Source organism: Muriicola marianensis (genome assembly GCF_014638095.1).
GTDB lineage: Bacteria > Bacteroidota > Bacteroidia > Flavobacteriales > Flavobacteriaceae > Muriicola > Muriicola marianensis.
This window is the reverse complement of the sequence record NZ_BMFH01000002.1, coordinates 403,701-631,913: the sequence shown is the minus strand read 5'-3', so window position 1 is coordinate 631,913 and position 228,213 is coordinate 403,701. Positions and strand designations below refer to the sequence as shown.

Annotated in this window: 205 protein-coding genes, 1 tRNA gene, 1 rRNA gene and 1 riboswitch (1 of these 208 cut by a window edge); of the genes, 115 read left to right on the top strand and 92 right to left on the bottom strand. The window is 48.6% G+C overall.

Annotation, left to right across the window (positions count from 1 at the left end):
- Together IEV19_RS13790 and IEV19_RS13785 are read right to left on the bottom strand one after the other, a co-directional pair.
- Positions 1–182 (bottom strand): 16S ribosomal RNA (locus tag IEV19_RS13790); the annotation flags it as partial.
- Between the two features lie 366 nt (positions 183–548).
- On the bottom strand, positions 549–1,244 hold the full coding sequence (locus tag IEV19_RS13785) for a DUF4294 domain-containing protein (RefSeq protein ID WP_188371312.1): 696 nt from the start codon (positions 1,242–1,244) through the stop codon (positions 549–551).
- Between the two features lie 100 nt (positions 1,245–1,344).
- On the opposite strand from IEV19_RS13785, the gene IEV19_RS13780 reads away from it, so the two are divergent.
- Both IEV19_RS13780 and IEV19_RS13775 read left to right on the top strand, forming a co-directional pair.
- The gene (locus tag IEV19_RS13780) at positions 1,345–2,433 is read left to right on the top strand and encodes a M42 family metallopeptidase (RefSeq protein ID WP_188371311.1); all 1,089 of its coding nucleotides are present in this window, start codon (positions 1,345–1,347) and stop codon (positions 2,431–2,433) included.
- A gap of 45 nt (positions 2,434–2,478) precedes the next feature.
- Positions 2,479–3,033: an NUDIX hydrolase gene (locus tag IEV19_RS13775; RefSeq protein WP_188371310.1), complete on the top strand. Its 555-nt coding sequence runs from the start codon at positions 2,479–2,481 to the stop codon at positions 3,031–3,033.
- Here IEV19_RS13775 and hisS read toward each other — a convergent pair.
- The 6 genes from hisS to rpsF all read right to left on the bottom strand — a co-directional run bounded on the left by hisS (position 3,022) and on the right by rpsF (position 9,317).
- Positions 3,022–4,398: a histidine--tRNA ligase gene (hisS, locus tag IEV19_RS13770; RefSeq protein ID WP_188371309.1), complete on the bottom strand. Its 1,377-nt coding sequence runs from the start codon at positions 4,396–4,398 to the stop codon at positions 3,022–3,024. The two genes, IEV19_RS13775 and hisS, sit on opposite strands and share 12 nt — an antisense overlap.
- 28 nt (positions 4,399–4,426) lie before the next feature.
- On the bottom strand, positions 4,427–4,897 hold the full coding sequence (locus tag IEV19_RS13765) for a DUF6495 family protein (RefSeq protein WP_188371308.1): 471 nt from the start codon (positions 4,895–4,897) through the stop codon (positions 4,427–4,429).
- A 47-nt stretch (positions 4,898–4,944) separates the two neighbouring features.
- Entirely contained in the window at positions 4,945–8,121 is a 3,177-nt protein-coding gene (locus IEV19_RS13760; protein WP_188371307.1) for a TonB-dependent receptor, read from the bottom strand.
- Between the two features lie 89 nt (positions 8,122–8,210).
- On the bottom strand, positions 8,211–8,663 hold the full coding sequence (gene rplI / locus IEV19_RS13755) for a 50S ribosomal protein L9 (RefSeq protein ID WP_188371306.1): 453 nt from the start codon (positions 8,661–8,663) through the stop codon (positions 8,211–8,213).
- A gap of 13 nt (positions 8,664–8,676) precedes the next feature.
- On the bottom strand, positions 8,677–8,973 hold the full coding sequence (gene rpsR / locus IEV19_RS13750; RefSeq protein WP_129604536.1) for a 30S ribosomal protein S18: 297 nt from the start codon (positions 8,971–8,973) through the stop codon (positions 8,677–8,679).
- A 5-nt stretch (positions 8,974–8,978) separates the two neighbouring features.
- On the bottom strand, positions 8,979–9,317 hold the full coding sequence (gene rpsF / locus IEV19_RS13745) for a 30S ribosomal protein S6 (RefSeq protein WP_188371305.1): 339 nt from the start codon (positions 9,315–9,317) through the stop codon (positions 8,979–8,981).
- A gap of 234 nt (positions 9,318–9,551) precedes the next feature.
- On the opposite strand from rpsF, the gene IEV19_RS13740 reads away from it, so the two are divergent.
- Entirely contained in the window at positions 9,552–10,244 is a 693-nt protein-coding gene (locus tag IEV19_RS13740; protein ID WP_188371304.1) for a LytR/AlgR family response regulator transcription factor, read from the top strand.
- A 5-nt stretch (positions 10,245–10,249) separates the two neighbouring features.
- On the opposite strand, the gene priA is transcribed toward IEV19_RS13740, so the two are convergent.
- The 4 genes from priA to nadC are packed head-to-tail and all read right to left on the bottom strand — an operon-like array spanning position 10,250 to position 14,978.
- Positions 10,250–12,706, bottom strand: coding sequence for a replication restart helicase PriA (priA, locus tag IEV19_RS13735; protein WP_188371303.1), 2,457 nt, complete (start codon positions 12,704–12,706; stop codon positions 10,250–10,252).
- A 9-nt stretch (positions 12,707–12,715) separates the two neighbouring features.
- The gene (locus tag IEV19_RS13730) at positions 12,716–13,150 is read right to left on the bottom strand and encodes a DUF2147 domain-containing protein (RefSeq protein ID WP_188371302.1); all 435 of its coding nucleotides are present in this window, start codon (positions 13,148–13,150) and stop codon (positions 12,716–12,718) included.
- The gene (locus tag IEV19_RS13725) at positions 13,143–14,120 is read right to left on the bottom strand and encodes a YihY/virulence factor BrkB family protein (RefSeq protein ID WP_188371301.1); all 978 of its coding nucleotides are present in this window, start codon (positions 14,118–14,120) and stop codon (positions 13,143–13,145) included. The genes IEV19_RS13730 and IEV19_RS13725 overlap by 8 nt, the downstream gene beginning before the upstream one ends.
- A complete protein-coding gene (gene nadC / locus IEV19_RS13720; RefSeq protein ID WP_188371300.1) occupies positions 14,121–14,978 on the bottom strand; it encodes a carboxylating nicotinate-nucleotide diphosphorylase in 858 nt (285 codons plus the stop codon).
- A gap of 83 nt (positions 14,979–15,061) precedes the next feature.
- Here nadC and rlmH point away from each other — a divergent pair, with 83 nt between their 5' ends.
- Positions 15,062–15,535 carry a 23S rRNA (pseudouridine(1915)-N(3))-methyltransferase RlmH gene (gene rlmH / locus IEV19_RS13715; protein ID WP_188371299.1) on the top strand — a complete coding sequence of 158 codons (474 nt, stop codon included), beginning with the start codon at positions 15,062–15,064 and terminating at the stop codon, positions 15,533–15,535.
- On the opposite strand, the gene serA is transcribed toward rlmH, so the two are convergent.
- The 4 genes from serA to IEV19_RS13695 form a co-directional block, all read right to left on the bottom strand.
- The gene (serA, locus tag IEV19_RS13710) at positions 15,529–17,421 is read right to left on the bottom strand and encodes a phosphoglycerate dehydrogenase (RefSeq protein ID WP_188371298.1); all 1,893 of its coding nucleotides are present in this window, start codon (positions 17,419–17,421) and stop codon (positions 15,529–15,531) included. The two genes, rlmH and serA, sit on opposite strands and share 7 nt — an antisense overlap.
- 205 nt (positions 17,422–17,626) lie before the next feature.
- Positions 17,627–18,325 (bottom strand): DUF3307 domain-containing protein, encoded by a 699-nt coding sequence (locus IEV19_RS13705; protein ID WP_188371297.1) that lies wholly within the window; start codon positions 18,323–18,325, stop codon positions 17,627–17,629.
- A 5-nt stretch (positions 18,326–18,330) separates the two neighbouring features.
- Positions 18,331–18,933, bottom strand: a complete 603-nt coding sequence (locus tag IEV19_RS13700) for a SatD family protein (protein ID WP_188371296.1) — start codon at positions 18,931–18,933, stop codon at positions 18,331–18,333.
- A 107-nt stretch (positions 18,934–19,040) separates the two neighbouring features.
- Positions 19,041–19,493 (bottom strand): methyltransferase family protein, encoded by a 453-nt coding sequence (locus IEV19_RS13695; protein WP_188371295.1) that lies wholly within the window; start codon positions 19,491–19,493, stop codon positions 19,041–19,043.
- A 73-nt stretch (positions 19,494–19,566) separates the two neighbouring features.
- Between IEV19_RS13695 and IEV19_RS13690 the strand changes: the two genes are divergently transcribed.
- The 5 genes from IEV19_RS13690 (at position 19,567) to IEV19_RS13670 (ending at position 25,653) form a co-directional block, all read left to right on the top strand.
- On the top strand, positions 19,567–20,154 hold the full coding sequence (locus IEV19_RS13690) for a non-canonical purine NTP diphosphatase (RefSeq protein ID WP_188371294.1): 588 nt from the start codon (positions 19,567–19,569) through the stop codon (positions 20,152–20,154).
- A 168-nt stretch (positions 20,155–20,322) separates the two neighbouring features.
- Positions 20,323–22,089 carry a DEAD/DEAH box helicase gene (locus IEV19_RS13685; protein ID WP_188371293.1) on the top strand — a complete coding sequence of 589 codons (1,767 nt, stop codon included), beginning with the start codon at positions 20,323–20,325 and terminating at the stop codon, positions 22,087–22,089.
- A gap of 60 nt (positions 22,090–22,149) precedes the next feature.
- Complete coding sequence (locus IEV19_RS13680; RefSeq protein ID WP_188371292.1) at positions 22,150–22,938, top strand: carboxypeptidase-like regulatory domain-containing protein; 789 nt, start codon at positions 22,150–22,152, stop codon at positions 22,936–22,938.
- A gap of 162 nt (positions 22,939–23,100) precedes the next feature.
- Entirely contained in the window at positions 23,101–24,789 is a 1,689-nt protein-coding gene (locus tag IEV19_RS13675; protein ID WP_188371291.1) for an alpha-amylase family glycosyl hydrolase, read from the top strand.
- Positions 24,790–24,837: 48 nt separating this feature from the next.
- A complete protein-coding gene (locus tag IEV19_RS13670) occupies positions 24,838–25,653 on the top strand; it encodes a metallophosphoesterase (RefSeq protein WP_188371290.1) in 816 nt (271 codons plus the stop codon).
- Positions 25,654–25,657: 4 nt separating this feature from the next.
- Here the strand turns inward: IEV19_RS13670 and IEV19_RS13665 are convergent, their stop codons facing one another.
- From IEV19_RS13665 to IEV19_RS13655, 3 genes are read right to left on the bottom strand one after another with little or no spacing between them, the layout of a single operon-like run.
- Positions 25,658–26,038, bottom strand: coding sequence for a VOC family protein (locus tag IEV19_RS13665; protein ID WP_188371289.1), 381 nt, complete (start codon positions 26,036–26,038; stop codon positions 25,658–25,660).
- Positions 26,038–26,574 (bottom strand): SRPBCC family protein, encoded by a 537-nt coding sequence (locus IEV19_RS13660; RefSeq protein WP_188371288.1) that lies wholly within the window; start codon positions 26,572–26,574, stop codon positions 26,038–26,040. Before IEV19_RS13660 ends, IEV19_RS13665 begins: the two co-directional genes overlap by 1 nt.
- Positions 26,575–26,619: 45 nt before the next feature.
- Positions 26,620–27,276: a TrmH family RNA methyltransferase gene (locus IEV19_RS13655; RefSeq protein ID WP_188371287.1), complete on the bottom strand. Its 657-nt coding sequence runs from the start codon at positions 27,274–27,276 to the stop codon at positions 26,620–26,622.
- 11 nt (positions 27,277–27,287) lie between these two features.
- Here IEV19_RS13655 and IEV19_RS13650 point away from each other — a divergent pair, with 11 nt between their 5' ends.
- A complete protein-coding gene (locus IEV19_RS13650) occupies positions 27,288–28,016 on the top strand; it encodes an SIR2 family NAD-dependent protein deacylase (protein ID WP_188371286.1) in 729 nt (242 codons plus the stop codon).
- Between the two features lie 76 nt (positions 28,017–28,092).
- Positions 28,093–29,451, top strand: a complete 1,359-nt coding sequence (gene purB, locus IEV19_RS13645; RefSeq protein WP_188371285.1) for an adenylosuccinate lyase — start codon at positions 28,093–28,095, stop codon at positions 29,449–29,451.
- A 57-nt stretch (positions 29,452–29,508) separates the two neighbouring features.
- On the opposite strand, the gene IEV19_RS13640 is transcribed toward purB, so the two are convergent.
- The 4 genes from IEV19_RS13640 to IEV19_RS13625 form a co-directional block, all read right to left on the bottom strand.
- Positions 29,509–30,048, bottom strand: coding sequence for a GFO_1091 family lipoprotein (locus IEV19_RS13640; protein WP_188371284.1), 540 nt, complete (start codon positions 30,046–30,048; stop codon positions 29,509–29,511).
- A 72-nt stretch (positions 30,049–30,120) separates the two neighbouring features.
- On the bottom strand, positions 30,121–30,669 hold the full coding sequence (locus IEV19_RS13635) for a GFO_1090 family protein (protein WP_188371283.1): 549 nt from the start codon (positions 30,667–30,669) through the stop codon (positions 30,121–30,123).
- Between the two features lie 11 nt (positions 30,670–30,680).
- Positions 30,681–31,100, bottom strand: coding sequence for a PG0215 family putative anti-sigma factor (locus tag IEV19_RS13630; RefSeq protein WP_188371282.1), 420 nt, complete (start codon positions 31,098–31,100; stop codon positions 30,681–30,683).
- Positions 31,087–31,596 (bottom strand): GFO_1088 family ECF-type sigma factor, encoded by a 510-nt coding sequence (locus IEV19_RS13625; protein ID WP_188371338.1) that lies wholly within the window; start codon positions 31,594–31,596, stop codon positions 31,087–31,089. The genes IEV19_RS13630 and IEV19_RS13625 overlap by 14 nt, the downstream gene beginning before the upstream one ends.
- A 224-nt stretch (positions 31,597–31,820) precedes the next feature.
- Between IEV19_RS13625 and IEV19_RS13620 the strand changes: the two genes are divergently transcribed.
- A complete protein-coding gene (locus tag IEV19_RS13620; RefSeq protein WP_188371281.1) occupies positions 31,821–33,278 on the top strand; it encodes a GFO_1087 family putative carboxy terminal peptidase in 1,458 nt (485 codons plus the stop codon).
- Between the two features lie 32 nt (positions 33,279–33,310).
- Here IEV19_RS13620 and IEV19_RS13615 read toward each other — a convergent pair whose 3' ends face one another.
- Positions 33,311–35,137, bottom strand: a complete 1,827-nt coding sequence (locus IEV19_RS13615) for a TonB-dependent receptor plug domain-containing protein (RefSeq protein WP_229732611.1) — start codon at positions 35,135–35,137, stop codon at positions 33,311–33,313.
- Positions 35,138–35,240: 103 nt separating this feature from the next.
- A riboswitch (cobalamin riboswitch) is annotated at positions 35,241–35,452 on the bottom strand.
- Positions 35,453–35,520: 68 nt separating this feature from the next.
- On the opposite strand from IEV19_RS13615, the gene IEV19_RS13610 reads away from it, so the two are divergent.
- The 4 genes from IEV19_RS13610 to IEV19_RS13595 all read left to right on the top strand — a co-directional run bounded on the left by IEV19_RS13610 (position 35,521) and on the right by IEV19_RS13595 (position 39,977).
- On the top strand, positions 35,521–36,675 hold the full coding sequence (locus IEV19_RS13610; RefSeq protein ID WP_188371279.1) for an ABC transporter substrate-binding protein: 1,155 nt from the start codon (positions 35,521–35,523) through the stop codon (positions 36,673–36,675).
- Positions 36,676–37,695 (top strand): FecCD family ABC transporter permease, encoded by a 1,020-nt coding sequence (locus IEV19_RS13605; RefSeq protein ID WP_188371278.1) that lies wholly within the window; start codon positions 36,676–36,678, stop codon positions 37,693–37,695. It begins immediately after the preceding gene.
- A gap of 107 nt (positions 37,696–37,802) precedes the next feature.
- A complete protein-coding gene (locus IEV19_RS13600) occupies positions 37,803–38,558 on the top strand; it encodes an ABC transporter ATP-binding protein (RefSeq protein ID WP_229732610.1) in 756 nt (251 codons plus the stop codon).
- 60 nt (positions 38,559–38,618) lie between these two features.
- Complete coding sequence (locus IEV19_RS13595; protein ID WP_188371276.1) at positions 38,619–39,977, top strand: DNA recombination protein RmuC; 1,359 nt, start codon at positions 38,619–38,621, stop codon at positions 39,975–39,977.
- A gap of 4 nt (positions 39,978–39,981) precedes the next feature.
- Here the strand turns inward: IEV19_RS13595 and pgl are convergent, their stop codons facing one another.
- Positions 39,982–40,692, bottom strand: coding sequence for a 6-phosphogluconolactonase (pgl, locus tag IEV19_RS13590; protein ID WP_188371275.1), 711 nt, complete (start codon positions 40,690–40,692; stop codon positions 39,982–39,984).
- A 5-nt stretch (positions 40,693–40,697) separates the two neighbouring features.
- On the bottom strand, positions 40,698–42,230 hold the full coding sequence (zwf, locus tag IEV19_RS13585) for a glucose-6-phosphate dehydrogenase (protein WP_188371274.1): 1,533 nt from the start codon (positions 42,228–42,230) through the stop codon (positions 40,698–40,700).
- 176 nt (positions 42,231–42,406) lie between these two features.
- On the opposite strand from zwf, the gene gnd reads away from it, so the two are divergent.
- Entirely contained in the window at positions 42,407–43,819 is a 1,413-nt protein-coding gene (gene gnd, locus IEV19_RS13580) for an NADP-dependent phosphogluconate dehydrogenase (RefSeq protein WP_188371273.1), read from the top strand.
- Positions 43,820–43,828: 9 nt separating this feature from the next.
- Here gnd and IEV19_RS13575 read toward each other — a convergent pair whose 3' ends face one another.
- A complete protein-coding gene (locus IEV19_RS13575; protein WP_188371272.1) occupies positions 43,829–44,686 on the bottom strand; it encodes a DUF5777 family beta-barrel protein in 858 nt (285 codons plus the stop codon).
- A 194-nt stretch (positions 44,687–44,880) separates the two neighbouring features.
- On the opposite strand from IEV19_RS13575, the gene IEV19_RS13570 reads away from it, so the two are divergent.
- Together IEV19_RS13570 and IEV19_RS13565 are read left to right on the top strand one after the other, a co-directional pair.
- Positions 44,881–45,246 carry a hypothetical protein gene (locus IEV19_RS13570; RefSeq protein ID WP_188371271.1) on the top strand — a complete coding sequence of 122 codons (366 nt, stop codon included), beginning with the start codon at positions 44,881–44,883 and terminating at the stop codon, positions 45,244–45,246.
- Positions 45,243–45,782 (top strand): YceI family protein, encoded by a 540-nt coding sequence (locus IEV19_RS13565; RefSeq protein WP_188371270.1) that lies wholly within the window; start codon positions 45,243–45,245, stop codon positions 45,780–45,782. Before IEV19_RS13570 ends, IEV19_RS13565 begins: the two co-directional genes overlap by 4 nt.
- 21 nt (positions 45,783–45,803) lie before the next feature.
- On the opposite strand, the gene carB is transcribed toward IEV19_RS13565, so the two are convergent.
- Positions 45,804–48,656 (bottom strand): carbamoyl-phosphate synthase large subunit, encoded by a 2,853-nt coding sequence (gene carB / locus IEV19_RS13560; RefSeq protein ID WP_188371269.1) that lies wholly within the window; start codon positions 48,654–48,656, stop codon positions 45,804–45,806.
- Positions 48,657–48,757: 101 nt separating this feature from the next.
- Positions 48,758–48,916 (bottom strand): 50S ribosomal protein L34, encoded by a 159-nt coding sequence (rpmH, locus tag IEV19_RS13555; protein ID WP_188371268.1) that lies wholly within the window; start codon positions 48,914–48,916, stop codon positions 48,758–48,760.
- A gap of 150 nt (positions 48,917–49,066) precedes the next feature.
- Here rpmH and IEV19_RS13550 point away from each other — a divergent pair, with 150 nt between their 5' ends.
- Entirely contained in the window at positions 49,067–49,954 is an 888-nt protein-coding gene (locus tag IEV19_RS13550) for a DUF6263 family protein (RefSeq protein WP_188371267.1), read from the top strand.
- A 4-nt stretch (positions 49,955–49,958) separates the two neighbouring features.
- Positions 49,959–50,474, top strand: a complete 516-nt coding sequence (locus tag IEV19_RS13545) for a DUF2892 domain-containing protein (protein ID WP_188371266.1) — start codon at positions 49,959–49,961, stop codon at positions 50,472–50,474.
- Between the two features lie 9 nt (positions 50,475–50,483).
- Here IEV19_RS13545 and IEV19_RS13540 read toward each other — a convergent pair whose 3' ends face one another.
- Together IEV19_RS13540 and IEV19_RS13535 are read right to left on the bottom strand one after the other, a co-directional pair.
- Positions 50,484–51,443: a lytic transglycosylase domain-containing protein gene (locus IEV19_RS13540; protein WP_188371265.1), complete on the bottom strand. Its 960-nt coding sequence runs from the start codon at positions 51,441–51,443 to the stop codon at positions 50,484–50,486.
- 45 nt (positions 51,444–51,488) lie between these two features.
- Complete coding sequence (locus IEV19_RS13535; protein WP_188371264.1) at positions 51,489–52,151, bottom strand: alpha/beta fold hydrolase; 663 nt, start codon at positions 52,149–52,151, stop codon at positions 51,489–51,491.
- A 174-nt stretch (positions 52,152–52,325) separates the two neighbouring features.
- Here IEV19_RS13535 and IEV19_RS13530 point away from each other — a divergent pair, with 174 nt between their 5' ends.
- Positions 52,326–52,619: a GNAT family N-acetyltransferase gene (locus IEV19_RS13530; protein WP_188371263.1), complete on the top strand. Its 294-nt coding sequence runs from the start codon at positions 52,326–52,328 to the stop codon at positions 52,617–52,619.
- A gap of 28 nt (positions 52,620–52,647) precedes the next feature.
- Here IEV19_RS13530 and mtaB read toward each other — a convergent pair whose 3' ends face one another.
- From mtaB to IEV19_RS13515, 3 genes are all read right to left on the bottom strand, one after another.
- Positions 52,648–53,976, bottom strand: a complete 1,329-nt coding sequence (gene mtaB / locus IEV19_RS13525) for a tRNA (N(6)-L-threonylcarbamoyladenosine(37)-C(2))-methylthiotransferase MtaB (RefSeq protein WP_188371262.1) — start codon at positions 53,974–53,976, stop codon at positions 52,648–52,650.
- Between the two features lie 84 nt (positions 53,977–54,060).
- Positions 54,061–55,236, bottom strand: a complete 1,176-nt coding sequence (locus IEV19_RS13520) for a GlmU family protein (RefSeq protein ID WP_188371261.1) — start codon at positions 55,234–55,236, stop codon at positions 54,061–54,063.
- 109 nt (positions 55,237–55,345) lie between these two features.
- Positions 55,346–55,597 (bottom strand): type B 50S ribosomal protein L31, encoded by a 252-nt coding sequence (locus tag IEV19_RS13515; RefSeq protein WP_188371260.1) that lies wholly within the window; start codon positions 55,595–55,597, stop codon positions 55,346–55,348.
- Between the two features lie 161 nt (positions 55,598–55,758).
- Here IEV19_RS13515 and IEV19_RS13510 point away from each other — a divergent pair, with 161 nt between their 5' ends.
- The 8 genes from IEV19_RS13510 (at position 55,759) to IEV19_RS13475 (ending at position 62,950) form a co-directional block, all read left to right on the top strand.
- The gene (locus IEV19_RS13510; RefSeq protein WP_188371259.1) at positions 55,759–56,265 is read left to right on the top strand and encodes a DUF4199 domain-containing protein; all 507 of its coding nucleotides are present in this window, start codon (positions 55,759–55,761) and stop codon (positions 56,263–56,265) included.
- Positions 56,266–56,319: 54 nt separating this feature from the next.
- Positions 56,320–57,294, top strand: a complete 975-nt coding sequence (locus IEV19_RS13505) for a glycosyltransferase family 2 protein (RefSeq protein WP_188371258.1) — start codon at positions 56,320–56,322, stop codon at positions 57,292–57,294.
- A 28-nt stretch (positions 57,295–57,322) separates the two neighbouring features.
- On the top strand, positions 57,323–59,032 hold the full coding sequence (locus IEV19_RS13500) for a phospho-sugar mutase (protein ID WP_188371257.1): 1,710 nt from the start codon (positions 57,323–57,325) through the stop codon (positions 59,030–59,032).
- Positions 59,032–60,855 (top strand): ABC transporter ATP-binding protein, encoded by a 1,824-nt coding sequence (locus tag IEV19_RS13495; RefSeq protein ID WP_188371256.1) that lies wholly within the window; start codon positions 59,032–59,034, stop codon positions 60,853–60,855. The genes IEV19_RS13500 and IEV19_RS13495 overlap by 1 nt, the downstream gene beginning before the upstream one ends.
- Before the next feature lie 116 nt (positions 60,856–60,971).
- Positions 60,972–61,514, top strand: a complete 543-nt coding sequence (locus tag IEV19_RS13490; protein WP_188371255.1) for an RNA polymerase sigma factor — start codon at positions 60,972–60,974, stop codon at positions 61,512–61,514.
- A gap of 33 nt (positions 61,515–61,547) precedes the next feature.
- Positions 61,548–62,072, top strand: a complete 525-nt coding sequence (locus IEV19_RS13485) for a hypothetical protein (RefSeq protein ID WP_188371254.1) — start codon at positions 61,548–61,550, stop codon at positions 62,070–62,072.
- A complete protein-coding gene (locus IEV19_RS13480; protein ID WP_188371253.1) occupies positions 62,056–62,496 on the top strand; it encodes a hypothetical protein in 441 nt (146 codons plus the stop codon). The genes IEV19_RS13485 and IEV19_RS13480 overlap by 17 nt, the downstream gene beginning before the upstream one ends.
- A gap of 106 nt (positions 62,497–62,602) precedes the next feature.
- Entirely contained in the window at positions 62,603–62,950 is a 348-nt protein-coding gene (locus IEV19_RS13475) for a DUF6515 family protein (protein WP_188371252.1), read from the top strand.
- Between the two features lie 71 nt (positions 62,951–63,021).
- Here IEV19_RS13475 and IEV19_RS13470 read toward each other — a convergent pair whose 3' ends face one another.
- Positions 63,022–64,050, bottom strand: coding sequence for a WD40/YVTN/BNR-like repeat-containing protein (locus tag IEV19_RS13470; protein ID WP_188371251.1), 1,029 nt, complete (start codon positions 64,048–64,050; stop codon positions 63,022–63,024).
- 70 nt (positions 64,051–64,120) lie between these two features.
- On the opposite strand from IEV19_RS13470, the gene IEV19_RS13465 reads away from it, so the two are divergent.
- The 7 genes from IEV19_RS13465 (at position 64,121) to IEV19_RS13435 (ending at position 77,120) form a co-directional block, all read left to right on the top strand.
- Positions 64,121–65,332 carry an RsmB/NOP family class I SAM-dependent RNA methyltransferase gene (locus IEV19_RS13465; protein WP_188371250.1) on the top strand — a complete coding sequence of 404 codons (1,212 nt, stop codon included), beginning with the start codon at positions 64,121–64,123 and terminating at the stop codon, positions 65,330–65,332.
- A gap of 128 nt (positions 65,333–65,460) precedes the next feature.
- Positions 65,461–69,126, top strand: a complete 3,666-nt coding sequence (gene purL, locus IEV19_RS13460; RefSeq protein ID WP_188371249.1) for a phosphoribosylformylglycinamidine synthase — start codon at positions 65,461–65,463, stop codon at positions 69,124–69,126.
- A 157-nt stretch (positions 69,127–69,283) separates the two neighbouring features.
- Positions 69,284–71,056 carry an AMP-dependent synthetase/ligase gene (locus IEV19_RS13455; RefSeq protein ID WP_188371248.1) on the top strand — a complete coding sequence of 591 codons (1,773 nt, stop codon included), beginning with the start codon at positions 69,284–69,286 and terminating at the stop codon, positions 71,054–71,056.
- Between the two features lie 160 nt (positions 71,057–71,216).
- Positions 71,217–71,669 (top strand): MarR family winged helix-turn-helix transcriptional regulator, encoded by a 453-nt coding sequence (locus tag IEV19_RS13450; RefSeq protein ID WP_188371247.1) that lies wholly within the window; start codon positions 71,217–71,219, stop codon positions 71,667–71,669.
- 12 nt (positions 71,670–71,681) lie between these two features.
- Positions 71,682–74,087 (top strand): 3-hydroxyacyl-CoA dehydrogenase/enoyl-CoA hydratase family protein, encoded by a 2,406-nt coding sequence (locus IEV19_RS13445; protein WP_188371246.1) that lies wholly within the window; start codon positions 71,682–71,684, stop codon positions 74,085–74,087.
- Between the two features lie 3 nt (positions 74,088–74,090).
- On the top strand, positions 74,091–75,281 hold the full coding sequence (locus tag IEV19_RS13440) for an acetyl-CoA C-acyltransferase (protein ID WP_188371245.1): 1,191 nt from the start codon (positions 74,091–74,093) through the stop codon (positions 75,279–75,281).
- 24 nt (positions 75,282–75,305) lie between these two features.
- Positions 75,306–77,120 (top strand): acyl-CoA dehydrogenase FadE, encoded by a 1,815-nt coding sequence (locus IEV19_RS13435; protein ID WP_188371244.1) that lies wholly within the window; start codon positions 75,306–75,308, stop codon positions 77,118–77,120.
- Positions 77,121–77,187: 67 nt separating this feature from the next.
- On the opposite strand, the gene IEV19_RS13430 is transcribed toward IEV19_RS13435, so the two are convergent.
- On the bottom strand, positions 77,188–79,209 hold the full coding sequence (locus IEV19_RS13430) for a dipeptidyl-peptidase 3 family protein (RefSeq protein ID WP_188371243.1): 2,022 nt from the start codon (positions 79,207–79,209) through the stop codon (positions 77,188–77,190).
- A gap of 156 nt (positions 79,210–79,365) precedes the next feature.
- Here IEV19_RS13430 and IEV19_RS13425 point away from each other — a divergent pair, with 156 nt between their 5' ends.
- The gene (locus IEV19_RS13425; RefSeq protein ID WP_188371242.1) at positions 79,366–80,802 is read left to right on the top strand and encodes a pyridoxal phosphate-dependent decarboxylase family protein; all 1,437 of its coding nucleotides are present in this window, start codon (positions 79,366–79,368) and stop codon (positions 80,800–80,802) included.
- On the opposite strand, the gene IEV19_RS13420 is transcribed toward IEV19_RS13425, so the two are convergent.
- Positions 80,792–82,591 (bottom strand): glycoside hydrolase family 15 protein, encoded by a 1,800-nt coding sequence (locus IEV19_RS13420; protein ID WP_188371241.1) that lies wholly within the window; start codon positions 82,589–82,591, stop codon positions 80,792–80,794. The genes IEV19_RS13425 and IEV19_RS13420 overlap by 11 nt on opposite strands.
- Positions 82,592–82,692: 101 nt before the next feature.
- Here IEV19_RS13420 and IEV19_RS13415 point away from each other — a divergent pair, with 101 nt between their 5' ends.
- The 13 genes from IEV19_RS13415 to IEV19_RS13355 all read left to right on the top strand — a co-directional run bounded on the left by IEV19_RS13415 (position 82,693) and on the right by IEV19_RS13355 (position 102,309).
- Entirely contained in the window at positions 82,693–84,912 is a 2,220-nt protein-coding gene (locus tag IEV19_RS13415; RefSeq protein ID WP_188371240.1) for a bifunctional alpha,alpha-trehalose-phosphate synthase (UDP-forming)/trehalose-phosphatase, read from the top strand.
- Positions 84,866–85,774 carry a TolB-like translocation protein gene (locus IEV19_RS13410; RefSeq protein ID WP_188371239.1) on the top strand — a complete coding sequence of 303 codons (909 nt, stop codon included), beginning with the start codon at positions 84,866–84,868 and terminating at the stop codon, positions 85,772–85,774. The genes IEV19_RS13415 and IEV19_RS13410 overlap by 47 nt, the downstream gene beginning before the upstream one ends.
- A 194-nt stretch (positions 85,775–85,968) precedes the next feature.
- Positions 85,969–87,303 carry a M28 family metallopeptidase gene (locus tag IEV19_RS13405; RefSeq protein ID WP_188371238.1) on the top strand — a complete coding sequence of 445 codons (1,335 nt, stop codon included), beginning with the start codon at positions 85,969–85,971 and terminating at the stop codon, positions 87,301–87,303.
- A gap of 5 nt (positions 87,304–87,308) precedes the next feature.
- Positions 87,309–88,640 (top strand): DUF2268 domain-containing putative Zn-dependent protease, encoded by a 1,332-nt coding sequence (locus IEV19_RS13400; protein ID WP_188371237.1) that lies wholly within the window; start codon positions 87,309–87,311, stop codon positions 88,638–88,640.
- Between the two features lie 10 nt (positions 88,641–88,650).
- Positions 88,651–90,279 (top strand): M1 family metallopeptidase, encoded by a 1,629-nt coding sequence (locus IEV19_RS13395; RefSeq protein ID WP_188371236.1) that lies wholly within the window; start codon positions 88,651–88,653, stop codon positions 90,277–90,279.
- Positions 90,280–90,382: 103 nt separating this feature from the next.
- Positions 90,383–91,756 carry an amidohydrolase family protein gene (locus IEV19_RS13390; protein WP_188371235.1) on the top strand — a complete coding sequence of 458 codons (1,374 nt, stop codon included), beginning with the start codon at positions 90,383–90,385 and terminating at the stop codon, positions 91,754–91,756.
- 21 nt (positions 91,757–91,777) lie between these two features.
- On the top strand, positions 91,778–93,034 hold the full coding sequence (locus IEV19_RS13385) for a metal-dependent hydrolase family protein (protein ID WP_188371337.1): 1,257 nt from the start codon (positions 91,778–91,780) through the stop codon (positions 93,032–93,034).
- Positions 93,035–93,130: 96 nt separating this feature from the next.
- Positions 93,131–93,646, top strand: a complete 516-nt coding sequence (locus IEV19_RS13380; RefSeq protein WP_188371234.1) for a hypothetical protein — start codon at positions 93,131–93,133, stop codon at positions 93,644–93,646.
- 338 nt (positions 93,647–93,984) lie between these two features.
- Complete coding sequence (locus tag IEV19_RS13375) at positions 93,985–97,209, top strand: VPS10 domain-containing protein (RefSeq protein WP_188371233.1); 3,225 nt, start codon at positions 93,985–93,987, stop codon at positions 97,207–97,209.
- A 47-nt stretch (positions 97,210–97,256) separates the two neighbouring features.
- Entirely contained in the window at positions 97,257–99,200 is a 1,944-nt protein-coding gene (locus tag IEV19_RS13370; RefSeq protein ID WP_188371232.1) for a S9 family peptidase, read from the top strand.
- Positions 99,197–99,871, top strand: a complete 675-nt coding sequence (locus IEV19_RS13365) for a DUF2490 domain-containing protein (protein ID WP_188371231.1) — start codon at positions 99,197–99,199, stop codon at positions 99,869–99,871. Before IEV19_RS13370 ends, IEV19_RS13365 begins: the two co-directional genes overlap by 4 nt.
- A 74-nt stretch (positions 99,872–99,945) precedes the next feature.
- Positions 99,946–100,533 carry a superoxide dismutase family protein gene (locus IEV19_RS13360; protein WP_188371230.1) on the top strand — a complete coding sequence of 196 codons (588 nt, stop codon included), beginning with the start codon at positions 99,946–99,948 and terminating at the stop codon, positions 100,531–100,533.
- Positions 100,534–101,079: 546 nt separating this feature from the next.
- Positions 101,080–102,309, top strand: a complete 1,230-nt coding sequence (locus IEV19_RS13355; RefSeq protein WP_188371229.1) for an LETM1-related biofilm-associated protein — start codon at positions 101,080–101,082, stop codon at positions 102,307–102,309.
- A 39-nt stretch (positions 102,310–102,348) separates the two neighbouring features.
- Here the strand turns inward: IEV19_RS13355 and IEV19_RS13350 are convergent, their stop codons facing one another.
- From IEV19_RS13350 to IEV19_RS13330, 5 genes are all read right to left on the bottom strand, one after another.
- Positions 102,349–103,107, bottom strand: a complete 759-nt coding sequence (locus IEV19_RS13350) for a LytR/AlgR family response regulator transcription factor (RefSeq protein WP_188371228.1) — start codon at positions 103,105–103,107, stop codon at positions 102,349–102,351.
- A 14-nt stretch (positions 103,108–103,121) separates the two neighbouring features.
- A complete protein-coding gene (locus tag IEV19_RS13345) occupies positions 103,122–103,463 on the bottom strand; it encodes a 2TM domain-containing protein (RefSeq protein WP_188371227.1) in 342 nt (113 codons plus the stop codon).
- A gap of 1 nt (position 103,464) precedes the next feature.
- A complete protein-coding gene (locus tag IEV19_RS13340) occupies positions 103,465–103,788 on the bottom strand; it encodes a 2TM domain-containing protein (protein ID WP_188371226.1) in 324 nt (107 codons plus the stop codon).
- Between the two features lie 17 nt (positions 103,789–103,805).
- A complete protein-coding gene (locus tag IEV19_RS13335) occupies positions 103,806–104,108 on the bottom strand; it encodes a 2TM domain-containing protein (protein ID WP_188371225.1) in 303 nt (100 codons plus the stop codon).
- 141 nt (positions 104,109–104,249) lie between these two features.
- Positions 104,250–105,572 carry a 2TM domain-containing protein gene (locus IEV19_RS13330; RefSeq protein WP_188371224.1) on the bottom strand — a complete coding sequence of 441 codons (1,323 nt, stop codon included), beginning with the start codon at positions 105,570–105,572 and terminating at the stop codon, positions 104,250–104,252.
- A 251-nt stretch (positions 105,573–105,823) separates the two neighbouring features.
- Here IEV19_RS13330 and IEV19_RS13325 point away from each other — a divergent pair, with 251 nt between their 5' ends.
- Entirely contained in the window at positions 105,824–106,441 is a 618-nt protein-coding gene (locus IEV19_RS13325) for an FMN-binding negative transcriptional regulator (RefSeq protein ID WP_188371223.1), read from the top strand.
- Between the two features lie 35 nt (positions 106,442–106,476).
- Here IEV19_RS13325 and IEV19_RS13320 read toward each other — a convergent pair whose 3' ends face one another.
- Together IEV19_RS13320 and IEV19_RS13315 are read right to left on the bottom strand one after the other, a co-directional pair.
- On the bottom strand, positions 106,477–107,211 hold the full coding sequence (locus tag IEV19_RS13320; RefSeq protein WP_188371222.1) for a LytR/AlgR family response regulator transcription factor: 735 nt from the start codon (positions 107,209–107,211) through the stop codon (positions 106,477–106,479).
- A 1-nt stretch (position 107,212) separates the two neighbouring features.
- On the bottom strand, positions 107,213–109,174 hold the full coding sequence (locus tag IEV19_RS13315) for a sensor histidine kinase (RefSeq protein ID WP_188371221.1): 1,962 nt from the start codon (positions 109,172–109,174) through the stop codon (positions 107,213–107,215).
- A 200-nt stretch (positions 109,175–109,374) separates the two neighbouring features.
- On the opposite strand from IEV19_RS13315, the gene IEV19_RS13310 reads away from it, so the two are divergent.
- The 3 genes from IEV19_RS13310 to IEV19_RS13300 all read left to right on the top strand — a co-directional run bounded on the left by IEV19_RS13310 (position 109,375) and on the right by IEV19_RS13300 (position 111,194).
- Positions 109,375–109,887 carry an ester cyclase gene (locus IEV19_RS13310; RefSeq protein WP_188371220.1) on the top strand — a complete coding sequence of 171 codons (513 nt, stop codon included), beginning with the start codon at positions 109,375–109,377 and terminating at the stop codon, positions 109,885–109,887.
- A 42-nt stretch (positions 109,888–109,929) separates the two neighbouring features.
- Positions 109,930–110,697 carry a hypothetical protein gene (locus IEV19_RS13305; protein WP_188371219.1) on the top strand — a complete coding sequence of 256 codons (768 nt, stop codon included), beginning with the start codon at positions 109,930–109,932 and terminating at the stop codon, positions 110,695–110,697.
- A 119-nt stretch (positions 110,698–110,816) separates the two neighbouring features.
- Positions 110,817–111,194, top strand: coding sequence for a hypothetical protein (locus IEV19_RS13300; RefSeq protein WP_188371218.1), 378 nt, complete (start codon positions 110,817–110,819; stop codon positions 111,192–111,194).
- Positions 111,195–111,246: 52 nt separating this feature from the next.
- Here the strand turns inward: IEV19_RS13300 and IEV19_RS13295 are convergent, their stop codons facing one another.
- Positions 111,247–112,872, bottom strand: coding sequence for a PorP/SprF family type IX secretion system membrane protein (locus IEV19_RS13295; protein WP_188371217.1), 1,626 nt, complete (start codon positions 112,870–112,872; stop codon positions 111,247–111,249).
- A gap of 451 nt (positions 112,873–113,323) precedes the next feature.
- Here IEV19_RS13295 and IEV19_RS13290 point away from each other — a divergent pair, with 451 nt between their 5' ends.
- A complete protein-coding gene (locus IEV19_RS13290; protein WP_188371216.1) occupies positions 113,324–114,676 on the top strand; it encodes an MFS transporter in 1,353 nt (450 codons plus the stop codon).
- Between the two features lie 100 nt (positions 114,677–114,776).
- Positions 114,777–115,196, top strand: a complete 420-nt coding sequence (locus tag IEV19_RS13285) for a DUF2141 domain-containing protein (protein ID WP_188371215.1) — start codon at positions 114,777–114,779, stop codon at positions 115,194–115,196.
- Positions 115,197–115,237: 41 nt separating this feature from the next.
- Here the strand turns inward: IEV19_RS13285 and IEV19_RS13280 are convergent, their stop codons facing one another.
- Positions 115,238–115,717, bottom strand: coding sequence for a Dps family protein (locus IEV19_RS13280; protein ID WP_188371214.1), 480 nt, complete (start codon positions 115,715–115,717; stop codon positions 115,238–115,240).
- 97 nt (positions 115,718–115,814) lie between these two features.
- Here IEV19_RS13280 and IEV19_RS13275 point away from each other — a divergent pair, with 97 nt between their 5' ends.
- Positions 115,815–116,753, top strand: a complete 939-nt coding sequence (locus IEV19_RS13275; protein ID WP_188371213.1) for a LysR substrate-binding domain-containing protein — start codon at positions 115,815–115,817, stop codon at positions 116,751–116,753.
- Positions 116,754–116,799: 46 nt separating this feature from the next.
- Here IEV19_RS13275 and IEV19_RS13270 read toward each other — a convergent pair whose 3' ends face one another.
- Positions 116,800–116,997 (bottom strand): hypothetical protein, encoded by a 198-nt coding sequence (locus tag IEV19_RS13270; protein ID WP_188371212.1) that lies wholly within the window; start codon positions 116,995–116,997, stop codon positions 116,800–116,802.
- Between the two features lie 104 nt (positions 116,998–117,101).
- Between IEV19_RS13270 and IEV19_RS13265 the strand changes: the two genes are divergently transcribed.
- Positions 117,102–118,418 (top strand): D-alanyl-D-alanine carboxypeptidase, encoded by a 1,317-nt coding sequence (locus IEV19_RS13265; protein ID WP_229732609.1) that lies wholly within the window; start codon positions 117,102–117,104, stop codon positions 118,416–118,418.
- A gap of 8 nt (positions 118,419–118,426) precedes the next feature.
- On the opposite strand, the gene IEV19_RS13260 is transcribed toward IEV19_RS13265, so the two are convergent.
- From IEV19_RS13260 to IEV19_RS13240, 5 genes are read right to left on the bottom strand one after another with little or no spacing between them, the layout of a single operon-like run.
- Positions 118,427–119,008 carry an NUDIX domain-containing protein gene (locus IEV19_RS13260; protein WP_188371211.1) on the bottom strand — a complete coding sequence of 194 codons (582 nt, stop codon included), beginning with the start codon at positions 119,006–119,008 and terminating at the stop codon, positions 118,427–118,429.
- A 27-nt stretch (positions 119,009–119,035) separates the two neighbouring features.
- Positions 119,036–119,689, bottom strand: coding sequence for a DUF2461 domain-containing protein (locus tag IEV19_RS13255; protein ID WP_188371210.1), 654 nt, complete (start codon positions 119,687–119,689; stop codon positions 119,036–119,038).
- A gap of 39 nt (positions 119,690–119,728) precedes the next feature.
- Positions 119,729–120,529, bottom strand: a complete 801-nt coding sequence (locus IEV19_RS13250; RefSeq protein ID WP_188371209.1) for a TIGR00266 family protein — start codon at positions 120,527–120,529, stop codon at positions 119,729–119,731.
- A gap of 50 nt (positions 120,530–120,579) precedes the next feature.
- Positions 120,580–121,104 (bottom strand): hypothetical protein, encoded by a 525-nt coding sequence (locus IEV19_RS13245; RefSeq protein ID WP_188371208.1) that lies wholly within the window; start codon positions 121,102–121,104, stop codon positions 120,580–120,582.
- 8 nt (positions 121,105–121,112) lie between these two features.
- Positions 121,113–121,565, bottom strand: a complete 453-nt coding sequence (locus IEV19_RS13240; protein WP_188371207.1) for a DUF4442 domain-containing protein — start codon at positions 121,563–121,565, stop codon at positions 121,113–121,115.
- 132 nt (positions 121,566–121,697) lie between these two features.
- Between IEV19_RS13240 and IEV19_RS13235 the strand changes: the two genes are divergently transcribed.
- The 8 genes from IEV19_RS13235 to IEV19_RS13200 all read left to right on the top strand — a co-directional run bounded on the left by IEV19_RS13235 (position 121,698) and on the right by IEV19_RS13200 (position 128,461).
- Positions 121,698–122,177, top strand: a complete 480-nt coding sequence (locus tag IEV19_RS13235; RefSeq protein WP_188371206.1) for a DUF4870 domain-containing protein — start codon at positions 121,698–121,700, stop codon at positions 122,175–122,177.
- The gene (locus IEV19_RS13230) at positions 122,177–122,707 is read left to right on the top strand and encodes a nuclear transport factor 2 family protein (RefSeq protein ID WP_188371205.1); all 531 of its coding nucleotides are present in this window, start codon (positions 122,177–122,179) and stop codon (positions 122,705–122,707) included. Before IEV19_RS13235 ends, IEV19_RS13230 begins: the two co-directional genes overlap by 1 nt.
- A gap of 121 nt (positions 122,708–122,828) precedes the next feature.
- Complete coding sequence (locus tag IEV19_RS13225) at positions 122,829–123,170, top strand: PadR family transcriptional regulator (protein ID WP_163693302.1); 342 nt, start codon at positions 122,829–122,831, stop codon at positions 123,168–123,170.
- Positions 123,167–124,897 carry a PspC domain-containing protein gene (locus IEV19_RS13220; RefSeq protein ID WP_188371204.1) on the top strand — a complete coding sequence of 577 codons (1,731 nt, stop codon included), beginning with the start codon at positions 123,167–123,169 and terminating at the stop codon, positions 124,895–124,897. The genes IEV19_RS13225 and IEV19_RS13220 overlap by 4 nt, the downstream gene beginning before the upstream one ends.
- A gap of 132 nt (positions 124,898–125,029) precedes the next feature.
- Positions 125,030–125,752, top strand: a complete 723-nt coding sequence (locus IEV19_RS13215; protein ID WP_188371203.1) for a head GIN domain-containing protein — start codon at positions 125,030–125,032, stop codon at positions 125,750–125,752.
- A 95-nt stretch (positions 125,753–125,847) separates the two neighbouring features.
- Entirely contained in the window at positions 125,848–126,861 is a 1,014-nt protein-coding gene (locus IEV19_RS13210; protein WP_188371202.1) for a dipeptide epimerase, read from the top strand.
- Positions 126,858–127,901 (top strand): aminotransferase class I/II-fold pyridoxal phosphate-dependent enzyme, encoded by a 1,044-nt coding sequence (locus tag IEV19_RS13205; protein WP_188371201.1) that lies wholly within the window; start codon positions 126,858–126,860, stop codon positions 127,899–127,901. The genes IEV19_RS13210 and IEV19_RS13205 overlap by 4 nt, the downstream gene beginning before the upstream one ends.
- Positions 127,902–128,017: 116 nt before the next feature.
- The gene (locus tag IEV19_RS13200; RefSeq protein WP_188371200.1) at positions 128,018–128,461 is read left to right on the top strand and encodes a hypothetical protein; all 444 of its coding nucleotides are present in this window, start codon (positions 128,018–128,020) and stop codon (positions 128,459–128,461) included.
- A gap of 70 nt (positions 128,462–128,531) precedes the next feature.
- On the opposite strand, the gene trxB is transcribed toward IEV19_RS13200, so the two are convergent.
- The 3 genes from trxB to IEV19_RS13185 form a co-directional block, all read right to left on the bottom strand.
- The gene (gene trxB, locus IEV19_RS13195; protein WP_188371199.1) at positions 128,532–129,500 is read right to left on the bottom strand and encodes a thioredoxin-disulfide reductase; all 969 of its coding nucleotides are present in this window, start codon (positions 129,498–129,500) and stop codon (positions 128,532–128,534) included.
- 126 nt (positions 129,501–129,626) lie between these two features.
- A complete protein-coding gene (gene upp, locus IEV19_RS13190) occupies positions 129,627–130,280 on the bottom strand; it encodes a uracil phosphoribosyltransferase (RefSeq protein WP_188371198.1) in 654 nt (217 codons plus the stop codon).
- A 114-nt stretch (positions 130,281–130,394) separates the two neighbouring features.
- A complete protein-coding gene (locus tag IEV19_RS13185; RefSeq protein ID WP_188371197.1) occupies positions 130,395–131,657 on the bottom strand; it encodes an NAD(P)/FAD-dependent oxidoreductase in 1,263 nt (420 codons plus the stop codon).
- A 251-nt stretch (positions 131,658–131,908) separates the two neighbouring features.
- Here IEV19_RS13185 and IEV19_RS13180 point away from each other — a divergent pair, with 251 nt between their 5' ends.
- From IEV19_RS13180 to IEV19_RS13165, 4 genes are read left to right on the top strand one after another with little or no spacing between them, the layout of a single operon-like run.
- Entirely contained in the window at positions 131,909–133,129 is a 1,221-nt protein-coding gene (locus IEV19_RS13180) for a sulfite oxidase (protein ID WP_188371196.1), read from the top strand.
- A gap of 2 nt (positions 133,130–133,131) precedes the next feature.
- Complete coding sequence (locus tag IEV19_RS13175; RefSeq protein WP_188371195.1) at positions 133,132–133,611, top strand: monoheme cytochrome C; 480 nt, start codon at positions 133,132–133,134, stop codon at positions 133,609–133,611.
- A complete protein-coding gene (locus tag IEV19_RS13170; protein WP_188371194.1) occupies positions 133,595–134,542 on the top strand; it encodes a sulfurtransferase in 948 nt (315 codons plus the stop codon). The genes IEV19_RS13175 and IEV19_RS13170 overlap by 17 nt, the downstream gene beginning before the upstream one ends.
- 3 nt (positions 134,543–134,545) lie before the next feature.
- Positions 134,546–135,421, top strand: coding sequence for a sterol desaturase family protein (locus IEV19_RS13165; protein WP_188371193.1), 876 nt, complete (start codon positions 134,546–134,548; stop codon positions 135,419–135,421).
- Between the two features lie 17 nt (positions 135,422–135,438).
- Here the strand turns inward: IEV19_RS13165 and IEV19_RS13160 are convergent, their stop codons facing one another.
- The 5 genes from IEV19_RS13160 to IEV19_RS13140 all read right to left on the bottom strand — a co-directional run bounded on the left by IEV19_RS13160 (position 135,439) and on the right by IEV19_RS13140 (position 140,011).
- Entirely contained in the window at positions 135,439–136,119 is a 681-nt protein-coding gene (locus tag IEV19_RS13160; RefSeq protein WP_188371192.1) for an aspartate/glutamate racemase family protein, read from the bottom strand.
- 18 nt (positions 136,120–136,137) lie between these two features.
- The gene (locus IEV19_RS13155) at positions 136,138–137,163 is read right to left on the bottom strand and encodes a c-type heme family protein (protein WP_188371191.1); all 1,026 of its coding nucleotides are present in this window, start codon (positions 137,161–137,163) and stop codon (positions 136,138–136,140) included.
- 56 nt (positions 137,164–137,219) lie between these two features.
- A complete protein-coding gene (locus IEV19_RS13150; protein WP_188371190.1) occupies positions 137,220–137,564 on the bottom strand; it encodes a rhodanese-like domain-containing protein in 345 nt (114 codons plus the stop codon).
- A gap of 87 nt (positions 137,565–137,651) precedes the next feature.
- The gene (locus IEV19_RS13145; RefSeq protein WP_188371189.1) at positions 137,652–139,067 is read right to left on the bottom strand and encodes an MBL fold metallo-hydrolase; all 1,416 of its coding nucleotides are present in this window, start codon (positions 139,065–139,067) and stop codon (positions 137,652–137,654) included.
- Positions 139,068–139,207: 140 nt separating this feature from the next.
- Positions 139,208–140,011 carry a sulfite exporter TauE/SafE family protein gene (locus IEV19_RS13140; RefSeq protein ID WP_188371188.1) on the bottom strand — a complete coding sequence of 268 codons (804 nt, stop codon included), beginning with the start codon at positions 140,009–140,011 and terminating at the stop codon, positions 139,208–139,210.
- 189 nt (positions 140,012–140,200) lie between these two features.
- On the opposite strand from IEV19_RS13140, the gene IEV19_RS13135 reads away from it, so the two are divergent.
- The 6 genes from IEV19_RS13135 to IEV19_RS13110 all read left to right on the top strand — a co-directional run bounded on the left by IEV19_RS13135 (position 140,201) and on the right by IEV19_RS13110 (position 145,608).
- Positions 140,201–141,055, top strand: coding sequence for a universal stress protein (locus IEV19_RS13135; RefSeq protein ID WP_188371187.1), 855 nt, complete (start codon positions 140,201–140,203; stop codon positions 141,053–141,055).
- A 129-nt stretch (positions 141,056–141,184) separates the two neighbouring features.
- Positions 141,185–141,796 carry a flavin reductase family protein gene (locus IEV19_RS13130; RefSeq protein ID WP_188371186.1) on the top strand — a complete coding sequence of 204 codons (612 nt, stop codon included), beginning with the start codon at positions 141,185–141,187 and terminating at the stop codon, positions 141,794–141,796.
- A 4-nt stretch (positions 141,797–141,800) separates the two neighbouring features.
- The gene (locus IEV19_RS13125) at positions 141,801–142,952 is read left to right on the top strand and encodes a M20 family metallopeptidase (RefSeq protein ID WP_229732608.1); all 1,152 of its coding nucleotides are present in this window, start codon (positions 141,801–141,803) and stop codon (positions 142,950–142,952) included.
- A 7-nt stretch (positions 142,953–142,959) separates the two neighbouring features.
- The gene (locus IEV19_RS13120; RefSeq protein ID WP_229732607.1) at positions 142,960–144,021 is read left to right on the top strand and encodes a hypothetical protein; all 1,062 of its coding nucleotides are present in this window, start codon (positions 142,960–142,962) and stop codon (positions 144,019–144,021) included.
- 70 nt (positions 144,022–144,091) lie between these two features.
- Entirely contained in the window at positions 144,092–144,760 is a 669-nt protein-coding gene (locus IEV19_RS13115; protein WP_188371184.1) for a hypothetical protein, read from the top strand.
- 110 nt (positions 144,761–144,870) lie between these two features.
- Positions 144,871–145,608, top strand: a complete 738-nt coding sequence (locus IEV19_RS13110; protein ID WP_188371183.1) for a slipin family protein — start codon at positions 144,871–144,873, stop codon at positions 145,606–145,608.
- A 106-nt stretch (positions 145,609–145,714) separates the two neighbouring features.
- Here IEV19_RS13110 and IEV19_RS13105 read toward each other — a convergent pair whose 3' ends face one another.
- Together IEV19_RS13105 and IEV19_RS13100 are read right to left on the bottom strand one after the other, a co-directional pair.
- The gene (locus IEV19_RS13105) at positions 145,715–146,185 is read right to left on the bottom strand and encodes an Hsp20/alpha crystallin family protein (RefSeq protein WP_188371182.1); all 471 of its coding nucleotides are present in this window, start codon (positions 146,183–146,185) and stop codon (positions 145,715–145,717) included.
- A gap of 176 nt (positions 146,186–146,361) precedes the next feature.
- On the bottom strand, positions 146,362–146,814 hold the full coding sequence (locus tag IEV19_RS13100; protein WP_188371181.1) for a DUF2267 domain-containing protein: 453 nt from the start codon (positions 146,812–146,814) through the stop codon (positions 146,362–146,364).
- A gap of 177 nt (positions 146,815–146,991) precedes the next feature.
- Here IEV19_RS13100 and IEV19_RS13095 point away from each other — a divergent pair, with 177 nt between their 5' ends.
- Positions 146,992–147,918, top strand: coding sequence for a universal stress protein (locus tag IEV19_RS13095; RefSeq protein ID WP_188371180.1), 927 nt, complete (start codon positions 146,992–146,994; stop codon positions 147,916–147,918).
- A 165-nt stretch (positions 147,919–148,083) separates the two neighbouring features.
- Here IEV19_RS13095 and IEV19_RS13090 read toward each other — a convergent pair whose 3' ends face one another.
- From IEV19_RS13090 to IEV19_RS13045, 10 genes are all read right to left on the bottom strand, one after another.
- Entirely contained in the window at positions 148,084–149,400 is a 1,317-nt protein-coding gene (locus IEV19_RS13090) for a Gfo/Idh/MocA family protein (protein WP_188371179.1), read from the bottom strand.
- Positions 149,401–149,468: 68 nt separating this feature from the next.
- Positions 149,469–150,239, bottom strand: a complete 771-nt coding sequence (locus tag IEV19_RS13085) for an exodeoxyribonuclease III (RefSeq protein ID WP_188371178.1) — start codon at positions 150,237–150,239, stop codon at positions 149,469–149,471.
- 78 nt (positions 150,240–150,317) lie between these two features.
- On the bottom strand, positions 150,318–152,048 hold the full coding sequence (locus IEV19_RS13080) for an efflux RND transporter periplasmic adaptor subunit (protein ID WP_188371177.1): 1,731 nt from the start codon (positions 152,046–152,048) through the stop codon (positions 150,318–150,320).
- A 4-nt stretch (positions 152,049–152,052) separates the two neighbouring features.
- Positions 152,053–152,760, bottom strand: a complete 708-nt coding sequence (locus IEV19_RS13075; protein WP_188371176.1) for a hypothetical protein — start codon at positions 152,758–152,760, stop codon at positions 152,053–152,055.
- 2 nt (positions 152,761–152,762) lie between these two features.
- Positions 152,763–155,267: a heavy metal translocating P-type ATPase gene (locus tag IEV19_RS13070; RefSeq protein ID WP_188371175.1), complete on the bottom strand. Its 2,505-nt coding sequence runs from the start codon at positions 155,265–155,267 to the stop codon at positions 152,763–152,765.
- A 3-nt stretch (positions 155,268–155,270) separates the two neighbouring features.
- A complete protein-coding gene (locus tag IEV19_RS13065) occupies positions 155,271–155,795 on the bottom strand; it encodes a DUF3347 domain-containing protein (RefSeq protein WP_188371174.1) in 525 nt (174 codons plus the stop codon).
- A gap of 2 nt (positions 155,796–155,797) precedes the next feature.
- Positions 155,798–157,021, bottom strand: a complete 1,224-nt coding sequence (locus IEV19_RS13060; protein WP_188371173.1) for a TolC family protein — start codon at positions 157,019–157,021, stop codon at positions 155,798–155,800.
- Positions 157,018–160,800: an efflux RND transporter permease subunit gene (locus IEV19_RS13055; protein WP_188371172.1), complete on the bottom strand. Its 3,783-nt coding sequence runs from the start codon at positions 160,798–160,800 to the stop codon at positions 157,018–157,020. Before IEV19_RS13055 ends, IEV19_RS13060 begins: the two co-directional genes overlap by 4 nt.
- 98 nt (positions 160,801–160,898) lie before the next feature.
- Positions 160,899–161,309, bottom strand: coding sequence for an HYC_CC_PP family protein (locus IEV19_RS13050; protein WP_188371171.1), 411 nt, complete (start codon positions 161,307–161,309; stop codon positions 160,899–160,901).
- A 142-nt stretch (positions 161,310–161,451) separates the two neighbouring features.
- Positions 161,452–163,698: an APC family permease gene (locus IEV19_RS13045; protein WP_229732605.1), complete on the bottom strand. Its 2,247-nt coding sequence runs from the start codon at positions 163,696–163,698 to the stop codon at positions 161,452–161,454.
- A 422-nt stretch (positions 163,699–164,120) separates the two neighbouring features.
- Here IEV19_RS13045 and glgA point away from each other — a divergent pair, with 422 nt between their 5' ends.
- The 4 genes from glgA (at position 164,121) to IEV19_RS13025 (ending at position 169,931) form a co-directional block, all read left to right on the top strand.
- Positions 164,121–165,323, top strand: a complete 1,203-nt coding sequence (glgA, locus tag IEV19_RS13040; protein WP_188371170.1) for a glycogen synthase — start codon at positions 164,121–164,123, stop codon at positions 165,321–165,323.
- 5 nt (positions 165,324–165,328) lie between these two features.
- Positions 165,329–166,594 (top strand): glucose-1-phosphate adenylyltransferase, encoded by a 1,266-nt coding sequence (locus IEV19_RS13035; RefSeq protein WP_188371169.1) that lies wholly within the window; start codon positions 165,329–165,331, stop codon positions 166,592–166,594.
- A gap of 85 nt (positions 166,595–166,679) precedes the next feature.
- Complete coding sequence (locus IEV19_RS13030) at positions 166,680–168,899, top strand: carbohydrate binding family 9 domain-containing protein (protein ID WP_188371168.1); 2,220 nt, start codon at positions 166,680–166,682, stop codon at positions 168,897–168,899.
- 258 nt (positions 168,900–169,157) lie between these two features.
- Complete coding sequence (locus tag IEV19_RS13025; RefSeq protein WP_188371167.1) at positions 169,158–169,931, top strand: hypothetical protein; 774 nt, start codon at positions 169,158–169,160, stop codon at positions 169,929–169,931.
- A 215-nt stretch (positions 169,932–170,146) separates the two neighbouring features.
- Here the strand turns inward: IEV19_RS13025 and IEV19_RS13020 are convergent, their stop codons facing one another.
- From IEV19_RS13020 to IEV19_RS13010, 3 genes are read right to left on the bottom strand one after another with little or no spacing between them, the layout of a single operon-like run.
- Positions 170,147–170,593 carry a DoxX family membrane protein gene (locus tag IEV19_RS13020; protein ID WP_188371166.1) on the bottom strand — a complete coding sequence of 149 codons (447 nt, stop codon included), beginning with the start codon at positions 170,591–170,593 and terminating at the stop codon, positions 170,147–170,149.
- Positions 170,590–171,474, bottom strand: a complete 885-nt coding sequence (locus tag IEV19_RS13015) for an IPT/TIG domain-containing protein (RefSeq protein WP_188371165.1) — start codon at positions 171,472–171,474, stop codon at positions 170,590–170,592. Before IEV19_RS13015 ends, IEV19_RS13020 begins: the two co-directional genes overlap by 4 nt.
- A 12-nt stretch (positions 171,475–171,486) precedes the next feature.
- Positions 171,487–173,586: a TonB-dependent receptor plug domain-containing protein gene (locus IEV19_RS13010; RefSeq protein ID WP_188371164.1), complete on the bottom strand. Its 2,100-nt coding sequence runs from the start codon at positions 173,584–173,586 to the stop codon at positions 171,487–171,489.
- Positions 173,587–173,684: 98 nt separating this feature from the next.
- Between IEV19_RS13010 and IEV19_RS13005 the strand changes: the two genes are divergently transcribed.
- Positions 173,685–174,617, top strand: coding sequence for a DUF6607 family protein (locus tag IEV19_RS13005; protein WP_188371163.1), 933 nt, complete (start codon positions 173,685–173,687; stop codon positions 174,615–174,617).
- A 90-nt stretch (positions 174,618–174,707) separates the two neighbouring features.
- Here the strand turns inward: IEV19_RS13005 and IEV19_RS13000 are convergent, their stop codons facing one another.
- Complete coding sequence (locus IEV19_RS13000) at positions 174,708–175,649, bottom strand: hypothetical protein (RefSeq protein ID WP_188371162.1); 942 nt, start codon at positions 175,647–175,649, stop codon at positions 174,708–174,710.
- Between the two features lie 553 nt (positions 175,650–176,202).
- Between IEV19_RS13000 and IEV19_RS12995 the strand changes: the two genes are divergently transcribed.
- From IEV19_RS12995 to IEV19_RS12985, 3 genes are all read left to right on the top strand, one after another.
- Positions 176,203–176,712, top strand: a complete 510-nt coding sequence (locus IEV19_RS12995) for a hypothetical protein (protein ID WP_188371161.1) — start codon at positions 176,203–176,205, stop codon at positions 176,710–176,712.
- Between the two features lie 20 nt (positions 176,713–176,732).
- Positions 176,733–177,998, top strand: coding sequence for a sodium:proton antiporter NhaD (gene nhaD / locus IEV19_RS12990; protein ID WP_188371160.1), 1,266 nt, complete (start codon positions 176,733–176,735; stop codon positions 177,996–177,998).
- A gap of 183 nt (positions 177,999–178,181) precedes the next feature.
- On the top strand, positions 178,182–178,808 hold the full coding sequence (locus IEV19_RS12985; RefSeq protein ID WP_188371159.1) for a VTT domain-containing protein: 627 nt from the start codon (positions 178,182–178,184) through the stop codon (positions 178,806–178,808).
- Positions 178,809–179,154: 346 nt separating this feature from the next.
- Here the strand turns inward: IEV19_RS12985 and IEV19_RS12980 are convergent.
- The 3 genes from IEV19_RS12980 to IEV19_RS13925 form a co-directional block, all read right to left on the bottom strand.
- Positions 179,155–179,228 (bottom strand) — tRNA-Pro (locus IEV19_RS12980).
- A 201-nt stretch (positions 179,229–179,429) separates the two neighbouring features.
- The gene (locus IEV19_RS12975) at positions 179,430–179,627 is read right to left on the bottom strand and encodes a hypothetical protein (protein ID WP_188371158.1); all 198 of its coding nucleotides are present in this window, start codon (positions 179,625–179,627) and stop codon (positions 179,430–179,432) included.
- Positions 179,628–179,719: 92 nt separating this feature from the next.
- Positions 179,720–179,962: a GIY-YIG nuclease family protein gene (locus tag IEV19_RS13925; protein ID WP_188371333.1), complete on the bottom strand. Its 243-nt coding sequence runs from the start codon at positions 179,960–179,962 to the stop codon at positions 179,720–179,722.
- Positions 179,963–180,250: 288 nt separating this feature from the next.
- Here IEV19_RS13925 and IEV19_RS12965 point away from each other — a divergent pair, with 288 nt between their 5' ends.
- The 10 genes from IEV19_RS12965 to IEV19_RS12920 all read left to right on the top strand — a co-directional run bounded on the left by IEV19_RS12965 (position 180,251) and on the right by IEV19_RS12920 (position 188,806).
- Complete coding sequence (locus IEV19_RS12965; protein ID WP_188371157.1) at positions 180,251–181,384, top strand: cytochrome c3 family protein; 1,134 nt, start codon at positions 180,251–180,253, stop codon at positions 181,382–181,384.
- Between the two features lie 153 nt (positions 181,385–181,537).
- Positions 181,538–181,930, top strand: a complete 393-nt coding sequence (locus IEV19_RS12960; protein ID WP_188371156.1) for a hypothetical protein — start codon at positions 181,538–181,540, stop codon at positions 181,928–181,930.
- Positions 181,931–181,949: 19 nt separating this feature from the next.
- Positions 181,950–182,807 (top strand): DUF5777 family beta-barrel protein, encoded by an 858-nt coding sequence (locus IEV19_RS12955; RefSeq protein WP_188371155.1) that lies wholly within the window; start codon positions 181,950–181,952, stop codon positions 182,805–182,807.
- A 13-nt stretch (positions 182,808–182,820) separates the two neighbouring features.
- On the top strand, positions 182,821–183,093 hold the full coding sequence (locus IEV19_RS12950; RefSeq protein ID WP_188371154.1) for a hypothetical protein: 273 nt from the start codon (positions 182,821–182,823) through the stop codon (positions 183,091–183,093).
- A 14-nt stretch (positions 183,094–183,107) separates the two neighbouring features.
- Positions 183,108–184,079 carry a 4Fe-4S dicluster domain-containing protein gene (locus tag IEV19_RS12945; protein WP_188371153.1) on the top strand — a complete coding sequence of 324 codons (972 nt, stop codon included), beginning with the start codon at positions 183,108–183,110 and terminating at the stop codon, positions 184,077–184,079.
- Entirely contained in the window at positions 184,076–185,398 is a 1,323-nt protein-coding gene (gene nrfD, locus IEV19_RS12940; protein WP_188371152.1) for an NrfD/PsrC family molybdoenzyme membrane anchor subunit, read from the top strand. Before IEV19_RS12945 ends, nrfD begins: the two co-directional genes overlap by 4 nt.
- Entirely contained in the window at positions 185,395–186,267 is an 873-nt protein-coding gene (locus IEV19_RS12935; RefSeq protein WP_188371151.1) for a hypothetical protein, read from the top strand. The genes nrfD and IEV19_RS12935 overlap by 4 nt, the downstream gene beginning before the upstream one ends.
- Before the next feature lie 9 nt (positions 186,268–186,276).
- Positions 186,277–186,675 (top strand): c-type cytochrome, encoded by a 399-nt coding sequence (locus IEV19_RS12930; RefSeq protein ID WP_229732604.1) that lies wholly within the window; start codon positions 186,277–186,279, stop codon positions 186,673–186,675.
- A gap of 63 nt (positions 186,676–186,738) precedes the next feature.
- Entirely contained in the window at positions 186,739–187,995 is a 1,257-nt protein-coding gene (locus IEV19_RS12925) for a glutamyl-tRNA reductase (protein WP_188371150.1), read from the top strand.
- A gap of 37 nt (positions 187,996–188,032) precedes the next feature.
- Entirely contained in the window at positions 188,033–188,806 is a 774-nt protein-coding gene (locus tag IEV19_RS12920; RefSeq protein WP_188371149.1) for a GW dipeptide domain-containing protein, read from the top strand.
- A gap of 26 nt (positions 188,807–188,832) precedes the next feature.
- On the opposite strand, the gene IEV19_RS12915 is transcribed toward IEV19_RS12920, so the two are convergent.
- A complete protein-coding gene (locus IEV19_RS12915) occupies positions 188,833–197,172 on the bottom strand; it encodes a T9SS type B sorting domain-containing protein (RefSeq protein WP_188371148.1) in 8,340 nt (2,779 codons plus the stop codon).
- Between the two features lie 133 nt (positions 197,173–197,305).
- On the opposite strand from IEV19_RS12915, the gene IEV19_RS12910 reads away from it, so the two are divergent.
- The gene (locus tag IEV19_RS12910) at positions 197,306–198,427 is read left to right on the top strand and encodes a PQQ-dependent sugar dehydrogenase (protein WP_188371147.1); all 1,122 of its coding nucleotides are present in this window, start codon (positions 197,306–197,308) and stop codon (positions 198,425–198,427) included.
- Positions 198,428–198,435: 8 nt separating this feature from the next.
- Here the strand turns inward: IEV19_RS12910 and IEV19_RS12905 are convergent, their stop codons facing one another.
- Positions 198,436–199,251, bottom strand: a complete 816-nt coding sequence (locus tag IEV19_RS12905; RefSeq protein ID WP_188371146.1) for an N-acetylmuramic acid 6-phosphate etherase — start codon at positions 199,249–199,251, stop codon at positions 198,436–198,438.
- 2 nt (positions 199,252–199,253) lie between these two features.
- Positions 199,254–200,003, bottom strand: a complete 750-nt coding sequence (locus IEV19_RS12900; protein ID WP_188371145.1) for a DeoR/GlpR family DNA-binding transcription regulator — start codon at positions 200,001–200,003, stop codon at positions 199,254–199,256.
- A gap of 168 nt (positions 200,004–200,171) precedes the next feature.
- Here IEV19_RS12900 and nagB point away from each other — a divergent pair, with 168 nt between their 5' ends.
- From nagB to IEV19_RS12880, 4 genes are all read left to right on the top strand, one after another.
- Positions 200,172–202,115: a glucosamine-6-phosphate deaminase gene (gene nagB, locus IEV19_RS12895; protein WP_188371144.1), complete on the top strand. Its 1,944-nt coding sequence runs from the start codon at positions 200,172–200,174 to the stop codon at positions 202,113–202,115.
- A gap of 100 nt (positions 202,116–202,215) precedes the next feature.
- Complete coding sequence (locus IEV19_RS12890) at positions 202,216–203,481, top strand: MFS transporter (RefSeq protein ID WP_188371143.1); 1,266 nt, start codon at positions 202,216–202,218, stop codon at positions 203,479–203,481.
- Positions 203,459–205,069 (top strand): glycoside hydrolase family 3 protein, encoded by a 1,611-nt coding sequence (locus IEV19_RS12885; protein WP_188371142.1) that lies wholly within the window; start codon positions 203,459–203,461, stop codon positions 205,067–205,069. Before IEV19_RS12890 ends, IEV19_RS12885 begins: the two co-directional genes overlap by 23 nt.
- A gap of 9 nt (positions 205,070–205,078) precedes the next feature.
- Positions 205,079–206,155 carry an anhydro-N-acetylmuramic acid kinase gene (locus IEV19_RS12880; protein ID WP_188371141.1) on the top strand — a complete coding sequence of 359 codons (1,077 nt, stop codon included), beginning with the start codon at positions 205,079–205,081 and terminating at the stop codon, positions 206,153–206,155.
- An 18-nt stretch (positions 206,156–206,173) separates the two neighbouring features.
- Here the strand turns inward: IEV19_RS12880 and IEV19_RS12875 are convergent, their stop codons facing one another.
- From IEV19_RS12875 to IEV19_RS12865, 3 genes are read right to left on the bottom strand one after another with little or no spacing between them, the layout of a single operon-like run.
- Positions 206,174–207,715 (bottom strand): acyl-CoA carboxylase subunit beta, encoded by a 1,542-nt coding sequence (locus tag IEV19_RS12875; RefSeq protein WP_188371140.1) that lies wholly within the window; start codon positions 207,713–207,715, stop codon positions 206,174–206,176.
- 3 nt (positions 207,716–207,718) lie between these two features.
- Positions 207,719–209,161, bottom strand: a complete 1,443-nt coding sequence (locus IEV19_RS12870) for an acetyl-CoA carboxylase biotin carboxylase subunit (protein WP_188371139.1) — start codon at positions 209,159–209,161, stop codon at positions 207,719–207,721.
- A gap of 15 nt (positions 209,162–209,176) precedes the next feature.
- On the bottom strand, positions 209,177–209,662 hold the full coding sequence (locus tag IEV19_RS12865; protein WP_188371138.1) for an acyl-CoA carboxylase biotin carboxyl carrier protein subunit: 486 nt from the start codon (positions 209,660–209,662) through the stop codon (positions 209,177–209,179).
- Between the two features lie 262 nt (positions 209,663–209,924).
- Here IEV19_RS12865 and udk point away from each other — a divergent pair, with 262 nt between their 5' ends.
- The 11 genes from udk to IEV19_RS12810 all read left to right on the top strand — a co-directional run bounded on the left by udk (position 209,925) and on the right by IEV19_RS12810 (position 220,266).
- On the top strand, positions 209,925–210,533 hold the full coding sequence (gene udk / locus IEV19_RS12860; protein WP_188371137.1) for a uridine kinase: 609 nt from the start codon (positions 209,925–209,927) through the stop codon (positions 210,531–210,533).
- 6 nt (positions 210,534–210,539) lie between these two features.
- Complete coding sequence (locus IEV19_RS12855) at positions 210,540–210,875, top strand: FtsB family cell division protein (protein ID WP_188371136.1); 336 nt, start codon at positions 210,540–210,542, stop codon at positions 210,873–210,875.
- Entirely contained in the window at positions 210,865–212,244 is a 1,380-nt protein-coding gene (locus IEV19_RS12850; protein WP_188371135.1) for a methylmalonyl-CoA mutase subunit beta, read from the top strand. The genes IEV19_RS12855 and IEV19_RS12850 overlap by 11 nt, the downstream gene beginning before the upstream one ends.
- Entirely contained in the window at positions 212,237–214,381 is a 2,145-nt protein-coding gene (scpA, locus tag IEV19_RS12845) for a methylmalonyl-CoA mutase (protein ID WP_188371134.1), read from the top strand. Before IEV19_RS12850 ends, scpA begins: the two co-directional genes overlap by 8 nt.
- A gap of 141 nt (positions 214,382–214,522) precedes the next feature.
- Positions 214,523–215,296, top strand: a complete 774-nt coding sequence (locus IEV19_RS12840; protein ID WP_188371133.1) for a ParA family protein — start codon at positions 214,523–214,525, stop codon at positions 215,294–215,296.
- Positions 215,296–216,201, top strand: a complete 906-nt coding sequence (locus IEV19_RS12835) for a ParB/RepB/Spo0J family partition protein (RefSeq protein WP_188371132.1) — start codon at positions 215,296–215,298, stop codon at positions 216,199–216,201. Before IEV19_RS12840 ends, IEV19_RS12835 begins: the two co-directional genes overlap by 1 nt.
- Positions 216,194–216,826 (top strand): DUF5683 domain-containing protein, encoded by a 633-nt coding sequence (locus IEV19_RS12830; RefSeq protein WP_229732602.1) that lies wholly within the window; start codon positions 216,194–216,196, stop codon positions 216,824–216,826. Before IEV19_RS12835 ends, IEV19_RS12830 begins: the two co-directional genes overlap by 8 nt.
- A gap of 4 nt (positions 216,827–216,830) precedes the next feature.
- The gene (gene dapB, locus IEV19_RS12825) at positions 216,831–217,538 is read left to right on the top strand and encodes a 4-hydroxy-tetrahydrodipicolinate reductase (protein ID WP_188371131.1); all 708 of its coding nucleotides are present in this window, start codon (positions 216,831–216,833) and stop codon (positions 217,536–217,538) included.
- A 47-nt stretch (positions 217,539–217,585) separates the two neighbouring features.
- Complete coding sequence (gene lepB / locus IEV19_RS12820) at positions 217,586–219,289, top strand: signal peptidase I (RefSeq protein ID WP_188371130.1); 1,704 nt, start codon at positions 217,586–217,588, stop codon at positions 219,287–219,289.
- A 64-nt stretch (positions 219,290–219,353) separates the two neighbouring features.
- Positions 219,354–219,941 carry a WbqC family protein gene (locus IEV19_RS12815; protein WP_229732600.1) on the top strand — a complete coding sequence of 196 codons (588 nt, stop codon included), beginning with the start codon at positions 219,354–219,356 and terminating at the stop codon, positions 219,939–219,941.
- Positions 219,934–220,266, top strand: a complete 333-nt coding sequence (locus IEV19_RS12810) for a DUF6122 family protein (RefSeq protein WP_188371128.1) — start codon at positions 219,934–219,936, stop codon at positions 220,264–220,266. The genes IEV19_RS12815 and IEV19_RS12810 overlap by 8 nt, the downstream gene beginning before the upstream one ends.
- Here the strand turns inward: IEV19_RS12810 and IEV19_RS12805 are convergent.
- The 7 genes from IEV19_RS12805 to IEV19_RS12775 all read right to left on the bottom strand — a co-directional run bounded on the left by IEV19_RS12805 (position 220,235) and on the right by IEV19_RS12775 (position 226,377).
- Positions 220,235–221,266 (bottom strand): endonuclease/exonuclease/phosphatase family protein, encoded by a 1,032-nt coding sequence (locus IEV19_RS12805; protein WP_262890092.1) that lies wholly within the window; start codon positions 221,264–221,266, stop codon positions 220,235–220,237. The two genes, IEV19_RS12810 and IEV19_RS12805, sit on opposite strands and share 32 nt — an antisense overlap.
- A 6-nt stretch (positions 221,267–221,272) precedes the next feature.
- On the bottom strand, positions 221,273–222,145 hold the full coding sequence (locus IEV19_RS12800) for a rhomboid family intramembrane serine protease (RefSeq protein WP_188371126.1): 873 nt from the start codon (positions 222,143–222,145) through the stop codon (positions 221,273–221,275).
- 4 nt (positions 222,146–222,149) lie between these two features.
- The gene (locus tag IEV19_RS12795) at positions 222,150–222,893 is read right to left on the bottom strand and encodes a rhomboid family intramembrane serine protease (RefSeq protein WP_188371125.1); all 744 of its coding nucleotides are present in this window, start codon (positions 222,891–222,893) and stop codon (positions 222,150–222,152) included.
- Positions 222,894–224,741 carry a DNA mismatch repair endonuclease MutL gene (gene mutL / locus IEV19_RS12790; protein WP_188371124.1) on the bottom strand — a complete coding sequence of 616 codons (1,848 nt, stop codon included), beginning with the start codon at positions 224,739–224,741 and terminating at the stop codon, positions 222,894–222,896.
- The gene (locus IEV19_RS12785; RefSeq protein WP_188371123.1) at positions 224,741–225,031 is read right to left on the bottom strand and encodes a riboflavin synthase subunit beta; all 291 of its coding nucleotides are present in this window, start codon (positions 225,029–225,031) and stop codon (positions 224,741–224,743) included. The genes mutL and IEV19_RS12785 overlap by 1 nt, the downstream gene beginning before the upstream one ends.
- A 96-nt stretch (positions 225,032–225,127) precedes the next feature.
- Positions 225,128–225,610 (bottom strand): 6,7-dimethyl-8-ribityllumazine synthase, encoded by a 483-nt coding sequence (gene ribH, locus IEV19_RS12780; RefSeq protein ID WP_188371122.1) that lies wholly within the window; start codon positions 225,608–225,610, stop codon positions 225,128–225,130.
- 2 nt (positions 225,611–225,612) lie between these two features.
- Complete coding sequence (locus IEV19_RS12775) at positions 225,613–226,377, bottom strand: tetratricopeptide repeat protein (protein WP_188371121.1); 765 nt, start codon at positions 226,375–226,377, stop codon at positions 225,613–225,615.
- Between the two features lie 113 nt (positions 226,378–226,490).
- Between IEV19_RS12775 and recF the strand changes: the two genes are divergently transcribed.
- The 3 genes in view from recF to IEV19_RS12760 are tightly spaced (at most 1 nt apart) and all read left to right on the top strand, a layout consistent with a single transcriptional unit that may run on beyond the window.
- On the top strand, positions 226,491–227,570 hold the full coding sequence (recF, locus tag IEV19_RS12770) for a DNA replication/repair protein RecF (RefSeq protein ID WP_188371120.1): 1,080 nt from the start codon (positions 226,491–226,493) through the stop codon (positions 227,568–227,570).
- A 1-nt stretch (position 227,571) separates the two neighbouring features.
- Complete coding sequence (locus tag IEV19_RS12765) at positions 227,572–228,000, top strand: lipocalin family protein (protein WP_188371119.1); 429 nt, start codon at positions 227,572–227,574, stop codon at positions 227,998–228,000.
- Positions 227,990–228,213, top strand: the 5' portion of a protein-coding gene (locus IEV19_RS12760; RefSeq protein ID WP_188371118.1) for a DciA family protein. The gene runs 70 nt beyond the window's last position; 224 of the gene's 294 nt are visible here — the first part of the coding sequence; it begins with the start codon at positions 227,990–227,992; the stop codon falls past the right edge of the window. Before IEV19_RS12765 ends, IEV19_RS12760 begins: the two co-directional genes overlap by 11 nt.

Below are 228,213 nucleotides of genomic sequence, written 5' to 3'. Positions count from 1 at the left end.
TACGGGGTATTAATCCGAATTTCTCCGGGCTATCCCCCTGTACAGGGTAGGTTCTATACGCGTTGCGCACCCGTGCGCCACTCGTCATCAGAAAAGCAAGCTTTTCTATGTTACCGTTCGACTTGCATGTGTTAGGCCTGCCGCTAGCGTTCATCCTGAGCCAGGATCAAACTCTTCATCGTTATAACATTAAATATCTCATCAATGCATCCAACTAAAAAAGCTGTCCCGCCCCAAAACGGTTCTTGTGTCTTAAAAAATCAAAAAATCTTTTAATCAATCCATTATCTGGTGCATAAACACCATCAAATGGCTTAATTCGCTGTCTACCAATATATCAATGAACTTAATCTTCTTTACTCTTACGCCCAACGATCTCTCGTTAAGCGGGTGCAAATATAGAACCCTTTTTTTAATTAAAAATATATTTTCAAGTATTTTTAAGAAAAAAATAAGGCTTCAGTAATAAGGCCTTCAAAACCAGAATTTTGCAGTATTTCCTAGAAAAAAAAGCTTCTAAAGATACGAGATATAAGCCTTCTGCGCAACTATTTTTTCTGTTTTTGTTGCTGGTTCCATTTGTTGGTCAAGGAGGCGTAATCATAGTCGAGCACAGACTCCTGTCGCTGCAGGGTTCGCTCAGCAAATGCCCGTTGTAAAATGTCCTCTATCAGATAGTCTTCGTGAACGGTTTCCGGGTTGAATTCCTCCTTGAGACTGATCTTAAACATTTTGGCAGTGGTATTATACCAAAATGCCCTCCATCCACTCCTTAATTCCCTGACGAGATCAAAAGCCGTATTGCCGGTTTGCCGATAGATGAGTTTAACGAGAATCTGCCCTTCCGTCCGGGTGAGCTTTTTCAATTCTTCCGAGAATTCCTCCTCTATGTATTTCTGCACCTTACGTGTATATCGCTTCTGTTTCCTTCTGGATTTGATTAGTTCCAAACTATCGGTAAGATTCACCAGCCGTTCAGAAGCCATCTTGGCGTAAGGATACACTTTCAGTGTTTTGCGTTTCAGGATATAATACCGAAGCTTGTCTTCATAGGAATCGAACTCCAACCTCCCAAATAGGAACACCTCATCCAGGGCTATGGATGCCTGAAAAAGAGAATCACCCTCCATGATAATCAGCTTTTCCTGAATAGAATCCAATGGCTGATCTTCTATCTGGGCCCGGAGCGAATTGCTCATAGCCAACATCACCACTAAAATCCCATATGTGAATAAAGGTCTCATCCCCGGAAATTTTACTGTGTCAAAATTAATCATAAAGCCCTATAAAGGTTATTAATTAAACGTGAATATTGCTAAGTTTGTATGCAAATTTCTAACCTGCATGAGCAACTCTAAAATACTTACTGATAAATCCATTGCCTTCTTTGAAAAATACCTGAACAATGCCTCTCCCACAGGGTACGAATGGGAAGGACAAAAGCTCTGGATGAATTATCTCAAACCCTATGTCGACACCTTTATAACGGACACTTATGGTACTGCTGTTGGCGTGATCAACCCAGAAGCTCCTTACAAAGTGGTGATCGAAGGTCACTCAGATGAGATCTCCTGGTATGTGAATTATATCACAGACGAAGGCCTGATCTACGTGATAAGAAACGGGGGCAGTGACCATCAGATCGCTCCATCCAAATGGGTCAATATCCATACCAAAAAGGGGATCGTGAAAGGGATTTTCGGGTGGCCCGCCATCCACACCAGGGACAAGAGCAAGGAAAAACCGCCTCAACTCGATAATATTTTTATTGACGTGGGAGCGAAAAATAAAGAGGAGGTTCTCAAACTGGGGGTGCATGTAGGGTGCGTGATCACTTACCCAGACCAGTTCCATATCCTTAACAAAAACAAGTTCGTCTGCAGGGCCATCGACAACCGGGCAGGAGGTTTTATGATTGCTGAAGTGGCCCGCCTGCTCCACGAGAACAAAGTAAAATTACCTTATGGCCTTTACGTCACCAATTCGGTTCAGGAGGAGATCGGACTGAGGGGGGCGGAAATGATCACCCAGACCATCAGACCCAACGCGGCGATCGTTACCGATGTGTGCCATGATACCACAACGCCTATGATCGAGAAAAAGACCCAGGGCCACACAGAATTGGGAGCAGGTCCTGTGATCTCCTATGCACCTGCCGTGCAGAACAAATTACGGGAACGCATAATCGAAACCGCCGAAGCTAAAAAGATCCCATTCCAGCGAATGGCCTCTTCACGCTCTACGGGAACGGATACGGATGCTTTTGCCTACAGCAACGGAGGAGTAGCTTCTGCCCTGATCTCACTCCCCTTGAGGTATATGCATACCACAGTGGAAACCGTACACAAAGACGATGTTGAGAATGTGATCCGACTTATCTATGAAACACTGCTGACCATAAAACCCGGGGAGACTTTTAGCTATTTCGATTGATCGAAAAGACGTGCTGAAACAACCCCACACCGAATACTTATATTCATGGAAGAGTGGGTAGACGTACTGGATGAGGATGGAAGGCATACCGGTGAAACCATCCTGAAATCCGAAGCGCATCGGAAGGGGGTTTTTCATCCTACGGTTCATATTTGGTTTTACAATACCCAGGGGGAAATACTTCTCCAGTTCCGATCTCCTTTGAAGAAGACTTTCCCAGGCTTCTGGGATGTCTCCGTAGCAGGACATGTCGGAGCAGGAGAAACTGTCGAACAGGCTGCTCTCCGTGAGATCCGGGAGGAAATAGGGTTATCTTTAAAAGTACAGGAGCTTTCCCCTGTTGGCATATTTAAGTCGATTCAGCGACATGATAATGGTATCGTTGATTGCGAATACCATCACACCTTTCTCTGTAAGCTCAACCATAAACCTTCCTCTCTCGTAATCCAGGAAGAGGAAGTAACAGAGATCCGGTTATTCCATCTGGAAGTTTTAGACAAGTTGCATTTATCGGGGGATAAAAAAGTGAAGCTAGTACCTCACGATAAAAGTTATTACGAGGCGGTTAGCGATGCTGTAAGGAAACGGCTACAAGGTTGAAATGAACTGCTGCAGATCCTTCCAGGCGTAGGTATTCTGACTGCCATTCGCCATGTCCTTGACGACGATTACCTTTTGTTCCAGCTCGTCCTTTCCCAATAATACCACGTAAGGTATATTCCTGTTATTGGCGTATTTGAACTGTTTCTGAAGTTTGGCATCTGCAGGATAGAGATCGGTCTTGATCCCTTCCCCTCTCATTTTCCTGATTAACGGCAGAGCAGCAAGCGCTTCTTTCTCCCCAAAATTGACGAACAGGACCTGTACCGATTCTTCTACCGTTTCAGGGAAGAGTCCGAGTTCTTCCAGGACCAGATAGATCCTGTCCAGACCAAAGGAAATTCCGACCCCACTGAGGTCCTTAAGGCCAAAGATCCCCGTGAGGTCATCATATCGCCCTCCACCTCCTATCGAGCCCATATTCACTCCCTCCGGAGCCGATACTTCAAAAATGGCGCCCGTGTAATAATTAAGTCCCCTCGCCAGGGAAACATCTATTTCCAGGCTGGTGCTATTGAGTTCCAGGGTTCGTATGGTCTCTGCTATAAATTTGAGATCTTCAATCCCCTGTTTTCCAACTATAGAATCCTTCAGAAATTCTGATAACACATCAAGGGAGTTCTGTTTGTCCTTGGCCATCGAGAAAAGTGGCATTGCCTTTTCGATCGCGGCCTGACCGATCCCTGCAGCGGACATTTCACGCATGACCCCTTCCTGCCCTATCTTATCCAGTTTATCAAGGGCTACCGTAAACGGGATCAATTTGTCTCCCGCACCGATCACTTCTGCAATTCCGCTCAAGATCTTCCTGTGATTGAGTTTTATGCAAACCCCGTTCAGTCCCAGGTCAGAAAAAACCGAATCATAGAGCTGTAGCAATTCCACCTCCTGCAAAAGGGAACCCGGACCTACCACATCGGCATCGCACTGGTAAAATTCCCGGAACCTCCCTTTCTGAGGACGGTCTGCCCGCCAGACCGGCTGTATCTGGTATCTCTTAAAAGGAAGATCGATCTCGTGCTGATGCATAACCACATAACGTGCAAACGGTACCGTCAGGTCATATCGCAGGGCTTTTTCGGATATCTGAGGAGTCAGGCCGGCACTGTCTTTTTGTGCATACACTTCAGGCTCTACCTTATTCAGATAATCTCCTGAATTCAGGATTTTAAAGATCAGCCTGTCACCTTCATCTCCATACTTTCCCATGAGGGTCTCGAGGTTCTCAAAACTGGGAGTCTCTATAGGTTGAAATCCAAAGACTTCGAACTGATGCCTGATCGTTTCGATTATGTAGTTCCTCTTGGCTACTTCAGCCGGACTGAAATCCCTGGTGCCTTTGGGAATTGAAGGTTTTTGTGCCATATCCTCGCGTAGTTCCGCAAATATCGCCTTATTCTATGATTTTATCAAACCATTGGTACAGCTCGCCTTTCGTGATCACCGCCCCCTCCTGAATGAGCCCGAATTTGTCTGCATTAGGCTCATCAGAATACGCCTTGGATGCCACCAGGTAGTCCACAAAATCTGATTGCCAGTTCTTCCTGAACCACCCAAAGCCCTCAGAAGTCGTCAGGTCTACTTCCGGATTCCGTACTTTGATCGAGATCAGTTTCATTTCCTTTTCGGTGAGATGGAACAGATGCATGTGCTGGGCCGATATGTTCTCAAGGTATTCCACTTTCTGCAACACGCCTTCCCAGACCAGGTCGCTGAAAACGTCAATTTCCTCTTCAGCCACATGAGGTCTGTTGGTCTTGATCATTTCCCATTCTGTGGCCGTGATGGACTGGGTGGCCAGAAAATTGATAAATTCCGGGTGTAATTCCTCTAACTGTTCTTTTGTCAATCGTGTGTACTTCATAAAAAAGGCCGCCTTTTTAGGGCGGCCCAAAATTACGGTTTTATTCCTTAGTTGAAAATATAGCGGACACCCAACTGAGCCCTCCATCTGGAGACAGCGCTGGTGATGGCCGAAAAGGTGTCTGTTCTGCTGGTATCGAACGTATAAGTAGGATTGTTGTTAGAATCCACCGTTACTCCCAGAAGCTGGTCAAAGCTTGGGCCTTCAACAACTCCCCAATTAGAATTCAGCAAGTTCCCGAAGTTCAGAACGTCCAAACTCAACTGGAATTTGTTCTTGTCAGTGATTCTGATATCCTGGAGGATCTTGATATCCCAGCTGCTCCTCCAAGGGGCCAGGGCTCCATATCTTTCTGCGTACTGTCCCCGACGTCCGCTCAAATAGTCGTCCTGTTGGATAAAGGCCTCAAATGCCTCCGCCTGTCCGGGTCCGCTAAAAGTCATGGATCCGATCTCAGAACTCGTTGGGATATAGATAAGGTCATTGATGCTGGACCCGTCATTGTTGATATCTCCCCCATATATATAATTGAACCTTCCGCTTTTGGCATATTCAAAGAAGGTAGAGATGGTCGTTCCCGTACTGAACTGCTTGGAAAGCACGCCAATAAATCTGTGCGTATCCCCATATCTGGAAAAGGAAAGGACATCATTATTGGCATTGCCAACGATGGCGTTTCCGGCAAAGGCATCCCCGGTGATCTCAGCATCGATGGAATTCACCTCCTTGGCATTGAGGAAACTATAGGCCAGCATAGCGTACAGGCCATTGTTCCAGGTCTTCTGTCCTTTAAGAGAGGCATTCCAGATACGGCCCTGGTCTGAATTCGTAAAAACATAGGCGTTGGTAGGACCTCCGAAAATTTGAGCTTTATCTGCATTGGTGTATACGGCGCGATTATCAACCCCATTGAGGGTGGCAGAAGGGGTATCCAGTCCCCAGTTCTGGACATGGGCGGCATTGACATCCTTTGTATAGGAGACGTCTGCAGTCAGGATCAGGCCGTTATCGAATTTCTTGTCGACCCCCACGTTGGTCCTCCATACCTGAGGCCACTGGAAATCCGGATCGACGATCTGGTAAAAGAAGAAATCCACCGCCTGGGTCTGGTTACCCAGCCATACAAAGGGGAATCGACCAGTGAAGAGTCCCGACCCACCCCTGATCTGGAGGGAATTATCATTGTAAACGTCCCAGTTGAAACCAAGTCTTGGGGAGACCAGGAAATTGTTGTTAGGCAGGACTTCTGAATCCAGGAAAACCGGATCCCCGGTCTCCGGATCAAAATACTGTATAGACGGAATATAGGTTCCGGAAGCTCCTCCCTTGCGCTGAATATTCTCCCTGATCTTTTCAGCCGTGTCGAAATACAAGGGCTTGTCGAACCGCACCCCATAGGTCAGCTTAAAGTTCTCGGTGACATCCCATTCGTCCTGCATATAGAAGGAGAGCTGACCCACATTGGTTTCCGAAAGGGCCCATCCCCCTGGATTTCCGGTGCCATTAGCATTGAAGGACCGGTCGGCATTGATCGCGTTGTTAAAGGCGGCCTGCAATTGTCCCGAACTCGCAAAGTTTGGAAAATCCGTGATGGTGGTGGTAGGAAAAAATACTCCCTGAGCTCCATAGGCACCGAGGTTAAAGGAATTGTCGAACTGAAATTTCTCAAAGGAGAAGCCTATAGTATAAGTATGGTCTCCTTTAAAAATATTCAGGTTGTCTGTTATCTGAAACACTTTCTGATCGAGCCTGTTGTTGATAGAAAAAGGTTCGTGACCCGCAATGATATAGTTTGAACTTCCCGTCGCATCCAGGATGACGATGCTGGGGGCCGGGGTAGAGAAAGGATTCCTGAAGTCGTCAAAATGGGTGTAGCCTACCTGCAGTTTATTCGTAGCCTCATCAGACAGCCTGGAGTTCAGTTCGAGCTGGACAGACTTGATCCTGTTGTTGATCTCGTACCCTGCGTTCTCGAACTGGAGGGTTTGGGTGTTTGGGCCCCTGAAGGTAATAGCATCCCTGTTGGCCGGCTTCCCTTTGGAAGCATCCAGGAAATTGTAGATCACCGCCAGGCGGTTGTTGTCGTTGATGTTCCAGTCGAGCTTGATGATGCCCTTAGTGGATTCCTGGTCGAAATTAAAGCCCTGGAACCTACCGGGATCGTAAAAGATATCATTCCCCTGCGCATCCTGGCCTATCACTACCTGTCGTAACAGGTTGTCAACCAGCTGAAAGTCGGACAGCGTCACCCTGCTCTCATTGATGTCTCCTGTACCCGTATTGGGAACAAATCCATCCGTTCCCAGCTCAGTCAGTTCATCCCTTTCAAAGTTGACGAAGAAGAACAGCTTGTTCTTCACGATGGGCCCGCCCAGGCTGAATCCATATTGGGTTTGCTCCAGGCCGGTCTTAAAGACATCATCTCCATTGATCTTGCCTCCGGTAAGGTCGTCGTTCCGGAAAAATCCATAGGCTGTGCCATAGAATTCATTGGTACCGCTTTTCGTAACCGCATTGACGGAAGCGCCCGTAAATCCTGACTGGGTTACATCGTATGGGGCTGTTGTTACCTGGATCTGGTCGATAGCATCCAGGGAAATGGGCTGAGCATTGGTCTGCCCACCCGGAGTAGCCGCATCGAGTCCAAAGGGGTTGTTGAAAATTGCTCCGTCCAGAGAGAAATTGTTGTACTGGTCATTTCGTCCCCCGAAGGACAGTCCGGAAGCCCCTGAGGAAGCCTGAGGATCTAGCCTGATGAAGTCGCTCGCAGACCTGGAGATCGTGGGTAGCCGGGTGAGCTCCCTGCGGCCTACGCTTGTTTCAGCCCCTGTACGATCGCTTCCGAAGGTACCCGTCTGGTCATAAACCACCACTACCTCATCCAGTGCCTGACTCTCGGAGATCAGACTGAACTCCAGGATCGTGGTCTGACCAAGAGAGAGGTACACCCCATCCTGCACCTGGGATTTGAATCCCACATAGGACACAGTGATCTCATATGGCCCCCCTACCCTCAGGTTGGGTAGGTTATAACGGCCATCCTCGTTGCTGACGGTTCCGTACTTGGTACCCGTAGGAGTGTGCACGGCCACGATGTTTGCGCCAAAAAGTGGTTGGTTATCACCTTCATAGACGGTTCCTCTGATGTCTGCGGTCGTTACCTGCGACCAGGAAATCAGGGTTAAACCGAACATGAACAACCCTGTTAAAAGTATTTTTTTCATAATCATAGTATTGGTTCTTGAACTAGTGAATATAGGAAAAAAAAAGAGCCATATGATTATGGCTCTTTCTTTATTTAAACAAGTTTACTTTATTTCTGTTCAGCGATGACTTCGAAGTTGAAATCCACGAGCACATCCCTGTGCAGCCTGATCTGAGACTCGTATGGTCCGGCCCTTTTGATAGACCCTCCTTTGATCATAATGTATTTCTTGTCGATCTCATGGCCTTCCTTGGCAAGGGCGTCAGCAACGTCAGCGTTGGTGACTGAACCGAATAGTTTATCGCCGGCACCAACCTTGGCCGGGATCTTCACTTCCAGTTGCTTAAGAGCCTCTGCTGTCTTGTTAGCGGCCTCTACGATCTTCTTTTCTTTGTGAGCCTTTTGCTTCAGGTTCTCCGCCAATACCTTCTTGGCAGAAGGAGTAGCCATGGTAGCCAATCCTTTTGGGATGAGGTAGTTTCTTCCGTACCCGTTCTTAACGGTTACGATATCGTCCTTGAATCCCAGATTCTGTACGTCTTCTTTTAATATAAGTTCCATGATCTTCTCCTTTTTACTTTAATAAATCACCCACATATGGCATAAGGGCCAGGTGTCTCGCCCTTTTTACCGCTTGAGCTACCTTACGCTGATACTTCAGAGAAGTACCGGTAAGCCTCCTGGGGAGTAATTTTCCCTGCTCGTTCACGAGTTTCATTAGGAAATCGGGATCCTTATAATCGATATACTTGATGCCGGATTTTTTGAAACGGCAGTATTTCTTTTGCTTATTGGTCTCGATGTTTAGAGGGGTGAGATATCTGATCTCCCCGTCTTTCTTGCCTTTGGCCTGTTGCTGTAATGTTGCCATACCCCTTACGCTTTTGCTTTAAGTTTATTCCTTCTTTTTTCAGCCCACTCAATGGCGTGCTTGTCTAACTTTACGGTCAGGAAACGCATGACACGCTCATCTCTCCTGAATTCCTGCTCATAGGGAGCAATAACTTCTCCGGGAGCCGTAAATTCGAACAAGTGGTAGAATCCACTTTTCTTGTGCTGAATGGGATATGCCAGTTTTTTCAGGCCCCAATTTTCCTTCGATACCATCTTGGCATCATTCTTAATTAAGAAATCCTCAAATTTCTTAACTGTTTCCTCTATCTGAACGTCAGATAGAACGGGATTTAAAATGAAAACAGTTTCGTAATGATTCATATTGATATATAGATTTTTAGGAGCGCAAAAGTAATAATTCTTCCTTCGATTTACAAGAAATTAAATTTTTCTTCGTTATCAGTACTATAATGACCCAAATTGAACTTGACCTATAAACCTAAATTATGCACGTCATCGCCTGAGTTTCATGGGAATTTGTTTACAACTTTTATTGCAGTTGAACCAGTTTTTTATGTACTTTGTCGATGATTTAACCCCACAAATCAACCCTTTATGAAATTAAGAAGTATAGTTGTTGATGATTCATCTATGCAGCGTATGGCAGTTGCAAAATTGGTGAATAATCATCCGAATTTAGCCCTGGTTGCGGAGTACAGCAATGCTATTGAGGCCAAGAACGGCATCAAGAACAACGAGATCGACCTGATCTTCCTGGATGTTGAGATGCCTATCATCAGTGGATTCGACCTGCTGGAGTCCCTGGAGAACAGTCCCCAAGTCATTCTGATCACCGGAAAACCGGATTACGCACTTAAAGCTTTCGACTACGATGTAACAGATTATCTTCACAAGCCCATTACCATGGCTCGTTTTGATGCTTCTGTGAAAAGAGCTGTTACCAAGTACGAGCAGATGAACCAGGTGGCCGAGGACGAGGAGCATATTTTCGTCAAGAGCAACCTCAAGAAGCGCAAGGTCATCCTCAATGACATCAAATGGATAGAGGCCCTGGGAGATTATATCAAACTGGTTACCGATGAGGCCAACATCGTGATCCTCTCCACCATGAAGGCTTTTGAAAAGCAGTTACCTGCAGACAAATTCCTTAGGATTCACAAATCTTACATTGTAAACCTGGAGAAGATAGAAAAATTTAACAGTAAGAACGTAGAGGTCAGCGGAAGGTCCATTCCTTTGAGCCGAAATAAGAAAACAGAGCTGGCCGAAGCGCTTAGCAACGTCTAGGAATTTCAGAAGTAGTCTACGTCGTAGATTACCCGCACACTTCTGTACTGGGAGATAGCATTGAAGGAATTTTCAATTCTTTTAATGCTATTTTTTGTTTGGGTCAGGGACTGTTCCCTGGGGATCTTCACAAGTACCTGTTTGATATACTGGTTTCTTATACGGGCTACAGGAGGGAATTCCGGGCCCAGGACAGAGGTGTCAAAAACATTCCTCAAAGCCTTTCCAAACCAGGATGCCGCCTCATTCAGGGTGGGGTACGCCCTGTGCTTGAAACTTATCCTGATGATCCTGTTGACCGGGGGGTACAGGTATTCCCTGCGCTGCGACATCTGTTCTTCGTACATGCCCGCATAATCTCCTTTAACAACTTGCCTGAGTACCGGATTCTGTGGATTATAGGTCTGGATAAGTACCTTACCCCTCTTCTCAGTACGCCCTGCCCTGCCCGCCACCTGTGTAAGCAATTGAAAGCTGCGTTCATGGGCCCTGAAATCTGGGAAATTGAGCAAGGCATCAGCATTCATGATCCCGACCAGGTTCACGTGCCTGAAATCCAGGCCTTTTGTCACCATCTGAGTTCCTACCAGAATGTCGAAATCCCCCGAAGCAAATCCCGTTATGATCTTTTCATAGGCAAATTTTCCACGGGTGGTATCGAGGTCCATCCTGCCTGTCCGGGCTTCGGGAAACAACTCCTTCAACTCCTTTTCTATCTGTTCGGTCCCAAAACCCCTGGTGTCCAGTGTCGCATTCCCACAGGCCACACATTGTACCATCATCTTTTCGCTGTATCCGCAATAGTGACATCTCAGTTCGTTCCTCCCCTGATGATACGTAAGGCTTACATCGCAATTAGGGCACTGGGGTGCGTGGCCGCAGGTCATGCATTCGACGATGGGGGCATATCCCCTGCGATTCTGAAAGAGTATGACCTGCTCCTTCAGGGCCAGGGTCTCCTTGATCCCGGCGATCAGGGCCTCCGAAAAATGTCCTGTCATCCGCTTCCTCCTGGAAGCATCCCGAATGTCGACCAGATCAACCACAGGCATCTGAACTCCTCCGAAACGCTGTTCCATGGTAGTATAGCCGTATTTACCGGTCCTGACGTTGTAAAAACTCTCCAGGCTGGGGGTAGCAGACCCCAATAACACTTTTGCCTTGTGTAAGGTAGCCAGCACGATGGCTGCATCCCTGGCGTGGTAGCGCGGGGCTGGATCGAATTGCTTGAATGAATTTTCATGCTCCTCGTCCACAATGACCAGTCCGAGGTTATCAAAAGGCAGAAACAATGACGACCTAGCCCCAATGACCACCTGAGCTTTTTCCTCATTCCTCCTGACATTGTTCCAGACCTCTACCCTTTCGTTGAGACTGAAGCGGGAATGGAAAACGGACACCCTGCTGCCAAAACACGACTGGAGACGTGAGATTAGCTGAGTGGTCAGGGCAATTTCCGGCAGGAGGTACAACACTTGTTTTCCTTCCGCCAGAAAGGATTCCATCAATTTCATGTAAACTTCAGTCTTACCCGAGGAGGTCACACCGTGAAGAAGAGTCACATCCCGATCCTTAAAAGATGCCGTAATTTCCTCCAAACTCTTTCGTTGGAAATCGCTTAAGATGAGTTTATCCAGGTCACCGTTGTCATCTTCATAGGTAACCCGGTCCGTCCGTATCTTTTTTTCCTGCAGGATGCCTTTATCAATGAGTCCGCGTATCACGCCGGCAGAGGTGCCACTTTTTTTCTGAAGATCGGAGGCCGACAAGGGAAGCCTGGAAACTGCTCTGAGTTGAAAAAGGGTAAGCAGTACTTGTCTCTGCTTCGGGGCCCTGCTCAACTCGTCTAAAAGAGCATTCAGGTCCTTCTCGGATTCATACTGGGGATTGAGGGTGAGGGTTCGTATATATTTAGGTTTGTACTGGTCATGCAGGGTTTCCCGGAGCTGGATCAGCCCCTTTTCATACATGCGGTGAAGCAGGGGAAGAACGGTCTTTATTTCCAGGATGTCACAGACCTCCTGTATCTTCAGGGATGCCTGGTGTTCAAGGGCCTCCAAAACCAGGAACTCTTGGTCGCTAAGCGATTCCTGATCCCATTCTTTCTCCCCGTTCCTGAGGACCAGGGTCTCACTTTCCAGCAAGAATGCACTGGGAACAGCTGTTCTGAATACCTCCCCAAGGGTACACATGTAATAAGATGCGATCCACTTCCAGTGTTCTATCTGTGTGGCATTCACCAGGGGAACCCGGTCAATGACCTCGTGGATCTCCTTTGCCTCATAGGCCACCGGGGGGTCCTTGTGGATCCTGTATACCAAAGCCGTATAGATCTTGGATTTCCCAAAAGGCACGGCAACACGCATTCCCCTTTCCAACTCAGTGGTCAAACCATCTGGTAGCCGGTAGGTGAATAGCCTCTCCAGGGGAATGGGCAATATGACATCTGCAAATACTTCCATAAGCATCATTCAGGGGGATACGCGTCTCCAGGTCTGCGTCCTGAAGAAAAAGGCGATATAACCTCTGACTTTCAGACGATCCGGTTTATCCGGGTCGATCCAGATTTTTACCCGATACTCCTTCCCGCTCTCCGGGTCGAGTATCTCACCCTCTCCATAGGTGTACTCATCCAGTTTCTTAAGGTCATCGAAAATGTTCATCCCCTTGATCGGCATGTTCTTCCTGTGACCTTTACATTTCACACATAAGGCATTCTCCCTTCCCTCGACCAGTATCTCCACCACCCTGGCAGAAAGGCCATCTTCGTCCTTGTAGATCTCGAGGATGGATTTGGGTTTTTCCGTCACATCGTCTATGGTCTTCCAGTATCCCAGGACCGATTGCGACCTTAAACCAGACAACGCTAAAAGAAATAGTATAATGGTCAGGTATATTTTATGCATTCTTTACTTTGGATTTGACATTCTTTCTCAGCTTAGTCAGGGAGGCGTTCAATTCGAATCCCAGAAGGAGGATATTGGAGTTCAGCCAGATGTAGACCATAAGGATAAGCAATCCCCCCAGAGCTCCATAGAGTTCATTATACCTGGCGAATTTTTCGATGTACACCCCGAAAAGATAAGAGGTCAACAGAAACAAAAGGGTAGTCATCAAAGCTCCGTAGGAAAAGAATCGTGCCTGCTTACCCTGTGAAGTGCCAAAATAATAGAGGATAGCTGTGGTGAAATAGGAAAGAACAGCAAAAAACAGGATCTTGCCTGCTCTCGCACCCACCAGTTCATTGGGATTTAGCTCCACCCCTCCCGATTCTGCTGCCCACACATTGAGGTATTCCAGGGTATACTCAAAATACACAAAGGCCACCGCTCCGAATATCAGAAGGAGGGACAGGATGATCCCAACCATAAGGGCATAGGCGTATTGCTTGAAGAAATTGCGGGTAAGGTCGATGTGATAGGAAGTTTCGAATCCGCCGAAAATCGCATTCACCCCGTTGGTCATCAGGAAAATGGACAGTACAAAGGCAGAGGACAGCAACCCTCCCTGTTTCTGGTCCTTGATCTGCGTATAGATCTCCCCGAAGTATTCCCCGGTCGCTGAAGGCAGGAATGTTTCCAGGAATCTCAGGAACTGGGCATCGAAATCCTCGTTCCCCACGCTTACCAGGGGTATCACAAACGGAATGAGGGTTATTAAAAAGATCAGGAGCGGGAACAAGGCCATAAACAAACTGAAGGCTATGGAACTGGCCCGTGTGGAGAGGGCCCCCTGAACAATACCTATGATGTACATCTCCATCAGGTCGTACAGAGACAGTCCATGAATGCCGGGAAGTTGAATCCTCCTGAGCAGGTCCACAACCCAGTTCAGGATCGGAATCTTTTCCAGTTTCTCCTCGATCTCCTTGCTCATTTAAACAGCTTTTAGACTCAGGTCCTTATTGCTGACCGAATGCGTAAGTGCTCCGGAGGAAATAAAATCTACGCCGCACTCGGCGTATTTGCGTAAGGTCGATTCATTAATTCCACCCGAAGATTCGGTCAGGCAGCGACCACCGACCATGCCGACAGCTTTCCGTGTATCTTCATAACTAAAATTGTCCAGCAGAATGCGATAAATACCCTCAGAGCGCAGGATCTCCTCCACCTCCTTCAAATCCCTGGCCTCCACGATGATCTTCAGATCCAAACCGCGGTCCCTGAGGTACTTTTTTGTCTTGTCGATCGCCCCCGTGATCCCGCCGGCAAAATCGATATGATTGTCCTTCAGCATGATCATATCATAAAGGGCATACCTGTGGTTCTCTCCCCCGCCTATTTTAACGGCCCATTTCTCCAGCGCCCTTATCCCGGGAGTCGTTTTACGCGTATCGAGGATCCTGGTACCCGTACCTTCTAATAGGGCCACATAGGCCGCTGTTTTGGTAGCGATGGCACTCATCCGCTGCATAGCGTTCAAGACGAGTCGTTCTGCCATCAGAATACTCCTGGACGAACCGCTGACATAGAAAACCTCGTCCCCATAGTTCACCTTCTCTCCATCCCGGATCACTACCTCCACCTTCAGTCCAGGATCCACATAATGAAATACCTGTTGTGCGAATTCCACTCCGGCGATCACGCATTCTTCCTTGACCAGCAGTCTTGCTTTTCCTGACGATTCTTCAGGGATACATGCCAGGGAACTGTGATCCCCGTCCCCGACATCTTCCCGAATCCCATTTTCTATGATCTGCCTTATCTCTTGTTCCAGGGCCTGCTGTGAAATCATCTGGCTAAATTTTATAAGGTAAAATTAGTAAAAACAAATGCCATGAAGGAATCCGTAATAACGGAAAACTTTACCTTTAAACCATGAAAATAAAACTGCTGATGGTTGGAAAAACGGATCATAAAGGCTTACAGTCCATGATCCAGGAGTACCGCAAAAGACTGGGGCATTACATCAGGTTTGAACAGGAGGTCCTTCAGCCTCCAAAAAATACGAGAAACCGGTCCATCCCAGAGCAGAAACAAATTGAGGGAGAGGTGATCCTGAAGGCGGTAAGCGATTCTGATTCCGTTATCCTGCTCGACGAGCAAGGCAAGGGCTACAGTTCTGTGGAATTTGCCGGGGAACTTCAGAAATATATGAATGCCGGTACCCGTCAATTAGTATTTATCATCGGCGGGCCTTATGGCTTCAGCGAAGCGGTTTACAGCAGGGCTCAGGGACGCATCAGTCTGTCTAGCATGACCTTTTCACATCAGATGGTCCGACTCATCTTTCTCGAGCAGCTCTACAGGGCATTCACCATCCTCAGGAATGAATCCTATCACCATCAGTAAAGCACCCTGAACTTGATGGTGTGTTCCACCTTTTTCAGAGCCCTGATCACATCCTTGTTGTAATCCTTATCCAGGTCTGTGATCACATACCCCAATTCCCTGTTGGTAGAAAGGTATTGTCCGGAGATGTTCATTTCGTACTGGGCGAGCACCTCATTGATATGTGCCATGACCCCGGGCAGGTTCCTGTGGATGTGCAGGAAGCGGTGTGCATTGTTCTGCTTGGGCAGCCTGATATTCGGGAAATTCAGGGCATCTACGGTATTTCCGGAATTGATGTAGTCCATGATCTTGTTGGGTACAAAATCGGCTATATTCATCTGGGCTTCCTCCGTGCTTCCTCCTATATGTGGCGTGAGGATCACATTTGGAATTCCCTGTAAGGGAGTGGAAAAAGGTCCGTTACTGCGGGGCTCATCAGGATATACGTCGATGGCCGCACCGGCCAGCTTTCCGTTCTTCAGCGCCTGTTCAAGAGCGGGAATGTCGACCACAAATCCCCTTGAAAGGTTGATGAAATAAGCCCCGTCCCGCATTTGGGCAAACTCCCTCTCCCCTATGAAATTGTGATTCGAGATACTGTCATCGATATGAAGTGAAACTACATCTGAAACATTCAGAAGGTCTTCCAGAGTATTGCATTTCTTGGCATTTCCCAAGGCCAGCCTGTCTTCCAGGTCGTAATAATATACCCTCATCCCCATGGATTCGGCAAGAACCGAAAGTTGCTTCCCAATATTTCCATAACCTACAATCCCCAGGTTCTTTCCCCTGACCTCCCTGGAGTTCTCAGCAGTCTTATTCCATTGCCCATTATGGATCTCCACGCTCCTGGGAAAAATATTCCGCATTAGCATGATGATCTGCCCCACGGCCAGTTCCACCACAGACCTTGTATTGCTGTAAGGAGCATTGAAAACCACTACGCCTTTCTTCTGGCAGTAGTGCAGATCTATCTGAGTGGTTCCGATACAGAAGGCACCCACCACCAGCAATTTGTTGGCAGCATCCAGAACCCTTGGTGTGATCTGGGTCTTGGAACGAATCCCAAGTACGTGAACCCCTCTGATCTTCTCGATCAGTTCTTCCTCAGAGAGACTCCGGTCTATCAACTCAACCGAAAAACCGTCTTCAGACAGGTTGTCAAATGCAATGGGGTGTACGTTTTCCAACAGCAGGATCTTGATCCTGTTCTTGGGGTAAGAAAGGTTCCTGGGCAGGTCGTTCACAAAGAGAAATTCATCCAGGTTGGGGGCGATATGGTCTGCATTGGAAGCCGCCTTTTCCCGATGTACGTTTTCAGTATAGGCAAAGAATTTATGGGCGATGCCCGCTTCCCGCATCACATAGTCGCTGTAACCGTCGCCGATTACCTGTACCTCCCCGTCAAGGTTTAGTTGCTCCAGGCAGGCTATCTTCCCGTTGTGGCTGGCCAGGACGTTATCCTCGTCAAAGCCGGTAATATTGCCTTCCTCGTCAAACGTAAACGTGTTGGCATAAACCCTGTCTGAAGGTATTTTGTACTCCTCTACAATGGGATCGATAAACTCCTTGAAACCACAGGAGATCACGTAAATATCCTTGGAGTACTTCTCAAAGAATTCCTTGTTGGTGGCAATAGACTTGGAGATCTTCTTTCGCAGCTCCTCAACAAGGGGTTTCAGGTGTTTTTTGTGCGCCTTCAACAGTCTGATCCGGCGCTCAAGGGACTCCGTAAAAGATATGTCCCCATCAATCCCGAGGTTTGTGATATGTTGAATTTCTTTGATGATTTCATCACGGTCTGCCCGTCCCTGCAGGGTCATTTCAGCGAGTACATCGAGGGCCTCTACCCTGGTCAGTGTGCTGTCAAAATCGAAAACATACTTCCTTTCCACTGTGGTCATTTCATTGTTGCTGTAGGCAGCAAAAGTAGCAATAATTAAGAAGGCTCACATCAACCTGGAATAAAAGTAAAGGATCGTGAATTTTTAAGTGGATTTACCAAAAAGAACCCTGTATTTCTACCAGAATTATGTGAATTCCGAAATAGTGTACAGGGGCAAAGCTGAAAGGCCACTGTACCACCGATTAACCTGCCTGAGGATCAGATCAGAACCACAAATAGATCAGACCCGTAATGATAGCCAGCCCAAAACTGAGCAGCGTTCCGATCAATATGTATTCTGTTAGCTTGCGGCTGTTGCTCTCTTTGAGGTCGTTAAACCTAAATACGGATTTGGCCGTTATAAGCAGACCAATACCTTCCCAATGCTCGGTGAGTATGAAGATGAGGACGAAAAGCCGCTCTATCATCCCGATGTATTTCCCGGCATTGGGTAAAGACTTATGATCGAGTGAGATCTGTTCGGACATCTTTTCGAGCAGGATATTCATCAGGATGGCCGAAGGAAAAGTCAGGAAGAAGATAGCAGTTACCAGACCCCAGTTGGTCAGACCCAGGAGATAGTCTATCTGACCTATAATATTGCCGTAATAGGCACAGCCGAAGATGATCAGCAGATGAAATGCCTGATCGATGATGAATGGCACGGCCCTGTTAGAAAACAAGGGTTCGGAATAGAGTTTCCCAAGGTCGATCACCCAATGAGAAAGGGCGATTACCAGGGCGATGCGCCAATGCGTATAATTACCCAAAAGCAGCAATACCAGTACAAAGTGGACAATGATATGAAGATACAGGTAAGGGGATTTTATCTTGTTGGCCGATTTGTGGATTACCCATTTTCCGGGTTGTAGAAGGAAATCACCCAGGAGGTGTGCAAGCAGTAGTTTTATAAACAGGGCCATTTCAACTAATCTTTGTAAAAGGTACGATAAAATTCGAGCAATTCAAGTACCAGATCCGTCCTGGCCCTTTTCAGGCGCTGACTAACAGCAGACTGCCGAATATTGAAATGAGTGGCCATTTCCTGCTGCGAACTCTCCGGGTGCAGGAGGTGCCAGGCGACCGTCTCTGCAGAGACCGGTGTCCACTCATCCATAAAACTGAGAGCCATCCGCAGCATGAGGTTCATGGTCTCATCCTTGTCGATCCACTTGCTTCTGATCGCCAATGACTGCCGGCCCGATTTCAGTTCGGCGAATAATCGGCCCGAATTGCGGTATGCCGAACCATTGGATTCCGTGATCTTGTTGCCGGCAAAGGACTCATCCCCCAAACCTATGGCGATCCGTACATCCAGATCCCTGATGGTCTTGAGGTTCGACTTTAATTGCAAGGCGATTTCCAGGGCCTTCTCTTTGGTGGTCTTCACCTGAAATTCATCTCCCCTGTAAATATCCCAGGTCCCGGGCTGTGTCCCGACCTGATTTAATACCCTCTTTAAAAGGAGCATCCATTCGCCCCCCGGATACAAACCGGAATTCACAATATCCCCCGTAATGATAGCGATCATTTTATAAGTATTTCAGCTAATATAATAAAATATAAGCTTATTTACTAATAACTTAAACGATAAGTCGGAGAGATTATTATTCCGCGGAGGTTCAGAACATAAAATCCTTAGAACCAGCGCCGAACCTTTATGCAGTATTGACTGTATTCCTTGCCAAATTTTTCCAGCAGACTGGCTTCTTCCCTGCTGATCTGCCACCTGTTCATCGCGGAGACAAATCCGGCGGCAAGCAGTACGTTAAAAGCATTGCCCAGCCATAAACCCCACGCCAGGAGTACCATCAGCAATGCAAGATACTGGGGATTCCTCGAAATGGAATACACGCCCCTTGTTACCAGAGCAGAAGCCTTGTCCGGATTCAATGGATCCACAGAGGTCTTTGCGCTAAAAAATTGAATCAGGGCTGTGATCGCGGTCACCAATGCCAGAAGAAGCAGGGTTCCCATAAGATACATGCGGCCAAAGAAATCAAAATACCCCACCGGTAGGAATTCGGCCAGCAGGTACATCAAAAGAGCTGTAAAAACAAACAGCAAAACAGGAGGGATTCTCAGATTCATAAGGTCTTCGGTAGGTAGGCTGCAAAATTACTATTTTTGAATTCAATCCCCAGTACGTCAAAAATACCAGGCTATGGAATTGGTTTTCGCCACCCACAATCCCAATAAGATCCGTGAGATACAGCAGGTTCTTCCTCCTCATATCACCCTCTTGACCCTCGAGGATATTGGCTGTCGTACGGAGATTCCGGAAACTGCTGACAGCCTTGAAGGGAACGCTCTCCTTAAAGCATCTTTTGTTCTGGAAAATTACGGATATCCCTGTTTTGCAGATGATACAGGGCTCGAGGTAGATGCCCTTGATGGTGCACCGGGAGTATTTTCAGCCCGCTATGCCGGCACTCCAAAGAATGAAGCAGCAAATACTGAGAAACTTCTGAAGGAATTACAGGGCAAAACCAACAGGCAAGCTCGATTTACCACCGTTATCGCTCTTTGTTACGGCGATGAAACCTATCTCTTCAGGGGTGAGGTCGAGGGAGAGATCACTGAAGCACCAAAAGGGGAAAAAGGATTTGGCTACGACCCCGTTTTTCGTCCTGCAGGATTTGACAAGACCTTTGCAGAACTCACGCTGGAGGAAAAGAACCAAATCAGCCACAGGGCCAGGGCCGTGGCTGAACTACTCGAACACCTCGGAAAAAAGCAGTACAAAAACTGATGGACCCGAAACAAAAGAACGATTAATTCGCACCGTATCGAGATTTAGCAGTACCTTTGCGCCTTAATTTAGCCGCTGGTATAGCATGTGTTGCGCTGAGTACCAAAACGTTATTTCGATAACCGCTCTATGCAACATCCGTATTCGCGATTGCGTAAAGTAACGTTTATGAACTCATTTAAAGCGCTCGGGCTCAATGAAGCCCTGTTGCAGGCTGTGTCCGACCTCGGATTTGAAACCCCTTCGGAAGTACAGCAAAAAACCATTCCCATCTTACTGGAAGATGAAACCGACCTGGTCGCCCTGGCTCAGACGGGCACAGGAAAAACAGCCGCCTTTGGTTTTCCCCTGATCCAGAAGATACACAGTGAAAGCAGGACCACCCAGGGAATCATTCTCTCCCCAACTCGGGAACTCTGCCTGCAGATCACAAACGAGATGCATTTGTATTCCAAATACGTCAAAGGTCTCAATATTGTTGCCATTTACGGCGGAGCCAGTATTACTGAACAGGCGAGACAAATCAAGAAGGGAGCCCAGATCATTGTGGCTACCCCGGGAAGGATGAAAGACATGATCGGGAGGGGTATGATCGATATCTCCAAAATCGATTACTGCATCCTCGACGAGGCCGACGAAATGCTGAATATGGGATTCTACGAGGATATAAAGGATATCCTTTCCACCACTCCGGAAGAGAAATCCACCTGGCTGTTCTCGGCGACCATGCCCAAGGAAGTGGCCAGCATTGCCAAAAAATTCATGTTCAACCCTAAGGAGGTTACCGTAGGCGGAAGGAATACCGGGGTAGATACAGTACAACACGAATACTATGTCGTAAGCGGCAGAGACCGGTATGAAGCACTCAAGCGTCTTGCCGATGCCAATCCGGGGATCTTTTCCGTTGTCTTTTGCCGCACCAAGAGGGACACACAGCGTGTAGCCGAAAAACTGATCGAGGACGGATACAATGCCGGAGCTTTGCACGGCGACCTAAGCCAGAACCAGAGAGACCTGGTGATGAACGCCTTCCGAAAAAATCAGATCCAGATGCTCGTGGCCACCGATGTGGCTGCCCGGGGTATAGATGTGGACGATATCTCCCACGTGATCAATTACCAATTGCCCGATGAGATCGAGACTTATACCCATAGGAGCGGACGTACCGGCCGGGCAGGAAAATCCGGCATCTCCATGGTCATCATTACGCGGAGCGAATTGAGGAAGATCAAGACCATTGAGAATATCATCAAACAGAAATTCGAGGCGAAGAAGATCCCATCGGGTATGGAGATTTGCGAGATTCAGTTATATCATCTGGCAAGCAAGATCCGCAACACGAAGATCAATGAAGCGGTCGACAACTACCTCCCTGCCATTCACGACGTCCTCGAAGGGATAGACCGGGAAGAACTGATCAAAAAGATCGTCTCTGTTGAATTCACACGCTTCTATTCCTATTACAGCAAGGTAAAAGACCTCAACACCTCTGAAAGTCCCGGAGGCAAAGGTTCTCTGAATGACATGCCCGGTGCTGAAGCACAGACCGGGGACTCGGTTAGATATTTTATCAATGTAGGGGAAAAGGACGGGTACGACTGGATGTCGCTCAAGGACTTTCTCAAGGAAACTCTCGGTGTCGGGAAAGAGGATGTGAACAGGGTGGACGTCAAGGACAGCTTTTCCTTCTTTAATACGGATGCCTCACTTACTGACCTGATCCTGAGCACGTTCAGGGATTTCAAGGTGGACGGCCGCTACGTAAATGTAGAAGTATCCAAGAACCCGGAAAGCGGGGGACGGAAAGGCAGGGATAAAGGCCGAAGGAAGAAAAAAGAAAGGCGAAGGGAAGATACCGGACGCCGTTCCAAAGCGAAGAAAAGCGGTCGCAGATCCGGTAAGAAAAAGAACAAATTCCGGGATGGATTCTATTAGTTAATTGTATATTAAATAGGAGCCCCGAAAAAAGAATTTTTGTTTATTCGTGCCTGTAGCATGAGTTTGAGGAAAATAATTTTACTGTCAGTTGTTTCGTTCGGTCCATATCTGCTCTGGGCACAGGACGAACCTGCCCGGGAAATGCTGCAGGAATTCAGTGCGAAGGTGATCAATGCCCAGACTGAAGAACCTCTGGAGAGTGTTCACGTGGTCAACCTGAACCAGGTGATCGGGACCATCACCAATGCCGATGGGGATTTTACCATTCGGGCCACCGTAAATGACACCCTCTATTTCTCTTATCTGGGTTTTAAATCCCAGAAAATCCGGGTGACCAATGATATGTTCCGGTTTGGGGATACCAAAATAGCCCTGACAGAACTGGCGTACGCCCTGGAGGAGGTCATCGTGAGACCTTACCAGCTCACAGGTTACCTCGAGATCGATGTGAAGAATCTGCCCATCAATACCGCCTATCAATACAGTATTTCAGGATTGTCTAAGAGTTACGAAGCCGGAAATAAAAACCCGAGTGCAGTCACCAAGGTGCTGGGGGCTATCCTGAACCCGGCTGACCTGTTGAGAAATCTATTCGGGAAACGGCCCAACCAGATGCGGAAGCTCCGCCTGATCAAAGAAGATGACGAGATCAGGGACCTCCTGGCTTCGAAATTCGACCGGGAAACCCTTACCGAACTCCTGCAACTGGAGAAGGTCGACATAGAGGACATCCTATCGAACTGCAATTTTTCCAGATCTTTTATCACCACCGCCAACGACCTTCAGATACTCGACGCCATGAGTAGCTGCTACGAGGAGTACAAGGTTCTGAACAGAAAGAACTGAGCCCCGGAATCCCGGCATGGTGGAGTCAAATAAATTTTAATTATCCAGTTTCATTTTTTAGTTTTAGGCGAAATTAAAGTGCCTGATGCAAATGTGTGGCCAGGAATAAGAATCTCTCCTGGAAATCCATTCTTTTATGGCATTCCTCAAACAAGATGCTACATGAATAGAACACTGGCCTTTTTGTGCTTAGTGACCCTTTTTGGCTCCTGCAAACCTAAATCTGAGACCGCCGAACAAGCCTCTCTTAATCCACAGCCTGTGGCCGAGACCACTGAAGAGAAGGTGCCTTTCCATTGGGAAGCAGCCAATGTGTATTTCCTGCTCACAGACCGATTTAATAACGGCAATCCCGAGAATGATATCAACTTCGACCGGGTCAATGAAACAGGACCATTGAGGGGTTTTATGGGTGGAGACCTGCAGGGGATCACGCAAAAGATTGAAGAAGGATATTTCACGGACCTGGGGATCAACGCGATCTGGTTCACTCCCGTTGTGGAACAAATTCACGGCGACACCGATGAGGGAACCGGCAACACCTATGCTTATCACGGGTATTGGGCCAAGGACTGGACGGCCCTCGATCCTAATTTCGGGACCAGAAAGGACCTGGAAAACCTGGTCAAAAAAGCTCATAAAAGGGGAATTCGCATCATGATGGATGTGGTCATTAACCATACAGGTCCGGTTACGGAACAGGATCCCGTCTGGCCTGACGAATGGGTGATCACAGAACCTACGTGCACTTTCCAAAGCTATGAAACCACCACAGCGTGTACCCTGGTTGATAACCTGCCGGATATTCTAACTGCCAAGGATACTCCCGTTGATCTTCCCGATGCCCTTCTTGCCAAATGGAAGGAAGAAGGCCGACTCAGCATGGAACTCGACGAGTTACAGTTGTTCTTTGACAGGACCGGATATCCGAGGGCTCCGAGGTTTTATATCATCAAATGGCTGACAGACTACGTGAACGAACTCGGCATCGATGGGTTCCGGGTAGATACCGTAAAACACGCAGACGAAAAGGCATGGGCTGAACTGTACAAGGAGGCCTCTTACGCCTTCGAAACCTGGAAAAAGAAACATCCTGATCAGGTCCTCGATGACAACCCTTTCTACATGGTCGGGGAAGTGTATAACTACGGGGTCTCCGGCGGGAGGGAATTCGATTTTGGGGATAAAAAGGTCGATTACTTCAACCACGGCTTTCAAAGTCTCATCAATTTTGAACTCAAGTCGGATGCACGAAAAAGTTATGAACAGATCTTCAAAAAATACAGCAATCTGCTGCACACCAAATTAGAAGGAGTCGGGGTACTCAATTACCTGACCTCTCATGACGATGGCAGTCCGTTCGACAAGGACCGCACACAGCCATTCCACTCGGCGAATGTATTGCTGCTAACTCCCGGCACCTCCCAGGTCTACTACGGGGATGAGACCTCCCGGGACCTGACTATTGAAGGGACAGAAGGTGATGCCACCCTGAGATCTTTTATGAATTGGGAAGAACTCGACAGTGTTTCAACCAGGGAAGTACTTACCCATTGGCAAAAGCTGGGCAAGTTCAGGAGTAGTCATCCTGCCATCGGGGCGGGGAAACACAAACGGCTGGCCAAAAAACCTTATGTGTTCAGCCGCACCTTCACCGACGGAGAATACAGGGATAAGGTGGTGGTTGGACTCGACCTGCCCAAGGGGAAAAAATCCCTCTGGGTAAAAGGATTCTTTGGGGATGGAACGCAATTATACGACACCTACTCCGAAACCCTTGTTGAGGTCAAAAATGGTAGCGTGACCCTGGATAATCCCTACTCTGTTGCCCTGATAGAACTAGCCAACTAGTCTTTGTAAAGCTTCGGAGTATTCCGGTTTTGACTAACCTTCCTTTACATGCAAATCAGCAGACGGAAATTCATCATCTTATCATTTCTGGGAATCACGGGCTTTATTTTTCTGGATGCCTTTTGGATCGAGACCTATCTGGTGAATTGGTCGCGTCACGACATAAGAAAAGACAGGAGTCCTTACATCAAACTGATTCAACTCACAGACCTGCATATTCGTGAAATAAAGGCTTACCACGGTTGGATTGCCCGCCGGATCAAGCGCGAAAAACCGGACCTGCTTTGTTTCACCGGGGATTCTATTAACCATCCCAGGCAATTGGACCTGCTGGAACAATTCCTTAAGATGATACCTACAGAGATCCCTAAGGTGGTTATCATGGGAAACAAGGAATACGACGGCAAGATGTCCCATGAAGATTACAGGGAACTTTTCGGTAAATACAACGGAAAGTTACTGGTCAACGAGACCTTCCTTTATGAGAAGGGAGATCGGAGACTCAACATCACTGGGATAGATGATTTTTTAAATGGAACTCCGGATTACGCCAAGGCCGTTACAGGAGCCGATCCTTCTATAGAAACAGTCGTCCTGAACCACTGCCCCGAATACAGGGACACTATCGACCTCCTGAACAAAAAGTTGAAGATCCCCATCAAACTCGTCCTATGCGGGCACACTCACGGAGGGCAGATCCAGTTTTTTGGAAAGGAATTCTACAAACCCGGAGGGAGTGGCAGATACCTCAACGGCTGGTATGAGAGCGATGAATCAAGGATGTATGTCTCCAAAGGGGTGGGCACCAGTTATCTTCCCATCCGCTTTGGCGCACGGGCAGAGGCGCCCATCTTTTACCTCTAAGGAATTACTGACGGGAATGCAGGGCAATGCGGTTCCCTTCAGAATCAAGGAACAGACCCATATACCCCACATCTTCACTGATCAGCTTTTTGGTTTGCAATACTTTACCTCCCTCTTTTTCGATCCGACTGAGAGGTGTGGCCACGTCCTTACAGGAAAAATAGACCAATGGCCCGTCTGTAGCGCTCGGGCGATAAAAATCAGGGTGTTTCACAAGGGACCCTGATGCACCCGATTTTCCTTCGGCAAAGGGAAACCATCCCATCAGCAGTTCGTTAAAATCCTGAACGTGAATTTGAACATCGAAAACAGCCTCATAAAACTTCTTTGCACGGTCCATGTCCCCTACCGGGATCTCGAACCAACCTACCATATTTGATTCCATTACTGTGTATTTGTTTCGAGTTTGGTTTTCAGGGTAGACAGGCCCTCTTCAAAATCCTTACCCACGGCTTTATCCATGTTCATAAAGAGCATCATAATGCTCATGGGAAATTTGTTCTTTCCTTTAAATCCCCAGGTAACTTTGGTGGCATTTCCGGGGGCATCTTCCGTGACCAGGTAGCAGTCCGACTGGGATTTCCAGGGCTTCATAAAACGGAGCTCTCCGTCTATTCTTTTCCCGGGATCTATGGCTGTTATCTCCTGTTCGCCCTCCCCTACTTCTTTATTGCCGTTCCAGTAGCTGATCGCTCCGACTTCCCCGTCAGTACCTGTAAATTTCTTTTCCATGTTGGGATCCTTTTTGGCCCAGGGAGACCATTCATCCATTTTCTTGAGATACTTTAAGTAATCGAATACTTCGCTCCTGGGCTTCGAGATAATAATGGAGCGGTTTACGTCATATGATTTTGGAGCTATGATGGCCAGGATCAAGATAACAGCCAGGAGTACAAGCAGGATGTAAAGTGCGGTATACATATCAGTATCAATTAGTTGGTTGCAGAAGTAAGATACGAAATCTTTCTAACGGTCCAGATGGTATCGAGCTACAATTTTATCGAGGTTCCGCACCGACTTTTTGATCCACTCTACCCGCTTTTCCTCCTTTTCCACATCGCTCATTCTCCAGTCTGCCCGGGAGGCATGCAGCAGGGAGGTCGCCCTCTGAAGTACGATAGCCGCCGCCACCGAAACATTCAGGCTTTCCGTGAATCCCACCATAGGAATATGGATCAATTCATCGGCCTCTTTCAGGGCCTTATCACTCAACCCCTCTTTTTCGGCCCCGAACAGGAAGGCCATTTTGTGATCCACAGTAAGTTGGTCCAGGGAAAGGGCATCTTTACGGGGAGTGGTAGCCAGGATTCTATACCCTTTGTCTCTCAGATCCTTAAGGCAGGATTCCGTGGTGGGATGTCTGTGTATGTCTACCCACTTTTGAGCCCCCAGCGCGATCTTTTTATCGAGTCGCTTCCCAAATCTCTCTTCGATGATATGGACATCCTGAAGACCAAATACATCGGCACTTCGTATCACGGCGCTGGCATTGTGGAGGTGGTACACGTCTTCCATAGCCACTGTGATATATCGAGTACGCCATTGCAGCACTTCTGCAAATCGTCTCAACCGATCTTCAGATACAAATGACTCCAGATATGCGATCAGCCCGGGATCCTCCATAGATCGAATATATGAAAAACGTATCTTTAGGAGAAAGCCAGAAAGTGAAGAGAAAGATCACCATTCTTACAGGAGCCGGAATGAGCGCAGACAGCGGCCTGAAGACTTTCCGGGATGCCGACGGGCTGTGGGAAGGCCACGATGTCATGGAGGTAGCTTCGCCCCAGGGATTTCGGTCTAACCCCGAGCTGGTCCTGCAATTCTATAACGAAAGACGCAGGCAATTGCTGCAGGCGAGTCCCAATGCCGGGCACAGGGCACTCGTAGATTTGGAAAAGAAGTTCCATACCCACATCATTACCCAGAACGTTGACGACCTGCATGAGAGGGCAGGGAGCAGCCGGGTGCTGCATCTCCACGGCGAATTGCTCAAGGTTCGGAGCACAGCCCCTCCTTTTTCGGTGTACCATTGGGAGAAAGACCTCTATCTGGGCGATGTTTGCGAAGCCGGTAATCAGCTCCGTCCGCATATTGTTTGGTTTGGGGAAGAGGTTCCATTATTGCCCCGGGCTGCCTCTATCACTTCCGAAGCGGATATTCTGATCATCGTCGGCACTTCCCTGCAGGTATATCCTGCCGCATCCCTCCTTTACTACGCAGAGGAAGGGGTTCCCATTTACCTGGTCGATCCCCGACCGGCCCTGGCCCCCACTCCCGGTCTCAACCTCCATCTGATCCCCCGCAAAGCATCTGAGGGAGTACCCGAACTGGTATCCCAGCTTTTAGACCAGGGAAACTGACACAAACCCTCTGCCCAATGCAGTATCTGCCTATCTAACTCAAAAGGAATAGTTATCTTTGCGCTTTCTCTAAACTATGAGTTCAGCATCAGACCTTACCACAGAAATCAAGGCGATAAGCCCCGTAGACGGCCGTTACAAAAAGAAAGTGAGATCCCTGGTATCCTACTTTTCTGAAGAAGCTTTGATGAAGTACAGGGTACGGGTAGAGATCGAATATTTTATCGCACTGGTAAATCTGCCTTTGCCTCAGTTGAAAGAAGTCCCCGAGTCTAAGTTCACGCCCCTGAGGAAGATCTACAGGGAATTTTCCACGGAAGATGCTCTTGAGATCAAGAAGATCGAACAGACCACGAACCACGACGTAAAAGCGGTTGAATATTTTGTGAAATCGAGGTTCGATGCCCTGGGGCTTTCAGCATACAAGGAATTCATCCATTTCGGGCTGACCTCCCAGGATATTAACAATACGGCTATCCCCCTCTCTGTTAAGGAGGCAATACAGGAGGTGTATCTGCCGGGGGTAACAAAACTCCTCAGCGCTTTGGAGGAGAAGGCCAGGGAATGGAAAGCCGTGCCCATGCTGGCCAGGACCCACGGACAGCCCGCCTCACCTACCCGACTCGGAAAGGAAATCGACGTGTTCGTCATCCGCCTGAAGGAACAGTTGAAGCTGCTGGAGGGAATCCCCCATGCCAGCAAATTTGGTGGCGCCACCGGTAATTTCAATGCGCATCAGGTGGCTTATCCTGAGGTCGACTGGAAGGCGTTCGGGAGATCCTTTGTGGAGCAGGAACTCGGATTACACCACTCGTTCCCGACCACCCAGATAGAACACTACGATCATATGGCTGCCCTCTTTGACAACCTGAAGAGGATCAACACCATTATGATCGACCTCAACCGGGACATCTGGACCTATATTTCCATGGATTACTTCAAGCAGAAGATCAAGGAGGGAGAAGTGGGCTCTTCTGCCATGCCGCACAAGGTAAATCCCATCGATTTTGAAAATGCAGAAGGTAACCTGGGACTGGCCAATGCGCTTTTCGAACACCTGGCATCCAAACTGCCCGTTTCCCGCCTGCAAAGAGATCTTACGGACAGCACCGTGCTGCGCAATATCGGCATCCCATTTGCCCATACGCTGATCGCCCTGCAATCTACCCTCAAAGGACTGGGTAAGCTCCTGCTGAATGAGCAGAGGATACAGGCCGACCTAAACAATAACTGGGCTGTGGTGGCCGAGGCTATACAGACCATCCTAAGGAGGGAAGGATACCCTAACCCTTACGAAGCCCTGAAGGCGCTCACCAGGACAAATGAGGGGATCACACAGAAAACGATTTCACGATTTATCGATACCCTTGAAATCTCGGACAAGGTCAAATCCGAATTGAAATCAATCAGCCCCGAAAACTACACGGGTATCTGAGTCCGAACTAAAAAACCTGCCCGTTAAGGCAGGTTTTTGCAATTATTGCCGATTGGCCTATCCTTTCAGGAACTGCCCTATTTCCCCCAGTCCTTCTCCTTTGTAATCGGATTTCTGAATGGCCTGCATCAGCTGCATGAGATGAGCAGGATTCATGTCCTTGCCAAGGACTCTGATAAGGGCAAAACCTTTTTCATTGCTATTGCCGTAGATGACTACCTCATCAATGGCATCAGCTTCTCCCAGGTATTTAACGTAACCTTTGCCATAGGAAGAATTCAATTTCATCAATTCCTTGAAATCCGAATTCTTTAAAATGGCATTGACCTTGGTTTTTTCCACCTCGTATTCCGCGGCGTTGGAAGCCGTCTTTTTAAAGGCCAGTATATTGAGCTTTCTCAAGGATTCCACAGCTGTCCGCTGTTCCTCGGTCAGGTCCACCTCATCCAAATTCAGGATGCTGGCGGGTAGATCCAGAGATATGAAATTGGGATTCTCCGAATTGTCGACGTAGTATTCCTGCAGGCTCTGGGTAGAGGAACACCCCAAAAGCATGGCTAGAGCCAGGAAGGGTAAAAAGTTTGCTAATTTTTTCATGTCATGTTCTTTTGTGAGAAAGGACCGCGGTCCTGCCATGACTGACACGACCGCATCCTTATTCCCTGCGAATTACGATTTCTTTTTTTCGACCTGATTCAGCTCTTCCGGCAGATTCATCTTTTTGGTAAGGGCGCCGATCTTTGTAAGGTCGATATCCCCGGTCAGCGTCAGGAGCACGGTTTCAATCTTCCGATCATTGATCTCCACATCGGCGTTCTTGATCCCGGTGACGAACATCAACAGCTCACTCACATGGTCCTCGTCCTTCCCTTTGCGCACATAGAACTTTACATTGGCATCCTTGTCCTTCACCCTCATCAGCTCTTCCAGGGAAGAGTTTTTCAGATATCTGTCTACAGTAGATTTCATATCTGCTGAGATACTCTTATTCTCAGTGATAAATACCTTGAGTCCGCTCAGGCTTTTGGCTATTTCCATAGCCTCTTTTGCCTCGGGTTCATCGACATTCACATCCATTTTTACGAGGAGGTCGAACATGTTCTTGTTAACGATGACCGAACTCACTTCATCCATATCTTCGAACTTGTCGAAGATCGACTGGGAAATTCCCGTGAACGGTAACAGGGCCAGAGCGAAAATTGCGATATACTTTTTCATGATGTTGTTTTTTAATTGTTTTTAATAATTTTCTGTTTTGTGTCTTCAAATTCCTGTAAATAGGCCACTTTTTCTTTACCACGGTCCAGGTTTTCAGCCAGGAGACCCAGGGCCTTCTTGGTCTGGAGATAGGCGTATTCCGCTTCCTTCCTTTCCTGATATTGCTTCCCGAAAAAGATGCCGGCTACTAAGACGATCCCCGCGGCAACGGAAATCCACTGATACAAGGTTTTTCTGGGTTTTAATGGAACCTGCCTGATGGATCGTTCTTTTTTGGCATCGGAGAAGTAGGCGAACATGGCGCGATAGGGCTCCAGGTGCTCTGCCACCTGACCTCCGGAAAAATAATCCCGAAGCTCCTGCTCTTCGGCCTCCGTGGTACGGGCCTCAAAGTACTTCTCGAATAATTGTTCTATTTTATTGAATTCCATAGCTGTGTTTTTTTATCAATTGTTCTCTCACGGCCTTCCTGGCCCTGGATAAGGCCACCCGTACGGCTGTGGGTTTCATATCGAGCATCTCTGAGATCTCGTCGTAATCATACTGTTCTACATCCCTTAATTGCAGGACCAGTTTCTGTTGCTCGGGAAGGCCTTCCATGATCCTTCCCACCCATTCAAGACTGTCATTGAGCTCCACCTCCTTCTGAAGGGAAGTCCTGTCGTCAGCATAGTTGCTGTGCACCAGTTTCAGGTTCCCGGATTGCTTCGATTTTAACCGGTCCAGACAAAAATTCTTCGTCATCGTCATGGCAAAAGCCTCCACATTGCGATAGCTTCCGATCCCCTTTTTCTTATCCCACAATTTCATCAACACTTCCTGTGTCGCATCCTCGGCCTCCTCCGTCGAAACCAGCAACCTTTTAGCAAGCCTGTAAAGCTTGTCCTTGAACGGCATTACCAGGTTTACAAATTCTGATTGTGTCATTAGTTTTTGATCGGTTGTTATTGTAAGCATCTTCCTGCCGAGTTACACAAGCTAGACGAACTATATCGAATTTTGTTACAATTCTTTTTTTCTTCGCCTCGATCTGATTAATTTAGCAGGAACTAACCTTCCCTACACTTGATAGTCCTATAGCCTCCAAGGTACTAAAAAAGACCTGGTGTGGCTCTCGGCTATGAAATGCTATTTACCTTAAAAAAAGAAAGATGAAAAAGAATGTAGCTTTATTCCTGGGGATATTGTTTCTCCTTACCGGATGCAGTAAGGACGATGACAATTTCAATCCGACATCATCGGATCTGGCCACCCAGGATTTTATGTGGAAGTCCATGAACCTCTGGTATTTCTGGCAGGACGATGTGGAAAACCTTGCAGACGACCGTTTCAGCACCAATGAAGAATATACCGAATTCCTGAGGTCCGAATCCGATCCGGGCGCTTTCTTCGATAACCGCCTGAGGTATTTTGAGGACCGTTTTAGCACCTATGCCTCAGATTACAACGAATTCACTGATTTCCTTTCCGGAGTCTCCAGGAGCAATGGGTTGAGTTTCGGACTGATCGCCCTGGACAATGACGATGTCGTGGGTTATGTTCGCTATGTGACGCCCAACTCTGATGCGGCCTCCAAGGATATTTTTCGTGGGGAATTTTTTACCGGGGTCGATGGACAAACCCTGAACCTGAACAATTACATCGACTTGCTTTTCGGGGAGAACGATACCTATACGCTGAATATGGCCGACCTGGTTAACGACACATTTACTCCCAATGGGAAAGACGTTACTCTGACCAAGGTTGAAGGATTTCAGGAAAACCCCATCTTTATCGTCAACACCTTCGACATCAGCGGACAGAAGATCGGGTATATCTATTACAATCGCTTCCTGAACGAATTCGACGAAGAGTTGAATGACGCATTCGGTCAGCTTAAGGCTCAGGGGGTTACTGATCTGGTTCTCGACCTGCGATACAATCCCGGGGGTTCTGTCAACACCACACGCCTGCTGGCCAGTATGATCTACGGCACCAACACGAACGATCTTTTTATCAAACAGCGATGGAATCCCAAGATCCAGGCTTCTTTTGACGCCTCCCAGATCGAGGATTACTTTGCCGACCGCACCGGTGCAGGAACCCCTATCAATACCCTGAACCTGAGTCGGGTATACATCCTGACCACAGGGAGGTCTGCCTCAGCCAGCGAACTCATCATAAACGGCCTGGATCCCTACATGGACGTGATACAAGTGGGTACGACCACCACTGGGAAGAACGAATTCTCCCTGACCATGGTCGACGACCCCGGCAGGTCCGGAGCGCCATACGTGTATACGGCTTCAAGAGAATCCTTTATCAATGCCGAGAATCCCTGGGCCCTGCAACCCCTGGTGGGAAGGAATGAGAACTCGGTCGGTTTTTCGGATTACACCAATGGTTTTCCTCCCGAAATAGAACTGGAGGAAGATCTCGCCAACCTGGGTATTTTAGGGGATCCCAACGAACCCCTTCTCGCCCGGGCCCTGGAAGAGATCACAGGGGTTTCAGGAAAGCGGGACTTCACCGTTCGAAAGCCTGCCAAACCTTTTACGGATACGGAAGACTTTACTCCTATCAGGGACAGGATGATCCTCGATAAACCTATCGACCTCACCATCAAATAAAAATAGAAAGCCGGTACAAACCGGCTTTTTTATTACAATTTCAGGGTAAAACCTGTTCGGACATTCCTCCCTCGTGTATTGAAGCCCAGGATCTCCGTAAAGGACTCATTCAGGAGGTTATCGGCCTGAAGGAAAAAAGTCAGGCGGTCTGGGATAGCCACGTATCTGAGGTTCAAACCCAGCAGACTAAACGGGTCGAGTTGCACCTGGGTGAAGGTATTAAAATCGGTGTCTAATCTCGTCCCGGTGTACGCATAGGTGGCAGCGACATTAAAGGAATCATTTACTTCATACCCCATACTGAAAAAGGCCTTGTGCTTCGGGATCCTGATCCCGGGGTCGCCTTCCCGTTCAGTAAAGGTGTAGTTGGCCTCTATGGTTATAGCATCCAATGGCCGCCAGTCTATTTCTACCTCAACCCCCCTGGCATTGATGGTATTCTCCGCATTCTGATATTGGAAGGTCGTATTGTTAAAGAAAACGAAGTCGTCTTCCCTCCGTGAGAAGTACACGGCACTCGCCCGGAGCTTGTCTCCCGAAGTGTATTCCGTACCCAGCTCCAGGGTTTGGTTGGATTCCGGTCCTAAGTCCGGATTCGCCCCAAACTGCCCGAAAAGCTGGGTAAGGGATGGGGTGATGTAGGACGTGGCAAAACTACCCAGGAATTTCAGATATCCATTCTCCCGCTTCAGGGTGTAGCTGGGGTTGAGGTTGTAGACCCATTGGGAACCGTATTCCGAGTGCATATTCAATCTACCCCCTGCACTGACCTGCCATCCCTTTTCCCCTAAATACACCAGGTTTGCATAGGGGTCCACAAAACGGAACTGTCGAGCCTCCTCAAATTCCATTTCTTCCAGGTTGTAATTGAGTCCTGTCAGCAGGAGTACCTTGCCAAAACGAATCCTGTTGAAAAGATCGCCGATCAGGTTCTGTCCCTCAAAGGTACCCGGAAAGGCGCTGAAATTTTCAGAAGAGAAGGAGGAGTATGCAAGGTTGAGGGTGGTAGAGCCGTTCTGGTATTCAACCGTAGTTTGTGTGCCCACCCTGTCTTGTTCACTTTTGAACCGGTAGGGCGCGTCCACCAGGCCAAAGGATTCATCGTAATCCACATTGAACTTAGCCCTGCTGGCGTAGAGCTGGGTTCGTGCGCTCTCACTGAAACGATACCCAAGTTTCAGGTCGGCATTCAGGGCAGAGAACGGATCAGACTCCCCGGTTTGAGTTCCGATGGAAGAGATCCCATCCGTATACCGGTGGCCAAAACCCAGGGCGTATTCCCATCGGTCGTGGGTACCGGCGATCCTCGCAGAATTCTCGAAAGCGTTCAGCTGGTATTTCTGATCATCTGCTGTCTGATTGGTCCCTACGGAAGAACGGAAAGTTCCGCTTATCCCTTCTGCGGGAGCCCCTTTTGTTTTGATATTGATCACCGCCGTCGCGGCATTGGCCCCGTATAGGGTGCTGTTCGCCCCCTTGATGATCTCGATGGATTCAATATTGTCGAGAGGCAGCAGGCGCAGGTCGAATTCCTGGGAAAAGGAAGAAGGGTCCGATATCCTTAAGCCATCGATAAGGACGATCAGTTGCCTGCCCCTGCCCCCTCGGACAAAGGCCCCCAGTACTTCCCCTGCCCTGCCCCGGCTGCCGGAGATCTCTATCCCGCTTTTGTTGTTGATCAGCTCCGGGAGGGAGCGCCCCTGATTCAGCGACAACTCCTCAGGACCGATGCGGATAACAGTTTTACCGGAATTTTCACGGCGGATGGGAAAGCGGGTGTCGCTCAACACTACTTCATCCAACTCCTGGACCGTAACGCTGTCCATCGTCGTATCCTGAGCCCAGGATATTGTACCCATGCACAAAAGCACAGCGGTACCCCAAATTTTTTTAGTCATTTTAATTCCTGTTGTCGGAACAGCGTATGAGGTTGCATACGAAAACTTTTATCCCGAAAGTTAGTATTCGATTTTGAACCAGGCAGGTCTCCTGACTTGCGTTTTAACATCGACCTTCCCGTCCTCGGACAGTGGTATTGAAGAGATGCTAAACATAGTTCCTCTGCGTGAGGCCCTACTGAGCTTACAGTTGCGGGAACAGCTCCGGATTCTCACCGGATTCCCTTTTAATGCCGTCCAATGACCGGACCGGCAACCTGAATTCGGGGCGAATATAAGGAAATTGCCCCTCCTTTTACTCTTAGGGCAAATAAGTTTACTTTTGAGGCTCGTAATTGAGCCATATGAGATGGACATTAATGATTCTGGTTTTTTGCTTCCTGGGTTGCAGGCAACAGGAGAACCGTAATAATACATCCCAGGCTGTAGCTGAGGAACCGGACAGTGCTGAATCTGTCCGCTTCGCCAGGGGGTTCCAGATAAGTAAAACCTCCGAGGGCATAACACTGATCCGCGTCCTGCAACCCTGGCCGGGGGCTGATCGACCTTTTGAATACGCTCTGGTCCCGAAAGAGGCTTTCCAAAAAGGCCTGGTAGATAACAAACAATACGATGCAGTGATCGAAGTTCCTGTCGAAAGGGTGGTCGTCACTTCCACAACCCATATTCCGGCCCTAGAGGCACTGGGTGTAGCCGACCGTCTCGTGGGTTTTCCGGGTACGGATTATATCTCGTCGGAGAATACGAGGGGAAGGATAGAATCAGGTGAAGTGGCCAATCTGGGGAACAATGAAATGATGAACACCGAAATGACCCTCAGCATCCGGCCTGATCTTGTGGTGGGCTTTGGTATCGCGGCCAGGAATAAGGCTTATGAAACGCTCATTCGTTCGGGTATTCCGGTGGTCTACAACGGAGACTGGACAGAGCAGACCCCTTTGGGAAAGGCAGAATGGATCAAATTCTTCGCACCTTTTTTCCAGCTGGAGGAAAGAGCCGATTCCCTCTTTGATTCCATAGTTGCATCCTATACGAATGCCCGTGAGCTGGCGGGGAGGGTACAGCAGATCCCTGTGGTAATGAGTGGCGCCCTCTACAAGGATATCTGGTATGCACCCGGAGGAGATAGCTGGGCTGCAGAATTCATCCGGGATGCAAATGGAAGCTATCTCTGGGATGATACCGAAGATACCGGCAGCCTTTCCCTCAGCCTGGAAAGCGTGCTGAGCCGGGCTAAAGAAGCCGATATCTGGATATCACCATCCCAGTTCACCTCTTATGGGGAAATGGAAGGTGCCAACCCGCATTACAAAGAGTTCCGGGCCTTCCGTGACAGGAAGGTCTATACCTATGCCCTTTGCAAGGGAGAGACAGGCGGACTTACCTTTTTTGAACTGGGACCCAACAGGCCCGATCTGATCTTGAGAGACCTGATCCATATTTTTCACCCGGAAATTCTTCCGGATCACGAGCCTACTTTTTTTAAACCCCTTCAATAGTTGAAATCAAAGATCCCATATCAGTTTGCCCTTTTGATCCTCGTCCTGCTGCTTTGCTTCGGGATCAACATCAGCCTGGGATCAGTGGAAATACCTTTTTTAACTACGCTTGGAGAACTTTTGGGCTTTGGGAGCGCAGACGAATCTCAGCAGTATATCATCAGAGAGTATCGACTGCCCAAGGCATTTACGGCTATCCTGGTGGGTGCCGGCCTTTCCCTCAGCGGTTTGCTCATGCAAACCCTGTTCAGGAATCCGCTTGCAGGCCCTTTCGTCCTGGGTATCAGCTCCGGGGCCAGTCTGGGTGCTGCCCTGCTGATCATGGGAGGCGGACTTTTCTCGGCCGGCGTGGTCCTGATAAATGACCTCGCCCTTACCCTGGCGTCCAGTCTCGGAAGTATTCTGGTACTGCTCACAGTCGTTGCCGTGGCCAGGCGGGTTAAAGATACCATGGCCTTGCTGATCATCGGACTTATGTTTGCAAGTATTACGGCGGCTGTGGTCACTGTCCTCTCCTATTTCGCCAAGGCCGAAGAATTACAGCAATACATCTTCTGGACCTTCGGGACTGTGGGAAATCTAAGTGGTTCTCAGGTCCTTGTCCTGGGGGTCATCTGCCTATTGGGACTGTTGTTTAGTATCAGCTCGATCAAATCATTGAATGCCTTGCTGCTCGGGGAGAATTACGCCCGCAGCCTGGGGGTCAGGATCGGCAGGTCCAGAAACCTGATTATTATCGCTACGGGGCTCCTGGCCGGCTCAGTCACTGCCTTTGCGGGACCCATCGCCTTTATCGGACTGGCCGTTCCTCATCTGACCCGCCAGCTCTTCAATACAACGGACCACAGGATCCTTGTTCCGGGAGTGCTTTTATATGGGGCCATCCTGTTATTGCTGTGTGATACCATGGCCCAGCTCCCTTCTTCCTCCTACGTACTGCCCATCAATGCGATCACCTCCATCGTAGGTGCACCGGTGGTCATCTGGCTGTTGCTGAGGAAACGGAATATGATATTTTAGTGCAGTCAACTCAGGGCCTCAGAAGTTTTGAAGAATACCTACCTTAGCTTTGTTTTTAACTCAATAGGGTTGCTGATTTAATGCAAAACGTATTGGAAATATCGAATTTGAGCATCGGATACTCCGGCAGGAATGGGGGGGATACCGTGATCGCCCGGGATCTTAATTTTACCCTGGCCCAAGGGGAATTCGTATCCATCGTCGGGGCCAACGGGATCGGCAAATCGACCTTGCTGCGGACCCTGGCCGGAGTGCAGCGCCAACTTTCCGGACAGGTGCTGATCAACGGCAAATCGATCTATAGTCTTACCCCACAGAAACTGGCCTCCTCCCTCAGTATCGTCCTTACAGAGCCCCTTCCCACCAGAAACTTAACGGTAAGAGAATTGATCAGTCTGGGTCGACAGCCTTATACTAACTGGCTGGGAACGCTTACTGAGAATGATAAAGAGGCCGTAGAATCATCGATAAGGAACACCGGATTGGAAGCCCTGGAACACAGGAAGTGCTATGAACTCAGTGACGGGCAGCTCCAAAAAGTACTGATCGCCAGGGCCCTCGCCCAGGATACCCCCATCATGATGCTGGACGAACCTACGACTCACCTCGACCTGTACCATAAGGTTCAGGTATTAAAGACCATGAAAGGGATCGCCCGGGAATTCGGCAAGACCGTCATTTATACGACACATGAGATCGACCTGGCCATACAACTCTGTGACCAGATGCTCATCCTCGAGAGGTCCGGCCATCATTTCGGGCCACCTTGCAGCCATATTGAGAATCAGAGCTTCCAAAATCTATTTCCCTCAGACCTCATCGATTTTGATTCCGGAACCGGGACCTTTAAAATCAAAAACTAAAGTACCCCAACTCTCCTCTTAAGGTAAGATGGCCTATCTTTACATGAAAATAAAAAGGTGATGAGCACGGAGATCACAATGTTGGTGGTTGCCTTACTGGCTATTCTGTTGGGATTCTTTCTGGGGAACTATATCGAGCGCTTAAAACGCAAATCAATTCAGAGTACCCTGGAGGAAAGGGAGCGTCAATTGGGCAGGAACCGGGAGGAATTGGAGACGCGCCTCAATGCAGAAAAGCAGGTAGTGGAAGACCTCAGGAACGAGAACAGCAGGCTGAACCAACTGGTCACAAGAAATGAGGCCGATCTCGAGAATTTGAGGCAAAAACTGGAAGATCAGAAAGAAGAGGTTGCAGACTTGCAGGAAAAATTCACCAAGGAATTCGAGAACCTTGCCAACAAGATCCTGGATGAGAAAAGCCTGAAATTCACCGAACAAAACCAGAAGAATATCAAACACATCCTCAACCCCCTCCAGGAGAAGATCCAGCTTTTTGAGAAGAAGGTGGAGGAGAGCCAGAAAGAGAATATCAGCATACATTCGGCCCTGAGGGAACAGTTGCTCAACCTGCAAAACCAGAACCTCAAGATCACCAAGGAAGCCGAAAACCTGACCAAAGCCCTCAAGGGAGACAGCAAGATGCAGGGTAACTGGGGAGAACTCGTCCTGGAAAAGGTTTTGGAGAAATCGGGCCTCGAAAAAGACAGGGAATACACCGTTCAGAAAAGCTTCACCAGGGAAGATGGCAGCAGGGTCCTGCCGGATGTGGTCATCAATCTTCCCGACGGAAAGAAAATGGTCATCGACTCCAAGGTATCCCTGACAGATTATGAGCGATTTGTCAATGCCGAAGAGGATCTACAGGAAAAGTTTCTAAAGAATCACATCAACTCCCTTCAAAAACATGTCGATCAGCTCTCCTCCAAGAAATACGAGGACCTGTACGACATGGAAAGTCCGGACTTTGTACTGATGTTTGTTCCCATTGAGACGGCCTTTTCTGTAGCCATCAATCAGGAACCCGCCCTTTACAACAAGGCCTTTGAAAAGAACATCGTGATCGTTACACCTTCAACCCTCCTGGCTACCCTGCGTACCATAGACACTATGTGGAATAACGAGAAACAGCAGCGGAATGCCATAGAGATCGCCAGGCAGGCGGGCGCCCTTTACGATAAATTCGAAGGGTTTGTGACCGATCTGACGAAGGTGGGTAAAAAGATGGACGAGGCGAAGAATGAATACAGGGGGGCGATGAATAAACTCGTAGAAGGAAGAGGAAATATCATCATCAGCATTGAAAAGCTCAAGAAAATGGGCGCTAAGGCCAAAAAGTCACTCCCCGATAAGATCTTAAAAAGAGCTAAGGACGATGATCTTCAGGAGGAGGAACCCAAAACCCCTTTTAACCTCAATTAACATTTTACAGAGTTGAAGCGGCCTCTTCATCGAGGAACCAGCTTAGCTTTCCACCGACAGGTTCTACCAGAGCAGCAGGATATTGCCTGTACCCAGCTGTTTTCTGAAGTATGCTCTGAACTTTGTCGGCCTTACCCGCCCCGGTCACTAAAAACACTACTTCCTTACTGCGGTTGATCACCCGGCCGGTGAGTGTAACCCGTTTTTGACCACTCTCAGGATGGGTGGCCACTTCGCAATTCTGTTCTGAATCCCACAGCTGGATCTCATGGGGAAAAATGGAGGCCGTGTGACCGTCCTCCCCCATTCCGAGGATGACCATGTCGAATACAGGGATTTCAGAATCGGAAGGAAGTTCCCTGTCCAGGAGGATGCCATATCGCAGTGCTTCCACACTGGGCTCGTTCTCCCCCATGATCCGGTGGATATTTCCCTCAGGGACGGGAACATTCCGGAGCAGGTAGTCCCGGGTCATCTTGTAGTTACTCTGCTCATCCTCAGGGGGAACGCATCGCTCATCCCCCCAGTAGAGATACACTTTTTCCCAGTTGATCTTATATCGATCCGTGCTGGAAAGCTCTTCAAAAAGGATCCTCGGGGTACTGCCTCCGGACAAAGCGATATGATATTCTTCACTCTCCCTTATCTTTTTTTCCAGATAGGCGGCGAAGTTTCTCGCCACAGAAGTTTTTGTGTCGTAAACGTGAACCTTCATCTTCTTTATTTAATTACACAGAATCCGGGATCATCGGCCAGGTTGGATCCCGGGTTGCGCCAGGTGTTCTCCCCTTCAATCAGGTCATCTGCATTTTGCGGCCCCCAGACGCCGGCGGAATACCCATAGATCGTAGCGTCCTTACTCGTGCTCCAGTATTGCAGGATAGGATCGACAAATTCCCAGGCAGCTTCCACCTCATCAGCCCTTGCATAGAGGGTGGCATCGCCTTGCATCGCATCGAGCAGGAGTCGCTCATAGGCGGCCATCAGGTTATTTTCGATCAGGCTGTCATAGTAAAAATCCAGATTGGCCCGCTCTACCTTGAATCCCTGTCCCGGTACTTTCACTCCGAATTTGATCAGGATGCCTTCATCGGGCTGGATGCGGATAATAAGTTTATTGTCCTTGTTGAACATGCCTGATTCTGTAAAGATCTTGTGGTGTGGCGGTTTAAAATGGATGACCACCTCGGTCACCTTGGTAGGCATCCGCTTGGCCGTGCGCACATAAAAAGGAACATCCTTCCACCGCCAGTTGTCTACAAAGAATTTGATCGCGACAAAAGTCTCTGTGGTGGAGTCAGGATTCACTCCGTCTTCCTCCCTGTATCCTTTTACCTTCTTTCCATCGATCTCTGCAGCCAGGTACTGCCCCCGGATAATATTTTCTGACAGGCTTTTCTCATCCTTTAAAATTCGGAGGGATTTAAGGGCCTTTACCTTTTCATTCCTGATGGATTCAGCCTCCGCACTTATAGGAGGCTCCATGACCACCAGGGAGACGATCTGCAACAGGTGGTTCTGGAACATATCTCTCATGGCTCCCGCCCCGTCGTAATATCCGCCTCTCTTCTCCACCCCAACGCTCTCGGCATTGGTGATCTCAATATGCTGTATGTAGTTCCGGTTCCATAAGGGTTCGAAGATGCTGTTCGCAAAACGTGTCACGAGCAGGTTTTGTACGGTTTCCTTCCCCAAATAATGGTCGATCCTGAAGATCTGATCCTCATGGAAATATTGGTGCAGGCTGTTATTCAATTTCTTGGCAGAGGCCAGATCATACCCAAAGGGCTTTTCCACTATGAGCCGTTTCCATCCTTTATCTTTATGGGTAAGTCCCTGTTCAGAAAGGTTTTTGGCGATCACCTCGTAAATGTTCGGAGGGGTCGACAGGTAGAAGATGAAGTTGTTGCCCGTCTGATGCTTTTCGTCAAGGGATTCTATCTTCCTGGCAAGCGCTACATAGGACGCCTCGTAACTTGCACCGAGATCGTGATAGTATAGTTTTTGGGCAAATTTCTCTCCGGTCTCCCTGCCTTTTTCCTTGAGATCGCCTTCCAGATAACTACTCTCGAAAATCACCTTTCTCCTGAATTCCTCATCCGAAAATTCCGAGCGGCTGACCCCCAGGATCAGAAAATTCTCAGGCAGATACCCTCCGCAATACAGGTGGAACAGGGCCGGGATCAGTTTCCGGGCCGTGAGGTCACCCGAAGCCCCAAAAATGATCAGCATTTGGCTTTCTGTTCTATCCATTTTCTTCTAGTGTATGTCTGGGAAGGTCCGTCTTCCAAGAAGGGTCCAAAGTACGCACTAAAAGTTAATAATTTCAATTACTTTTGATCGAAATGGTCTCCGGGCCCCGGGAAAAGGGCTGTTCCGAGATCAGATGGAGATTAACATTCACGAATTAGACATACAATACGATCGATATGGCAAAGCAAGGGTATGATTTTGGGTTGATTGGCCTCGGGGTCATGGGCAGGAATTTTATCCTCAACGTAGCAGATAACGGATTTAAAGCTTTTGGATACGATCTCGATCCGGAAAAGGTGAAGGCCCTGCAGGAAGAAGGAGGAGATCTGGATCGCGTAAATGCCACCGATAACCTTAAAACCTTTATTACAGCATTGGAGCAGCCCAGGAAGATCATGTTGCTGGTACCGGCCGGAAAGATCGTAGACAATGTGATCGAAGATCTATTACCCCATATAGATCAGGGCGACCTGATCATTGACGGGGGCAATTCCCTTTTTACTGATACAGACACAAGGGAGTCTTACCTGCGGGAGAAAGGGATACACTTCTTTGGAGCAGGAGTTTCCGGTGGGGCCAAAGGAGCGCGGAAAGGCCCGAGCATCATGCCCGGAGGCTCACGGGAAGCTTATCAGGAAGTCAAGCCCATTTTCGAGGCCGTAGCAGCGAAATACAAGGGAGAACCTTGTGTGGCCTATCTCGGACCCAAATCAGCCGGGAATTACGTGAAAATGGTGCACAACGGCATAGAATACGGTCTGATGCAGCTCACCTCGGAAATATACGACCTCCTTCGCAAGGCAGGAGATATGACAAATGAGGAGATGCACCGACTTTTTGACACCTGGAATAAAGGCCGGCTGCAGTCCTTCCTGGTGGAGATTACGGCAGACATACTTTCAAAGGATGACGAGCACGGTCCCGGCCAGTTGGTCGATAAGATCCTGGATAAGGCCAAACAGAAAGGGACGGGGAAATGGACCTCACAGAACGCCATGGACCTGGGAATCCCGGTGCCAAGTATCGATATCGCCGTCAGTATGCGGGAAATCTCAGCCCTGAAAACCGATCGAATAAAAGCCGAAAAACTCTACGGAAGACCGCTGCCCGGGAAACTCGATAAAGCAGAACTCGAAAAAATGGCTGAGGAGGCCCTTTATTTTTCCTTTGTTATTACCTACGCCCAGGGACTCCATCAACTGGCAGAGGCCTCAGAAGAATACGGATATGACCTGGAGCTGGGAACCATAGCCAAGATCTGGAGGGCCGGTTGTATCATCAGGGCCGCACTCCTGGCTGATATTGCCAGGGCCTACCAGAACGATCCTGGTCTGTCTAACCTGCTGCTGGATGCTTCTTTTGCCAGCGACATTAAGGATACTCTTTCTTCAGTGCGGTCTCTGGTAGCCTACGGAGCCTCTCATGGAATACCTCTGCCCGGGCTATCGAATTCTCTGACCTATTTTGATGCTTACACCTCAGGCCGGCTCCCCCTGAACCTGATCCAGGCACAGCGGGATTACTTCGGTTCCCATACCTATGAGCGCACCGATAAGGAAGGAATCTTCCATACCGAATGGGAAGATTGATCAGGCCGGTCAGAAATTAAAAACACGGCTCAGGTTAAAACCAAAATAGATATTCCCATCTCCCCAGTCGCCTATCGCATTGCCGAGGAAACCGCTTTCAAAAGTAGGCTGGGCATTGGTGAAATGAAGCTGAAAGACATGGCCCCCTGTCTCAATGTCCACCCCGATGGAGAGGGGATTCACAAAGGGAGAACCGTCCGCCCTGTTCAAATGCCAGCCGTAATCCATGTTCAGGCTAAAACGCTTGGAGAGTTTTACCCTGCCACCAAAACCTAAGGCAAACTGGGAGTTATCCTGTGGGGCGTAATCTACGTACCCCTCGTAGAAATAGGTCGGCATCAGCTGGAGGGATACCTTTTCGCTGATCTTTCGGCTGATGAGCAGTTGCTGTGTGAAAGAGGTTCTGTCGCCCAGGGTCACTTCCCTCTGCAGCACCGGTTCGTCAAGAAGTGTATTAAAAGCGACCTGACTGTAGCCTACCAGGGTGACAGGAAAATCATCACTTTGCTGTACGAAGCGATATTTCCCTGAAATATCATAGGTCTTGTTGAAGGAATTTCTGGAAACGGAGAGGTTGAAACCATCCGTGAAACCATAGATGAAGTGAAGGCGGGTGTTGGCAAAATCCAGCCCGAAAAATCCATCCAGACCGGTCTGTATACTGCCAAATCGATGGAAAACAATAAAGTAAAACTCTTTTTGGTTCACCATTTTGGTGGACTCAAAATTCACGATCTTAAGCCCCTTAAAGGCAGCTTCGGCAATTGCAGTTGAATCTGTTTTGTCGATGGATGACAGGAGGTCGTTCTGGGCCAACAGCGGACAAGTCAACAGGAAAGCCCAAAGGACAAGAATTTTTCTTTTCATAGCGGTCAGATTTTGAAAATGAGAAGCGTGCTTTTATTTTAAACTTACGAATTATTTGTCAATCGGACTGACAACAACTTCAAGTGAGATATAGGTATGTAATCTGATTCGACATAAAGACGCAACCAGCGACAGTATACGCCATCTTATTCTTAAGGAACTGAAAATCAACAACTGACTAAAACAATCCAGCTATGAGAAAAGTAAGAACCGCCTTGATGATCGGGGTATTTGTATTTGCCCTGGGCTGCTCAAAAAGCGACAATTCTGAAGGTGCCCCAATGGACGACAATGAGATTACAGATCCCAATGCCGTGAGCTACCAGAGAGATATCAGGCCCATTATGCAGGGGAATTGCCTATCTTGCCATGGTAACCCCCCTACTCAAAATGCGCCCATGTCCCTGACCACATTGAATGAGGTGAAAAATGCGATCGAAACACGGGGTTTGTTATCGCGGATCAACAGCACTACCAGCCCCATGCCGCCAAATGGGCTGATGCCTCAGACTGCACGTGCACTCATCGCGGAATGGGCGAACCAAAATTTTCCTGAATGAGGAGATCCCTGTTTGTCATATGGCTGATCTGCTGCGGATTGGTTTCAGCTCAGGAAACGTATAGAACCGAAGAGGCAAAGATCATCTTTGATGCCTCCACCCCTTTGGAAGATATCTATGCCGTGAACGAGAAGGTAAACATGGTGCTCAGTGAAAACGGTGAGCTGGCCTCTCTCCTTCTGGTGAGAGAATTTAACTTTAAAAAGAAGTTGATGCAGGAGCACTTCAATGAGAATTACATCGAATCAGATAAATACCCAAAGGCTTTTTTTGTTGGAAAGATGGAGTCTTTCGACCGGGAGCTGATCACAGAGGAACCCCAACCTTTTGAACTGAGCGGGGATCTCACCCTGCACGGGGTGACCCGCCCCATTACCACCACAGTACATCTAAACAGGGATGGGGATTCTATTGTTGTGGAAACTGCCTTTGTCGTGAGGACCGAAGATCACAAGATCAAGGTTCCCCGCCTTCTTTTCAAGAAAATAGCCGAAGAGATCCAGGTACAGGTGACGGCCCGGCTGAACAGGTCCTGACCTGCCATTCTCCTACTGGATCTACTTGCTCAAGTACATCTTCCTCCTGGTGTAGAGGTTGTAGAACTCGTCGTCTTTCAGGCTGTCTATAAAAAGGATACTCTCCCCTGTACTCTTCATTTCCGGTCCCAGGTTTTTATTCACATTTGGGAATTTGTTAAAGGAGAATACGGGTTGTTTGATGGCAAAGCCTTCCAGTTGGGGATTGAATTTGAAATCCTTCAATTTCTTTTCCCCGAGCATGATCTTGGTAGCGTAATTCACATAGGGCTCGCCATAGGCCTTGGAGATAAAAGGCACGGTCCTGGAAGCTCTTGGATTGGCCTCGATTATATAGACGACATCGTCCTTGATGGCGAACTGTATATTTATGAGTCCAACCGTATTCAGGGCCAGGGCGATCTTTTTAGTGTGGTCTTTGATCTGTTGCATCACGAACTCCCCTAGATTAAAAGGTGGCAGGGTGGCATTGGAATCCCCGGAATGGATCCCGCAGGGTTCAATATGCTCCATGATCCCGATGATATATACATCTTTCCCGTCACAAATAGCGTCGGCTTCTGCCTCGATGGCCCCGTCCAGGTAATGATCTAGCAGGAGTTTATTGTTGGGGATCTTCTGCAGTAGGTCTACTACATGCTCTTCCAATTCTTCCTTGTTGATCACGATCTTCATTCCCTGCCCGCCAAGTACGTAGGAAGGCCTGACAAGAAGAGGGAACTTCAGTTCTTTGGCCAGCTCCAGCGCTTCGTCTGCACTTTCGGCAACCCCAAATTGTGGATAAGGGATCTCATTCTCCTTTAAAAGTCGGGAGAAGCTACCGCGGTCTTCTGCCAGGTCGAGCGACTTAAAGCTCGTCCCCATGATCTTGATCCCGTATTTATCGAGTTTTTCAGCCAGTTTCAGGGCGGTCTGACCCCCGAGCTGGACTATCACTCCTTCCGGTTTCTCATGCAGGATGATGTCATAGATGTGTTCCCAGAAGACGGGCTCAAAATACAGCTTGTCTGCCGTATCGAAATCGGTGGACACCGTTTCGGGGTTACAGTTGATCATGATGGTCTCATATCCGCATTCGGCGGCAGCAAGGACCCCGTGAACACAACAGTAATCGAATTCGATCCCCTGCCCAATACGGTTCGGCCCGGAGCCCAGAACCACGATCTTCTTTCTGTCGGTCACTTCGCTGTCATTCGTGACATATCGCTCCCCGTCCGGAGTTTCCACTTCTTCCTCAAAAGTGGAATAATAATAAGGGGTCATGGCCTTGAATTCCGCAGCACAGGTATCTACCAGTTTGTAGACCCGGTTGATCCCCAGGGCCATCCTCTTCTTGTGTACTTCGCTCTCGTAGCAATCGAGCATATGGGCGATCTGCCGATCAGCAAATCCTTTCTGTTTGGCCTCCAGCAAAAGCTCTTTTGGCAGGGATTCTACAGTGTATTTTGAAATTTCCTGTTCCAGGAAATGCAGTTCTTCATATTGTTTCAGGAACCACATATCGATCTTGGTGATATCGTGGATCCTTCTCAGAGGGATCCCTAGCTGGATTGCGTCGTAGATGACGAATACTCGGTCCCAACTGGGAATGGTGAGCTTGCTTATGATCTGGTCGTAGTTCGTATACCCCTTTCCATCGGCACCCAGGCCATTCCTCTTTATCTCCAGTGACTGTGTGGCCTTGTGCAGTGCCTCCTGGAAGGAGCGTCCAATGCCCATCACCTCTCCTACCGATTTCATCTGCAGGCCCAGGGTACGGTCTGATCCTTCGAACTTGTCGAAGTTCCACCTCGGGATCTTTACGATCACGTAATCGAGTGTAGGTTCGAACAGGGCCGAAGTAGATTTGGTGATCTGATTTTCCAGCTCGTCCAGGGAATATCCTATTGCGAGTTTCGCAGCTACCTTGGCGATGGGATATCCTGTTGCCTTGGAGGCAAGGGCCGAGGATCTCGACACCCTTGGGTTGATCTCGATCGCGATGATGTCTTCTTTTTCATCTGGGCTTACGGCGAATTGCACGTTGCAACCTCCGGCGAAGTCCCCGATGCTTCGCATCATCTTGATGGCCATGTCGCGCATGCGCTGGAAAGTACGGTCCGAGAGGGTCATGGCCGGGGCCACGGTGATGGAATCACCCGTGTGGATACCCATCGGATCCATGTTCTCGATAGTACAGATAATGACCACGTTGTCATTCTTGTCCCGCAGCAATTCCAGTTCGTATTCCTTCCATCCCATCAGTGCCTTGTCTATCATCACCTCGTGAATGGGGGACACTTCCAGACCCCTGCTGAGCAGTTCGTCAAAATTCTCCGGTTTGTAAACAATGGAGGCACCGGCCCCTCCAAGGGTGTAGGAAGCCCTGATCACCAGGGGAAAGCCGAAATCCTGGGCGATCTCCTTTCCCTTCAGGAAGGAGGTAGCGGTGGCCTGAGGAGCCATGCCCACGCCTATTTGTTCCATGAGTTTCCGGAATTTTTCCCGGTCTTCGGTAATGTTGATCGCGTCTATGTCGACCCCTATGATCTCCACGTCAAAATCTTCCCATATACCTTTGTCTCCTGCCTCTATACAGAGGTTCAGGGCCGTTTGTCCTCCCATAGTGGGTAGAACAGCATCTATATTGGGGTGTTTCTTGAGAACCTCTATGATCGACTTGGTGGTCAGGGGGAGAAGATAGATATGATCAGCCATAGTGGGGTCCGTCATGATGGTTGCCGGGTTACTGTTGATCAGGATGGTCTCAATCCCATCTTCCCTGAGTGACCGCAGCGCCTGTGATCCGGAGTAATCAAATTCGCAGGCTTGTCCGATGATGATCGGACCGGAACCAATGATCAATATCGATTTGAGATCTTCTCTTTTTGGCATAGTGTTCTAATTGTTATTTCGTGATTCAACTGTGATTACAGCGCAAAAAAAAGGTGCTACTTGGAGAAAGTAACACCTTTATATCGCTAATTATCAATCATTTACTTTTTGTGTCGAGGCTCAGAAGATACGCTTAATTTCCTTCTTCCCTTCGCTCTTCTGCTGGCAAGAACCTTCCTTCCGTTGGCCGAGGCCATACGCTCCCTGAATCCGTGTTTGTTCCTTCGCTTGCGCTTTGACGGTTGAAATGTCCTTTTCATGCTAGTCTTTAATTTGTGCGAGAATTTATACCTCGCTCCTTTTCAAAATCTGGGCGCAAATATACGAAGAGTTTTTTCTTTGCCAAATCGATTTGAAAAATATTTAGGATAGTTTTTAGTACTTTTGCCGCAAGTAAGAACAGCGCATCCATGCACCTCAAAACCTTAGCATTTTTTGTCAGTCTTCTGGTATTTTCTCCCTTCAGTAATGCGCAGGAAAAACTGCAGTACAAACTGAAAAAAGGAGACGTGTTCCACGTGCGGCAAGTTGCGCGACAGGACATAGTGCAGGAGATCGATGGAGCAGCTCACGAGGTGACCAACGACCTCAGCGGCACCCTGGAATTCAAAGTTACCGGGAAGACGGAGGACACCTATTCCATCGACATCACCTTCCAGGAACTTTTTATGAAGATGACCTCGAGCATGCAGGGGGTTGTCCTTGAGGTAAATGCACAAGATCTGGAACCAGACAACGTACAATCCCGCATTTTCCACAGCCTGCTCAATGAACCTGTTCATATGACCATGAGGACCAACGGAGACATCGTGGAGGTCAAAGGAGGCGACAGCATCGTGGCTAAAATGATCCGGGCTTCCGGACTGCAGGAGGCCTTTGCCGTCAACATGCTCAGATCGTCCCTTAAAAATGAATTCGGATCCAAAGCCCTGTCTGACAGTTACAAGCAGATGACCTATATTTATCCAGACAAAAATATCAAGGTGGGAGACACCTGGAAAAACAGTTATTCAGGAAAACTGAACGCCAACACCCTCTGGAAACTAGATTCACTGGACGGTAAGAAGGCCTCGATTAGCGGAACAGCTGAAATCGTTATGAAGATCGAAGAGCCGGCTACAACCATGGTGTTGGACGGCACTCAAAACACGAGTGTCACCACCGACCTCAGATCTGGTTTTATCCTCAAGATGAAAGTGGAAGGAATTTCGAAAGGGTATTCGACCCTTGCCCAGATGGGGACACAGAAGATCCCCACGACGATCACCTCCTCTATAACCTATGAATTAATCCAATAGAAATATGTTCAATAAAAATATCAAGCTGGTCCTTACGGCTGCCATCGTAGCTTACGCCATCTATCAATTTGTGGAAGGATATATCGGAAATGGAATTTTCCTCATCCTCCTCTCCCTCATTTTCGTATTCCTGTATTTCAGGAATGAGATTATCCTCCTCGCTTTCCTGAGAATGAGAAAACAGGACATGGAGGGAACGGAAAGATGGCTGGAGAAGATCAAAAATCCCGAGGCCGCCTTAACCACCAAACAACAGGGTTACTACAATTACCTCTTCGGTATCATTTATTCACAAAAGAACCTCACCCAGGCAGAAAAATACTTCCGCAAGGCCCTGAAACTGGGACTGAATATGGATTATGACCTGGCTATGGCCAAATTGAGCCTCGCCGGGATCGCCATGCAAAAAAGGAGAAAAAGGGAGGCAACCACCCTTTTACAGGAAGCCAAGAAGCTCGACAAGAACAATATGCTCGGCGAGCAGATCAAAATGATGCAGCAGCAGATGAAAAAGATCTGATGCTTCCCCTTATCGGGACACCGTATAATAACCCTTTTCCGGGATTTCTATGGTGTACTCTTTTGCGGAGGCATTATTCAGATGGGGTTCCCTTAACCAGGGGTTGTGCCGCTTCAGGATCTTGTAATTAATCCCGTATTCTTTGGCAAAGGTCGCAAAGTCCTCCACCGGTTTGTCAATCTTCACATTAAATGTAGGGACATTGGCATACAGGTCTTCCTTCCCGAGCTCAAAACCGTATTTTTCAGGATGTGTCAGGATCTCTTTGATCGCCAGGATCCTGAATACGTACCTGCCGGTCTCCTCCCCTAACAGGAGATTGTAATAATCTGTCTCCTGTTGGATGCCCATGTACCGGTTGATCGCTCCGGCGCCCGCATTGTATGAGGCCGCAGCCAGGGTCCAGCTGCCAAATTTTTCCTTGTTCTTTTTCAGGTACTCGCAGGCCAGCTGGGTAGCCATGCCGAGGTGGTAACGCTCATCGACATTGCCATTGACCTCCAGACCGTACTCTTTTCCCGTCCCCTTCATGATCTGCCAAAAACCGGCAGCACCTGCTGGGGAAACTACATTCTGTAATCCGCTTTCGGCCACGGCCAGGTATTTGAAATCATCCGGGATCCCATTTTTAGCAAGTATGGGCTCAATGACCGGAAAATATTTATTCGCCCTTTTCATCAAGAGAACGGCATTGGACTGCCAGTAGGTGTTTACGAGGAACTCACGATCAATCCTTTCCATGATCTCCGGATCTTCCTGAGGCACTTTCTCCCCCGCAAAATTCAGGTCGGCCGGAATCTCTATGGCCGTGATGCGGTATTCCTCGGCAACGCTCTTATCGGAATTATCAACAATAGTTACCTGCTTTTCAGGTTCATAGGAAAGATGACCCTGCTGTACGGCAAATATCAGGGTGCTCCCGATAAAGAGCACGCCACATATCATCAGAATAGACTTTATAATTTTCATGGTTTTCTTTTTTGAAGGTACTCAAAGGTATAAATAAGAACTTCCTCAATCCAAAATAATTGCAGGTAAACGTTCATTGAACCATTTATATCTGTGAATGATCATAGTATGGGTGCCATTTTTAACTGATATACAGTCTTTTATATACTGTTTGGGGAAGACAGCATCTTTTTCTCCGTGGATATGAACGACACCAGGATCACATTCGCTTTGACTCCAATTAACGATCTGGTCGAGCGCCCAGTCCAGGTAGTATTTATCCCTGACATCCAGGTATTCCTTATAGAGATCGATGCGCTGGGTAACGGTCTCACCGAAGGCATATTTCGCCACCAGATCGAGATTGTTTACCAGACCTGTCGGAAGTAGTTTGTGAAGACGGGTATATTTTGCGAATACGAGTCGCTTCGGCATTTCGGACCTCTTCTTGACACTGGAGATGATGATCACTTTTTTTACGGGCATCTGCCTGGCCATCTCCTGCACCAGCATCCCACCGAATGAGACGCCTATCAGTACGGGATCAGTTTCCCCGATCTGTTCATTCATCTTTCTTGCGTATGCAGACAGGGTCATCCCCTTCTCCGGAACGAACCATTCCAACAGGTGGATCACAAAACGGTCCTCAGGCAATCGGATGTTCTTAAAGATCTTGCTATTCGCTGCCATTCCAGGCATCATATACACATGAATCTTTTGCTCCATCATATCATACCGAACATCATATTTCTTAGGAATTTAGCATTTTTTTCACTACTTTTGAAGTCCGTCTGAATTGGAAACGAGGATTTTAGTAACCTCTTTTCAATTTTATTTTGCAGCCCAACCAGATTACGATAGTATCGTAATTTTTTTGTCTGAAACCACTATAAAACTAACTATATGAATCAAATAGTCATTAACGACAATAGTTTCTTGCGACAGTTCGAGACTAGGGTAAACGGTCATCTGGCAAAGATCGAATATTCGTCCCAGGAACGAAAGGTATTCCTGACCAAGCTGGTCATACCCGAGGAGATCTCTTCGGAAGGATTCCACGAGGAATTCATAAAGTCAGTGCTGCACCACATACAGGAAAAGAACCTGAGGGTAGTTCCCACAAGTCCGCAGATCGCCGGTTTTTTAAGAAAGAACAGGCAGTACAAGGAAATGTTGCCCGTAGGCATCAGGATCTAAAAAGTTCAACCTCCTTCCGGAGGTTTTTTTATGCCGTAATACTTTCGGGAATAAAATCAAATCTGACCAATCCGTCCTCATCAATACGCGTCAGTTCAATCCTGTGCAATGTATTGACAAGAGCCGGATCCCATGGCGCCTTCACCTTTACGTAGTTCTCGGTGAACCCGTGAATATATCCGCCTTTGTTCTCCCCTTCAAAGAGGACGGTGCGATATGTTCCCAGCTGACTTTCATAGAAGGCCCTCCTTTTTTTGACCGACAGGCCCCTAAGCATTTTGCTTCTCTTGTTCCGGATCTTCATCGGCACCGGATTGGGCATGCGTTCTGCTTCCGTATTGGCGCGCTCTGAATACGTAAAAACGTGGAGGTATGAAATGTCGAGTTCATTCAGGAAGTGATATGTCTCCAGGAATTCTTCTTCCGTCTCCCCGGGAAAGCCTACGATCACATCCACTCCTATACACGCATGAGGCATGGTCCTTTTTACGTGTGCCACCCGCTCTTCGTATAATTCCCGCAAATACCTGCGTTTCATTCGCTTTAGAACAGCATTGCTCCCACTCTGCAGCGGAATGTGGAAATGAGGTACAAAGGTCCTGGAACGCGCTACAAAAGCTATGGTCTCGTCCCTTAGGAGGTTGGGCTCAATGGAGGAGATACGCAAACGCTCTACCCCTTCTACCCTGTCCAGCGCCTGGACAAGTTCAAAGAAAGTGTGTTCGTGTTTCTTGTTTCCAAATTCCCCCTTGCCGTAATCCCCAATGTTGACCCCGGTCAGGACGATCTCTCTGATACCCTGGCCTGCGATCTCAGCTGCGTTTTTCAGCACATTGTCGAGCGTATCACTTCTGGAGATCCCTCGGGCAAGGGGAATGGTACAGTAGGTGCACTTGTAGTCGCATCCGTCCTGTACTTTTAGAAACGCACGGGTCCTGTCACCCAGGGAATAACTTCCCACATAGAAGTCGGCTTCCTGTATCTCACAGGAATGCACAACCCCCATATCGTTCTTGCTGAGGTCTGAGAGGTAGTCAGTGATCTTGAATTTTTCAGTGGCCCCGAGTACCAGGTCCACGCCATCCACCGCGGCAAGCTCTTCAGGCTTAAGCTGGGCATAACAGCCCACGGCGATGAGAAAAGCGTCGGGATTCTGCTTCTGGGCCTTTCTGACGATCGTTTTGAATCGCTTGTCGGCATTCTCGGTGACGGAGCAGGTGTTGATGACATAGATGTCTGCCTTCTGCTCAAAATCGACCTGTTCATAGCCCAATCCCGTAAAACTCCTCGCGATAGTGGAAGTTTCCGAGAAATTAAGCTTACAGCCCAGGGTGTAAAAAGCGACTTTCTTTTTCATGCTCCTCATTCCAGATCAAAGGCGGGCAAAGATACGGCTTTGGTTTCGGTATGAAAAATCAGGATGACAGCAACTGGTGTACACCTAGTACTTTCTCCACTTCTTTGTGATCTCGAAGACGTGTTCCAGGATGGCCGCTTCTTTCTCGTCGAAGGTCCTTCCCCTCCTCGCCATCATCACTTTGGCCGCTTCAAAGGCCTTTTGTGTGTGGTAGGTGGAGAATCCGGTGGCACCTCCCCAGCTAAAACTGGGCACGAAATTCCTGGGGAATCCGGGTGTGTAAATATTGCAGTTCACCCCGATCACAGTTCCCGTATTGAACATGGTGTTGATGGCAGTCTTGCTGTGGTCCCCCATCATCAGCCCACAAAATTGCAACCCGGTCTGGTCGAATCGTTCTGTGGCGTAATTCCAGAGCCTTACTTTGGCGTAGTTGTTTTTGAGGTTGGAGTTATTGGAATCGGCTCCAATATTGCACCATTCCCCGAGGACAGAATTTCCGAGGTAGCCGTCGTGGCCCTTACTCGAATATCCGAAAATAACAGAGTTATTGATCTCACCACAGACCTTACCGTAGGGTCCAATGGTGGTGGGGCCGTAGATCTTGGCGCCCATTTTTACCACCCCGTGCTCACATAATGCAAAAGCTCCCCGGATCATATTCCCCTCCATGACCTCAGAATCCTTTCCGAGGTAGATAGGCCCTTCCGTGGCATTCAGGATACTGAACTCTACTTTAGCCCCCTCTTCCAGAAAGATATTTTCAGGGTTGATGACCCTGTTCGAGCCAGGGATGGGAGCACTTTTCCGATCCTGGGTAATCAGGTCGAAGTCCTGCTGTAGGGCCTCCCCGTTTCGGGAAAAGATATCCCATGTATGTTTTATCCTGATGACCTCACCCTTCCACTGCTCTTTATTCAGCACTGCGAGATCCGATGCGCTTTTGGGTTCTGAAGACCGGTAAGCCACCAGAGTTGAATCTATAAAAAGTGCCGATCCGGCCTTTAAATCGCGGATCGATTTGACCAGTTCAGGAACAGGAAGAAAGGAGGGATCAATATATATGTTATCAGACTCGGACTTAAGAGGGTATTTGATCTGCAAATATTCTTCTGTGAGGTAGGAGATCTCGAACTGGAGGTATTTTTCCCATTTCTCGCGGAGTGTCAGAATCCCGACTCTGATCTCCCCCACTGGCCTGGTGAAGGTAAAAGGCAGGAGTGAGGTCCTTACTTCACTGTCGAACAAAATGTAGTTCATGCCTGAGAATTTTAGTCAAATGTAAAAAAATAACGCCCCCGATCAGGATCGGAGGCGTTTGTTTATGATGAACTCCTGCTTTTAGCGGACAAGAGTACAATTTTTTAATTTACTTCTTGAACTTCTTGTACTTGTTCTTGAATTTATCGATCCTTCCGGCGGTATCTACCAGTTTGGCCTTCCCTGTGTAAAATGGATGGGAAGATCTGGAAATCTCAAGCTTTACAAGGGGATATTCTACCCCATCAACCTCGAGGGTTTCTTTGGTCTCTGCTGTAGACTTAGTGATGAACACGTCGTCATTAGACATGTCCTTAAATGCTACCAGTCTGTAATTCTCCGGATGTATACCTTTTCTCATCGCAATACGTCTTCAATTTCAGGCTGCAAATGTAATTATTTTTTTTAGCATTGCACAACAAGTAGAACAAAATCCTTCTTAAAAAATTGTACCTTGGAGGTGTAACAAATCGGCCTTAAAAGCCACTAACTAATCAGTAAACCCAAAAAATAATCAACGAAATGGAACAAACGCAACCTAAAATTGGAAAATTCTCACTCAATTACGGCCTGATCCTCGGTGCCGTTAGTGTGGTATTCGGTCTCATGCTCTTCTCCATGGACGCCCATACGTCTCAGGACACCAGCAATACGGTGATCGGGATCGTACTGGCAGTGGCCATAGTGATTTGGGCCCTGATCAATTTCCGAAAGGCCAATGAAGGAAAGCTTTCCCTCGGGCAGGCTATCAAAATGGGAATCGGTATCTGCCTCGTCTCCGGGGTTATCTATATAGTTTATCTGATCCTGCTGGCCAATGTCCTGGACACTGATTTTATCACCAAAATAGCCGAGAATACCAAAAGAGCAGCTGAGGAAGCAGGTGTTATGACAGCAGAACAAATCCAACAACAATACCAGGGTACGATCGATTATTTCTGGATCTCATATCCCTTTATCCTGATCGCGAGCGTGATCCAGGGTCTTATAATCGGGTTGATTGGTGGCCTTATCTTCAAAAAATCCTAAGCACTCCTTTTAAAGGATTGTTGTATTTTTGAAAGGAAGAAGCATTGATACTCCATGAGCTTATCCATTGTCATTCCTTTACTGAACGAAGAAGAATCCCTGAAAGAACTACACGATTGGATCGCATCAGTGATGCTGTCCAATCGTTTTTCGTATGAGGTCATCTTTATAGACGACGGGAGTACGGATGGGTCCTGGGAGATCATCACCCGCCTCGCTGCCGAAAATGAAACCGTCAAGGGTATTCGCTTCCTGAAGAATTTTGGTAAATCCCAGGCCCTGCACGCCGGATTTCGGAGAGCCACAGGGGATATCGTCGTCACGATGGATGCCGACCTGCAGGACAACCCCGAAGAGATCCCGGAATTGGTTAGATTGATCGAAGAAGAGGGATACGACCTGGTTTCCGGTTGGAAAAAGAAACGGTATGACCACGCCCTGACCAAGAACATCCCCTCCAAACTATTTAACTGGGCAGCCCGCAGGACCTCCGGTGTGAAGTTGCACGACTTCAATTGTGGCCTTAAAGCCTTCCGAAAGGAGGTGATCAAGACCATAGAAGTGAGTGGAGAGATGCACCGTTATATCCCGGTCCTGGCCAAAAATGCCGGGTTTTCGAAAATAGGGGAAAAGGTTGTGCAGCACCAGGCCCGTAAGTTCGGGAAGACCAAATTCGGGGCCGACCGCTTTATCAATGGTTTCCTCGATCTGATCACCATCTGGTTTGTGTCCAAATTCGGGAAGAGACCCATGCACCTCTTCGGAGCTTTGGGTGTATTGATGTTTATCATCGGATCGGGATTTGCCCTTTACCTGGGGATCGACAAGCTCTTTATCAACCCTACGGGCAGGTTGCTGAGCGAAAGGCCGCAATTCTATATCGCCCTGACCTCCATGATCATAGGAACCCAATTCTTCCTGGCCGGTTTCCTCGGGGAGATCATGGTACGATCCCGAAAGAATGAACCCCGGTATACGGTTTCCGGAGAAATAAACCTGGTGCCCAGGGCAAAGGAATATTCTTCTTAAATTTACACGGATTTCCAACACAATTCCCATGAATGACATCCTAGCGACGGCCAAGACCTGGCTCACCGATTTTTTTGATCCAGCAGTCAAGAAAGAAATACAGCACCTCATCGAGAATGATCCCGAAGAATTGAAGGACCGGTTCTATAAGAATATGGAGTTCGGCACTGGCGGGATGCGGGGTGTTATGGGAGTGGGCACTAACAGGATCAATAAATACACCCTGGGAAAAAGCACTCAGGGGCTGAGCAACTACCTTCGCAAGGTCTATCCGGATACGTCCCTGAAGGTTGTGATCGCGTACGACTGCCGTCATAACAGCGATACACTGGCCAGAACTGTGGCCGAAGTGTTTTCAGCCAACAAGATCAAGGTATATCTCTTTTCGGAACTGAGGACTACGCCAGAGCTGTCCTTTGCCGTCCGGCACCTGGGTTGCCAGGCCGGGGTAGTACTCACTGCCTCCCACAACCCGCCGGAATACAATGGATACAAGGTCTACTGGACTGATGGAGGGCAGATCGTCCCACCCCAGGACAAAGAGATTATTGGGGAGATCAACAGGCTGAAAATAGAAGATGTTAAGTTCAAAGCTGATGAATCTTTTATCGAGCTCATCGATAAGGAAGTAGACGAAGCATTTATAAACGATTCCGTGCAAAACGGCAATTTCAACGCCCCCGGTAAAGACGACTTCTCTATCGTCTTTACTTCCCTACACGGAACCTCCATTACAGCGATCCCGGAAGTGCTGAAAAGGGCCGGATACAGCAAGGTCACCATCATTGAGGAACAGGCAAAACCAGACGGGGCATTCCCCACAGTAGTATCCCCTAACCCTGAAGAACCGGAAGCCCTTACCCTGGCGATGAAAAAGGCTGAGGAGATCGGGGCAGACATGGTAGTGGGAACCGATCCCGACAGTGACCGCCTGGGAATCGCGGTAAGAAACCCAGAGGGAGACATGGAATTGCTGAACGGGAACCAGACCATGGTCCTGATGACCAAGTTTTTACTGGACCAGCACAAGAAGAAAGGATTCAAAGGCAATGAATTCATCGCCTCCACCATTGTATCCACACCCATGATGCAGGACCTGGCCGATGCCTATGGGGTGGAATGCAAGACTTCCCTCACCGGATTCAAATGGATCGCAAAGATGATCGTGGATTACCCTGTACAACATTTTATAGGTGGAGGGGAAGAGAGTTTTGGTTTTATGGTTGGCGATTTCGTCCGCGACAAGGATGCGGTCACCTCTACCCTGCTGGCCTGTGAGATCGGATCTATGGCGAAGGCCAAGGGCAGTTCTTTTTATGAGGAGCTGATCAAATGCTATGTGGAATTCGGATTCTACAAGGAAAAATTGGTTTCCCTGACCAAAAAAGGGATGAGTGGTGCACAAGAGATCGCACAAATGATGCAGGATTACAAGGAGAATCCAGTGAAATCCCTGGACGGCTCTGAGGTGATCACCGTTGACGATTACAATACCTCCACCTCCACAGACCTCAGGACGGGCAAGGTCACCCCCATCGCCCTCCCGAAGTCGAACGTCCTCATCTACACTACCGAAGACGGCACCCGCATGGCAGCCCGGCCGAGTGGTACTGAGCCTAAGATCAAATTCTATTTCTCAGTGAATACAGAGCTGAAAAATGCGGCTGATTTCAAAAAGGTCAATGAGACCATGGACACCAAATTGTCCCGAATCCTGCACGAACTGAACCTGGACTGATGAACTACTTCAGAAAGATCCTGCGTTTTGCGGTACCCTACCGGAAATACGCCTTTCTCAATATCTTTTTCAATCTCCTGTACGCCTTGTTCAGCGCCCTGTCCTTTGCAGCACTGATCCCCATGCTGGACGTGCTTTTCAAGCAGACCGAGAAGGTGTATGATGAACCTGTCTATACGGGTATTGGGAACCTTAAGGACTATGCGCAGGAATACCTGAGTTACCGTCTCACCTCCTATTCAGAATCGGATGAAATGCAGGCTCTCGTGCTGGTGATCGGTCTCGTTCTAGTGCTTTTCCTTCTGAAAAATCTATTTAATTACCTGGCGATGTACTTCATTACCTTTCTCAGGAATGGGGTGCTCAAAGACATCAGGAATAACATGTATAGAAAGATTACGGAGTTGCCCATCGCTTTTTATTCCGAAAAGCGGAAAGGGGATGTGATCGCAAGGATCACTTCAGACGTCCTGGAGATACAGCATTCCTTTCTCTCAATCCTGGAACTCCTGGTAAGAGAACCGCTGACCATTCTTTTCACGATCGCTGTCATGTTCTTTATCAGCGTGAAGCTTACCGTCTTCGTATTTATCTTTATCCCATTAGCGGGTATGATCATTTCCCGCATCGGAAAATCCCTGAAAAAACAGTCGGACCGGGTACAGAGGGAACAGGGGGAATTCCTCTCTATCGTGGAGGAAACACTTGGGGGATTGAGAGTGATCAAAGCTTTTAATGCCGAGTCGAGGTTTTTCAAGGTTTTCAGCGCCTCCACCGAACGGTTTTTCCATTATTCCAACAAACTCCTTAACCGTCAGAACCTGGCGAGTCCCACCGGTGAGTTCCTGGGTATTGTGGTCATAGGGGTTTTGTTGTGGTTCGGGGGAAAGATGGTCCTGGTAGACAAGACTCTGGATGCGTCTTCTTTTATCGCGTATATGGGGCTGGCCTATAATATTCTCACCCCGGCTAAGGCCATCAGCAAGGCGTCTTACGGCGTAAAGAAAGGAAATGCCGCCGCCGAACGGGTCCTGCAGATCCTCGAGACTGAAAACCCTATCAAGGATGCAGAAGATGCCCTGGATAAAAGTGAATTTCAATCGGCCATCACCCTGGAAGACATCTCATTCAAATACGAAGAGGATTGGGTGCTCCAGAACTTCAGCCTTGAGGTACCCAAAGGCAAGACCGTAGCCCTGGTAGGACAATCCGGTTCCGGTAAAAGTACCATCGCAAACCTCGTCACCCGATTTTACGATGTGGACCAGGGGGAGATCAAGATCGATGGGGTCAATATCAAAAGCCTGACGAAACAGTCTCTCAGGGGACTCATGGGGCTGGTCACCCAGGAATCCATCCTGTTCAATGATACCGTGCGAAACAACATAGCACTGGGCAGGGAAAATGCGACAGATGATGAGATCGTGGAAGCGGCGAAGATCGCCAATGCCCATGAATTCATCTCCCAGCTTCCCCAGGGTTATGATACCAATATAGGGGACAGCGGAAACAAGTTGAGCGGCGGACAGAAGCAACGGTTATCCATTGCCCGGGCAGTGTTGAAAAACCCTCCTATCATGATCCTTGATGAGGCCACTTCCGCCCTGGATACGGAGAGCGAGCGCCTGGTTCAGGACGCCCTCGAAAAACTGATGGCCCATCGTACCTCCCTGGTGATCGCCCACCGCCTTTCGACCATACAGAAAGCAGATGCCATTATAGTTTTAGATAAAGGAAAGGTCCTGGAAACAGGTACCCACGAGGCTCTGATGGCTAAGAAAGGGGTCTACCACAAATTGGTGGCCATGCAATCCTTTGACTAAAGACTTCATAGTCCCGACCCGTGATTCGGTATTAAAATTGCTACATTTAACCTTAAACGGTCGTCGGATTAAACCTTTGGCGTAAAACACCGTCTTAGGGAAATAACAGACTAACTTTGATTGCTGAAGAAACCTTAGTTCGAGAACTCAAACAAAAGGAGACCCAGGCCAAGGCCTTTGAGGTGCTTATCAACACCTATAAAGAACGCCTTTACTGGCATATCCGGAGGATAGTCCTCGACCATGACGATGCCGATGACGTATTGCAAAACACCTTTATCAAGGTTTTTCGGAACATCGACAAATTCAAGGGGGATAGCAAACTGTACTCCTGGATGTACCGCATCGGCACCAATGAGGCCCTGAGTTTCCTCAAGAGCAAATCGAGGAAACTGGGGGTGAGCAGCGATGAACTCATAGAGAGAAAGGCAGATAACCTTCAGGCCGATGTGTATTTCGAAGGGGATGCCATACAATTGAAGTTGCAGCAGGCCATCGCACGCCTGCCCGAGAAACAGAAGCTGGTCTTTAATATGAAGTACTATGAAGAGATGAAATACGAGGAGATCGCAGAGATCCTCGACACATCGGTGGGCGGTTTAAAAGCCTCCTACCACCTGGCCACAAAAAAAATTGAGGCCTTTCTAAAATCAGATTAAACCCTTGACAGTGAGCACTGTCATACCTAAGACATGAAAGAGATACCAAAAAAGAACGGTTTTACAACTCCCCCGGGATACTTCGAGGGCCTGTCTGAGCGTGTCCTGAACAAATTGGAGGAAAAGGACACTTCTGCACTGCCTTCGAAAGAGGGTTTTAAGATCCCTGAAGGTTATTTTGACGGGTTGGAAGAGAAGATCCAGGACAAAACACTGCAACGGGAAACGAAGGTTTTTACTCTGAAACCTTTCAGACCTTTCCTATATGCAGCGGCCGCTATTGCTGTCCTTGTTGTGCTGATCATTGGGTTGGAAAAGAACAACACGAGTACTCCCACCTTTGACGACCTTGCCCAGGCGGAGATCACCCAGTATATCGAGTCGCGAGACCTGGAGCTCAGCAGCTACGAATTGGCCGAAGTACTTCCGGTTTCCGAGCTGGAAATCGGTGATTTCATGGAATCCTCCGTAGACCAGGATGAGATCCTGGATTACCTCGAAGATTCCATAGATGATTTGGACGAATTAAATATCGAAACACATGAAGAGTATCAGTAAGTTATTAATCCTGGCCCTGCTCCTGTCCTGCACCCTGAGTTTTGCACAGACCGGGTCGGGTATGGACAAGATAAAATCCCTGAAGATCGCCTTTATAACAGAAAGGTTGAGCCTGACCAGCGATGAGGCAGCCGTATTCTGGCCAGTGTACAATGAACACGAAGCTGCAATGGAGGAGCTCAGGTTACGGGAACGGGATGAGATACGCAACAGACTGCAGGATTTCCGGAACATGTCTGATCAGCAGATCCAGCAGCTGATGGACCAGTACCTGGCATTGCAGGAAGAGCGGAACAGGAAGAACACGGCATTTTTGAAACGGATGACGAACCTGATCTCGGCCAGGAAAACATTTTTACTGATCAAGGCGGAGGACGATTTCAAGAGAAGGCTGCTCCAGCAGATCCGTCAACGGAGGCAATAGACAGAAATCGATAAATAGCATTGAAAAAGGGGCGATTGGCCCCTTTTTCTATTAAACCCCCGGCTTTTTCTGCAGTCTTAGAGATATAACCCATAAAAAAACTGTTATGAAAAAGCTTAGAATTCTATTGATCGTAGTCGCCCTGTTCGGGGCCATGAGTGCCGTGAATGCACAACGAGTGGTGAAGGTGTACCCCAAGCACGGCACGGTGGTGACCACCATCCACAAGCCTAAACTCGTCATTCACAAAGGAATACGCTATCACCTTGCAGACGGGGTGTGGTATAAGACAAGGGGCAGGAAATATGTCGTTTGTGCAGCCCCCAGGGGGATCGTGATCAACACACTCCCTAGAGGTCACAAGGTGGTCTTAGTAAAAGGGAGAAAGTACTTTGCCTTCAGAGGCGTGCATTACCAGAGAATTGGCAGGACCTATAAGGTTGTTTATATATAATTAGATTTGGGTTGACTTTTTAAAAGGAGTCGTTTGTTAGTTGGAAAAGGGTAGACCATGTCTGCCCTTTTTTATTGGAATTCAAGTTTGGAGATCCGGAATTTTCCGGCTGCATATGCGGTAGAATCGTTTACAAACCGAAGTGTATAAAAGGGTTCTGCCGAGAGGGATGACCACTGTTTCCCCCTGTCAGAAGAATAGTATATGCCGGAGTATGAAACCGCGACAAGTCCCTGCCCCCCTGTATCTGGTATGAACTGAACACAACTAGTATACCCGGGAAGTCCTCCCTCCGCCAAGAGCTCCCAGGTCCGGCCCCCGTCCTCAGTCAAGGCTTTGTTCCCTGCCATTCCTTCAGGATTTGTATAATCTCCTCCCATGGCAATCCCTACTTCATCTGAATAAAAATCAAGGGTATAGATCCCCAGGGTCGGTTCATCACTGCGAACAGGTGTCTCAAATACTTCCCAGCTCCTGCCCTTGTCCGGTGTAAACCAGACCCGACCTTCCGTAGTACCTATCCAGGCCCTGTCTCCCACAATCGCAATATTGGTGTTGCTGGCCGCAAAAGCCCCTTCGCCCGGAATCGTTTCCGGCAGGTCAGCACAATCCATTTTGTTCCAGGTAGATCCTCCGTCCCTGGTGATGAGCAGGGATAAGCATCCACCCATCTCATCCCCTGCTGCCAGTCCTTCCTTTTCATTCCAGAAAGCCATGGCGTCGTAGAAAACCCCTTCCTCATCTTCTTTATATACCAGTTCCATCAGACCCTGGTTCCCTGTTTTAAAGAGAAGGGCTGGCCTTCCTGCTGAGAGCATAAAAAAATCTGACGGGGTATGTGCCACCGCCCGGAATTCAGGGTAAATAGTATCGTAGCGTTGTTGTTTGATCCTGATCTGTCCGGATTGCAGATCCAGGGCACCAAAAACCCCGCCGGTGCCTGCAAAAGCCACACTGCCTTGCATCACTTCCAGGGCCCGAATACTGACGGAATCCGTAAAAAGGTCCGTGACCTTTACTGTGCTGAATGTTTTTACCTGTTTTTTTTCGGAACAGCTGAGAAGCAGGATGGACAGGAACAGGAATATGAAAATTCGCATGGGTGATAATTTCATCAAAAATACAGGGAATCCTCTCCAAAACGATACCTTTGCGGTCTAAAATTTTCTAATGCGCCTTCACAGAAACCTTGTCTTTGCCGTGGTAGACGGACTTGATTTGATCTTCAATGAAGGGGTCTATGCCTCCAAGGCCGTGGAACAGATCCTGAAGAGAGATAAGCGGTGGGGATCCAGAGACAGAGGATTCATTGCCGAGACCCTTTATGACATCGTGCGCTGGAAACGGTTATACGCCGAGATTGCAGAGGTCAGAGAACCCTTTGACCGCTCCAATTTCTTCCGACTTTTTGCGGTGTGGGCCGTACTGAGGGGTATACCCCTGCCCAACTGGAAGCAACTGGAAGATACGCCTGCCCGCCGGATCAAGGGAAGGTTCGACGAGCTTTCAAAGATCAGGAAATACCGGGAGTCTATCCCCGACTGGATGGACGAACTCGGGCTGGAATCTTTTAAAGAAGCTTTCTGGGAAAAGGAGATCCACGCCCTGAACCAGCCGGCGCCTGTAGTTTTAAGGACCAACACCCTCAAGACAAGCCTGCCCTTCCTACGAAAGCACCTCCTCGATGAAGGAATCGCGACGGATCCCATACAGGGATATCCACATGCCCTGGTCCTCAAGGAACGAACCAACGTCTTTACTACCCAGGCCTTCAAAGACGGACTCTTTGAAGTACAGGATGCCTCCTCCCAACTGGTAGCACCCATGCTGGAAGTAGAGCCCGGAATGCGGGTGATCGATGCCTGTGCAGGCGCCGGGGGCAAGTCGCTTCACCTCGCCGCTCTGATGGAAAATAAGGGACAGTTGATAGGACTCGACATCTATCCCCAAAAATTACATGAACTAAAGAGACGCGCTCGCCGCAACGGGGTACACAATCTGGAGACCCGCCTGATCGAATCGACAAAAACGATCAAAAAACTACATGGGAAAGCCGATCGGGTTTTGATCGATGTCCCTTGTACAGGGCTGGGCGTGTTGAGGCGGAACCCGGATACCAAGTGGAAACTCCAACCCTCTGATCTGGACGGGATCACGGAAACCCAAAAACAGCTTTTGACAGACTACAGCAAAATGGTAAAACCCGGAGGCAAAATGGTCTACGCTACCTGTTCCATCCTGCCCCGCGAAAATTCAGAACAAATTGAGGAATTCCTGAAAAGCCCGGAAGGAAACTCCTTTGAGCTGGAGAAGGAGCGTCATGTATTTGCCCATTCTTCGGGATACGATGGTTTTTATATGGCATCACTCCGTAGTAAATAAGGCAAGTACCCCTCGGCTTTCTGAAGTAATGAACAACACCCCTTGAAAACTGACCCGGAGTGCAGGGCGAAAAGAAGCAGATTTAGTGTAAATTTGTGGCTTCATTACAAGCTCTTTAAACCTTCTACATGATCTATTTTTTCGGGGACCCCGCACACAAGGTATACGCACTGGAAGCCCAAAGGGAATTGAGTGGCACGGATACGGAGAAACTGATATGGCTTTTTGGCAATCAACCCCTATTGAAAACGGCGTCTCTCGACGCTTTTTTTGTTGGGCCCAGAGCTGCCATGATCACTCCCTGGAGTACCAACGCCACGGAGATCACCCAGAACATGGGAATTGAAGGGATCAGCAGGATCGAGGAATTCCACGCTGTAAAAAAAGATTTCAGGGATTATGACCCTATGCTCTCCCAGAAATATGACAGACTGACCCAGGATGTATTTAAGATCTTTGTGGAGATTGAAACGATTAAACCTGTAGAGGATATCGCAGCTTACAATACTGCTGAGGGTCTTGCCCTGAGCGAGGAGGAGATAGCATACCTGGAAAATCTTTCTAACAAACTGGGCAGGCCGCTCACGGACTCCGAAGTCTTTGGATTCAGCCAGGTAAATTCGGAACACTGCCGTCACAAGATCTTTAACGGGACCTTTGTGATAGATGGTGAGGAGAAACCCTCATCCCTGTTCAAACTCATAAAAAAGACCTCCCAGGAGCACCCCAACAGCATCGTTTCGGCATACAAGGACAACGTAGCCTTTATAAAAGGACCGGAAGTAGTGCAATTTGCACCTGCTTCACCGGACAAACCCGATTTTTACAAGGAAACCCATTTTGAATCCGTTCTTTCCCTCAAGGCAGAGACTCATAATTTTCCGACCACGGTGGAGCCCTTTAATGGGGCGGCCACAGGTTCGGGGGGAGAGATCAGGGACCGGCTCGCCGGAGGGAAGGGTTCATTGCCCCTGGCGGGTACTGCAGTCTACATGACGGCTTATTCGCGTCTGGAAAAGGGTCATCCCTGGGAAGAGAGCATGCAACCACGACCCTGGCTTTACCAGACCCCAATGGACATCCTTATCAAAGCATCTAACGGAGCCTCAGATTTCGGGAACAAGTTCGGTCAGCCCCTTATCGCCGGTTCCGTGCTCACCTTTGAGCACGAAGAGCACGGGAGAGTACTTGGCTATGATAAAGTGATTATGCTGGCAGGCGGGATCGGATATGGAAAAGCTTCCCAGGCCCTGAAGGAAACACCTAAAAAAGGAGACAGGATTGTGATCCTTGGCGGGGACAACTACAGGATAGGCATGGGCGGAGCAGCAGTATCGAGTGCAGACACGGGAGAATTTAGCTCGGCCATCGAACTGAACGCCGTTCAGCGCTCCAACCCCGAGATGCAGAAAAGGGCCGCTAATGCCATCAGGGGACTGGTGGAGAACGATACCAATCCCGTAGTTTCTATCCATGACCACGGCGCAGGCGGACATCTGAATTGTCTCTCCGAATTGGTGGAGGAAACCGGGGGACTGATCGACATGGATAAATTGCCCATAGGGGATCCCACCCTCTCAGCCAAGGAGATCATCGGGAATGAATCACAAGAGCGCATGGGCCTTGTCATAGGAGAAGAGGACTGTAGTTTCCTGGAAAGGATCGCCCAGCGGGAAAGAGCCCCCATGTATGAGGTAGGAGTCGCCACCGGAGATCAGAGATTCACTTTTACATCGGAAAAGAGGAATGAAAAGCCGATGGACCTCGAGCTGACAGATATGTTCGGCAGTTCTCCTAAAACCATAATGACAGATGAGACCGTAGACCGCACATACGCTGACCCAACCTATGACATAAGGGAATTTAAAAAGTATCTGAGTGGAGTGCTTCAGCTGGAAGCCGTAGCCTGCAAGGACTGGCTCACTAACAAGGTCGACCGGTGTGTGGGTGGAAGGGTTGCCGTACAGCAATGTGCGGGTCCGCTTCAACTCCCGCTTAACAACGTGGGTGTGATGGCACTCGACTTTAAAGGGGTACAGGGAGTTGCGACCTCTATCGGGCATTCCCCTATTTCCGGGCTTATAGATCCTGAGGCCGGTAGCCGCAACAGCATAGCGGAAGCCCTGACCAATATGGTTTGGGCCCCCCTCGAAAAAGGCCTTGACTCCGTATCCCTTTCCGCCAACTGGATGTGGCCCTGCCGCAATCCGGGAGAAGATGCCAGGCTCTATGAAGCTGTTGAAGCGGTCTCTGAATTTGCTATCGCCCTGGGGATCAATGTGCCTACAGGAAAGGATTCCCTCTCCATGAAGCAGAAATACGAGGATAAGGAAGTGCTGTCCCCCGGAACCGTGATCATCTCGGCAGCAGCCCACTGCAGTGATATCCGCAAGGTGGTGGAACCGGTTCTGAAGAATAAAGGGGGTGATCTCTATTACCTCAACCTGTCGCAGGATGAATTTTCTCTGGGAGGATCTTCCTTCGCCCAGACCCTGAACAAAGTTGGCCAAAAGGCTCCTTCGGTGAAGGATGCAGCCTATTTCCGCAAGGCCTTTAACACCCTGCAAAGTCTGATTAAAGATGGGGATATCCTCGCAGGGCATGACGTGGCCTCAGGCGGACTCATCACCACCCTGCTCGAGATGTGCTTTGCAGACAACCAGATCGGAGCAGAACTCGACCTAAGCTCCCTGGGAGAAGATGATACTATTAAACTCCTGTTTGCAGAAAATGCAGGACTGGTATTCCAGGCCCGAAGCAAGAAGGTTGCAGAGGTCCTGGAGCAGGAGGGAATCGTATACCACCACATTGGAAACGTGATTCCATCGCCGGAACTGAAGATCAGTAATGGTAAGCACGACCTGCAGCTCGATGTATACGAACAGCGTCAGTTATGGTATAGGACTTCCTACTTGCTCGACTCTAAACAGACAGCCGGTGACCTTGCGAAACAGCGTTATGAGAATTACAAGAACCAGCCACTGATCTATCGTTTCCCGGAACGGTTTGGAGGCACCCTCCCCGTACATCAGGGGACGAGACCCAAGGCCGCGATCCTCAGGGAAAAAGGGAGTAATTCTGAACGGGAGATGGCCCATGCCATGTACCTGGCCGGATTCGAGGTGAAGGACGTACATATGACCGACCTGATCGCAGGAAGAGAAACCCTGGAAGACATCCAGTTTATCGGAGCCGTGGGTGGATTCTCAAATTCAGATGTCCTGGGCAGTGCCAAAGGCTGGGCCGGGGCGTTCCGCTATAACGAAAAGGCCAGACAGGCCCTGGAACGATTCTTTTCCAGACCGGATACGCTGTCTGTTGGCATTTGCAACGGCTGTCAGTTGTTCATGGAGCTGGAACTGATCAACCCGGATCACGATATACACGGCAAGATGACCTATAACGACTCCCACAAACACGAGAGCAGCTTTACATCAGTGCGTATCGAAAAGAACAACTCGGTAATGCTTTCCTCCCTTGCCGGTACGACACTAGGGGTTTGGATCTCCCATGGTGAAGGGAAGTTTTCCCTTCCCTACCCCGCAGACAGATATGGTATTGTGGCGACCTACGGATACAAACAATACCCTGCAAACCCAAATGGCAGCGATCACAACGCCGCTATGCTGTGTGATCCTTCCGGCAGGCACCTGGTGACCATGCCTCATATCGAAAGGTCTATCTTCCCCTGGAACTGGGCCCATTATCCGGACAGGCAGGACGAAGTTTCTCCCTGGATTGAAGCTTTTGTCAATGCCAGAGACTGGCTATTGCAACAGCATTCAGAAAAGTGATCTCTGTCAAATCCTTTAGAAGTTATCTGAATTGAGGGAGGAATAGGGACCAACGGACCAATTAAGAATATCTGAAAAATTGGGGCCTAAATTTATCAATCCCGTTTTATAATCCCGCTCCCTTTTATTACTTTGCAAAGACCATTATAGTCTTCCTATGCAAAGTATTACCCGCCTATTCGACATTCCCTACTACCAACTTGAAAATTTTCCATCTGAAAATTGTTTTGTGACCAAACACAAAGGAGAATGGAAAGCTACCAGTACACAAAATTATATCCGACAGGCCAACACGGTTAGCAGGGCATTGATCGAGATGGGAGTGAAAGCCGATGACAAGATCGCCATCATCTCCATGACCAACAGGACGGAATGGAACATCATAGATATTGCCGTATTACAGCTCGGTGCCCAGAATGTTCCTGTTTATCCAACCATTTCGGAAGAAGATTACGCCTATATCCTGAATCATTCTGAATCTGTCTATTGTTTTGTTTCCTGTACCGAGGTTCTCGACAAGGTGAACAGCATAAAGGATCAGGTTCCCTCCCTGAAGGAAGTGTATTCCTTTGATGAGATCCCCGGCTGCAAACACTGGACAGAGCTGCTTTCCCTTGGTGAGGATACCGCATCACAGGAAGATCTGGAGATGCGCAAGAGCAAGGTAAAGCCCGAAGATCTCGCCACACTGATCTATACCTCGGGAACCACGGGCAGGCCGAAGGGCGTAATGCTAACACATGATAACATTGTTTCAAATCTGCTCGCCAGTAAATCCCGGGTTCCGTTTGAACAAGGAGGGGTCGCCCTGAGTTTTTTACCGGTGTGCCATATTTTTGAGCGGATGATCCTCTACCTCTATCAGTATTGCGGGATCAACGTTTATTTTGCAGAAAACCTGGAAAAGATCAGCGATAACCTGAAAGAGGTAAAACCCAATGTTATGACCGTTGTACCCCGGTTGCTGGAAAAGGTATACGACAAGATAATTGCTAAGGGTGCGGACCTTACAGGTATCAAGAAGAAGCTTTTCTTCTGGGCTGTCGAATTGGGTCTGAAATATCAGCCCTATGGGGCCAATGGCTGGTGGTACGAACGAAGGCTTGGTGTAGCCAGGAAGTTGATATTCAGCAAATGGAAGGAAGGTTTGGGAGGGAACCTCGAGACCATGGTCTCAGGGAGTGCTGCCCTGCAGCCCCGACTGGCACGAATCTTCGGAGCGGTGGGGATCCCTGTAATGGAAGGTTATGGCCTCACCGAGACCTCTCCGGTAATCTCTGTGAACGATGTGAGAAACAGGGGATGGAAAATCGGCACCGTCGGACGCATCATAGAAGGGGTGGAAGTGAAAATAGCCCAGGACGGGGAGATCCTTTGCAAGGGCCCCAATGTGATGATGGGTTATTACAAAGATCCCGAAAGGACGGCAGAAGTGTTAAACAACGGATACTTCCATACCGGCGACATAGGAGAGATAGATGATGACGGATTTTTGAGGATCACAGACCGCAAGAAAGAGATGTTCAAGACTTCCGGAGGGAAATATGTGGCACCACAACTCCTTGAGAACAGGCTGAAACAAAGCCGGTTCATCGAGCAGGTCATGGTAGTGGGTGAAGGAGAAAAGATGCCAGCCGCCCTAATCCAGCCCAATTTTGAATTCCTTGGGGAATGGGCCAGAAGGCACAGTAAAAATTTATCAAATCCTGAAGAATTCGTCAGGGACCCTGAAGTACAGGAACGCATCCAGAAAGAAGTAGATGATGCCAATGAACAATTCGCCAAATGGGAAACGGTGAAATCCTTCAGGCTTACCGCAGAACCCTGGACTGTAGAGGGCGGGCACCTTACTCCTACTATGAAACTCAGACGAAAGATCATCAAGGAAAAGTATATCGACCTCTACAACGATATCTACGGGCACGTGTAGGTTTGCACGCCTTGTATCTCCTACATTATCAATCTGGTTTAGCTAACCTTTACCGCCCTTATTTTCGATATCCTGAAAAACGGACAGCTCACTCTTTATTTTCATAAATTTATTATGCATGCATAATAAATTTTTATATCTTTGTTGGAGATCATGACCTATGCAAGAGATAACAATTGATTACGCCCTGAGGGCAACATGGCAGTCTGTGGCCAGGATGTACAATGAAGAGGCTAAGAAATTCGGGTCGACCATGGCAGTGGGTTTCGCCTTATTGAGTATCGACCCAAAAAAAGGGACCCCCTCCACCTCCCTGGGCCCCAAAATGGGGATGGAGGCCACGAGCTTATCACGGATCCTGAAAAGCATGGAGGAAAAAGGCCTTATCGAGAGAAGGCCTAATCCCGATGACGGAAGAGGAGTGCTGGTTTATCTCACTCCCTTCGGTCTAGAGAAAAGGAAAGATTCTAAGGACGTAGTACTCAGGTTTAATGAGGTGGTCCGGGAGCAATTATCTGATCAGCAACTCAACGCTTTTTTTGAGGTGATGGAAACCATCAACCAGGTGATCTCCGAAAAAAAGATCTATAAAAATGAATCAACGACGAACTAACTCAACGAATTGATGAACAAGCATATTAAAAAAGTAGCCGTCATCGGATCGGGGATTATGGGTAGCGGAATTGCCTGCCACTTTGCCAATATTGGTGTGGAAGTGCTGTTGCTCGACATCGTCCCCCGTGAACTGAACGAAAAGGAAAAAGCCAAAGGGCTAACCCTGAAAGACAAAGTCGTGCGCAACCGACTGGTCAACGACAGTCTCGCCTCCGCACTGAAGTCGAAGCCCTCCCCTATCTACCATAAGGATTTTGCCAACAGGATCACCACCGGCAACCTGGAGGACGACATTTCTAAAGTAGGGCAGGTCGACTGGATCATAGAAGTGGTCGTAGAACGGCTCGATATCAAGAAGCAAGTTTTCGAAAACCTCGAAAAACACCGCAAACCGGGAACTCTGATCACCTCCAATACCTCAGGGATCCCGATTCACTTTATGAGCGAGGGGAGATCAGAAGACTTCCAGCAGCACTTTTGTGGTACGCACTTCTTCAACCCGGCGCGATACCTCAAGCTTTTTGAGATCATCCCGGGGCCCAAGACCAAACCCGAGGTCCTGGAATTCCTCAACGGGTACGGAGAACAATTCCTGGGTAAAACTTCCGTAGTGGCAAAAGATACTCCGGCCTTCATAGGTAACCGGATAGGTATCTTCAGCATCATGAGCCTGTTCCATGCGGTAAAAGAACTCGATCTCACCGTAGAAGAAGTGGACAAACTCACAGGTCCGGTCATCGGGCGGCCAAAATCTGCCACTTTCCGTACCGTGGATGTGGTGGGACTCGATACCCTGGTACATGTAGCCAACGGAATCCATGAGAACTGTCCAAAAGATGAAAGGCACGAACTCTTCAAGCTGCCTGAATTCATCAATACCATGGCGGAAAACAAATGGTATGGCAGCAAATCAGGACAGGGATTCTATAAAAAAGTGAACAATCCCAAGGGAGGCAGCGAGATCCTTACCCTGGATCTCAATACCATGGAATACCGTTCCAAAAAGAGCGCCAAATTCGCGACCCTCGAACTGACCAAGACCGTTGATAAGGTCATAGACAGGTTTAAGATCCTGGTAGGAGGCAAAGACAAGGCAGGGGAGTTTTACAGGAAGAGTTTTGGGGTGCTATTCGCCTATGTAACGCACAGGATCCCGGAGATCTCTGATGAGCTCTACAAGATAGACGATGCCATGAAAGCCGGTTTTGGCTGGGAGCATGGCCCCTTCCAGATCTGGGATGCCATCGGGCTCGACAAAGGTCTGGAACTCATCTCTGCCGAAGGACAAAAGGCAGCCGCATGGGTAGACGAAATGAAGTCGGCCGGCATCAATTCCTTCTATTCCGTAAAAGATGGGGCTACCTATTATTACGATGTACAGAAGAAGGAGATGGTAAAAGTACCCGGGCAGGACGCCTTTATCATCCTAGACAATATCCGCAAGACCAAGGAAGTATTCAGGAATAGTGGGGTAGTCATCGAAGACCTGGGAGACGGTATCCTCAATGTGGAATTCCAATCTAAGATGAACACCATAGGCGGAGATGTCCTGGCGGGCCTCAACAAAGGGATCGACCTGGCGGAAAAGGATTTCCAGGGTCTTGTGGTCGGGAATCAGGCCGCGAATTTCTCCGTGGGTGCCAATATCGGGATGATCTTTATGATGGCCGTTGAACAGGAATACGACGAGCTCAACATGGCGGTAAAAATGTTCCAGGATACCATGATGAGGATGCGGTATTCGGCTATTCCCACTGTAGCAGCACCCCATGGTATGTGCCTGGGCGGGGGTTGTGAACTTTCCCTTCATGCTGACAAAGTAGTGGCAGCTGCCGAGACCTATATCGGACTGGTTGAATTTGGTGTGGGTGTGATCCCCGGCGGGGGCGGATCCAAGGAGATGGCGCTCAGGGCATCAGACACGTTCAGAAAGAATGATGTGGAACTGAACGTCCTCCAGGAGTACTTCCTGACCATCGGGATGGCCAAGGTTTCTACATCGGCCTATGAGGCTTACGATCTGGGCATCCTCCAGAAGGGAAAAGATGTCGTCGTGGTCAATAAGGACCGTCAGATCGCAACTGCCAAAGCATACGCCAAACTCATGGCAGAAGCAGGCTATACCCAGCCTATACGTCGTACGGATGTGAAGGTGCTCGGGAAACAGGCTTTGGGAATGTTCCTAGTGGGAACAGATTCCATGGAGGCCGGCCACTATATCTCCGAACACGATAAGAAGATCGCCGACAAGCTGGCCTATGTGATGGCTGGAGGCGACCTGTCCGAAACGAGTTATGTGAGTGAGCAGTATCTGCTCGACCTGGAACGGGAGGCCTTCCTGTCACTCTGTACGGAACGAAAGACTCTGGAGCGCATACAGCACATGTTAAAAACCGGCAAACCCCTAAGAAACTAAAAGATGAAGACAGCATATATTGTAAAAGCATACAGAACCGCCGTGGGCAAGGCACCAAGAGGCCTTTTCCGTTTCAAGCGGCCAGATGAATTGGCAGCCGAGACCATAGAATTCCTGATGAAAGAAGTCCCGGGCCTCGACAAGAAGAGGATCGATGACGTAATCGTGGGCAATGCGATGCCCGAGGCTGAACAGGGACTGAATATGGCCCGACTGATATCTCTGATGGGACTAAAGATCGAGGATGTACCCGGTGTTACAGTGAACAGATATTGTGCCTCAGGATTGGAGACGATCGGTATCGCGACGGCCAAGATCCAATCCGGAATGGCTGATTGTATCATAGCCGGAGGGGCAGAGAGCATGTCCTACATCCCAATGGGTGGCTACAAGCCTACACCAGACTATGCGGTGGCCAAAGAAGGGAATGAAGATTATTACTGGGGGATGGGCCTCACGGCAGAAGCCGTAGCCAAACAATTCAAGGTGTCTAGAGAAGACCAGGATGAGTTCGCCTATAATTCCCATATGAAGGCCTTGAAAGCCCAGAAAGAAGGCAAGTTTACCGATCAGATCGTACCCATTGAAGTGGAGCATACGTTTGTGAATGCCCAGGGGAAAAAGGAGAGCACTACCTATACGGTAAAGGATGACGAAGGTCCACGGGCAGATACCTCCCTGGAGGTCCTGGCGAAACTCAAGCCCGTTTTTGCTGCGGGAGGAAGCGTGACAGCCGGGAATTCTTCACAAATGAGTGACGGAGCCGCTTTTGTTCTTGTGATGAGCGAAGATATGGTGAAAGAACTCAAGCTCGAGCCCATAGCCCGACTGGTGAATTACGCCGCTGCCGGGGTAGAGCCCAGGATCATGGGGATTGGTCCGGTAAAGGCCGTGCCCAAAGCCCTGAAACAGGCCGGAATGAAACAGTCAGACCTGGAACTCATCGAACTCAATGAGGCCTTTGCTTCCCAGTCACTCGCCGTGATCAGGGAACTGGATCTCAATCCTGAGATCGTCAACGTCAATGGAGGAGCCATCGCTTTGGGGCACCCGCTGGGATGCACAGGCGCCAAACTTTCCGTCCAGCTATTTGACGAGATGCGGAAACGGAAGATGAAAGGCAAACACGGCCTGGTCACCATGTGTGTGGGCACCGGGCAGGGAGCAGCCGGAATCTTTGAATTTTTAAATTAGAACACCTTCAAATAATATACGACCATGAGTACTGAAACCGTAAAAAAAGATATCCTCAGGGGAGGACAGTTCCTCGTCAAAGAGACCCCGTGTGAAGATGTATTCACGCTGGAAGACCTCAATGAGGAACAAAAAATGATGCGCGAAAGCACCATAGAGTTTGTAGACCGCGAACTCTGGGCCCACTGGGAACGCTTTGAGCACAAAGACTACGAATACACCAAGGAGTGCATGCAAAAGGCCGGCGAGCTCGGATTCCTCAGCATCGCAGTTCCTGAGGAGTACGGCGGCATGGGGATGGGCTTCGTCTCTACCATGCTCGTCTGTGATTATATTTCCGGAGCGACCGGTTCCTTCAGCACCGCTTTTGGAGCACACACCGGGATAGGTACCCTTCCTATCACCCTTTACGGGACTGAGGAGCAAAAAAAGAAATACGTACCTAAACTGGCAACCGGAGAATGGTTCGGCGCCTACTGCCTCACCGAACCGGGAGCCGGCTCAGACGCCAATTCCGGAAAGACTAAAGCAGTTCTGTCCAAAGACAAGAAATACTACAGCATTACAGGACAGAAGATGTGGATCTCCAATGCCGGGTTCTGCGACCTCTTTATCGTCTTTGCGAGGATAGAGGACGATAAATACATTACCGGGTTTATCGTAGAGAATGATCCGGAGAACGGCATTTCCCTGGGAGAAGAGGAAAAGAAACTTGGAATCCATTCATCCTCTACCCGACAGGTATTCTTCAACGAGACCAAGGTGCCGGTAGAGAACATGCTTTCAGAACGCGGCAATGGCTTCAAGATCGCGATGAACGCCCTTAACGTAGGTCGGATCAAATTGGCAGCTGCCTGCCTTGAGGCACAGAGACGCGTGACCAATGAGGCGGTGAAATACGCCAATGAACGTATTCAGTTCAAGACCCCTATCGCGAACTTCGGCGCTATCAAGGCCAAGATCGCACAGATGGCCATCAATGCCTATGCAGGGGAATCAGCCTGTTACCGGGCAGCAAAGAATATCGAGGACAGGATCGCCATCCGGGTAGCGGAAGGAAATACTCATCAGGAAGCGGAACTCAAAGGGGTGGAAGAATACGCTATTGAGTGTTCTATCCTGAAGGTAGCCGTTTCCGAAGATGTTCAAAATACTACGGATGAAGGCATACAGATCTTTGGGGGGATGGGCTTTAGTGCCGACGCACCCATGGAAAAGGCATGGCGTGATGCCCGTATTTCCCGTATCTACGAAGGTACCAACGAGATCAACCGCATGCTCGCGGTGGGAATGCTCGTGAAAAAAGCCATGAAGGGACACGTAGACCTGCTCGGTCCGGCCACAGCCGTAGGGGAAGAACTCATGGGTATCCCTTCCTTCGAAACACCTGATTTTTCAGAGTTATTCGCAGAGGAGAAAGATCTGATCGCCCGGCTCAAAAAGGTTTTCCTGATGGTAGCCGGAAGTGCCGTACAGAAGTTCGGACCCGATCTGGAATCCCATCAGCAATTGTTGCTCGCTGCAGCAGATATTCTGATTGAGATCTACATGGCAGAATCTACCGTGTTGCGGACTGAGAAAAATGCGAAGCGTGATGGTGAAGCTGCCCAGGAAATACAAATTGCCATGGCAAAACTCTATCTCTATGAGGCTGTTGACCTGGTGATCAAGAAAGGCAAGGAAGCCATCGTTTCCTTTGCCGAGGGAGACGAACAGCGTATGATGCTGATGGGACTGAAACGGTTCACCAAATACACCAACCAACCCAATGTTGTAGCCCTCAGGAACAAGATCGCAGAAAAGGTAGCGGAGGAAAACCGCTACACCTTCGACGGATAGTTATTTATGCTATACAAAAAGAAAACCGCCCCCTGAGGGCGGTTTTTGTTTTAATGGGTTCCAGGTCCTATTTCAGGAAGCTGTAATTCTTACCGTAAGCGTGCATCTGACTCTCAAAGGTCTCAGGCCATTCCAGTCTGAAATCAACGATCCCCCCTTCTGAATCCTGCACAGGAACAATATAGGGGTTTACGAAACCGCTGTAGGGCGGCGTTATGAAGGCTGAGTTTCTCTCCAGGACCTCAGCATGCAGTTCCTGGTCTACTTTTACCCCATAACCTTCTACCAGGTCCTGGGCTGCTTTGAAATCCCCTTCCGATTTAATCCGCTGCGTCTCCCTGAGCAATTGCCCGAAAAGCTCCCTTAGCTTTGCATAATCATTGATGTGGTAATAAGTCTTTCCATCTCTTTCCACCTTTTCGATGACCTTATCTGCCTGTCCCCTTTCGAAAACCCAGGCAGAGACCCATTGGCGGTTGACCATATGGTCTTCCTCAATGTCATCTCCCAGTTCGATTCGTATCAACTGGGTGACAAGTCCGTTTCGGATATAGCGGTCATAGGCCGTCTTGCCCAACTCTTCCCAGTTGTCCGTAAGGCCCAGCTCCTGTAATTTAGGATCCATGAGGTAGTACAGGCCTACCAGGTCTGCTCTCCCCTCTTCCATGGTAGAAGCGTAATTTTTTAATGTCTCCTTAGGCTGGCCAACTCCGGCATTTATCTGACCTGAGGCATGGCCAACGACCTCGTGCAAGGCAGTCAGGAGTTTTGATGCTGCTGTGCCGTATTTTTTCTCTCTCGCGATCTCCTCCTCATCAAATGCAAATTCCTGCAATCGTCCGGATTCACCTGCATTGTTATAAGCATCAATGATGTTCCCCAGAGAAACCGATTTACTTCCATGCTCCTGCCTGATCCAGTTGTTGTTGGGCAGGTTTACACCTATGGGCGTACTGGGGGAGGCATCCCCGGACTCACCTGCAACATTCACCGTTTTATAGGAGATCCCGACTACATTCTTCTTTTTGTGTTCATCCATAAGGGGCGACTCGTCCTCGAACCACTGAGCGTTATCCGAAAGGACTGCCATTTGTTTAGACATCTCAAAATCCTTGATCTGTACGATCGTTTCATAAGATCCCTTGTATCCCAGGGGATCGTTGTACACTTCCACAAATCCGGTGATCCAATCGATATCCCCTTCCCGTGAATTGACCCAGGAGATCGCGTATTCATCCCAGGTAGCCAGACTGCCTGTTTTGTAGTACTCGATCAATAATTCCAGGGTTTTAGCCTGCTTCTCATTCTCTGCCACATCTTTGGCCATCTCCAGCCACTTGATCATCTCGTCGATTGCCGTACCGTACATACCTCCTGACTTGTAGACCTCTTCGGAGATCTTCCCATCGCGGAGGATCAACTTAGAATTCAATCCGGTCTCTACGGGTCGGCCTTCAGGACCCCGATCTGCCTTGGCGTAGAACTCTTCGACCTGGGCAGATGTAATCCCCGGATCATAGAAATTGACCGCAGATTCAGCTACATTATCGATTCCTTTCTTCTTGTTAACCTTCTTGGCATCCTGCTCATTGAAGATAACATCAAAGGGCTCACCGGTTAATTCTGTGTCCGTGGCTTCCAGGAGGGTGGTCAAATATTCAGCAGAAAATCCGGGCTTTAGCTTATCATTGGAGTAATGGTGATGGATCCCGTTAGAGAACCACACTCTTTTCAGATAGGTCTGAAAAGCCTTCCAGTCGTCTGAAGACTTGTCTCCCGTATAGGTAGTATCTATCTTTTCCAGGGCCCTTCTGATCTGCAGGTTATGCCGATAATTCTGGTCCCACATGATGTCCCGACCAGCCAGTCCGGCCTGCGTCAGGGCATAGACGAGTTTTTTTTGGTTGAGTGAGAGGTTGTCAAATCCGGGGACCTGGTACCTGAGAATCTGTATGTCTGCGAATCGGTCTACCAGGTACTCAAAAGAAGTGTTCTCCTTTTCTTTGTTTTTGTTAGCAGGTTCCTTTTCTCCACAGGACCACAGGATCCCGATCGCCAAAAAGGCGAGCATAAATTTTGGTAATCTCATAATGTGAATTCTGTTTGTCGTTGATCCTCAAAAGTAGAAATTTAGCAGTCATTTCCTACCTTTTTTATCGCCAAGGCCAAAATAATATGTTCTTCTTGGAGATGAAATAAGGTCATACCTCTACCTTTACTCCTCCCATCAAAATAAAACAGGTTTATGAACGCCAAACTTTTACAGAAGGTATATGAACCCGACAGTTTCCGCCAGCAAGGCCATCAGCTCATAGACCTCCTGGCTGATCACCTGGAGAGCAGTCTCAACGGAAGAGGCGAGAAGGTCATCAACTATTCCAGCCCGGAAGAGGAAATGGAATTCTGGCGAGGTTTTTTTAATGCGGGGTCGGGATCGGACTTTTTCCAAGAGGTGCTCAGGCACACCACCCATGTGCATCACCCCAGGTATATCGGTCACCAGGTATGTGCCCCGGCACCCCAGGCGGCACTGTGCGGCCTGGTCAGCTCCATCCTCAACAATGGGATGGCGGTATACGAAATGGGAATGGCCCCAACAGCCATGGAACGACTTGTCACAGACCTGCTCGCTCAAAAAATCGGTTTTGGAGAAGGGTCCAGGGGGATCCTTACCTCCGGTGGAACCCTGGCCAATCTAACCGCCCTGCTCTCGGCCAGGAAAGCTGTACTGCAAGAGGATGTCTGGCTGGAAGGTCACGGCAAACGCCTCGCCGTGATGGTCTCAGAGGAAGCCCATTACTGCATCGACCGGGCGGCCAGGATCATGGGGCTGGGAACCGAAGGGATCATCAAGGTACCGGTTAAGGCTGATTTTTCAATAGACACTTCTCTTCTAAAACAAGCTTATGAGGCAGCCAGCAACAAAGGTCTGCACATTTTCGCCCTGGTTGGGAGTGCCCCATCCACGGCTACAGGAGTGTATGACGATCTGGATACCCTGGCTGATTTCTGCAAAGAAAAAGGCCTGTGGTTCCATGTGGACGCTGCACACGGAGGTGCCGCTGTTTTTTCCAAAAAATACAGGAAAACTATGCAGGGCATAGACCGGGCCGACTCTGTGGTCATCGACGGGCATAAAATGATGCTGATGTCGACTATCACCACAGCTCTGCTGTTCAGGGATGGCAGCCATTCGCATACCACCTTTAGCCAGGAGGCCGAATACCTGCTGCAACACTCGGATGAGGAAGACTGGTTTAACCTGGCTAAACGCACCTTTGAATGCACAAAAACGATGATGAGCCTTCAGTGGTATCTCCTGTGGAAAACCTATGGGGAGGAATTATTCGATGCGAACGTCACCACCCTGTATGACCTGGGCGGGACCCTGGCCGGTATGATTGAAGCAGACCCTCATTTAGAACTGGCCACTGCTCCCCATTCCAATATCGTTTGTTTCCGCTTTGTCGAACCGGGGCTTTCTTCCGGGAAACTGGATCAGATCAACAAGGAGATCCGTCAGGAACTGCTGGAGGATGGTGTTTTTTATATCGTTCAGACGAGGATCAAAGGAACACAATACCTGAGATGTACTATTATGAACCCATTCACCACTGAAGAACACCTAAGGGCGTTGCTTGACAGGATATTGAATACAGGCAGAAACAGGATCAGCGCATAGACTCCAGGACGCGTTGTTCCGTTGCCTTCTGGGAGAAATTGATCGCACATTCGATCAGGGCCAGGTGGGAATAGGCCTGAGGGAAATTGCCCAACAGCCGCTTGGTCTTAAAGTCGATGTCCTCACTGAACAGCCCCAGGTGGTTTCCGTATCCGAGCACCTTGTCAAACAAAGCCTGGGCCTTTTCTTCTTCCCCTATCTTAAAAAGGCTGTTTATAAACCAGAAGGTACAGATGGTGAAAGAGGAGGATGGCAATCCGAAATCGTCTTTGTTCTTGTATCGGTAAAGGAGTCCGTCATTGCTGAGTTCCTTTTCTATCGCGTGCACCGTACTGATAAACCTGGGGTCACGGGCCGGGATAAAGCCGTAAGATTCCATCAGCAATACGGAGGCATCGAGGTTGGGCGACCCGTAAGACTGGGTAAACGCCTTTTTTTTCTCATTCCACGCGTTGGTCAGGATATCCTCCCTGATCTCTTGTTCCAAGGCGCTCCATTTTTCCACCTTTCGGTTCTTGCGGAAGATACGCGCCACTTTGATAGCCCTGTCTATGGCCACCCAGCACAGGACTTTGGAGAAAGTGAAATGACGGTCCTCCGTGCGGAATTCCCATATGCCCTTGTCGGGCTCCCGCCAGTGCTTGGAGACGATCCAGGCGATCCCTTTGGTGATACCCCACAATTCTTCCCCGTTTTCCAGGTCCGTACTGAATCTCTTCAGCTGGTCGTACAGCACATCCATCAGGATACCATAAATATCATTCTGCCTCTGATGGTAGGCCGCATTGCCGATCCTTACCGGCTTGGAGCCTTTATACCCCTTTAAGTGGTCCAGGGTCTTTTCTGTGAGTTTCTTCTCCTTGTTGATCCCGTACATGATCTGCAATTTTTCGTCCTTGTCGGGGATCAGGTCAACGATGAATTGCAGGTACCTCCGGGCTACATTGGTATGGCCCAGGTCTGCCATCACTTTGATCACCATGGAGGCATCCCGGATCCAGCAAAAGCGATAGTCCCAATTCCGTACCTCTCCAATAGTCTCGGGAAGGGAAGTTGTGGCAGCTGCCAGTACGGCACCTGTCTTGTTATAGGTGAGCAATTTAAGGGTGATCGCACTGCGGTTGATCTGGGCGTTATACTTCTTGTAATTAGGGGTTTTATTGCTCCAGTTGAGCCAATATACCTTGGTCCTTTCCAGTTCGAGATAGATCTTCCGGGTACTGGGCTGAAAGATCTTTTCGTTGTAGGCCAGCAAAAAGTAACCGTTTTCGGTTACCTCTATCTCCCTCCCTTCCACCACCGCATTCTTGTTGAAAGAGGTATAGAGGAAAACCGTTTCAAATTTATCCCCCTCGGTGAGGCTGACCACGAAATTCTTTTTTACATAGGTATCCGTCTTACCTGAGGCATAAGCCAGTCTGGGATCGTAATGCACACTTAATTTAGGCCTTCCGGAGATATGTTTTACAAATCGGACAACTTCCGGCGGACCGTAGTACTGGGATGGGCCTTTTACGTACCGAGGCATAAAGTCGTGCACCTCAAAGATGTCTTCGCCGTCCTCAAAACGGGTGATCAGGATGGCGGTGTGTTTCTTGTACCGCTGTTTGATCACGTATTCCGGGGCAACATGGAACCCAAAGCTCCCCCCAATCTCATCGTCCAGCAATTTTGCAAAAACCGAGGAAGAATCGAATTCCGGCAGGCAGCACCATTCAATGGATCCCTTCTTCGAGATCAGGGCTGCACTCCGGCAGTTTCCGATAATTCCATAATCTAAGTTGTCCATAAATGAGAATCCTGTAAAAATTCAGTTATCATTGGAATTGCGTCGTAATTTGACGAAATTTAGAGAAATTAATAAGAAAAAAGGGTAAAAACACTTGATTTATGGCCAAAACTATCATTATCTCAAACAGGCTGCCTGTACAATTGCAAATCGATAATGGAAGTATCAGCGCCATCCCCAGTGTGGGTGGACTGGCCACCGGGATGAAGTCGGTTCACTCAGAGGGTGAAAGCCTGTGGATCGGGTGGAGCGGACTTACAGAAGAAGAGATCCCGGAGGATCTTGAAGACGATATCGATGCAGCCCTGGCCGAACACGGGTCTTCCAAAGTAAAGCTGACAGCAGAAGAAGTAGATGGATTTTACTACGGCTTCAGCAACAGGACGATCTGGCCTCTTTTTCATTACTTCCTTGAGTATTCCGAATTCGAGTTGGCCAGCTGGGAGACTTACAAGGCCGTCAATCAAAAATTTGCTGATGCCATCCTGGAAAAGGCGGATAAGGATGATATCATCTGGGTGCACGACTATCAGTTGATGCTTGTCCCACGTATGGTAAGGGAAAAAAGGCCCGAGACTTCCATCGGGTTCTTCCTGCATATCCCCTTTCCTTCCTTTGAGATCTTCAGAACCCTTCCATGGAGGGCAGAAGTTTTGTCGGGCTTGCTGGGTTCAGACCTCATCGGCTTCCACACCTATGATTACGAAAGACATTTTCTGAGTTCCATCAGGAGGATACTCGGTCTTGAGGTCAGTTTTAATGACATCTATCTCGATGACAGGATCGTGAAGGTCGATTCTTTTCCGATGGGGATCGATTACGCAAAGTTCAGCGAGGCCGCCAAAACACACCAGTCCCTGCCCAAAAAAGAACAGTCCGAATTACAGCGCAGGCTCAACAAGCACAAGGAATCGACCCCCGACGCAAAATTCCTGCTTTCCATAGACCGGCTCGACTATTCGAAAGGGATTGCCAAAAGGCTCAATGCCTATGAGTATTTCCTGAACAAATATCCGCAGTACAAGGAAAAAGTACGCCTTATTATCCTGGCAGTGCCCTCCCGCAGCAATGTTCCCCAGTATCAGCTGTTGAAAAAAGAAATAGACGAACTAGTCGGGAGGATCAATGGGGAGCTGGCCACTGTAAGCTGGACGCCGATCTGGTATTTTTATCGCTCCATGCCCTTCGAGAATCTCATCGACCTCTACACTTCCTGCGATATCGCCTGGCTCACCCCCATCAGGGATGGGATGAACCTGGTGGCCAAGGAGTACATCGCCACAAGAACGGATAAGACCGGGGTCCTGATACTCAGTGAGATGGCAGGGTCTGCCAATGAGATGAATGAAGCTCTCCTGATCAACCCCAACAATTTTGAACAGATCGCCGACACCATCCACAGGGCGATACAGATGCCCCCAAAAGAGCAAAAATCAAGGAACGACGTGTTGCAAAAAAGGCTGGAACGTTATAATGTGGAAAAATGGGCCAACGATTTCATGAGATCCCTGACCGATCAAAGGGACAAGGATCCGGCATACGTAACCCGCAGGCTCTCGGTGGATCTCACTAATACTATCATGGCAGATTACCACGCTGCCCGCAAACGATTGCTTTTCCTCGATTACGACGGCACCCTGGCCGGCTTTCACAACGATCCCCAGAAAGCTTCCCCCGATAAGGATCTCTTTAGGCTGCTAGATGCCCTGTCGGCCTTGCCCGATACGCACATCTACCTGATCAGCGGAAGGGATAAGGAGACCTTTGGTCGCTGGTTCCTAAAAAAGAAGTACAACATGATCGTAGAGCACGGCGTATGGCTCTCTGAAAACGGGGATGATTTCACTATGCTTGAAAATGTGAAAAAAGACTGGATGGAAAAGATACATCCAGTTCTCGAATCATTTGTGGACCGGACGCCTGGGAGTTTTATTGAGGAAAAGAACTACTCCCTGGCCTGGCATTACCGAAATACAGACCCTGATTTTGGGCAAAAGCGGGCCTCCGAACTGAATACCGTCCTCAGGAGCCTTATCGCAAATGACGACCTGAGCGTACTCAACGGGAACAAGGTCGTAGAGATAAAAAGCAGCAATGTGAACAAGGGAAGGGCTGCAATGCGTATTTTTACAGGAGATGAGTACGACTTTGTCTTTGCGATAGGTGACGACTGGACGGATGAATTCATGTTCCAGGAACTCCCGGATACAGCCGTCACTGTAAAGGTCGGCCGTCAGAAGACACAGGCGAAATATTATCTAGACAGTATCAAAAATGTCCGTGACCTCCTCTCCCGTTTTACTGAAAAAAAGGTCGGATAGACTCAGCATCCCACTGGCCGTCATCCTTGCTTTTATCCCAGCATTGATTTACTCCCAGACGGAAACAGAAGTTTACCTGATAGACCTGCGATCTACTTCCCGGCAGGTTGCAAAGAACGAGATCAGGAATCTGTCGGATAATGACGGTTATGACAACCAGCCCTCATTCTACAACGATTCTCTTATACTTTTCTCATCCACAAGGAACGGACAAACGGATGTGGTAGCCTATTCCCTTTCTGACAACCGAAAGGTATGGAAAACAGATACCCCGGGAGGGGGAGAATATTCCCCTACCAGGATCCCGGGAAGTGAGGACTTTTCGGCCATCCGACTAGATAGAGATGGGAAGCAGCTCCTTTACAGATACGATTGGAAATCCGGGAAATCCAAACCATTGCTCGACCTGAAGGTGGGATACCACGTCTGGTACAATCCTGAATTGCTGGTCTCAGCCGTCCTTGTGGAGGACCGGATGGACCTGGTGGTTTCTAACCTGAAGGATCATACCAACTACACCTTCCAAAGGAATGTAGGTCGCTCTTTACACCGAATTCCAAATACACAATTGGTGAGTTTTGTCAACCGGGAAGATGGAAAAAGTGAACTTAAATCCGTTGACCCACTATCCGGAGCAACAAAGGTGATCACAGACCTCCCCCCTGGAGTGCAGGACGTGTACTGGCTTGTCGACGGACGAGTTCTTGCGGGTAGCGGAAGCACTATTTGGCAATTCTACCCGGGTATCTCTGACGAATGGACGGTCTTTAGAAATTTACCCGAAGATAAAGTCGATGGGATCACGAGGATGGCGACCCATAACGACTCCGGGGTCCTGCTGTTTGTGGCGGAAAATCCTTAAAAAACAAAGCAAGAACCCTGAGATTTAGTATTTACGAAGTTCTTCCCTTTCAGCTGAGAGAGGTCAGTTTTTTTTACCAGTGATCCCTCGGATATAAAAAGTAGGTGTTACCTTTGGTATTACGCGTTTTTTACTCGGTCCCGGGTCCGCTTTGATTTATGTATCCCCCGGTTTGAACAAAACAGAAAAAAATTATGAGAAATTATCTGCTTCCTTTTTTGCTGGTGATTGCCACCACCTCCTTTGCCCAATCTTCAAAGGATATCTACAATATTATAGACGAGGTTTCCGCAGACCGCATCAAATCTGATGTGACTTCCCTGGTTGGGTTTGGAACCCGCCACACCCTGAGCGACACCACCTCTGCCACAAGGGGAATTGGTGCGGCCAGGCGGTGGATAAAAAGTGAATTTGAAAAGATCTCCAATGCCTGCGATAACTGCCTGGAAGTGTTTTACCAGAAGGGCTTTGTCCCAAAGGGGGATAACCAGCGTATCGTCAAGGATGTGATGGTCGTAAACGTAGTAGCTGTACAAAAAGGCACCAAATACCCTAACCGTTATATCATTATGAGTGGGGATATAGATTCCAGGGTGAGTGATCCTACCAATTATACAGATGATTCGCCCGGTGCCAACGACAATGCGAGTGGGATGGCCGGTACCATAGAAGCCGCCCGGGTCCTGTCTAAATACAAATTTGAGAACAGCGTAATATATGTGGGACTTTCCGGAGAAGAGCAGGGACTTTACGGCGGCAAGTTTCTCGCCGAATATGCTAAAGAAAAAGGCTGGGACATTATAGGCATCCTCAATAACGACATGATCGGGAACATAAGAGGGGTAGACGGAGTGGTCAGCAACCGCGATTTCAGGATCTTCTCAGAACCCGTCCCTCCAACGGAAACTGACAGGCAGCGCGCAGCGAGGAGGTTTTACGGAGGGGAGGTAGATGGAATCTCACGCCAACTGGCCCGATATGTTCATAAGACGACAAAAACCTATATGCCCGAGATGAATCCGATGATGATCTATCGCCTCGACAGGTTCGGAAGAGGAGGGCATCATCGTCCCTTTAACGACCAGGGATTCGCGGGTATAAGGATCATGGAAGCCCATGAGAACTACACCCAGCAGCACCAGGATATCCGGGTAGAGGACGGGATCGCTTATGGTGATGTGCTGGAACACGTCAATTTTGAATACGCCGCCAAGCTCACCGCCGTGAATGCCATCAACCTGGCCTCCTTAGCCTGGGCCCCGCCTGCACCTGCCGAAGTACAGATAGGTGGCATAGTTGAACCTTCAGCCATCTTGAAGTGGAGCAGGTCTGAGGGCGCTGCGGGTTACAAGGTCTACTGGAGGGACACAACCTCCCCCACCTGGGATAATTACCGCCATGTGGGCGATGTCAATGAAGTTACCCTGGAAGGAATTGTCATCGACAACTTCTTTTTTGGAGTAGCTGCTGTAAGCGAAGCAGGATTTGAAAGTCCGGTCGTCTTCCCCAACGGTATTTTCAGGAACTGAAACCCATGAAAGCTTTAAACTTACGGGGCTGGCTGGGATGTATCCTGGCAACCTCGATACTCTTTCTGAGCTGTCGGCAGGGTGAGCCTGTTGAGAAGAAAAGATCCCAGGCGAAAAAACTCCCGGATCTCAATATCGTTTTTGAGGACTACGAGCATCTAGAGAACAGGGGTAAATACGACCTCCTCGCCAGAAAGATCTATGAAGCCAATTCAGACCTTCAATCCTCAGAACTCTATGTAGAAGCGGCCTCCCTTTACCTGCAGGCAGACAATAAGGACTCTGCTGTCTACCTGTTGCACAGGGCCATCGACATGGGGATGGCCAACCCGGGGATCCTCGGGAAATTGCCAGGCCTTGAGGGTATGGAGACTGAGGAGTTCAGCCGACTTGAATCGAGGTTGGATTCCCTGGGGAAGGTCCTCAGTAATATCGACAACTTCTCCGTAGAGACCAGGGCCATGGATACATTCTGGCCCTATTTTGAAAAGGCCCTGGCCGAAAAAGACAGTGCCCGAAATTATTTAAAAGCATTTATCCTCGAGGGTCCGCCGGAGATCAGGGATTATTACGCAATACGGTATTACAATACCGAGAACATGTATGGTCAAATGATCAATGGGGCCCCGGAATATTATACCTACCTGAGAAACAGAATGAACCCGGACAGTCTTGCAGCTCTTCGGGGTAAGACTACCGCCGCTCTTAAGAACTTTAAAACCCTGTATCCCAAAGCAGTATTTCCTAAAGTGTATATTGTACCAGGGCTGCTAAACTCCGGGGGTACAGCCTCGGAAATGGGCCTCTTTGTGGGTGGGGATATGTATGGCAGGTCCCCTTCTATGCCGGAGCACGAACTCAATGAATGGCAAAATGAAACGATCTCCGACCTGAAAGCACTACCGCAGTTGATCCTGCACGAACTCATGCATTATCAACAAAGCTATTCGGACTCCCTTCACGGAACTACGGTGATGTACAAAGTGATAGGCGAAGGGGTGTGCGATTTCCTTAGGGAGTTGGCATCCGGTACACCTGTTGAGTCTGAGCAGCTCGATTACCTCAAAATTCCGGAGAATTTCAGGATGGTGACCCTGCAATTAAAACAGGATCTCCTTTCAGAGGATCTCTCCCTTTGGCTATACAACGGAGGTTCCATTGAAGACAGGCCCGCTGATCTGGGGTACGCCATGGGCTACCTGATCACCAAGTCCTACTATGAAAATGCGGTAGACAAAAAAACAGCCTTGTTCAACCTGCTGAACACGGACGATATGAGGTCCATACTTCGGGGAAGTGACTACCATTATCTCCTGGATAAAGATCCAGAGTTTTAAACGAAGCCTCATGAAAAAGTTAGTAGTATTCTTTTTATTATTCTTTTCAATGTCCCTGGCCTCAGGACAGGAGCAGAACTTTACCGAACAGGACAGTTTGCGCGGCAGTATCACCCCGGAAAGGGCATGGTGGGACCTGGTATTTTACGATCTGCAGGTTTCCGTGGACCCGGGACAGAAATACATCGAAGGGAAAAACAACATCCGGTACAAGGTCCTGGACGAGAAGCAGGTGATGCAAATAGACCTCCAGGAACCTATGAGGATCGGAACAGTGATGCAAAATGGGGAGCCTCTGGAATTTACATCCAACGGGAACGCCCATTTTATTTCCCTTCGGGACAAACAAAAGATCGGAGAGATAGGTGAGCTCGAGATCACCTTCTCCGGCAATCCCAGAGAGGCTGTGAGGGCACCATGGGACGGGGGTTTTTCCTGGAGTACGGATGAGAATGGCCTGCCATTTATCGCCACCTCCTGCCAGGGTCTCGGTGCCAGTGTCTGGTGGCCCAACAAGGACCACATGTACGACGAGGTAGACAGTATGGCCATCAGGCTGACCGTGCCCAAAGGGTTGGTGGGGGTTGCCAACGGCCGACTAAAAAACACGGTAGAACACGAGGATAACACTACCTACGAGTGGTATGTCACCAATCCCATCAACAACTACGGGGTCAATGTCAACATCGCTGATTATGTGCGCTTTAAGGACACCTACCAGGGTGAAAATGGAACCCTGGATCTTTCGTATTACGTATTGCGCGATCACCTGGAAGATGCCAAAAAACAGTTTGCGCAGGTGCCCATGATGCTCGAGGCTTTTGAACACTGGTTCGGGCCCTATCCTTTCTACGAGGATAGCTTTAAACTCGTCGAGGTGCCCTATCTGGGGATGGAGCACCAAAGCTCCGTTACCTATGGCAACAAGTACCAGAATGGGTATTTGGGAATGGACCTTTCCGGTACCGGCTGGGGCCTGAAATTCGATTTTATCATCATTCACGAATCCGGGCATGAGTGGTTCGCAAATAACATCACCTACAAGGACGCAGCCGATATGTGGGTACACGAGGGTTTTACTGCCTATTCTGAGAACCTCTACCTCGATTATCACTTCGGAGAACAGGCCTCGGCCGAGTACGTGGTTGGGACGCGCCGGAATATCCGCAACGACCGGCCTGTCATCGGCCCTTATGGCGTTAACCAGGAAGGCTCAAGCGATATGTACTACAAGGGGGCCAATATGCTGCACACCCTGCGGCAATTACTGGAGGACGACCAAAAGTGGCGCAGTGTACTCAGGGGATTGAACGAAGAATTCTATCACCAGACAGTCACATCCCGCCAGGTGGAAGATTACATAAGCCAGAAGACGCGTATAGACCTTACCGAATTTTTTGAGCAATACCTTCGGACCACCATGATCCCCGTCCTGGAATACAGTCTGTCTCAAGGAGAGATCACTTACCGCTATACAAGCGTGGTTCCCAGTTTTGATATGCCCGTGAGGATATTCGTAAACGATCAACCCCACTGGCTCTTCCCGAAGAAGGACTGGAAAACTGAAAAGATCGAAGGGGTTGAGCACATGAGGGTAGACCCAAATATTTACATTCTTCCTATGGAAGTGAAAAGTTGATCACATGGGATTTTAGGAGATTCTGAGAGGGCTGTCGGGAATTCTTACTACCTTTCTGTGCTTACCCTGTTATCAGGGAATAAAGCGATCTAAAAGAAACCTCATGAAAAGTACTTTCTTCCTCTTGCTCACCTTGCTGAGCCTGGGGTGCCGGCAAGCAGAACCCCCATCCGAAAAAGACATCCTCATTGCAGATGTGACCATCCTTGACCCCTCTGATGGCAGTTTGCTCGAACATCAGTACGTGGAGGTAGACTCCGGGGTGATCACCAGGATCACTGCGGAAGCCCCTGAGGGTATTTTATACAAGACCGAAATTGACGGATCGAGCAAGTACCTCATGCCCGGCCTGGCAGAAATGCACGCGCATATCCCGTCTCCCCCCGCCAGCAGGGAGCATGTAGAAGAGACCCTCCTGCTCTACCTGTCGAATGGGATCACCACAATAAGGGGCATGCTCGGGCACCCTTCCCACCTGGAACTGAGACAGCAGGTAGAACAAGGTGAAGTGCTAGGGCCCAGGATCTTTACATCAAGCCCTTCCCTGAATGGCAATTCGGTAAAGACCCCGGAAGAAGCCAGGACCAAAGTCACCCAATATCAAAAGGAGGGCTACGACTTTCTGAAGATCCATCCGGGTATCAAGCGAGAAGTTTTTGACGAGCTGGTCGCCACCGCCAGGGAAGTCGGGATACCTTTTGCAGGACACGTTCCCGTCGATGTAGGCATCTATCACGCCCTTAACAGCGGTTACGCCTCCATCGACCATGTGGATGGCTATCTGGAGGGACTGGTTCCGGAAGATGCAGGTGTAAATCCGGCTTCCAACGGCTTTTTTGGCTATAACTTTACCGGTCTTGCTGATACCACCCGGATCCCAGCCCTGGTTGACCTTACAAGCGAGAACAAGGTCTGGATAGTCCCTACGCAAAGCCTGTTTGAACGTTGGTTCGCTCCTGTCTCTTCAGATGTTCTGTTAAAGGATCCAGAAATGCAATACATGCCTGTGACCACCCTTACCAACTGGAAGATCAGGAAGGATCAGTCGACCGCACAGGAAACCGGTTTCTCTAAAGAGGGATGGGAACGCTTTAACACCATCCGGCAACAATTGATCAAAGCTCTGAGTGAGGGAGGCCACGGGATGTTGCTGGGCTCAGATGCACCCCAGCTCTTCAATGTACCCGGGTTTTCTATTCATCACGAGATCCGGGGGATGGAAGAGGCCGGAATGAACAGGCTGGAGATCTTGCAAAGCGGGACGGTGAACCCGGCTCAATTCTTTGGGAAGGAAGATACCTTCGGCATGGTAGCGGAAGGTCTGGAGGCCGATCTACTCCTCCTCTCGGTAAACCCTATGGACAACCTGGACGCGCTTAAAAAACCGGAAGGGGTTATGGTCAGAGGTGTGTGGCTGGACAGGAAGACCCTGGATAAAAAGCTCAATGTGATCGCTAACAGTGTAAAAAATCGGTAGATGAACAAGTCATTTAGAAAAATGCCACGGAAAACTATCGCGATGGGTGTTCTCCTCCTGAATTCGATAGCCATCTTCGGACAGGTATTGTTAAAACCGGATAGAGTCTTCGATGGGGTGGAAGTTCACACGGGTTGGGTAGTAGAGATCGAGGGAGACCGGATCAGCTTTGCCGGTCCTGAGAAACAGTGGAAAGCCAAAAGCGGAACCCAGGAGATCGTTCTTGAAGGGTATACCCTCTTGCCCGGACTGATCGAAGGGCATTCACATCTCTTGCTGCATCCCTATAACGAGACTTCCTGGAACGACCAGGTCCTCAAGGAATCACACGCTGAGCGGGCCATCAGGGGAAGTGTACATGCCGAGAGGTCATTGATGGCGGGGATCACGACCATGCGCGACCTGGGTTCGGAAGGTGCAGGATACGCTGATGTGGCCTTAAAAAAAACAATAGATCAGGGAATGATCCCCGGGCCCCGTCTCCTGGTGGCAGGGCCTGCCATTGTAGCCACAGGCGCTTATGGTCCCAAAGGCTTTCATGAAGGGGTAAACGTGCCCCTGGGAGCTGAACCCGTCAGCGGGAAGGATGAGGCTATCCGGGCAGTCAGAAGGCAATTAGGGAATGGGGCCGATTTTATCAAGGTGTATGCCGACTACCGCTGGACACCCGGGGCTCCTTCCATGCCGACCTTCCTGCCTGAAGAACTTAAAGCAATGGTAGACGCAGCCACCTCGGCCGGTTCATATGTGGTAGCCCACGCCAGCACCCCTGAAGGAATTCGCAGGGCCGTCCTGGCAGGTGTGGAGACCATTGAACACGGGGATGGGGGAACCCGGGAGGTCTTCGACCTGATGAAGGAAAAAAACGTCGCCCTCTGCCCTACCCTGGCGGCCGGGCATGCCATAGAGCGCTACAGGGGCTGGGATCCCCAAAACGATCCGGATACTGAGCGGATCAAGAACAAAAAAAGATCTTTCAGAACCGCTCTCGAATCAGGGGTGACCATCGCTTTTGGGGGTGATGTCGGTGTATATCCCCACGGGGAGAACTACAGGGAACTGGAGTTGATGGTGGAATACGGGATGCCTGCAAAGGACGCGTTGAGATGCGCCACCAGGACCAATGCCATGGTCTTTCACCTGGAAAATCTCGGAGAGATAAAGGAAGGTTTCACTGCAGATCTCATTGCGGTGAAAGGTGATCCTACCCTGGATATCCGCCTGATGAGGGAGGTCTACTTCGTCATGAAAGACGGGGCAGTGATCCGGAAACCATAAATGTTTCCAGGCATAGGATGGGGCTGATAAAATTCTTGTGAATCCCTCCCAAAAATTCGCTACATTTACAGGTGTAACCAATTAATAACCAGCAAAATGAAACATCTGTTAAAACTCGCCCTCCTATTTGCCCTGCTGCTCAGCTGCCAGGCAGAAAACCAGGAGGAGAAAGCTGCCAAAGAAGCTTTTGAAGTCAACTCCAAAACCGTAATGGCTAACCTGGACGGCTGGCAGAACGAAAATCTGGACTATTCCATGTATTCCCCTGATTTTGTGATGTTAGACACGGGATTTGGGGTTGAAAAGGATACCATGAGTCTGGAAGAAATGAAAATGTATGATAAGCAGATGTGGGAGGCCTTCGATTTCAAACTGCTGACCGATCCGCCAGTGCTGTTACCCGGCGTGAACGCAGACACCAAGAAGATGGACGGTTCTGTCCGTTTTTACTCCCAATGGGAAGTAACCCTCCCTGCTACAGATAGCACAGATGCCAGGTCCGGGGTGATCAATTTGTACGAATCCTACGATTTCAATCCCGAAGGTAAGATCATTTACCAGCAGGTATACGGCGATTTCACCGGCCTGATGGGCCATTTAATGATGAATTAAAGTTCCGTTCTGTATAAAACCGATGCCTTCACCCTGCGTGGAGGCATTTTTATTTGTATGAATTCCTGAGTCTACTTTCGGCTCGGTAATGGTGAACAGATAAGCGGTTAATCTTATTATAAAAGGTACTTTTTGAGGGAAGATCCGGGAAAATCACCACAAATTATATGAAACCAGCGTGCATATAGAAGAGCTATATCAGTCGCGGGTTTTCCAAGATAAAACGTCTCATTGATCCTAATACTTTTAAAAGGAGATGGGATACTCCCCTTAACAACTCTTTAAGAATTTCTCGGACCCTTTTTGGTATATTTAGCCTTCAACTATAGCAATTCCTGATGAAAAGAACTTTACTCTCCCTGATGCTTTTCGCATCCTTTACCCTGTTTGCACAAGAATTTAAAATGGACATGGTCCAGGACCTCAAACCCAGGAACATAGGTCCGGGTGGTATGAGTGGCCGCGTCACGGCCATCGATGTAGTGCAGAGCGATCCCGATATCATCTTGGCCGGGACAGCTTCGGGCGGCTTGTGGAAGTCGACTTCCGGCGGAATCAAATGGGAGCCCGTATTTGATAAAGAGGTCACCGCCTCCATAGGGGCAGTGGCCATACTACAGAGCAATCCTTCCGTGATATGGGTAGGGACCGGAGAAGGAAACCCGCGCAACAGCCTGAACGGGGGTTACGGCGTTTACCGCTCCCTTGACAGGGGAAAGAACTGGACCCTGATGGGACTCGAGAAGACACGGCATATCCACCGTATCATCATCGACCCCACCGATCCGAACACAGTCTATGTGGGTGCCATAGGTTCTCCCTGGGGTGAACACCCGGAACGGGGCGTATTCAAGACCACCGATGGCGGCAAGACCTGGAACAAGATCCTCTTTGTCAATAACAGAACCGGGGTGGCCGATATGGTCATGGACCCCACCAACCCGAATAAGATCTTTGCAGCCATGTGGGAACACAAGAGAGACCCCTGGTTCTTTAAATCGGGTGGTCCGGGCAGCGGGCTGTACATGACCCACGACGGAGGGGAGAACTGGAAAAAAATCACCGAAGAGGACGGCATGCCGAAAGGAGAACTCGGGCGGATAGGGATCGCAGTGGCCCGCAGCCGGCCCAATGTGGTCTACGCCCTGGTAGAGGCCAAGAAGAATGCCCTGTACAAGTCGGAAGACGGGGGCTTTAAATGGAAAAAGATAAACGACAAGAACGATATCGGAAACAGGCCATTTTACTATTCCGAAATCTATGTAGACCCTCAGAATGAGAACAGGGTTTATTCCGTTTTCACCTATGTCAACGTTTCAGAAGACGGAGGCAAGAATTTCTCCCAGCTCATGCCTGCCTACGGGGTGAACAATGGAGTACACCCCGACCACCACGCCTGGTGGATTCACCCGGAGGACGGGAATTTTATGATAGACGGGAATGACGGGGGATTGAATATCACAAGAGATCGGGGGGAAAGCTGGCGCTTTATCGGAAACCTCCCGGTAGGCCAATTCTACCATATCAGCACGGATAACGAATATCCATACAACGTTTACGGGGGAATGCAGGATAACGGTTCCTGGAGAGGCCCTGCCTACGTCTGGAAAGCCCAGGGGATCCGCAATAGCTACTGGCAGGAGATCGCTTTCGGGGATGGATTCGACGTGGTACCCGACCTGGACGATTCCCGCTTTGGATATGCCATGAGTCAGCAGGGTTTTGTAAGCCGGTACGACCATATTACAGGTAACAATTACTCGGTACGGCCTACCCCTCCGGATAAGGAAACAGAATTGCGGTTCAACTGGAATGCCGGGATCGGGCAGGACCCTTTTGATAACAGCACGGTGTATTTCGGAAGCCAGTTTGTTCATAAGAGCACTGACAAGGGCCTCACCTGGGAGGTGATCTCCCCCGACCTCACTACCAATGATCCTGAAAAACTCAAACAGAGTGAAAGTGGCGGACTCACCATGGATGCCACAGGGGCTGAGAACCACTGTACCATCCTGGTCATAGAACCTTCTCCCTTGGAAAAGGACATGTTATGGGTTGGGACTGATGACGGCAGGGTGCACCTCACCCAGAACGGTGGGGCGAACTGGACAGAAGTGACCCAGAACCTCAAAGGGCTGCCCAAAGGCAGCTGGGTCGCACAGATCCGTGCCTCTGCCAGAAATAAAGGGGAAGCACTGCTGATTGCCAATGATTACCGCAGGTTCAACTACACCCCATACGCCTACCGCACAAGAGATTACGGTAAGACCTGGGAGAGGATCGTCGATGGAAACGATGTAAAGAGCTATACCCTTTCAATCGTTGAAGATCCTCAGAACCCTAAGCTGATGTTCCTGGGCACCGATGACGGTCTCTACGTTTCATTTGACGGGGCAGGGAAATGGCAAAAATGGACAGAAGGCTTTCCAACGGTTTCCACCAAAGACCTGGTGATCCATCCCCGTGAAAGGGACCTTGTCATAGGAACTTTCGGTCGTGCAGCCTGGGTGCTGGATGATATCCGCCCGCTGAGCAAAGTAGCTTCTGACCCAACTGTCCTCTCCAAGCCTATTGCGGTTTTCGATCCTCCGATTGCCTATCAGGCGGCCTATCAGCAACCTACCGGAAGCAGGTTTGGTGCTGACGCTATCTTTAACGGAGAGAACAGAGAAGGAGGTGCCATGATCACCTACTTCCTCAAAGAGGGCAAGGAGGCAACCAAAGCCACAGAAAAAGAACAGAAGGAAGAAACCGAAGAAAAGGATGAAGAATCCGAAGGAGAGGAGGCAGAGGCGAAAAAGAAATCTAAAGATTCTGTGATCGTTGAGATCTTCCGGGGTGAGGACCTGATACGGACCCTGAAATACAAAACTCCCGAGAAGGCAGGATTCCACAGGATTTACTGGAACATGGATGAAAAGGGTCCAGACCGGCCTTCACGAACCCTTCGCAAACGAAACAGGGAATCCGGAGGTGTGGATGTAAAGCCCGGAAAGTACCGCGTTGTGGTCTCCCTGGGCGAGGCCAGTGATGAAACGGTGATCACCGTAGCTTCAGATCCTCGCCTTGATGTTTCCTCTGCGAGTATCGACCAGGTATACGATGCCGCAAAAAAACTGGAAAACATGACCCAGACGGCAGCCGATGCGGTAAAACAACTGTCCGAGAGCAAGAAGGTAGCAGAGAAATACCAAAAGGACCTAGGGGAGCTGGACAAGGAAAAATTCAAAGATGCTATTGATGCCTCCAAGGACATCGCCAAAAAGATCAATGGGATTATCGATATCTACCTGGGGAAAGAAGACAAGAGGCAGGGGATAACCCGTAATCCTGAAATGACCGTAATGCGCAGGATAGGGATGGCAAGTCAGTATGTATCTTCCAGGAAGACAGGGATCACTGAGACGGAAACCAGGCTTATGGAATTTGCCCAATCAGAACTGAAATCGGCCCTGGAAAAGACCAATACCTTCTTCGAGGAGGACTGGAAGACCTACCGGGAGAAGATTGAACCCCTGAATGTGAGCCTGTTTAAAGATACCTCCAGTTTTTCACTTGAATGACAGGAATCAACCTCTACTATTTGATAAACGAAATAAAATCTAAACCCATGAAAAAAGCACTGATTCTGATCCTGCTTGTCTTCCTTTGGAATTGCAAGGAAAAGCCCGCAGAGAATGAGGTTGCCAAAAACCTCAAGTCCTATACCATCGAACAAATGATGGATAACGAGAATGTGGGGGGAGGTAGTTTCTCTCCTGATCTCAGCACCTTGCTAGTGACGAGCAACCGATCCGGGATCTACAATATGTATACGGTACCGGTAAGTGGGGGTGAATTGATGCCCGTGACCGAATCTGACAGTTCTTCGGTTTTTGCGATCTCCTATTTTCCTGATGATGAGCGTATGCTCTTCCGAATGGATAACAACGGAGATGAGATCTACCACATCTTCCTCAGGGAAGAGGACGGCAGCCATCGTGACCTCACTCCTTATGAGGGAGCCCGCTCCCTTTTTTACGGATGGACTGATGATGAGAAAGGCTTTTTCTTTGGATCGAACAAAAGGGATAATCGTTACATAGATCTGTACAAGGTTGACCTGGAAACATTTACCCCTGAACTGGTGTATCAGAATGACCAGGGATATGACATTGGTGCGATCTCAAGGGATGAGAAATACATCACCCTCAGCAAGGCCCTGAACACCAATGACAGCGACCTGTACCTGCACGACCTTGAATCCGGAAGCCAGGTCAAGATCAATGAAAGCCAGAGCTCTAACTCCCCTCAGGATTTTACCCCGGACAGCAGTTCCCTCCTTTACACCACAGACGAAGGTTCTGAGTTTTCCTATGTGATGCGATACAACATCCCGGACGGAACAAGAGACAAAGTGATGGAGCGCGACTGGGATATCAATGGCACTTACTTTACGAGAACCGGCAAGTACCGGGTGACCTACATAAACGAGGATGCCAAGAACAGTATTGAAGTGGAGGAAGTGGCCACGGGAGAGCCCATGACCCTGCCTGCCATAGGCGATATGGACATTACCAGTGTGTCTTTTTCGGACGATGACACCCTGATGAGGTTCTACGCCGGCGGCTCCAACAGCCCATCAGACCTGTATGTGTACGACATCGCATCAGGGGAACAAACTAAGCTGACAGATGTCCTGAATAAAGAGATCCAGCCACAGGACCTGGTGAAGGCCGAGGTGATTCGCTATCCTTCTTTTGACGGTTTGGAGATCCCGGCCATCTATTACAAACCACACCAGGCCTCACCCGAAAATAAAGTCCCCGCCCTTGTCTGGGTGCATGGAGGACCCGGAGGGCAAAGCAGGCAGAATTTCAGCTCCCTTATCCAATACCTGGTCAACCACGGTTATGCGGTCCTGGCCGTAAACAACAGGGGGAGCAGCGGTTATGGTAAGACATTTTATCAGATGGACGACCTCAACCACGGAGACAAGGACCTCAGGGACTGTGTGGAAGGGAAGAACTGGCTCGCCGCCCAGCCCGAGATCGATCCCGGGAAGATCGGGATCATAGGGGGTTCCTATGGCGGCTATATGACCATGGCTGCCCTTACCTATACTCCGGAAGAGTTTGCTGTGGGAGTGAATCTCTTCGGCGTGACGAACTGGATACGCACCCTGAGGAGCATCCCGCCCTGGTGGGAGTCGTTTAAAGATGCCCTCTACAAGGAATTAGGTGATCCCAACAGTGCGGATTCGGTACGCCTGAGAGCGATCTCGCCCTTATTCCATACAGACAAGGTTACAAAACCCCTCATTGTACTTCAGGGATCAAAAGACCCCAGGGTATTACAGGTAGAATCCGACGAGATCGTAGCCGGGGTGAGGAAGAATGGAGTGCCTGTAGAGTATGTCCTATTTGAGGATGAGGGTCACGGATTCGTGAAAAAGGAAAATCAGATCGCTGCCTACAGCAAGATCCTTGAGTTCCTCGACGTCTACCTGAAACAGGATAAGGGACAGCCTATTCAGGACGGGGAGACCATGGAAATGCAAACCGAGACGGAATGAAAAGACTGATACTGGCCTTAACCCTCTTGTGTTCCGGCCTTTCTTTAGCTCAGGAAACGGGGGAAGACACCTGGGGTGCCTGGTACATGTATTTTGGCATGAACCAGGTCTCGGATAAGCTGAGTATACATTCGGAAGCACAGTTTCGTTATTACGAAACCCAGGGTAATTTCAACCAGATGCTGCTCAGGACGGGGTTGAACTACCACATTAATTCGGATGCCATCGCCACCCTCGGGTATGCCTACATTCTCACAGACAACACCTTTGAGGAATTCAGCGGGGACAGGGATTCCCGGGAGAACAGGATCTTCCAGCAATTCATCCTCAAGAACAAGGTGGGAGAATTTCTTTTTGAGCACCGGTACCGAATGGAACAGCGGTTTATCAACTTCGGAGATTTCACCGACACACAGCACAGAGCGAGGTACCGACTGCAGGTTACCCTGCCTTTGACAGATACTTTTTTTGTCAATGCCTATGACGAGATTTTTATCAATCTCCAGGACGACGCTTTTGGCCAGAATCGACTCTATTTTGCTTTCGGAGTACATATCACAGAGAACAGCAGCCTGCAGGTGGGGTATCTTAAAAACCACTTCAGTGGGATCGATTTCGACCGGCTTCAGGTGGCCCTGTTCTTTAATCCCGACCTAAGGAAAAAGAAATAAACGGGTAAAGGGAAATAAGTTGACTTCGCCTTAAATTTTTGTAACTTTAAAAGATAACCCAAAACGCATAAAGCATGAAAATTTTGAGAATGTCATCACTGAGCTTGTTCCTTATCCTGGGATTGGGCTGTAAGGAAGCCAAGAAAGAAGCCGGTGAAGCTATGGAAGAAATGGAAGAAGCTGTGGAAGTGGTCAAGGAAGAAGTTATGGTTGAGACCATCGCCTTTAAAATGGAACCTAAAAGTGACAGTAATGTAGCAGGGGAAGTAGAATTCACAGAAAAAGACGGTAAAGTGATCATGAAGGCGAGTTTTTCCGGACTTACTCCGGGGGAACACGCTATTCACATTCACGAGAAGGCCGACTGTTCTTCGGCAGACGGGACCTCCACCGGAGGCCATTGGAATCCAACCTCGGAACCCCACGGGAAATGGGGAGCCAGTGAGGGGTACCACAGGGGTGATATCGGGAATTTCACAGCCGATTCTGAAGGCAATGCCACAGTTGAATTCACTACAGACCTGTGGTGCCTGAGCTGCGAAGATGAAACAAAGAATATTACAGGTAAAGCGGTGATCGTTCACCAGGGAGTGGATGATTTTGTTTCCCAGCCCAGCGGAGCTGCCGGAGCCCGGGTCAGCTGTACGGGGATCATCAAATAACTCCAAGCACAATTAGTAAACAGCCGTCTTCGGACGGCTTTTTTTATGACTCGGAAATAAGAGCATAAAAACTAGTTACATATCCCCGATTAGTCGGGTTTACGTGTATGGCTTTAAAATTCGAAGGGCTTTTTCCGATGGTTATTTGCGCAGAAGGTTCTGAAGAGATCGGTTTGCCAACCAGATTTTAACGAAGACGAGGAGCATTGCTATGGACCAGCAGATAAAGAAGAAATATTCCATAACGTAGGTGATTTGGGTCGGTTACACAATTGTTTACTATGCGTTCAAGAGTAATACTTGGGACATTCTAACATGAACTTCAACGATAAAACTATACATTTCGTCTATAATATCCTAATTATACGCAGGGAATTCGAGCAAAGTCATGGCATTATTCGATGAAATGCAAAGTAAAGTCCTGTCGCGTACTTTTGGTTGAACCCCAGTAGAAATGGACCTTTATCCCTTTAGGTCCGAGATTCCAACTCCTTAATTTTTTAGAAAAGTCAATTTTTGATGTACTTTGGGCCCAAATTCGAACTCATGAATCCCTCTGGACCCGGTTGGATCAATAAATTCGGCGAGGTGGTACGGAACAAGTCGGGAATGTACCCCGACTTCTCTACCCTGTACGCCAACTTGAAAGAATACGGGTTTGTATATGGGATGAATGTAGAGATCCCAGCCTTTATTACGATCGAACACCCGCCTTCAGAGGATGAACGAGCCAAGATCAATCTGCTGGTTGCCCTCTATTTTACTTTTTCTATCGAAAGGCGGGAGGGTGATTTTGAAGAGTTCCTCGAGACCATATTCGCCTTCTACAGGGCTTTAAACATCGGCCGGAGTTCCTTTTTGAACAAATTGCTCACTGGAAAAAAAACTTCCGACAAGTTGGAGACGCTGATCGATTCAAGGGTGTATCTGGATGACAATGTGATCACCAGGACCTTTACCAGCGTCATTACCAATTCCCTGCTCTTTATAGATGTACTTACCTTTCGCTACTACCTGAGAGGGGAGAAAGACCTGGTAGCCCAGGCCCAGAAGCTGGAGTACCTGACCATCAATATTACCTACCATGCGCTGAATGCCAAGGAGAAGAACAAGTCGGATGAAAAACTATCCCAGTTGTTCGCCGCTTCCCTCACCTTTATCGATGCAGAGGAACAAAAGTTCGACGGCTCGTATCGGCAGATCCTGATGGAGAATTGCTCCCCCTGGGAAAACCAGTATTTCCTCGATGTGGCCAGTCTCACGGTATGGGAGGACTATTCCCTGGATTACAAAGAATCCCAGTATATCTATGGAATCGGAAAGGACATGGGCTTTGAGGAAAAACAGATCGCCAGTTCCCTGGAAGAGATCACGATCTTTTTTAAAAAGAACATAGACAAGATCACCTTTCTGAAAGATACCAACCTGGCTGTGCAGTTTTATGACAGCATGGCAAGGGTCGTGAACAAACTCATCCTGAGAAACAGTAAACGCCTCCAAAAAGAGCTGGCCGAAAGCAAGGAACTCGTCTTCCTCATCTCAAAAGGAACCGTAAAAGAACTGAGTGCATCCGAGAAGAAAAAAGTACAGGACCAGTTGATGGATATTTTTAAAAGCGTCCCTTCCCTGGCCATCTTTATGCTGCCTGGAGGAGCTGTCCTGCTGCCGATCTTTATCAAACTGATCCCAACATTACTCCCGTCTTCCTTTGACGAGAACAGGGTGGTAAAAAAGGAAGAAAATCCCCAAAATAAGGACTATAAGAAAAATCTATAGTGACTATTAAATATTTCTTTTTCAGGCTATTGAATTACATTACTCCAACCATAACTTAAAATCACGAACACGTTCCCTGCTGACGATAATTTCCTGGTCTGCACCCTTGTTCAGCTTGATCTGCAACCTGGAATTGGTGTAGGAGATGATGTCCCGGATATGGTTGATGTTCACTATGTATTTGCGGCTTACCCTGAAAAATAAGTTAGGGGGGAGTTCGGTTTCCAATTGTTCCAGGGTGGTGTCCATCAGGTAGGATCTTCCCTCTGAGGTCGCTGCATAGGTTCCTTTGTTCTCACTGTAGAAGCACTCCACATCATCGGCATGTAAGATCTTGAGGTGCTGCCCTACCCTGACCGTGAAACGCTTTTTGTATTCCCTCTCTATGGGGTTGACCAGCATTTTTCTGATATCCTCAAAATCGATGGTCATCTTCGGGTTCATAGTATCGTTCTGCTTTCGGTATTGGTCGACCGCCTTCTTCAACTCATCCTCATCAATGGGCTTGAGCAGATAGTCTATACTGTTCAGCTTAAAGGCCTGCAGTGCGTATTCATCAAAAGCAGTGGTAAAGATGATGGAACTTCGGATATCCAGGAGGTCGAAGATCTCAAAGGAAAGCCCGTCAGATAGCTGGATGTCCAGAAAGATCAGTTCGGGATGTGGATTGTTCTGAAACCATGCCAGGGATTCCTCTACCGAATGCAAGGTCTGTTCTGATTGAATGCCGAGATGAGTCAGCATCCTTTCCAGCCTTCGTGCGGCGGGTTTTTCGTCTTCGATAATAATTACACGCATGCTTTGGTATTGATCTATGTCCTCTGTGAAAAGTTATCTCGCTCCATCCACTTTCTGATTTGCCGTTCCTCCCAATCTTTTACAAATTTCATGTTGGGGCCAAATACCCTCAGGGCGTGAATGATCAAGCCTATTCCCCAGAGAACGGGTACGCTGAATACATTGTAGAACAGCCATTCCAGAAAGGCGGGATCTACATCAGACATCTTCATCTCCAGTAATTCGATCCCCTTTAGCCCTTCCCACACTATGATCGTATTAACAATCAGATAGGCAGTGAGGTGCTTGTAGAAGCCCTTGATCCTTTTTACCTTTTCTACGGCCCTTTGATACGCTGTTGTCCTTGTGCTTTCCATGTTACCTGTATTTTGATGCGTCCCTTTTATCCTTTTCTATAAACTTTTTAATCTGCTTTTCCTCCCATTTCTTGCCCAGAATCGGGTTGTAGTCAAAGACCTTGAACCCGTGGAAGGCCAATCCGATACCCCAGAAAAAAGGAGTAAAGAAGGTGCCGAACTGCCAAAAGTGTTCTGAACCATCCCATGATCTGATAAGCAGATTCAGCAGAATAAACGAATTGATCACGATATACACACTCAGGTGGATATAAAACCCCTTGAGCTCTTCTACTTTTTTCTTGGCTTTTTTGAATTTCTCGTCTTCCGGTCTTTTCTGTTCCATCACCTGAGTTTTTAGGGCTATTCCCATTTATTGATCTCTTCGTCCTCCCGCATGAATTCCTTTATCTTCCTTTGTTCCCACGACCTGCCAAAGAAAGGGTTCAGATCAAAGGTTCCGATCGCGTGGAACAGGATCCCAATCCCCCAACCAAAGGCGGCCCAGAGAAACCACATATAGCGCCATTCATTGGTGTAGTAGTTGATCAAAGCCAGTGCAGAGATCACCACTACATAGGAAGTGAGGTTACTGTAGAATTTTCTCAGACGTTCTACCCGTTCTTTAGCTCGCAAGTACTTATTCTCTTTGTCAAAATTTTCCATGATCAGTGTTTTTTGAATTTCATTTACTCAAAATTCTCTGTTTCCCGGGGCATATAAAAAAGAAGTGTTCCCAACTGTCTTTTATCCTTGATGAATCGTAGAACTCAATTCCATACGGCGGTTTTCAACCGGCAGGAAGATCTAAAAATCATCCTGCTCCATGAATTCCCTGATCTTTCGCTCCTCCCATCGCTTTCCCCATAAAGGGTTATAGCCATAGGCCTCCATCCCATGGGTTATCACTCCAAGTCCCCACCCCAGGGCCGGGAACAACACCCAGGGAAAGTCTGTGGTGCGATAATTCAGCCATGCGAGAAAAGGGATCACTATACAGTACGCCAGCAGGTTGCCATAAAACCCCTTGATGGCCTCTACCTGTTCCTTGGCCTTCTTGTAACGTTTGTCCTCTATAAATGCTTTTTGCGATTCCATGTTTCCTATTTGTTTAGTGAGCATCGGTAGCTCCACACTGAATTCCGATACCGATTTGTTAATACTTACTTTCCTGTCCGACAGAATGGAATACCGCTGCTGAATGTTCCGCAACCCTACCCCACTGCTTCGTCTGACCACTGATTTTTCCTGTATATTGTTCTGAACCACAAGATTGCCATCCCTTTCGAACACCCGTATCACCAGTGGCTTTGCCGAAGTCACCATGTTGTGCTTAACCGCATTCTCCAGCAACAGCTGCAGTGAGAGGGGGACAATCTTTGCCCCGGTATTGGTTGCCTGCTCAGGGATCTCGAACCGAATACCATCTTCAAACCTCATCGTCAGGAGTTTGACGTAGGTCCGGGCGAAATCGAGTTCCTCATCTACCGGGACCAGGTCCTTGTTCTTTTGTTCCAGCACATAACGATACACCTTAGAAAGGGCCGTTGTGAATCGCTGAGCCTGATCCGGGTCCTCTTCGATCAGGCTCGTCAGCACGTTCAGACTGTTGAAGAGGAAATGCGGGTCGAGCTGGTTTTTCAAGGCATCGAACTTAGCCGAAGCCGTTCCCGCAATGATCTTCTGTTCCCTGATCTTGGTGTCCTGAAGGGCCTTCCAGAAATAAAACGCGTGGAAGAACAGGGAAGCGATCAGAACTATGGCCAGCGCTATAATGTAATTGTATACTCTTTCTCCTGCTATAAATTCGTCCAGGGACTTATCGTATATAATAACCTCTACAAACCATCGGACGATGGCAAAGGCCAGGACCGTGACGATGACGGATCCTATGGCTCCGAACCACAACCTTTTTTGAGGCTGGGTTGCCCAGCTGTATTTGGTATTGGAGTATTCGTGGAAATAGGAACTCACTGCGGTCAGCGTAAAACTGTAGATCATGGAAATTCCTGCGAGTTCAAGTATTTCCATCACGCCCCAATCGTAACTTAGGTTGATCAGCACATTGATAATTACGATCACAGCGGCGATCAGTACGGAAACCTTAAATATCTGATACAAACTTTTCATTCTTATTTTCTGATTTTCACTAAAATCCGATGCCTGTTTTCTTAAAGGTAACAAAAAGATAGTTCCTCTTTGTCGGCTTCGACTTTCATCTCTTTAAAGCAGCAGATGTGTGTCCTTTCAGGTCGTAATATTCTCTATAAAAGCTCAGGATTTCAACTTAGATGTACTGAATTGTCAATTTTGTACTACCAGTCGTCATGAAGAAGGCCCTGCATAAAGAATTTATCTATTTTTGAGCTCAGCACAGAGTTATGTATATCCCACAACATTATAAGAATGAAGACCTTTCAGAGGTCAAGGATTTCATCGCCGCCCATTCCTTCGGAATCCTGGTAAACGACCTCGAAGGGAAGCCCTGGGCAACCCACACCCCACTAGAACTTTCCACGGATAACGATGGAAGGGATATCCTGATCGGGCACATCGCCAAGGCAAACCCACAGTGGCGTGCTTTTTCAGACAATCCAACCGTATTGTGCATCTTCAATGGCGCCCATTCCTATGTGTCCTCCTCCTGGTATAAGGAAGAAGAAGTGCCTACCTGGAATTACATCGCGGTACACGTTTACGGCAGTGTTGAAATCATGTCAGAGGAGGAAGTATTTGCCTGGCTGAGCAGCCTGGTAGATCATCACGAAGCCGGGGAAAAGGAACCCGTATCCCTGCATCGCATGTCTGATGCTACCTTGAGACAAGTAAGAGGAGTGATGGGTTTCCGGATCAGGATCGACGAGATACAGGCCGCCTATAAACTCTCGCAGGGGCGGGAGGAAGATCACCCCAGGATCATTTCAGAACTTGCCTCCAAAAAAGATCAGGGCAGCCGTGAGATCTCTCAGATCATGAAAAAACGCTCTGCAGACAAATAAACAGACCGTGTTACTGCTATGCTGCGGTCAGAGGATCAAATGGTCTGCAGGTGTTTCAGGAGTTCATCCCTGTAAGAACGACTCAAAGGGATGACCTTTCTGTTGATCTCAACATGGCCATCTCCCAGCACATCCAGTTTTGAGATGTTGACCACAAAAGATCGGTGTACCCGCACAAACAGGGATTCAGGTAGTTTTACCTGCATGTCTTTCAGGGTGGTGGCCAGGACGAATTGCTTCTTGTCCGTGACCAGGTGACAGTAATTCCGATCAGCCTCTAAATAGAGAATATCCTGCAACAATAATTTTACCATCTGTCCCTGGTAGCGGATGAAGATCCGGTCGTTCAGCAGGGCGATATGCTCCTCAGAACTCTCCCCCACCTCTTCCTTATTCTTGAGCTGCTCGGTCACCAGGGCCAGTGTCCTGCTCAGGTCGCGCATGGTAATGGGTTTGTCCACGAAAGCAAAAGGATGAGTTTTCCTGGCTTCCTCAAAGGTAGCCTCGTCGTTATTGGCCGTGATATAAACGACGGGGATGTCAGCGTCACGCTGTATCTTTTTTACCGTTTCAATACCATTTAACCTTCCCTTCAGGTTGATATCCATAAGGATTACATCAGGTGGATTAAGGCGGGAATGGATGACGGCCTCCTCTCCCCTCGATTCGATACCCGTGACCTCATAGCCCGTCTTGGTCAGCTGGAGTGAAATGTTGGAGGCGATGATCATGTCGTCCTCTACGATGAGTACCCTTGTTCGTTGTTCCATGTCAGGCGGCTTGTGTGAGTTGAAAATTAAATGAGACCGATGTTCCTTTGTCCACTACCAAATCCATTTCGCCGTCGAGCTGGGTGGTCAGCAGGGCGATCAGCTGCGTCCCAAAGCCCGTGCCCTCTGTTCCGTGTCCGTTGTCTTTCCCTATCCCGTCATCAGAGACCTCCAGGTGTAGCACTGATCCCCGTTGATAAAGAGAGATCCGAATATGACCCTTCCGGTCATCAGGAAAGGCATATTTCAGGGCATTTGACAGCAGTTCATTTACGATAAGTCCTATGGGGATAGCGTGGTCTATATCCACTGTAATAGGTTCCATCTCACAATCCAATGTGATCAGATCTTCCTTACCATAGGAATGTATCACATAGTTGCCCAGATTTCGGAAATAATCTTTCATTTCAATGTGAGACAGACTTTTCCCCTGGTACAGCCTCTGATGGATCATACTCATGCTGTGAACGCGCTGCTGGCTTTTGATCATGGCGCTTTTTACCTTTGGGTCCAGGATCTGGTCGGCCTGCAGAGACAGCAGGCTGGAAACAATCTCCAGGTTGTTCTTTACCCTGTGGTGGATTTCTTTCAGCAGAAATTCTTTTTCTTCATTCTGTATCCTGAGCTTTTCACTATTTCTCCGATTTGTTCGGGCCGACTTAAAGATAAGTACCAGGTAAAGGATCAGAAGTATGATCAATACGATCCCCAGGGTCTGAATGATCTGTTGTTTTCTGATCTGCATACCCTGTATCTGGATAGTATTATCCTTCTCGGCCACGTCGAATTCGGTTTGGATCTGCGACATGCGCTCATCGGCTTCTGCCGTGAAGACTTCTTTCTGGAGTTCGTCATATTTCTCAAAAGCCGCGTAAGCCTGCCGGTAGTTATGACTTCCCGCATATGCTTTCCCCAGGTTCTGGTAAGCATCACTCAAAAAGAAGGCATCTCCGAAATCGTCGGTCGCGATTTCAATACTTTTCTCCAGACTTTTTATGGCTGAAAGGTATTTCCCCTGTAATCTTTGCATTTTGCCCAGGGCAAGCCAGGAACGCATCAACATAAAGTTATTGTTGAGTCGTTCGCTATAGCGGATCGCATTGAAGGCCGCTGCTTCCCCTTTGGCCAGTTCACTGGTATGGCCAAAGAGATCGGCCAGGGAAATATATATATCACTCAGGTTGTTATAGAATCCGTACCTCTCCCCTATGGATATGGCATGGTTGAAGTATTTCAGGGCTTCTTCAGTATTTCCCAGGGCAAGGTGGTTATTCCCTACCACATAAAGGGTGAAATCATAATCCAGATCATTGAGTCCGGTACTTTCGAACAATTCTATGGCCAGGAGTCCCTGTTCCAGGCCCTTCTTGAATTTCTTTTGCTTCCAGAAAAGGTTGCTGATATCACTGTACGCCTGAGCCTGGGCGTGAACATCCCCGAGCTGTTCGCCTAGTTTTAATGTACGCATGGCGTATTCAGCAGCCTTGGCCAGATCGCCTTCCCTTTCCGCCACATAACCCAATTGGGTAAAGAGCATAGGGAGTTCATCGCGGTCTACCCGTTTCATGGCCATTCCCAGGACAATCCTGGCGCTATCCAGTTTTTCGTCCCTTAGCAGGATAGCCCCCTGGGTGATCTGGAATCGCCCGACCCATTTCGGCAGTTCCAGTTCCCGGGCTTCCCTCAATCCCTTTTGAGTGAATTCGTAGGCTTTAGCCAGATCACGGGTATGCCAGTAGTAGGAGAGGTCGTTTAAAATGGTCAGTCTGAGAGAATCAGAGGGGGCCTGAACGTAGGCCATCTCCAGGGTGTCAAGGTAGGAAGGGCCAAAATTATCGGTTTGCTTAAATACTTTTTTGTAGGAATTTTCTTCACGAAAGTCGATAATCTGGGACAGGGCATGGTGACCGCTCACAAGGAAGAGGAGGCAGATGATCACCGGTGTGAAGGATCCTGTTCTCATTTCATTTCATAACTCGCTGCTAAGGAAATGAGGCTCTCTAAGGTACGAAAAAATATCCTTGAGGCCTGTGGGATAAAAAAAGATGCTTCTTCGGACAGTTTTTCACCTTGTTCGTCCTGAATGGATCGCTTTATCTCATAGAGATATATTTTATTTAATCACAGTAACCGTAGCGGGGATGATTGTTAAATGTCAGGCGTATGAAACGAGTTACCTTTCGATGGATCCTGTTCATTCTACTGCCTCTCGCCTGCGGGTCACCTGAGAAAACAAACGATTCAGGCCTTTCTCCACGGAAGCAACTCGTGATTCAGTACGTGGATTTCGGATGGAATTCGAACGATGGAACGACTCTGGGAAAAATATTGGCTGATGAATTTGTGAGGAACCTCAACGGAATTCAGGTAGTAAAAGGATCAGTGGAACTCGATGCCTATATACAGAATTACCGCAAGGCCTTCCCCGATCTCAGAGTGACCTTAGACCAGTGGGTGGAGTCAGGAGAGCAGGTTGTGGCTGTCTGGACCTTTGAGGGGACTAACACGGGGGTGTTTGGAGAGTTCACCCCTACGGGTAAAAAAGCAAGGGTTCACGGAGTTTCCATGTTTACCTTGAACGAAGAGAACAAAATAAGCAGGGAAGATATTTATTACAATGAGCTTTACCTGTTGCAACAATTGGGATACGAATTGATCCCACCTAATCTGGAATAATACTTACGTCAAACCTATCCGTAACCTTTAATTTGAATAAACATGAAAACTAAACTCAGAAACGTATTAACCTTTACAATGCTCGCCCTGTTCTCCTCTGCTCTTTTCGCACAGGGATCGGCCAACCAGTCCTACTGGGTCCACGAAGATGTGGTAAAACCAGGTATGATGGCAGAATATGAGGCTGTCTGCAAAGAACTCATCGGCCACATGAAAACCCACAATATACAGGGTACCGGCTGGATCACTACCAACACCTCAGACAACCGCTACCTCTATGTGAGTCCGATCGAAAATATGTCTGATCTGGACAAGCCTGTATTTGCGGAACTGTCAGAAAAAATGGGGAAAGAGGCCATGGGTGCCCTTTTTGCAAGAATGGACAAATGCTACGACACAGAGCAAGACTACATCATCAACCTGGATGCAGAGCTTTCTTATCAGCCCGGAGGGATCAATCAAACTCCGGAGGGACAGAATTTCAGGAAATTCCACTACCTCTATGTAACACCGGGAAATCGTGCCGCAGTAAGAGAAAAAATGAAAGCTGTAAAAGACATGTTCGCCAGTAAGGGATCTAAGGTCTATTACAGGGTATACCGAAGTGGTTTTGGGACCCGAGGGGAATTCTATATGGTCGCCGTCGCAGCCAAGGACGCTGTCGATCATGCCCAGATGTCTGCAGCGAACCAGGCATTGCTTGGAGAAGATGGAGGCAAGGTCATGTGGGACCTCATGAACAACCTTTTGAGTTATGAAGAATACACGGGAATGATGCGGCCCGATATGGCTTATTCACCCTCCAACTAAAGAGAAATTAAACCTGACCGACCAACCTAGCTGAAAGACCCGGGATCTTCCGGGTCTTTCTTCTTTGTTCAACTCTTTAAAAAAAGGTACTTTTAAGGACAACCTTTAAATTAGACTTAATGTTACGCAGCAAATTCTGGCAGGCATTCTTTGCCATAGGCCCCATCGCAATGGTCGTTCTCGGCCTGATCGGATATTTTATCTTCCTGTTTATGTTGATCGGCAACATCGACCATCTGGAGCACGGTTCGGAAAACTTTCCCGAAGGGTGGATCCTTGGCAACCTCGGCGTAATTGTCCTCTTTGTCCTGGTGGCTGTATTGGTCTCTTTCGGAAGCCTGATCTTCTATATCGTTCATGCGGCCTATAACCCGAACCTGAAGCAAAACAACCTTTTACTGGTCTGGATCCTGCTGTTCATTTTCGCCAACGGCCTTGGCCAGTTGATCTACTGGATCATGGAGGTGGTCGGTAAAAGGGGGCAGGAAGGAACCTGACCCCTTATTAGCAGGTCTATTGATTTTGGATTCCCATGCTGAGCTGTGGATGTCAGTCGTCAAAATTCAACGTGGCCATTCTCGAATTCGAGGCTTTCTGTACGCTCATGATCCATAGCTCATTCCCGTATTTGGAACGGAAGTCGGATTTCACTGCTTCCAGATCGGCTTCGTCGTTCTCGTAACGAGCCAGATACACATAGTTCAATCCGTTCACAGGATTTTTGAAATACCCGGCTTTAATGCCCTTTTCCTTGAGCTCGGCGAGAAACTTCTCCAGATATTCCCTGGTTTCAAAGACATTGGCAATGACATAGTGACCTTCGGGTATGCCTATGAGGTCCCCTAATACAATGGTGTCTCGTACTATTCGATCAGGGGCCAGGGACATCTGGCTAAGTCTCGTTAATGAATCAATGTTCTTCTCCATCTGCATTTTGATCTCGTCACTGAGCCTGACAGGCTCTTTCGTGTCTGCTGAAGCTAGTATGGCAGGCCTTTCATCACCCATGGCATTTTTCATCGCCTCCATTTCGCGCCTCGTGTTGCGCACCGCGAGTTCGAACCTGCGCTCCATTTCAGAATTGATATGGTTCTCCAGGGAATCCACTTTGTAGATCAATTCATTGATCACAGCGTAATTGGCCCGATTGAGTTTTCTCAGTTTATCGATCTCCAGATACAGTGGGTTCTTGTTTTTCTTGATCCTGCGTTTTACGTCGAGATAATCAGAATCCTGAATCTCCTCAGCATCGCGTTGCACCATATCTTCGGTGAGGGTGGGAATAATGTTATAAGCTACCGAGATCTCGTGGGTTACCCCAAAATTCTGAATGCCCTGGGAAAATCCTTTTTCGAAATTATATCCCAGAGAAAGCCTTTTGTTGATGTTGAATCCCGCTCCCGCAGATCCGCCGTAAAAACTGTCATAACCGGCCTGCAACCATCCCAGACGGGGCAGATCGAGTATGATCCCACCACCAAACTCGAGTCCCTCATTTCCGGTCTTGCGAATCCTCGCAATGGGCATGAGTCTGCCTTCTTCGAAGATCCCGTCGGCATAGCGGAAATTACGGGTATACTGTAAATGGCCGGAAAAGGATTTCTCGACAAAAGTGGTCAGGGACTCTCCGGTCTTGAGATTAAAATCGAAAAGGTCCTCTGCGAAGACCCCAATGTCAAAACTCCCGAAAGCTACATTGATCCCGGGCTGAAATGCGATAATTGAATTTTCACTGAAGGCAGCGAGGGCAGGATCTGCTTCATTGGTGACTGCCCTGTTCTCATCAAAACTGCTGCGGTAATAGGGAATATTGAACCCAAAGGTCAGCACGCTTTTCGGGCCCAGACGAACTCCGTAAGCATAGTTGGTCAGTATCCCAATATTGGATACAAGACCTTCCTGTTGATTATAGACACTAATCCCGAGGCCGGTCCGGTCATTGATCCGCCCGCTGTAACTCAGGAAGTAATTCTGGTAGTTGTCCTGGAAGTAGGCCGACTGGCTGCGGTGGAAGAAGTTGATATATGACTTGTCTTCCCGCACCGTGGAGAAGGTCGGGTTTATTAGAAACCTATTGAATTTTAAGAGATTTTGAAAGGGAACGTTATAGGAAACGTAAGGTGATTCTTCCTGGCTAAAAAGGTGTCCCGAAAATGAAAGACTCAACAGAACCATTGCCCAAAACCTAAAATGGACAACTCGAAAAGAATCCTTGAAAATAGATCGATTTTTGCAGAACATGGCACAAGTATTATCTGCACTAAATCATAGCTCCTTTCACAAGGTGGGGACACCTTTAGCCAAGAATAAAAACTAAAATTAAGAAGGAGTAATTTATTAGTACATAGGTTATATTTTCATAAGATTTGGTGATCCCAAGTTGAACAAACCTCGATAATCCGCAAATTTTTTTCGGTAAAATGCAGCCGCCGGGGCCAGAATTCGATGAAAGGAGCACAAATGTTAAAGAAAGAGGTTTTTCATCGAGGATTCACCTCGCATTTTTCTCAGTATACCCCTGTGAATAATTCACAGGTCCCTTATAATCAGCCTGTTCACGAACATCTTCCTTTGTTTCATTAAAAAGCCTACATTTAATGCCGACTTCTTATCTCATCGAATCAACATGGCTAAAATCTCCATCAGTTCAGTAAAACCCCGTCTCTCTTTCTGGCAGATCTGGAATATGAGTTTTGGGTTCCTAGGTATACAATTTGGCTTCGCCCTTCAAAATGCCAATGTGAGCCGGATCTTCGAAACTCTGGGTGCTTCCAAGGACGAATTGCCCATCCTCTGGTTGGCTGCGCCCGTAACCGGACTGCTCGTACAACCTATCATCGGGTATTACAGCGACCGGACCTGGCATAAAAAGTGGGGACGCAGAAGGCCGTTCTTTGCCGTGGGGGCTATCCTTGCGACAATAGCTCTTTTCCTGATGCCCAATTCTACAGCCCTGTGGATGGCCGTGATCATGCTTTGGCTGATGGATGCCTCCATCAATATCAGTATGGAGCCTTTCCGCGCTTTCGTAGGGGACATGCTCCCCGATGAACAGAGGACCAGCGGGTTTGCCATGCAGAGCTTCTTTATAGGATTGGGGGCGATCATCGCCTCTGCCCTGCCCTGGGTTTTCACAAACTGGTTCGGGATCAGCAATATCGCCCCGGACGGAGGAATCCCCGACTCGGTAAAATGGTCCTTTTACCTGGGGGGAATTGCCTATTTCCTTGCAGTTATGTGGACTGTTTTCAAAACCGAGGAATACCCCCCGGACGACCTGGAGAAATTGAGGGAAGAAAACGCCAGCAAAGGGATCTTTGGCGGTTTGGCTGAATCCTTTATGGGAATCTTCAAGATGCCGAAAACCATGATCCAACTGGCTTTCGTTCAGTTCTTTTCCTGGTTTGCCCTTTTTGCCATGTGGATCTATACTACTTCGGCAGTGACCAGCCATATTTATGGAACAGAGGATACGACCTCGGCCTTGTACAACGAAGGGGCCGACTGGGTAGGCATCTGTTTTGCGATATACAACGGCATCGCGGCCCTTGTCGCCTTCCTGCTTCCAATAGTCGCCAAAAAGGTCAGCCGGAGAGTAACCCACCTGCTGGCCCTCTTCTGTGGTGGGGGCGGACTCATCTCGATATACTTTATTTCGGATCCCAACCTCATCCTGATATCCATGATAGGGGTCGGTATAGCCTGGGCCAGTATCCTGTCTATGCCTTATGCCATGCTTTCCAGCATTCTTCCCGCAGACAAGATGGGATATTATATGGGGGTATTCAATTTCTTTATCGTGATTCCTCAGATAGTGGCGGCCGGAATCCTGGGTTTTATGCTCAAGACCTTTTTCGGCAATATCTCCATCTACGCCCTGATCATTGGGGGCGTAAGCATGTTCATTGCCGGGCTGCTATGCCTCATCGTAGATGACAGGGAGGTGTCGGTCACCTTTGCAGAAAAAGGCACTCCGTAGCACGACTCAGCGGGCATATCCTACAGGTCGGTGTTTCTTTTTTTATTTAATAAGGGGGGATGTTCACTTTTGATGTAGTCTAACATTTAAAACTACAGCCATGAAAAGTATTCCCTTAGTAATCGTTCTATTCTTATTGACTTCCCTGGTCAGATCCCAGGATTTAACTGCCTATGACATTCACCTCAAGGTTGAGAATATTCAATCGGAGGGCGGAAAGATCCTGGCCGTCCTTCACAGCGCAGAGACCTTTATGCAAAGTGAAGGGGTAGGCCATGTTTATGCCGAAGGAAAAAAGGGTGCGCTGGAGCTCGACTTCAAAAACGTGGTTCCGGGGACCTATGCCATTTTGGTCATGCACGACATGAATGGCAATTTTCAAATGGACTTTGATGAGCGGGGCATGCCCAAAGAATCATTTGGGATGTCCGGTGAAGGTGGCCATATGGGTCCTCCCAGTTTCTACCAGGCCAAATTTGAGTTGTCTGACCAGGACCTTGCCATGACCATCAAGCTTTAGATCCTTAAAAAAATAAAGCCCTCGTTTGAGGGCTTTTTTGTTTATATCTCTTCAGCCAACCAGGCTTTCATCATCCAAACGGTTTTCTCCTGCTCCGTAATAAAGTCACTCATCATGGAATTGGTCCCTTCGTCATCTGCCTTGTCGGAAGCTTCGAGGATCCTTCTTTCGATCTTCAGGGGTTCTGTCAGGGAATCGACGATAAGACGAATGGCCTTCTCATCTTCCGTGATATTCTTGCCCTGAGGCACTTTGGCTATTTTCATGTAATCCCCAAAGGTATGAAGGGGTACCTCACCCAATGTGAGGACTCGTTCTGCTACCATGTCCACTTTTAAGTTGGCATCGTCATAGAGTTCCTCAAATTTCGCGTGAAGGTCGAAGAATCTCTTCCCTTTGATATTCCAGTGTATCCCTCTCAGGTTCATGTAATACACCTGAAAATTGGCGAGGAGGGTATTGAGCTCCTGCCCTAATTCTTTTGATTGCCTGGCATCCAGGCCAATGCTGTTCAGTTTCATTGCTCTCTAATTTTACCATAAAATTATCACATTAAAACTGGCTGTTAACATAAGTTTTATCGATAGTTTTTATAAATTTATCACCTAACACTATAGCATGACGATTACCCAATTACAATATGTCCTGGCCGTAGCGGAATACCAGAATTTCACCGTAGCCGCTGAGAAGAGTTTTGTCACCCAGCCCACCCTGAGCATGCAGGTGCAGAAGCTGGAGGATGAACTGGATGTCCGGATCTTCGACCGCAGCAAAAAGCCCATTTCGATCACCGAAGCCGGGAAGAAGATCGTTGCCCAGGCCAAGAACATTGTGAATGAAGCCAAACGGATCAAGGATATCGTAGACCAGGAGAAAGGGTATATCGGGGGGGAGTACACCCTGGGGATTATCCCCACGGTCATGCCTACCCTTTTACCTATGTTCCTAAAAACCTTTATCAATAAATATCCCAAAGTGAACCTGGTTATCAGGGAGCAAAATACGGACAGCCTTATCCGCAACCTGCAGGACGGCCACCTCGATGCCGGGATCGCAGCAACTCCCCTAGACATTGAGTTCATCACAGAAAGGCCCTTGTATTATGAGCCATTCGTTGGCTATGTGCCTCCCAGCCACCGGTTGAGAAAGGAAGACAAACTGAGTCCGGAAGCCCTGGATATCCGGGACATCCTGCTACTGGAAGACGGGCACTGTTTCAGGGAAGGGGTCGTCAATCTGTGCAAGGCGAATCAAAACTTCGAAGATCACTTTCACCTGCAAAGCGGGAGTTTCGAGACTCTGGTGAACCTGGCCAACGAGGGCCTGGGGATGACCCTTCTCCCCTACCTCAATGCTGTGGAACTGGACGAGCGGAAAAAATCGAATTTGAAATATTTTCAGGAACCTCCCCCTGCACGGGAGATCAGCCTCATCTACCACAAAAAGGAACTCAAATTACACATCACGAACGCCTTGAGAGAGGTGATCGCCTCCGTGGTCAGGGGTGCCATCAAGTTCCAGGACGTAAAGATCATCAGTCCCGTTTCCCAGAATTAAACTTGGGTGAATTATAGATAAAAAAAAGCTGCCTTTCGGCAGCTAGTTACGCTTTTATATAAATTAAACTTTCCTGAAGTTCTGGCTTGTCTGTGACAAAATTCAGCAACCAGTATTTGAGTTCTTCAATTTCATAAGGCAATAGCTTCGAAATTGCTTTTCTGAGTTCCTTGCTGAATAACCTAGCGTCGAAACTCACTTTTTGGAGCACCATCTTGTAATACTCCAACATAGTTCTAGCCATATGTTGCGTATTTATCGTTAGATTGTCTAATCGAAATTAACAAAAAATGACAGGCGATATTGTGTTTCACACTTCAAATTATGGATAAATTCACCAAATAATCGATGAACTACATATTCTATCGTTCTATGAACAAACTGAGCCGTATTCCAGGGCTGCTGCAACTCTTATTGATGACTGTATTTTTAGTGGGTTGTTCTTCCTCCAGGACAAGGGGATTCGAAAAAAAAGTAACCCGGGAGCTCCAAATAAACAAATTCGGGGAGCATTTTACAGGCCTTATGGTATTAGACCCCTCATCAGGTGACACCCTGGTCTCGGTGAACTCCGACCTTTATTTTACACCCGCCAGTAACACCAAGATCTTTACCCTCTATACCGCAGTTAAGATCCTGGATGATTCCATCCCGGCTTTAAAATATTTTGTTTCCGGGGATACGCTTATATTCAGCGGCACGGGTAACCCATCCATCCTTCATCCTAATTTCCGGGACAGCAGCGCAGTGAATTTCCTAAGTAGATATAGCGAACTGGTCTATGTCCCGGGTGATTTCCCTGAAGGGCGATACGGCCCCGGGTGGGCCTGGGAGGATTACGACTCCTCCTTTTCCCCTGAACGTTCCTCTTTTCCCCTTTATGGCAATGTGGTCAGTGTCACTCAACAAGGGGGCCTCAGAACAGAACCTAATCTATTCGCAGACAGTGTCCAGGTCATGGTGAAAAACAGAAGAAGGGAGGAGAAGCGGAATACCTTTTATTTTGATCCATCCCGCACGGACACTTTGGAGATCCCCTATATCACATCAGACAGGCTGACGCTAACACTGCTCGAAAATGTACTTGGGAAAAGTATCAGGATCGGTGAAGCCTTCCCCGTTGAGAAGACCAGGACCATAATGGGATCTACCCCCGCCGATAGCCTCTACAGGCGGTTGATGCAGGAGAGTGACAACTTTATCGCCGAGCAACTGCTGATGGTATCTTCATTTGTGCTCTCTGACACCATTTCCTCAAGCCTTGCAAGGGATTTTGTCCTCGATTCATATCTGTCTGAAATGGAATACAAACCCAGGTGGGTGGATGGATCGGGCCTGTCTCGCTACAACCTTTTTACCCCTTCCTCCATGGTGTATGTGCTAAAGAAGTTACTCGATGAAAAAGGAAGGGAGTGGCTCTTCTCTGTATTCCCTTCAGGGGGAAAGAACGGTACCCTGGAAGAATGGTATACCGGAAATCCACATCCCTATGTGTTTGCCAAGAGCGGAACCCTGGGAAACACCTATTGCCTGAGCGGATTCCTGATCGCTAGGTCCGGGAAGATCCTGATCTTTAGTTTTATGAACAACCACTATCTGGAACCAGCCTCCAGGATCAAAGCACGTATACAGGCGGTACTGGAGGGAATCAGAGATAACTATTGAAACTATTTTCAGATCAATCCCTGGAGACGGGCGTATTGCAATAACAGCAGGCTCTTGGCATCCCGTATCTCTCCCCGGTCGATCATCCTGAAAGCCTCGTCGTATGAAATTTCCAGTACTTCTATGTTTTCAGTTTCTCCTTCCGCTCCACCGCCAGGCCCTGCCTTCATGGTCTCGTCATAGGGAGCGATAAAAAAGTGAAGGATCTCGGTCACTGCGCCGGGCGACATATAGGCTTCGAACACCTTTTTCACCTCCCCGATCCGGTACCCTGTCTCTTCCTCCACCTCCCTACGGATGCAGGCTTCGGGGTCCTTCTCATCCAGCATCCCGGCGCAGACCTCCACCATCATGCCATCCTCGTTCCCGTTCACATAAGTAGGGATACGAAATTGCCTGGTAAGGATCACTTTCTGTTCTCCGGGATTATACAGCAGGATGGCCACCCCATTCCCTCTGTCGTAAGATTCCCTTCTCTGTAGCTCCCAGGTACCGTCTTCTTTCTCGTATTCGAAGGTGTAACGGTTCAGGGTGTAGAACTGTTCTGAAAGAACTTCCTTCTCAATTTTTCTGATGCCTCCTCTTTTCATGATTTCATATCCTTCGGGTAATTTCAATCAAACACTGATTGCCTTATTGAGATACCTCCGGAAAGGTAGCATCTCCAAATAGATTTCTACGATGTGATCCTCAAATCCGGGCGAAATGATCGTCTCAACGTCCAGCTCGTGGACCACGGCAAAGGTCTTGTGCTGCAACAGGTCGATATAGGGATGGTCTTTGCTAAACCCTTTAGGAGCAGTGCGCAGTTTCTCATCCTCGTAAAGACCCCCGAAGGCGGAAACAAAGGAAGGTTTATTGAGAATTTCAACAAGTGTTTCACCGTTAAAATCGATGGCCTCTCTCACACTGCGTAATTTCCCGGGTGCCGGGCGCCAGAGTCCACCGGCCAACAGGGATTCCCTGATCCCGATCTGTATGTAAAAGTCCCCGGTGTCAGGCGCCTTGTCGAGTCCGGCCCCGAAATGGTCCTTGTAGACAGGCCTTTCCGGATGGAACATGAGGTTATTGTTGATCCGGTTGATCCCTGTCCTTCCGGGTGTAGGGTAGTAATCCGGATCTAACCGGGCCAACCTGATGTCCAGACCGTCCAGCCAGTAAATAAACTCATCCCTGAGTCGGAGGTAGGTCTTCCGGTGCCGGTCCATCCACTCCTTGTTATTGTTGCGGTCCAGTTCTTTGAGAAAGTCGAGGAGAGCCCTGAAATCCATAGGGTGGCAAAATAACGATTGAGGTAAAGGAAAGCAAGATCAGAATCTGTTGTCCCCGTCGAGAATATCTCCGAGTCCGCCAAGGATACTACCCTCGCCCCTGTCTTTCCCTCCTCCCTTGGGAGCAGCAGCCCAGACTCTTTTGGCGAGACGACTAAAGGGAAGCGACTGTATATAAACCGTACCCGGGCCTCTGAGGGTGGCAAAAAACAGACCCTCTCCCCCGAAAAGGGTATTCTTGATTCCCCCGACAAACTCAACGTCATAGTCCACGTCCTTGGTGAAGCCCACAATGCAACCCGTATCTACTTTGATGACCTCTCCGGGACCCAGCACTCTTTTAGCCAGGGTACCGCCGGCATGAACGAAGGCCATGCCGTCGCCTTCCAGCTTTTGCATGATAAACCCCTCTCCTCCAAAGAGCCCCCTTCCGAGTCGTTTAGAAAACTCAATACCTACGGATACACCTTTGGCTGCGCAGAGGAAGGCATCTTTCTGGCAGACGAATTTCCCCTGTTTCTCAGAGAGGTCGATCGGTACGATCTTACCGGGATAGGGGGAGGCAAAACTCAGCCTTCTCTTGGTTGATGCGACATTGAGGAAAGAGGTCATAAAGAGGCCTTCTCCTGTGAGGATCCTTTTTCCCGCAGAAAGAAGGCTGCCGAGTACGCCTTTGTTCTGGTTGGAGCCATCCCCGAAGATGGTATCCATCTGCAGGTCCGTGTCCATCATCATAAAACTGCCGGCTTCGGCCACTACAGCCTCCTGGGGATCGAGTTCGATCTCTACGTATTGCATTTCTTCTCCATAGATATGGTAGTCTATTTCATGTGCGTTCATGGTGCTACTATTTTTGATTCACTTTGTTAGTGTTCACCTGCCGATTTATGTTACAAGGCTTTTGTCGCTTTCATGGCTCTTTGGGCAGCTTCTTCCATTTCTCGGGGTCTTTGGGTGCCTATCATGATTTTCTTTCCCTCCTTTAGAGTCAGCAGCAGGCCTTTATTGCCCTTGGCATTATAGACCGTGCCATAGGTTGTTGAGAACCGAAGCCCGTAGCCAATCCACGGACTGTATTGAACGATCTCCGCTTTGGAAACATCGCGCCAGTAAACCTTTTTATTGGCCAGGGGTCGGTATTGAATATGGATATGATCCCTGGCAATTGCGGTTCGCAGTCTCACAGACCAGAAGAAATAGCAGAATAGCAAGGTCCCTGTCAGAAAAAGGATGAGACCCCAATCAGACATGGGATGATCCCCGAATGGTTCATCGAGGAAAATTTGCAGTATGATCCCGTACAGGGGTATACCTACCAAACCCAATAGCAAAGCCCAGATAAACCACTGTGTGAAGCCCTGTTCTTCCCGAAACAGGATATTGTCCTTACCTATGTGTGCCGAGTGCCGTGGCATGAGACTTCCTAAGATTTTAGCTTAAGTGTCCATTCGAAGTCGAAGGTTGAGACTACGACTCCATCTTCATTAACCCCGGTGGCAGACATCCAGCAGGTCTGCCCTTCCCCTGTTTGTATCGCTTTATCGAGGGTTTGGGCCAGGCGAAAGCCATCCCTGCAGGTAAAGGTGATCTTCCCTGTCGCTTTTTTAGTAAAGGTGGCCTTGTTGTTTGCCACGAGCATAGATACCTTCTTACCACTTTTCCGGATCGCATTCATTACAAGGGCCCCTGTACTCAGTTCGGCAGCCATCCCCTGTACGGCCCAGAACATAGACTTGAAGGGGTTCTGATTGATCCATCGGTGGGTTACCGTTACCACAGCCTTTTCTTCGCTGATCTCACGTAGCCTGACTCCTGTCCACCAGGCGGAGGGAAGCTTAAAAAAAAGAAAGGAATTGAATTTTCCCGGGCTAGCCATATCCTTGACATTTAGGGCTAAAATACCCAAAATACGTGAAACAAAAATTGTTAAATAAATGTTAATTGATAGTACTATGTATTGCATAATACCTTTTTTTAGATATATATTTGCATTAGAAACTAATATGCGATGACAGAAACATTGACCAAACACGAGAGAACCCTGTCCGCGGTCATCCATGCGTCCACCTTTAGCAGGTTTTTTATTCCCCTTGGGAACATCATCCTGCCCCTGGTGCTCTGGCTGGCCAACCGGAAGGATTACGCCTTTGTGGATTACAACGGGAAACAGGCCCTGAATTTTCAGATCAGCCTTTTTCTGTATTCAATCATCTTCGGAGCGATCTCCATCCCCTTTTTCTTTGGCCTGATCCCTGACATTTTTCATCACGGAATCTTTGAATGGGGATACAGGGAACCTTTTGAAGGGGTCAACTTTTTTATCGACTGGGACGATTTTCCCTTTCATAGGCTGTGGCCGATCGGACTGGCTGGACTGATACCCGTTGCCCTTTTCGCGATCAACGTGGTCTATACCATCCTGGCTACGCTCAGGACACATGAAGGTCAGGTTTTTAAATACCCCATTACCATCAACTTTATCAAATAATGAAAGTGTTCAGGTACACCATACTGATATTCCTTACCGCCTGGAGCTATATCTCCCAGGCGCAGGAACCAACTGATTCAGATCTCTTTGAGACCCTGAAACAGAAGGACAGCCTGTTGTTCAGGGCCGCTTTTGATACATGCGATCCTGCAACTATGGCCTCCCTTTTTTCGGAAGACTTCGAATTCTACCACGATAAGGCAGGTCTGACAGAGGGAAAGCAGGTATTTCTGTCACCCATGTACACCAGGTGCCAGGAGAAAGGTGAAAGTTGGGTGCAACCCTCAAAAAGGATCCTTATCGAGGGTTCCCTAGCAGTTTTTCCTTTGCGGAACAATGGAGACCTCTACGGAGCCATACAGCAGGGGCAACACCGATTCGAATTCCTGAATGAAAACCGGGAGTACCAGCAAGGAGATATCGCACGCTTCATCCACCTTTGGGTGCTTGAGAACGGGCAATGGAAGATCAAAAGAGAATTGAGCTATGATCACCAGCCCGCAGAGACATATACCATTAATCAACCTTAAAACACTGAGCAGAGTTTATTCATCAATCAAATTACCATGAATCCTTAAAAACGAACAGTTAACCCTGTGCTGGATGAAAACCGACTCATCACCGGTCAGCATGTAACAGAAGAAACAGATTATGAACATAGAAAACACAAAAGCGCAAATGCGGAAAGGGGTCCTGGAATACTGTATCCTGTCAATCCTCCAGGAGGAAGACAAGTATACTTCCGAGATCCTGGATACCCTTAAAGACGCAAAAATGCTGGTGGTCGAAGGTACCATTTACCCTCTGCTCACCAGGCTCAAGAATGCCGGACTACTGAATTACCGGTGGGAGGAATCCACTTCCGGGCCACCCAGAAAATATTACGGCCTCACGGAGACCGGCAAAATGTTCCTGAAAGAACTGGATTCCACCTGGGATGAACTCAGAAATGCCGTGAATTTGGTAACCAACGCTAAAAAAGTAAAAAAATGAACAAGACAGTCAATATAAACCTAGCTAACGTCCTTTTTCATATCGATGAGGAGGCTTTCAACAAGCTGAAACGCTACCTGGAGGCCATCAAACGCTCCTTTTCGGGTACTGCAGGCAGCGATGAGATCATCGCCGACATAGAGGCCCGTATCGCCGAACTCTTCCAGGAGAGGCTGGAGAACGAAAGACAGGTGATCACTATGAAGGAAGTAGATGCCGTCATTCAGGTCATGGGTCAGCCAGAAGACTACAGGGTAGATGAGGACATCTTTGAAGATGCTCCCCGTTCTGAAGCCCGTCAGGGATCCCGTCCGAAAAAATTATACCGGGATGTGGATAACAAATACATAGGCGGGGTATGTGCCGGTCTGGAACACTACCTCGGCATCGACAGCCTGTGGATACGGTTGATCTTCATCTTTTTCGCCCTGGCCACTGGATTTGGCTTTATTGCCTATATTTTGCTCTGGATCCTGGTTCCGGAGGCGGTTACGACCTCCCAGAAGCTGGACATGAGGGGCGAACCCGTCAACATCAGCAACATCGAAAAAAAAATTAAAGAAGGATATGATGAGGTCGCTGAACGCGTCAGGGGCGTAGATTATGAAAAGGTAGGCGATAAGGTAAAGAGTAGCGGGCGAACCTTTTTCGATGCCCTGGGGAATGTGATCATGTTCTTTTTTAAGGTCATCGGCAAGTTCATAGGGATCCTGCTTATCATTATCGGGGCTGCCACGCTGATCGGTCTGTTTGTCGGACTTTTCACGGTGGGGACCCTGGATATCATACACATCCCGGGCATGGACCTCTACAGTATATTCGGGGCTACAGAAACTCCTGTTTGGGTAGTGTCCCTGCTTACCTTCTTTGTGGTGGGTATCCCCTTCTTCTTCCTGCTCTACCTGGGGTTGAAGATCCTCATCAACAACCTGAAATCCATCGGGAATATCGTGAAGTTTTCCCTCCTCGGACTCTGGCTGATCTCCATCATCGGCCTGGTGGTCCTCGGTGTTCAGGAGGCTTCGGCCCATGCCTATTCTGGTAGCACCACAGAAAGTGAGGTCCTGTATCTGCCTGCGGAACCGGACACGCTTATGATCCGGCCCAGAAGCAGCGAGCTTTTTGATAACCAGGAGAACATCGGTTTCAATCACATGACCCTGACCTATGATGAGAATGGGGAACAACTCCTTTTCTCGGACGATATCAGGTTCGATGTCACCCGGTCCTCGGACTCATTGTCCTACTTAAAGGTGAGAAGACACGCCGATGGGCGCTCCATGGCAGATGCAAGGGAAAGGGCCTCCAACATCCGGTATTCCTATGCCCTGGAAGGCAGCACACTTTCTCTCGACAATTTTCTCACCACGGGGATTGAGAATAAGGTAAGGGACCAGGAAGTTCATTTAACTCTTTCTGTTCCTGAAGGAACCGTGATAGGTTTTGAGAGAGGAATGCGCAGGCATATCGGCCGGCTGACGCGTTATGACAAAGACATCTACAGGGGTGACCTGGTAGAATACTACTGGGTGATGGGCACAAATGGGGAATTACAATGCCTCGACTGTCCTGAAAATATGAATTCCTCCTGGAGGATCGACAATGAGGACAGCCAGATCATCATTGATGAGAACGGTTTGGATATCAACATGAGTGACGGGAGGGAATCCTTTAAACTGAAGATAGACGAGAACGGGGTCGAGATCAAAGCAGATGACGATAATTAAGGAGCGACATTTCGTCCTCAATTATCGACAACTGAGTCAGAGAAAATATTAGAAATCAATATTCAAAAATAGATTTGACCTAACCTTTAAAATTAACTCCCGGAGTTTTATTCCGGATCAAAAAACAAGATCATGACAACACTAGCCAGAATCGCAATTGCCATACTGATGGCCCTCTTCTTCTCCTCCTGTGCTTTTGACATGAATTTCGGCAGGGGAAAGATGGGAAATGGTGTGGTAACCACTGAAACCAGAACTGTTTCCGAAGACTTTAGTGAGGTATCGGCCTCTGAAGGTCTCGACGTCTTTGTGACCCAGGGAGATACTTATTCTATCGAAGTGGAAGCGGATGAGAATATCGCAGACCTGATCGGTACCGATATCAGGAACGGAAAACTCAAGGTACACGCTTATGAGAATATCGGCAGGGCGACCAAGAGGATACACGTGACACTTCCCGAGGTGACCGGACTATCCGCTTCCAGCGGAGCCGACCTCATAACGAGGAATGCCATACGCTCAAACAAGATTTACCTGGACGCCAGCAGCGGGGCTGATATCAAGGCCTCCCTTGTTGCTGATGAAGTGGAAGTGGATGTCAGCAGCGGAGCCGATGTGAGGCTCGAAGGTGAAGCCGAGATGCTCAGAGCCGATGCGAGCAGCGGTTCCGGGATCCGGGCGAGAGAACTTTCTGTAAGGGTATGTTACGCCGATGCGAGCAGCGGGGCAGACATCGATGTCAACGTCTCAGAATCTCTCATCGCCGAGGCCACAAGCGGCGCAGATATCTCCTATACGGGAAATCCCACCGTGGAGAAGAACAAATCATATTCGGGCAGGGTCCATAAGGACTGAGCCCCTATCCATAGAAGGCGAGAAACCCCGGATTTTCATCCGGGGTTTTTTTGCGGGCCTTTCTCCTCTTTGTGTATCTTAGATATAAAATTTATATGGTACTCGAACTCAGCACCCATACTCTTGTCCTGAAACATCCCTTTACGATCTCCAGGGAATCACACAGTACCCAGGATACGCTCATCGTTCACCTGAGTATGGCAGGCAAAACCGGGTATGGAGAAACCACCTCCAACCCGTATTACGGCCATACCCTGCAAAGCCTTCTATCCGAGATCAAGGGGATCAAGGACGAGATCGAGAACTACCCTTTCAGCAAACCGGAGGATTTTCATCAATGGCTCAGAGGGAAGAACCTTTCTTCCTTTGCGCTCTGTGCCCTGGACCTCGCAGCCCATGACCTGTACGGGAAGTTGCAGAACAAACCCCTCTATGAGCTTTGGGGAACCTCCGTGAAGTCGTATCCCCGCACCAATTATACCATAGGGATCGATACCATTGAAAATATGGTCGCCAAGATGAAGGAGAAACCCTGGCCTATCTATAAGATCAAACTGGGTACAAAGGAAGACCTGGATATTGTCAGGGAATTGAGAAAACACTCTGATGCGGTGTTCAGGATCGATGCTAACTGTGCCTGGACAGCTTCACAGACCATCGCCCTCGCCCCTGCCCTGAAAGAGCTGGGGGTTGAATTTATCGAACAGCCGCTGAAGGCAGATGACTGGGAAGGGATGGAGAGGATAGCCCACCACTCTGTACTCCCGGTTATAGCCGACGAGAGTTGTTTGGTGGAGGAGGACGTAAAGCGCTGTGCCCTCCACTTTAATGGTATCAACATTAAATTGACCAAATGCGGTGGCCTTACTCCGGCCCTTCGCATGATCAGGGCCGGAAGAGAATTGGGGATGAAGATCATGGTCGGTTGCATGACAGAATCTACGGTGGGAATATCCGCGATCGGGCAACTCCTGCCTCAGTTGGATTACGTAGACATGGATGGTCCCCTGCTGATCACCAATGACATAGCGAGAGGTATACGGATCTGTGATGATGCGAGCATCGTTTTTCCGCAACTCGGCGGAAGCGGAATAGAATTATTGTCATGAAGGTGCCAGTTTCTACTTATCCGGGCCGGACCCTGGAACACCAGGGAAAGACCTATTACTATTTCGGAGGCACCTCTTATCTGGGGCTGCAACAGGATCCTGAATTCAGGGAACTGGCCATTGAAGCCATCCGTCAGTACGGGTCGAGCTATGGGGCTTCCCGCCGTGCCAATGTCCGCTTTGTGATCTATGAAGAGGCTGAAGAAAAAATAGCGCAGTGGGTAGGGAGTGAAGCAGCCCTGACCCTTTCTTCCGGGTATCTCGCCGGACAAATGGTTGCCAATCACTTTAAGAATAAAGAACACAAATTGTTCTACGCTCCTAACAGTCATTCCGCTTTGTACACCAGCGGGGCGAAGCCTTATACCACCTACACCACCTTAGGGATTTCCCTGAGGCAACACCTCGAAAATAAACAGGCGGAAACCCCGGTCATATTTCTGGATTCCATCGATTTTTCGGGCTGCAACTACCCGAACTTCGAGATCCTGAAAACCCTCCCCTTAGAATCCTGTATCCTGGTAGTTGACGATTCGCACGGCATAGGCGTGGTGGGAGAAAGCGGTTCCGGGGTGTACCGAACTCTTACTTCCTTACCCTGCAAAGAGGTCGTGCTATGTGCTTCAATGGGCAAAGCCCTGTCCTTACAGGCAGGTATGGTCGCCGGTAAAACTGCGCGAATAGAGAAGATGAAGGCATCCGATTTTTTCGGGGGAGCCAGTCCTCCTGCTCCTTTCTACATAGCCCAATTCCTTAAGGCCGGGCCCTTTTATGAAAGAAAGAGAAAGGTGTTGGACCGGAATATCACCTATTTCCAATCCGTAGTTAATAATCAGGAACTCCTGAACTCCATGCCCCAGTACCCCGTTTTTGGATATTCTAACCCTGAATTGACGGAGTACCTCCGGCAGAGGTTCATCCTGGTTACAGATTTCAGGTACCCCACCGAAGACACCTATGCTACCAGCAGGATCGTTCTGACTTCAGCGCATCTAAAAGATGACCTGAAAACCCTTGCCGACGCTCTCAATTCCTTTTGAGCTAATGCTCAATCGCAGGAGATAAATGCTGAGAACCAAATAATTGGGGTAACGTTAAATTTTTATTAAAAAAATTGTATCTTAATTGAAGTTTTGGAAGCATAAAATATTTACCTATGAAGAATTCTATTAAGATCGCCGGCCTCATCTTTGTTTTTGTCATTGCGGCAACCATCCTCTCTTCCAAACCAAATCCTATGCATTCCATGCAGGGTGTTTGGGAACTTCAGAGTTTTTCTTACTGGGATGGTGATAAGATAGATACCGTAGCCAAGGATGAAGGGTACCGCCAGGTAAAGATCTATTACAACGGAAAGATCATGTGGTCTCGCTGGGTACCCGGAGACAAAAAGGGACGTTTCGGATACGGCTCCTATAACATTACCGAGGATCAACTGATGGAGACTATAGAGTACGGGGATTATGAGATGATGCAGGCCCTGGATACGATGAGGGTCTTTAATTTCCAGCTCGACCTGAAGGATGCAACCTACAGCCAGATCTCCCTCGACCTGGAAGGAAATCCGACGTTCTCGGAAAACTATATCCGAATAGACTAGTTTCTACAGAATTAGCAGACAAAATAAAAAACCCCGGAAATCCGGGGTTTTTCTTTGAAATTTATCCTTGTTACGAATTGATCTCGGCCGGAGTTTCCACACTGGCCAGGTATCTTTCGGCATCCAGTGCCGCCATACAACCGGTCCCGGCTGCAGTGACTGCCTGCCTGTATTCCTTGTCCTGTACATCCCCACTTGCAAATACACCGGGTTTTGAGGTCTTGGTTGATTTTCCTTTGGTGATCAGGTATCCCGTATTATCCATTTCCAACTGTCCCTTGAAAATATCTGTATTGGGCTTGTGGCCAATGGCGACAAAGAACCCTGTAATCGGAATCTCCTCCTTTTCGCCTGTCTGATTGTTCACCATCCTAAGGCCTTCAACCACCTGATCGCCCAGGATCTCATCTACCTCGGTAAAGTATCGGATATCGATATTGGGAAGGCTGTTCACGCGGTGCTGCATGGCTTTGGAAGCCCTCATCTCACCCTTTCGGACCAGCATGGTCACCTTTTTACAGATATTCGCGAGGTATGACGCTTCCTCGGCTGCTGTATCGCCTCCCCCTACGATGGCCACTTCCTGCCCTTTGTAGAAAAAGCCGTCGCATACTGCACAGGCAGAAACGCCACCTCCCCTGAGGCGTTGCTCACTGGGAATATTCAGATATTTTGCCGAAGCTCCTGTGGCTATGATCACCGTCTCGGCCTCAACTACTTTTGAATCGTCGACAGTGACCTTGTGTATTCCTCCTACCTGGTCACTGAATTCGACCGCGGTAGCCATCCCGATCCTGACCTCAGTTCCGAAGCGCTCCGCTTGTTGTTGCAGTTGCACCATCATGGTCGGGCCATCTATCCCTTCCGGATAGCCCGGAAAGTTATCGACTTCCGTGGTTGTTGTGAGTTGCCCTCCAGGTTCCATCCCAGTATAGATGACCGGTTTGAGGTCGGCCCTTGCCGCATAGATCGCAGCCGTGTAGCCTGCCGGTCCTGAACCCAAAATCAGGGTTTTAATTCGCTCTATAGAATCTGCCATTGTATTACAAAATTTAAACGGATAAAATTACCCTATTCCCTAAAAAAGGAATTCACAAAGTTATCAAAAGTTATTATAGTCTCATAGCGGAGAAGGGCAACCGGGATTCTGTAGTCAGGTCCTGAATCAGAGTTTCGTTCCGAAGGCAAGGTCACCGGCATCCCCCAAACCGGGGATGATATATCCCTTGCCCGTCAACTCCTCATCGATAGCCGCAATCCACAGATGGGTGTCTTCGGGGAAAACCTCTTTTACATGAGAAACGCCCGGGGCCGATCCTATCACGGATACGATGTGCAGCTGAGCAGGGGTGCCGTGCCCCAACAGGGCTGAATATACATTTTCAAGAGTCTTCCCGGTAGCAAGCATAGGATCTGTCAGGATCAGGGTCTTACCCTCGAGGTCTGGAGCGGCAAAATATTTTACGACAACTTCAAACGCGTCCCCTCCTTCAGGGTGGTGCCTGTAGGCGGAGATAAAGGCATTTTCTGCATGATCGAAGTAATTGAGCAATCCCTGGTGAAGCGGCAGTCCTGCTCTCAGCACCGAACAAAGCACCAGTTCTTCCTCAGGGATCCGTACCGATTTAGTACCGAAAGGAGTTTGAAGTTCCTTGTCGCGGTATTTCAGGGATTTGCTGAGTTCGTAGGCCAACACCTCCCCTATACGTTCGATATTTCTTCGAAACCGCATGGAATCACCTTGTACATTTTTATCCCGGATCTCAGCGATAAACTGGTTTAAAAGAGAATCCTGTTTTTCAAGCTGATGTACAATCATAGGTATCGGGGTTTCCTGCTAAGGTAAGGTTTGCCTATCAATTAATGACAAATAGAAAGCAGATGGCCCAAAGGCCACCTGCCATCCTTCACACATAGTATTTACATACCAATACTATACATTTTTGCCTTTCATCATCTTGTTCCAGTACAGATAGGGCAGCATGTATTTCTTTAATATCCACAACCTCCAGTGCTCCTTGGAACTGTCAAAGATGAGCATCTGTTTTAATTTTGGGTCTGGTGTGAAATTGTTTTTGTAGTCGAATTCTGCCAGGACCATCTTCCCGTACCCTGTTACCAGCGGACAGGAAGAATACCCGTTATAGGAATGGTTCTTCACAGCTTCCTGTTTTATCAGACTCAACAGATTGTCCACTACGATGGGAACCTGTTTCCTGATAGCCGCGCCGGTTTTCGCTGTGGGCAGGGCGGTTACATCGCCCAGGGAGAATACGTTGGCAAATGCAACGTGCTGCAGGGAATGGTGGTCTACCTCTACCCAGCCTGCCTCATTGACCAGCACCGAGTCTTTTACAAATTTTGGGGCTGTTTGTGGAGGGGCCAGATGCAGCATATCAAAAGGTATGCTGATGACGTCCTTCTCATCAATGGTCTCACCTATCTTATTGCCTTCCTGAATGGGTACACGCTTATCAGCCGGGGCTGTGTATTTGAAGTAGGCGATCTGGTTCTCCGCATCGATCTTAAAAGGAGCGTAATACGGTCTGAAATGCATCCCGTACCTGTCTATCACCTTCAGCAAAGTCTCCTTGATCTGTTGTACGCCAAAGATCACGGTCCCGGGAGTAGCAAAGATCACATTGCTGTCTTTCAGGATTCCTTTCTTCCTAAAGTAGTCGGCGGCCAGGTAGGCAATTTTCTGAGGAGCGCCACCGCATTTGATGGGAGTTGAGGGTTGAGTGAACAGCGCATTGCCCCCTTTAAAATTCTGAAGTACCTTCCAGGTATGTTCAGGATCTGTGTAGTTACTACACACCACGCCCTTGTCGATGGCCTCCGTCAGACCTTCTATAAGTGAGGTATCATTGACAAGCCCGGGTGACAAGACCAGATAGTCATAGGAAATATCCCCTGAACTTTTCGTTGAAACCACATTTTTTTCAGGCTTGAGGGCTGTGGCGTAATCCTTCACCCAATCGACCCCTTTTGGGATGAGCGAAGCCATAGGCCTGGCTGTCTTTTCATAGTCGTACGTACCGGCACCTACCAGTGTCCATGCAGGTTGATAGTAGTGCGTATCTGCCGGTTCTACCAGGCCGATATCCAGTTTTTTATTTTTTTTCATGAGTTGGGCGGCGGTCATGATGCCCCCAGTCCCACCTCCAATGACGAGTATCTGATAGTGTTTTTTCATGGGATTGATTGTTGTTCTAAATACCTATTAAAGGTACTCCATTCTGCAAAGGAGTAATGTAACATAGGTAACAATACAACTTCCGGAACTTGAGTAATATTAGGCAGTTGAAATGGAAGTTACAAAGCTTATTGAGCCTTGTCAAATCCATGAAATAGAGATAATTCATCAGTCTAATTGTTTCGCAAACTTAAATTGGCTCGGGGATTATTTCTAACTTTAAGGTTCTTACTGAATCCGCTATCAATCCTATGAAAAGACGTCATTTTATTAGAAACACAGCCCTTGGGACGCTGACTGCGGCCGTGGGCACAGATATCGTTTTCGGGCGTTTGATACCCGAGGGATATTCCCTATTAGCACTACAGGACCCGGATCCGTTTACCCTTTTCAGCAAAGACAGGGAAATGGTAGTCCTCAATGACCGACCCTGGAATATCGAGGCCAAGGCTCATTTATTGGACGATAAGATCACTCCCAACAAATACATGTTTATCCGTAACAACGGACTGATCCCAGAGGACATCGATGTGAATTCATGGACCCTGACCATAGATGGGGAGGCTGTTAAAAAACCGAAAACCTATACACTGTCTGAACTCAGATCGAAGTTCAAATCTTACACCTACCAGCTTACCCTGGAATGCGGGGGTAATGGGAGAAGCGAATTCGACCCGCCCGCCAAGGGTAATCAATGGACCGTCGGCGCCGTATCCTGTGCAACCTGGACAGGTGTTCGGCTTCGGGATGTACTGGAAGATGCGGGGATCACAGATAAAGCAGTGTATATAGGTTATCACGCCGCAGACGTCCATTTGAGCCGGGATCCCGGAAAAGAACCCATCTCTAGGGGCGCGCCTATGGCAAAGGCGCTGCAGGACGAGACTCTGCTCGCCTTTAAGATGAATGGGCAGGATATTCCTCTGGCTCACGGTTATCCCCTGAGGCTTGTGGCCGGTGGCTGGCCCGCCTCGGTCTCAGGAAAATGGGTACAGCGGATCAGTGTAAGGGACCGCGTACACGACGGGTCAAAAATGACAGGCGATGCCTATCGCATGCCCTGTAATCCTGTTGCTCCTGGAGAAAAAGTGAAAGATGAGGACATGTGTATCATAGAATCCATGCCTGTAAAATCCCTGATCACCTACCCCAGATCCGGTGCTGTGATCAAAGAAGGGCGTAAGTTGAGTATACGAGGCCATGCCTGGGCCGGTGAACTCGAAGTGAGCAAAATGGAGTATTCTATCGATTTTGGATCTACATGGAGTACATGCCAATTGGAAAAACCTGCGAACCGACTGGCATGGCAGCATTTCAGTGCGGAGGTCTCCTTGCCTAAAAAGGGCTACTATGAGATCTGGGCCCGCGCGACCGACTCCAGGGGGAAGAGTCAGCCTATGCTCCTGCCCGGATGGAACCCTAAAGGGTATCTGAACAACGCCTGCCACAGAATTGCCATCAAGGTTACTTAAACATGGAGGAGAAAGAAAAATTCAGGGAACAGATACGGAGCATTTACCGGCTCCTGTCGACCCTCCTGGTACTTTTTGTGATCACGGTTCTCGGAGTGGTCTATTTGCTGAACGATCCTGACCTTTCATTTTTCAGGGGAAATGAAGTGCCCCAGGAGTATGTGGCAGTAACGACAGAGGACGATTTTGACAAAATTGAGAATGGGATCCACGTGCGAACGGGTCTTAAGGAGGCCGAAGGTCTGATGACCGTAGTGAACAACTGTACTAACTGCCATTCGGCTCAGCTGGTCATACAGAACCGCATGAATGAGGAACGCTGGATCGCGACGATCCGATGGATGCAGGAAACACAGAACCTGTGGGACCTGGGAAAGAACGAAGAAATTATTGTAAACTATCTGGTCACCAATTATCCTCCTAAAAAGAAAGGGAGACGGGAGATCCTGACAGATATTCAATGGTATGAGCTGGAAGATTAGTCATTTGGTCCTTGCAATCCTCGCTTTGGGTATTTCCTGTAAAGAGAAGCCTGAGGCGGTTCAAAAAGAGACGGTCCTTGAAGGCAAGCACCTGATTACTTATGACAACCCCATGCTCTCTTCAGAAGACCCCGGGATCGTCATCGTCGATTTCAGGAAGGCAGAGGAATACGAAACAGCCCACATCCCTGGTTCCATTCAGCTTTACAGGAATCATTTCCAGGATGCATCAATGCCTTATCCAGGGATGCGTCTCGACAGGGAAAAGACCGCAGCTAGCCTGGGAATGGCAGGGATCTCGAACCAACATACCATCATCGTTTATGATGACAAGGGGTCTCCGGATGCTTCCCGTTTTTGGTGGCTTTTGAAATTATACAATTTTGAGCAGGTATATCTGCTTGATGGCGGACTCGGCCTTTGGGAAAAGATGGGAAAAAAGACCAGCCGGGATGTACCGGAAATCAAGCCTACCGTCTTCCTATTTCCGGATAAGCCGGATCAGCCGATGGTCATCGAAAAAGAAGAATTGCTCAGACACCTCAGTTCTGAAGTACCCGGCATCATACTGCTCGATGCGCGAAGCGCCGACGAATACAGCGGAAAAGAAATGAAAAGTGGGGCTTTGAGGGCCGGAAGGATCCCGGGAAGCATCCATATAGACTGGGCAGAATCCATCGACTATTCGGGAACACACACCTTCAAGCCCACGGAAGAACTGGAAAAGATATACTCAAAACTCGGGGCCGGTAAAGAGGACACCATTGTGGTGTATTGTCATAGCGGAGTTCGTTCTTCACATACTACCTTTGTACTGACCGAATTGCTGGGATACAAGCATGTCCTGAATTATGACGGTTCCTGGGTGGAATGGAGCTATGACGACCTTTTGCCGATTGAAACTGATTCGATCACATTATTAAAAAAATAGACTATGGAAAATTACTGGAATGCTTTTGTAAGCGCTTTTAATGGCAGCGTTCAGTGGACGTGGAAATCTATCATTTTTGAAGTGCCATGGTATACTAATTATTTCTGGGGACTGATCGCCATTTCCCTCTTTGTATGGGTACTCGAGATATTGTTCCCCTGGCGGAAAGATCAATCGATCTTCCGGAAGGACTTCTGGCTGGATGCCTTTTATATGTTCTTCAACTTCTTTATGTTCTCTATCGCGATCAGTGGATTCTATAAATTACTGGAGGTCTTTTTCAAAGATATTGGAATCACGGCCAAGAGCCTGTCAATTATCGATATCTCGGCTTATCCCATGTGGCTGCAACTACTTATATTTTTTGTGGTCCTGGATTTTGTACAGTGGTTTACGCACATCCTGCTGCACAGGTACGCCATCCTTTGGAATTTCCACAAGGTGCATCATTCCGTCAAAGAAATGGGCTTTGCGGCACATCTGAGGTATCACTGGATGGAAAATATCCTGTACAAACCGCTGAAAGTTTTCGGTGTGATGATCCTGGGGGGATTCGAACCTTCACAGGCCTATATCGTCCATTTTGCAGCTATCGCCATTGGTCATTTCAACCATTCGAACATCAAGATCACCTGGGGACCGTTCAAGTATCTGTTCAACAATCCCGTGATGCACCTGTACCATCACGCCTACACCTTGCCCAAGGGGTCCTATGGAGTGAACTTTGGGATAAGCCTGAGTTTATGGGATTATATTTTCAAGACCAATTATATCCCGGAGGACAGCGGCACCATAGAACTGGGTTTTAAGGGAGATGAGAATTTTCCCAAGGATTTCCTGCACCAGAATGCCTATGGATTTGGAAAGCCTAAAAAGTAATTGATTTTTAATGCCCGTCAGCTGAGGATAAAATCTGCGGCCATTCTCGCATGCAACTGTGTGGTGGGAAGCAATGGAATATCGGTGCTGTCCTGCTCGATGAGCAAAGGCAATTCCGTACATCCCAGCACGATGGCATCTGCCCCCCTGGTTTTGAGATCTGAGATCTGTCCGAGATAGAATTTCCTCGCCTCTTCCGTGAATTTCCCCTGGGTCAGTTCTTTGGATACAAAATGATGCGACCTCTCAATGGCTTCACCCTGGGGGATGATCGTTTCTATTCCGAATTCCCGATCGAGATATTCAGGGATAAACCCCCTGGTCATGGTGGGTTTGTTCCCGAGCAAGCCTAGGTTTCGGGCACCGAGATCTGCTGCCTTCCTGCCGGTTGCCTCTGCAATGTGAAGAATAGGAATATCTATCTTCGGCTGTACGTGATCATACGCCATATGCGGAGTATTGGCACAGATCACCAGGGCTTCGGCCCCTGATCTCTGGAGGAGTTGAGAGACTTCCAGGTATTTGGCATTGATCTTGTCCGGATCCTGTTCCCTCATGATCTCGATGTTAATGCTGTAGATCAGCATTTCAGGATTAGCCCAGGTGCCCCGGGTCTCCCCTACCATTTCATTGATCAGCCTGTAGTAGGCTATGGTGGAGTGCCATGAAGTACCCCCTATAAGTCCTATTTTTCTCATTTTCCTTATGAACCTGTATTACTGGGTTTCCTTCACGAATTGAATCTTCCACATCCCCCGGATCTGGCCGGCCTCATAACCTGTCGCCTCATCCATCGGATACAATTCCTTCAGGGTGGTCAATACAGGTTCCTGTATGTCCGTTTCCCTCTTACCGTGACATTGCAGGCACATGGAATTTGTCGTGATGGGTGAATAATATAACACTTCGTCCTCACCCGTTTCTTTCACAATAGGTATGATCCGACCTTTGTTTTCAGCCTGGTTCTCCAGTTGTTTCCGGAAGGCGATGATATATCCGGTTTCCTCGGCTGTAGCGCGGTTTTGAGGATTTCTGGGTTTGTCCGAAACGCGTTTGATGATGGCGTTGTTCATGATCCCCACACTATCCGTAAGCCCCGTTGCCCTGATTTTGCAGAAAGAGATAGCTCCGGAGGTTCCTTTTTCATCGATGGCTCCGACCAGGTTCTTACCCAATACCCCCTGGGCCAGGCCGGCGATCTCGCTTCCTTTTTCAAGGTAAAAGGCGGCATTTGGAAAATAGGGGGTATCCTCCTCTTCATCTCCCTGGTCCATCGCTTGGTCCATCCCCTTTCCATGACGATTGCGCCGATGTTCCTCATACCAGTCGGGTTGGGGAAGCTCCGAATCGTAGAGATAGGCAGCGATATCTTGAATATCGTCTACGGAATAGGGTTGATATGGCATGATCCCAAATCTTTTGAATGCACCCTTCATCTTCACCTTTTCCGGTTGTGGATCATTAAGCCAGTTCGTTAAAGACTGTGTGAACTCCTCCCGGCTTGTTCTCTTATCCATGTAATGCGATCTGACAGCCACCATGGGAGGAGCGATCATTGACATTTCGGTAGATGATGGATCATGGCAGATGTAGCACTCTCTTTCTACGATCTGTTTTCCGTAAGCACGGGATTGTTCCATCTCAAGCCGGGCGGCTTCCTCCACGGGAACCAACTCATTCTTCTTCCCATCCTTGCAGGAGAATAAAATACCGGCAGAGAGCAATAAGATCCAGATTCTCATATATCAGAAGTATTTCAGTCCCGGCACGGTTTTGTAAAATTCCTAGGCCGTAGACGTTATTTCCATTTCAAAATGCCTCCCTGAAGGTCGTAGACTTTTTCGAATCCCATAGAGACAAGCTTCCGGGCGGCTTTCAGGCTTCGGTTTCCGGACCGGCAATAGAGGTAAACCGGTTTGTTCCTGTCCATCTTTTCGAAAGCCTTTTCAAAATCAGCTCCCCTAAAATAATCGATATTGACAGCTCTGGCGATATGCCCTCCCCTGAATTCCCGGGGGGTCCTCACGTCTACCAGTTGTACATCATTGTTATTCACCGCCTTTTTGTACTCTTCCACCCCCAGTATTTCTATCTTTTCAGAGTACTCGGGCTTAGGTCCCAGTAATTTGTTAATAATAGACATCGTATCTCATTTATCTCTTTTGGATATCGGGGGGCAGCCTCATAACGAGAACTGCCCCCCTCAACAATCCAACCAAAAAAACTAATTCTACAATAAGGTAGTGGGACAGATATATTCTGATCTCCCGATACCTGTTTCTTTAATTCCGTCAAAGCCATCGGAGACATCGCGGAAGTTGCTCCATCCCCTTTGCTGAAGCATAGACGCTGCGATCATGCTGCGATATCCGCTTCCACAATGAAGGACAAAGGGATTATCTTTCGGGAATTGTGCCAGATGGCTGTTGATCTCATTCAGGGGAATATTGATCGCACCGATCACATGTTCGGAGTCGAATTCACTCTTCTTCCTGATATCGAACAACATAGGTTCAGAATTCCTGTACTCCTTTTCAAGTTCGGCAGCCGTTACACGACCTTGTGTCTCAATTTCCTTACCGCTCTTTTTCCATGCATCAATTCCGCCTTTGAGGAAACCGATGGTATTGTCATATCCCACTCTTGAAAGCCGGGTGATAGCCTCTTCTTCCTTGTCAGGATAGGTGATCAGGAGGATGGGTTGCTTCACATCCGGGATCATCTCCCCTACCCATTGCGCGAAACTGCCTTCGAGTCCGATATTGATACTGTTAGGCACATGTCCCAGGGCAAAATCGGTCGCGTTACGAGTATCGAGCATCAGGGCATCAGTCTCATTAGCCGCTGCCTCAAAGGCTTCGGGAGACATGGGGGTCTCTGCCCGCTTCATGACAGTATCCAGGCTTTCATACCCTTTGATGTTCATAAGCACGTTTTGAGGGAAATATCCGGGAGGCGTGGTAAGCCCGGTCAGTAATTCTTCTATGAATTCCTCTTTGGTCATGTCTGCACGAAGTGCGTAATTCACTTTTTTCTGGTGGCCCAGGGTATCAGTGGTCTCTTTGCTCATCATCTTTCCACAGGCCGAACCGGCTCCGTGGTTGGGGTAGACGATCAGGTGGTCGGGCAGGGTCATGATCTTGTTCCTCAAGGAATCAAAAAGGTAGCCGGCCAGCTTCTCTTCCGTAAGTTCAGAGATCACGTGCTGTGCGAGGTCTGGTCTACCCACATCACCAATGAAGAGGGTATCACCGGTAATGATCCCGTGCTCCCTGCCTTTCTCATCTATCAGCAGATAGGTAGTGCTCTCCATGGTATGTCCGGGGGTGTGGATCACCTTTACCTGGTAATCGCCCACTTTGAAGATCTGGCCGTCTTCAGCAACGATGGCTTCATAGCCGGGCTTAGCGGTGGGACCGAAAACGATCTCAGCTCCTGTCTTTTTCTTAAGGTCGAGATGTCCGCTTACAAAATCGGCATGGAAGTGCGTCTCAAAGACATACTTGATCTCAGCCTTGTCTTTATTAGCTCGTTCAATATAAGGGCCGACCTCCCTCAGGGGGTCGAAAATAGCAGCCTCACCCTTGCTTTCCAGGTAATAAGCTGCATGAGCGAGGCAACCGGTATAAATCTGTTCTATCTTCATGTTTTACTGTGATTAAATTCTTGTAATTACATTAACTTCTTTAAAATTAGAAAGATCGGATGGGCTGCATCGTGACTTATGTTACAAAAGTGCTTTCGGGACACCAGTCTTACAATGACATTTATCAGGTCCTGAAAAAATTAATACCAGATCTCCTTAACAATGATATAAATACCCATCAGCAGGGTAAACCAGCCAAATGATTTTTTGAGTTTGCTCCCTTCTATAAACTTGTTGAGCCATACCCCCACCAGGATACCTATGAGGGAAAATGCGGTGAAACTGAGCAGGAAGTACCAGTCGATCTCCATGGTCTCCACATCACCTATAAAACCGATCAGGGATTTGATGGCAATGATCAGCAGGGAAGTGGCTACTGCTTTCTTCATCGGAAGCTTGGCCAGCATAACCAGGGCAGGGATGATCAGGAATCCGCCACCGGCCCCTACAATACCCGTGATGACCCCTACCACCAGTCCTTCCAGAAGTATCATGGGGTAGTTATAGTGGATCTCAGCGTCTTCATCGTCGCAATTGACACACTTGCCTCTTATCATCGAATAGGATGCCAACAGCATGATAAAAGCGAAGAAGATCATGATCCCTATATCCCGTGTTACAAGGAAGTTGTTGACTTCGAAGAGTTCCTCCGGTATGGAGGGGACCAAAAACCGCCTAGTCAGGTAGACCGCGATAAAGGCCGGAATCGCAAAAACGATAGCCGTTTTGAAGTCGACCAGTTTCTTCTTCATGTTCTTCAAAGCTCCTGTGAGCGAGGAGACTCCCACCACAAAGAGGGAATAGGCTGTGGCCACTACAGGATTGATCCCCAGGAGGTATACGAAAATTGGCACCGTAAGGATAGATCCTCCACCGCCGATCAGGCCGAGTACAATCCCTATGACAAGGGCACCGATAAAACCTAGAATTGATGTGATTTCCAAGATGTTACTTTTGAGGTCCAAAATTACACCGGCCCTATGGCCTGCGTCGTAACCTAGGTTACAGTAAGCGGTTCCCGGTAAAAATCAGTTCGGGATAAATTTTATTCACATTCCGGCAGAATATGACAATCATCATAGTATGAGATCGGATTTTTCAATAGTTTGACATAGATTCCTAAGTCCGCCCTCATGAGAACCCTTTTGTATGCAACAGATTTTTCGGAGAACTCCATTCCGGCATTTCGCTATGCCCAATTGCTGAGTAAACAACTGAAGGCAAAACTATTTGTACTTCACGTTTTCGATATGAAGGCCACCTTCATCAGCACGGTCAGCCTTACCTATGCCAAAAGAGAAGAGATCATGCTCAAGGAACAGGTAGAAAAACTGGAGAAATTCTGTGAGAAACACACTTTAAAAAATGGATCCCCTGAGGGGATGGAAATGATGGTGCACGAACACGGAATTCCATCTGCGGGGATACTTGAAAAAGTAGAATCTCTCAACGCAGACCTGATCATCATCGGTACAAAGGGAAGCAGCGTGCTTCAGGACCTCATCATGGGTAGTACGGCCAGTGCCCTGATCAACAACTCCTATGTCCCGGTTTTGGCCATCCCAGAAGGAGCGGAGGTACGGTCTGTTAAAAGCATCGTATACGCCACAGCGTTCGAAGAAGCTGATATCCTGGCAGTCAGAAAGCTGGTAGCTTTGGCTCATCCTTTCGATGCTGAGATCAAACTCGTACACATCACTCACAATAAAGAATACGCCGGGGAAGACCAGATGGAATGGTTCAAGGAGATGCTCGGAAGCAAGGTGGACTACAAAAAGGTCCTGTTCGATCTCCGGTTCTCAGAAGACATTACCGGTAGTCTGCTTGACTATATCCGGGAAGAGGACGGAGACCTCATCGTGATGCTCGAACGCGATAGTACAAATGCGTTTCAGCGTTTGTGGCGTACGGATACGGTTAAAAAAGTTAAAATGCAGCTCGACCGACCTCTCCTGAGTTTTCACAAAAAACATCTCCCTGCTGATTAAAGGATTTGACAGGCCATTCCAGGATGTCATAAGGTACTCCCATTACTTTATGGGAAAAATGTAAAGACCTGACTTATATCATTTCATTTTCCATTTAAGAGGGTTACATTCCGTGATAACCGTTTTTAAATGGAAGCCCTGAGCACAAAAAACCTGCGGCCCCTGGATGTCTCTGAAAATCTGTGGGATCGAGTATTTACAGTAGCGCCCCTTGTTATCATTGGAACAGTGGAAGGCGAATCCTATGACCTGGCGCCTAAACATATGGCCACCCCGTTAGGCTTTGGGAATTATTTCGGCTTTGTTTGTACCCCCAGGCATTCAACTTACAGGAATATTGAAAAGACAGGGGAATTTACCGTGAGTTTCCCAAAACCTAATCAGGTTGTTCAAACTTCACTCAGTGCAACCCCCAGATCTCAATGTTCCGATAAGGCAAAGGATGTACTTCAGAACCTTTCGGTGTTCCGGGCATCTACCATGCAAGCCCCGGTGATCGCAGGGGCTTACCTGTACCTGGAGTGTGAGCTATTCAGGATCATTGAAGGTTTTGACGATTACAGCCTGATCACGGGTAAGATCAGAGTGGCTCATGCCGACAAGGATTATTTGAGAGTTTCTGAAGTTGATGAAAGGGAACAATTGATGAAAAATCCACTACTGGGATACATTGCCCAGGGCAGATATGCAAAGATTTCAGAGACCTTTAATTTTCCTTTTCCCAAAGATTTTAAAAAGTGACCCTGTGAAGACTGCCGGCAACATATTGAATTATCTGAACAGTCAGGAAGCAGCCATGAAACTCCTTTTGAAGGACCTGGTTCTGATGGAGAGTCCATCCAGGGAACCGAATACCCAAACACAGATCCTGGTCCGTCTGGAAAAAGAACTGAACGAATTGGGTTTCTTCACCATGCGCATGCCGGGCAGGAATACCGGAGGCTTTCTTTACGGACGTCCAGACAACAGGAAAAAGAACAAACCGATACAGCTGCTATTAGGACATTGCGATACCGTCTGGAAGAGGAATACCCTGGCGGAGATGCCAGTAATGGAGCACGAAGGTAAGTTGAAGGGTCCGGGGGTATATGATATGAAAGCAGGACTCACCCAGGTGATCTTTGCTCTAAAAGCCATAAGGGCATTGGGTATGGAGGCCTCAATGACCCCTGTTGTCCTCTTCAATTCCGACGAGGAGATCGGCAGTATAGAATCTACGCCGGCCATTAAAAAACTGGCCCGGATCTCAGAAAGGGCCTATGTGTTGGAACCACCACTGGACATGGATGGAAAACTGAAAACCGCACGGAAAGGTCTTGGCAGGTTCACTATCAAGGTACATGGGATTGCCGCTCATGCCGGACTTGATCCCGGGAAAGGGGTCAATGCCATTGTGGAACTATCCCATCAGGTACAGCAATTGTACGCCATGAATGATTTTGAAAAGGGTATCACAGTCAACGTTGGGATGATAGAAGGCGGAGTTTCGGCAAACGTGGTCGCCCCGGAAAGCAGGGCGGTCGTAGATGTACGCGTTGAAAATTCTGAAGACGGGGACCGGATCACAGAGAAGATTCTGGGCTTAAAACCCTCTCTTCCTGACGTCAAACTGGAGATCGAAGGCGGGATTGGAAGACCCCCTATGGAACGCAATGCAAGGAATCAGGAGCTTTGGAAACTGGCTCAAGCAAAAGCACTGTGTTTGGGAATGAACCTGTCTGAAGGGCTCGCCGGGGGCGGTTCAGACGGAAATACCACAAGTATGTACACCGCTACCCTTGATGGCCTTGGCGTACCCGGAGACGGGGCTCACGCCACCCATGAGTTTATTTTTACTGACCAATTGCCAAAAAGAACGGCTCTGCTGGCACTTTTACTGCTCGCCGGGCCTAAATAAAAAAGAAATGAAAACAGATATGCCATCTTATTTCATTTTCACATCCCTCACGCGAATCTCAGACCTGGAAGAAAGGGAATTCGGTCTTGAGAAACTGGCAAGGTCCCACTGGTCGACAGGGGATTACGTAGTTTGCCGAATCATTGACCCTGGACATACTTCGCTGCGCCTTGAACTCCCAAATGGCAGAATGCGAGGGGTCATTGGAGACGAGTATGTTGTAGGGGTTCTGGGAGAGCGCTTTGCCACTCTCGAAGCCACAGGGACCTGGGAAGAGGTAGGTTCAGATGGGGTAATGAGCATCCTGACAGGCGGAGGCATCTTTGGCAAACTCACCAGTAAGTCGGCCTTTATGCCCAACATGATGAAGATCAAATACACCGGTCACGTGATCAGAAAAGGCAACAAGATCACTATGGACCATTTTTTACCAGAAGTGGCGCCCATGGAATTCAACACCCCTGTGGTATTGTTTATAGGCACTTCCATGTCTGCCGGGAAGACCACCTCGGCAAGGATCGTTACTAATATCTTTAAATCTGCAAAGTACAAGGTGGTCGGTGTAAAACTCAGTGGTGCCGGGCGTTTTAAGGATATCCTGGCTTTAAAGGATGTCGGGGCCGATGCGGTCTTTGATTTTGTGGATGTGGGTCTGCCTTCCTCCATTTGTGCAAAAGATATCTATCAAAAGAAAGTCAGCATGCTTTTAAGCCTGGCAGCTCATCAAAATGCGGATATCGCCATTGTGGAAGTAGGAGCCTCCCCTATGGAACCCTATAACGGGGATCTTGCCGTAAGAGCCCTCGGAAAAACTATCCGATGTACCGTGCTGAGTGCTACGGACCCTTACTCCGTATATGGACTCATGAAGGCGTTCAACATTGTCCCGGACATTGTGAGCGGGATCACGACGAATACGCTGGCGGGAATCAAAATGGTAAAAGACCTGTGTGGGGTCAAAGCATTAAATCTGATCGACTCCAGGACCAATACCGAATTGAGAGAAATCCTCGCTCAAAAAACGGGGTTGAACTTGTCGGATAATCTACACCGGAATATTTTATCTTAAGGTGATCATCGGAAGAAGTGTAATTGGCAACCGAAGTGCCTAATTGTACATAAAGTAAAGCTTAAGCAACATGATTGATCTTAACTCGATCAGCAAAACAGCCAAGCCCTCCGGCATTGTTTTATGGTTACCGGGGGTGGGCATCCTGTTCTTTTTGGTGCTTTACGTGATGGCGGCTATCACCTACCCGGGGGGGTCTGCTGCTCAGCCCGCCCATACCGGATTTGACTTCTGGAACAATTACCTATGCGACCTGCTGGACGAATACGCCATTAACGGGGAGTTGAATTCTGCGAGGTACTACGCCCGGGCATCCCTGTTCGTCCTCTGTTCAGGGCTTATCCTGCTCTGGATCTTCCTTCCCCGCCTATTCGACAAAAAGAATTTCGGACATTTCCTGATGTGGATCACAGGGATCACAGCCCTTTTTATCATCTTTTTAATGGGAACCCAGAACCACGACCTCATTGTAAGGCTTGCTGGTGGTTTTGGTTTTGCAGCTATTTTGTCCTGTGCCTGGGCCCTGGTAAAAGGAGGTTACAGGGCTTTGGGTGTTCTTGGATATGTTTGTTTTATTGTGTTTTTGATCAATTATCTCATCTACGAGACCGGACTTTTTATCGCTGCCCTGCCCCTGATCCAGAAAGTGACCTTTGTGCTCTGCCTGTCATGGTTCTCGGGGCTTAATTATAATCTGATCAAAAAATTAAAACCTTTGAAGAAATCCGATTTCACCTAAAATCGACCTAAATTAAAGAACGGTTTTTCGTATCTTTAAAAGAGGTCGGAATAGTATCGGGCCCTTACAGACTATAACATTTCTTAATTAAACCTGTAAAAGATATCATCATGAATCCCACTCTCATTTTCTTTTTGGTCATTGCGCTCTTCCTGCTCTCAGGGATCCGCATCATCTTTGAATACAAACGCGCCCTGAAGTTCCGATTTGGAAAGTATGTCAAGACCCTGAACCCGGGTTTCCGGTGGATCATACCCATCGTCGAGACCATTCAGGTGGTAGACATCCGGGTGATCACCATCAACATTATTTCCCAGGAGGTTATGACCGAGGACAACGTTCCCTGCAGCATTGACGGGGTCGTGTTTTTTCAGATCAAGAACCCGGAACGCGCGGTTCTTGAAGTAGAGGAATTTTCCTTTGCTATCACCCAGCTTTCTCAGGCGGCCCTCAGGGATGTATGCGGTAAAGTGGAACTGGACACCATCCTCTCCAAAAGGGAAGAAATGGGTAAAAATATCAAGACGATTGTAGAGGCAGAGACAAGTGAATGGGGTATAGAGATCATCGATGTGAAGATCAAGGACATCCAGCTGCCTGAGAACATGAGGAGGATGATGGCCAACCAGGCAGAGGCAGAGCGCTCCAGGCGTGCCCGTATTATCCTGGCCCAGGCAGAAGAGCAGGCAGCAGATATGTTGCTGCAGGCAGGTAAAAAGATCGACCAGTCGCCCTCCGCCATCAAACTTCGATTATACCAGACCCTGTCCAATATAGCCGCAGAGAAGAATTCCACCATCCTGTTCCCCTTCCCGGAAGAGGTGTTACCCCGGAATTCCAAGGAATAAATAGACTTCAATAAAATAAATGAGTATAAAAAAAGCCCTCCTGCAGGGCTTTTTATACGGAAGCAATCATCAAGCGCAGGAGGGCTACCTTAATGGGTGGGATGTGTCATGCAATTTCCACCATTTTAGGTTTTGTTTTTTTGGCTTCTTCCTTTTTCATCAGTTTGAAGCGCAGGATACCCTCATTGTATTTGGCTTTGATTTCATCTTCCAAAACATTTTCGGGTAACAACAAAGTTCTCATGAAGGAATTATAGGAAAACTCTTTCCTTGTGTAATTCTCTTCTTTGATTTCATCGGTATCTTTCTTCTCGGCCCTGATGGTCAGGTAGCCGTTTTCGATAGATACTTCAAAATCTTTTTTACTAAAGCCCGGAGCGGCCAGTTCAATTTCGAAATGGTCTTTGTCCTCTTTGATGTTCAAAGCAGGCTCTCCTTTTCTGCCATTCCAGAAATTTTCGTTGACTAACCCTTTATTCCAAAATCGATTATCGAAGAAATCTTCCATGTCGAAGAAATCGGAGGTAATCAGATCGGTAAAGGGGCGAGTCCGATTTTTAAATCTAACAAGTGACATGATCCTGAAATTTAGGTTAAACAATCCGTTCAATATTCGTAGCTGAAGGTACAATGCACCTTATTGAATTCCTATGACATTTATCATCTATCCCATAATAATTTTGGTCGGCTTATCGATGAAGTATCAACATCAACAATCCGATCACCTTTTCTGGTCTTAGCCCTCTGTCCATCCTAGAACATCAAATTAGTATAGATCATACTTTTGAGGTTCTTGGGCAAACCATCGCGTATATCCTCCAATTCACCCAGGGAGATATATTTCCTCAGGTAGATGAAGGTGATGTCGATGTAGCGTTCAGCCAGCTCATCCTCATAGCCAAAATCATTGACCGCCGCCACCCCGTCGTGTTTTCGGACGAGTTCCACGAATTCCTCCATGTGCTTGATCTTGGGTTTTTCCTTTTTCAAGGTCCAGCCATTCACATAGGCCGACTTCATGAACATGGGCATCTGCGCCACAAGTTGCAGCGATTCCTGAGGAGTGATAATGTCCCTCAGGGCATGCATAATGGCCGAAAAGATCCTCCCTGCCTTCTCAGTGTCCTTACCGAGATTCATTTCACGGGCATACTCCTTTATAAAGGTGTTCCCTTCCTTTGCGTATTTGTTAAAATCAAGTGCCATCGCAAATCTTTTTAGGGTTGAACCTTAAGTTCCGTACAATAAAAGTCTTAACCAATGATTTTTGTCATGTTATCAAGTTGTACTTAGCAATATTCAATCCTTTTCAACAAGCTGACAAAGATCATTTTATGGTACTCGTGGAAGGTTTATATTTAAGTTTCTATAAGTTATATCGAAATGAAAAGGATCCTGTTACCTACCGATTTTTCCACTACCGCATGGAACGCCATTAAGTATGCCCTGACCCTGTTCGCAGAGGAAGAATGCACCTTTTACGTACTGCATACCTACACCCCGGCCTTTTATCGCATTGATTATATGTTGGGAGGACCTCCCTTCAGTGCTATCGCAGATGAGGAGGTCAACCGTTCAGTAGCAGGCCTAGAAAAGACCCTGGCAGACATGAAAGATATGTCCGGTAATCCGAGGCACCGGTTTGAAGCCATTTCCGCTTTCAACATCCTCAGTCATGAGCTGAATGATATTACCGAAAACAAGAAGATAGATCTGGTTGTTATGGGTACCAAAGGTGCGACAGGAGCCAGAGAGGTTTTTATTGGCAGTAATACCGTCTATGTTTTGAGAAAGGCGTTTGCCCCTGTGCTGGTGATCCCGAATAATACCTCTTACTCTCCTGTAAAAAACATCCTTTTCCCGACGGACTACCTGTCTATGTACAAAGAATCTGAACTTCACCAAATTCTGAAGATGGCAGTCCCTGAAGATGCTTTGATTACTGTGTTGCATATTAAAGAAACCACCGAATTATCTGAAGTTCAGAGATTTAACAAGTCCTATTTGGCGGCGCTATTAAAGAATACACGGCATATATTTGTCGAACTGGAACACGCAATTATGCCGTTTGGAGTCTTGGAATATTTGAAAAAAGAGCCTTTTGATCTGCTGGCCATGATGTATAAAAAACACCCTCTTCTGGAACGGATCTTTGAAAGACAAAATGTGGATCATATGGGGTTTCATGTCAACATTCCTTTCCTTGCTGTCAGAGATACGTCCGATGCTGGTAGTCGGGCAGAGGAAATGAAAGCCTGGTCTGACTTCGGTTTAAACTGGAATGATCTCAATGAGCTTCAAGAAAGCTAGGTCAAATTGAGACCTTAAAGAAGTGTACTTAAGAAAATCGGATTAGATATAAACGTTTAACCACACTTGCACCAGTACGGTAGTCGTCCTTAACAACATACTACAACAACCCTAATTTCCGGTGGTCGAGAATAATCCTGTGATGTTGGGCCGGCTGTGAAATGATTATCCTTTCCAGAGTTGCCAGGGGGCTCTGTAAGAAGGTGTCAGAAAGGACATGCCTGCCTCTGAATTGGAGATCACTCCCTTTGCATTATCCCAGGTCAGTTTCTCCCCCGTCCTGTAAGCGATATTCCCTAAGTGAGCAACCAGGGCTGCATCCCTTCCCATTTCAATCGTACAGTTGGGATCTTTGCGGGAGCGAATACAATCCAGGAAGTTTTTGGTGTGCAGGTCTATAGGATTTACCGATGGCCGACGTGTTGGGATTGCCTCCAGGAGGTATTTCCCATCTTCCTGGAACGGCAGTACCTTCCAGCTCGCTCTGTTGATCGCCAGGATCCCGTTCTCCCCGATAAAGGCCACCCCGGGTTCTCCTGATTCTTCCAGGTAAGGCGAGGTGCCCATAGCGATAAACTGTTCCCAGACCAGGCTAAAATCCCCGAAATCGTACAGGGTGGTGAGGGTATCGGGTGTCTCTGCCGCATTGTTGGGAAAAGCGAACTTACCCCCCATAGCCGTTACCGTGTGCGGTGCTGATACTTGCATTCCCGCCAGGACTATATCCAGCATATGCACCCCCCAGTCCGTCATGAGTCCGCCCGCATAATCCCAGAAATACCGGAAGGAACCGTGGAACCGGTTCTTGTTGAAAGGTCGTTTCGGGGCCGGACCCAACCAGCGATCATAGTCGACTCCCTCCGGAGGTTCCCCGTCCGGCACTACCTCGAAACCTTTGCCGTAATTTACGGTAGCCCAGGCCTTCACCTGCCGGATCCTGCCCAGTTGACCCGACTTGAGATAATCCAGGGCGCTGATCCAGTGGGGGTCGCTTCGCTGCCACTGACCTACCTGAACTACACGCTTGTATTTCCTGGTGGCTTCTACCATTAAATTGGCCTCGGTAATACTGTTGGCGATAGGTTTTTCCACGTATACATCCTTACCTGCCGCACAGGCATCCGTCATTTGGATGCAGTGCCAGTGGTCCGGTGTGCCGATGATGACCGCATCCAGGTCCTTGTTCTTTAAAAATTCCCTGTGGTCGCCATAGGTCCGGGGTCTTTTTCCCCATATTTCAGCTTCTCCGGCGCGATTTTCCAGAAGGGTGGCGTCCACATCACACAAAGCCACACAGCGGGTATTCGGGTTTTTCATCAGAGAAGTGAGGTCGACCCAGCCCATGCCGCGAACTCCTATGAGCCCTACACCGATCTCCTCCCGGGGATTCAGGGGTTTGTTAGCATTCAGGTGGGTCAGGGGCAACTGGGTGGCCAGGGCGGCCACCCCCAGGTCTTTCAGGAAGGCTCTGCGATCTTTCATAACTACTCAATTTGCATTAAAGTAGTCAATTTCAATGAATTTGGCCGAAGTGCCTTTTTAATTCACCCCTAATTACCTGCGTCTACCTCCAGAAGAACAGGGCAATGGTCTGATCCCAAGTGATCTCCAAGGATCTCCACTTTTTTTACGTCCTTTATGAGGGATTTGCTGACCAGAAAATAGTCGATTCGCCAGCCCACGTTTCGCTCTCGCGCCTTAAAGCGGTAGCTCCAGTAGGTATAGGCTACTTTTTCCGGATAAAAGTGGCGAAAAACATCCACCAGGCCTGCCTCTGTAAATGCGTCCATCCCGTCGATCTCCACCTGGGTGTAGCCAGCTGTCTTGTTGTAATTCGATTTATCGTTTTTCAGGTCGATGGGCCGGTGGGCCACATTAAAATCGCCACAAACGATCACAGGTTTGCTCTTTTCCTTCTCTTTGATGTAGGTAAGGAAATCCGCATCCCACTGCTTGCGGTAATCGAGCCTGTCTAACTGCTGACCCGAATTGGGCACATACACATTGATCAGAAAAAATCCAGGGTATTCCGCACAAAGGATTCGACCTTCCTTATCGTGTTCTTCTACCCCCATATCCCTTATAACGTCCTGGGGATCTGACTTGCTGAGGATAGAAGTGCCGGAATATCCCTTTTGTTCAGCCTCATTGGTATATATCTGAATGTCATTGAGATTCTTCAGGGCCTTTTTCACCTCTTCTCCGGTTGCCTTGGTCTCCTGGAGGCAGATCACATCGGCATCTATTTGCTCCAGGGATTCGAAGAAATTCTTCTTAACGATAGCCCGTATCCCATTTACGTTCCAGGTGATGATCTTCATAAGTTTTTTCAATCGAGTTGTTGACAATTTCGGAATAGCTTCCAGTCTCCCAAAAATAAGGGTTTTAAAGCCATTCCCTCAGAACTTTCTCCTCACCTCTCCGCAGGTGAGCATGGCATCCCCGTAATAGGGATTGCGGATTTCCTTCTCCCAGCTCAGCCATTGAGCTCCCCTGTCCTGATTGGCCATGGGGCAGTATTGGACAAACAGATCCTGTGATTTGTCTTTAATTTCCATAGCAACCCTGATCATCTGTTCGGAGAGGACCACGAATGTATCGCGCTGTGCTTTCAGATCGGGACTTTTGATCATCCCATCCAGGTTCTTTTGAAGGCTCTCATAAAAGGGCTGTGATTCCTTTCCGGATTTGTTCCTCAGGGTGATAAGCTTTTCCAAGGCCCTCTCGGAATATTCCTTCACCTTTGCCGGATCCGAATTCACAAGGGCATCCTTGAGCTCCATGTAGGAAGCGATTAGCGTATTCGCTTCAGCTTGAGATTCCTCGGTAAGCAAAGGGGAATTGCTGCCCATGCTACCCTTCATTACCCCATGGTCATGGCCTGTGGAGGTCCTCCCCCCTGTGGTGTTCATCATGGATCTCTTGCCCTGTAACTGGGCAGCGGCATCCACGGTAAATGTTCCATGGATCACGATCTCTTCCCCACTTTCGAGTCCGGAAATCACGGGATAGGTCTCTCCCATCCTGTTCCCCAGAACAACTTCCCTCATTTCAAAAACTGGTTCGTAGGGATTTGTCTTTATATAAACCAGCGACCGTTCTCCCGTCCAGAGGACCGCAGAAGCAGGGATCTCCACCCCTCCATCAGGCTTTGTGACGCCGCTTTGAACCTTCCCCTTCACAAACATGCCCGGTTTGAGGGTGCCGTCCGAATTGTTTAAAAGGGCCCTGACGGTGACCGTACGTGTTTTGGTATCGAGAATCGGATCCACAAAAGAAATGGTGGCTTGGATCTCCTTCGAAGGATAGGCGGAAGGGACCACTGTGATCTTCTGACCTGTTTTAAAATTAGCAACCTGGGATTCGTAAGCATCAAAGTCGGCCCAAACCGTACCCAAATTACTGACCTTCAGGATAGGCTGCCCCTGCTGCACATAATCTCCTTCCGAGGCCAATTTCTCGGAAACAGTTCCCGACACAGCGGCGTAGACAGGGAATTCCTCCTTCACCCTCCCTGAGGTTTCTATGGCGTTGATCTGTTGCTCATTGAGCTTCCACAACTTCAGTTTATTACGGACTGCGGCATAAAGGGCAGGCTGCGACTCCTTCAGGGAAGATGCCGTGATCAGTTCCTGCTGGGCAGCAACAAGGTTGGGAGAATAGAGCGTAGCCAGCAACTGCCCTTTCCTTACCTGCTGGCCGGTGAAATCCACATAGAGTTTTTCGATCCGCCCGTCAAAATAACTGGCCTGAATGGCTGTGGTCTCCTCGTTCATTTTGATCTTTCCGGAAAGGATGATCTCCGCTGAGCTCTTTTCGCCATTGCCGCTGACAACCATGGTTTGGATATCAGCCAGTGCCATGGCATTTTTTGTCATTTTGATCTCATTGACACCCACCTCTGAACCGTCCGTTACTGAAGGGATCAGATCCATCCCGCAAATAGGACATTGCCCGGGTTCCGGCTGCCTTATCTGCGGATGCATGGAGCAGGTCCAGACCTCGCCCTGTTCATTCGCATGCATGTGTTCCTCAGTAGAGTCTTTGCCTGAACGGTCGCCAAAGATGAGATATCCGGCACCTAAACCGGCCAGGATCGCAACGCTCACATAGATGATAGTCTTTTTCATCGGGTTACTTTTTATGTTTTAAATTTCTAATCGTAGATGAGGTTAGATAAAATAAGATGAATCCGCTAAGTACCGTGATCAGTCCCATCAAGGAGAAACCACGCAAGAGCGTCGTATTGAAATCGTCCCGCCCCTGATAATCCATGGTATGGGTCATCCAGAGAAAATCGAACCACCTCCAGTCGCGGTACCTGACCGTCTGGAATGCCCCGTCCCTGACAGATACATACGCCTTAACTTCTTTAGGTGTCTTGTATGAGATCACATAGGCCGGGAGGGGTTTTTCCCTGTATTCGTGGTGGTTACCAACAGACTCAATCCGTTCCACAGAGTTCACTTCCAACTCCGGCAACATGTTTGCTTCCGCTACAAGCAGGGCTTCCTCTTCCGTTATCCCACTTCTCTTTAAACCATTTTGGGCATTGAGGAGATAACTGTCGTTGATCCAGTAGTAGGGTTCGCCCCCAATATCCCTTAGTTCCAGGGAGGTGATCTCGTTCAGATGGGGGTCTGATACCGGATTGATCAGGTTATCGAAGGAGGTTACGACCGGAATTTCTCTTTTGAAGTGATCACCGTGGATCTCGTCTATGTCCGTCCAGCTAAAATAGATCCCGCTCACGGTCCACATCAGGAACTGCATCCCCAGAAACACGCCGAGATAACGGTGTGCCTTTCGAAATTTTCTAATGGTCTTACGCGATATACTCATGGTCATTCGAGGTTTACAGCCCTCAGTCGAAGGGCGTTGGCAATTACTGAAACAGAACTGAAGCTCATAGCGACCGCCGCGATCATAGGGGAAAGCAAGACGCCGAAAAATGGATATAAAACCCCAGCAGCAATGGGAACGCCCAAGGTGTTATAGATCAACGCAAAGAACAAATTCTGCTTAATGTTCTTCATTACGGAGCGACTCAGATTCTGAGCTTTGACGATCCCCTGCAGGTCTCCTTTCACCAGGGTGATCGCAGCACTTTCAATGGCAACATCGGTCCCCGTACCCATAGCAATCCCCACATCACTCTTGGCCAGGGCCGGCGCATCATTGATCCCATCACCCGCCATAGCCACTATCCTGCCTTCTGCCTGGAGTCGTTCTAATTCCTTCAGCTTATCCTCAGGCAACATCTCTGCTTTAAAATCCGACAGGTTGAGTTCTCCGGCCACAGCTTGGGCTGTTTGTTCATTATCCCCGGTGAGCATAATGACCTCTATACCCATTCCCTTTAATTTACGGATGGCTTTTATACTGCTGGACTTCACCTTGTCGCCCAGGGCCACGAACCCGATCACCTTCCCATCGGCAGCCAGGTAGGATACGGTTTTACCGGTGTTTTGAAATTCCCTGGCCTTGTTTTCCATCTGATCAGTCAGGGTGGCTCGGGCATGTTCCATCATTTTACGGTTGCCCAATGCCAGGTGTTTGCCATCAACATTTCCTTCCACTCCTTTACCGGAAACAGCATTGAAAATCTCAACTTCTCCGCTGCTTATTCCTTTTTCCTTCCCATAACTGACAGTAGCTTCGGCCAGAGGGTGCTCACTGTTCCTGTTGAGGGTTACGATCAATTTCAGGATCTGATCCTCTGTAAACGACTTGTCCAAAGAATCTACTGTATCAACCGTGGGCTTTCCTTCTGTAATTGTGCCCGTCTTATCCACAATCAGGGTATCCACCTTGTTCATTTTTTCCAGGGCCTCTGCATTTTTTATCAGCACCCCGTTCTGTGCACCTTTGCCTACTCCTACCATGACAGACATGGGTGTTGCCAGCCCAAGAGCACAGGGACAGGCGATGATCAGGACAGCGATGGCATTCACCAGGGCGTACACATAGGCCGGTTCCGGTCCCCACAAGGCCCATACGCCGAAAGTAATGACAGCCACGATGACCACTATGGGTACAAAATAAGCTGAGACCTTGTCTGCAAGGTTCTGGATAGGGGCCCGACTCCTGCTCGCCTGGTTGACCATGGCGATGATCTGTGACAGGAGGGTGTCACTGCCTACCTTTTCAGCCTTCATCAGAAAAGACTGGTTTCCGTTGATGGTCCCGCTGCTGACACTGTCTCCTTCGCCTTTGTCTACCGGTATGGGTTCGCCGGTTATCATGGATTCATCCAAGGCGCTATAGCCTTTTGTGATTCTTCCATCCACAGGGATCTTATCTCCCGGTTTCACCTTGAGAATATCCCCGATTTCTATTTCATCTATGCGAACTACCACCTCTTCTCCATCCACCATTTTAACAGCCTTGTTAGGGGCGAGTTTCAGGAGTTCTTTTACGGCCGAATTCGTCTTGCTGTGCGCCCGGGCCTCGAGAACCTGACCCATCAGGACCAGTGTCAGGATCACAGTGGCAGCTTCAAAATACACGTGCACTGTCCCGGATTCTGTCTTGAATTGCTCCGGAAATATGTCCGGGAACAACATCCCGAATACACTAAACAACCAGGCAACCCCCGCACCGATGCCGATCAGGGTGAACATGTTGAGATTCCAGGTAAGAATGCTGCGATATGCTCTTTCAAAGAACATCCACGTCGTATAGAAAACTACGGGGAGGGAAAGAGCGAATTGCACCCCATTCCAGTATTTCTGATGCATGAGTTCGAAGAGGGGATTGCCTGGCAACATCTCGCTCATAGCGATCAGGAAAATGGGCAGGGTAAAGGCCACCGACCACCAGAGTTTCTTACGGAGGGCCCTGTAACTCTTCTCCTCGGCAGAAAGGTCGGGTTCCTTAGGTACCAGGTCCATCCCGCAGATCGGGCAACTGCCCGGCTCATCGTTTACTACCTCAGGATGCATGGGGCAGGTCCACTCCTCTGAGAAGGAAGACCCCGACAACTGTTTTTCTTCCACCAGGTCCATTCCGCAAACAGGGCAGTCCCCCGGGGCATCATACGTCTTGTCCCCTTCACATTGCATGGGGCAGTAGAACGTTCCCGTTCCTTTCCCTTCGGCTTCTTTCTTTTTCTTCGCCCTGTGTTCGACGGATTCCCCTTCCTTGTGAATGCTGTACCGGCCACCATCCATTTCCAGGACCTCTTTAAATTGGTTTAAGGGGATATGAGAGGCCATGGAAATCCTCGCTTTCGCCTTTTCCAGATCCACGGAAACAGAAGAAACACCCTCCACGCCAGAGAGCAGCTCCTCCACGTGTTTCCTGCATCCCTGGCAGGTCATTCCGTGAATGTGATAGTCGTGTTCCATTTATTATTGAGTTATTACCTCGGTCACCTTTCCGCAGGTCAGCATTTTATCCCCATAGTAAGGATTCCGGATCTCTTCTTTGTCGGAAAACCAGAACCCACCTTTCCCCTCAAAGGCCATCGGGCAGAATTGCTGATAGATCTCCCCACTTTCCAGCGATTCCCTGAAGAGGGGATCCAGGGAGGCTGTGAGATCGGAAAAGAGGTTTCTGATCTCTTCCAGATCACTTGTGTCGGCCATGGACGTGGAGATTGATACTGCTTCACCCTGTTCGTCTTCAAGAGCTTGGCTGAGCCTGTCCGCAGCTTTTTGGGCGCCTGCCGCATCGGATGCAACAAGAGCCTTCCTCAATTCCTGGTAGGCCAGGTAGACTGCACCTGTACTTGTAGAAGAGAAAGAGGCATCAGCCATCTCGATTGTGGGCTGAGCTTCCGAAACATCAGCCGGTGCTTCCTTTGAGTCTTTATTGTCCTTACAAGATATAGATGCCATGAGCATCACTGTCAGAATAATTCCTATTTTTTTCATGTTTACTGAATTAAATAATTAATGATTGAACTTTGAATGTAATACGCTCTGGCGGATTCGATCATTTCCATCCGGAATTTTAACTGCAATTCCTGCAGGTCGAGGATATCGCGAAAATCGATCGTGCCGGTTTCATAGCTTTTGGAAAGGATGTCTTCGGCATCCCTTGCCTGTTTTGTGTTCTTTTTCTGGGTCTCATAGGAGATCCTCGCCTGATCCCTGGCGGATTGGGCCTGTGACAGGGCCGCTTTCAGGGTATTTAAGCGATCCTGTTTCTGATACTGGATCTCCTGCATTTTCAGTTCATTCTGAAGGGAGACAGATTTGTACCGGTTGTTAAAGATCGGGATAGAGACTGAGACCATGGGCATTACCACGTCTTTTCCGGTATCGGGAAGATCGAGATCCTTCCTTTCGGACACGGGGACATAATCCAGTCCGATCCCCAGATCAGGAGCACTCTCTTTCTGGTTAAGGGCCTCTGACTGCACAACAGATTCGAACAAACGGTCGTATTTCATCAGAACAGGGTTCAGTTCAAGTCGCTCACCAGACAATATTGGATCGGTTTCAGGCAGTTCTAACTCACTCACGACCTCAACAGAAAGACTTTCTTTCTGATTTCTCAGACTGTTGAATTGTGCCTGTTCAGCCTGATCAGCGGACTGCAGCACCCTTTTCTGTTGCCTGAGTTCATTCTGACGGATCTGCAGGCGGAGCACATCCACGGCAGAGGCCTGACCCACTTCAACAGACCGCAGGGCCAGTTCCTCATAGGTGTTCAACAACTCCATACTGGCATCCAGCACCTCCTGTTTTGCCCGAATGGCATAGAGGTCGAAATAAGACCTGGCTACAGAAAGGGCCAATTCCCTTTTGGCGATGGCAATTTCCAGATACTCAGCTTCTGCCAGCGAACTTGCGTAGTTCTCTCTGGCCGTTACAGTCCCGAACCAGGGAAGCATCTGGTTTACAGAGAACCTGGCCCTTTGAGCTCCGGTCCGCGTTTCCGGTTCACTGGCGAAATACCCGACTCCGAATGTGGTGTTGGGCAAGGTGTTCACCTCGTTGACCTTTTCCTTTGCAATGCTATACTGCAATTCAAATGCCTGAATCTGGGGGTTGTTCGCCTCGGCCTCCCGGATATAAGACAACAGGTCCTGGGCAAACACCTCGGGGATGGCCCAGATATTCAATGCGAAGAATACATAAATCAGCCTTCTCATGTTTTCAGTCGTTTTAATTGTAGTTCCTTCCTCCAGCTGTACAGCACAGGTACTATGAAGTAGGAAGTAATATCGATTACCATTCCTCCGAAGATGGGAATAGCCATAGGGATCATGATGTCGCTTCCCTTCCCTGTGGAGGTCATCACCGGCAGGAGTGCCAGGATGGTGGTAACGGTAGTCATCAAACAGGGTCTTATCCTTTTTTCTGCTGCCTCCAGGGCAGAACGCCGTATCCCTGCCAGGTCAGATGGCGCTTCTTTATCAAAGGTCTGTGTCAGGTAGGTGGCCATGACCACCCCGTCATCGGTCGCAATCCCAAACAGGGCAATGAATCCCACCCAGACAGCCACACTGAGATTGATGGTCTTCATGTTAAAAAGCTCTCGTACATTTTGCCCGAACAACTCAAAATTCAGGAACCAGCCCTGGCCGTAGAGCCAGATCATGATAAATCCTCCGGCAAAAGCTACTGCAATACCGGTAAAGACCATGAAGGATGTTGAGACCGACCTGAATTGAAAGTACAGGATCAGGAAAATGATGATCAAACACAGAGGTACAACCACGGATAAGGTCTTTTCGGCCCTCAGCTGATTCTCATAAGTGCCCGTGAACCTGTAACTGATCCCTTTCGGAACAACTAATTCTCCTTCTTGAATTTTTCTATTTAAAAAGGCTTGAGCGTTCTCAACCACGTCCACTTCTGCAAAGCCGTCCAGTTTATCGAACAACACATAACCTACCAGGAAACTGTCCTCGCTCTTTATCTCCTGCGGACCTTTCTCATATCGGATATCCACCAGATCACCCAGGGGAACGGGACTTCCTTTCTCCACCGGGACATAGATCTTTTTCAGGTCCTCAGGACTGTCGCGCAATTCCCTTGGGTAGCGTACCCGGATGGCATAGCGCTCCCTCCCTTCCACGGTACGTGTCAGGGGCATGCCTCCCACGGCCACCTGCAGGATCTCCTGCACGTCCATCACAGTGATCCCGTAACGGGCCAGCTGGTCACGTTTGATATCGATTAGCAAATAGGGTTTCCCCACGATCCTGTCGGCAAAGACAGCTTCGGCCTTCACTCCCTCGACCTGTTTCAACTGGGTTTCCAATTGCAGACCAAATTGTTCGATCTCGGCCAGGTCCTGTCCTTTCACCTTGATTCCCATGGGTGCCCGCATACCGGTCTGCAACATGACCAGACGGGTTTCGATGGGCTGGAGTTTTGGGGCAGAAGTGACCCCCGGCAGGCGTGTCACGCGGACGATCTCATTCCAGATATCATCCGGATTCCTGATCTCAGGTCTCCAGTTGCGGTAATACTCACCCCCTTCGTCAGGGATCAACTCCTCACGAGTGGCACTTCCCTGGAGCCTTTCAGCATCCACCTCAGGCAGTGACGCTGTAAGGTTTGGATTCCATACCAGGTTCCCGTTTTTCAATTCGTATAACCCATCCTCATTAACCCTGTAGCGCTGTCGTTTCCCTTCGGAGTTTCTCATGTATTCCGGCTTGTACTGGATCACATTCTCGTACATGGACAGGGGAGCGGGATCCAGGGCTGATTCTGCGCGCCCGGCCTTACCAACCACGGTTTCTATCTCAGGGATGGAGGCAACGGCCATATCGAGCTGTTGCAAGACCCTTTTGTTTTCCTCCGTCCCGGCATGCGGAAGGGAAGTGGGCATCAACAGGAAGGTACCTTCATTCAGGGATGGCATAAACTCCTTGCCCGTGTTGATCATGATTCCCGTCCCTAGGGCTAGGACCGTAACAGGAATCATCAGGAATACTATCCTATTGGCAAGTGCCCAGGTCAGGATCCTGGAATAATACCTCTTGAAGACCTCAAAAATCCCCAGAATTCCAAAGCAGATCAGAGCGACAAAAAAGAGGTTGACAGCAATACTCCGATCAAATCCGAGGGGCCTCCAGTATTCTGCCAAAAGAAATACAATCGCCAGGGATACCAGGAGAATCTGGACTGCGTTGCGGGTGATGGAAAACTTAAAACCGGCAAGGCTGACCCCAGAGGGCCTGTCCTCATTTTTGTCGAACCAGAGTCCGGCCCCTCCATAGGCCATCAGAAAAATCCCAAGTCCGTAACCCATAAAGACGGAGAATAGCCCTAAGAGTATCAACAGACCATTCAGAATGTGTTTGAATTGAATTTTCATCTTCCTTTTGCGAAACACCACTGCGGCAAAGGGCGGAATCAGGAAGAGGGCAATCACCAGGGAAGCGGTCAGTGCCATCGTCTTGGTAAAAGCAAGGGGTCTGAACAACTTCCCTTCTGCCCCTATCATGGTAAAGACAGGCAGGAAACTGATGATCGTGGTCATGACGGCCGTGAGAATGGCCCCGGATACCTCGGAGGTGGCATTGTAGACGATCTCGTCCATGCTGTATTCCTTCCCGTCTTCCCTGCTCCTCAATTGCGGATCCTCCATGTGTCTGATCACATTTTCCGCCAGGATAACCCCCACGTCGACCATGGTCCCAATGGCAATAGCGATTCCGGAAAGGGCCACGATATTGGCATCCACCCCAAATAGCTTCATGGTGATAAAGACCATCAGGATACCCAGGGGCAATAGGCCTGAGATCAGTAAGGAGGCCCGTAGGTTGAAAACCATGATGACGATGACCAGAATAGTGATCAACACCTCATAGGTAAGGGCCTCGTTAAGTGTACCCAGGGTTTCCTCAATCAACTCTGTCCGGTCGTAAAAGGGAACGATGGTTACTTTAGATATACGACCGTCAGCCAATACCTTGGAGGGGAGTCCTGCACTCACTTCAGTAATTTGCTCCTTTACGTTCTCAATAACCTCCATTGGGTTGGCACCATAGCGGGCTACCACCACCCCGCCTACCACCTCGGCGCCTTCTTTGTCGAGTACACCTCTCCGGGTGGCCGGACCCAGTGTTACCTTTCCAACATCCCTTATACGGATGGAAGTAAATTCCTCAGAACTTACGACGGCATTTTCGACGTCTGCGACCGACTTCACATATCCCAGGCCTCTGACCAGGTACTCCGCCCTGTTCATCTCAATGGTTTGGGCGCCGATATCCTGGTTACTCTGACTTACAGCTCTTGCGATGTCGGCCAGGCTTACGTTGTATTGACGCATTAATTCAGGATCGACGTCAACCTGATATTCCTTGATAAAACCACCTATGGATGCCACTTCAGAGACTCCACTCGCTGAGGAAAGGGCGTATTTCACGGTAAAGTCCTGGATGCTGCGCAATTCCTGCAAGTCCCATCCACCAGTCACATTACCATCCTGGTCCCTTCCTTCCAGGGTGTACCAGTATATCTGGCCCAGGCCGGTGGCATCAGGACCCAGGGATGGGGTCACACCCTTGGGAAGCAGCCCGGCCGGCAGGGAATTCAGTTTTTCAAGGATCCTGCTGCGGGACCAGTAGAATTCTACATCCTCCTCAAATATGATGTAAATACTGGAATACCCGAACATGGAGGTACTCCTGATGGTCTTCACTCCCGCAATCCCCAGGAGGGAACTGGTTAGGGGGTAGGTAACCTGGTCTTCTATATCCTGGGGGGAACGCCCCTCCCACTCGGTAAAAACGATCTGCTGGTTCTCCCCTATGTCCGGGATGGCATCCACGGCTACAGGATCCGATGGCAGAATACCGGTATCCCAGTTAAACGGGGCATTCACGACCCCCCAACCGAGGAACAAGACCAGTAGGATAAAGGCCACCAGCTTGTTTTCTATTAGGAATTTGATACTACTGTTAAGCATGAGATTTGATCATTAAACTTTGAAATTGACGTAATCGGGAACCGCAAATGGCCCTGCCCCTGTTGCATCGCAAAGGGGTCTATCTCAAAAGTCCTTGATCAAATAAGGAAGGTCTGGTCCAGGATCTGGACGTCCCGGATCAAAGGAGGCGGAGCATAATCCTTAAAGGGATCGTGCTTGTCCTCCAAATCAGGTATAAGCTGAAGATATGAATACAAGAAAGAGACCAGGAAGGTCTGTTGTTCAAATGTGAGAGTGTCGAAGGAAGCCTGAACATCGTCCTGTCCGGGGATAACAAGGGCCACATCACTGCAACAATGGGATTCCATGGCTTCGGAGTTCATCTCCATGCCTGCCATGTTCATACCGCAGGAATCGGCCTGCTGATAGAATTTAAGGTCCACCAGGGTCTTACCACAAAAATGCATGTCCAGGGAAAAGGACATGGTGGCGAAAAGGACCAAAAAGGCCAGTGAAACGGCTCCTAATTTCTGAGTTACAGCCCTCATATGCCTACAAAACTACAAAATAAATGGATTTATTGCCCTGGTTGTGAAAAGTTTAGGAATTGGAATTATTAAAAGTCTCACCGCTAAAAAAGACCAGGAATTTCTTTTAAGAACCTCTCTTGGTACGCTTTAGCCTAAAAGATCATCTAATGAACTTAGACGTCAGGGTGTTAACAAAGAGGATATTGCCCATGTGCTCATACCCGGAGAAAACCTCGAGGTGATGATCGTTAAGAATGTTCTCTTCGTGGAATCCTATCAGGGTAAGGTCGGCATCCATGGAATATCCGTTGATCAGTTGTTTTCGGTCCATGTCTTCTTCTATGGCGATCACACGGATATTCTTGGCCGAGATCGGTAACCTTCCGCTCGAAGTGAGTTTGATCAGTTGTTCCTGCTCCCTGGCCATATGATCCCGGGGGAAGGTGGCGTAGATCTTAATCTCCCCGTGTTTCCAATCGGAATGGCCAAGGATGATATAAGAGAGGAGGATCATCAGGCTGGCATTTTCATAATCCTCTTTCTGTATCCAGATATGAATGTCTTTGTGGTAGCCAAAACCGCGATCAGAACTGGCCAGGATACAAAGGTCGTAGTTGGCCGCCTTGAGGACACTGTAATTGTCCACGATATTAGACAACCACTCCCTCTCCCCTCTTTTGTACTCGAAGAGCATCATATTGTTGGGTTTTCCCGAAATACCAGGTTGCTGTATAGCCTGCACAATGGCTGCTGTATTCGAGGGAGAAATGATGGTCTCCAGAAAGATGTTCGATTTGCTCGCTGAAGCAATATGGATGAGCTTTTCCAGTTTTTCTTCTGCCGCGGATTTGGACTCTTTGGAAAAGAAAGCATGCTCAAAATGTATGTAGGTGCCAAATCCATAACGGTGGGAGATCCACTTCATCAGGTCGAGTGCCCCATAGCGTTCGAAGGAATCCTTCGACAGGCACAGAACAGCTGGTCTCCAGTCCTCATCAGATTTTGCCTTGTCTGCCTTTTGGAGGAATACCTGCAGGGTACGGCTAAGCTGATATATCACTCCCTGGAATATGCTCGCCATACCTTTTTTGGAATCACTCCTGGAAGAGACATAGAAGTACAGGCCTATCATCACCAGGATAGCTGCAAAGGCATAGGGAGTATTGATCTTGAACATGAGATAGATGCACATGACAGCTCCAAGCAGGGAGAGGTACCACTTCGATTTAAAGGAGGGCCTGTAGGCCGGGTCTGCGGCAAAATGCTGGAGGAAGGAGATCAGGCAAAGGGATCCGTAGGTGACCATAAAGAACATGGAAATGATCTCCGCCACGGCATTTACATCGCCCAGCAAGACAAAGAAAAAGGCAATGATACTGGTCAGGATGGTAGCATTCCGCGGTTCATTGGTCTTGAAATTTCCCCGGGAAACCCAGTGATTTATAAAACGGTTGGGGAAGACCTTATCTCCTCCTATGGCCTGCAGCGTTCTGGGGGCTACCATAAAAGAACCCAGGGCGGAAGAGATAGTGGCCGCTGCAAGTCCGATAGGAATGATCGGGCCCCACAGGGCGATCTTTCCCATCACTAACTGATCGTTAATAAGATCCTCCGGAGAAGCTGAACTAGCCAGCTTATAGGCAATAAAGACATAGACGATCATTCCTATGATTGTAGCAGAGAGCGTTCCCAGGGGGATGGCTTTTTTAGGGTCCCGCAGGTCGCCGGACAGACCCACCCCTGCGGTCATTCCCGTAAAGGCGGGAAAGATGATGGCAAAGACGTAGAAGAAGCTAAAGCCGGAATCAGAGCCTTTAAACAACTGCGAACTGTCAAAGACCTGGGCATATTCGGTATTTCCCAGAAAGAATAAAACGAGAGAGATCGCCAGGATGGTTACCACCACATAGAGGGCCTTCATCCCAAGGGCGGCCCCCCTGCTTACCATCAGCCATATGAGTCCAAGTATAGCCGGGATACTGAAGAGGCGGTTGTCGTAAAGCACGTACCCCAGTTCGCTTTCCACCCAGGGTTTAATGGCATCAAAGGCCTCAGCGAAGGCAATAACATAGAAGGCGACACTGATCGCCTGAGAAAGGTAAAGGGCAATGCCGATAGCAGCACCGATGTTCACACCAAAGGAGCGGGAAATGATAAAATACTCGCCCCCACCCTCCACTTTCTGGTTGGTGGCGATCTCAGCCAGTGCCATAGCTGTGGGAATGGTCACCATGTGTCCTATGATGATAATCAGCAGGGTGCCGGCAAAACCTACCGACCCCACGGCAAAACCAAAACGCAGGAACATAATAGCCCCCAGGATGGTGGAGATGGCCGTCAGGAATACAGGAAGTGTCCCGAAATTGGCCTTGGTTGCAGACAGCGATCTTTCCATCTTTGATTTCATGGGAACCCCTTTAAGATCTTACTGAAGGTACTATATTTCGGCGATTTAGCGCCGGTAATTCAGTATTTTATTTGGTTTCCAATGTCCGTTTTCCTCAGGAAATCCGCAGAATATTGGCTGTGTCTCGGAGACAAAAAAATCATGTTCTGCCTTTGGTTGTGAAATGATAATTATCATTCCGAATGTTCCGGGTTATTCATACCTTAGTAGATCACGGCTAAAACCATCGAATGCCATATCACCGCTGTTCTGTCCTTATGACGAGTTGCTCAGAGGGTAGCTGGCAGAATTGGGTTATGATTGCATTAATAATTTGGAAATAGAGCGTCTTTCTGGTCTGCGTTTCATTATTTTGCTGAGGCAGGAAATAGACGGTCCCATCAAAATGAAAAGAGCCTGAAAATTAAGAAATCAAGTAGTGCATGAAAGTACAGTTTTTTACCAGAGAATATCCTCCCTACGTCTACGGGGGCGCAGGGGTACATGTTGAATATCTGGCAGCAGAATTATCGAAACTGATGGAGGTGGATGTACGATGTTTTGGCGATCAGGACGAAACCTCCGGCTCGCTTGCCGTCAAGGGATTCCCCTATGACAACCCTGTCTTCGATACCTCGGATGGCAAACTAAAAGGTGTCCTGCAGACCCTGAGCACCTGTATTCATTTCAACGCAGATGAGGTCGATTCAGATATCGTCCATTGCCATACCTGGTATGCCCATTTCGCCGGGATCGTGGCCAAGCTGTGCTACGGAAAACCCCTGGTGATCACCATACATTCCCTGGAACCCCTGAGACCATGGAAGAGGGAACAGCTGGGCCTGGGCTACGATGCCTCCTCCTGGATAGAGAAAACGGCAATTGAGATGGCTGATGCCATTATCGCGGTCTCCAAAGAAACTCAGGAAGATGTCCTGAAATTCTTTGACGTGGATGAAGATAAGATAAGTGTGATCTACAACGGAATCAACCTGCAGGAATACCAGGTCACTCAGGATACCTCGGCCCTTACCACGTACGGGGTGGATCCTGATAAACCCTACGTACTTTTTGTCGGGAGGATCACAAGACAGAAAGGGATCATCCATCTGATGAACGCCATCAAATACATCGACCCTGATACGCAGATCGTGTTATGTGCAGGCGCCCCGGATACCCAAGAGATCGCGCAGGAAATGCAGGAGGGTATAGAGGAAGTGCGGAAGACCAGGGACAATGTTATCTGGATAGATAAGATGCTGGATAAGAAATCGGTCATACAGCTCTATTCCCACGCCGATGTCTTTTGCTGTCCTTCTATCTACGAACCATTCGGGATCATCAATATAGAGGCCATGGCCTGCAACACAGCCGTGGTAGCAAGTGCCGTCGGGGGTATAAAAGAGGTGGTCATCCCCGGGGAAACGGGAATCCTTGTACCCCTCGAGCAACAAAAAACAGCACCGTTTGAACCCGTGGATCCGGATGCTTTTGCGAGGGATTTGGCTGAAGGGATCAACACTCTGATCAGGGATGAAGCCCTTAGAAACAAAATGGCGGTTAACGGTCGCAAACGGGTGGAAGAACACTTCGATTGGGCCGCGATCGCCCAACAGGTAAAAACATTATATCAATCTTTAATTTGACGAGCATGCTAAATACGAACACACTGGCGATCATACTTGGAGGCGGACAGGGCACACGATTATATCCGCTCACAGAATCTAGGTCTAAACCCGCTGTTCCCATCGCAGGGAAATACAGGCTGGTAGACATTCCAATTTCCAACTGTATCAATTCGGAGATCAAACGGATGTTTGTCCTGACCCAGTTCAACTCGGCATCCCTGAACAAGCATATCAAGAATACCTATCACTTCAGTTTCTTCAGCTCGGCCTTTGTCGACATCCTGGCCGCCGAACAAACGATAGGGAACACCACCTGGTACCAGGGTACTGCAGACGCGGTCAGGCAGTGTATGCACCATTTTGTCAGGCACGATTTTGATTACGCGCTTATACTTTCCGGGGATCAGCTGTATCAGATGGATTACAACCTGATGCTCGAGGCCCATGTGCAAAGCGGGGCTGCCATCACCATAGGAACTATCCCCGTTCACGCGAATGATGCGCCGGCCTTCGGTATTCTGAAAGCCGACACGGATCAGAGGATCACCTCGTTTATAGAAAAACCGGCGACGGAATTGCTGCCCGACTGGACTTCCGACGTCAGCGAGGAGATGAAGGCCCAGGGAAGACACTATCTCGCCTCTATGGGGATCTATATTTTCAACCGGGACCTGCTGATCGAACTGATGGATGATAAGTCTACGGTCGACTTTGGGAAGGAGATCATCCCTCAGAACATCCACAAGCACAAGACCATGAGCTACCCGTTTGAGGGTTACTGGACTGATATCGGAAATATCTCTTCTTTCTTTGAAGCCAACCTGGGGCTTTGCGATGAGATCCCGAAATTCAACCTGTATGACAAGAACAACCGTATCTATACCCGGGCAAGGATGCTTCCCACCACCAAGATCAGCGGAACCAAAATGTCCCAGGCTGTGATCTCAGACGGTTGTATCATCCATGCCGCCAGTATTGAGCGATCTGTGATCGGGATCCGGGCGAGGATCGGAAAGGATTCGGTGGTGCGCAACACCTATGTGATGGGTAGCGATTACTACGAAACGCTTAAAGAGATCGAAAGTAATAATATCGATATTCTGATGGGCATAGGGGAACGATGCCATATTGAAAATGTCATCGTAGACAAGAACTGCCGGATCGGGGACGATGTGACCATCAAAGGGGGATCCCACCTGGAGGACAAGGAGACGGATACCTATGTGGTCAGGGATGGGATAGTAGTCCTGAAAAAAAATGCAGTCATCCCGAAAGGCACCGTGATCTGATAAGCCCATAATACGGCACTTAGAAGTTTAATAGAATCTTGCCTTTCTTTTATGTCTGCAGATAAAATCCTAACCATGGAAAGTCATGAAGCTACGACGCTTTATCTTTCTCGGATTACTTTTGGTCGCCTTCGCAGACCTAAAAGCCCAGGCCGGCCCTCCCATTTTCATTGACCGGATTGAAAATATACGTTTTGACGGCAAGGTCGATGAGCCGGAATGGGAGGCTATTAAACCCCTGCCCCTGGTTCAGTACGAACCTCGGGCCGGGGAGCCGCCCACGGAGCGCTCAGAGATCCGCCTGGCCTATGACGCCAGGTATTTTTACGTCTCCATACGCGCCTTTGAAAGCCATGAGAACGAGATTCGGGCCACCTCTCTTTACCGGGACCGCATCGCCGGATCGGACCACCTGGAAATCCTCCTTGACACTTATAACGACAACCAGACCGGTTATATCTTCACCACAACCCCAACAGGGATCAGGAATGATGCGGAGGTATTCAATGATGCTATCGTCAGTACCGTTACCCAGGGTGGCGCTTTTAACCGGGACTTCAACACTTTTTGGGATGCGGAAAGTGTGGTAGATGAACAGGGATGGACCGCAGAAATGCGCATTCCTTTCTCCAGCCTGCGGTTCCAGTCGATGGACGGGCAGGTAACCATGGGCATCATCGTACAGCGCAAAGTAGCCCATAAAAATGAAAGGCTGGTTTTCCCGGCCGTCCCACCGATCACCAACTGGGCTTTTTTGCGTCCTTCACTGGCCCAGAAGATCGTATTTACCGGGATCAGCCCCAGTAAAACGCTGTACGTTACTCCCTATCTCCTGGGCGGATACGACCGGAATTTCACCCTGAATGAGACTGGTGATGCCTATCGGGAAAACAGTGAAACCCAGTGGAATGTGGGAGGAGATGTGAAATATTCCATTACGAACAACCTGACAGCCGATTTCACTATCAACACCGACTTTGCCCAGGCTGAGGCAGATGACCAGCTGGTGAACCTTACCCGTTTCTCCCTGTTCTTTCCTGAAAAACGGCAGTTCTTTCAGGAGCGTTCAGCGATTTTTGATTTTCGTACCGGAGGGATCAGCCGACTTTTCTTCAGCAGACGCATAGGCCTTACCAACACGGGAGAACAGGTGCCTATTTATGGAGGAATCCGGTTGATTGGCAGGTCTGCCGACTGGGATTTTGGTCTGCTGGACATGCAGACCCAATCCCTGGATACTATTCCTTCCGAAAACTTTGGTGTGCTCCGCCTGCGTAAAAGAGTTTTTAATGAGAATAGCTTTTTAGGGGGTATGTTCACAAGCCGGATTGATGCCGATGGCAATACCAACCTGGCGTATGGCCTGGACGGGTTGATCCGGGTATCTGGGGATGACTACCTCACGGTGCAATGGGCTCAGGCCTTTGACAGCCGGCAGGAAGAGGGATATTCCGACTATTTCAGGAATGGCCGACTGGCACTGGAGATGACCAGAAGACGGAGGCAAGGTCTGGGATATACCCTGGGAACCATCTTTTCTGGGGAGAATTACGATCCGGGGGTGGGATTTGTGGACCGGGAGAATTTCAAATATTTCACCGCCCTGATCTCTCAGACGTGGCTGAACCAGCAGGGTCCTTTTATCTTCCACACCATACAGCCTTTTGGGAATACCTTTTTGGACAATGGGGAAAACCAGGTGATCTCATCGGAATACGGCCTGGAGTGGGTTTTTACAAGGAGAAACCAGGATAGCGGACGGATCAGGCTTACCAGCGTCTATGAACGATTGACCTCGGAGTTTGGGCTCGCACAAGACGTCGTACTCCCCGTGGGACAATACGATTTCTACCGCATCAATTTCCGGTATAATCAGGCCATCGACCGTACCATGCGTACCGGAGTTCAGTTCGAGACCGGAAGCTTTTACGACGGATGGCTGCATACCCTCAACATAAGTCCGGGATGGTATATTTCCAAACACCTGCAGTTAAACCTCGAATACCTGTACAATTATGGAAGATTCGACGACAGGGATGATCGGCTCAACTTCCACGTTGCACGACTCCGGGTAGGAACTGCCCTCGACCGGAAACTGTCCCTCAACGGGTTGTTCCAGTACAACGGGGCCCAGGACATCTTCTCCCTCAATGCGCGATTCCGCTACAACTTCAGGGAGGGACAGGATCTGTGGGTCGTTCTCAATTCAGGGTACAACACGGATCGCATGAGTGCCTTCCCCAATCTGCCTTCGGTAAATAACCAGTCGGTGCTCGTGAAATACATCCACACCTTTATTTTTTAAAAACAAGGCCGGGACTCAACTACATGGGTGAATCCCGGCCCTCTCCCTAGCTTCTGAATGTTTATCTGATCTTCTTTTTTGTTCCCTATACTGGCCGACTTGTATACTATTGAATGTTGTAGTGCGTTAGGGACTAAGATATTATAGCCCGATTTTCAATTGGGTCCCTAAAAAAATTGAAATTTTTCAGGAGTTTTTTAACCTGAGTTGTTTTATAGACAAACAATTAATTCTTTTAAAAACCCAAATCTCTTAAAAATGAAACATTTTCGATTAACTAATTTATTCGCTGCATTCGCAAGCCTGCTGGCCATTTCCCTGGTAGGTTGCTCCAAAGATGAAGTCCCTGCAGGCGAGGGACGATTGAGCATCAGCGCCAAAAGCACTTTCAATACTACAGGAACCGGTAAATCGGCCAGTGGTAAGAGTATCAACAACGACATCGACATCACTGATTTCCGCATGAACCTCAAGGAATTCGAGCTGGAGTTCGATATGGAGGACCCGGGAGAGGATTACGATATGGACGAAAATGAAGACTGGGATGACGATGGCTATTACGATTTCGAGGATGAGATCGAACTGGAAGGACCTTTCGAACTGGACCTGATGGCCGGACAGATCAGCTTTCTTAATGTGACCATGCCTATGGGTAATTTTGAAGAACTGGAATTCAAGTTCGACGCAGGAACGGATCCAAACAGTGATCTTTTTGGCAAATCGGTCCTGATCCAGGGTACCGTTCAGGGTACTCCATTTATCTTCTGGCATGATTTTGAAGACGAAGTGGAAGTGGATTTTGAGGATCCCAATTTTGATATCACCATTTCAGAAGTCCCCGAGGGTATTGTTATCGATTTTGACCTGAGCCTGATCTTTGACGGCACAGCCGGGGTCGACCTTACCCAGGCTACTGATGGCAACCAGGACGGAACCATAGAAATCAGTCCTACCGATCCTGATGGCAACAATGAGCTCGCCCAAAGTATCCGCAACGCCATCAAGCAGCACATCGACCTGCTGGACGATTAAGCTTATTTAAATACCCCACTCCTCACCAAGGGGTTGGCAGAATAACTTGAAAGGCTCAAATCGCTGAGGATTCTCAGCAATTTGAGCCTTATTTTATTGAAGCAACCGGAGACATTCGTGAGCCGGTAACCCTTTGCCCGTGATTTTATTCGGGCATTACCTTATCCGCCCAGTCCTCGAACACCTCTATGATAGCTTCCTTCATGCGGACACCTTTAAACGGGCTTTATCCACAAGAGGTCTTTCCACATTCTCTTCTCCTTGAGTACCAGGGCGATGTTAATACCAAACAGCCCGGCAGTCTGTAGGAGCTCAACTGTTTCATCAGGCTCCAGGAAGGCGTGGAACAAAAAGATATGCAGGGTGATCGGCAGCAGGAAGACAGCTCCGATAAAACCGGTGTACTGCAAAATGAGTAACACCCCAAACAGTATCTCGCAAACCCCCAAAACCTGCCAGAAATAGCCGGTTTGCTTTGCCCCGCTGATATACAAGATCTTCTGCAGGGTGCTTTCCTGGGAGGGACCCTTAAAATTTTCAGCTTTTTCCACTACCGCCACGGGGGAAGGCGTGGGGCCTTCGAACTTCTGAAATCCCCCATAGATCATGAATCCCCCAAGAATCAGCCTGAGAGCGATGTATATCCATTGAATCCCTCTCATCGCGTACCCAGGTTAGTGTCCCCTTCATTGGGATTATAGACATATGAGAAAGTGTAATAACGGGAGGCATCATTAAATCCGTCGGGATTAGAGGGAGCATTCTCGTAATAGCTCAGGATCTCCACTTTCGCATACCTGCCGTCATGAGTTCGGAAAACAAGGACCACCCCGGGGATCGGACTCACGACATTGGTCATAAAGTTATAATTATACCATCCGTTGTCGCTTCCTGTTGGGATGGCAAATGCTCCCTGAGCATCCTGGGCAAATTCCAGGCCCTCAGCAGTCAGGATTTCGTCATAGATCCCATTGACAATGGCAGCACCCGCATTTCCGTTGCGTACCGGTTCGTCATTGGTTCCGGTGACGCTACCCCCGTTAACGGCGATTGTGGTGCCTCTGAATGCGATATCCCATTCGGTTTCGCTATCAGTCACCTCACCGGTCCTGAAGCTGAATTTGGTGAAGGGGCCGCCGATCTCCCCCTGTCCCTGGCCGCCTTCCTGGGGCGCGAACAGGTTTTCAACACGGGCCGACTCCAGTTCGTCCAGGACCGTAAACCCGGGCAGGGCCGTTTTAGAAGTCCCCTGGATGGAGATCCGGACCTCCCCTGAGGTGGCCCCTGCAGGAACAACTGTGGTGAGCTGTGTTGTGCTCAGGGATGTAATGTTCGCGGCCACTCCCCCGAAAGTGAGCTCAATATCGGAGGCTTCTGAAGGAAAATTATTCCCGCTGATGGTGATCTCCGTTCCTACACTCCCAGAAGTAGGAGATACTGCAGTAATGTTAAAAGCATTGAGTTCTTCTGTACCATCTTCGCTACAGGATACCCCTGCGATCAGCACAAACAACAAACAGAATCGATGAAAACAAGTCTTCATAAAAAATTGGATTTAAAATTGAATATTGAGTTTAGAAAAAATTTGTATTCCGGGATTGATCAGCAATTCGCTGTCCTGAGCGGCCAGGGGATTTCTGCCCTTAAAATCGAGCAGGTTGTTAGCCCCTATTTGCAGACGGTAATGCTTATAAAATTCCTTTTCAAATGACAGGTTGACCAGGGCATAGCCCTGAACAAAAGAATTGTCGAATTCGTCTAGCAGACCATTTCCGTTGCGATCCGTGAGCCCAAACCGACTTCGGTATGTCAGCCGAAGGTTCGTGTTCGCCTTCCAGGCAGGGATTTCGTAAAAAGCCTTGAGGTTAAAGGTGTGGCGGGAGCGGTTCTCCAGTCCGAAGTAATCTGCCTGTTCCAGGCGGACGGTGCGATTGGTCTCTGGGTCCCTGGTAAAAACTTCCCCTCTTTCCACCTCCTCCCGGGCCTCTCGGTCATAAGCCAGGAGGAATTGATATCCCCCTGAGAATTTCAATCGATCCACAGGTCGGTATTGCAGGTCGAGCTCCAGGCCCTGTGTCCGTACCCTTTCCCGGTTGAGATAACCGAATACTCCCTGTCCGCTGGTTTTGGTCGCCAGGATACGGGTATCGATCAAATCCCTGAAATCATTTTGAAAATAATTGATGGAAGAAGAGAAACTCCCTTTTCGATAATCCACGCCCAGGTTGATCCCTGTTGAACTTTCAGCCTCCAGGGGCTCACCCAGGGTTGCAGGATCGACCTGCAGGGAAGCCAGTTCCCCATTATCCTGTAACCGTTGTATGCCTGCTGCCTCAACTTCTTTTCCAAAAACGGAATACCCACCTCCGGAAACGTTGTTAAAATCGAGGTAGAGCTGTCGGAAATCGGGTGCCTTGAAGCCGGAACCCACGGATCCTTTTAAGGCAATTGCCGGACTGACGGTATATCGGGCCGAAATTTTCGGACTCAGCTGGGAATTGTAGACACTGTGGTTGTCAAAACGTGCCCCGGCGATCACATTGAGCTTCTCGAAAGGACTAAAATCGTATTGAGCAAACAGGTATCGGGAGTCGAACCGCACCTGCTCCCTGAAAAGAGACCGATCCAGGGTCTCGAAGTTATATCCTGCCCCTGTGGTCAGGGTCTGGCCATCTCGTGGGGAAAAGTTGTATCGGATCTCAGGCCGGAACAAGCGCTGGTCAAAATCATTTTCTACGAACAGTTCCGGATCAATAGGGTCTGAAGTGCGTTCATCAGTCGTATACCGGGTGTAATAGAGTTCATACTGCAGTTTGTGTTTCTCTCCCGGGTTGTGATCCACCCGCACGTGGATGTTGTTGTCGGTTTCCAGGCTCACATCCGGCGAGGTATCGAACTCCTGGTAGAAATACCTGGCGGATGCAAAAATATTCCACTGCCCGTTCACCTTATAGGTCATGCGCCCGTTCAGGGTATAATTGTAATAAGGGTTGATCGTTTGCCCTTCATCCTGCGGGGCCAGGTCATATCCATCAGTACTCAGCCGATCTATAAATAAAGTATAGCTGAAGTCGCCTTTTCTCTGGCTTACATTAACAGTTGTGTTCTGATTGTTGAAGGTGGCTGTTCGATGTGAAAGTTGGGTCGATATTTTATCGGATGAGGGTTTCTCTGTTATGATATTGATCACTCCACCCAGTGCCTCCGAGCCAAAAAGACTGGAAGAGGGCCCTTTGACCACTTCCACCTGCCGGATGTTACCAACGGCCAGCCTACTCAGATCAAGGTTACCTGAACTCCGCCCGACCACGGGTACCCCGTCGATCAGAACCATGACATAATCTGAGGCGATCCCCTGTATCTGTACTCCTTCCCCACCTCCTATGGTGGCATCGGGGGTCATGACGATCCCCGTCTGTTCGCTGAGGATCTCATTGAGACGGGTGACCCCGGTTTGCTCTAATTGCTTCCTGTCTACCAGGGTTATCGGCAAGGGAAGTGAGGACATTTGTCTGACTGTTCGCGTGGCGGTCACTACTACTTCCTCAAGGGGATTTACGGAAATGGAGTCCTGTCTTTCCTGATCCTGGGCGGAAAGCCAACCCAGGCCAAAAAAGAAAAAAATTATCGCAGAATAATTTTTATTTAGAATCATTCCATTTAATTTTGGCGCAAATATAATTGTTATTTTTAATCAGTCTAAATTAGAATAAGTAAAATTTTATTGAATTCATTAACCAAAAAAACAATCCCATGAAAATCAGAAAATTGACTCTTTTCTCATTGTTATCATTTCTTTCCGTGACCGTAATGACAGGGCAGGACAAAAAGGATCTGGACCGGAATGCCATTAAGAATATGTGTGGATGTTACGAGATCTCATTCCAGTATTCGGAGACCTTTTCCCCTGTGGAGGGATATGAAAAAAGACCGGACTACAAAACGGGTGCCCTTGAACTGGCATTGCCAATAGTAGATGAGGATAACCAGATCTCCATACAGCATCTCCTGGTGGTCAATGACTCCACCGTGATCAAGCACTGGAGACAGGATTGGCTTTTTGAGAACACCAGGGTCTTCACCTATGATAAGGACAACACCTGGACCTTCAGAACCCTTCCTGCCGAAGACGTGCAGGGCCAGTGGACCCAATTGGTCTATCAGGTGGATGACAGCCCCAGGTATTCGGGGACCGCATCCTGGGTGCATGTAGACGACAAGCACTACTGGGAGAACAAAACAGATTCTCCCCTACCCAGAAGGGAGTATACCAAGAGAGATGACTACAATGTGATGCTGAGGGGGAACCGGCATGAGATCACCGCTGATGGCTGGGTACACGAGCAGGACAATGACAAGGTCATCAGAAAGGACGGGGAGGCTGACAAATTGCTCGCCCAGGAAAAAGGGTTGAATGCCTACACCCGCGTCTCTGATGAAAGGTGCAAGGTAGCCCTCGACTGGTGGGCGGGCCACGAGGTCTTCTGGACCGAAGTACGAGCTGCCTGGGACGAGGTTTACAACAGGGAGGGAACCCTCACCCTGGCCAGAAAGGTAGATGACAAGCCCTTTTACGTTTATCTCAAAACCCTGGAGGAAAAAGGAGCCCAAAAAGATGAGATCCTGAAGGTGATTCAGAAATTTGTCAAGGACGATTCCGACAAGCAATCAGAAGCAAGTCGATAGTAAACATGTCTACAAAAGGAAAGGCCGCGTATATCGCGGCCTTTTTTTGTTGATTCATATCTAAAGTCCTACCATCGAATACCCATCCACTTACCCAAGCATCCTGATGATATATGCTACAAGTATACTGACCGCCAGACCAAAATTAACCTTGGCCAGATCCTTTACGATGACCTTGTAGGTATTTCCCAGTTCCGTTATGTTAAGCCTGTAACTCAAGGCCATTTCCCTGCCTGCCAGGATGCCGATAAATGCCCAGGTCGTGCTCATGGGGACGTTTGTGAGATTTCCAAAACCCAGCAATAACAATCCGTAACTGAGATCGATCAGGGTTGCCGACCGGATATTCTGCGTATTGGCTTTCTTGTTGACCAGCTCCTGGATCTTCCCGCCCCGCTTTTGGAAGGTGTAGGCCATTAAAATAAGGATCACTGTCAGAGACAGCAGTAATTCGTTCAGACCGAGCCTGCGTGGTAAAAAGACAAAAATGTTCGCAAAATCCTGGATCAGCCACTGAGCCCACAAAAAGGCCGTGGATCCCCACTGGGCTGCAAGCCAGAATTTCTTTTGCTTTTTGATGTCCATCAATCGAAGGGAAGCACGGGATTCGAAAGTCCGGGCGATCAGAATATAGATTAGGAAAGCCGCTACAAATGCGATCACATATCCCATTAAGGATTTCAGTAGCATCTTTTCGATCACCTGGGTAGAGGAAAACACACTCAGTATCATAAACGTAGTACTTACCGGTATGCCGTATCTGGTTATGACCAGCAGAGAGGCAGGGGCGATCAGATACCACCAATGGAGCGGGTCGGGCAATGGGATCAGATCTAATCTGCCATAGGAGACATCCCCCTGGTTCAGGTACCATCCAAAGACCAGGGTCGCCACAAGGATAAGCGCGGAGAATCCCCATAGGACATACCAGGGCCGTTTGTGGTTCGAAGACAGGAAAGTTCCAAGCGTCTGTATGATGTCATTGGCAATAACGGCATAGGCCGCAATGAGGAAGCCCAGATATCCAACCATAAAATAATTAATTCAGAATTTGAACGAATGTAACGTATTTATGAAATCTCGAGTAGATTTTAAACAAAATCGGGTTAACGATTTAATCATGCTGTTAGGAAATAATCTACCTTTGTCCCGTTTATTTGATCCGTATGGGTTGCATTAAGCTCCTCCTGTATGCCTTCCTCCTTTGGACATCCTTCCAGCCATGTCCGGTGGAGTCATTACCCTCGGATGAGGTATATCGATACACCGATAACGACCTCCCTGAGCACCATCCAAACGTCACCTTTTATCAATATCCTCAGGTAACCTATATTCGAGCCAAGGAAGAAACGGACAGTACAAACCAAATCCTGTTCAACTTCCTAAACTCTGAAATTCCAGATCCCAGAAAAATATTTACGAAAGATATTTTACCAGGATCATCTCCCGGTTATCACTTTCAGTTTCAAAGACTGATCCTCTTTCCTTTCCATAGTCATTTGTGATGCGAGTAGCCCTTTGCACTCAGGGTAAACCTCCGGGTTATAAAATTACACACATCACAATCACTAAAATTCAACAGACTATGGACTATGCAATGGGTCTGGTTTCAGCAATCCTGACCACCCTCGTATTCTTACCCTTTTTTTATATCGCTTACCTCGGCAAACAACAATCGAAAAAAAAATACAAGATATTTCAAAAGGAGGCCAGGAGATTGGGCTTCTATCTCGATGAGCACGAACATTGGGGCAACACCTTAATAGGCCTGGACCGAACGAGATCGAAATTGATCTATATGCGGATTCTGCCAGGGGAGTTATTCAAGGTAGAAATACCTTTGGAATCCATTGAGAAATGTAATGTACTGATAGAGCGAAACAGAAGAAAAACAAACGGGAATGTAAGTTTTGATCTGGTCAGGGTCGACCTGGAACTGATCCATACAAAACCGGCAGAGAAGAGTACCCTATTAAACCTCTATGACAGAGATGGACAGGTCTCTCAAGACTTTGAGGTGGAAAGAGCCGAAAAATGGAAAAAATTGATAGAGAAAAACTGTAATCTTCCCGGATCATTCAGGTCGGCATCCTGATTTTTTCCATATTTTTAAATATGGCTACCACTCTGATCATCGTAATATTTCTGCTAGGCTATCTGCTGATCGCCGTAGAACACAAGATTCATGTGAACAAGGCTGCCACAGCCTTGTTCATGGGGGTCGTCCTGTGGACTATCCTCGTTCTCAACATAGAACACGAAGGAGTATTCGAAGAGCTCGGCTCGCATTTTGAACAGATCGCACAGATCCTGTTTTTTCTGCTTGGGGCCATGACCATCGTTGAACTCATTGATGCCCATCGCGGATTCGAAATAGTTCAGGACCTGATCAGGACCAAAAAAAGAACACATCTCTTATGGATCCTGAGCTTTGTGGCCTTTTTCCTGTCGGCCGTCCTGGATAATATGACCACCACCATAGTGATGGTGGCCCTGTTGAGAAAGCTGTTCGACAAAACCGAAGATCTCTGGTATTTCGCGGGCTTTATTGTCATCGCCTCTAACGCCGGTGGAGCGTGGTCTCCCATTGGGGATGTCACGACGATCATGCTTTGGAATGCAGGATACTTCAGTTCTGTCGAGATCATCAAAACGGCCATTTTGCCGAGTTTGGCCTGCCTCCTGGCTCCCTTGTTACTGGTCAGTATTACCCGGACGAAGGCTCTTCAGGGGTTGGTTGAGCTTAAGCAGGTACCTACGGAAAATCTATACCCCCGGGAAAGCCGGATCGTACTGGTCCTTGGTGTTCTCCTCCTGCTATTTGTGCCTGTGTTCAAGAACGTGACGCACCTACCTCCATTTATGGGAATGCTCTTTGCGTTGTCCGTGTTGTGGTTGGTCACAGAGGTGCTACACCGAAAAAAGAGCAGAGAGGTCCAACGGCAGTTTTCCGTGGCCCAGACCTTACAGCGAATAGATACTCCCAGTGTTCTCTTTTTCCTGGGGATCCTGCTGGCCGTTTCTTCTCTTGAAGTACTCGGGATTTTGGAAGAGGTTGGTAAAATGATGGAAGTGAGCTTTGGAAATTTCTACATCTCCAATGCCTTCCTCGGGCTGTTGTCTGCAGTCATAGACAACGTTCCTTTGGTAGCTGGGGCGATGGGCATGTATTCCCTGGAAACTTTTCCTGTCAATGACCCCTTTTGGACCTTCCTGGCCTACTGTGCGGGTACAGGGGGAAGCACCCTCATTATTGGTTCTGCTGCGGGGGTGGCCGCTATGGGGTTGTTGAATATCGACTTTCTCTGGTACCTGAAACGTTTTTCCATACTTGCACTGATCGGTTATTTCACCGGTATTGCGGTCTACATTTTACAATGACGAGCACAGGAATAAAGCGGTATTTACCCGGATTTTATCCAGTGTCTTACTCTGTCGAATTCCAGGTTCAGTGGCCAGATCATGTCAAAAAAAGATAAAACGATCTTGCTTTATCCTGGTATCATTATCTACATGACCCCATATTATGATGTCCTGTACAAAAAGTAAACGTATTTCTTTATAATGGAATTATTTGAATTGATCAGCAACACGGACGATTTTTTGATCCGGCAGGTTGAATCGAATCTGCTGCTGACTTATTTCATCCTGTTTAGCATTATATTTTCCGAATCGGGCATCATTTTTTGTCCTTTTCTTCCGGGTGATGGATTGTTATTTTCTGTTGGTGTGGTCGCCGCTGTAACCCCTTTAAATATTTACATAGTTGTACCCTGTTTGATCTCCGCCGCTATATTGGGCTACTTATTCAACTACAAGATGGGGACGCTCTTTGGAAGATGGGCATTTAAGAAAGAGAATCGCTTTCTTAGAAGATCACTGGAACGAACGGACGAATTCATGCTGAAATACGGAAGCAGGGCCGTCATCATCTCCAGGTTCTTCCCTGTGGTAAGGACCTATATCCCTTTTTTCGCAGGCGCAGTGAAAATGGATTACCAATTATTTACAAGGCAATCTATCATGGGAGCTGTCCTTTGGGTCTGCCTGTTTACTTTTACGGGGTTTATCACCGGTGAGATCCCATGGGTTAAAGAAAATTACGGATTGATCTTCCTGGGGCTTGTTTTGGTAACCCTCCTTCCTCTACTCTATCAGCTATTCCTGAGGATCCTACGCTTCGTAAAATGATTACTCTTGGATTTTTCTGGACTACGCTCCCCGAAAGTGAGCTGTGCTCTACTTTCCGGGCGTGATCCGATCCCGATAGCTATCGGGAGGGGTGAAGACAGTAAAGTGAACCTTTTCGCCGAGCTCATTTCGTTTATTTCATCCTAATGTCATTGAAAAGATAAGTTCTGGTGCTTTTCTGGATTACGCCTGCGGCGTGATCCAGAGTTGGGGGTGTAGACAGTAAAGTGAACCTGTTCGCTGCGCTCATTTCGTTTTTTTATTTTCTTAACCTCATCTGAATATATTCCACTCGGTTATAGAAAATAAAAAACCATCGCCTAAAGACGATGGTTCTACTTTACTGTCGGGATGACTGGATTCGAACCAGCGACCACGCGCACCCCATGCGCGTACGCTACCAGACTGCGCCACATCCCGATTAATTATAATTCAATATGTCAATTAGACAAAGCGACCTTCCCGCCTTGCGGGATACGCTACCAGCCTGTCCTGCTCTGCAGCGAACAAGCCTAAGTTCATTCTCATTTCAACAGTTCCGATCGAACCAGCGACCATCCCGCCTTGCGGGATACGCTACCAGCCTGTCCTGCTCTGCAGAGAACAATCCTAAGTTCATTCTCATTTCAACAGTTCCGATCGAACCAGCGACCATCCCGCCTTGCGGGATACGCTACCAGCCTGTCCTGCTCTGCAGCGAACAAGCCCAATATTATTCTCAATACAATAGTTCGGACCGAACCAGCGACCATCCCGCCTTGCGGGATACGCTACCAGCCTGTCCTGCTCTGCAGAGAACAAGCCCAATATTATTCTCAATACAATAGTTCGGACCGAACCAGCGACCATCCCGCCTTGCGGGATACGCTACCAGCCTGTCCTGCTCTGCAGAGAACAAGCCACATATACCTCTAATTTTCCTCGAGATATCTTTTAATTCCCCTGGATTTTATACACTTTTCTAAACGAATAGCTTCCAATCGCGACGCGCAATCAAAAACCCGGATCAGTTTCCAAGGGATTCCCCTCGAGGTAAATCTGCTTCGACCTGTGTTATGCCTTTCTATTCTTTCTGTTAGATCAGAAGTGAATCCGACATAATACTTCTCTAATTTCTCACTGTAAAGAACGTATACCTTATATTCATCATCCATCTTCATCACCATCCCGCCTTGCGGGATACGCTACCAGCCTGTCCTGATCTTCAGGAACAAACCACATCCCGAAACGCGTGCGCAAAAATAGAAAAGTTTCCCGGAAAAGGGTAACAATTTCTTTACGAATTCAACATTTTGAATTTTATTTTTAATTCTTATTTTAACAAAAAATTAAGATTATGAGGTAGAGCTTTAAGATTATTTTAAAATATGACAAATGTCATATGAATCCTCTTAATCCTCTCCTAATTTCATCCAGAATTTAAATATCTAATTGGGAATTACATGAAAACTTCACACCTCCTTCGCAGCCTGATGATCATAGCATCAGGATTTTTAATGATCCAGTGTACCAGTGACCTCGAAATCCCAGATCCCATCGTCGGGCCTCCCGGAGCAGATGGGCGGGACGGAATTGACGGGGTTGACGGGGTCGATGGCACCGCTTCCTGCGTTAGCTGTCACTCCAATACTACAAGAGAGCCCATTTTCGCATCCTTTGAACTTTCCGCACACGCCTCAGGATCCGTTGGTTTTGCAGAAGCCCGGATAGGTTGTGCACAGTGCCACGGGAGCGATGGATTTATCGACCTATTGGAAACCGGTGCGGCCCTAGGCCCTTACACCAGTCCTAATACAATTTCCTGTAATACCTGTCACGACAGCCATAGAACATTCGACTTTGAAAACGACGGGCCGGATTACGCATTAAGGAACCCGGACGGGCAGCAATTGTTCCTGGACCCTAACTATACCTTAGATTTTGAAGGCGCCAGTAATAATTGTATTTCATGCCACCAACCACGCGACTCTTATGAAATCCCAGCGACGAACTCCAGTGGGTTATATGTTGTGAATACGTCTCGTTTTGGACCACACCACGGGCCGCAAGCCACCATGCTTGAAGGTATTCTGGGGGCCAACCTCCCAGGTTCTGAAGGTTATCCTGCCGTGGCTTCTGCCACCCACCGTACTGGATCTTCCTGTGTATCCTGCCACATGGGGGAATCATCTGATACAAGCAAAGGTTTACACTCCTGGAAGACCACCGAGGCCGCATGTTTGCAATGTCATCCAAACGGTGCTCCTTCTGAATTGGCTGGCTATACGGAAGATATGATCACCCTTAAATCCCTCCTGGAAAACGTTGTGGGTGAGGAATTCCAAGAAGATGCCGACGGAAATCCGGTTTATGATGCCGACGGTAATCCTGTGGGTACGGGAGTTCCTGTGGTTGGTTTAATCGTGGACTTTGCTCCTGACAATACCGATCGTTCCAACTCCGGAATATTCACTGTTCAAGAAGCCCAGGCTGCCTGGAACTATAAGACCTTGCTCGAAGACCAAAGTAGAGGAACGCATAACCCCGCGTATTCTAGGGCCCTCCTGAAGAACTCCATTGAGGCTTTACAAAATTAGGAATCTATTAAAGCCCGGGCCCAATTCCCTGCCCGGGCTTTTTAAAATACACTTCGGGAACTCTGAGCCAGCCGGAATGGACTGATGGACAGTTTGCACTGAATACAAGGCATAAAAAGAAGACCCGAGACCCATAACAGTAAAATGAAGAAAATGAAAAAACGCATCTCCTTCTTCCTGATGAGCAGCCTGATCCTCTTTAACTTCTCGTGTTACTACGACCAGGAGATCGATCTGAGTCAGCCTTTGCCTGATATCCCCGTGGATCAGACCATTTCGTTCAGTACAGATATTGAACCCATTTTTGCGAAATCCGGGAAGGACTGTACCGCCTGCCATAACGGAAACGTCGCCAACCCTGACCTACAGGCAGGGAACGCCTATGCCGATATCATCTCCCAGATCGTACCCGGAGACGCTGAGGGCAGTACCTTCTATCAAAGACTTCCCGGGAACGGACATCCGCTGGATGTTGGATTTGTCATGGACAATGCAGACATCGCCCTGATCAAGGCCTGGATAGACCGTGGAGCCGAAAATAATTAAACCGATAAGACCCTTCAACATGAAAAAATTCAGCTTCCTATTCGTTTCTTTCCTGTTAGCCCCACTCTCCCTGTTATCCCAGGACACCATAGTGGAAAAGGTTGTCGAAAGACCAGAGAGGCCAGCATTTGAGAGTTCGTATATCATAGACAATCCCACTGACGTTACCTTTATAAAGAATACGCTGGAGGTGCATATGGCACACCGGTTCGGGGTAGTCAATTCGGGCACTAACGACCTTATCGGGATCTGGGCTCCGGCCAACATCCGCATAGCCCTTAGTTATGCACCTCATGAAAGGCTTACTCTTGGATTTGGTACTTCCAAATTCAACAGGCTACAGGATTTTAACTGGAAAGTAGCGCTGCTCCGCCAGACGCGATCCGGAAGTATCCCGGTGAATGTGACCTATTACGGTAACTTCGTAATCGATGCCAGAGGCAAAGAGAACTTCCTGGTAGAACAGCACCGATATTCCTATTTCAACCAACTGATCGTCTCCAGGCGATTCGACTCCAAGCTATCCTTACAGGGTGCCGTCAGTGTATCCCACTACAATCTGGTTCCCCAGCGTATGCGTAATGACGTCATTGCCATGTCCCTGGGAGGCAGGTACAAGATCAGTTCTCAAACGGCTATCCTGGTGGATTATACCCAGCCTTTCATCCACCACCTCGACGGTGCAGAATTGGATATGGATCCCGAAGCAGGAATCAGTGTAGGTGTGGAATTCAGGACCTCCTCTCACGCATTTCAATTGTTCCTGTCGAGTTACCAGGGAATCGTTCCCCAGCAAAACATCATGTTTAACCAGAACAATTTCTTTGAAGGGGATTTCCTGATAGGATTCAATATCACGCGACTCTATAACTTCTAACTTTCAGACGACCATGGCACATCCACCAAAAAAAGACGGCCCCATCAGCAGGAGGGGGCTCCTCCCCCTACTGGGAACTACCCTCCTACTTCCATTCATGGGGTATTCAAAACCTGAAGAAAAGACCAAATTGAAGAAGAACGAGGGAGATGAAGAGTACAAAACCCTCTTAAAACCCGATGGGAGCATCGTAAAGGTAAAGGCCCGTACCCTGGAGAATTCCAAGGTCGTCAAAAAAAATATTCCTAACTCCTCCTTCAGGAAATGGCTGGATAAAAAAATGTAATCACCCTATTGATCATGGACGAAAACAACAAAAAAACGAGGAGAAAATTCCTGGACCGGGGCCTGAAACTGGGGGTTGCAGGGGTGCTTGGGGGCATAGGTCTTTCTAAACTTTCGGCCAAATTCTCAGAGGAGAAGTCTCCCACGGGTGAGACCATGGAGCTCATGACCACAGACGGGACCATCGTGGAGGTCGATACCTCAGAGGTAATGGAGGTGGAACACCATCACCATTATTCAATGGACTACAACGTCAGGGAGGGGATACCGAACAGAAAGTTCGTCATGGTTGTCGACCTGGCCAAGTGCAAAAACGCCCTTAAATGCCAACAATCCTGTAACAAGAACCACTATATAACAGGAGAGAACGCATGGCTCAAGGTCTATAAAATGCAGGAATCTGCAGATACTGCACCCTATTGGCTGCCTATGATGTGTCAGCACTGTGATAAGCCGGCCTGTGTAACGGTTTGTCCGGTGGATGCCACTTTTAAGAGAGAGGACGGCCTGGTACTCATCGATAATGAGCGCTGTATAGGATGTCGTTTCTGTATGGCTGCCTGTCCTTATTCTACCCGAGTTTTCAATTGGGGGGATCCCGGGCAGGAGGTTACGCTGAACATGGATATGACAGGTGTAGAGCCTACTCCTGAATACGCCGGAAGGCCCAGTTTAAAAGGTACAGTGGACAAATGCGACTTCTGCCCACATATGGTTAAAGAGGGAGAGCTGCCCCATTGCGTCACCGCTTGTCCCAATGGCGTCTTCTATTTTGGAGATAAATACGAAGATACGGTTACCAACGGGGAAGAGACCCTCAGGCTGAGCAAACTGTTGGAGGACAAGGCGGGTTACCGAATGCTCGAGGGACTGGGCACCGAGCCCAGTGTATATTACCTGCCTCCTGTGGATCGACTTGTAGATTTTGAAGATGGATTATCGGAGTTCAAGGAATTTGAATCTGTTGAAAAACCCACTGAAGAATGAAAAAGTTTGATGACATCGTATCGGATCTGGCTCCCGGGAAATTCGGGAAGACCGGAATGATCTGGATAGGGTTCCTTGTGGTACTTGTGATCCTGGGTGTGATCGCCTATGCAGATCAGGTCATTCAGGGGCAGAAGGTAACCAATATGAGGGACTACGCCCTCTGGGGGATCTATATCTCCAATTTTGTCTTCTTTGTAGCCACCAGTTTTGTGGGATCGGCAGCAGTGGCCATCCTCCGATTGACCAACAATTCCTGGCGGACCCCCCTGGTGCGGATCGCGGAGATTATTACCCTGGCCTGTATCATTATGGCCGGGATCACGATCACCCTGGATATGGCCAGGCCAGACAGGGTCATGTACCTGTTTATCCACGCCCGACTACAGTCGCCCATCACCTGGGATATCATCATTATCCCCACCTTTATCGTGATCAGCCTGTTGATGCTGTATTTCCCTCTTCTGCCGGATTTTGCGATTCTTAAGAAGCATTTTGAAACTTCTAAACCCCGCTTGAGCAGGTGGTATGGCCGACTTTCACTTAAATGGAAAGGCAGTGAGGAACAAAAAGTGATCCACGCAAAATCCATTACGGTCCTATCCATCCTATTCTTGCTTGCCGGCATCATGCTACAGACCATAGATGCCTGGTTATTCTCCACCACCTACAGGATCGGGTGGGACAGCTCGGCCCTGGCGCCCTACTTTATTTCAGGAGCTTTCGTAGCCGGTACAGGAGCCCTCGTGACCGTCATCTATATTGTTAGAAGAACCCGGAAACTCGAGGAATACATCACTGAATACCATTTTGACAAGATGGGTAAACTCCTGGCGCTAGCCTGTATCATTTACCTGTATTTCAACATTATCGAATATGTGGTCCCATTCTTTACAGCCAAAAAAGGAGAAGACGCACATTTGGAATCCCTTCTAACCGGGCATTACGCCGGACTGTTCTGGTTCGTGACCATTGTGGGTCTGGTGATCCCTGTCCTGTTATTGTTCTTTAAAAAAGGCCGCAAACCTTTTCCTATGTTCTTTATTGGAATGGTGGTTGTGATCGGGTCCTGGTGGAAACGCTACATTATCATTACCCCTACCCTGCTCGAGCCCTTTATGCCTATTCAGGGAGTACCGGAATCCTGGCGATCTTATTTCCCCAGTGCCCATGAATGGATCATCACCATCGCCACCCTGGCCATGGCCCTGCTGATCATTACCCTGTTGGTTCGGTACCTGCCCGTAGTGCCTATCCAGCGAACAGCAGATGAACAGGAAATGAATACGGAAGCCTCATTTAAAAAGATCCCATCATGAAATCAGAGACGCGAATCAGATCAGGTTTATTCTATGTGCTCTGGATCTTCCTCTCGGTATTCCTGATTTCTGGAATACAGGCACAGGACAAGAAAAAGAACAGTGTAAGGATCAAAGCTGATTATACCAAGGTTATAGAGGGGCAGAGCTATCTCGATATCAAGGTGATCTCCCGCATAGATCGGCAAATGGTGGATGTTCCTGGTATTGACCTTGAAGTTTACTACGAATACGAATACGAAGAATTCCCTCTTGGAACAGCCAGGACGGATATGAGCGGGAAAAGCAGGTTTCTTTTACCTCCTCTATCTGAGATGAAAGCTGATTCTACAGGAATGTATACTGTTGGGGTGTCATTCGGAGGAAATGATGATTTCAAACGCGGCTCCAGAACCACGAGTTTCAAGGATGCCCATATTGAAACCAGGCTGGAACAAAAAGACAGTATCAATTATATTCAGGCTACCCTTACGGATGTAGGTACAGGACTTCCGGTAACTGACGTATCCCTTAGGGTACAGGTACAGCGCCTGATCCGGCCCCTGAGGATAGGTGAGGAATTTAATTACACAGATGAGAATGGCACTGTATTTGTACCTGTAGAAGCGGGTATTCCCGGACTGGAAGGCATCCTCAATATTGAGGTGGTTCTACCTGAAAGTGATGAGTACGGCACCGTAAAGGCTGTGACAGAAGCACCCTATGGAGAGCCCATCGTCCTGGACACCAGTTTTAATGAAAGAACCCTATGGTCGCCGCGAAGCAAAACACCGATATTTATTCTTGTTTTCACTATCTTACTCATTGCTGTGACGTGGGGACCAATTGTGTATCTGATCAGAAACCTATATAAAATTTCTAAATCTTAATAAACAAACATGAAAACAATCAAATCATTGATGATCATCGGGGTGATATCCTTCGCCTTGTATTCCTTCACCACTATCGTTCAGGAAAAATGGGTGGTGCCGGATAAATACGTCAACATGAAAAACCCGACCGATCCCAAAAAAGACCTGAATATCGGGAAGTCTTTATATGACAAGCACTGTAAATCCTGCCATGGGAAAGAAGGATATGGAGACGGACCAAAAGCTGCGGAAATGACGGGAGATCTCGGCGATTTCTCCTCTGAGGAATTCCACGAGCAAACCGATGGCGAAATCTTCTACAAAAGCTATATCGGAAGAGACGATATGCCAAATTTCGAAAAGAAGATTCCCTACGAAGAAGACGTATGGTTAGTGGTAAACTACATACGTACGCTCAAGGAATAGGACGAAATCACAAACTTAGCGTGATCCGTAATACCTGTTTTAAAGCACGGTAAAAAGGGTCCCATGCACAAAAAGAACCCCTGTAGCATTAACATGAATACCAACCTGAGATCCATCAGCATCTCCCATCTTACATCCCCTGTTGGGGAACGTGAGAGATATTATATCCCGGAAGAAGGAAAAAAAGCCTTTGCCGGGATATGTGTGGAGCGGTTTCCGGATGTCAGCGGCCTGATGGTGCTGGTAACCTGCAACAGGACAGAGGTCTACTTTGAATCGGCTTCCACCAATTCCTACGAATTCCTTGAATTCTTCCTCGCGTATTTAAACGAGAAGAGGAATCATGGCGAAACGGCTTTGTTCTCCCATACAAATAATACCCTGGAAACGGCCGAGCATCTCCTGAAGGTATCATCAGGCTTACTCTCAAAAGTTCTGGGTGATGTGGAAATCATCGCCCAGGTTAAACGAGCCTACCAAAGCTCTTTGGCCATGGACCTGCAGGGATCCCTCCTCGAACGGACCATGCAGATGGTCTTCCGGAATCACAAAAGGATAAGGAACGAGACCCTGTTCCGGGATGGGACCACCTCCCTGGCCTACAAGTCGCTTAAGACCATGGTTCAGTTCTTCAGCGAGGAAGACATATACGAGAAAAAAATGCTCTTTATCGGGGCCGGAGAAATTGTAAGACAACTTTTCAAATACAACGGTAAATTCAAATTCAAAAAGATATCGGTCAGTAACAGGACCCAAAAGAATGCAATGGTTCTCAAAAAGAGGTACAATTGTGAGATCTACGAATGGGATAAGGTCCTGGCCAATGATTTTGGAGATTTTGACATCATCGTTGGTGCAGCAGGCAACAGCAGGTATATTGTCAAAAAATTAAATGATTGTACCAAACCCAGATTATTACTGGACCTGGGACTTCCCTCCAATATGGATCCGGAACTATCGCATCAGTCAGGCATCACCTTGTTTAACCTCGATGCCATCTCAGCACAGCTAGAGCACAACAGAGTGCAAAGGACTATGGCCCTGGAATCTGTAAGGAACATCATCAGGGAAGAGCTTCAGTCTTATGGTTCCTGGCTGGAGGAGAGGGCTTTACACCGTTTACTCGGAGAGCACAAATTACAGGTAAGAAAGAATACGGCGGGCTACCTCCATCAGAATCTGAAAATCAAAGACCCGGCAGTTGTCGAGATCGTGACGAACCGGGTGATGAGAAAACTGTATCACCAGAAGTGCAGGTCGACCTCAAAGGAACACATCACGGACCTGATCATAGAACAGGCTATCATAGATACCCCATAAGGCTATTAAATCACAGTTAACCGAAGAACGAGCATACATGAAACCCCTACTGAGACCCACGGGAATTTTTATCGCCCTGATTATTTTCACCTCCTGCCTGGACGGCCCTAAATCAAAGGAACCCTATACCATTACCAGAACCCTGGACAAGTCAATTCTCGACCCGGATGTGAGCCGGGAAATGAGGAAGGTAGAAGTGACCGAAGTGATTTCGGGGGATAAATATAACTACGCCCTGGTAAAAGAAGATGACCGTTCGTTCTGGATCTCCACCCAGAAAAAGGAAATAAAGACCGGGGATATTTATTATTTCAACGAATCCATCCTTAAGACAAATTTCGAAAGCAAGGAATTGAGCAGAGTATTTGATACTCTTTACCTGGTTACTTCCCTGGTTCCAGAAGCCCATGGACAAGATATGCACGGATTCAGCAAGTCGCCCATCGACCAGGAACAGGTAAAGACCATTGAAAAAAGTATTGCGGACCAGCAGGATAGTTCAGCCGTTTTCTCAGGACGAATAAAAATTGCCGACCTGGTGGATAACCCAGAGAAATACGAGGGTAAAAAAGTTGAGCTAAAAGGTGCCGTCACCAAGGTAAATGAAGGAATCATGGGCAGGAACTGGATACACCTGCAGGACGGAAGTAAGGACAGCTACGACCTGGTGATCACCACTTCGGAGCCTGTTAAAAAAGGAAAAACAATTACTGTCAGGGCTCTGGTTCAACTCAACGTCGACCTCGGAAGCGGGTACTCCTATCCTATCCTTCTGGAAAACGGCTCTATTTTAAAGACATCTTTCCATTAGGGCAATAGGTCCCCCGTTCCGGTGTGTTATCGATACAGGGTGAAATGCCCTACATACTGCTGTTTTTCCTTGTCGTTGGCATTGACCACATACCAGTAATCCCCAGTGGGAACTTCACGGCCGTCGTACGTCCCGTCCCAACCCGAAACCTGGTCCAGCACAGCCACCACACGGCCATAGCGATCGTATATCTTTACCTCTATATTCGGAAAGAATTCACGATTCCTCGGGAACCATAAGTCATTGTTGTTGTCTCCATCCGGGGTAAAGAAATTGGGGATGTCCAGCATACCTGTAAAATCGAAGGGTATGGACATGATGGCTTCACAACCCCCAGCGTCTACCACGCGTACCGTAACCGTGGCATCCTCGTTTACCTCATAGGTGTTCAGGCTGCCCTGGTTTACGCCCTGGAAGTAGAATTCGTATCCCCCGAATCCTCCCGTGGCCGTAGCCGTAAGCTCATTGGGCCCTGATTTGAACAGGTCGAGTGTTAATGGATCATAGGCGTCAATGGTAAAATCGACAAAGGTGCTGCATCCATTAGAATGGTAAATATACACCGTATGATCTCCTGCCGTGAGGTCGCCCCAGTTTCGGACCACATCTGCCTGGGCCGTGATGGCGTCCGTGGGATCAGCCGGATCCAGTGCAAAGAGCAGATCGGCATACTGGGAGGTATCCGCCAGGTTGACCACAGCGGTATTGTTAGGGAATATCCCGTCACAACCATAATTGACCACGGCCTCAGGTTGTAAGTCGACCCCTATATCCACAGGGACTACCACATTCGTCTCACATCCACGGGAATCGCGGATAAAGATCACATAGGTCTCCCCTCCCCTCAGATCGGTAAAGGTCATGGTGGGGTTAGGCGCAAAGTCGGCCGGGTCATTGGAGTTCAGGGCGAATTCATAAGGAGGCGTACCTCCATTCACAAAGACGGTCACAGCCCCGTCCTCATCGCCGAGACAGGTCTCGGGAATGGAATTCCCTATCCCCGCCACCAGTTCGGTCGGTTCTGTAATGGTTATGGTCTGGGTGATGGTACACCCCAGATCGTCCTGTATGATCACCTCATAACTCCTTGGAGCCAGGTCGGTAAAGGTCTTGCGGTTGGGGAACATGGGGTCATCCCCTTCAAAAAATTCGCTGAGCTGGTCTGCGATGGAATATCGGATCACACCGGTACCTCCACTGGCCTCGATGATCAAATGTCCGTCTACGTCACCGAAACAGCTGACTGGCACTGCCTCTATGTAATCCAGTACTAACGGGGGAGGATCCACGATTGTGATCGGTGTTGAAATGGCCGTACAGCCCCCACTCTGGGCGAAGACCCAGTAGGTACCCGGTCCCAGGTTCCGGAAGATCCCGGACGACTGTGCTGATCTAACCGTATTTCCTGCTGTTGGGACAGGAGGTACATCTGAGTTCAGCAAGGTATATACATAATTTCCGATCCCACCGAATGCCTCAGATCTGATGATCCCAGTCGCTTCTCCTGCACAATTGATGGTGGCATTGGTCAGATCCAAATTGATCACCAGGGGTGCCGCAGGATCGAGGGAGATCTGGTTAGAAATCTCAAAAGGACATCCGTTAGAATTCTGTACATCGTACTGGAATGGACCCGGATCCAGGGTAATATCCTCGGTGATCTGAACAGAGATCGCCAGAGGGTCTACCGTGCTCAGGGGCAGGAAAGGATCCGATGTGCCCGATCTCCTGTAAAAGTAGCTCACGCCCGGTTCCGGATTGGTGATAGTCAGTTCCATGATCCCGAAATCACCACAACCGGGAGGCTGTAATTCCACGAGCTCGGCAACCACTACTTCCGGATCGGTAATCGTGATAGGGATGGTCGTATAGCTACAGGACCAGCCATCAAACACCGTGATGGTGTAGTCCCCGGAAGATAGGTTCGCAAAGGACGGAGTGGTCTGCAAGCCACTGCTGGTGCCATTGGAAAGACGGTTGAGTTGATACAGATAATTTCCGGGACCCTGTCCGCCACTCACATTAAAGGCTTCGATGACTGCATCATTGTCATTGTTACATCTCAAAGGGGAGGTGATCTGTATATCCGCATAAATTGGCGTGGGCAATAACAGGGTGATGGTATTGGTGGCCGTACAACCTTCGGCATCCCGTACATTGATGGTATACGTCCCGTCTGAAAGGTCGGTAATGGTCCTGTTCGTACTCGGGAAATCCTGAAGGATCGTACTGCCGTCCGGAGCGATGACCTGGTATTCAAATCCGCCCCATCCCCCATCTCCGGTAAGGAAGATCTCTCCCAGCCCGGGTATGGCGCAGGTTACCTCTGCAGTCTGCTGGGCAGTGACCGTAAGGGCCCTGTCGGGTTGCCTTACCGTTGCTACGTTACTGACCGTATCACAATAGGGATCGTCCAGGGCTTCCACGTGGACCACAAGGTTGCCGGCTGGCAAGCCGGTGATGACTCCGGGGTTCTGACCCGGAGCAGCCGTGTCAAAGGTGCCGGTGACCCCTGTGCTGGTCTCCACCCCTGCATTGTCCCGTGAAAAGACCTCGTAATTGTATACCCCTGTATAGTCGTTGATCTGAATACTGATCTCCCCGTCTGTACCATTAAAACAGGTCACGGGTTTTACTTCGGCGATGACAGCGTCAATAGTGTTGTATTCCGGTACGTTGACCACGGCCGTGAGGTAAGAACAACCGGCGTTTCCTACATCGGTCACGGTAAAGATATAGTCTCCAGGGGTGTCAATACTCCAGATCACCCGGTCTGTACCGCCTGAATTCTGCACAGCCGCAGAGCCCAGGGGGAGGATCTCCACATCGTAGTTGCCGGGTCCCTGATCCACAATGATCTCGATGGAACCCGGATTTACCCCTACCCCACTGGCATCACAGGTCAGTGGATTGACATTGTAAGTAAATGTCAGGTCGGTAGGTGCATTGATCGTGATCGTATCGGTGATCTCACATCCGTTCTGATCCCTTGCGGTCAATATTATGGTCTGGTTGGTTCCGTTGTCAATGACCTCAAAGGTATTGCTGGTCTGGAAATTGGTCCCGTCAAATGCAGGGGTACCGTCATTCATACTGTAGGTATAAGGGGCTGTTCCCGTATCAACTCCTGTCCCGTCCCCATTGGTATCCGTATAGATAGTAATGGTAGCCGTATTAAATCGGTTGCTGTTGGGATCGCAGGTGAAATCCGTATTCACGGCATTGATCTGAAGTGGGGTGGGCTCTGTGATGATCACATCCCCGGATCGGTCCGTACATCCCCGGTCTGAGATAACCTCAACCTGGTAGGTTCCCGGAGACAGGTTATCAAAGAGAGAGCTTCCCTGCGGGCCTGCCAGGACAGTGGTCGTACTTCCATCGTACAGTACATACGTAAACGGACTGTCGGTATCTGTTCCCGGCTGGAGCTCCACATCTATGAATCCGTCATTGGCACCGTTACAGGTAACGTCTCCCATGGGTGTTGCTGAAATAACCGGATTGGTCACAACAGTGACGTCTACCGTGGCGGTATCCGTACACAAAGGCACGGTGTTAGAATCCAGGTCGGTGACCAGGATGGAATAGGTACCCGGCGCTATATTGATAAAGACAGGGTCATTGACCTGCACTAAGGGCGGATTGATCCCATCGTCCAGTTCATACTGGAAATTCCCGCTACCCCCGCTGGTGTTCACCGTGATCACCCCGTCTCCTGCATTACAGGTAGGCTCGGAGGTGGCATCAGCCGTAATGGCGAAGAAGTCAAATACCCTGGCTATTACGGTGTTCGTACATCCGTTTCCGTCTCGCACGGTAATGGTATAATCCCCCGGATTCGGGACCACAAAATTAGGACTGGTCTGGAATCCTCCTCCAATGTCGTACTGGAAGGTTTCATCGGGCAGACCGGATCCCGTACTCAGGGGTGAGGTCACGTCGATGGTATAATTTGCAACGGCGGTACACTGATTTACGACGTCTACAGTAGGTACAGGTACACCCGGTTCTGCTGTCACGGTAACTGTGGTAAAACTGGTACATCCAAAACTGTCCTCTACGTAAAAATCATAATTAGCCGGATAAGGCCCGGGAATCTCATACGTGGTTTGTGGGGTGAATACAGCAGGCGCTGGGTTTCCTGAAGGCACGTAAGCAAATCCGTAAGGAGGTGTTCCCCCATTACCTCTGACAGTAACCAGGGCGCCTACATTACAAGTCGCCGGCAGGTTGCTGTCGATCACAATGGCAGGCACATTAGGTACAATGTCCACCAGGGTGCTGGCTTGGCAACTGGTGTTGTTGTCTTCCACGAGGACCTGATAATTCCCGGCAGGAAGACCCGTAAAGCTACCGTTATAGGGAATGGGTTCATTGTTCAGGACCGTAGGCCCGCTGATGATGGCTCCTGTGTTGGTATCCTGCAACTGGATGGTAATATCGGCCGGTGAACCTATACCGGCCACCTGGAAATCGATCGACCCATCGGCATTGGGCGCACAGGCTGCCGATGTGGCGGTAGCGACAACCGAGATAGGGTTTGGACCTAATATAGGATCTATTTGTTCAATATAGCGGCACCCCAGGGCATCGATCACTTCCACGAAATAGGTCACCCCATAGGCGATCTGGCCCGTGAAATCATGGGTATCTATATCCACATTGGGCGGACCCAAAGGCCCTCCGAGCAGACCGATCTGATAGGGAGGGGTACCCCCTACAATGTCAACGATATAGGTAAATGCCGTAGTACAATCAGGTGGGGTGGTCGTTGCCACAGGCACAAGGTCTATCTGATTTTGTATGATGGTCACGGTATCCCTGTCCTCACATCCCGAGGCATCCTGGGTGATCACGGTATAGGTGCCCGGGATCAGGTTAGGGAAATTCACAGTGGTACTGGCAGTAGGACCTACCGTGGCAACAGTAACGCCATTAATATCCTGAATTATATAGGTATAATCGGGATTTCCATTGGCCACTGCTGTTACGTCAATGGAACCGAAAGTCGTTCCCGCAGCGCAAAGGGCATCATTGGCCACCACGGTGGCATCTACAGGTACGCTTGCATTGATGGTTGCAGATAACAAAGGTGTGGTACATCCCCTGCTATCGCGAATCATAAACGTATTGTACACACCAGGGGCATACCCTGAGAACACATTCTGGGTGCCAAAGGTAGCTCCGCCATTGTCGCTGAACTCGTAAGGAGGGACCCCGAAATTGGTGTCGGGAACCAGAGTTATGATCCCGTTGTCGTCCCCACAGGTAGTATGAGTTGGGACCGCAGTACCCGCGATGGATTCAGGAGGGGAAATGGTCACTACATTGGTTTCCGTGGTACATCCCCGGCTGTCACTTACCAGAAACTGGAAAGTAGTATCAGTAGTGATAGAACCGTCATTGGGAATGCTGTAAACTAAGGAGTTTCCTGTGATAGGGTTCGAATCGGAGGTATAGGGTGCTCCGTCTATGCTTACTTCATATATATCGTAATTTCCACCCGAGGGATAACCATTGCTGATAGATACCTGAATTTCGGCCGGTGGACCTCCGCAATTGAGTTCTGTAATGGTAACTGCTGTAGCCGAGATCTCAGGCTCGATGGTAAGCGTTACATCATCCCGGCAATCATTGGCATCCCTCACCTGTACGGTATACGTATTGGGTGTGAGCCCGTTGAACGTACTGGCTCCAACCCAGGGACCACCATTGATCCTGAATTCGTATGGGGGCAATCCGCCCGCGGCGTTAACGACTATGGTAGCTGCATCCACATTGTCATAGCAGTAATCGGTGGCTGCATCCAGGGTCAGCACCGGAGCTGAAAGGGAAGTGAGTGTAAAACTGTCCGTTACCGTACATCCGTTCGCGTCTGTTACACTTACCTGGTACAGGCCATCCTGGGAGAGGTTGGAGAAGGTATTACCGTTCTTGGGCCCTCTTACTGAAAGGTCGGGTTGAATCAGGGTATACCTGTTTCCTCCCCATCCGCCTACCGTATTGATGGTCACGCTTCCTATATTCCCATTCTGGCAGCTCATGGGGTTCACGTTCAGGCTGCTGATGGCAAAAGCGGTTGCGGGTTCCTGTATGACCAGGGTAGCCGTATCTGTACAGTTGGTATCCTCATCGGTCACGTTGATCACATAGCTTCCGGCACTAAGTCCGGTCAGGGAAATGATCCCATTAGACTCGCCGGTATTCAAAGGTCCTCCATCAATACTATAACTATAGGTGGTCGCGAAACCATCCACTAAGAATCGGCCTTCTCCATCGCTGTCGCCCACACAGGTGACCACCTTGGTAGCCTGAGCCTGTACGGAGATCGAACTGATGTCCGTGATCGCAAATACCTCGTCATAAGAACATCCCTCATTATCCGTCACTCTGAATGTGTACGTTCCCAGGCCAAGGCCTGTGAACACAGGATTATTCCCGTTATTGACCGCACTGGCAGCCGGGGCAATGATCTCATAGACAAAAGGTGCTGTACCATCAGTTACGGCGACAGTCACGGAAGCCGTGCTCGTTAGACAGTCGATGCTAGATATGGTAAAATCCATATCCGTGGGTTTGTCGAGGGGATTAAATACGATGGGCGCCAGGCTCTGAACACATCCGTTGGCATCCCTGATCTGAGGGGTATAGGTACCTACCCCCAGATTGGTAAAGACGGTGGTCGCGCTAAATCCGGCCCCTATGCTGTAATCATAAGGCGGAGTACCTCCCGATACCCCTGAAATGGTAATTTGGCCTCCATTTTCATTAAGACAGGTGGGAACACTGTCTGGCGTAGCCGTGGCAGTAATATTGGAGGGTGTACCAACTGTCTCAGCGGTCGCAGGAGTGGTACAGACAAAACTACCCTGTTGATAACGGATCATCACGTCGTAGCTGCCGGGTGCCAGCCCATTAAATACGTTACTTCCCTGATAGCTTGCCCCGTTATTGTTACTGAATTCCAGGTTATACCCGTAGCCATTGGTCACATTCACCGTGATACGCCCGTCGTTGGCTCCCCCGCAATTCGCATCCTGGGTGGTGACCGTGAAAACCGGTGGAGGAAGGTCTTCCACATCCACACTGGCCGATCGCTGGCAACCATTGGCATCTTCTACCAAAATAGGATATGTACCGGCAGAGGTGACGGTAAATACAGCCGTACTGGCGTAAGGTGCACTGAAACTACCCCCTCCGTCCAAGCTATAGCGGTAAGGCGGCGTACCTCCTGAGGTGTTGATAGTCACATCTACAGTAGCCGCTCCACAACCAAAACTGTCATTAGCCGTAGCAGAGACGGCTATCGGACTGATCCCATTTCCGATGACGATTGGGTCTGAGTTGACATCCAGGGTAATAAGCTCATTACATTTGTTCGTCTCTACCCTAACGCTGTAGGTACCCGGACTCACATTGGCGAAGGTATAATTGCTCGCTGCATCCGGGCCAAAAGTATCTACCGTAACAGAGTTTTTGATAAGGCGGTAGGTATAAAAACCCGGAACTCCGGTTACCTGTACGTCTATGCTCCCCAATTGTCCGCTACAGAGGATGTCGTTTGCAGTTACATCCACATTGATGTTCAGGTCCTGTACGGTAACGGAATTGGAAGGAAATACACAGGAACTGCTCGATACGTTCTTGAGCCGTACATAGACCATATAGCTACCGGGGGCAGTAATGTCGAAGTAAGGTGTATCCTGATAAGGTCCCGCCGGAGTGTTGAGACTGTACTCATAACCTGCAGGTACGTTGGTGATCTCTACCCTGCCCGGATTTCCACATATTATATCTTCCTTGATCAGCTGGGGATTCAGGGGGTTCAAAGTGGATTTGAAATAGTAATACTGACCTCCGTCCACTCTTACCCTGAATTCCCCGCTGGTTGACAGATTGTAGGTAGCTCCCGTACCCACGGTGTCATAACAAGTGTTGTTGGTGTTTGCGCAATCTTCGATAACCGATGCGGCACATCGGTTGGGATCTAGCTTTTGCCATTCGTAGCTAGACCCTGATTGACTCAACGTGATAGTGCGGACATCGCTGGTTCCGCAAAGAAAGAATTTGGCCAGGGTGCTCCCGTCATTAGGACAGGTAACCTCCTCATTGGCACCCTGAATGATGGTGACAAACATGGGAGCAGCAGGAGCAAAAAAGTCCTCTGACAGACCTAGCGATTCTGCTGACTCTGTTACCTCTTCCACGGCTGCAGCTTCCTCTGAAACATCCGCAAAAAGGGATGTCCCATCCAGGGAAGAGACCAGTTTTAATACGCTGGGGTTTGCGATGGCAGATGTACCTATTACAAAAAGTGCCAACCACAGCAAGGCATACGAAAAATGCCTGATTTTTTTAGGGAGCATAGGTTAATCCTGGTTATGGCAAGAATATGTTGATTTGGGATCAGTATATTCAGAGCGTAGTTATCGTTCTATAATTTTCTCTTTATCTTTGGTGTTAGACCAATATTATTATTAAATTAAATAACGTCTCGGAATGCAAAAAAGTATCCTCATCACTTGTTTTTTCGTTGTATTGACGGTCATTTCGTGTGCCCAAAAGTCAGATAACGGGATCAAAACTCCCGAGGAAACCAATTTTTCTGCTGAATTGATCGTCGATGGGCTGCAGATTCCCTGGGGACTTGTTTTTCTGCCTGACGGCAGTATGCTGATCACTGAAAAGTCCGGGGAAATCATCCACTTCAAGGATGGTGAAAAAACCCAGATCACTAATGTTCCTTCCGTGTATTACCGGGGTCAGGGGGGCCTGCTCGACATCGAATTACACCCTCGTTACGCGGAGAATGGATGGATCTATCTCTCTTATTCCTCTGCCGAAGGGGATGATAAAGGTGGAAACACCGCAGTGGCAAGGGCTAAACTGACAGGTAATTCCCTTTCTGATGTAGAAGTTCTGTACAAGGCTACCCCCAATACGACCCGAGGGCAACATTTTGGTTCACGGCTTGAATTTGACGATAACGGTTACCTGTATTTCACTATTGGCGAAAGGGGCGACCGGGATGTGAACCCCCAGGACATAACCCGTGACGGAGGTAAGGTATACCGAATAAACGACGACGGCACGATCCCTTCCGACAATCCCTTTGTGAATGAAGCAGGGGCCAAAGCAGCTATTTACACTTACGGGAACCGCAATCCCCAGGGAATGGTAAAAAATCCTGAGACCGGTGAGATTTGGATCCACGAACACGGCCCCAGGGGCGGAGATGAGATCAATATCGTGAAGAAAGGAGCCAATTACGGCTGGCCGGTGATCACTTATGGGATCAACTACAGCGGTACCCCCATCACGGACAAGACTGAGATGGAAGGTATGGAACAACCCATACACTACTGGATTCCTTCCATAGCCCCCAGTGGTATGACCTTCGTGACCTCTCCCCTTTATCCCGACTGGAACGGAGACCTTCTTGTAGGTTCACTTTCCTTCCAGTACCTGGAGCGCCTCCAAATGGAAGGAGAAAAAGTAGTTTCCCGGGAAAAGCTGATGGAGAATGTCGGTCGCGTCAGGAACGTCAGGCAGGGACCTGATGGCTATATCTACGTGGCAGTGGAGAACAAAGGGATCTACAAACTGGTACCCAACGGTTAGTTAGGGTTTTATTTGCCGTATTCGTCCATCGCTTTTTTGACCGAACCGTATTTTTGAAGTACCTCAGTGGCCGTTTTATAGTCGAGGCCCAGGCTGTCCATCAGGTAACGCGTACCCCGGTCAACCAGTTTGTTATTGCTCAATTGCATATTGACCATCTTATTCCCACGAACCCGGCCAATTCGGATCATCAGGGCCGTGGAAATCATATTCAGGGCCAGTTTCTGTGAGGTCCCGCCTTTCATACGGGTACTTCCCGTGACAAATTCCGGTCCTACCGGGATCTCGATAGGAATCTCTGCTTCCAGCGCAAGTGGGGACCCCGGATTATTGGTAATTCCCGCGGTGAGCAAGCCTTTCTTTCGAGCCGTTGAAACCCCGCCTATCACGTAAGGTGTGGTACCCGAAGAGGCGATCCCCACCACCGTATCAAGCTCATTGATCCCAAAAGCCTCCAGGTCCTTCCAGGCCTGCTCCCGGTCGTCTTCCGCAAATTCTACGGCTTTCCTGATGGCCGAATCACCTCCGGCAATGAGTCCGATCACCCGTTCATGTGGCAGTCCGAAGGTGGGAGGGATCTCCGATGCATCGAGGATCCCGAGCCTGCCACTGGTTCCTGCTCCGATATAGAACAACCTCCCCCCTTTTAAAAAGCGTTCTGTAAGCAGTTCTACAAGCTGCTCGATCTTCGGGATGACAAGGGCTACCGCACCAGCCACCTTCTGGTCTTCCCGGTTTATACTGGTCAGGAGTTCAGAGGTCGACATGTGTTCCAGGCGGTCATAGACCGAATCTACTTCTGTGATCTTCTTAAAATCAGTCATAATTACATCAGGCGAAGGTCCTGGTTTCTAAAGAGGTTCAACAGGTTATTCTCGGGGGATAATTCCGTGATCATCGTATTGATCTCGTGGATATCACAGGTCTTAAAACGATGCTGGGAATTCAGTTTTTCCGAGATACACAAAAGTACAGCTTTTTTGGAAGCGCGTATCACAGCCTTCTTCAGCTGCACCACATCCCAGTCGAATTCCGTAAGCCCGTGAAGGGCATCGACATATCCCGTACCGAGAAAAGCATAATCGAACCGCACTTCAGCGAGACGCTGAATGGTATAGGCCCCGTTGGAGATCATAGATTCAGGAGAGATCCTGCCACCTATGAAAATCAGGTCTACATGGGGCATTCCCGCCAGTTGCAGGGCTACAGGGAGACTGAAGGTAAAACAGGTAAGTTTTAATTTAGGAGGGATCATTCGGGCCATTTCCAGACAGGTGGTACCCCCGTCAATAAAAATGACGGCTCCTTCCTTTAGCATACTGACAGCCTTTTCGGCAATTGCCATTTTCTCGTTCAGGGCATATATGTTGGAACTTCGGGCAGCGGTATGTGTATATCCCAGGGAGACCGCTCCCCCGTGAACCTTCCGCAACTTGCTGCCGGCATCGAGTTCCTTCACATCCCTTCTTACGGTATCTACGGAGACATCCAGTTTCTCCGCAAGGTCTGTGAGCAGAACCCGGTTATGCAGGTCTACCTCATTTATAATTAGCTGCTGTCGCTCTTCCTTTAACATAAATACCTAGTTTTTTGGTCAGTTTTCAGTTCGATGTTTTGCAGTTTTATCTGCTTAACATTGCTAATTTACGTATTTAAGTGCATACTATTGCACTTTTTCTTGCAAAAAACTGCAAGTGTCGATTTTATTTCTTATTTTTGTCCAGTTAATCTAACAACATGTACTATGATCACCTCCCCCCTGGCTTCTGAAACAGGAGCCTTCCCCACAGACGACGAGTCGAGAAAGTTTGAAAGGATCAGAACGAAGATCCACGACAATTCTGATGAAGCTTCGTTCTACGTGGCCAATGAGATCGCCGACCTCATCCGTCAGCGGCAAAAAAGCGGTAAAAAGGTAGTGCTCGGTCTGGCCACCGGGTCTACTCCCACCAAGGTTTACGAATACCTGGTTAAATTTCACAAGGAAGAAGGTCTGAGTTTCAAGAATGTAATCACCTTCAACCTGGATGAGTATTTCCCCATGCAACCCGATTCTATCCACAGCTATGTGAGGTTTATGAGAGAACACCTCTTTGATCACATCGACATCCGCAAGGAGAACATCCATATCCCGGACGGTTCCCTTGAAAAGGAAGATGTACGGGATTACTGCCAGGCCTATGAACAAAAGATCCTCAAATCAGGAGGTATAGACATACAGGTCCTGGGAATCGGTCGCACAGGACATATAGGATTTAACGAGCCCGGATCTACCCTGGTCAGCAAGACCAGGCTCGTCAGGCTAGACAGGGTCACAAAACTGGACGCTGCGAGCGACTTTTTCGGATTGGAGAATGTACCGAAACGTGCCATCACCATGGGAGTCGGCACCATCCTGTCTGCCAAGCGCATCATCCTGATGGCCTGGGGTGAAGGAAAATCGGAGGTCATTGCAAAAGCCGTGGAAGGCCCCATCAAGGAATCCGTCCCGGCCACCTTCCTCCAGCACCACTCGAACTGTGACTTCATCCTGGATGAGGCTGCGGCTTCTGCCCTGACCCGCGTAGCAACCCCCTGGCTGGTCAGCGAATGTCAGTGGGATGAGAAACTGATCAAAAAAGCAGCTATCTGGCTGTCTGGCAAATTAAATAAGGCCATCCTAAAACTGACCAATGAGGATTACAACGAACACGGAATGGGTAACCTCATCGCTGAGATCGGTTCGGCCGAACACATCAACCTCATCGTCTTTAACCAGCTGCAGCGAACCATTACCGGCTGGCCCGGCGGAAAACCCAATGCCGATGACAGCAAAAGACCCGAAAGGAAGGATCCATATCCCAAAACCTCTCTTATCTTCAGCCCACACCCTGACGATGACGTCATCTCCATGGGTGGCACCTTACTCAGGCTTGTAGATCAGGGACATGAGGTTCATGTGGCTTATCAGACCTCGGGGAATATAGCCGTGTTCGACGATGAAGTGATCCGGTTCCTCGACTTTGCCAGGGATATCCAGAAAGACGATAAGGAATTGCAGCAACAAGTTGTGGAGGTGCGGGCTTTTCTCGACAAGAAAACCCCGGGTCAGGTAGACAGCCCATTGATCCAGCAGCTCAAGGGCCTGATCCGAAAAGGAGAAGCGCTCGCCGCCTGTCGGTACTGCGGGGTCAAAGAAGAGAATGCCCACTTCCAGAACCTGCCTTTTTACGAGACCGGCACGGTAAAGAAAAAACCTTATTCCGAAGCAGATATACAGCAAACCTATGAACTGTTGAAGAAGATCAGGCCCCATCAGATCTTTGCTGCGGGTGACCTCTCGGACCCACACGGAACGCACAGGGTCTGTCTGAACATCATCTATCGCGCCCTGGACCGGTTGGTGAAGGAAAAGGCCTCCTGGATAAAGGACTGCTACGTTTGGCTGTACCGCGGAGCCTGGCAGGAATGGGATATTGCAGATATGGAAATGGCCATCCCTATAGGTCCGGCCGATATGCAAAGAAAAAAGAACGCCATTTTTAAACACCAGTCCCAAAAGGACAGTGCCATGTTCCCTGGAAATGACGAGAGGGAATTCTGGCAAAGGGCCGAACAGCGGAACAAGGAAACAGCCAGGAAATACAACGCCCTGGGAATGGCCGAATACGAAGCCATGGAAGGTTTTGTCCGGTATCATTTCATGTAAAAACAATAAACCGTAGCTCAGTTCCCGATCTGTCATCAATTTCAGGTCGGGAACTTTCTTTACTGGGTAATTTGCTTACTTTTAGGACGGATTTACCGGCATGATACAAAAGAACAAAAGGGCCTGGGCCTGGATTCCAACGCTTTACTTTACTCAGGGTTTGCCTTATGTGATGGTGGTCACCGTCTCCGTGATCATGTACAAAAAGCTGGGGATCAGCAACGCCGATATCGGGCTGTACACGAGTTGGCTCTACCTGCCCTGGGTGATCAAACCATTGTGGAGTCCGTTTTTAGACCTGATCGGCACAAAGCGAAACTGGTTCCTGGGTATGCAACTCCTGATTTCCCTTTCTTTCCTGGCCATAGGTCTCTTCCTGCCCACCAATATGTTTTTCGTGACCACCCTTGCGTGTTTCTGGATGGCTTCTTTTGCCTCAGCCACTAATGATATCGCTTCTGATGGGTATTATATGATCGGCCTGACCGAGGAGAAACAATCTTTTTTTGTAGGGGTCAGGAGTACCTTCTACAGGCTGTCCATGGTCACCGGCCAGGGCCTGCTGGTGATACTGGCAGGATTTCTGGAAAACCACTACGGCCAGAGTGACAAGGCATGGTCCGTAACCATGATCGTCACAGCCTGCATAATGCTGCTCCTTACGCTTACCAATGCCCTTTTATGTCCTAAATACGAATCTTCCGAGTCCATAACCCTAGATAAACCGGGCAGTTTTTGGGAGGTATTCTCCTCCTTTTTTAAGAAATCAGGGATTGGTACCGCCCTGGCATTCATCTTGTTTTTTCGGCTGGGTGAGTCCCAGCTGGTCAAAATGGCTGCCCCGTTTCTACTGGATGCGCCTGAGGCAGGCGGACTCGGATACAGTACGGCTGAGGTGGGCACCATATACGGCACTATAGGTGTAATCATGCTTACCGCAGGAGGAATCCTCGGGGGAGTTCTGATCTCGAGGCACGGCTTAAAACGCTGGTTCTTCCCCATGGTACTCACACTAAATATCCCGAACGCCTTTTATGCTCTCCTTGCCATTACCGGATCGGATCACCTCGCAGCCGTCATTACCACGGTGGTCCTCGAACAATTTGGCTATGGTTTTGCGATCGCCGGGTTTATGGTCTATCTCATCTACCTGGCCGAAGGGATCTCCAAAACCTCCCATTATGCCATTGCCACGGGTTTTATGGCTCTGGGAATGATGGTGCCCGGCCTGGTCAGCGGATACATGCAGGAATGGCTTGGATATGAAGGGTTCTTTGTTTGGGTGGTCCTGGCCGCCCTACCCTCTCTACTATTACTGAAATATATTCAATATCCCCCGGACTATGGCAAGAAAAGAGACTCCTGAAAGGTCCATCGTCCCTTATACAGAGGCAACCCACCTGCTTTCTCTCAGGGAAAAAGCAGGACAGTGTTTTATGCCGGCAGCATTTATCAATGACACTGAAGAAGAGATCAGGAAGCTGGAATCACTGATCCGGAAGGGAGTCGTGGGAGGTATATGTTTTTTCCACAGCAGGGCCAGCGCTGCTACAAATTTTGAAGGCAGGAAAAAAGTCGTTTACAATGAGAAGAGCTATAACCTGCTCAAGACCCTGATCCACAGGTATCAAGAAGCTGCTGCATACCCGTTATTGATCAGCATAGATGCAGAATGGGGCCTGGCCATGAGAATCGAGGAAACCCCCCAATATCCCTACGCCCTGACCCTCGGTGCTGCTGACGATCCCTTCCTGGTTTATGAGGTCGCCAAAAAGATAGGGCAGGATTGCAGGGCCGCAGGGATCCACTGGAATTTTGCTCCTGTGGCAGATATCAACAGTAATCCTGACAATCCGGTCATCGGGTACCGCTCTTTCGGAGGGAATAAAGAAAAGGTAAGCATGAACGCCGCCGCTTTTAGCAGGGGTCTGCAGGACGCCGGTATCCTCAGTTGTGCCAAACACTTTCCGGGGCATGGAGACACCGCGACCGACTCACACCTGACCCTGCCTGTTCTACAAAAATCATCAGAGGATCTAATGGCAGAGGAACTCGTTCCATTTCGGGCCCTGATCAGGAATGGGGTTGATGCGGTCATGGTGGGACACATCGCGGTTCCGGCAATCACCCAGGGCAGGTCTGAATCCGCTTCCATATCCAAAGAGATCATTGACGGCCTGCTGAGAAAGACCCTGGAATTCGAGGGACCCGTGGTCTCTGATGCCCTCAATATGCACAGTGTATCCATGGCTTTTCCCGAAAAGGGGACGTTGGAATGGACCGCCTTTGACGCGGGCACCGATGTTTTGTGCTTTACGGAACATCCGGAGGAAGGTATTGAGAAGATACTGGAACATGCTACCCCGGAAAGGATCGAACAGAGCTTCAAACGGGTATGGGGCCTGAAGGAGAGGGCTTTTCAAATGACGGGAACCGTTGAATCCGGCCTGAGTAAACCTCTTGGCTACAACAAAATGGTAGCGAGAAACAGCCTGACATTGTACAAAGGCGAACAAGAAACATTTGGGGAGTTCCGTGAAAAAGGATATTTCAGCCTTTCCGTCGGCAATAAAAAAGGGAGAGAATTCCACAGGAAATTAGGCCTAAAAAAGGAAAACTCCCTGATTTTAAAGGAAGGAATGGATCTGGAAAGCCTGCAAAAACGGATTGGGAGTACATCCCGTGTCCTGCTCTCGGTTTTCCTCCCCAAGGCCAAGCCCCGGGATCTGTTCGGACTTCAGGATGAAACTATAGAATTGATCCATCAGCTGGCGGATAATTACGAGGTGATCGTATATTTGTTCGGCAACCCTTATTTTCTGAATCATCTGGCCCTGGAGAAGATCAGGACAGTCGTCATTGCTTACCAGGAGCTGGAAGGATTCGAAGAGGTCGCCGCCCAACATTTTCTTGGTCAGTTTAAGGCGACTGGCGTTCTGCCTGTCACATTATAACACATGCCTATGAAGACGTATAAAGTCATCGGCCTGATGTCGGGCACCTCCCTGGATGCCCTGGACCTGGCCTACTGCCATATCCGGAAGAACCTGACGCGATGGGAGTACGAGATCAAGGCTACCCGCAGCATTTCCTATGACAAGACGAGATATGGAAAACTGAAATCAGCCATAGATTTGCCGGCAGACCAGCTGTTCCGTCTGCACAACGACTATGGTACCTGGCTGGGTGAGCAATCCAAACGATTTAAAGAAGAGGAAGGCCTGGAGGTCGACTTCATTTCCAGCCACGGTCATACGGTCCACCATCAGCCCGAGAACGGCATGACCTTTCAGCTGGGCTCCGGACAACACCTTGCCAATGCCAGCGGCATCCGAACCGTATGCGATTTTCGCACCAATGATGTGGCCCTGGGCGGGCAGGGAGCTCCCCTGGTGCCTGTAGGAGATCATTTTCTCTTTGCCTCCTACGATTTTTGCCTCAACCTGGGTGGGATCAGCAATATTTCTTTCCACCGTGATGGGAAAAGGATCGCTTTTGATATAGGAGTGGCCAACATGTTGCTGAATCATATTACCTCCAAAGAAGACATCCCGTACGACAAAGGTGGGGCAAGGGCACGGAAAGGCGAGATAATCCCTTCCCTCCTCAAATCACTCGACAATCTGGCGTATTACAAAAAACCCTATCCTAAGTCGACCGGTTACGAATGGTTCACTACCGAGGTAGCCCCGCTTGTGGACGCGACAGAGGCCCCTCTGGAATCCCTGTTGCATACGGCCGTGCATCACATCTGTGGACAGATCGGCCAGGTAGTTCGAAAACTCAGTTCTAAGGGTAAGAAAACCCTTCTGGTAACAGGAGGTGGGGCACTGAACACCTATCTCACCGAAGTGTTGCAGGAAAAAGCAGGGGATGATATCAGCCTGGAAATCCCATCTCCTCAGTTGATTGAATTCAAGGAAGCCCTCGTTTTTGCCTTTATGGGTGTACTTCGGATCGAACAGGAGATCAACGTGCTGAGTTCAGTCACGGGTGCCCGTCGGGATTCCTCTTCCGGTGTCGTCTATCTCCCGAGCTGAATCCCTTCTGAGGAGGTACTACAGGGGAATATTTCCGTGCTTCTTGGGAGGCATGGACACGTCCTTTTTCTCCAGCATTCTAAATGCTTTAATGAGTTTTCGCCGGGTTTCTCGTGGTGGGATCACCTCGTCTATGAATCCCCTCGCTGCTGCCCTGAAAGGATTGGCAAATTTTTCGGCATAGGCAGCCTCTTTCTCTGCTAATTTTTTTGCAGGGTCTTTTGCTTCACTGATCTCCTTCCGGAAGATGATCTCACTGGCTCCTTTGGCCCCCATAACAGCGATCTCCGCGGTTGGCCAGGCGTAGTTGAAATCGGCCCCGATATGCTTGGAATTCATCACGTCATAAGCTCCCCCATAGGCCTTTCGGGTAATCACCGTCACCTTGGGTACCGTAGCCTCACTCAGGGCGTAGAGCAACTTGGCTCCGTGTACGATGATGCCATTCCACTCCTGGTCCGTACCCGGAAGGAAGCCCGGTACGTCTACCAAAACGAGCAAGGGAATGTTGAAACTGTCACAGAAACGGGTAAAACGGGCAGCTTTACGGGAACTGTTCACATCCAGTACCCCGGCCAGGAACATGGGCTGATTAGCCACGATACCCACACTCCTTCCTCCGAGTCGAGCGAAACCCACAATAATATTCTCAGCGTATTCCTTATGGATCTCATAAAAGGACTCCTCATCAATAATTCCCTTGATCACTTCGTGCATGTCATAGGGTTTGTTAGGACTGTCAGGCACGATTTTCTCCAGCACATCCCTGAACTCATCCCCTATATGATAAGGCAGGTCTTTAGGCTTTTCCTTATGGCTCTGGGGCAGGTAACTCAAGAGGCTTTTCACATCTTCCAGGCATTCGACGTCATTGGCGGAAGTCTTATGAGCTACGCCCGACTTGACCGCGTGTGCACTGGCCCCTCCCAGTTCCTCAGAGGTAACTTCTTCATTTGTCACGGTCTTCACGACGTTGGGACCGGTCACAAACATATAACTCGTCCCCTCCACCATCAGGGTAAAATCGGTAATGGCAGGGGAATATACCGCTCCGCCCGCACATGGGCCCATAATAGCCGATAGCTGAGGGATGACTCCGGATGCCTTCACATTGCGATAAAAGATGTCTGCGTACCCTCCGAGGGACCTCACTCCTTCCTGTATCCTCGCTCCTCCTGAATCATTCAGGCCTATGACAGGCGCTCCCACGTTCATGGCCAGGTCCATGATCTTACAGATTTTCTCAGCATGGGTCTCGGACAAGGCTCCGCCAAAAACAGTAAAATCCTGGGCATAAACATATACCAGGCGTCCGTGAATAGTTCCGTAGCCTGTAACCACCCCATCCCCGTAATAGACCTCCTTGTCCATCCCGAAATCGGTGGTCCTGTGGGTCACTAAGATGCCCATTTCTTCAAAGGAACCTTCATCGAGGAGGTATTCGATGCGTTCGCGAGCCGTCAGCTTTTTTTTCTGGTGCTGTTTTTCAATGCGTTTTTGCCCACCCCCCAGTTTGGCCTGGGCAATGCTTTCATTCAACTTGTCAATATTCGAACTCATCTTTTACGACGTTGGTAATCTTAATAATTTCTGATCTTCGAGGTACTGTTTCAATGCGATCTTAGCCGCAATACCTGCCTCTTCCTCTTCCTTATGCAGCAAAACCTCTGGAGCGTAGTAATCCTTGACGAAATGGGTGTCGAAGTCACCTGACCTGAAAGCTTCGTGTTCACAGACGAACCGACCAAAGGGAAGGGTGGTCTGAACCCCCTCTACCTCATACCGGTCGATGGCTTCGATCATGAGCTGTATGGCCTCCTGCCTGCTCTTACCATAGGTGCAGAGTTTGGCCAGCATAGGGTCGTAGTAGATAGGGATCTCCATCCCTTCCTCAAACCCATTGTCGACCCGTATACCTTCGCCGGAAGGCAACCTGTATCGCTCGAGTATTCCTACGCTCGGCAAAAAATTGTTCAGAGGGTCCTCCGCATAGACCCGTAGTTCCAACGCATGACCTCTAATAGCCAGGTCTTCTTGTTTCAGGGTCAATTCTTCCCCCCTGGCCACACGTATCTGCAGCTCCACCAGGTCGACCCCCGTAATCAGTTCCGTTACAGGGTGTTCTACCTGCAGTCGGGTATTCATTTCCAGGAAGTAAAAGTTGTGGTCGGCATCCATGAGGAATTCCACCGTCCCCGCACCCAGGTAGTCGCAGGAGCGTGCCACCTTGGTTGCCGCTATACCCATTTCTTTTCTCAATTCGGGAGTCAGGATGGCCGAAGGTGCTTCCTCCACAACCTTCTGGTGACGTCTCTGAATACTGCATTCCCTTTCAAAGAAATACAGGATATTCCCGTGGGCATCTGCCATGACTTGAATTTCGATATGCCTGGGTGAACTCACGTATTTCTCGATAAAAACAGACCCGTCACCAAAGGCCGAAGTTGCTTCGGATATGGCCCTTTCCATCTGTGATTCCAGGTCTTTTTCCTTCTCGACTATCCTCATTCCTTTCCCTCCTCCCCCGGCAGAAGCTTTGATCAGGATAGGGAACCCGATCTCCCGCGCGATCACTTTGGCCTTATCTGCATCGGCAATGGCCTCATCAATTCCGGGGACCATGGGGATGTCATATTTCTTGACAGCTTCTTTTGCAGCGAGTTTGCTTCCCATCATCTCTATGGCTTTGGGTCGCGGACCGATAAAGGTGATCCCACTGTCTGTCACGGCCTTGGCAAAGGCAGCGTTTTCACTGAGGAAACCGTATCCGGGGTGAATGGCATCCGCTTTGAGACGGATAGCCTCCTCTATGATCTTCTTTCCATTGAGGTAGGATTCCTTGGAAGGGGCTTCGCCTATACAGACGGCCTGGTCCGCAAATTTCACATGGGGCGCATGCCGGTCGGCAGTAGAATACACCGCAATGGTCTTTATACTCATTTTCCTGGCCGTCTTCATGACCCTGATGGCGATCTCACCTCTGTTGGCAACCAGTATTTTCTTCATAATAATAGCATTGCTTTACGCATAGGTGATCAGCAACTGTTTCTTGTCTACAGTCTCCCCTACTTTTACGGATACATTTTTGATGATCCCTTCTCTCGGGGAGGTGATCACATTCTCCATCTTCATGGCTTCGAGGATGAGCAGAGGAGAATCCTCCTTTACTTCCTCTCCTTCCCTTGTCTTAATCTCGAGGATGAGTCCCGGCATGGGAGCGGTAATGGTGGTGATGTTTTTAGCCGACCCCAGGGAGAATCCCATCCGGGCGATCTGCTGGTCGAGCTCGTTCTGAAGGCTGACCTCATACACATCATTCCTGACCTTTATTTTGTAGACCTTTCTGTTGAAGTCGACCGAGATCACCTCAACAGGAAAAGGGACATTGTCCTTCAGCACATGATAACCCGATGCGGAGGTTTTCAGGACGTCCAGGGAATCGAGATCCCCTTCTGACAATTCGTATTCATAGGTCCCGTTAACGGTGACTTTATACGGTTTAGACATATTGTGGAAATTCTTATATCGATGTAGCACAGGCAAGATATGTAAAATAAAAAAGGGTCGGAAATTTATTTCTCCTTGCAATTTCAGATGTCTTTCAGGGTCGAATTATTTGCTATTTTCCAGGGATTCTTTCTGAACGGGCTGAGCGAAGGAACTGTTTTCCTGCGGGTGCCTGCTTAAAGACAACGGCCGGTTAAAATCCTTCATCCGCCAGGTGATAAGTGTAGGTGAAAACCCTTATTTTTGAACAAAAGTAAACTGCATGCTCATTATTGGGATTGCCGGAGGCACTGGATGCGGAAAGACCACGGTCGTCAATCAGATCATCAATGAGATACCTGAGGAAGAAGTGGGGGTGATCTCACAGGATTCCTATTACAACGACCTCTCTCATCTGTCATACGAGGAGAGGACAAAGATCAATTTTGACCATCCCAGGGCGATCGACTTCGAGCTGCTGGGAAAACATCTGGGTCAGCTCAGAAAGGGAAAGCCGATCGACCAGCCGGTTTATTCCTTCCCAAAGCACAACAGGACGGGTGATGTCATAGTGACCCATCCGAGGAAGGTGATGATCGTGGAAGGCATCCTCATTCTCACCCATCCTGAGATCCGCAAGATGTTCGACATCAAGATCTACGTCCATGCCGATTCTGATGAAAGGCTTATCCGCAGGCTTAAGAGGGACATTAATGAAAGGGGGCGCGACCTGGAAGAGGTGTTGAGCAGGTACCAGACTACCTTAAAGCCTATGCACGACCAGTTTATAGAACCGACCAAGGAATACGCAGACATCATCATCCCCAACAATAAATACAATACCGTGGCTGTGGATATTGTAAGGACCATCATCAACGATAAATTACACTGACGGGGTATGGGCTTGAAGGATCTCAGAAAAAAGAAATGGTTCTCCATCGCCACCAATCTCTATGTGGTGGTGCTGACCGCCTTTGTGATCTGGATGGTATTTTTCGACACCAATTCCCTGCTGATCCACCGGGAGCTCCAGAAACAGATCAACGACCTCGAAAAACAAAAGGAGTTCCTGCAAAGCGAGATCGAAAAGGACCGCAAAACTTTAGAGAAGCTTTCAGATCCCCAAGAATTGGAAAAATTTGCAAGGGAAAAGTATTATCTGAAGAAAAAAGATGAAGAGATCTACCTCATCGAATATGAGGATAGCCTGAAAAACAAAGAGGATGACCAGTAAGACCCGTTTTTACAATTTTCCGCCTGTGACCGCCAAACAGTGGAAACAGCAGATACAGGCTGGGCTGAAAGGCAAGGATTACAATGAACTTCTGGTATGGGATAGTCCGGATCAGATCAAGGTGAAACCTTTTTACAGTGCAGAAGACCTGGAGGACATGACCGCCAGGGAGCTTTCTGCCCCAGCGGAATGGAAGATAGGGCAGGCGATTGATGCAGGAGACATTGGTTCTGCAAATGCCAAAGCCAGGAACGCCCTTGAAAAAGGAGCAGAGAGTCTTTACTTTATCACTGAGAAGGAAGCAGATCTGAAACTACTGTTTGAGGGTATCGACCTTAAAACAGTTCCTGTTCATCTTGAGGTATCTTTTTTCACCTCTCCTTTAAAAGAGCAACTCAGTTCCCTCCCAGCTCGTGCCAAGGGTTCTGTTTTCCTCCATTGGGATGTGATTGGTCATCTGGCCCGAACCGGAAACTGGTACAAATCCATGGAGGAGGACCTGAGCAGCACTTTCGAAGTGATAAGGAATCTTCCCGGCATGCATACCCTGTCTGTGGATGGCACCCTTTATCAGAATGCCGGTGCGAACCGGATTCAGCAACTGGCATACACCCTGGCCCACGTTTGTGAATATCTGCAATTTGCTGAATCGAACTCAATGAAGGTTACCATTCCGGAACCTGTTTTCAGGATGGCTGTGGATTCCAATTATTTTTTCGAGATCGCTAAACTGCGGGCCATGCGGCTGCTCTGGGCTACCCTGGCCAAGGAATTCGGGGCTCCGGAGATGTGTCATATCATAGCTGAGCCCACCAGAAGGAATAAAACCCTATATGAGTACAACGCGAACATGCTGAGGACCACCATGGAATGCATGGCGGCCGTTAACGGAGGCGCAGATACCGTAATAAACATGCCATACGATGCTCTCTATCACAAGGAGAACGAATTTGGAGAACGCATGGGGAGAAACCAGCTGCTGATCCTTAAAAATGAGAGCTATTTAGGAGTAGTCTCTAACCCGGCAGACGGGGCTTACTACATAGAATCCCTGACGCAGCAATTGGCTGAGAAAGCCCTGGCGCTTTTCATGCAATTAGAAGCTTCTGGTGGCTTTCTCTCCGCCCTGAAAAAACACAGCATACAGAAGAAGATCAGGGAACAGGCAGGTGCGGATCAGGAACGTTTTGATAAGGGAGAACAGGTCCTGGTAGGGACCAACGCCTATAAAAATCCGGATGACCGTATGAAAGGAGAACTGGAGATACACCCCTTCCCCAAAAAACGAGCTGAGAAAACCCTGGTGGAACCCATATTGGAAAAAAGGCTGGCAGAAAGCCTGGAGAAAAAAAGATTGGAGCATGAGTAGAAAAGACTTGCGTCATATCAAACTTGCAAACAGGGCTGAAAATGCGGGCAGGTCGGGTAGTAAAACCCAATTTGCCGAAGGGATTGAAGTTCCCCATCTGTTTGGAAAGGAAGATACTTCCCATCTGGAACACCTTGAATTCGGGGCAGGTATACCGCCATACCTCAGAGGCCCCTACCCTACCATGCACGTACAAAGACCCTGGACCATCAGGCAGTATGCAGGATTTTCCACTGCCGAGGAGAGCAATGCTTTTTACCGCAGGAACCTGGCGGCAGGTCAGAAGGGACTTTCGGTAGCCTTCGACCTCCCAACGCACCGGGGGTATGACAGTGACCACGAGCGTGTGCAAGGGGACGTTGGGAAAGCAGGTGTAGCCATTGACAGCGTAGAAGACATGAAGATTCTTTTCGACGGAATACCCCTCGACCAGATGTCCGTGTCCATGACAATGAATGGGGCGGTGCTTCCGATCATGGCATTCTATATCGTTGCAGCTGAAGAGCAGGGTGTATCCCCTGAAAAACTCGCCGGTACTATTCAGAATGATATCCTTAAGGAGTTTATGGTTCGCAATACCTATATCTACCCGCCCGGACCATCCATGCAGATCGTGGCGGATATCTTTGAATATACCAGCCAATACATGCCAAGGTTCAACAGTATCAGTATCTCGGGTTACCACATGCACGAAGCCGGGGCTACGGCCGACATAGAACTTGCTTATACACTGGCCGACGGACTCGAATACATACGGACCGGCCTGAAAGCAGGATTAGATATCGATGCCTTTGCCCCGAGACTGTCCTTCTTCTGGGCCATTGGGATGAACCATTTCATGGAGATAGCCAAACTGCGGGCAGGGCGTATGCTCTGGGCAAAACTGGTGAGTCAGTTTAATCCAAAAAATTCCAAGTCCCTGGCCCTGAGGACACATTGCCAGACCAGCGGCTGGAGCCTTACGGAACAGGATCCTTTCAACAACGTGGCACGTACCACAATAGAGGCAGCCGCGGCCGCTTTCGGGGGTACCCAAAGCCTCCACACGAATGCCCTCGACGAGGCCATTGCCCTGCCGACTGATTTTTCTGCAAGGATCGCCAGGAACACCCAGATCTACCTGCAGGAAGAGACCGGGATCACCAGGACGGTCGATCCCTGGGCGGGTTCCTATTACGTGGAACACCTCACAGACGCTCTGGCCAGGAAAGCCTGGAAACTGATCGAAGAAGTAGAAGAACTTGGCGGCATGACCAAGGCCATAGAGGCCGGGATACCCAAGTTGAGGATAGAGGAAGCGGCGGCTAAGAAACAGGCGCGAATAGACAGTGGTCAGGACATCATTGTAGGCGTGAACAAATACAGGCTGGAGGAGGAAGAAATGCTCCAGATCCTGGAAGTGGACAACGCCAAGGTGAGAAAGCAACAGATCGAAAGGCTGAATGAGGTAAAGGGCAAAAGAGATTCTAATGCAGTGTCGAAAGCCCTGGATAAACTCTCCGAAGCAGCAAGGGCGAAAGCATCAGGTTCTCAGGGTGAAAATGCACATAATTTGTTAGCTTTAGCCGTGGAAGCGGCCAGAGAAAGGGCTACCCTTGGTGAGATCAGCAACGCCCTGGAAACCGTTTTCCAGAGATATAACGCTAAAATCCAGACCTTTTCAGGAGTGTATTCCAAAGAGATCAAGGACGACGAGAATTTCCGGAAAGCCCGTGCAATGGCAGATGCCTTTGCTGCTCAGGACGGGCGAAGACCCCGGATCATGATCGCAAAAATGGGTCAGGACGGACACGATCGCGGTGCCAAGGTAGTCGCTACCGGTTATGCCGACCTCGGTTTTGACGTAGATATAGGACCCCTGTTCCAGACTCCCGCAGAGGCGGCCAAACAAGCCGTGGAAAACGACGTACATATTCTAGGCGTATCTTCCCTGGCCGGGGGACACAAGACCCTGGTACCCCAGGTCATAGAGGCACTCAGGGAATACGGAAGAAGCGATATTATGGTGATCGTTGGTGGGGTCATCCCCAAACAGGACTACCAGTACCTGTTCGACTCGGGAGCCGTGGCCGTTTTTGGCCCGGGAACCCGGATCAGCGATGCCGCCATCCAGATCCTTGAGATCCTGATCGACTGAACATTGGGGCAAATATTTTTAATTGAACATTGGGCGGTGCTCACCGAGCCGGATAACCCTGAGTTATTCACTTCCTGTTAACAAAATACATTTTCTCCCTCCTCAAATAATTGTATTTTTAACCCCTAACTTACTATGACGATGGGCAAAATCATTGCTATTGCAAACCAGAAAGGTGGAGTTGGAAAAACCACCACCACGGTCAACCTGGCTGCCTCCCTGGGTGTACTGGAAAAAAAAGTACTCCTCATTGATGCAGATCCCCAGGCCAATGCAACTTCCGGACTTGGGATTGAGGTTGAAAGCGTGGAACTCGGCACCTACCAGGTGCTCGAACATTCTTGCTCTGCAAGGGAGACCATCATTCAAACCTCCTCCCCCAATGTAGATCTCATCCCTGCCCATATCGACCTCGTGGCCATCGAGATAGAGCTGGTGGATAAGGATGACAGGGAGTATATGATGAAACGGGCTATTGTGGAACTGAAGGACGACTACGATTATATCCTGATCGACTGTGCTCCATCCCTCGGCCTTCTTACCCTGAATGCCCTCACCGCTGCAGACTCGGTGATCATTCCTATACAATGCGAATACTTTGCCCTGGAAGGCCTGGGAAAACTTCTGAATACCATCAAAAGTGTGCAGCGAATTCACAATCCCGACCTGGATATAGAGGGGATGCTCCTCACGATGTACGATGCGCGGCTTCGTTTGTCCAATCAAGTGGTGGAAGAAGTAAAGAAACACTTCTCAGACATGGTATTTGATACCATCATCCAGCGGAATGTGAGATTGGGAGAAGCTCCCAGTTATGGGGAAAGCATCATTAAATACGATGCCAGCAGCAAAGGAGCTGCCAATTACCTGAACATGGCCAACGAGCTTCTCAAAAAGAACAAAGAGAAAGTGTAATGGCGAAGGCGACAAAAAAACAGGCACTGGGCCGTGGTTTATCTGCCCTGTTAAAAGACCCTGACAACGATATCCGCTCGGTAGCGGATAAGAATGCAGATAAGGTGGTCGGAAATATCGTTGAGCTCGATCTGGACTCTATCGCAGTGAATCCTTTCCAACCCAGGTCGAACTTCAATGATGAGGCCCTGCAGGAACTCGCTTCCTCCATCCGGGAACTGGGAGTCATACAGCCCATCACGGTAAGAAAAACCGAATTCAACAAGTACCAACTCGTTTCCGGGGAGAGGCGATACAGGGCCTCCAAGATGGTCGGACTGGAAACCATCCCCGCCTACATTCGGATCGCCAACGACCAGGAATCCCTGGAAATGGCATTGGTTGAGAATATTCAGCGAGAGGACCTGGATCCTATTGAGATCGCCCTGTCCTATCAGCGACTGATCGAGGAGATCGAACTGACACAGGAAAAACTGAGCGACCGGGTCGGGAAAAAAAGATCTACCATCACCAACTACCTCCGCCTCCTCAGACTGGACCCCATCATACAAACGGGAATGCGGGACGGTTTTATCACCATGGGACACGGCAGGGCCCTGGTCAACGTGGAAAAGCGTACAGATCAGCTCGAGATTTACGAGCAGATCATTGAGCACGGCCTTTCTGTTCGCCAGACTGAAGAACTCGTCAGGAATTACCACGATACAGGTAAAGTGTCCGGTAAAACAAGTCCAAAAAGGGCAGATAAATCCCTTTTTATCATCAACAATGAGATCGCCCTTTCACACTTCCTGGAAACAGATGTCTCTCTGAAGACTCAGGACAATGAGAAAGGCAAGATGAGCATCACCTTCAAGTCAAGGGAAGAACTGAACCGTATCATTAAATTGATCACCGGTGAATAAGCGGTCTTTTTTTTTTCTCTTCCTGTTTTCCTGTATGGCCCTTACCCATGCGCAAAGGAAAAATTCTGAAACAGATTCGCTTAGAAACAATCTGAAAGATAAAGGGGTCGTCATAGACGGCCGCATAGAGAAGCAAGAGGTCAATCCCCTTGCTCCCAGCAAGGCAGCCTTTTATTCCGCCATCCTGCCCGGATTGGGTCAGATCTACAACCGCCGATACTGGAAGGTTCCTATAGTGTACGCGGCAATAGGAACAGGGGTCTACGCTTATGTTTACAATGACGATTTATACGATCGGTTCCGATCGGCTTTTAAACGCAGGCGGGCAGGGTTTACCGATGACGAATTCTACGACGTGAACGGCAGTGGTATCGTGCCGGGCAGCCCGGACCTATCCGATGAGGCCCTGCAGGACGCCCAGGAAAGATACCAGCGCGACAGGGATCTCGCCCTGCTGATCACTATCGGCCTTTACGCCTTCAACATCATTGACGCGAACGTAGATGCCCACCTGAAGCAATTCAATGTCAATGAGGACCTCAGCCTGGATATAAAACCCTATCTCGAAGCCCACCCCATCACCTCCGACCCGAATTACGGGGTGGCCATGATCATAAAATTCTGAAAGCGTGAAGATCGGATTGTTTGGATACGGAAAAATGGGTAAGATGATCGAACAGATCGCCCAGAATCGAGGTCACGAGATCGTTGCCCGCATAGATGAAAACTCCACCGAAATCCCTTATGGCGACATGGATGTTGCCATCGATTTCAGCGTACCGGAATCTGCCGTTTCGAATATTAAAGGCTGCCTTTCCGGCGGTGTCCCTGTTGTATCCGGCACTACAGGATGGCTTGAAAAATTCGGGGAGGTCCGAGATCACTGCCTGAAGGTACAGGGTGCTTTTTTGTACGCCTCCAACTTCAGCCTGGGAGTCAATATTTTCTTTGAGCTAAACAGGATGCTTGCCGGGATGATCCAAAATTCCGGGGAATACAAAGTGAGGATAGATGAAACGCACCACATACATAAGCTCGACGCCCCCAGCGGAACAGCTATTACCCTGGCTGAGGGCATTATTTCCCAAACGGATTATAAACAATGGGAATTGAATAAAGGGAATGTGGATACCGTTCCCATTCACTCTCACAGGGAAGGCGAGGTACCCGGCACCCATGTGATCACCTATTCCGGTTCGGTAGATGAGATTAGTATCAGGCACGAGGCCTTCAGCAGGGAGGGATTTGCTCTTGGGGCAGTTGTAGCAGCAGAATGGATCCTTGGAAAGCAGGGTGTTTTTAATATGAAAGACGTGTTAAACCTGGGCGGTAAATGACGACTAAATGATATCTTGCCCAACCTAAAGCCAAAATAGCCTCATCAATGGACGTAACACAATGGATCCTCTTTATTCTCCTCATTCAGGTCATCCACTTCCTGGGAACCTGGAAACTCTATAAGATAGCGGGTAGAAAACCCTGGGAAGCAGCTATTCCCATCTACAACGCAGTGATTCTGATGAAGATCATCAACCGGCCCGCCTGGTGGGTGATACTTTTATTTATCCCTATCATCAACCTGCTGATGTTCCCGGTGATCTGGGTGGAGACCGTCAGGAGTTTTGGCCGCAATAGCCTTGCAGACACCTGGCTGGCCATCCTCTCCCTTGGTTTCTATATTTATTACGTCAATTACGCCCTGGAGGTGACCCATATCAAAGACAGGAGTCTGCACCCGAAAAGCAGCTCGGGAGAATGGGTGAGTTCTATTGTTTTCGCTGTCGTGGCGGCGACGTTGGTACACACCTATTTTATTCAGCCCTATGTGATCCCTACCGGGTCTCTGGAACGCACACTACGGATCGGTGATCTCTTATTTGTGAGCAAATTTCATTACGGAGCAAGGACGCCTATGACCACAATTGCTGCCCCAATGGTACACGATACATTGCCCGGGCTTGGGATAAGGTCTTACCTGAAGAAACCTCAGCTCCCCTATTTCCGGCTTCCGGGATTCACGAAGGTCGACAGAAATGATATTGTGGTCTTCAGCTGGCCGGCTGATACGGTACGGGCGTTTTTCAAAAAAGAAGCCGGCGTGGTCAAGCCCATTGACAAAAAATCAAATTACGTAAAACGATGTGTAGGCCTGCCCGGAGATTCCCTCGAAATCAGGGATGGTTTTGTCTACATCAACGGAGAGCAACTCGTCTTGTCTGACAGGGCCAAACCTCAGTATGATTATATGCTGTACGCTCAGAACGGGGTATCCTCCCGATTGTTGCTGGATGTGGGCGTTACGGAATTTAACAGGACCTACGTAGCCCAGGCATTGAACCCACAGCAGATGATGGCGCTCAGATCAGCAGGGTTCGCGGTCTACGGGCAGAACAACCCCCCTGTGATCCTGACAGACAGCAGGGGTATCCCCACTGATGTGATCCGGGGTCTGGGTCTTTCCCTGAGGGAGATCACAGACCGGGAACGGCAGGCTACCCTCACCGATGAGATGGCGGCAGAGCTCCGCGCAAATTCCCAGATCGATTCGGTGGTCAAGATCATAGAACCCAAAGGGGAACCCGGATATAACATTTTCCCTCAAAGTCCAGATTACCGATGGAATAACGATAATTTTGGCCCCATCTATATTCCCGCCAAAGGAAGTACAATAGCCCTGAATCCCAAGGTGCTGCCCCTGTACAAAAAGGTGATCCGGGATTACGAAGGCAACACTGTCAGTGTTTCCGGGAATCAGGTGCTGGTCAATGGGGAAGCAGCCGAGGAATATACCTTTAAACAGGATTATTACTGGATGATGGGGGACAACAGGGACCACTCAGAGGACAGCAGAACCTGGGGCTATGTTCCTGAAAACCACATCGTCGGGACTCCTATCTTTATCTGGCTGAGCTTTGATAACTTCAATGATGGCATTGCCAACTGGAAACCCAGGTGGGACAGGATCTTTACTACCGTCAATGGAAAAGGGGAACCCGTTTCCTACTTCCGGTATTTCCTCATGGCCCTGGCAGCCTGGTTTATCTTTGATTTTATCCGGAAGAGGAGGAAGAAGAGTAAAGCAAAATAAAGTTTAGAGCGACCTGACCATGCTCCATCTCCTGCACCCCGTCTACTTTCCGAATATAGCCACTATGGCTGTTTTAGCGCAGAAAGAATGCCAATGGGAGGTCTGCGATTATTACCAGAAACAGACGTACAGGAACCGGACTTATATTTGCACAGATCAGGGTAAACACCTGATGAGCATCCCGATCAAACACGTTGGGGGTAAACAGGGAAAGCAATTTTACCGGGACGTGAGAACCGACAATTCCTATTCCTGGCAAAGGCTACACTGGCGTACCCTGGAGACCGCATACAGGTCCTCCCCTTTTTTTGAATACTTCGAGGATGATCTGGCTCCGTTGTTTGAAGACCCGCCAACTTTTCTGCTCGACTTTAACCTGGAGTGTATTCAAACAGTCTATAGTCTATTAGGGCTTTCCGTTCCGGCAATGCGAACATCGAAATATGATCTTTCTCCTTTGGAGGTTGCAGATATGAGGCATCTGGTCAATGCCAAAAAAACCTTGCCCTTTGACCCGCCTTATTACACCCAGGTATTTGTGGAAAAACACGGTTTTATTCCCAATGTCGGTATCCTAGATCTGTTGTTTAACGAAGGGATGCATGCCGCCGACTATCTCCGGTCCCTGTCCTTAGATTTTGCCCATGCTTAGAATCTCGCTTCACTATGGCATCCATTTTATCTTGCCCATTGCGGTAGCCTTCCTCTTTTACAAGGAACGTCCCATACGAGCAGCTTTGATCATGTTATCGGCTATCCTGATCGATCTGGACCACCTTTTCGCCAGTCCTATCTTCGATCCCAACCGCTGCAGCATCGGCTTCCATCCCCTGCATACATATTGGGCTATGGGAGTTTACACCGTGTTCCTCTTCTTCAAACCCACGCGTATTTGGGGGATCGGTTTACTGCTTCACATGCTAGCCGATTGGACGGACTGTTTGTTTATTTTTCCGGGAGACGGAATGATGCCCTGACCGGGTAGTGGTCCGAATACTCTACATCATAGTTTGAGTGACTCGTGATCTCAAAATCTGGGTCAACCAGAATATAATCTATGCGGAAGGGGAGGAATTTTAACAGCAGTGTCCTGCCCAGTCCATTCCCTTTTTCCAGAAAAGTGTCTTTCAAATCTCCCTTGAGCGTTCGGTACACCTTAGAATATTGGGTATTGTTTAGGTCGCCACAAATAATAAAAGGGTAGGGAGAGGATTTTGTGTGATCGAGGAGGATTTCGACCTGCTCTTTCTGCTTCCTGATCGTATTTCCAAGTCGGTTGAATAGTCGGACCGTATTTTCCCTCTTTACAGATCCTGCCCTGAATCTCAGAGATTGAAGGTGAACATTATACACCCTTAAGGTATCGCTCTTTATTAGAAGATCAGCATAAATAGCGTTGTTAAAAGTATCCTGGAAGTTTAGCGAACCTCTAGAGATTATGGGGAATTTTGAGAATATTCCCATGGGAGAATATTTCCTGCCCTCATAGTATGTCAGTCGATATTCGTAGGGGTAGATTTTCATTTTTTCCCGGGAGATCGCGGTACTTGCATATTCCTGAAAACATACGATCTCAGCATCCTCTTCCAATACAAAATCCATAATCATTGGGGCTGCTTCGGCATAGTCCATGCGGTAATTTCCTTCTAATTCCTGCACGTTGTAACTGAGAACAGAAATATCGTCTTTCGAATCCCCTGATTCATCGAGAGAAAAAACGTAAAAGGACCCTAGAGTAAAAATCCAGATGAGCAGGGAAGTTACTGGTAACAAATAAAATCTGGAGCGAACTACGGCTGCCAGGAGGCCAGAAAACAGATTTGCAATCACCAGATAGGGGAGCAACAAGGCAAGAAGGTCGAAAAATACGATATCAGCATCCCATATCGTCCCATACAGGCAAGCCACGATCAAAAGGAGGGCCAGGATAATTACTAAGCCTTTAGCAAAGTAAAGGAATATGGTGGATCGCGTCATGGGAATTCAGTCTTCCTTCCCGGCCTTGAACAGAAAATCCTTTTCCGCCTTGGAAAGGCTTTCGTACCCCGACTTGCTGATCTTGTCCAGGATCCCGTCAATTTTTCGCTGGCGGCTCTCCTTGTCGTAATCGATGTTGGAATCCGAGGGTTTGTTCCTTTTACGATATACGGTTTTCATAGGTGCCTTTTTCTCCCTTGGCTTGAACATGGCGCCAAGGCCATCCAGGATTCTGGCGAAACCTTCTCCTATATCCTTCCCTTTGATGAGTTGTCGGGCATATACATAACCTAGCAAGGCTCCACCCAGGTGGGCCAAATGCCCACCGGAATTGCTGGCCGGGATAGAAATAAGGTCGACCAGCACAAAAAATGCCCCTATGTACCATAGCTTGACGTTGAAGAAGATCACGCGAACCTCCTGGTTGGGTATATACGCACAAATGAAGATCAGCACCGCAGTGACACCTGCTGAGGCCCCAATGATGGCCGAATTAGACCCCAGAAAAACAGGAAAAACATTATAACTCAGGACGAACAATAATCCTCCGAGAATAACACCCAGAAAGTACACATTGATAAGTTTGCGCGCCGAGAATAAATTCAGGAAGATCCTGGCCGAGAAGTATAGCAGCAGCATGTTCCAGAACAAATGGAAGAAATCTGCGTGGAAAAAGGAATAAGTGACAATAGACCAGGGCTGGGATAAGAAGGCCATCAGGTCTACAGGTAATTCGAACCACTGGGAAATAGCATTTTTACCAAAACCCAGAAGAAACGGCAAGAGGGCATTAAGGATAAAGACCGCGACATTGATCACGATCAGCTTTTCCGCAAAATTCAGTCGGGCGTATTGGTATCTCAATCCTCCTGTACTCATAGCATCAATCCCATCTGTTTTTATTGAACTGGTTCTTCTTCCAGTACCACATCATAATAAATCCGAACAAAGCACCTCCCACATGGGCAAAGTGTGCGATCCCCTGGCCAAAGATAGAATATCCCGTAACGCCTGAAAAGAGGTCGAGACCAATCAGTACCGGGATAAAATACTTGGCTTTGATAGGGATCGGCAGGAAAATAAGAAAAAGTTCGCTGTTGGGAAAAGACATCCCGAAAGCGACCAGGATCCCGTAGATGGCACCTGAGGCCCCTACCGCCGGAGTACTGTATGCCATCAGGAAATTGTCTATCGTACTTCTTGGAGCAAGATTATACCAGGCCGGATTAAATTTTCCCTGGGATATGATATCCATGATCTCAGGCCGGGTAAGACCCGAGCCTAAAAGGACATCCATCCCTTCATTGAAGTAGTAGTAATTAACCCCGGTATGGATAAGAGCAGCCCCAATCCCCGCGGAGAAATAGAAGAAGAGAAATTTATTCTTGCCCCACATTTGTTCCAGAGGGGAGCCGAAAGCCCACAGGGCATACATATTGAACAGGATATGCATAAATCCCCCGTGCATGAACATATGGGAGAGGATCTGCCAGAGGACGAAATTTTCATTCTCAGGGAACCATAGGGAGAACCATTGATACATCTGTTCTCCGTACAGTGCCGTAGCGACGAAAAAAAGGATATTTATGATCAGCAGGTGTTTTATAGCACCGGTTAGTCTTCCCATCTACTTGAATTTATTGTCGATTTCATTTTCGGTTAAGGTGATAAAGATCGGTTTATTAAACGGACTCAGCATAGATTCCTTACAGGCAAAAAGATCATTGACCAGGGCCAGCTGTGACACCCTGTCCATCCGGTCTCCTGTTTTGACACTGACAGCACTGCACAAGGCCTTGGCCAGCATATCGGACTGTGATAGATTCTCCTCATTTCCTTCCTTATAGCCCGAGATAAGGCCATCCAGAACAGAGGCTATTTCCTTTTCGGGGACCGTGGGAGGCAGGCCCTTAACGGCGAGCTCATCATCTTCTGTATCTTCAAACACAAAGCCCAGTGCCTGCAAATGATCCGAGAGTTCTGCCAAAATATGCCGTTCATTGGGTGAGAATTGAAGGGTGACGGGAAAGAGAAGTTGCTGGCTGAGACTTTCCGAAACCGTCATACTCCGGAGAAATTTTTCATACAGCACCCTTTGATGTGCCCTTTGCTGGTCTATGATGAGCATGCCCGAGCGTATCGTTGTGACGATGTATTTCCTCCTCAACTGAAAGGTTGTGGCTTCACTGGCCTCATCGTTTTCCGATTCGGGAAAAATAGAACCCGTTACTACCTCTGATTCAAAATGTACACTGCTGAAAGAGTCCTGCTTCTGTGATCCCGACTCCAGGTCTATAAAGAGGTTTTCCCATCCATCTGCCGATTTCTTTTGATAGCTACCCGGATAGGAAATTCTCGCTGAACTTTCCTTAAAGGGATTGAATCCCCTGTCTACCGATATCCCCGGTGCTTCGGCTTCCTTATTCCTGTAGGCATAGGGAGTCTCCAGGTTCTGATCCTTCTCAAAATCGAGCATAGGTGCCAGGTGGAACTGGCCCAACCCGTGTTTCACTGCAGCTCTTAATATAGCATAAAGAGTATGCTCATCATCAAATTTCACCTCAGTCTTCGTGGGGTGGATATTGATGTCTATAGAATTCGGGTCTACCTGCAGGTAAAGGAAATACCCGGGATGAACCTCCGGTTTCAGCAAACCCTCAAAAGCCGACACCACCGCATGGTGGAGGTATGGGCTCTTAATAAATCGATCATTGACAAAAAAGAACTGTTCTCCCCTGCTCTTTTTGGCATATTCGGGCTTGCAAATAAATCCTTTTATCTCAACCACCTGGGTTTCTTCTTCCACAGGGACGAGCTTTTCATCCATTCTATGGCCGAAGATCGCAGTGATCCGCTTCCTTAAGGAAGTCGCATCCAGATGGAACAATTCACTCCCGTTGTGGTAAAACTGAAAGCCGATCCCGGGATGTGCCAGGGCCACCCGGTGAAATTCATCTGTGATATGCCTGAATTCTACCGCATTGGATTTTAAAAAATTTCTCCTTGCAGGAATATTAAAGAACAGGTTCTTGACCGAGATGGAAGTACCCTGAGGACAAACTTCAGCTTCCTGGGATATTACTTTACTTCCCTCGATCCGGATATGTGTCCCCACCTCTTCATCTGCCGGCCTGGTCTGCATATCTACATGGGCAATCGCGGCTATAGATGCCAGCGCTTCCCCCCTGAAACCTTTTGTGTGGAGCTGGAACAGGTCTTCTGCATTCCGAATTTTTGAAGTGGCATGGCGTTCGAAGCTCATACGCGCATCGGTCTCACTCATTCCGCTGCCGTCATCAACTACCTGGATCAGGGCTTTACCGCCGTCTTTCACAATAAGCTTGATCTCGGTAGCCCCTGCATCCACTGCATTCTCCAGCAGTTCCTTGACCACTGAGGCAGGTCTTTGTACAACCTCCCCCGCCGCGATCTGGTTGGCCACATGGTCCGGCAAAAGATGAATGAAGTCCGCCATTATTCAGGAAAAAAGATGGAAATATCGAAATCCAAAAGATATAGAACTATGAGGATCAATACGGCGAGAACCAACAAGAATCGGAGCCTGTAATTCCTGTCTGCACCCTTCCTGAGGTCAGACATGGCGGCACTCCACCTCGACTTTATCCCTCCGGGAGAATCAGCAGTGGTCCTGTACTTGTCGAGTTTGCGTTCGATCTTATACGGATTACCCTCTCCCTTATCATCGTAATATTTCGGTGAGTAATTGAATTTCTTGTTCTTTCGCAGTCTCGTAAATCGTCCCATATCGCTCCTACTCCAAAAATACTTAATTATAAAAAAAGTGCTGTAGGAAGCTTCCCAAAAATTGTTAACACCAGGAGGTAATGCAGAGGTCCGGGCTTATTTCCCCAGAACGGCCATTTTGATGGCAGCGATAGCGGCTTCCGTGCCCTTATTTCCGTGTTTTCCACCGCTCCGGTCTTCAGCCTGTTGCTGGGTGTCATCTGTCAGGACGCAGAAGATTACGGGAGTATCTGTGAGGACGTTGAGGTCCTTGATCCCCTGGGCTGTAGCACTGCAGACGAAATCGAAATGTTTGGTCTCTCCCCGGATGACACTTCCAATTGCAATCACGGCATCCGGATCTGCTTCCTCTATCATCTTTTTACAGCCGAAGGTAAGTTCAAAACTCCCGGGTACGTTCCAGCGGGTGATCCGGTCCTCAGCCACCCCACAATCCAGGAGAGCTGAATATGCACCTTGATACAGAGATTCAGTGATGGCCTGATTCCATTCAGATACGACGATACCTATCTCGAGGTCGGAGGCATCAGGTAACTGCGCCTTGTCGTATTCTGAAAGGTTTTTGTTAGCCGTAGCCATGCCTACTGGGTTTGGGCCATCCCGATAAAGGCATCGATATTCCTGGCCTCGTTGGCATCCGGGTAGTCATCCTTGATACGCTGGAAGTATTTCAGCGCCTTTTCCTTTTGCCCCAATTCGAGAGCTGCGATACCTGCTTTGTGCAGATATAAGGGTGTAGTGAGAGTATTGTCATCCTCAGCAAAGGCCTTTTCATAATAGCCCAGGGCATCCGCAGCCTGGCCCAGTTGAAAGAAAGAATCACCTATCCCGCCCAGGGCAAGGGAGGCAGTGATCTCCTCGTCAGGATTTACCTGCTCCAGATATTCTATGGCCTTGTCGTATTGCTTCAGTTCCTTATAAGCCATTCCCGCTGCGTAGGTTGCAATATTAGCTGAAGGCGTACCTGAGTATTCCTCAATGATATCGAGGTAGCCGTATTTACCTTCGGCTCCGTTCAGGGCCAGAAGAAACAATGAATCTTTCTCGGCCGTACTTTCCAGGGCCTGGTTGAAGTATTGATTGGGGTAGAGCATCTCATTGGCAGCACTGGCATTTCTGGGTTCCTGAACGAATTGATTATACCCCAGGTAACCCAATACGGCCACTGCGATCACGCCGATCACCCCCAGGATGTAGTTCTGGTTCCTGGCCACCCATTGTTCCGACCGGGATGCGCTTTCATCCAGGGCGCTGAACACCTCAGCAGTGGTACTTCCCTGTTCTGCAAGGGTTCTTTCCTCTTCCTTGTTCTTCGGCTTGTAACCCCTCTTTTTATATGTTGCCATAGTTCCTCTAATTGATCGCGCAAAAATAAAGTTTTTATCGAAAACCGTAGGGTATTTATTTGTTATTTTTGGTCCGAAATGGGTCTTAAAACCCAATTTGAATCACGCTTTTCATGTATCTCGAGAAGATTTCCCTCCTCAACTACAAGAACTTCAGCGACATCGAATGTGAATTCGATTCGAAGATCAATTGCTTTGTTGGAAACAATGGCAAGGGAAAGACCAACATGCTCGACGCTATCTATCACCTCTCCTTCGGAAAGAGCTATTTCAACCCCATTGCCACCCAGAATATCAGGCATGGGGAGGATTTCTTTGTCATAGAAGGCACATTCCAGCTCAACGGGAGGGAAGAAAAGATCGTCTGTTCCCTGAAACGAAACGTCAAGAAGGTCATCCGCCGAAATGGGAAGGCCTACGATAAACTATCTGAACATATTGGCCTGTTGCCTTTGGTGATCATCTCCCCGGCAGACAGGGACCTGATCATTGAGGGCAGTGAGACCCGAAGAAAATTCATGGATGGCGTCATCTCCCAGTCTGATCCCGAATATCTCCACGCCCTGATCACTTACCAGAAGGCAGTATCACAGCGAAATGCCCTCCTAAAATACTTTGCAGCCAACCATGTTTTCGACCCTAGCACTCTTGAGATCTACAACCAGCAGCTGCAGGTACACGGGCAATATATATACGAGAAACGGGCCGATTTCCTGAAAAATTTTGTCCCGGTCTTCCGGGAACAATACGGGCTGATCTCCGGGGGGAGTGAGATCGTCAATCTCGTCTATAATTCGGGCTTGCACGAAGCTTCCCTCTCTGATTTACTGGAGGCCAACCTGGAACGCGACAGAGCCCTTCAGTACACCAGTGTCGGGGTCCACAAGGACGACCTCGATTTTGAGATCGAATCGTACCCCATCAAGAAATTCGGGAGCCAGGGGCAACAGAAATCATACCTCATCGCCCTGAAATTTGCCCAGTTCCACCTTCTGAAAAAAACAGTGGGCACTACCCCTATCCTGTTGCTCGACGATATCTTCGACAAACTGGATGAGAACCGGGTCGCCCATATTATCTCCCTGGTGGAGGACGAGAATTTCGGGCAGATCTTCATCAGTGACACCCATGCTGACCGCACGGAAAAGATCATTAAAGAAATACATCAGACCTATAAAATGTTTCCTTTGTAATATGAGATCATTCTGCACCCTATTATTTATCCTTATGATGGTCTCCTGCAGGCAGGAGATCACAAAAGAAGACCTGGGTTACTTAGACGGGTACTGGGAGATAGAAGAAGTGGTTTTCCCATCTGGAGACAGCAAGAAGTACGACATCAGTACGACCGTAGACTATATCGAAACCTCCGGGATGTCCGGGTACCGCAAGAAGGTACAGCCCCTTCCGGATGGGAGTTTTATCACCTCGGACGATGCGGAACAGTTCACCATCTCCGTCAGGGACGGTAATTATTTTATGGAATACAGGAACGAGATGAGCGAGTGGGAAGAGAAGATCGAATCCCTGACCCCAACGAATTTCTCGGTGATCAATACAGATCAGATTCGCTATCTTTATAAAAGGTTTGAACCTATCAATCTGGACACGGATGGTTCGTAAAAAAAATAATGTAAGCCTGGGAGAGGCCCTGCAGGAATTTATCTCCTCCAACAAATTGCAAAAAGGGCTGGACAAGGTGCATGTAAGGGAGGCCTGGGCCAACCTGATGGGTAATGGAGTAAACAACTATACCACCGGAGTCGAGCTCAGGGATGGTACGCTCTATGTATCCCTATCTTCTTCTGTATTGCGGGAGGAACTCAGCCTGGGAAA

Bases quoted from the DNA above. Each gene is read 5' to 3' on its own strand.
- IEV19_RS13785 (WP_188371312.1), bottom strand. From the start codon at position 1,244: ATGAGACCTTTATTCACATATGGGATTTTAGTGGTGATGTTGGCTATG.
- IEV19_RS13780 (WP_188371311.1), top strand. From the start codon at position 1,345: ATGAGCAACTCTAAAATACTTACTGATAAATCCATTGCCTTCTTTGAA.
- IEV19_RS13775 (WP_188371310.1), top strand. From the start codon at position 2,479: ATGGAAGAGTGGGTAGACGTACTGGATGAGGATGGAAGGCATACCGGT.
- hisS (WP_188371309.1), bottom strand. From the start codon at position 4,398: ATGGCACAAAAACCTTCAATTCCCAAAGGCACCAGGGATTTCAGTCCG.
- IEV19_RS13765 (WP_188371308.1), bottom strand. From the start codon at position 4,897: ATGAAGTACACACGATTGACAAAAGAACAGTTAGAGGAATTACACCCG.
- IEV19_RS13760 (WP_188371307.1), bottom strand. From the start codon at position 8,121: ATGAAAAAAATACTTTTAACAGGGTTGTTCATGTTCGGTTTAACCCTG.
- rplI (WP_188371306.1), bottom strand. From the start codon at position 8,663: ATGGAACTTATATTAAAAGAAGACGTACAGAATCTGGGATTCAAGGAC.
- rpsR (WP_129604536.1), bottom strand. From the start codon at position 8,973: ATGGCAACATTACAGCAACAGGCCAAAGGCAAGAAAGACGGGGAGATC.
- rpsF (WP_188371305.1), bottom strand. From the start codon at position 9,317: ATGAATCATTACGAAACTGTTTTCATTTTAAATCCCGTTCTATCTGAC.
- IEV19_RS13740 (WP_188371304.1), top strand. From the start codon at position 9,552: ATGAAATTAAGAAGTATAGTTGTTGATGATTCATCTATGCAGCGTATG.
- priA (WP_188371303.1), bottom strand. From the start codon at position 12,706: ATGGAAGTATTTGCAGATGTCATATTGCCCATTCCCCTGGAGAGGCTA.
- IEV19_RS13730 (WP_188371302.1), bottom strand. From the start codon at position 13,150: ATGCATAAAATATACCTGACCATTATACTATTTCTTTTAGCGTTGTCT.
- IEV19_RS13725 (WP_188371301.1), bottom strand. From the start codon at position 14,120: ATGAGCAAGGAGATCGAGGAGAAACTGGAAAAGATTCCGATCCTGAAC.
- nadC (WP_188371300.1), bottom strand. From the start codon at position 14,978: ATGATTTCACAGCAGGCCCTGGAACAAGAGATAAGGCAGATCATAGAA.
- rlmH (WP_188371299.1), top strand. From the start codon at position 15,062: ATGAAAATAAAACTGCTGATGGTTGGAAAAACGGATCATAAAGGCTTA.
- serA (WP_188371298.1), bottom strand. From the start codon at position 17,421: ATGACCACAGTGGAAAGGAAGTATGTTTTCGATTTTGACAGCACACTG.
- IEV19_RS13705 (WP_188371297.1), bottom strand. From the start codon at position 18,325: ATGGCCCTGTTTATAAAACTACTGCTTGCACACCTCCTGGGTGATTTC.
- IEV19_RS13700 (WP_188371296.1), bottom strand. From the start codon at position 18,933: ATGATCGCTATCATTACGGGGGATATTGTGAATTCCGGTTTGTATCCG.
- IEV19_RS13695 (WP_188371295.1), bottom strand. From the start codon at position 19,493: ATGAATCTGAGAATCCCTCCTGTTTTGCTGTTTGTTTTTACAGCTCTT.
- IEV19_RS13690 (WP_188371294.1), top strand. From the start codon at position 19,567: ATGGAATTGGTTTTCGCCACCCACAATCCCAATAAGATCCGTGAGATA.
- IEV19_RS13685 (WP_188371293.1), top strand. From the start codon at position 20,323: ATGAACTCATTTAAAGCGCTCGGGCTCAATGAAGCCCTGTTGCAGGCT.
- IEV19_RS13680 (WP_188371292.1), top strand. From the start codon at position 22,150: ATGAGTTTGAGGAAAATAATTTTACTGTCAGTTGTTTCGTTCGGTCCA.
- IEV19_RS13675 (WP_188371291.1), top strand. From the start codon at position 23,101: ATGAATAGAACACTGGCCTTTTTGTGCTTAGTGACCCTTTTTGGCTCC.
- IEV19_RS13670 (WP_188371290.1), top strand. From the start codon at position 24,838: ATGCAAATCAGCAGACGGAAATTCATCATCTTATCATTTCTGGGAATC.
- IEV19_RS13665 (WP_188371289.1), bottom strand. From the start codon at position 26,038: ATGGAATCAAATATGGTAGGTTGGTTCGAGATCCCGGTAGGGGACATG.
- IEV19_RS13660 (WP_188371288.1), bottom strand. From the start codon at position 26,574: ATGTATACCGCACTTTACATCCTGCTTGTACTCCTGGCTGTTATCTTG.
- IEV19_RS13655 (WP_188371287.1), bottom strand. From the start codon at position 27,276: ATGGAGGATCCCGGGCTGATCGCATATCTGGAGTCATTTGTATCTGAA.
- IEV19_RS13650 (WP_188371286.1), top strand. From the start codon at position 27,288: ATGAAAAACGTATCTTTAGGAGAAAGCCAGAAAGTGAAGAGAAAGATC.
- purB (WP_188371285.1), top strand. From the start codon at position 28,093: ATGAGTTCAGCATCAGACCTTACCACAGAAATCAAGGCGATAAGCCCC.
- IEV19_RS13640 (WP_188371284.1), bottom strand. From the start codon at position 30,048: ATGAAAAAATTAGCAAACTTTTTACCCTTCCTGGCTCTAGCCATGCTT.
- IEV19_RS13635 (WP_188371283.1), bottom strand. From the start codon at position 30,669: ATGAAAAAGTATATCGCAATTTTCGCTCTGGCCCTGTTACCGTTCACG.
- IEV19_RS13630 (WP_188371282.1), bottom strand. From the start codon at position 31,100: ATGGAATTCAATAAAATAGAACAATTATTCGAGAAGTACTTTGAGGCC.
- IEV19_RS13625 (WP_188371338.1), bottom strand. From the start codon at position 31,596: ATGACACAATCAGAATTTGTAAACCTGGTAATGCCGTTCAAGGACAAG.
- IEV19_RS13620 (WP_188371281.1), top strand. From the start codon at position 31,821: ATGAAAAAGAATGTAGCTTTATTCCTGGGGATATTGTTTCTCCTTACC.
- IEV19_RS13615 (WP_229732611.1), bottom strand. From the start codon at position 35,137: ATGGGTACAATATCCTGGGCTCAGGATACGACGATGGACAGCGTTACG.
- IEV19_RS13610 (WP_188371279.1), top strand. From the start codon at position 35,521: ATGAGATGGACATTAATGATTCTGGTTTTTTGCTTCCTGGGTTGCAGG.
- IEV19_RS13595 (WP_188371276.1), top strand. From the start codon at position 38,619: ATGAGCACGGAGATCACAATGTTGGTGGTTGCCTTACTGGCTATTCTG.
- pgl (WP_188371275.1), bottom strand. From the start codon at position 40,692: ATGAAGGTTCACGTTTACGACACAAAAACTTCTGTGGCGAGAAACTTC.
- zwf (WP_188371274.1), bottom strand. From the start codon at position 42,230: ATGGATAGAACAGAAAGCCAAATGCTGATCATTTTTGGGGCTTCGGGT.
- gnd (WP_188371273.1), top strand. From the start codon at position 42,407: ATGGCAAAGCAAGGGTATGATTTTGGGTTGATTGGCCTCGGGGTCATG.
- IEV19_RS13575 (WP_188371272.1), bottom strand. From the start codon at position 44,686: ATGAAAAGAAAAATTCTTGTCCTTTGGGCTTTCCTGTTGACTTGTCCG.
- IEV19_RS13570 (WP_188371271.1), top strand. From the start codon at position 44,881: ATGAGAAAAGTAAGAACCGCCTTGATGATCGGGGTATTTGTATTTGCC.
- IEV19_RS13565 (WP_188371270.1), top strand. From the start codon at position 45,243: ATGAGGAGATCCCTGTTTGTCATATGGCTGATCTGCTGCGGATTGGTT.
- carB (WP_188371269.1), bottom strand. From the start codon at position 48,656: ATGCCAAAAAGAGAAGATCTCAAATCGATATTGATCATTGGTTCCGGT.
- rpmH (WP_188371268.1), bottom strand. From the start codon at position 48,916: ATGAAAAGGACATTTCAACCGTCAAAGCGCAAGCGAAGGAACAAACAC.
- IEV19_RS13550 (WP_188371267.1), top strand. From the start codon at position 49,067: ATGCACCTCAAAACCTTAGCATTTTTTGTCAGTCTTCTGGTATTTTCT.
- IEV19_RS13545 (WP_188371266.1), top strand. From the start codon at position 49,959: ATGTTCAATAAAAATATCAAGCTGGTCCTTACGGCTGCCATCGTAGCT.
- IEV19_RS13540 (WP_188371265.1), bottom strand. From the start codon at position 51,443: ATGAAAATTATAAAGTCTATTCTGATGATATGTGGCGTGCTCTTTATC.
- IEV19_RS13535 (WP_188371264.1), bottom strand. From the start codon at position 52,151: ATGATGGAGCAAAAGATTCATGTGTATATGATGCCTGGAATGGCAGCG.
- IEV19_RS13530 (WP_188371263.1), top strand. From the start codon at position 52,326: ATGAATCAAATAGTCATTAACGACAATAGTTTCTTGCGACAGTTCGAG.
- mtaB (WP_188371262.1), bottom strand. From the start codon at position 53,976: ATGAAAAAGAAAGTCGCTTTTTACACCCTGGGCTGTAAGCTTAATTTC.
- IEV19_RS13520 (WP_188371261.1), bottom strand. From the start codon at position 55,236: ATGAACTACATTTTGTTCGACAGTGAAGTAAGGACCTCACTCCTGCCT.
- IEV19_RS13515 (WP_188371260.1), bottom strand. From the start codon at position 55,597: ATGAGAAAAGGTATACATCCGGAGAATTACAGACTGGTAGCATTTAAG.
- IEV19_RS13510 (WP_188371259.1), top strand. From the start codon at position 55,759: ATGGAACAAACGCAACCTAAAATTGGAAAATTCTCACTCAATTACGGC.
- IEV19_RS13505 (WP_188371258.1), top strand. From the start codon at position 56,320: ATGAGCTTATCCATTGTCATTCCTTTACTGAACGAAGAAGAATCCCTG.
- IEV19_RS13500 (WP_188371257.1), top strand. From the start codon at position 57,323: ATGAATGACATCCTAGCGACGGCCAAGACCTGGCTCACCGATTTTTTT.
- IEV19_RS13495 (WP_188371256.1), top strand. From the start codon at position 59,032: ATGAACTACTTCAGAAAGATCCTGCGTTTTGCGGTACCCTACCGGAAA.
- IEV19_RS13485 (WP_188371254.1), top strand. From the start codon at position 61,548: ATGAAAGAGATACCAAAAAAGAACGGTTTTACAACTCCCCCGGGATAC.
- IEV19_RS13480 (WP_188371253.1), top strand. From the start codon at position 62,056: ATGAAGAGTATCAGTAAGTTATTAATCCTGGCCCTGCTCCTGTCCTGC.
- IEV19_RS13475 (WP_188371252.1), top strand. From the start codon at position 62,603: ATGAAAAAGCTTAGAATTCTATTGATCGTAGTCGCCCTGTTCGGGGCC.
- IEV19_RS13470 (WP_188371251.1), bottom strand. From the start codon at position 64,050: ATGCGAATTTTCATATTCCTGTTCCTGTCCATCCTGCTTCTCAGCTGT.
- IEV19_RS13465 (WP_188371250.1), top strand. From the start codon at position 64,121: ATGCGCCTTCACAGAAACCTTGTCTTTGCCGTGGTAGACGGACTTGAT.
- purL (WP_188371249.1), top strand. From the start codon at position 65,461: ATGATCTATTTTTTCGGGGACCCCGCACACAAGGTATACGCACTGGAA.
- IEV19_RS13455 (WP_188371248.1), top strand. From the start codon at position 69,284: ATGCAAAGTATTACCCGCCTATTCGACATTCCCTACTACCAACTTGAA.
- IEV19_RS13450 (WP_188371247.1), top strand. From the start codon at position 71,217: ATGCAAGAGATAACAATTGATTACGCCCTGAGGGCAACATGGCAGTCT.
- IEV19_RS13445 (WP_188371246.1), top strand. From the start codon at position 71,682: ATGAACAAGCATATTAAAAAAGTAGCCGTCATCGGATCGGGGATTATG.
- IEV19_RS13440 (WP_188371245.1), top strand. From the start codon at position 74,091: ATGAAGACAGCATATATTGTAAAAGCATACAGAACCGCCGTGGGCAAG.
- IEV19_RS13435 (WP_188371244.1), top strand. From the start codon at position 75,306: ATGAGTACTGAAACCGTAAAAAAAGATATCCTCAGGGGAGGACAGTTC.
- IEV19_RS13430 (WP_188371243.1), bottom strand. From the start codon at position 79,209: ATGAGATTACCAAAATTTATGCTCGCCTTTTTGGCGATCGGGATCCTG.
- IEV19_RS13425 (WP_188371242.1), top strand. From the start codon at position 79,366: ATGAACGCCAAACTTTTACAGAAGGTATATGAACCCGACAGTTTCCGC.
- IEV19_RS13420 (WP_188371241.1), bottom strand. From the start codon at position 82,591: ATGGACAACTTAGATTATGGAATTATCGGAAACTGCCGGAGTGCAGCC.
- IEV19_RS13415 (WP_188371240.1), top strand. From the start codon at position 82,693: ATGGCCAAAACTATCATTATCTCAAACAGGCTGCCTGTACAATTGCAA.
- IEV19_RS13410 (WP_188371239.1), top strand. From the start codon at position 84,866: ATGTCCGTGACCTCCTCTCCCGTTTTACTGAAAAAAAGGTCGGATAGA.
- IEV19_RS13405 (WP_188371238.1), top strand. From the start codon at position 85,969: ATGAGAAATTATCTGCTTCCTTTTTTGCTGGTGATTGCCACCACCTCC.
- IEV19_RS13400 (WP_188371237.1), top strand. From the start codon at position 87,309: ATGAAAGCTTTAAACTTACGGGGCTGGCTGGGATGTATCCTGGCAACC.
- IEV19_RS13395 (WP_188371236.1), top strand. From the start codon at position 88,651: ATGAAAAAGTTAGTAGTATTCTTTTTATTATTCTTTTCAATGTCCCTG.
- IEV19_RS13390 (WP_188371235.1), top strand. From the start codon at position 90,383: ATGAAAAGTACTTTCTTCCTCTTGCTCACCTTGCTGAGCCTGGGGTGC.
- IEV19_RS13385 (WP_188371337.1), top strand. From the start codon at position 91,778: ATGCCACGGAAAACTATCGCGATGGGTGTTCTCCTCCTGAATTCGATA.
- IEV19_RS13380 (WP_188371234.1), top strand. From the start codon at position 93,131: ATGAAACATCTGTTAAAACTCGCCCTCCTATTTGCCCTGCTGCTCAGC.
- IEV19_RS13375 (WP_188371233.1), top strand. From the start codon at position 93,985: ATGAAAAGAACTTTACTCTCCCTGATGCTTTTCGCATCCTTTACCCTG.
- IEV19_RS13370 (WP_188371232.1), top strand. From the start codon at position 97,257: ATGAAAAAAGCACTGATTCTGATCCTGCTTGTCTTCCTTTGGAATTGC.
- IEV19_RS13365 (WP_188371231.1), top strand. From the start codon at position 99,197: ATGAAAAGACTGATACTGGCCTTAACCCTCTTGTGTTCCGGCCTTTCT.
- IEV19_RS13360 (WP_188371230.1), top strand. From the start codon at position 99,946: ATGAAAATTTTGAGAATGTCATCACTGAGCTTGTTCCTTATCCTGGGA.
- IEV19_RS13355 (WP_188371229.1), top strand. From the start codon at position 101,080: ATGAATCCCTCTGGACCCGGTTGGATCAATAAATTCGGCGAGGTGGTA.
- IEV19_RS13350 (WP_188371228.1), bottom strand. From the start codon at position 103,107: ATGCGTGTAATTATTATCGAAGACGAAAAACCCGCCGCACGAAGGCTG.
- IEV19_RS13345 (WP_188371227.1), bottom strand. From the start codon at position 103,463: ATGGAAAGCACAAGGACAACAGCGTATCAAAGGGCCGTAGAAAAGGTA.
- IEV19_RS13340 (WP_188371226.1), bottom strand. From the start codon at position 103,788: ATGGAACAGAAAAGACCGGAAGACGAGAAATTCAAAAAAGCCAAGAAA.
- IEV19_RS13335 (WP_188371225.1), bottom strand. From the start codon at position 104,108: ATGGAAAATTTTGACAAAGAGAATAAGTACTTGCGAGCTAAAGAACGG.
- IEV19_RS13330 (WP_188371224.1), bottom strand. From the start codon at position 105,572: ATGAAAAGTTTGTATCAGATATTTAAGGTTTCCGTACTGATCGCCGCT.
- IEV19_RS13325 (WP_188371223.1), top strand. From the start codon at position 105,824: ATGTATATCCCACAACATTATAAGAATGAAGACCTTTCAGAGGTCAAG.
- IEV19_RS13320 (WP_188371222.1), bottom strand. From the start codon at position 107,211: ATGGAACAACGAACAAGGGTACTCATCGTAGAGGACGACATGATCATC.
- IEV19_RS13315 (WP_188371221.1), bottom strand. From the start codon at position 109,174: ATGAGAACAGGATCCTTCACACCGGTGATCATCTGCCTCCTCTTCCTT.
- IEV19_RS13310 (WP_188371220.1), top strand. From the start codon at position 109,375: ATGAAACGAGTTACCTTTCGATGGATCCTGTTCATTCTACTGCCTCTC.
- IEV19_RS13305 (WP_188371219.1), top strand. From the start codon at position 109,930: ATGAAAACTAAACTCAGAAACGTATTAACCTTTACAATGCTCGCCCTG.
- IEV19_RS13300 (WP_188371218.1), top strand. From the start codon at position 110,817: ATGTTACGCAGCAAATTCTGGCAGGCATTCTTTGCCATAGGCCCCATC.
- IEV19_RS13295 (WP_188371217.1), bottom strand. From the start codon at position 112,872: ATGGTTCTGTTGAGTCTTTCATTTTCGGGACACCTTTTTAGCCAGGAA.
- IEV19_RS13290 (WP_188371216.1), top strand. From the start codon at position 113,324: ATGGCTAAAATCTCCATCAGTTCAGTAAAACCCCGTCTCTCTTTCTGG.
- IEV19_RS13285 (WP_188371215.1), top strand. From the start codon at position 114,777: ATGAAAAGTATTCCCTTAGTAATCGTTCTATTCTTATTGACTTCCCTG.
- IEV19_RS13280 (WP_188371214.1), bottom strand. From the start codon at position 115,717: ATGAAACTGAACAGCATTGGCCTGGATGCCAGGCAATCAAAAGAATTA.
- IEV19_RS13275 (WP_188371213.1), top strand. From the start codon at position 115,815: ATGACGATTACCCAATTACAATATGTCCTGGCCGTAGCGGAATACCAG.
- IEV19_RS13270 (WP_188371212.1), bottom strand. From the start codon at position 116,997: ATGGCTAGAACTATGTTGGAGTATTACAAGATGGTGCTCCAAAAAGTG.
- IEV19_RS13265 (WP_229732609.1), top strand. From the start codon at position 117,102: ATGAACTACATATTCTATCGTTCTATGAACAAACTGAGCCGTATTCCA.
- IEV19_RS13260 (WP_188371211.1), bottom strand. From the start codon at position 119,008: ATGAAAAGAGGAGGCATCAGAAAAATTGAGAAGGAAGTTCTTTCAGAA.
- IEV19_RS13255 (WP_188371210.1), bottom strand. From the start codon at position 119,689: ATGGATTTCAGGGCTCTCCTCGACTTTCTCAAAGAACTGGACCGCAAC.
- IEV19_RS13250 (WP_188371209.1), bottom strand. From the start codon at position 120,529: ATGAACGCACATGAAATAGACTACCATATCTATGGAGAAGAAATGCAA.
- IEV19_RS13245 (WP_188371208.1), bottom strand. From the start codon at position 121,104: ATGCCACGGCACTCGGCACACATAGGTAAGGACAATATCCTGTTTCGG.
- IEV19_RS13240 (WP_188371207.1), bottom strand. From the start codon at position 121,565: ATGGCTAGCCCGGGAAAATTCAATTCCTTTCTTTTTTTTAAGCTTCCC.
- IEV19_RS13235 (WP_188371206.1), top strand. From the start codon at position 121,698: ATGACAGAAACATTGACCAAACACGAGAGAACCCTGTCCGCGGTCATC.
- IEV19_RS13230 (WP_188371205.1), top strand. From the start codon at position 122,177: ATGAAAGTGTTCAGGTACACCATACTGATATTCCTTACCGCCTGGAGC.
- IEV19_RS13225 (WP_163693302.1), top strand. From the start codon at position 122,829: ATGAACATAGAAAACACAAAAGCGCAAATGCGGAAAGGGGTCCTGGAA.
- IEV19_RS13220 (WP_188371204.1), top strand. From the start codon at position 123,167: ATGAACAAGACAGTCAATATAAACCTAGCTAACGTCCTTTTTCATATC.
- IEV19_RS13215 (WP_188371203.1), top strand. From the start codon at position 125,030: ATGACAACACTAGCCAGAATCGCAATTGCCATACTGATGGCCCTCTTC.
- IEV19_RS13210 (WP_188371202.1), top strand. From the start codon at position 125,848: ATGGTACTCGAACTCAGCACCCATACTCTTGTCCTGAAACATCCCTTT.
- IEV19_RS13205 (WP_188371201.1), top strand. From the start codon at position 126,858: ATGAAGGTGCCAGTTTCTACTTATCCGGGCCGGACCCTGGAACACCAG.
- IEV19_RS13200 (WP_188371200.1), top strand. From the start codon at position 128,018: ATGAAGAATTCTATTAAGATCGCCGGCCTCATCTTTGTTTTTGTCATT.
- trxB (WP_188371199.1), bottom strand. From the start codon at position 129,500: ATGGCAGATTCTATAGAGCGAATTAAAACCCTGATTTTGGGTTCAGGA.
- upp (WP_188371198.1), bottom strand. From the start codon at position 130,280: ATGATTGTACATCAGCTTGAAAAACAGGATTCTCTTTTAAACCAGTTT.
- IEV19_RS13185 (WP_188371197.1), bottom strand. From the start codon at position 131,657: ATGAAAAAACACTATCAGATACTCGTCATTGGAGGTGGGACTGGGGGC.
- IEV19_RS13180 (WP_188371196.1), top strand. From the start codon at position 131,909: ATGAAAAGACGTCATTTTATTAGAAACACAGCCCTTGGGACGCTGACT.
- IEV19_RS13175 (WP_188371195.1), top strand. From the start codon at position 133,132: ATGGAGGAGAAAGAAAAATTCAGGGAACAGATACGGAGCATTTACCGG.
- IEV19_RS13170 (WP_188371194.1), top strand. From the start codon at position 133,595: ATGAGCTGGAAGATTAGTCATTTGGTCCTTGCAATCCTCGCTTTGGGT.
- IEV19_RS13165 (WP_188371193.1), top strand. From the start codon at position 134,546: ATGGAAAATTACTGGAATGCTTTTGTAAGCGCTTTTAATGGCAGCGTT.
- IEV19_RS13160 (WP_188371192.1), bottom strand. From the start codon at position 136,119: ATGAGAAAAATAGGACTTATAGGGGGTACTTCATGGCACTCCACCATA.
- IEV19_RS13155 (WP_188371191.1), bottom strand. From the start codon at position 137,163: ATGAGAATCTGGATCTTATTGCTCTCTGCCGGTATTTTATTCTCCTGC.
- IEV19_RS13150 (WP_188371190.1), bottom strand. From the start codon at position 137,564: ATGTCTATTATTAACAAATTACTGGGACCTAAGCCCGAGTACTCTGAA.
- IEV19_RS13145 (WP_188371189.1), bottom strand. From the start codon at position 139,067: ATGAAGATAGAACAGATTTATACCGGTTGCCTCGCTCATGCAGCTTAT.
- IEV19_RS13135 (WP_188371187.1), top strand. From the start codon at position 140,201: ATGAGAACCCTTTTGTATGCAACAGATTTTTCGGAGAACTCCATTCCG.
- IEV19_RS13130 (WP_188371186.1), top strand. From the start codon at position 141,185: ATGGAAGCCCTGAGCACAAAAAACCTGCGGCCCCTGGATGTCTCTGAA.
- IEV19_RS13120 (WP_229732607.1), top strand. From the start codon at position 142,960: ATGAAAACAGATATGCCATCTTATTTCATTTTCACATCCCTCACGCGA.
- IEV19_RS13115 (WP_188371184.1), top strand. From the start codon at position 144,092: ATGATTGATCTTAACTCGATCAGCAAAACAGCCAAGCCCTCCGGCATT.
- IEV19_RS13110 (WP_188371183.1), top strand. From the start codon at position 144,871: ATGAATCCCACTCTCATTTTCTTTTTGGTCATTGCGCTCTTCCTGCTC.
- IEV19_RS13105 (WP_188371182.1), bottom strand. From the start codon at position 146,185: ATGTCACTTGTTAGATTTAAAAATCGGACTCGCCCCTTTACCGATCTG.
- IEV19_RS13100 (WP_188371181.1), bottom strand. From the start codon at position 146,814: ATGGCACTTGATTTTAACAAATACGCAAAGGAAGGGAACACCTTTATA.
- IEV19_RS13095 (WP_188371180.1), top strand. From the start codon at position 146,992: ATGAAAAGGATCCTGTTACCTACCGATTTTTCCACTACCGCATGGAAC.
- IEV19_RS13090 (WP_188371179.1), bottom strand. From the start codon at position 149,400: ATGAAAGATCGCAGAGCCTTCCTGAAAGACCTGGGGGTGGCCGCCCTG.
- IEV19_RS13085 (WP_188371178.1), bottom strand. From the start codon at position 150,239: ATGAAGATCATCACCTGGAACGTAAATGGGATACGGGCTATCGTTAAG.
- IEV19_RS13080 (WP_188371177.1), bottom strand. From the start codon at position 152,048: ATGAAAAAGACTATCATCTATGTGAGCGTTGCGATCCTGGCCGGTTTA.
- IEV19_RS13075 (WP_188371176.1), bottom strand. From the start codon at position 152,760: ATGAGTATATCGCGTAAGACCATTAGAAAATTTCGAAAGGCACACCGT.
- IEV19_RS13070 (WP_188371175.1), bottom strand. From the start codon at position 155,267: ATGGAACACGACTATCACATTCACGGAATGACCTGCCAGGGATGCAGG.
- IEV19_RS13065 (WP_188371174.1), bottom strand. From the start codon at position 155,795: ATGAAAAAAATAGGAATTATTCTGACAGTGATGCTCATGGCATCTATA.
- IEV19_RS13060 (WP_188371173.1), bottom strand. From the start codon at position 157,021: ATGAGAAGGCTGATTTATGTATTCTTCGCATTGAATATCTGGGCCATC.
- IEV19_RS13055 (WP_188371172.1), bottom strand. From the start codon at position 160,800: ATGCTTAACAGTAGTATCAAATTCCTAATAGAAAACAAGCTGGTGGCC.
- IEV19_RS13050 (WP_188371171.1), bottom strand. From the start codon at position 161,309: ATGAGGGCTGTAACTCAGAAATTAGGAGCCGTTTCACTGGCCTTTTTG.
- IEV19_RS13045 (WP_229732605.1), bottom strand. From the start codon at position 163,698: ATGAAATCAAAGATGGAAAGATCGCTGTCTGCAACCAAGGCCAATTTC.
- glgA (WP_188371170.1), top strand. From the start codon at position 164,121: ATGAAAGTACAGTTTTTTACCAGAGAATATCCTCCCTACGTCTACGGG.
- IEV19_RS13035 (WP_188371169.1), top strand. From the start codon at position 165,329: ATGCTAAATACGAACACACTGGCGATCATACTTGGAGGCGGACAGGGC.
- IEV19_RS13030 (WP_188371168.1), top strand. From the start codon at position 166,680: ATGAAGCTACGACGCTTTATCTTTCTCGGATTACTTTTGGTCGCCTTC.
- IEV19_RS13025 (WP_188371167.1), top strand. From the start codon at position 169,158: ATGAAACATTTTCGATTAACTAATTTATTCGCTGCATTCGCAAGCCTG.
- IEV19_RS13020 (WP_188371166.1), bottom strand. From the start codon at position 170,593: ATGAGAGGGATTCAATGGATATACATCGCTCTCAGGCTGATTCTTGGG.
- IEV19_RS13015 (WP_188371165.1), bottom strand. From the start codon at position 171,474: ATGAAGACTTGTTTTCATCGATTCTGTTTGTTGTTTGTGCTGATCGCA.
- IEV19_RS13010 (WP_188371164.1), bottom strand. From the start codon at position 173,586: ATGATTCTAAATAAAAATTATTCTGCGATAATTTTTTTCTTTTTTGGC.
- IEV19_RS13005 (WP_188371163.1), top strand. From the start codon at position 173,685: ATGAAAATCAGAAAATTGACTCTTTTCTCATTGTTATCATTTCTTTCC.
- IEV19_RS13000 (WP_188371162.1), bottom strand. From the start codon at position 175,649: ATGGTTGGATATCTGGGCTTCCTCATTGCGGCCTATGCCGTTATTGCC.
- IEV19_RS12995 (WP_188371161.1), top strand. From the start codon at position 176,203: ATGGACTATGCAATGGGTCTGGTTTCAGCAATCCTGACCACCCTCGTA.
- nhaD (WP_188371160.1), top strand. From the start codon at position 176,733: ATGGCTACCACTCTGATCATCGTAATATTTCTGCTAGGCTATCTGCTG.
- IEV19_RS12985 (WP_188371159.1), top strand. From the start codon at position 178,182: ATGGAATTATTTGAATTGATCAGCAACACGGACGATTTTTTGATCCGG.
- IEV19_RS13925 (WP_188371333.1), bottom strand. From the start codon at position 179,962: ATGGATGATGAATATAAGGTATACGTTCTTTACAGTGAGAAATTAGAG.
- IEV19_RS12965 (WP_188371157.1), top strand. From the start codon at position 180,251: ATGAAAACTTCACACCTCCTTCGCAGCCTGATGATCATAGCATCAGGA.
- IEV19_RS12960 (WP_188371156.1), top strand. From the start codon at position 181,538: ATGAAAAAACGCATCTCCTTCTTCCTGATGAGCAGCCTGATCCTCTTT.
- IEV19_RS12955 (WP_188371155.1), top strand. From the start codon at position 181,950: ATGAAAAAATTCAGCTTCCTATTCGTTTCTTTCCTGTTAGCCCCACTC.
- IEV19_RS12950 (WP_188371154.1), top strand. From the start codon at position 182,821: ATGGCACATCCACCAAAAAAAGACGGCCCCATCAGCAGGAGGGGGCTC.
- IEV19_RS12945 (WP_188371153.1), top strand. From the start codon at position 183,108: ATGGACGAAAACAACAAAAAAACGAGGAGAAAATTCCTGGACCGGGGC.
- nrfD (WP_188371152.1), top strand. From the start codon at position 184,076: ATGAAAAAGTTTGATGACATCGTATCGGATCTGGCTCCCGGGAAATTC.
- IEV19_RS12935 (WP_188371151.1), top strand. From the start codon at position 185,395: ATGAAATCAGAGACGCGAATCAGATCAGGTTTATTCTATGTGCTCTGG.
- IEV19_RS12930 (WP_229732604.1), top strand. From the start codon at position 186,277: ATGAAAACAATCAAATCATTGATGATCATCGGGGTGATATCCTTCGCC.
- IEV19_RS12925 (WP_188371150.1), top strand. From the start codon at position 186,739: ATGCACAAAAAGAACCCCTGTAGCATTAACATGAATACCAACCTGAGA.
- IEV19_RS12920 (WP_188371149.1), top strand. From the start codon at position 188,033: ATGAAACCCCTACTGAGACCCACGGGAATTTTTATCGCCCTGATTATT.
- IEV19_RS12915 (WP_188371148.1), bottom strand. From the start codon at position 197,172: ATGCTCCCTAAAAAAATCAGGCATTTTTCGTATGCCTTGCTGTGGTTG.
- IEV19_RS12910 (WP_188371147.1), top strand. From the start codon at position 197,306: ATGCAAAAAAGTATCCTCATCACTTGTTTTTTCGTTGTATTGACGGTC.
- IEV19_RS12905 (WP_188371146.1), bottom strand. From the start codon at position 199,251: ATGACTGATTTTAAGAAGATCACAGAAGTAGATTCGGTCTATGACCGC.
- IEV19_RS12900 (WP_188371145.1), bottom strand. From the start codon at position 200,003: ATGTTAAAGGAAGAGCGACAGCAGCTAATTATAAATGAGGTAGACCTG.
- nagB (WP_188371144.1), top strand. From the start codon at position 200,172: ATGATCACCTCCCCCCTGGCTTCTGAAACAGGAGCCTTCCCCACAGAC.
- IEV19_RS12890 (WP_188371143.1), top strand. From the start codon at position 202,216: ATGATACAAAAGAACAAAAGGGCCTGGGCCTGGATTCCAACGCTTTAC.
- IEV19_RS12885 (WP_188371142.1), top strand. From the start codon at position 203,459: ATGGCAAGAAAAGAGACTCCTGAAAGGTCCATCGTCCCTTATACAGAG.
- IEV19_RS12880 (WP_188371141.1), top strand. From the start codon at position 205,079: ATGAAGACGTATAAAGTCATCGGCCTGATGTCGGGCACCTCCCTGGAT.
- IEV19_RS12875 (WP_188371140.1), bottom strand. From the start codon at position 207,715: ATGAGTTCGAATATTGACAAGTTGAATGAAAGCATTGCCCAGGCCAAA.
- IEV19_RS12870 (WP_188371139.1), bottom strand. From the start codon at position 209,161: ATGAAGAAAATACTGGTTGCCAACAGAGGTGAGATCGCCATCAGGGTC.
- IEV19_RS12865 (WP_188371138.1), bottom strand. From the start codon at position 209,662: ATGTCTAAACCGTATAAAGTCACCGTTAACGGGACCTATGAATACGAA.
- udk (WP_188371137.1), top strand. From the start codon at position 209,925: ATGCTCATTATTGGGATTGCCGGAGGCACTGGATGCGGAAAGACCACG.
- IEV19_RS12855 (WP_188371136.1), top strand. From the start codon at position 210,540: ATGGGCTTGAAGGATCTCAGAAAAAAGAAATGGTTCTCCATCGCCACC.
- IEV19_RS12850 (WP_188371135.1), top strand. From the start codon at position 210,865: ATGACCAGTAAGACCCGTTTTTACAATTTTCCGCCTGTGACCGCCAAA.
- scpA (WP_188371134.1), top strand. From the start codon at position 212,237: ATGAGTAGAAAAGACTTGCGTCATATCAAACTTGCAAACAGGGCTGAA.
- IEV19_RS12840 (WP_188371133.1), top strand. From the start codon at position 214,523: ATGGGCAAAATCATTGCTATTGCAAACCAGAAAGGTGGAGTTGGAAAA.
- IEV19_RS12835 (WP_188371132.1), top strand. From the start codon at position 215,296: ATGGCGAAGGCGACAAAAAAACAGGCACTGGGCCGTGGTTTATCTGCC.
- lepB (WP_188371130.1), top strand. From the start codon at position 217,586: ATGGACGTAACACAATGGATCCTCTTTATTCTCCTCATTCAGGTCATC.
- IEV19_RS12815 (WP_229732600.1), top strand. From the start codon at position 219,354: ATGGCTGTTTTAGCGCAGAAAGAATGCCAATGGGAGGTCTGCGATTAT.
- IEV19_RS12810 (WP_188371128.1), top strand. From the start codon at position 219,934: ATGCTTAGAATCTCGCTTCACTATGGCATCCATTTTATCTTGCCCATT.
- IEV19_RS12805 (WP_262890092.1), bottom strand. From the start codon at position 221,266: ATGACGCGATCCACCATATTCCTTTACTTTGCTAAAGGCTTAGTAATT.
- IEV19_RS12800 (WP_188371126.1), bottom strand. From the start codon at position 222,145: ATGAGTACAGGAGGATTGAGATACCAATACGCCCGACTGAATTTTGCG.
- IEV19_RS12795 (WP_188371125.1), bottom strand. From the start codon at position 222,893: ATGGGAAGACTAACCGGTGCTATAAAACACCTGCTGATCATAAATATC.
- mutL (WP_188371124.1), bottom strand. From the start codon at position 224,741: ATGGCGGACTTCATTCATCTTTTGCCGGACCATGTGGCCAACCAGATC.
- IEV19_RS12785 (WP_188371123.1), bottom strand. From the start codon at position 225,031: ATGGGACGATTTACGAGACTGCGAAAGAACAAGAAATTCAATTACTCA.
- ribH (WP_188371122.1), bottom strand. From the start codon at position 225,610: ATGGCTACGGCTAACAAAAACCTTTCAGAATACGACAAGGCGCAGTTA.
- IEV19_RS12775 (WP_188371121.1), bottom strand. From the start codon at position 226,377: ATGGCAACATATAAAAAGAGGGGTTACAAGCCGAAGAACAAGGAAGAG.
- recF (WP_188371120.1), top strand. From the start codon at position 226,491: ATGTATCTCGAGAAGATTTCCCTCCTCAACTACAAGAACTTCAGCGAC.
- IEV19_RS12765 (WP_188371119.1), top strand. From the start codon at position 227,572: ATGAGATCATTCTGCACCCTATTATTTATCCTTATGATGGTCTCCTGC.